The organism is Tropicimonas sediminicola (assembly GCF_900188335.1).
GTDB lineage: Bacteria > Pseudomonadota > Alphaproteobacteria > Rhodobacterales > Rhodobacteraceae > Tropicimonas > Tropicimonas sediminicola.
In genome coordinates this window covers 1-225295 of sequence record NZ_FZOY01000003.1, presented here as the reverse complement: position 1 = coordinate 225295, position 225295 = coordinate 1, and the positions used below count along the sequence as shown (strand labels likewise).

At 67.0% G+C, this 225295-nt stretch carries 212 protein-coding genes, 7 tRNA genes and 1 pseudogene (1 of these 220 cut by a window edge); 79 read left to right on the top strand and 141 right to left on the bottom strand.

The window, feature by feature from the left end; all coding sequences use genetic code 11:
• The 6 genes from uvrA to CHB86_RS09555 form a co-directional block, all read right to left on the bottom strand.
• Window positions 1–1402 carry the 5' portion of an excinuclease ABC subunit UvrA gene (gene uvrA / locus CHB86_RS09580; RefSeq protein WP_089232813.1) on the bottom strand. Its footprint begins 1466 nt before the window's first position, so the window shows 1402 of its 2868 coding nt (coding positions 1–1402); the start codon lies at window positions 1400–1402; its stop codon lies off the left edge, out of view.
• Window positions 1403–1586: 184 nt separating this feature from the next.
• Entirely contained in the window at window positions 1587–2177 is a 591-nt protein-coding gene (locus CHB86_RS09575) for a DUF642 domain-containing protein (protein WP_176442826.1), read from the bottom strand.
• A gap of 462 nt (window positions 2178–2639) precedes the next feature.
• On the bottom strand, window positions 2640–4034 hold the full coding sequence (gene lpdA / locus CHB86_RS09570; protein ID WP_089232811.1) for a dihydrolipoyl dehydrogenase: 1395 nt from the start codon (window positions 4032–4034) through the stop codon (window positions 2640–2642).
• Between the two features lie 181 nt (window positions 4035–4215).
• Window positions 4216–4806, bottom strand: a complete 591-nt coding sequence (locus tag CHB86_RS09565; RefSeq protein WP_089232810.1) for a DUF924 family protein — start codon at window positions 4804–4806, stop codon at window positions 4216–4218.
• Between the two features lie 42 nt (window positions 4807–4848).
• Window positions 4849–6171 carry an MFS transporter gene (locus tag CHB86_RS09560; RefSeq protein ID WP_089232809.1) on the bottom strand — a complete coding sequence of 441 codons (1323 nt, stop codon included), beginning with the start codon at window positions 6169–6171 and terminating at the stop codon, window positions 4849–4851.
• A 64-nt stretch (window positions 6172–6235) separates the two neighbouring features.
• A complete protein-coding gene (locus tag CHB86_RS09555; RefSeq protein WP_176442825.1) occupies window positions 6236–7573 on the bottom strand; it encodes a TAXI family TRAP transporter solute-binding subunit in 1338 nt (445 codons plus the stop codon).
• A 270-nt stretch (window positions 7574–7843) separates the two neighbouring features.
• Between CHB86_RS09555 and CHB86_RS09550 the strand changes: the two genes are divergently transcribed.
• Together CHB86_RS09550 and CHB86_RS09545 are read left to right on the top strand one after the other, a co-directional pair.
• Window positions 7844–8356 carry a GNAT family N-acetyltransferase gene (locus CHB86_RS09550; protein ID WP_089232807.1) on the top strand — a complete coding sequence of 171 codons (513 nt, stop codon included), beginning with the start codon at window positions 7844–7846 and terminating at the stop codon, window positions 8354–8356.
• 219 nt (window positions 8357–8575) lie between these two features.
• The gene (locus CHB86_RS09545) at window positions 8576–13783 is read left to right on the top strand and encodes a calcium-binding protein (protein ID WP_089232806.1); all 5208 of its coding nucleotides are present in this window, start codon (window positions 8576–8578) and stop codon (window positions 13781–13783) included.
• 9 nt (window positions 13784–13792) lie between these two features.
• On the opposite strand, the gene CHB86_RS24885 is transcribed toward CHB86_RS09545, so the two are convergent.
• From CHB86_RS24885 to CHB86_RS09515, 7 genes are all read right to left on the bottom strand, one after another.
• Window positions 13793–15898, bottom strand: a complete 2106-nt coding sequence (locus tag CHB86_RS24885) for a GDSL-type esterase/lipase family protein (RefSeq protein ID WP_217898290.1) — start codon at window positions 15896–15898, stop codon at window positions 13793–13795.
• 647 nt (window positions 15899–16545) lie between these two features.
• Window positions 16546–17505, bottom strand: coding sequence for a 2-hydroxyacid dehydrogenase (locus tag CHB86_RS09535; RefSeq protein ID WP_089232804.1), 960 nt, complete (start codon window positions 17503–17505; stop codon window positions 16546–16548).
• Window positions 17506–17509: 4 nt separating this feature from the next.
• Complete coding sequence (locus CHB86_RS24590; protein WP_176442819.1) at window positions 17510–17671, bottom strand: hypothetical protein; 162 nt, start codon at window positions 17669–17671, stop codon at window positions 17510–17512.
• An 11-nt stretch (window positions 17672–17682) separates the two neighbouring features.
• Window positions 17683–19044 (bottom strand): amidase, encoded by a 1362-nt coding sequence (locus tag CHB86_RS09530; RefSeq protein WP_089232803.1) that lies wholly within the window; start codon window positions 19042–19044, stop codon window positions 17683–17685.
• On the bottom strand, window positions 19034–20455 hold the full coding sequence (locus tag CHB86_RS09525; RefSeq protein WP_089232802.1) for a TRAP transporter large permease: 1422 nt from the start codon (window positions 20453–20455) through the stop codon (window positions 19034–19036). The genes CHB86_RS09530 and CHB86_RS09525 overlap by 11 nt, the downstream gene beginning before the upstream one ends.
• Window positions 20452–21036, bottom strand: a complete 585-nt coding sequence (locus CHB86_RS09520) for a TRAP transporter small permease subunit (RefSeq protein ID WP_089232801.1) — start codon at window positions 21034–21036, stop codon at window positions 20452–20454. The genes CHB86_RS09525 and CHB86_RS09520 overlap by 4 nt, the downstream gene beginning before the upstream one ends.
• A 73-nt stretch (window positions 21037–21109) precedes the next feature.
• Window positions 21110–22240 carry a TRAP transporter substrate-binding protein gene (locus CHB86_RS09515; RefSeq protein ID WP_089232800.1) on the bottom strand — a complete coding sequence of 377 codons (1131 nt, stop codon included), beginning with the start codon at window positions 22238–22240 and terminating at the stop codon, window positions 21110–21112.
• A 438-nt stretch (window positions 22241–22678) separates the two neighbouring features.
• Here CHB86_RS09515 and CHB86_RS09510 point away from each other — a divergent pair, with 438 nt between their 5' ends.
• Entirely contained in the window at window positions 22679–23317 is a 639-nt protein-coding gene (locus tag CHB86_RS09510) for a glutathione S-transferase family protein (RefSeq protein ID WP_089232799.1), read from the top strand.
• A 376-nt stretch (window positions 23318–23693) separates the two neighbouring features.
• Complete coding sequence (locus tag CHB86_RS09505; protein ID WP_089232798.1) at window positions 23694–24116, top strand: c-type cytochrome; 423 nt, start codon at window positions 23694–23696, stop codon at window positions 24114–24116.
• 286 nt (window positions 24117–24402) lie between these two features.
• Here CHB86_RS09505 and CHB86_RS09500 read toward each other — a convergent pair whose 3' ends face one another.
• The gene (locus CHB86_RS09500) at window positions 24403–25053 is read right to left on the bottom strand and encodes a GntR family transcriptional regulator (RefSeq protein ID WP_089232797.1); all 651 of its coding nucleotides are present in this window, start codon (window positions 25051–25053) and stop codon (window positions 24403–24405) included.
• A 242-nt stretch (window positions 25054–25295) separates the two neighbouring features.
• Here CHB86_RS09500 and CHB86_RS09495 point away from each other — a divergent pair, with 242 nt between their 5' ends.
• Together CHB86_RS09495 and CHB86_RS09490 are read left to right on the top strand one after the other, a co-directional pair.
• Window positions 25296–26558 carry a PQQ-dependent sugar dehydrogenase gene (locus CHB86_RS09495; protein ID WP_089232796.1) on the top strand — a complete coding sequence of 421 codons (1263 nt, stop codon included), beginning with the start codon at window positions 25296–25298 and terminating at the stop codon, window positions 26556–26558.
• Window positions 26555–27133 carry a c-type cytochrome gene (locus CHB86_RS09490; protein ID WP_089232795.1) on the top strand — a complete coding sequence of 193 codons (579 nt, stop codon included), beginning with the start codon at window positions 26555–26557 and terminating at the stop codon, window positions 27131–27133. Before CHB86_RS09495 ends, CHB86_RS09490 begins: the two co-directional genes overlap by 4 nt.
• A gap of 85 nt (window positions 27134–27218) precedes the next feature.
• On the opposite strand, the gene CHB86_RS09485 is transcribed toward CHB86_RS09490, so the two are convergent.
• From CHB86_RS09485 to iscR, 12 genes are all read right to left on the bottom strand, one after another.
• Window positions 27219–27295 (bottom strand) — tRNA-Arg (locus CHB86_RS09485).
• Window positions 27296–27380: 85 nt separating this feature from the next.
• Window positions 27381–28601 carry a cysteine desulfurase gene (locus CHB86_RS09480; RefSeq protein WP_089232794.1) on the bottom strand — a complete coding sequence of 407 codons (1221 nt, stop codon included), beginning with the start codon at window positions 28599–28601 and terminating at the stop codon, window positions 27381–27383.
• Complete coding sequence (locus tag CHB86_RS09475; RefSeq protein ID WP_089232793.1) at window positions 28594–29208, bottom strand: YIP1 family protein; 615 nt, start codon at window positions 29206–29208, stop codon at window positions 28594–28596. The genes CHB86_RS09480 and CHB86_RS09475 overlap by 8 nt, the downstream gene beginning before the upstream one ends.
• Window positions 29209–29219: 11 nt before the next feature.
• Entirely contained in the window at window positions 29220–29726 is a 507-nt protein-coding gene (locus CHB86_RS09470; protein WP_089232792.1) for a YIP1 family protein, read from the bottom strand.
• Between the two features lie 3 nt (window positions 29727–29729).
• Window positions 29730–31025, bottom strand: a complete 1296-nt coding sequence (locus tag CHB86_RS09465; RefSeq protein ID WP_089232791.1) for a SufB/SufD family protein — start codon at window positions 31023–31025, stop codon at window positions 29730–29732.
• A gap of 1 nt (window position 31026) precedes the next feature.
• Window positions 31027–31782: a Fe-S cluster assembly ATPase SufC gene (sufC, locus tag CHB86_RS09460; protein WP_089232790.1), complete on the bottom strand. Its 756-nt coding sequence runs from the start codon at window positions 31780–31782 to the stop codon at window positions 31027–31029.
• Window positions 31783–31864: 82 nt separating this feature from the next.
• Window positions 31865–32152 (bottom strand): hypothetical protein, encoded by a 288-nt coding sequence (locus CHB86_RS09455; RefSeq protein WP_089232789.1) that lies wholly within the window; start codon window positions 32150–32152, stop codon window positions 31865–31867.
• A gap of 76 nt (window positions 32153–32228) precedes the next feature.
• Complete coding sequence (locus CHB86_RS09450) at window positions 32229–32540, bottom strand: heavy metal-binding domain-containing protein (RefSeq protein ID WP_089232788.1); 312 nt, start codon at window positions 32538–32540, stop codon at window positions 32229–32231.
• Entirely contained in the window at window positions 32537–33436 is a 900-nt protein-coding gene (locus CHB86_RS09445; RefSeq protein WP_141134860.1) for a polysaccharide pyruvyl transferase family protein, read from the bottom strand. Before CHB86_RS09445 ends, CHB86_RS09450 begins: the two co-directional genes overlap by 4 nt.
• A gap of 142 nt (window positions 33437–33578) precedes the next feature.
• A complete protein-coding gene (gene sufB / locus CHB86_RS09440) occupies window positions 33579–35102 on the bottom strand; it encodes a Fe-S cluster assembly protein SufB (RefSeq protein WP_089232787.1) in 1524 nt (507 codons plus the stop codon).
• A gap of 35 nt (window positions 35103–35137) precedes the next feature.
• A complete protein-coding gene (locus CHB86_RS09435) occupies window positions 35138–36187 on the bottom strand; it encodes a cysteine desulfurase family protein (RefSeq protein ID WP_089232786.1) in 1050 nt (349 codons plus the stop codon).
• A gap of 112 nt (window positions 36188–36299) precedes the next feature.
• Entirely contained in the window at window positions 36300–36767 is a 468-nt protein-coding gene (iscR, locus tag CHB86_RS09430) for a Fe-S cluster assembly transcriptional regulator IscR (RefSeq protein WP_089232785.1), read from the bottom strand.
• 167 nt (window positions 36768–36934) lie between these two features.
• Here iscR and CHB86_RS09425 point away from each other — a divergent pair, with 167 nt between their 5' ends.
• From CHB86_RS09425 to CHB86_RS09415, 3 genes are all read left to right on the top strand, one after another.
• Window positions 36935–37588 carry an alpha/beta hydrolase gene (locus tag CHB86_RS09425; protein WP_089232784.1) on the top strand — a complete coding sequence of 218 codons (654 nt, stop codon included), beginning with the start codon at window positions 36935–36937 and terminating at the stop codon, window positions 37586–37588.
• An 8-nt stretch (window positions 37589–37596) separates the two neighbouring features.
• Window positions 37597–37824: a hypothetical protein gene (locus tag CHB86_RS09420; RefSeq protein WP_089232783.1), complete on the top strand. Its 228-nt coding sequence runs from the start codon at window positions 37597–37599 to the stop codon at window positions 37822–37824.
• A 64-nt stretch (window positions 37825–37888) separates the two neighbouring features.
• Entirely contained in the window at window positions 37889–38518 is a 630-nt protein-coding gene (locus tag CHB86_RS09415) for an HD domain-containing protein (RefSeq protein ID WP_089232782.1), read from the top strand.
• A 538-nt stretch (window positions 38519–39056) separates the two neighbouring features.
• Here CHB86_RS09415 and CHB86_RS25040 read toward each other — a convergent pair.
• Together CHB86_RS25040 and CHB86_RS09405 are read right to left on the bottom strand one after the other, a co-directional pair.
• Window positions 39057–39446 (bottom strand): annotated as a pseudogene (locus tag CHB86_RS25040) (DUF2955 domain-containing protein); the annotation flags it as partial.
• A gap of 16 nt (window positions 39447–39462) precedes the next feature.
• Window positions 39463–40527 carry an HlyD family secretion protein gene (locus CHB86_RS09405; RefSeq protein WP_089232780.1) on the bottom strand — a complete coding sequence of 355 codons (1065 nt, stop codon included), beginning with the start codon at window positions 40525–40527 and terminating at the stop codon, window positions 39463–39465.
• A 232-nt stretch (window positions 40528–40759) separates the two neighbouring features.
• On the opposite strand from CHB86_RS09405, the gene CHB86_RS09400 reads away from it, so the two are divergent.
• The 3 genes from CHB86_RS09400 (at window position 40760) to CHB86_RS09390 (ending at window position 43158) form a co-directional block, all read left to right on the top strand.
• On the top strand, window positions 40760–41974 hold the full coding sequence (locus CHB86_RS09400) for an NADP-dependent isocitrate dehydrogenase (RefSeq protein ID WP_089232779.1): 1215 nt from the start codon (window positions 40760–40762) through the stop codon (window positions 41972–41974).
• Window positions 41975–42197: 223 nt separating this feature from the next.
• Complete coding sequence (locus CHB86_RS09395; protein WP_089232778.1) at window positions 42198–42815, top strand: YitT family protein; 618 nt, start codon at window positions 42198–42200, stop codon at window positions 42813–42815.
• 7 nt (window positions 42816–42822) lie between these two features.
• Window positions 42823–43158, top strand: coding sequence for a DMT family transporter (locus CHB86_RS09390; RefSeq protein ID WP_089232777.1), 336 nt, complete (start codon window positions 42823–42825; stop codon window positions 43156–43158).
• Window positions 43159–43176: 18 nt separating this feature from the next.
• Here CHB86_RS09390 and CHB86_RS09385 read toward each other — a convergent pair whose 3' ends face one another.
• From CHB86_RS09385 to CHB86_RS09375, 3 genes are all read right to left on the bottom strand, one after another.
• On the bottom strand, window positions 43177–43761 hold the full coding sequence (locus CHB86_RS09385; RefSeq protein ID WP_089232776.1) for an HNH endonuclease: 585 nt from the start codon (window positions 43759–43761) through the stop codon (window positions 43177–43179).
• 165 nt (window positions 43762–43926) lie between these two features.
• Complete coding sequence (locus tag CHB86_RS09380; protein ID WP_089232775.1) at window positions 43927–45510, bottom strand: ABC-F family ATP-binding cassette domain-containing protein; 1584 nt, start codon at window positions 45508–45510, stop codon at window positions 43927–43929.
• A gap of 166 nt (window positions 45511–45676) precedes the next feature.
• A complete protein-coding gene (locus CHB86_RS09375) occupies window positions 45677–46348 on the bottom strand; it encodes an alpha/beta hydrolase (protein ID WP_089232774.1) in 672 nt (223 codons plus the stop codon).
• 198 nt (window positions 46349–46546) lie between these two features.
• Between CHB86_RS09375 and CHB86_RS09370 the strand changes: the two genes are divergently transcribed.
• Window positions 46547–48922, top strand: coding sequence for a LamG-like jellyroll fold domain-containing protein (locus CHB86_RS09370; protein WP_089232773.1), 2376 nt, complete (start codon window positions 46547–46549; stop codon window positions 48920–48922).
• An 18-nt stretch (window positions 48923–48940) separates the two neighbouring features.
• On the opposite strand, the gene CHB86_RS09365 is transcribed toward CHB86_RS09370, so the two are convergent.
• Window positions 48941–49576 (bottom strand): DNA-3-methyladenine glycosylase family protein, encoded by a 636-nt coding sequence (locus CHB86_RS09365; protein ID WP_089232772.1) that lies wholly within the window; start codon window positions 49574–49576, stop codon window positions 48941–48943.
• A gap of 175 nt (window positions 49577–49751) precedes the next feature.
• Here CHB86_RS09365 and CHB86_RS09360 point away from each other — a divergent pair, with 175 nt between their 5' ends.
• Window positions 49752–50969, top strand: coding sequence for an MFS transporter (locus CHB86_RS09360; RefSeq protein WP_089232771.1), 1218 nt, complete (start codon window positions 49752–49754; stop codon window positions 50967–50969).
• A gap of 79 nt (window positions 50970–51048) precedes the next feature.
• Here the strand turns inward: CHB86_RS09360 and CHB86_RS09355 are convergent, their stop codons facing one another.
• The 5 genes from CHB86_RS09355 to CHB86_RS09335 form a co-directional block, all read right to left on the bottom strand.
• Window positions 51049–51819, bottom strand: coding sequence for a squalene/phytoene synthase family protein (locus CHB86_RS09355; RefSeq protein ID WP_089232770.1), 771 nt, complete (start codon window positions 51817–51819; stop codon window positions 51049–51051).
• The gene (locus CHB86_RS09350) at window positions 51816–52535 is read right to left on the bottom strand and encodes a class I SAM-dependent methyltransferase (RefSeq protein WP_089232769.1); all 720 of its coding nucleotides are present in this window, start codon (window positions 52533–52535) and stop codon (window positions 51816–51818) included. The genes CHB86_RS09355 and CHB86_RS09350 overlap by 4 nt, the downstream gene beginning before the upstream one ends.
• A gap of 11 nt (window positions 52536–52546) precedes the next feature.
• Entirely contained in the window at window positions 52547–54172 is a 1626-nt protein-coding gene (cimA, locus tag CHB86_RS09345) for a citramalate synthase (RefSeq protein ID WP_089233091.1), read from the bottom strand.
• A 72-nt stretch (window positions 54173–54244) separates the two neighbouring features.
• A complete protein-coding gene (gene cysS / locus CHB86_RS09340; protein ID WP_089232768.1) occupies window positions 54245–55633 on the bottom strand; it encodes a cysteine--tRNA ligase in 1389 nt (462 codons plus the stop codon).
• A 186-nt stretch (window positions 55634–55819) separates the two neighbouring features.
• Window positions 55820–56488 carry a gamma-glutamylcyclotransferase gene (locus tag CHB86_RS09335; protein WP_176442824.1) on the bottom strand — a complete coding sequence of 223 codons (669 nt, stop codon included), beginning with the start codon at window positions 56486–56488 and terminating at the stop codon, window positions 55820–55822.
• A 31-nt stretch (window positions 56489–56519) separates the two neighbouring features.
• Here CHB86_RS09335 and CHB86_RS09330 point away from each other — a divergent pair, with 31 nt between their 5' ends.
• Complete coding sequence (locus tag CHB86_RS09330; protein ID WP_342747461.1) at window positions 56520–56963, top strand: MmcQ/YjbR family DNA-binding protein; 444 nt, start codon at window positions 56520–56522, stop codon at window positions 56961–56963.
• A 9-nt stretch (window positions 56964–56972) separates the two neighbouring features.
• Here CHB86_RS09330 and CHB86_RS09325 read toward each other — a convergent pair whose 3' ends face one another.
• The 8 genes from CHB86_RS09325 to CHB86_RS09290 all read right to left on the bottom strand — a co-directional run bounded on the left by CHB86_RS09325 (window position 56973) and on the right by CHB86_RS09290 (window position 64552).
• Window positions 56973–57953 (bottom strand): zinc-binding metallopeptidase family protein, encoded by a 981-nt coding sequence (locus CHB86_RS09325; protein WP_089232765.1) that lies wholly within the window; start codon window positions 57951–57953, stop codon window positions 56973–56975.
• A 98-nt stretch (window positions 57954–58051) separates the two neighbouring features.
• The gene (locus CHB86_RS09320) at window positions 58052–59026 is read right to left on the bottom strand and encodes a threonine dehydratase (protein ID WP_089232764.1); all 975 of its coding nucleotides are present in this window, start codon (window positions 59024–59026) and stop codon (window positions 58052–58054) included.
• A gap of 73 nt (window positions 59027–59099) precedes the next feature.
• Window positions 59100–59507 (bottom strand): hypothetical protein, encoded by a 408-nt coding sequence (locus CHB86_RS09315; protein WP_176442823.1) that lies wholly within the window; start codon window positions 59505–59507, stop codon window positions 59100–59102.
• A gap of 151 nt (window positions 59508–59658) precedes the next feature.
• Window positions 59659–60240: an outer membrane protein gene (locus tag CHB86_RS09310; protein ID WP_089232762.1), complete on the bottom strand. Its 582-nt coding sequence runs from the start codon at window positions 60238–60240 to the stop codon at window positions 59659–59661.
• Between the two features lie 249 nt (window positions 60241–60489).
• Window positions 60490–60846, bottom strand: coding sequence for a hypothetical protein (locus CHB86_RS09305; protein ID WP_089232761.1), 357 nt, complete (start codon window positions 60844–60846; stop codon window positions 60490–60492).
• A 129-nt stretch (window positions 60847–60975) separates the two neighbouring features.
• A complete protein-coding gene (locus tag CHB86_RS09300) occupies window positions 60976–62811 on the bottom strand; it encodes an ABC-F family ATP-binding cassette domain-containing protein (RefSeq protein WP_089232760.1) in 1836 nt (611 codons plus the stop codon).
• A 64-nt stretch (window positions 62812–62875) separates the two neighbouring features.
• Window positions 62876–63754 carry a glycosyltransferase family 2 protein gene (locus CHB86_RS09295; protein WP_089232759.1) on the bottom strand — a complete coding sequence of 293 codons (879 nt, stop codon included), beginning with the start codon at window positions 63752–63754 and terminating at the stop codon, window positions 62876–62878.
• 66 nt (window positions 63755–63820) lie between these two features.
• Window positions 63821–64552, bottom strand: coding sequence for a GNAT family N-acetyltransferase (locus CHB86_RS09290; protein WP_089232758.1), 732 nt, complete (start codon window positions 64550–64552; stop codon window positions 63821–63823).
• Window positions 64553–64742: 190 nt separating this feature from the next.
• Here CHB86_RS09290 and msrB point away from each other — a divergent pair, with 190 nt between their 5' ends.
• A complete protein-coding gene (msrB, locus tag CHB86_RS09285; RefSeq protein ID WP_089232757.1) occupies window positions 64743–65156 on the top strand; it encodes a peptide-methionine (R)-S-oxide reductase MsrB in 414 nt (137 codons plus the stop codon).
• Window positions 65157–65202: 46 nt separating this feature from the next.
• Here the strand turns inward: msrB and CHB86_RS09280 are convergent, their stop codons facing one another.
• Window positions 65203–65670: an outer membrane protein assembly factor BamE gene (locus CHB86_RS09280; protein ID WP_089232756.1), complete on the bottom strand. Its 468-nt coding sequence runs from the start codon at window positions 65668–65670 to the stop codon at window positions 65203–65205.
• An 85-nt stretch (window positions 65671–65755) separates the two neighbouring features.
• Between CHB86_RS09280 and CHB86_RS09275 the strand changes: the two genes are divergently transcribed.
• From CHB86_RS09275 to CHB86_RS09240, 8 genes are all read left to right on the top strand, one after another.
• Window positions 65756–66295 (top strand): YceD family protein, encoded by a 540-nt coding sequence (locus tag CHB86_RS09275; RefSeq protein WP_089232755.1) that lies wholly within the window; start codon window positions 65756–65758, stop codon window positions 66293–66295.
• Window positions 66296–66612: 317 nt separating this feature from the next.
• On the top strand, window positions 66613–66819 hold the full coding sequence (rpmF, locus tag CHB86_RS09270) for a 50S ribosomal protein L32 (protein ID WP_089232754.1): 207 nt from the start codon (window positions 66613–66615) through the stop codon (window positions 66817–66819).
• A gap of 35 nt (window positions 66820–66854) precedes the next feature.
• A complete protein-coding gene (plsX, locus tag CHB86_RS09265; protein WP_089232753.1) occupies window positions 66855–67946 on the top strand; it encodes a phosphate acyltransferase PlsX in 1092 nt (363 codons plus the stop codon).
• 55 nt (window positions 67947–68001) lie between these two features.
• The gene (locus CHB86_RS09260) at window positions 68002–68973 is read left to right on the top strand and encodes a beta-ketoacyl-ACP synthase III (RefSeq protein WP_089232752.1); all 972 of its coding nucleotides are present in this window, start codon (window positions 68002–68004) and stop codon (window positions 68971–68973) included.
• Window positions 68974–69150: 177 nt separating this feature from the next.
• Window positions 69151–69453 (top strand): integration host factor subunit alpha, encoded by a 303-nt coding sequence (ihfA, locus tag CHB86_RS09255; protein ID WP_089232751.1) that lies wholly within the window; start codon window positions 69151–69153, stop codon window positions 69451–69453.
• A gap of 12 nt (window positions 69454–69465) precedes the next feature.
• Window positions 69466–70299, top strand: coding sequence for a MerR family transcriptional regulator (locus CHB86_RS25035; protein WP_245837862.1), 834 nt, complete (start codon window positions 69466–69468; stop codon window positions 70297–70299).
• A gap of 64 nt (window positions 70300–70363) precedes the next feature.
• Window positions 70364–70440 (top strand) — tRNA-Pro (locus tag CHB86_RS09245).
• A gap of 82 nt (window positions 70441–70522) precedes the next feature.
• Complete coding sequence (locus tag CHB86_RS09240; protein WP_089232750.1) at window positions 70523–71599, top strand: 2'-deoxycytidine 5'-triphosphate deaminase; 1077 nt, start codon at window positions 70523–70525, stop codon at window positions 71597–71599.
• 91 nt (window positions 71600–71690) lie between these two features.
• Here CHB86_RS09240 and CHB86_RS09235 read toward each other — a convergent pair whose 3' ends face one another.
• The 9 genes from CHB86_RS09235 to CHB86_RS09195 all read right to left on the bottom strand — a co-directional run bounded on the left by CHB86_RS09235 (window position 71691) and on the right by CHB86_RS09195 (window position 82226).
• A complete protein-coding gene (locus tag CHB86_RS09235; RefSeq protein ID WP_089232749.1) occupies window positions 71691–72086 on the bottom strand; it encodes a VOC family protein in 396 nt (131 codons plus the stop codon).
• 122 nt (window positions 72087–72208) lie between these two features.
• On the bottom strand, window positions 72209–73258 hold the full coding sequence (locus CHB86_RS09230) for a fasciclin domain-containing protein (protein WP_089232748.1): 1050 nt from the start codon (window positions 73256–73258) through the stop codon (window positions 72209–72211).
• Window positions 73259–73549: 291 nt separating this feature from the next.
• Window positions 73550–74281, bottom strand: coding sequence for an SMC-Scp complex subunit ScpB (gene scpB / locus CHB86_RS09225; protein WP_089232747.1), 732 nt, complete (start codon window positions 74279–74281; stop codon window positions 73550–73552).
• Window positions 74274–75074, bottom strand: coding sequence for a segregation and condensation protein A (locus tag CHB86_RS09220; protein WP_245837895.1), 801 nt, complete (start codon window positions 75072–75074; stop codon window positions 74274–74276). The genes scpB and CHB86_RS09220 overlap by 8 nt, the downstream gene beginning before the upstream one ends.
• A 16-nt stretch (window positions 75075–75090) precedes the next feature.
• On the bottom strand, window positions 75091–76107 hold the full coding sequence (gene nagZ / locus CHB86_RS09215; RefSeq protein ID WP_089232745.1) for a beta-N-acetylhexosaminidase: 1017 nt from the start codon (window positions 76105–76107) through the stop codon (window positions 75091–75093).
• Window positions 76104–77207, bottom strand: coding sequence for an SPOR domain-containing protein (locus CHB86_RS09210; protein WP_089232744.1), 1104 nt, complete (start codon window positions 77205–77207; stop codon window positions 76104–76106). Before CHB86_RS09210 ends, nagZ begins: the two co-directional genes overlap by 4 nt.
• A 97-nt stretch (window positions 77208–77304) precedes the next feature.
• Entirely contained in the window at window positions 77305–79050 is a 1746-nt protein-coding gene (gene argS / locus CHB86_RS09205; protein WP_089232743.1) for an arginine--tRNA ligase, read from the bottom strand.
• A gap of 53 nt (window positions 79051–79103) precedes the next feature.
• Window positions 79104–80924: a cation:proton antiporter gene (locus CHB86_RS09200; protein WP_089232742.1), complete on the bottom strand. Its 1821-nt coding sequence runs from the start codon at window positions 80922–80924 to the stop codon at window positions 79104–79106.
• Between the two features lie 162 nt (window positions 80925–81086).
• Window positions 81087–82226, bottom strand: coding sequence for a deoxyguanosinetriphosphate triphosphohydrolase (locus tag CHB86_RS09195; protein ID WP_089232741.1), 1140 nt, complete (start codon window positions 82224–82226; stop codon window positions 81087–81089).
• Between the two features lie 78 nt (window positions 82227–82304).
• Between CHB86_RS09195 and CHB86_RS09190 the strand changes: the two genes are divergently transcribed.
• Complete coding sequence (locus CHB86_RS09190) at window positions 82305–82628, top strand: HesB/IscA family protein (RefSeq protein WP_176442822.1); 324 nt, start codon at window positions 82305–82307, stop codon at window positions 82626–82628.
• Between the two features lie 13 nt (window positions 82629–82641).
• Here the strand turns inward: CHB86_RS09190 and CHB86_RS09185 are convergent, their stop codons facing one another.
• A complete protein-coding gene (locus tag CHB86_RS09185; protein ID WP_089232740.1) occupies window positions 82642–83124 on the bottom strand; it encodes a hypothetical protein in 483 nt (160 codons plus the stop codon).
• A gap of 111 nt (window positions 83125–83235) precedes the next feature.
• Between CHB86_RS09185 and moaA the strand changes: the two genes are divergently transcribed.
• Window positions 83236–84237 (top strand): GTP 3',8-cyclase MoaA, encoded by a 1002-nt coding sequence (gene moaA / locus CHB86_RS09180; RefSeq protein ID WP_089232739.1) that lies wholly within the window; start codon window positions 83236–83238, stop codon window positions 84235–84237.
• Window positions 84238–84331: 94 nt separating this feature from the next.
• Here the strand turns inward: moaA and CHB86_RS09175 are convergent, their stop codons facing one another.
• Both CHB86_RS09175 and CHB86_RS09170 read right to left on the bottom strand, forming a co-directional pair.
• Window positions 84332–85090: a phytochelatin synthase family protein gene (locus tag CHB86_RS09175; protein ID WP_089232738.1), complete on the bottom strand. Its 759-nt coding sequence runs from the start codon at window positions 85088–85090 to the stop codon at window positions 84332–84334.
• A 138-nt stretch (window positions 85091–85228) separates the two neighbouring features.
• The gene (locus tag CHB86_RS09170) at window positions 85229–86029 is read right to left on the bottom strand and encodes a glycosyl transferase (protein ID WP_089232737.1); all 801 of its coding nucleotides are present in this window, start codon (window positions 86027–86029) and stop codon (window positions 85229–85231) included.
• A gap of 220 nt (window positions 86030–86249) precedes the next feature.
• On the opposite strand from CHB86_RS09170, the gene CHB86_RS09165 reads away from it, so the two are divergent.
• Complete coding sequence (locus tag CHB86_RS09165) at window positions 86250–86708, top strand: helix-turn-helix transcriptional regulator (RefSeq protein ID WP_245837860.1); 459 nt, start codon at window positions 86250–86252, stop codon at window positions 86706–86708.
• Window positions 86709–86817: 109 nt separating this feature from the next.
• On the opposite strand, the gene CHB86_RS09160 is transcribed toward CHB86_RS09165, so the two are convergent.
• From CHB86_RS09160 to CHB86_RS09130, 7 genes are all read right to left on the bottom strand, one after another.
• On the bottom strand, window positions 86818–87981 hold the full coding sequence (locus CHB86_RS09160) for a M20 aminoacylase family protein (RefSeq protein WP_089232735.1): 1164 nt from the start codon (window positions 87979–87981) through the stop codon (window positions 86818–86820).
• A gap of 230 nt (window positions 87982–88211) precedes the next feature.
• Window positions 88212–89522, bottom strand: coding sequence for a DUF3422 family protein (locus CHB86_RS09155; protein WP_089232734.1), 1311 nt, complete (start codon window positions 89520–89522; stop codon window positions 88212–88214).
• 180 nt (window positions 89523–89702) lie between these two features.
• On the bottom strand, window positions 89703–90875 hold the full coding sequence (locus tag CHB86_RS09150; RefSeq protein WP_089232733.1) for a type III PLP-dependent enzyme: 1173 nt from the start codon (window positions 90873–90875) through the stop codon (window positions 89703–89705).
• Between the two features lie 222 nt (window positions 90876–91097).
• A complete protein-coding gene (locus CHB86_RS09145; RefSeq protein ID WP_089232732.1) occupies window positions 91098–91646 on the bottom strand; it encodes a lipocalin family protein in 549 nt (182 codons plus the stop codon).
• A 190-nt stretch (window positions 91647–91836) separates the two neighbouring features.
• Window positions 91837–93270 carry an NAD(P)(+) transhydrogenase (Re/Si-specific) subunit beta gene (locus CHB86_RS09140; RefSeq protein ID WP_089232731.1) on the bottom strand — a complete coding sequence of 478 codons (1434 nt, stop codon included), beginning with the start codon at window positions 93268–93270 and terminating at the stop codon, window positions 91837–91839.
• Between the two features lie 13 nt (window positions 93271–93283).
• The gene (locus CHB86_RS09135; protein ID WP_089232730.1) at window positions 93284–94858 is read right to left on the bottom strand and encodes a Re/Si-specific NAD(P)(+) transhydrogenase subunit alpha; all 1575 of its coding nucleotides are present in this window, start codon (window positions 94856–94858) and stop codon (window positions 93284–93286) included.
• A gap of 126 nt (window positions 94859–94984) precedes the next feature.
• A complete protein-coding gene (locus CHB86_RS09130) occupies window positions 94985–95440 on the bottom strand; it encodes a methyltransferase family protein (protein WP_089232729.1) in 456 nt (151 codons plus the stop codon).
• Between the two features lie 187 nt (window positions 95441–95627).
• Between CHB86_RS09130 and CHB86_RS09125 the strand changes: the two genes are divergently transcribed.
• Window positions 95628–95921: a hypothetical protein gene (locus CHB86_RS09125; RefSeq protein ID WP_089232728.1), complete on the top strand. Its 294-nt coding sequence runs from the start codon at window positions 95628–95630 to the stop codon at window positions 95919–95921.
• 90 nt (window positions 95922–96011) lie between these two features.
• Window positions 96012–96170 carry a DUF1328 domain-containing protein gene (locus CHB86_RS09120; RefSeq protein WP_089232727.1) on the top strand — a complete coding sequence of 53 codons (159 nt, stop codon included), beginning with the start codon at window positions 96012–96014 and terminating at the stop codon, window positions 96168–96170.
• Between the two features lie 71 nt (window positions 96171–96241).
• Here the strand turns inward: CHB86_RS09120 and CHB86_RS09115 are convergent, their stop codons facing one another.
• Together CHB86_RS09115 and CHB86_RS09110 are read right to left on the bottom strand one after the other, a co-directional pair.
• Entirely contained in the window at window positions 96242–97201 is a 960-nt protein-coding gene (locus tag CHB86_RS09115) for an MBL fold metallo-hydrolase (RefSeq protein ID WP_089232726.1), read from the bottom strand.
• A gap of 92 nt (window positions 97202–97293) precedes the next feature.
• Window positions 97294–98037 carry a sulfotransferase family protein gene (locus CHB86_RS09110; protein ID WP_141134859.1) on the bottom strand — a complete coding sequence of 248 codons (744 nt, stop codon included), beginning with the start codon at window positions 98035–98037 and terminating at the stop codon, window positions 97294–97296.
• A gap of 194 nt (window positions 98038–98231) precedes the next feature.
• Between CHB86_RS09110 and kynU the strand changes: the two genes are divergently transcribed.
• Together kynU and CHB86_RS09100 are read left to right on the top strand one after the other, a co-directional pair.
• Window positions 98232–99428, top strand: coding sequence for a kynureninase (gene kynU / locus CHB86_RS09105; protein WP_089232724.1), 1197 nt, complete (start codon window positions 98232–98234; stop codon window positions 99426–99428).
• Window positions 99425–99895 (top strand): GNAT family N-acetyltransferase, encoded by a 471-nt coding sequence (locus CHB86_RS09100; protein WP_089232723.1) that lies wholly within the window; start codon window positions 99425–99427, stop codon window positions 99893–99895. The genes kynU and CHB86_RS09100 overlap by 4 nt, the downstream gene beginning before the upstream one ends.
• A gap of 192 nt (window positions 99896–100087) precedes the next feature.
• Here CHB86_RS09100 and CHB86_RS09095 read toward each other — a convergent pair whose 3' ends face one another.
• The 7 genes from CHB86_RS09095 to CHB86_RS09065 form a co-directional block, all read right to left on the bottom strand.
• Window positions 100088–100864 carry a gamma-glutamyl-gamma-aminobutyrate hydrolase family protein gene (locus CHB86_RS09095; RefSeq protein ID WP_089232722.1) on the bottom strand — a complete coding sequence of 259 codons (777 nt, stop codon included), beginning with the start codon at window positions 100862–100864 and terminating at the stop codon, window positions 100088–100090.
• A gap of 149 nt (window positions 100865–101013) precedes the next feature.
• Window positions 101014–101445 carry a GlcG/HbpS family heme-binding protein gene (locus CHB86_RS09090; protein ID WP_089232721.1) on the bottom strand — a complete coding sequence of 144 codons (432 nt, stop codon included), beginning with the start codon at window positions 101443–101445 and terminating at the stop codon, window positions 101014–101016.
• Between the two features lie 146 nt (window positions 101446–101591).
• Window positions 101592–103793: a malate synthase G gene (locus CHB86_RS09085; RefSeq protein WP_089232720.1), complete on the bottom strand. Its 2202-nt coding sequence runs from the start codon at window positions 103791–103793 to the stop codon at window positions 101592–101594.
• 230 nt (window positions 103794–104023) lie between these two features.
• Entirely contained in the window at window positions 104024–105223 is a 1200-nt protein-coding gene (locus CHB86_RS09080) for a hypothetical protein (RefSeq protein ID WP_089232719.1), read from the bottom strand.
• 95 nt (window positions 105224–105318) lie between these two features.
• Entirely contained in the window at window positions 105319–106008 is a 690-nt protein-coding gene (locus tag CHB86_RS09075) for a helix-turn-helix transcriptional regulator (protein WP_089232718.1), read from the bottom strand.
• Window positions 106008–106388 (bottom strand): VOC family protein, encoded by a 381-nt coding sequence (locus CHB86_RS09070; RefSeq protein WP_089232717.1) that lies wholly within the window; start codon window positions 106386–106388, stop codon window positions 106008–106010. The genes CHB86_RS09075 and CHB86_RS09070 overlap by 1 nt, the downstream gene beginning before the upstream one ends.
• 172 nt (window positions 106389–106560) lie before the next feature.
• On the bottom strand, window positions 106561–106740 hold the full coding sequence (locus CHB86_RS09065; RefSeq protein ID WP_089232716.1) for a hypothetical protein: 180 nt from the start codon (window positions 106738–106740) through the stop codon (window positions 106561–106563).
• Between the two features lie 543 nt (window positions 106741–107283).
• Between CHB86_RS09065 and CHB86_RS09060 the strand changes: the two genes are divergently transcribed.
• Both CHB86_RS09060 and CHB86_RS09055 read left to right on the top strand, forming a co-directional pair.
• The gene (locus CHB86_RS09060; RefSeq protein WP_089233089.1) at window positions 107284–109602 is read left to right on the top strand and encodes a cache domain-containing protein; all 2319 of its coding nucleotides are present in this window, start codon (window positions 107284–107286) and stop codon (window positions 109600–109602) included.
• Between the two features lie 163 nt (window positions 109603–109765).
• A complete protein-coding gene (locus tag CHB86_RS09055; protein WP_089233088.1) occupies window positions 109766–110392 on the top strand; it encodes a response regulator transcription factor in 627 nt (208 codons plus the stop codon).
• A 42-nt stretch (window positions 110393–110434) separates the two neighbouring features.
• Here the strand turns inward: CHB86_RS09055 and CHB86_RS09050 are convergent, their stop codons facing one another.
• Complete coding sequence (locus tag CHB86_RS09050) at window positions 110435–111220, bottom strand: hypothetical protein (RefSeq protein ID WP_089232715.1); 786 nt, start codon at window positions 111218–111220, stop codon at window positions 110435–110437.
• 257 nt (window positions 111221–111477) lie between these two features.
• Between CHB86_RS09050 and pepN the strand changes: the two genes are divergently transcribed.
• Complete coding sequence (gene pepN / locus CHB86_RS09045) at window positions 111478–114051, top strand: aminopeptidase N (RefSeq protein WP_089232714.1); 2574 nt, start codon at window positions 111478–111480, stop codon at window positions 114049–114051.
• Between the two features lie 162 nt (window positions 114052–114213).
• Window positions 114214–115089, top strand: coding sequence for a 1-acyl-sn-glycerol-3-phosphate acyltransferase (locus CHB86_RS09040; protein ID WP_245837858.1), 876 nt, complete (start codon window positions 114214–114216; stop codon window positions 115087–115089).
• Window positions 115090–115108: 19 nt separating this feature from the next.
• On the opposite strand, the gene CHB86_RS09035 is transcribed toward CHB86_RS09040, so the two are convergent.
• On the bottom strand, window positions 115109–115738 hold the full coding sequence (locus tag CHB86_RS09035; protein ID WP_089232712.1) for a LysE family transporter: 630 nt from the start codon (window positions 115736–115738) through the stop codon (window positions 115109–115111).
• On the bottom strand, window positions 115735–116202 hold the full coding sequence (locus CHB86_RS09030; protein ID WP_089232711.1) for an Lrp/AsnC family transcriptional regulator: 468 nt from the start codon (window positions 116200–116202) through the stop codon (window positions 115735–115737). Before CHB86_RS09030 ends, CHB86_RS09035 begins: the two co-directional genes overlap by 4 nt.
• On the opposite strand from CHB86_RS09030, the gene CHB86_RS25200 reads away from it, so the two are divergent.
• Window positions 116201–116335, top strand: a complete 135-nt coding sequence (locus tag CHB86_RS25200; protein WP_281251213.1) for a hypothetical protein — start codon at window positions 116201–116203, stop codon at window positions 116333–116335. The genes CHB86_RS09030 and CHB86_RS25200 overlap by 2 nt on opposite strands.
• Window positions 116336–116360: 25 nt before the next feature.
• On the opposite strand, the gene CHB86_RS09025 is transcribed toward CHB86_RS25200, so the two are convergent.
• The gene (locus CHB86_RS09025; RefSeq protein ID WP_425445417.1) at window positions 116361–117047 is read right to left on the bottom strand and encodes a transglycosylase SLT domain-containing protein; all 687 of its coding nucleotides are present in this window, start codon (window positions 117045–117047) and stop codon (window positions 116361–116363) included.
• Between the two features lie 155 nt (window positions 117048–117202).
• Window positions 117203–117955, bottom strand: a complete 753-nt coding sequence (locus CHB86_RS09020) for a J domain-containing protein (RefSeq protein WP_089232710.1) — start codon at window positions 117953–117955, stop codon at window positions 117203–117205.
• Window positions 117956–118200: 245 nt separating this feature from the next.
• On the opposite strand from CHB86_RS09020, the gene gatB reads away from it, so the two are divergent.
• Complete coding sequence (gene gatB / locus CHB86_RS09015) at window positions 118201–119709, top strand: Asp-tRNA(Asn)/Glu-tRNA(Gln) amidotransferase subunit GatB (protein WP_089232709.1); 1509 nt, start codon at window positions 118201–118203, stop codon at window positions 119707–119709.
• 178 nt (window positions 119710–119887) lie between these two features.
• Here the strand turns inward: gatB and CHB86_RS09010 are convergent, their stop codons facing one another.
• On the bottom strand, window positions 119888–122125 hold the full coding sequence (locus tag CHB86_RS09010) for a Calx-beta domain-containing protein (RefSeq protein ID WP_176442821.1): 2238 nt from the start codon (window positions 122123–122125) through the stop codon (window positions 119888–119890).
• Window positions 122126–122388: 263 nt separating this feature from the next.
• Here CHB86_RS09010 and CHB86_RS09005 point away from each other — a divergent pair, with 263 nt between their 5' ends.
• On the top strand, window positions 122389–122871 hold the full coding sequence (locus tag CHB86_RS09005) for a DUF4177 domain-containing protein (protein ID WP_089232707.1): 483 nt from the start codon (window positions 122389–122391) through the stop codon (window positions 122869–122871).
• A 7-nt stretch (window positions 122872–122878) separates the two neighbouring features.
• Here CHB86_RS09005 and CHB86_RS09000 read toward each other — a convergent pair whose 3' ends face one another.
• Window positions 122879–123136: a BolA family protein gene (locus CHB86_RS09000; RefSeq protein WP_089232706.1), complete on the bottom strand. Its 258-nt coding sequence runs from the start codon at window positions 123134–123136 to the stop codon at window positions 122879–122881.
• 110 nt (window positions 123137–123246) lie between these two features.
• Between CHB86_RS09000 and CHB86_RS08995 the strand changes: the two genes are divergently transcribed.
• Entirely contained in the window at window positions 123247–123876 is a 630-nt protein-coding gene (locus CHB86_RS08995; RefSeq protein WP_089232705.1) for a J domain-containing protein, read from the top strand.
• A 46-nt stretch (window positions 123877–123922) separates the two neighbouring features.
• Here CHB86_RS08995 and CHB86_RS08990 read toward each other — a convergent pair whose 3' ends face one another.
• The 4 genes from CHB86_RS08990 to CHB86_RS08975 all read right to left on the bottom strand — a co-directional run bounded on the left by CHB86_RS08990 (window position 123923) and on the right by CHB86_RS08975 (window position 126586).
• A complete protein-coding gene (locus tag CHB86_RS08990; protein ID WP_089232704.1) occupies window positions 123923–124408 on the bottom strand; it encodes a hypothetical protein in 486 nt (161 codons plus the stop codon).
• A gap of 95 nt (window positions 124409–124503) precedes the next feature.
• The gene (locus tag CHB86_RS08985) at window positions 124504–125082 is read right to left on the bottom strand and encodes a hypothetical protein (protein ID WP_089232703.1); all 579 of its coding nucleotides are present in this window, start codon (window positions 125080–125082) and stop codon (window positions 124504–124506) included.
• Window positions 125083–125355: 273 nt separating this feature from the next.
• Window positions 125356–125892: a hypothetical protein gene (locus CHB86_RS24170; RefSeq protein WP_141134858.1), complete on the bottom strand. Its 537-nt coding sequence runs from the start codon at window positions 125890–125892 to the stop codon at window positions 125356–125358.
• A 142-nt stretch (window positions 125893–126034) separates the two neighbouring features.
• Complete coding sequence (locus tag CHB86_RS08975; protein ID WP_089232701.1) at window positions 126035–126586, bottom strand: hypothetical protein; 552 nt, start codon at window positions 126584–126586, stop codon at window positions 126035–126037.
• 163 nt (window positions 126587–126749) lie between these two features.
• Between CHB86_RS08975 and cobS the strand changes: the two genes are divergently transcribed.
• The 3 genes from cobS to CHB86_RS08960 all read left to right on the top strand — a co-directional run bounded on the left by cobS (window position 126750) and on the right by CHB86_RS08960 (window position 129972).
• Window positions 126750–127736 carry a cobaltochelatase subunit CobS gene (gene cobS / locus CHB86_RS08970; protein WP_089232700.1) on the top strand — a complete coding sequence of 329 codons (987 nt, stop codon included), beginning with the start codon at window positions 126750–126752 and terminating at the stop codon, window positions 127734–127736.
• A gap of 198 nt (window positions 127737–127934) precedes the next feature.
• Window positions 127935–128348 carry a hypothetical protein gene (locus CHB86_RS08965; RefSeq protein ID WP_089232699.1) on the top strand — a complete coding sequence of 138 codons (414 nt, stop codon included), beginning with the start codon at window positions 127935–127937 and terminating at the stop codon, window positions 128346–128348.
• 73 nt (window positions 128349–128421) lie between these two features.
• Window positions 128422–129972, top strand: coding sequence for a CYTH and CHAD domain-containing protein (locus tag CHB86_RS08960; protein ID WP_089232698.1), 1551 nt, complete (start codon window positions 128422–128424; stop codon window positions 129970–129972).
• 150 nt (window positions 129973–130122) lie between these two features.
• Here CHB86_RS08960 and CHB86_RS08955 read toward each other — a convergent pair whose 3' ends face one another.
• The gene (locus CHB86_RS08955; RefSeq protein WP_089232697.1) at window positions 130123–130437 is read right to left on the bottom strand and encodes a c-type cytochrome; all 315 of its coding nucleotides are present in this window, start codon (window positions 130435–130437) and stop codon (window positions 130123–130125) included.
• A 181-nt stretch (window positions 130438–130618) separates the two neighbouring features.
• Here CHB86_RS08955 and cobT point away from each other — a divergent pair, with 181 nt between their 5' ends.
• The 4 genes from cobT (at window position 130619) to CHB86_RS08935 (ending at window position 135752) form a co-directional block, all read left to right on the top strand.
• The gene (gene cobT / locus CHB86_RS08950) at window positions 130619–132490 is read left to right on the top strand and encodes a cobaltochelatase subunit CobT (protein WP_089232696.1); all 1872 of its coding nucleotides are present in this window, start codon (window positions 130619–130621) and stop codon (window positions 132488–132490) included.
• An 87-nt stretch (window positions 132491–132577) separates the two neighbouring features.
• Window positions 132578–134392 (top strand): aminopeptidase P family protein, encoded by a 1815-nt coding sequence (locus tag CHB86_RS08945; protein ID WP_089232695.1) that lies wholly within the window; start codon window positions 132578–132580, stop codon window positions 134390–134392.
• A gap of 83 nt (window positions 134393–134475) precedes the next feature.
• Window positions 134476–134823 carry a DUF427 domain-containing protein gene (locus CHB86_RS08940; protein WP_089232694.1) on the top strand — a complete coding sequence of 116 codons (348 nt, stop codon included), beginning with the start codon at window positions 134476–134478 and terminating at the stop codon, window positions 134821–134823.
• 146 nt (window positions 134824–134969) lie between these two features.
• Complete coding sequence (locus tag CHB86_RS08935; protein ID WP_089232693.1) at window positions 134970–135752, top strand: hypothetical protein; 783 nt, start codon at window positions 134970–134972, stop codon at window positions 135750–135752.
• Window positions 135753–135809: 57 nt separating this feature from the next.
• Here the strand turns inward: CHB86_RS08935 and CHB86_RS08930 are convergent, their stop codons facing one another.
• On the bottom strand, window positions 135810–137498 hold the full coding sequence (locus CHB86_RS08930; protein WP_425445416.1) for a chloride channel protein: 1689 nt from the start codon (window positions 137496–137498) through the stop codon (window positions 135810–135812).
• Between the two features lie 314 nt (window positions 137499–137812).
• On the opposite strand from CHB86_RS08930, the gene CHB86_RS08925 reads away from it, so the two are divergent.
• Window positions 137813–139189, top strand: coding sequence for an FAD-binding oxidoreductase (locus CHB86_RS08925; protein WP_089232692.1), 1377 nt, complete (start codon window positions 137813–137815; stop codon window positions 139187–139189).
• An 11-nt stretch (window positions 139190–139200) separates the two neighbouring features.
• Here the strand turns inward: CHB86_RS08925 and CHB86_RS08920 are convergent, their stop codons facing one another.
• The 16 genes from CHB86_RS08920 to CHB86_RS08845 all read right to left on the bottom strand — a co-directional run bounded on the left by CHB86_RS08920 (window position 139201) and on the right by CHB86_RS08845 (window position 156673).
• The gene (locus CHB86_RS08920; RefSeq protein WP_089232691.1) at window positions 139201–139866 is read right to left on the bottom strand and encodes a sulfotransferase family 2 domain-containing protein; all 666 of its coding nucleotides are present in this window, start codon (window positions 139864–139866) and stop codon (window positions 139201–139203) included.
• Between the two features lie 118 nt (window positions 139867–139984).
• Window positions 139985–140704, bottom strand: a complete 720-nt coding sequence (locus CHB86_RS08915) for a sulfotransferase (protein ID WP_089232690.1) — start codon at window positions 140702–140704, stop codon at window positions 139985–139987.
• A gap of 58 nt (window positions 140705–140762) precedes the next feature.
• A complete protein-coding gene (gene recN, locus CHB86_RS08910) occupies window positions 140763–142412 on the bottom strand; it encodes a DNA repair protein RecN (protein WP_089232689.1) in 1650 nt (549 codons plus the stop codon).
• A 132-nt stretch (window positions 142413–142544) separates the two neighbouring features.
• On the bottom strand, window positions 142545–143402 hold the full coding sequence (locus CHB86_RS08905) for an outer membrane protein assembly factor BamD (protein ID WP_089232688.1): 858 nt from the start codon (window positions 143400–143402) through the stop codon (window positions 142545–142547).
• Between the two features lie 130 nt (window positions 143403–143532).
• Window positions 143533–144453 (bottom strand): UDP-3-O-acyl-N-acetylglucosamine deacetylase, encoded by a 921-nt coding sequence (gene lpxC / locus CHB86_RS08900; RefSeq protein WP_089232687.1) that lies wholly within the window; start codon window positions 144451–144453, stop codon window positions 143533–143535.
• A gap of 238 nt (window positions 144454–144691) precedes the next feature.
• The gene (gene ftsZ / locus CHB86_RS08895) at window positions 144692–146332 is read right to left on the bottom strand and encodes a cell division protein FtsZ (protein ID WP_089232686.1); all 1641 of its coding nucleotides are present in this window, start codon (window positions 146330–146332) and stop codon (window positions 144692–144694) included.
• A 463-nt stretch (window positions 146333–146795) separates the two neighbouring features.
• Complete coding sequence (locus CHB86_RS08890) at window positions 146796–147929, bottom strand: porin (RefSeq protein WP_089232685.1); 1134 nt, start codon at window positions 147927–147929, stop codon at window positions 146796–146798.
• Between the two features lie 176 nt (window positions 147930–148105).
• A complete protein-coding gene (gene ftsA / locus CHB86_RS08885; protein WP_089232684.1) occupies window positions 148106–149440 on the bottom strand; it encodes a cell division protein FtsA in 1335 nt (444 codons plus the stop codon).
• The gene (locus CHB86_RS08880; protein WP_245837856.1) at window positions 149437–150327 is read right to left on the bottom strand and encodes a cell division protein FtsQ/DivIB; all 891 of its coding nucleotides are present in this window, start codon (window positions 150325–150327) and stop codon (window positions 149437–149439) included. Before CHB86_RS08880 ends, ftsA begins: the two co-directional genes overlap by 4 nt.
• Window positions 150315–151229 (bottom strand): D-alanine--D-alanine ligase, encoded by a 915-nt coding sequence (locus tag CHB86_RS08875; RefSeq protein ID WP_176442820.1) that lies wholly within the window; start codon window positions 151227–151229, stop codon window positions 150315–150317. Before CHB86_RS08875 ends, CHB86_RS08880 begins: the two co-directional genes overlap by 13 nt.
• Before the next feature lie 98 nt (window positions 151230–151327).
• On the bottom strand, window positions 151328–152257 hold the full coding sequence (gene murB, locus CHB86_RS08870) for a UDP-N-acetylmuramate dehydrogenase (RefSeq protein WP_089232683.1): 930 nt from the start codon (window positions 152255–152257) through the stop codon (window positions 151328–151330).
• 97 nt (window positions 152258–152354) lie between these two features.
• Entirely contained in the window at window positions 152355–152648 is a 294-nt protein-coding gene (locus tag CHB86_RS08865; protein WP_089232682.1) for a DUF2484 family protein, read from the bottom strand.
• Window positions 152645–152923, bottom strand: a complete 279-nt coding sequence (locus tag CHB86_RS08860; RefSeq protein WP_089232681.1) for a DUF2484 family protein — start codon at window positions 152921–152923, stop codon at window positions 152645–152647. The genes CHB86_RS08865 and CHB86_RS08860 overlap by 4 nt, the downstream gene beginning before the upstream one ends.
• Window positions 152924–152970: 47 nt before the next feature.
• The gene (murC, locus tag CHB86_RS08855) at window positions 152971–154368 is read right to left on the bottom strand and encodes a UDP-N-acetylmuramate--L-alanine ligase (protein WP_089233083.1); all 1398 of its coding nucleotides are present in this window, start codon (window positions 154366–154368) and stop codon (window positions 152971–152973) included.
• Between the two features lie 17 nt (window positions 154369–154385).
• Entirely contained in the window at window positions 154386–155507 is a 1122-nt protein-coding gene (locus CHB86_RS08850) for a UDP-N-acetylglucosamine--N-acetylmuramyl-(pentapeptide) pyrophosphoryl-undecaprenol N-acetylglucosamine transferase (RefSeq protein WP_089232680.1), read from the bottom strand.
• Entirely contained in the window at window positions 155507–156673 is a 1167-nt protein-coding gene (locus CHB86_RS08845) for a peptidoglycan glycosyltransferase FtsW (protein ID WP_089232679.1), read from the bottom strand. The genes CHB86_RS08850 and CHB86_RS08845 overlap by 1 nt, the downstream gene beginning before the upstream one ends.
• Before the next feature lie 156 nt (window positions 156674–156829).
• Here CHB86_RS08845 and CHB86_RS08840 point away from each other — a divergent pair, with 156 nt between their 5' ends.
• Both CHB86_RS08840 and CHB86_RS08835 read left to right on the top strand, forming a co-directional pair.
• Complete coding sequence (locus tag CHB86_RS08840) at window positions 156830–158032, top strand: BaiN/RdsA family NAD(P)/FAD-dependent oxidoreductase (protein WP_089232678.1); 1203 nt, start codon at window positions 156830–156832, stop codon at window positions 158030–158032.
• A 143-nt stretch (window positions 158033–158175) separates the two neighbouring features.
• Entirely contained in the window at window positions 158176–158859 is a 684-nt protein-coding gene (locus CHB86_RS08835; protein WP_245837854.1) for a hypothetical protein, read from the top strand.
• Between the two features lie 21 nt (window positions 158860–158880).
• Here CHB86_RS08835 and murD read toward each other — a convergent pair whose 3' ends face one another.
• The 11 genes from murD to CHB86_RS08780 all read right to left on the bottom strand — a co-directional run bounded on the left by murD (window position 158881) and on the right by CHB86_RS08780 (window position 170995).
• Complete coding sequence (gene murD / locus CHB86_RS08830; protein ID WP_089232677.1) at window positions 158881–160287, bottom strand: UDP-N-acetylmuramoyl-L-alanine--D-glutamate ligase; 1407 nt, start codon at window positions 160285–160287, stop codon at window positions 158881–158883.
• A 145-nt stretch (window positions 160288–160432) separates the two neighbouring features.
• Entirely contained in the window at window positions 160433–161086 is a 654-nt protein-coding gene (locus CHB86_RS08825; RefSeq protein ID WP_089232676.1) for an SDR family NAD(P)-dependent oxidoreductase, read from the bottom strand.
• A gap of 15 nt (window positions 161087–161101) precedes the next feature.
• The gene (gene mraY, locus CHB86_RS08820) at window positions 161102–162184 is read right to left on the bottom strand and encodes a phospho-N-acetylmuramoyl-pentapeptide-transferase (protein ID WP_089232675.1); all 1083 of its coding nucleotides are present in this window, start codon (window positions 162182–162184) and stop codon (window positions 161102–161104) included.
• A gap of 12 nt (window positions 162185–162196) precedes the next feature.
• Window positions 162197–163645, bottom strand: coding sequence for a UDP-N-acetylmuramoyl-tripeptide--D-alanyl-D-alanine ligase (locus tag CHB86_RS08815; RefSeq protein ID WP_089232674.1), 1449 nt, complete (start codon window positions 163643–163645; stop codon window positions 162197–162199).
• Window positions 163642–165129, bottom strand: a complete 1488-nt coding sequence (locus CHB86_RS08810; protein ID WP_089233081.1) for a UDP-N-acetylmuramoyl-L-alanyl-D-glutamate--2,6-diaminopimelate ligase — start codon at window positions 165127–165129, stop codon at window positions 163642–163644. Before CHB86_RS08810 ends, CHB86_RS08815 begins: the two co-directional genes overlap by 4 nt.
• 113 nt (window positions 165130–165242) lie before the next feature.
• On the bottom strand, window positions 165243–167027 hold the full coding sequence (locus CHB86_RS08805) for a peptidoglycan D,D-transpeptidase FtsI family protein (RefSeq protein WP_089232673.1): 1785 nt from the start codon (window positions 167025–167027) through the stop codon (window positions 165243–165245).
• A complete protein-coding gene (gene ftsL, locus CHB86_RS08800) occupies window positions 167024–167380 on the bottom strand; it encodes a cell division protein FtsL (protein WP_089232672.1) in 357 nt (118 codons plus the stop codon). The genes CHB86_RS08805 and ftsL overlap by 4 nt, the downstream gene beginning before the upstream one ends.
• Before the next feature lie 11 nt (window positions 167381–167391).
• On the bottom strand, window positions 167392–167688 hold the full coding sequence (locus CHB86_RS08795; protein ID WP_089232671.1) for a hypothetical protein: 297 nt from the start codon (window positions 167686–167688) through the stop codon (window positions 167392–167394).
• Window positions 167685–168689 (bottom strand): 16S rRNA (cytosine(1402)-N(4))-methyltransferase RsmH, encoded by a 1005-nt coding sequence (gene rsmH / locus CHB86_RS08790; protein WP_089232670.1) that lies wholly within the window; start codon window positions 168687–168689, stop codon window positions 167685–167687. The genes CHB86_RS08795 and rsmH overlap by 4 nt, the downstream gene beginning before the upstream one ends.
• A 3-nt stretch (window positions 168690–168692) precedes the next feature.
• A complete protein-coding gene (locus CHB86_RS08785; RefSeq protein ID WP_342747458.1) occupies window positions 168693–169142 on the bottom strand; it encodes a division/cell wall cluster transcriptional repressor MraZ in 450 nt (149 codons plus the stop codon).
• Between the two features lie 770 nt (window positions 169143–169912).
• Window positions 169913–170995: an Mrp/NBP35 family ATP-binding protein gene (locus CHB86_RS08780; RefSeq protein WP_089233080.1), complete on the bottom strand. Its 1083-nt coding sequence runs from the start codon at window positions 170993–170995 to the stop codon at window positions 169913–169915.
• A 323-nt stretch (window positions 170996–171318) separates the two neighbouring features.
• Between CHB86_RS08780 and CHB86_RS08775 the strand changes: the two genes are divergently transcribed.
• Window positions 171319–171528: a DUF1127 domain-containing protein gene (locus CHB86_RS08775; RefSeq protein ID WP_089232668.1), complete on the top strand. Its 210-nt coding sequence runs from the start codon at window positions 171319–171321 to the stop codon at window positions 171526–171528.
• A gap of 449 nt (window positions 171529–171977) precedes the next feature.
• On the opposite strand, the gene CHB86_RS24165 is transcribed toward CHB86_RS08775, so the two are convergent.
• Window positions 171978–172214, bottom strand: coding sequence for a hypothetical protein (locus CHB86_RS24165; protein ID WP_141134856.1), 237 nt, complete (start codon window positions 172212–172214; stop codon window positions 171978–171980).
• A gap of 142 nt (window positions 172215–172356) precedes the next feature.
• Between CHB86_RS24165 and CHB86_RS24160 the strand changes: the two genes are divergently transcribed.
• The 3 genes from CHB86_RS24160 (at window position 172357) to CHB86_RS08760 (ending at window position 173536) form a co-directional block, all read left to right on the top strand.
• Complete coding sequence (locus CHB86_RS24160; protein WP_141134855.1) at window positions 172357–172572, top strand: DUF1127 domain-containing protein; 216 nt, start codon at window positions 172357–172359, stop codon at window positions 172570–172572.
• Window positions 172573–172826: 254 nt separating this feature from the next.
• On the top strand, window positions 172827–173039 hold the full coding sequence (locus CHB86_RS08765; protein ID WP_089232666.1) for a DUF1127 domain-containing protein: 213 nt from the start codon (window positions 172827–172829) through the stop codon (window positions 173037–173039).
• Between the two features lie 278 nt (window positions 173040–173317).
• Complete coding sequence (locus tag CHB86_RS08760) at window positions 173318–173536, top strand: YjiS-like domain-containing protein (RefSeq protein ID WP_089232665.1); 219 nt, start codon at window positions 173318–173320, stop codon at window positions 173534–173536.
• A 168-nt stretch (window positions 173537–173704) separates the two neighbouring features.
• Here the strand turns inward: CHB86_RS08760 and CHB86_RS08755 are convergent, their stop codons facing one another.
• Window positions 173705–174118 (bottom strand): response regulator, encoded by a 414-nt coding sequence (locus tag CHB86_RS08755; protein WP_089232664.1) that lies wholly within the window; start codon window positions 174116–174118, stop codon window positions 173705–173707.
• Window positions 174119–174191: 73 nt separating this feature from the next.
• Window positions 174192–176552: an ATP-dependent helicase gene (locus CHB86_RS08750; protein ID WP_089232663.1), complete on the bottom strand. Its 2361-nt coding sequence runs from the start codon at window positions 176550–176552 to the stop codon at window positions 174192–174194.
• Between the two features lie 226 nt (window positions 176553–176778).
• On the opposite strand from CHB86_RS08750, the gene CHB86_RS08745 reads away from it, so the two are divergent.
• The 5 genes from CHB86_RS08745 (at window position 176779) to CHB86_RS08725 (ending at window position 181720) form a co-directional block, all read left to right on the top strand.
• Window positions 176779–180219, top strand: coding sequence for a pyruvate carboxylase (locus tag CHB86_RS08745; RefSeq protein ID WP_089232662.1), 3441 nt, complete (start codon window positions 176779–176781; stop codon window positions 180217–180219).
• A 119-nt stretch (window positions 180220–180338) separates the two neighbouring features.
• Window positions 180339–180743, top strand: a complete 405-nt coding sequence (locus tag CHB86_RS08740; protein WP_089232661.1) for a hypothetical protein — start codon at window positions 180339–180341, stop codon at window positions 180741–180743.
• Window positions 180744–180768: 25 nt separating this feature from the next.
• Entirely contained in the window at window positions 180769–180951 is a 183-nt protein-coding gene (locus tag CHB86_RS08735) for a hypothetical protein (RefSeq protein ID WP_089232660.1), read from the top strand.
• A 198-nt stretch (window positions 180952–181149) separates the two neighbouring features.
• Window positions 181150–181536: an MAPEG family protein gene (locus CHB86_RS08730; RefSeq protein WP_089232659.1), complete on the top strand. Its 387-nt coding sequence runs from the start codon at window positions 181150–181152 to the stop codon at window positions 181534–181536.
• Between the two features lie 109 nt (window positions 181537–181645).
• Window positions 181646–181720, top strand: a tRNA-Gly gene (locus tag CHB86_RS08725).
• 61 nt (window positions 181721–181781) lie between these two features.
• Here CHB86_RS08725 and queA read toward each other — a convergent pair.
• A complete protein-coding gene (queA, locus tag CHB86_RS08720; RefSeq protein ID WP_089232658.1) occupies window positions 181782–182828 on the bottom strand; it encodes a tRNA preQ1(34) S-adenosylmethionine ribosyltransferase-isomerase QueA in 1047 nt (348 codons plus the stop codon).
• Between the two features lie 2 nt (window positions 182829–182830).
• The gene (locus CHB86_RS08715; protein ID WP_089232657.1) at window positions 182831–186241 is read right to left on the bottom strand and encodes an AsmA-like C-terminal region-containing protein; all 3411 of its coding nucleotides are present in this window, start codon (window positions 186239–186241) and stop codon (window positions 182831–182833) included.
• 96 nt (window positions 186242–186337) lie between these two features.
• Here CHB86_RS08715 and CHB86_RS08710 point away from each other — a divergent pair, with 96 nt between their 5' ends.
• The 4 genes from CHB86_RS08710 (at window position 186338) to CHB86_RS08695 (ending at window position 189742) form a co-directional block, all read left to right on the top strand.
• Window positions 186338–186799, top strand: coding sequence for a peroxiredoxin (locus tag CHB86_RS08710; RefSeq protein WP_089232656.1), 462 nt, complete (start codon window positions 186338–186340; stop codon window positions 186797–186799).
• A 91-nt stretch (window positions 186800–186890) separates the two neighbouring features.
• On the top strand, window positions 186891–187721 hold the full coding sequence (locus tag CHB86_RS08705) for a ferritin-like domain-containing protein (protein ID WP_089233079.1): 831 nt from the start codon (window positions 186891–186893) through the stop codon (window positions 187719–187721).
• A 208-nt stretch (window positions 187722–187929) separates the two neighbouring features.
• Window positions 187930–189249 (top strand): M23 family metallopeptidase, encoded by a 1320-nt coding sequence (locus tag CHB86_RS08700; protein ID WP_089232655.1) that lies wholly within the window; start codon window positions 187930–187932, stop codon window positions 189247–189249.
• A complete protein-coding gene (locus tag CHB86_RS08695; RefSeq protein ID WP_089232654.1) occupies window positions 189239–189742 on the top strand; it encodes a bactofilin family protein in 504 nt (167 codons plus the stop codon). The genes CHB86_RS08700 and CHB86_RS08695 overlap by 11 nt, the downstream gene beginning before the upstream one ends.
• 74 nt (window positions 189743–189816) lie before the next feature.
• Here CHB86_RS08695 and CHB86_RS08690 read toward each other — a convergent pair whose 3' ends face one another.
• The 3 genes from CHB86_RS08690 to CHB86_RS08680 all read right to left on the bottom strand — a co-directional run bounded on the left by CHB86_RS08690 (window position 189817) and on the right by CHB86_RS08680 (window position 194519).
• Window positions 189817–190617 carry a DUF2189 domain-containing protein gene (locus CHB86_RS08690; RefSeq protein ID WP_089232653.1) on the bottom strand — a complete coding sequence of 267 codons (801 nt, stop codon included), beginning with the start codon at window positions 190615–190617 and terminating at the stop codon, window positions 189817–189819.
• A 140-nt stretch (window positions 190618–190757) separates the two neighbouring features.
• A complete protein-coding gene (gene prfB, locus CHB86_RS08685) occupies window positions 190758–191882 on the bottom strand; it encodes a peptide chain release factor 2 (protein ID WP_089232652.1) in 1125 nt (374 codons plus the stop codon).
• Window positions 191883–191999: 117 nt separating this feature from the next.
• On the bottom strand, window positions 192000–194519 hold the full coding sequence (locus CHB86_RS08680) for a penicillin-binding protein 1A (protein ID WP_089232651.1): 2520 nt from the start codon (window positions 194517–194519) through the stop codon (window positions 192000–192002).
• 200 nt (window positions 194520–194719) lie between these two features.
• On the opposite strand from CHB86_RS08680, the gene CHB86_RS08675 reads away from it, so the two are divergent.
• Window positions 194720–195334, top strand: a complete 615-nt coding sequence (locus tag CHB86_RS08675) for a class I SAM-dependent methyltransferase (protein ID WP_089232650.1) — start codon at window positions 194720–194722, stop codon at window positions 195332–195334.
• On the opposite strand, the gene CHB86_RS08670 is transcribed toward CHB86_RS08675, so the two are convergent.
• Window positions 195321–196541, bottom strand: coding sequence for an N-acetylmuramoyl-L-alanine amidase (locus CHB86_RS08670; RefSeq protein WP_089232649.1), 1221 nt, complete (start codon window positions 196539–196541; stop codon window positions 195321–195323). The two genes, CHB86_RS08675 and CHB86_RS08670, sit on opposite strands and share 14 nt — an antisense overlap.
• A 173-nt stretch (window positions 196542–196714) precedes the next feature.
• Window positions 196715–197854: a pyridoxal phosphate-dependent aminotransferase gene (locus CHB86_RS08665; RefSeq protein WP_089233078.1), complete on the bottom strand. Its 1140-nt coding sequence runs from the start codon at window positions 197852–197854 to the stop codon at window positions 196715–196717.
• A 67-nt stretch (window positions 197855–197921) separates the two neighbouring features.
• Here CHB86_RS08665 and CHB86_RS08660 point away from each other — a divergent pair, with 67 nt between their 5' ends.
• From CHB86_RS08660 to CHB86_RS08645, 4 genes are all read left to right on the top strand, one after another.
• Window positions 197922–199277, top strand: coding sequence for a M48 family metalloprotease (locus CHB86_RS08660; protein WP_245837852.1), 1356 nt, complete (start codon window positions 197922–197924; stop codon window positions 199275–199277).
• Window positions 199274–200023 carry a DsbA family protein gene (locus CHB86_RS08655; protein ID WP_089232647.1) on the top strand — a complete coding sequence of 250 codons (750 nt, stop codon included), beginning with the start codon at window positions 199274–199276 and terminating at the stop codon, window positions 200021–200023. The genes CHB86_RS08660 and CHB86_RS08655 overlap by 4 nt, the downstream gene beginning before the upstream one ends.
• A 107-nt stretch (window positions 200024–200130) precedes the next feature.
• Entirely contained in the window at window positions 200131–200574 is a 444-nt protein-coding gene (locus tag CHB86_RS08650; RefSeq protein WP_089232646.1) for a hypothetical protein, read from the top strand.
• Window positions 200567–201802, top strand: coding sequence for an HlyD family secretion protein (locus CHB86_RS08645; RefSeq protein ID WP_089232645.1), 1236 nt, complete (start codon window positions 200567–200569; stop codon window positions 201800–201802). The genes CHB86_RS08650 and CHB86_RS08645 overlap by 8 nt, the downstream gene beginning before the upstream one ends.
• A gap of 75 nt (window positions 201803–201877) precedes the next feature.
• Here CHB86_RS08645 and ispG read toward each other — a convergent pair whose 3' ends face one another.
• The 4 genes from ispG to CHB86_RS08625 form a co-directional block, all read right to left on the bottom strand.
• A complete protein-coding gene (ispG, locus tag CHB86_RS08640) occupies window positions 201878–203005 on the bottom strand; it encodes a flavodoxin-dependent (E)-4-hydroxy-3-methylbut-2-enyl-diphosphate synthase (protein WP_089232644.1) in 1128 nt (375 codons plus the stop codon).
• Window positions 203006–203102: 97 nt separating this feature from the next.
• Complete coding sequence (locus CHB86_RS08635) at window positions 203103–204431, bottom strand: helix-turn-helix domain-containing protein (protein ID WP_089232643.1); 1329 nt, start codon at window positions 204429–204431, stop codon at window positions 203103–203105.
• A 117-nt stretch (window positions 204432–204548) separates the two neighbouring features.
• A complete protein-coding gene (gene hemA / locus CHB86_RS08630) occupies window positions 204549–205784 on the bottom strand; it encodes a 5-aminolevulinate synthase (RefSeq protein ID WP_089233077.1) in 1236 nt (411 codons plus the stop codon).
• 123 nt (window positions 205785–205907) lie between these two features.
• Window positions 205908–206489, bottom strand: coding sequence for a hypothetical protein (locus CHB86_RS08625; protein ID WP_089232642.1), 582 nt, complete (start codon window positions 206487–206489; stop codon window positions 205908–205910).
• A gap of 122 nt (window positions 206490–206611) precedes the next feature.
• Between CHB86_RS08625 and CHB86_RS08620 the strand changes: the two genes are divergently transcribed.
• Together CHB86_RS08620 and CHB86_RS08615 are read left to right on the top strand one after the other, a co-directional pair.
• Window positions 206612–208003: a dipeptidase gene (locus CHB86_RS08620; protein ID WP_089232641.1), complete on the top strand. Its 1392-nt coding sequence runs from the start codon at window positions 206612–206614 to the stop codon at window positions 208001–208003.
• A 255-nt stretch (window positions 208004–208258) separates the two neighbouring features.
• Window positions 208259–208612 carry a hypothetical protein gene (locus CHB86_RS08615; protein WP_089232640.1) on the top strand — a complete coding sequence of 118 codons (354 nt, stop codon included), beginning with the start codon at window positions 208259–208261 and terminating at the stop codon, window positions 208610–208612.
• Window positions 208613–208617: 5 nt separating this feature from the next.
• On the opposite strand, the gene CHB86_RS08610 is transcribed toward CHB86_RS08615, so the two are convergent.
• The 4 genes from CHB86_RS08610 to CHB86_RS08595 all read right to left on the bottom strand — a co-directional run bounded on the left by CHB86_RS08610 (window position 208618) and on the right by CHB86_RS08595 (window position 209735).
• Window positions 208618–208839, bottom strand: coding sequence for an RND transporter (locus CHB86_RS08610; protein WP_089232639.1), 222 nt, complete (start codon window positions 208837–208839; stop codon window positions 208618–208620).
• 109 nt (window positions 208840–208948) lie between these two features.
• Window positions 208949–209025: transfer RNA gene (locus CHB86_RS08605), tRNA-Asp, on the bottom strand.
• Window positions 209026–209115: 90 nt separating this feature from the next.
• Window positions 209116–209192, bottom strand: a tRNA-Asp gene (locus CHB86_RS08600).
• Between the two features lie 468 nt (window positions 209193–209660).
• Window positions 209661–209735: transfer RNA gene (locus tag CHB86_RS08595), tRNA-Gly, on the bottom strand.
• A gap of 209 nt (window positions 209736–209944) precedes the next feature.
• Between CHB86_RS08595 and hisB the strand changes: the two genes are divergently transcribed.
• From hisB to CHB86_RS08580, 3 genes are all read left to right on the top strand, one after another.
• Window positions 209945–210532, top strand: a complete 588-nt coding sequence (gene hisB, locus CHB86_RS08590; RefSeq protein ID WP_089232638.1) for an imidazoleglycerol-phosphate dehydratase HisB — start codon at window positions 209945–209947, stop codon at window positions 210530–210532.
• A 1-nt stretch (window position 210533) separates the two neighbouring features.
• Window positions 210534–211175 (top strand): imidazole glycerol phosphate synthase subunit HisH, encoded by a 642-nt coding sequence (gene hisH / locus CHB86_RS08585; RefSeq protein ID WP_089232637.1) that lies wholly within the window; start codon window positions 210534–210536, stop codon window positions 211173–211175.
• Between the two features lie 288 nt (window positions 211176–211463).
• Window positions 211464–211952, top strand: coding sequence for a hypothetical protein (locus CHB86_RS08580; protein ID WP_089232636.1), 489 nt, complete (start codon window positions 211464–211466; stop codon window positions 211950–211952).
• Window positions 211953–212086: 134 nt separating this feature from the next.
• On the opposite strand, the gene CHB86_RS08575 is transcribed toward CHB86_RS08580, so the two are convergent.
• On the bottom strand, window positions 212087–212476 hold the full coding sequence (locus tag CHB86_RS08575; protein WP_089232635.1) for a DUF2147 domain-containing protein: 390 nt from the start codon (window positions 212474–212476) through the stop codon (window positions 212087–212089).
• 133 nt (window positions 212477–212609) lie between these two features.
• On the opposite strand from CHB86_RS08575, the gene hisA reads away from it, so the two are divergent.
• The gene (hisA, locus tag CHB86_RS08570; RefSeq protein ID WP_089232634.1) at window positions 212610–213323 is read left to right on the top strand and encodes a 1-(5-phosphoribosyl)-5-[(5-phosphoribosylamino)methylideneamino]imidazole-4-carboxamide isomerase; all 714 of its coding nucleotides are present in this window, start codon (window positions 212610–212612) and stop codon (window positions 213321–213323) included.
• Here hisA and CHB86_RS08565 read toward each other — a convergent pair.
• The gene (locus CHB86_RS08565) at window positions 213320–213736 is read right to left on the bottom strand and encodes a DUF302 domain-containing protein (protein ID WP_425445419.1); all 417 of its coding nucleotides are present in this window, start codon (window positions 213734–213736) and stop codon (window positions 213320–213322) included. The two genes, hisA and CHB86_RS08565, sit on opposite strands and share 4 nt — an antisense overlap.
• A gap of 147 nt (window positions 213737–213883) precedes the next feature.
• Here CHB86_RS08565 and hisF point away from each other — a divergent pair, with 147 nt between their 5' ends.
• Window positions 213884–214645, top strand: a complete 762-nt coding sequence (gene hisF / locus CHB86_RS08560; protein WP_089232633.1) for an imidazole glycerol phosphate synthase subunit HisF — start codon at window positions 213884–213886, stop codon at window positions 214643–214645.
• A 64-nt stretch (window positions 214646–214709) separates the two neighbouring features.
• Window positions 214710–215018, top strand: a complete 309-nt coding sequence (locus CHB86_RS08555; protein WP_089232632.1) for a phosphoribosyl-ATP diphosphatase — start codon at window positions 214710–214712, stop codon at window positions 215016–215018.
• Here CHB86_RS08555 and CHB86_RS08550 read toward each other — a convergent pair.
• From CHB86_RS08550 to CHB86_RS08520, 7 genes are all read right to left on the bottom strand, one after another.
• Window positions 215015–215467 carry a CoA-binding protein gene (locus tag CHB86_RS08550; RefSeq protein ID WP_089233075.1) on the bottom strand — a complete coding sequence of 151 codons (453 nt, stop codon included), beginning with the start codon at window positions 215465–215467 and terminating at the stop codon, window positions 215015–215017. The two genes, CHB86_RS08555 and CHB86_RS08550, sit on opposite strands and share 4 nt — an antisense overlap.
• 222 nt (window positions 215468–215689) lie before the next feature.
• Complete coding sequence (locus tag CHB86_RS08545; RefSeq protein ID WP_089232631.1) at window positions 215690–215980, bottom strand: hypothetical protein; 291 nt, start codon at window positions 215978–215980, stop codon at window positions 215690–215692.
• 3 nt (window positions 215981–215983) lie between these two features.
• Complete coding sequence (gene rlmB, locus CHB86_RS08540) at window positions 215984–216769, bottom strand: 23S rRNA (guanosine(2251)-2'-O)-methyltransferase RlmB (RefSeq protein ID WP_089233074.1); 786 nt, start codon at window positions 216767–216769, stop codon at window positions 215984–215986.
• A 177-nt stretch (window positions 216770–216946) separates the two neighbouring features.
• Complete coding sequence (locus tag CHB86_RS08535; protein ID WP_089232630.1) at window positions 216947–217876, bottom strand: metal ABC transporter permease; 930 nt, start codon at window positions 217874–217876, stop codon at window positions 216947–216949.
• A complete protein-coding gene (locus CHB86_RS08530; RefSeq protein WP_089232629.1) occupies window positions 217873–219078 on the bottom strand; it encodes a metal ABC transporter permease in 1206 nt (401 codons plus the stop codon). The genes CHB86_RS08535 and CHB86_RS08530 overlap by 4 nt, the downstream gene beginning before the upstream one ends.
• Before the next feature lie 5 nt (window positions 219079–219083).
• A complete protein-coding gene (locus tag CHB86_RS08525) occupies window positions 219084–219893 on the bottom strand; it encodes a metal ABC transporter ATP-binding protein (protein ID WP_089232628.1) in 810 nt (269 codons plus the stop codon).
• Window positions 219894–219903: 10 nt separating this feature from the next.
• Window positions 219904–220869, bottom strand: a complete 966-nt coding sequence (locus CHB86_RS08520) for a metal ABC transporter solute-binding protein, Zn/Mn family (RefSeq protein WP_089232627.1) — start codon at window positions 220867–220869, stop codon at window positions 219904–219906.
• Between the two features lie 231 nt (window positions 220870–221100).
• On the opposite strand from CHB86_RS08520, the gene CHB86_RS08515 reads away from it, so the two are divergent.
• The 4 genes from CHB86_RS08515 to CHB86_RS24155 all read left to right on the top strand — a co-directional run bounded on the left by CHB86_RS08515 (window position 221101) and on the right by CHB86_RS24155 (window position 223774).
• Window positions 221101–221184, top strand: a tRNA-Tyr gene (locus CHB86_RS08515).
• 58 nt (window positions 221185–221242) lie between these two features.
• Complete coding sequence (locus CHB86_RS08510; RefSeq protein ID WP_089232626.1) at window positions 221243–222481, top strand: site-specific integrase; 1239 nt, start codon at window positions 221243–221245, stop codon at window positions 222479–222481.
• Between the two features lie 61 nt (window positions 222482–222542).
• Complete coding sequence (locus CHB86_RS08505; RefSeq protein ID WP_089232625.1) at window positions 222543–222794, top strand: hypothetical protein; 252 nt, start codon at window positions 222543–222545, stop codon at window positions 222792–222794.
• Window positions 222795–223036: 242 nt separating this feature from the next.
• A complete protein-coding gene (locus tag CHB86_RS24155) occupies window positions 223037–223774 on the top strand; it encodes a hypothetical protein (protein WP_141134853.1) in 738 nt (245 codons plus the stop codon).
• Window positions 223775–225295: the final 1521 nt, after the last annotated feature.

Below are 225295 nucleotides of genomic sequence, written 5' to 3'. Positions count from 1 at the left end.
GGATGGCGCGGGCGATCTCGTTCTTCTGGGAGGTCAGCTTCTCCGGCACCGCATCGACCCAGTCGAAGGCCTCCCGGATCGACATCTGCACCACCTGCCCCACGTGCAACCCGGCGATCTTCACCGCCAGCGCTTCGGGACGCAGGCGATAGCCGCCGCAGGAACCACAGGGGCGGTTGTTCTGATACCGCTCGAACTCCTCGCGGATCCAGGCGGAGTCCGTCTCGCGGTAGCGGCGCTCCATGTTGGGGATCACCCCCTCGAAGCTGCGCGTCACCTGGTAGACACGGCCGCCCTCGTCGTAGCGGAACTCGATCTCCTCGTCGCCGGAGCCGTGCAGGAAAACCTGCTGGACCTTCTTCGGCAGGTCCTTCCACCGCGCGTTCTTGTCGAACTCGTAGTGCTTGGCGATGGCTTCGATGGTCTGCAGGAAATAGGGCGACTTGCCCTTCCGCCAGGGCGCCAGCGCGCCGTCGTAGATCTTGAGCGTGACATCGGGCACCACCAGCCGTTCGTCGAAGAACAGCTCGACCCCGAGGCCGTCGCAATGCGGACAGGCGCCGAAAGGGGCGTTGAACGAGAAGAGGCGCGGCTCGATCTCGGGGATGGTGAAACCGCTGACCGGGCAGGCGAAGTTCTCGGAGAAGGTGATGCGCTCCGGCTCGCCCTCCTCCTCGCGCGGCGCGGTCTCCAGGATCGCGATACCCGAGGCCAGGTCCAGCGCGGTCCGGAAGCTGTCGGCCAGCCGCGTCTCCATCCCCTCGCGCACGACGATCCGGTCGACCACCACGTCGATGTCGTGGCGGAACTTCTTGTCGAGCTTGGGCGCGTCGTCGAGGTCGTGGAAGGCGCCATCGACTTTCACCCGCTGGAAGCCCTGCTTGCGCAGCTCGAGGAATTCCTTGCGGTATTCGCCTTTGCGGTCGCGTACGATGGGGGCGAGCAGGTAGGCCCGCGTGCCCTCCTCCATCGCCATCACCCGGTCGACCATGTCTTGCACCTGCTGCGCCTCGATCGGCAGGCCGGTGGCCGGCGAATAGGGCGTCCCGACCCGGGCGAACAGCAGGCGGAGGTAGTCGTAGATCTCCGTCACCGTGCCGACCGTGGAACGCGGGTTCTTGGAGGTGGTCTTCTGCTCGATGGAAATCGCCGGGCTGAGGCCGGTGATGTGGTCCACGTCCGGCTTTTCCATCATGTCGAGGAACTGCCGGGCATAGGCGGAGAGGCTCTCCACGTAGCGGCGCTGCCCCTCGGCGTAGATCGTGTCGAAGGCGAGCGAGGACTTCCCCGAACCGGAGAGCCCGGTGATGACCACCAGCTCGTCGCGCGGGATATCCACGTCGATGTTCTTCAGATTATGCTCGCGCGCACCGCGCACCTCGATGAACTTCTGTTCAGGCATGTCCCACCCCGTACGGCATGGCACAGAGATAAGCGAGCGCTACGGATTCTCCAATGGGGAATTGAGAACAAAAAGTAAACAAGCAGATCAATGCCAACGATCCCGGCCCCAAAGCGCCCATCTGAAACGCAAACGGGGCGGCCACTGGCCACCCCGCCAATTCAGGATCGGATCGGATACCGCGTCAGGCGGCCTTGCGACGGAACGCGGCCAGCCCGCCAAGCCCGGTCAGCAGGAGCAGCGCGGACATCGGAAGCGGCACTTCGCTCATCTCGACGCGGACATTGTCGATCGCGGCGCCCTGGGTGCCGGGAATCGCGCTGACGAAGGAGACGTACTGGGCCGTGGCCGTCGCCGTGAATTTGAACGACATCGTCGTCCAGTTCATGTTCTTCCGGCTGTTTCCGGTGGTGTCGTAGTAGAAGCTGCGGATCCGGTCGTAGTTGATGTAGGTGACCAGTTCCTTGACACCCTGCACACCGCCGGGGTTGCCCGACATGTCGAACGTCACCGTGTAGCTGTTGCCGATCGTCAGACCGTCCATCTTGGCGCTCACGCCGCCCGCGTCGACCGAGTTCAGGTCGACCGAGTAGTTGCCATCGGAAGCCGCCCACCAGGAACTGGCGACCTGATCCACACCGCCCTTGTCACCGATCGCATCGACAATCCATCCGCTGATGAATTTCGCACCGGGCGAGCCGTCGTACACCTTCCACCTCGCGGTGGAGTCGAAAGTCGGCGCTTCGAAGCTTCCGTTTCCATTTGCCACGGTCACGGCACCCGCCGCTCCTGCGGAGAGCGCAATCATAACGGATGCAATCGCAACGTTTTTCAACTTCCTGCTCCAGATAAACCGCGGTGGGATCGGTAAAATTTCGTTAACGGACATTAACACTTTGAAGGCACCTGTCAAACTCCGGCACAAGCCGTCCGAAGGATTTCGACCCGCAAGTGTGTGATGGTCGCACCACCGCCGCCAAAGACCGCCCGGGTCACCGCAACAAATTGAATTTCATAAGTTATTTCAGGAGCCCGCTCATCAGGACGCCGCATCCGAGAGCCGGAGATCGCTGCGCGACAGCATTTCTGGCGGCCTGGAGCGCTCGCACTCAACCCAAACGGGTATGTCCGGCCGTTAATGACCGGGTCAAGGAAACAGGAAATGCGAGTCCCAGAGAATCGGGTCGATCGTTGCCGGGGCGCGCGCGGTGCCGTTTGCCGGCACCGCGCCGCCGGATCACATGTGGATGACGCGGTCGAAGGCGTCGAGCACGCTCTCGTGCATCATCTCGCTGAGCGTCGGGTGCGGGAAGACCGTTTCCATCAGGTCCTGCTCCGTGGTCTCCAACTTGCGGCCGATGACATAGCCCTGGATCATCTCGGTGACCTCGGCGCCGACCATGTGCGCGCCCAGCAGTTCGCCGGTCTTGGCGTCGAATACCGTCTTGATCAGCCCCTCGGGTTCGCCGAGTGCGATGGCCTTGCCGTTGCCGATAAAGGGGAACTTGCCGACCTTGACCTCGTAGCCCTGCTCCTTGGCCTTGGCCTCGGTCAGGCCGACGCTTGCGACCTGCGGGTGGCAGTAGGTGCAGCCGGCGATGGTCTCGGGCTTCACCGGGTGGGCATGCATGCCCTTGATCAGCTCGGCCACCATCACGCCCTCGTGGCTGGCCTTGTGCGCCAGCCAGGGCGCGCCGGCGATGTCGCCGATGGCATAGAGCCCCTCGACGCCGGTGCGGCAGAACTCATCCGTTACCACATGGGTGCGGTCGATCTTCACGCCGAGTTCTTCCAGGCCGAGGTTCTCCACGTTGCCGACGATGCCGACAGCGGAGATCACGGTGTCGAACTCCATCTTCTCGACCTTGCCGCCGGTCTCGATGTGGGCGACCACCTTGTCGGCGGAGCGGTCGAGCTGCTTGACCATGCTCTTCTCGAGGATCTTCATCCCCTGCTTGGTGAAGGCCTTCATGGCGAAGGCCGAGATCTCGGCGTCTTCCACCGGCAGCACCCGGTCGAGGACCTCGACCACCGTCGTCTCGGCGCCGAGCGTGTTGTAGAAGCTGGCGAATTCGATGCCGATGGCGCCGGAGCCGATGACCAGCAGTTTCTTGGGCATGTGCGGCGGCTGCAGGGCGGTCTTGTAGGCCCAGACGCGCTTGCCGTCGGCTTCCAGGCCCGGCAGTTCGCGGGCGCGGGCGCCGGTGGCCAACACGATGTTCTTGGCGGTCAGTTCCTCGGTGCCCTTGTCGGTCTTGACCGACACCTTGCCCTTACCGGTCAGCCTGGCCTCGCCCATGATGGTCGTGACCTTGTTCTTCTTGAGCAGGTGACCGATGCCGCCGGAGAGCTGGGCGGCCACGCCGCGGGAGCGCTTCACCACCGCATCGATGTCGTAGCCGATCTTTTCGGCGGAGAGGCCGAAGTCCTTGGCGCGCTCCATCAGGTGGAACACTTCCGCAGACCGCAGGAGCGCCTTGGTCGGGATGCAGCCCCAGTTCAGGCAGATGCCGCCGAGGTGCTCGCGCTCGACGCAGGCCACCTTGAGCCCGAGCTGCGCGCCCCGGATCGCGGCCACGTAGCCGCCCGGACCAGCGCCGATAACGATCATGTCGAAAGTCTGTGCAGCCATCTCGGCCCCCTCCGCGAAGAAAATTTAGTTCAGCATTAAACTATTTTCGGCACCGCGCGAAGGCCCGATCTTGGGCAAATCGGACGCAAGGTCAGAAATGCCGCCATTCACCAAGCGCATAGCTTCGGGCGGAAAACGAATAGCCGGAGCAGGTCGCCCTGCCCCGGCCCGGAGCGGTCTCTCAATCCGCCTCGGCCGCGCTCAGGGCCTGCAGGATGCGGCCATATCCGCCGGTCTCCAGAAACTCCTTCTCCCGCGGCAGCGTCATCCGTCCGAGCGCCTTGTTGCGATAGGGGAAGCGGCCGTACTCGCGGATGATCTCGCGATGGGCGCGGGCATGGCGCAGGTTCTCGGCGCCGGTCCCGGGCATCCGGTCGACCATCAGGCGCACGCAGCGGTCCTGATCGATCAGGTTTTCGGAATGCATAAGAGGCAGGTAGAAGAACTGCCGCTGCGGTTCCGGCACGGCCATGTCCCAGCGGCGGTCGATCGCCATCTTGCAGGCGGTGCGGGCCAGCACGTCGGTATCGAAGGCGCGCGGATCGTCGCGGAACATGTTGCGCGGGAACTGGTCGGTCAGGATCAGGAAGCCGAAGCTGCCTTCCGCGTCGCAGCACCAGTCATGCAGATCGCCGGCATGGGCGGCCTGCCAGGCGCTGCCGAACCTTTCCCGGATCTGCGCATCGAGCGCGTCGCTGGCCTTGTACCATCCCTCGGGTCCGACCTCGTCGACCCAGAATTCGGCGATCTGCTGTGGTGTGACGTCCACCATCTTGTCTGTCCTTTGTCTCGGCAGCGATCTGTGCCGCCGGTTTCACGGCATCTGCCGGGGCGCGCCTGTCTCGCTGCCCTGGACCGTTCCGTATTTCTCGGCCTCGGCTTCCGCTTCGGCCTCTGCTTCCTGCGCCTCCTCGATGAACATCTCCTGGACGAACTCGACGGCCACAGGGGTCGCGGTCGGCGAAACATGGGTGTAGCTGATGGTCTCGTCAACAGGCACGGCATCGCTGCGCGTCATCCGCCAGCCCGCGTAACCCGCCATGGCACAGCACAACACACCGAGAAACAGGAAGAATCCCGGCGGCCCGGCAAGCCCCATGATCGCGCCCGAAGCCAGCGGGCCGGCAACTGCGCCGACGCCGTAGAGGAACATCAGCCCGCCCGAGGCGCCCGCCATGTCCTCCGGCGCGAGGTGGTCGTTCACGTAGGCGAGGAGCAGGGCGTAGAGCGGGTTCGAGCCGCCGCCGATCACCACCGCCGCCACCAGCAGGGCCGCGAACTGGCCGCCGAGCGCCATGGCGAGGAACGAGGCGCCCCCGCCGATGGCCGACACCACCAGGATCAGCCAGCGGCGGTCCATCCGGTCCGAGAGCCAGCCGATCGGGTACTGCAGGATCAGCCCGCCGAGGTAGATCGCGGCGATGAAGGCGGAGATCTGCGGCACGGTCATGCCGGCCTGGGAGCCGTAGACGGAGGACATGCCGAACAGGGTGGAAAGTGCCCCGCCCAGCAAGAGGATGCCGACGACGCCGAGCGGCGAGCTGTCCCACAGCTGGCGCAGGCTCATCGGCTTGGAGGTCGCGAAGGCCGGGGTCGGCTGGATCGCCAGCAGGATCGGCGCGAAGGAGACCGAGACCAGCACCGAGGGGATGATGAACAGAACGAAGCCTGAGGGGTCCGGCGTCAGCATGATCCCCTGCGAGGCGACCATCCCCGCCATCTGCACCAGCCCGTAGAGTGACAGCGCCTGCCCGCGCTGTTCGTTGGTGACCGAGTTGTTGAGCCAGCTTTCGGCGGTCACGTAGACGCCCGAGAGGCAGAACCCGATCAGCACCCGGCCGATGGCCCAGGCCCAGGGGTTGATCAGCAGCGGGTAGAGCACGAGGATCGCCGAGATCAGCGAGCCGAGCGCCGCGAACACGCGGATGTGGCCGACCCGGCGGATCAGTTCCGGGGCCAACCGCGAGCCGCCGAGAAAACCGAGGAAGTAGGCCGACATGATGATCGACATCTGGAAGGTCGAGAACCCCTCGATGTCGCCACGGATGCCGAGCACCGTACCCTGAACGCCATTGCCCACGATGAGCAGCAGGATTCCGAACATCAGCGCCCAGGTGGCGGACAGGACTTGGAACATGGGGATCGAATCCTTCCTGGTTGAATGCCCGCTCTAACGCGGCAGAGGCGGGCAATTCCAGAGTCTATTGCGACATCTGTGGTCGCTCGGCGACATCCGTCTCAGCGTTCGAGCTCCCCTGCCCCGCGCCGGCCCGCTCGACGTGGTCGGCCATACGGTCGGCGATCTGGCGGCGCACCAGTTCGACATGCAGCCGGGCGTTGTAGGCGCCGTCGCGGAAGGGCGGCGGCAGCCGGATGGCGGCGAGCTGGTGGTCGATCTCCTCGAGCCGGGCGTTGAGCGCCGCGACCTCGGCCGGCGTGCCGGCCTCGGGGATCTCCATCTCGATCTCGCCGATGGCGCGGTAGTGCCGCCAGATGCGCCGCCGCATCGACCAGCGGTAGATCCCCGGCAGCGCCCGCATCAGCGGCACCACGACGAAGAACAGCGGCAGCACCACCAGCAGCACGCGGCGGATCTGCGCCGCGATCCAGTAGGGCAGCCAGCCGTGAAAGGCGCTCTGGCCCTCGATCAGCAGCTTCAGCGCGCCGGCATCGAGCGGCAGGTCGGCGCCTTCCGCGCTCGGGAAGTCGCCGTGGCGCGCAAAGAGGCTGTTGCCGCCGTGGATCTCGCGGGCGGCCAGCACCAGCCGGTCGACGACGGCGGGGTGAAGATGGGGCACGGCGGCGAGGCGGGCGCGCATCGCCACCATCGGCAGCGGCCGCGGCGGCACCACAGGGTCGAGCGTCACCGCCCCCGACGGCGCAGTGACCACCCGGCTGAACGGCAGCCGGAGCGAGATCGCCTCGGCATGGTCGAAGCCGATGAGCGTGGTGTCCTCCGAGGCGAAGAGCGGCTGCAGGTAGGAGGCCGAGATCGGCGCGACGAAGATCGCGAGGTCGATCTCCCCGGCGAGCAACGCCGCCGCCGCCTCCGATCCGCCGAGGTCGACCACCCGGTTGACCGGCGGCGCGACGCCGAGCGCGCCAAGGAGCTGGTCGGCCACGACCCGCGCCCCCGACCCCTCGCCGCCCCGCGCGATGGTCAGGCCGCGCCAGAGCGCCGGGTTGGTCGCGATCTGGCGGTCGGTGCGCATGATCGGGACGACCGGCTCCACGAACACCGTGGCCAGCGCCTCGATCCCCGCGTCGCCCGCGGGAATGCCCCCCTGCAGCAGGCCGACATCGGCCGTGCGGTCCGCCAGCAGCCCGAGGTTTTCAAGCGACCCGCCGGTCTCCAGCAGCTCGATCTCGATCCCGTCGCGGGCGAGGATTTCCTGGTAGCGTTCGGCGATCCGCCAATATCCCCCGTCGCGCACGCCTGCCGCGAAGACCAGCCGCTCCGGTGGCGGCAGGTCGCGCAGAAGAAAGATCGCGGACAGCAGCGCCACTGCCACCGCGGCCAGCACAAGGGTCGTTCGCATCGGGCGCTCCGGGCAGCCTGAGATCGCACAGCGACGAGCGGGTTCGCCCCGACCCTGCCACAGAGAGACCGAAGGCGAAAGATTCCGTTTGACGGGCGAAGGGAAAAGGCGCATCAGGCTTGCCATGACCGTTCAAGCCGCCTCCCGATTTTACTGGGCCCGTTCCAAATAGGAGCGGACGGAAGGGTTTGACAAACCGACGAGGCCGCCACGAGCGGCCTTTTTCAGTTCCGGTGTCTCGTGGCGGCAGACCACGAAAGGACCGGAAAGATGCATATGCAGGACATCGAGACAGACGCCGCGGACACGCGCGTCCGACGTGCCGAGCGGCGTGACGGCGCGCGGCTGATCGAGATGGTGCGGGCGCTGGCCCGACACCATGGCGACGAGGCAACCCTCACCCCCAAGGCGCTGGAACGCGACCTGTTCGCGCCGGGTGCCTGCGCCTCGGCGCTGGTCGCGGAACGCGGCGGCGAGGTCGTTGGCTACGCGGTGCTGGCCGTCTTCACCCATCTGCACTGGGGACGGCGGCTGATGGAGATCCACCATCTGTTCGTCGAGGAGGCGGCGCGCGGCGCCGGCATCGGCCGGCACCTGGTGGCCGCCGCGGTGGCCGAGGCCCGCCGGCAGGAATGCGGACAATTGCTGGTCTCCACCCATCCCGACAACGGCGTCGCTCGGCAGATCTACGGCGCGATGGGGTTCACTGAGCATCCCTCGACCGGCTGCCGCTTCAAGCTGGACCTGCCGGCGACCGGCGCGCTGCCCGCCGGCTGGATCTGACACGGCCCGCACCGCCCCCCCTGCCCTTGCCCCCGCCGCGCAACCTCGCGCGGCGGCGTCCCCATGCGGACGGCGGCTCCTGACAGGTTGACGCTACGTAGTTGTCACACGGGGCGTGTTTTGTTACCGCTGAAAGGCGCGCACAGGAAATATCATTTCGTTTCAAGACCCATTATCGATCGACGCGGCGCGGCGTCTGCCGTTTGAAGGAGAACGCTTATGCCGAGCGATCAGGACAGCCCCCGCCTCCGCCGCGACACGATTGCCGACCTCTCTGCCCTGACGGATGCACCTGCCGACGGCCCTTCTCCCGCACCCGCAGACGACGCCACCGACAGCACCACAGCCACCTTCGCCATGCCGCTCAGGTCGTCCTTTGCCGGCCTGGGCACCACCTGGCAGCCGCTGGAGGGCCCGGCGGCGGACACCGACGACGCCGCGGACAGCGGCTGGGGCACGACCGCGGCGGCTTCCACGACCAGCAGCTTCCACAGCTCAAGCGCCTCGCTTCAATCCGCGGCGCCTGCCCCGCGCCCGTCCCGGGACACCGCGCCCCTGATCGTCGAGCGCCCGCAGGCGGACGATGAAGCCACGACGACGATCGGCGTTGAAACCCAAGAGGCGCCCGAGGACGTCTTTGCCGCTGCGGTCATCACGCGAATGACGCGCCAGTCGCGCCCGGAGGAACCGGTCGAGACCTATGCCGCCGCGCAGGCGCCGACCGAGCTGGATATCTACAAGTCCCGCCTCGACCGCCTGCTTCCCGACGTCACCGAGATGCGCGATGCAGTCAAGACGATCGGCTATATCCTGTTCTCCGCGAAATACGGCGTCGGCGCCTTCAAGACCGCCGACAAGACCGTCAAGACGACCTACGACGCGATCTATTTCACCGACAAGCTGCTGACGGTGGTGGGCTTCGTCTCGCCGCTCAAGGCCCCGACCAAGGCGATCCAGCAGGTTCTGAAAAAGGTGAAGAAGCCCGTCGAGAAGGTCGAGGAGAAGTTCGACGACATCAGCAGCAAGGACGACAAGGCCACCCCGACGAAGGAAAACAACAACGAGTTCATCGACAAGGTCCAGGCGAATATCGACAAGGCGGCGCTGGCGAATGCCACGGTGCAGGACGCGCTGACGCTCAAGGTTCGCCAGATGGAGATCGCCTCCGAGGCGACCGGTAATTTCCAGGAAGCTCTCGCGGTGGCGATGCGCTCCGGCGAGACCTGGAGCGGCCGGTACGACACGCTCAACACCGCGATCGAGTCCCAGCTCGGCAATCGCAACGACAAGTTCGCGAGGGTCGAGGCGCTCTACGAGGACGTGAAGGCGGAACTCGACGACTTCCTGGAGGTCATGCGCGACATCGACTTCGACAAGATCCTCGGCGAGCTGGTCGATCTGGACGAGATCGCCAAGATCTTCGATTTCCTTGAAAAGCCGCTGGAGATCGCCGGCAACGTGCTGAAGCCGATCCTGCCGCTGCTGGATGCGGTGGACAAGCTGGTGGGGCTCATCGTCGATCCGGTGATCGATTACGTGATGGAGACGCTCGGGCTCGGCGACCTGCTCGATGCCACCGAGGAGGCCGTGGCGGCGCTGATCCCCTCGCTCAACCTGCTCGATGCCTTCGAGACGCTGATGCAGCCGCTGAGCGACTTCCTGCTGGAATACATCATCGACGCACTCGGCACGGTGCCGTTCCTCGATCTGCTGGAGCAGGCGATCTTCAAGGACGGTGTGGTCGGCGATGCCGAGAAGGGACCGACCGGCTGGGGCAACGACGTGGCCAACACGCTGGAGGGCGACGACAAGCCCGACATTCTCGACGCGCTGGCCGGCGACGACGAGATCTACGGCTACGCCGGAAACGACGTGATCATCGCCGGTGCAGGCTCCGACCTCCTAGACGGCGGACAGGGCAACGACCTGTTCTATTTCGGCGCGAGCTTCACCGAATACGAGCTGGCCCGCGAGCCCGGCACCGCGAATATCATCGTCAGCCACCTGCAGCCCAAGACCGGCGTCGACACCGGGATCGACACGCTGGTCTCGCTCGGCGACAAGGACAGCGTGGTCTTCACTGACGTGTCGTTCACCGGCAAGGAGTTGAAGAACGCGATCATCGGCGGCTCGATCCTGAACGGGGACGAGGGCGGAAAGGCCGCGGACGACCTGATGTTCCTCAATTCCAGCGGCACAAAGGTCGACGGGCTCCACGTCGCCAACGGCCGCAAGGGCAACGACCGGATCTTCGGCTCCACCTCCGACGACCGGCTCAACGGCGGCTCCGGCAACGACGTGCTGCTGCCCGGCTCGGGTAACGACGAGGTGAATGGCCAGGCCGGGATCGACACATTCCAGGTGCTGGAGGGCGCGAACACGAAGCTGACCGTCGACCTGACCGACGGCACCTCCTTCGGCCAGGGGCAGGACAAGCTCAGCTCGATCGAGAACGTGGTGGCCTCGCCCAACCAGGATCACAAGATCCGCGGCACCAAGGCCGACAACGTGATCCACACAGGCGACGGCATCGACGTGATCGCCGGCATGGGCGGGAACGACAGGATCGAGGCGGGTGGCGAGGACGACTACATCGTCGGCGGCCCCGGGTCGGACATCATTTCCGCCGGCGCCGGCGGTGTGGACGTGATGATCTCGGGCAGCCGGGCCAAGCAGGGCGTGCGCGACATCTACAAGGGCGGCGACGGCTACGACGTCGTGTCCTACACGAGCAGTTCCAACACCATCAAGTTCGACGTCAGCGACCAGAGCGACGATCCGTCGATCCTGCAGACGCTGAAGAACTACATGCAGGACATCCCGGCGAGCGGGCCGGTAGAGATCTGGGCCGGCAGCGGCCGGATCGTCCGTTACGACACCAAGGGCAACCGGCTTGCCGTGGACCGCACCGAGGATGTCGAGGGCTTCATGGGCTCCGACCAGGACGACATCCTGCACGGCGATGCTGCGGCCCGGATGCTGCATGGCGCCGGCGGCAACGACACGATCTACAGCGGCGGCAGCGAGTACCTGTACGGCGGCGATGGCGACGACCTGATCCTTGCCGAGGCCGTGGATGGCGGCGCGAGCGCGCTGCAGATCGAGGGCGGCGGCGGCTACGACACGCTCCGGCTCGACGACGTGGGCGACGCCCGGTGGTTCTACCGCGTGGAGAGCGCGATCGCGCTGACGCTCCGGGCGCACAAGACCTCCGTCGAGGGCGAGGACCTGCGCAACGCCCGCGACGTGTTCTTTTCCATCAAGCCCAGGCAGGTGGAGGAGATCAGCCTCGGCGATTACGCGGACCATGCGATCTACGAGCCCGGCGGCACCACGACCGCGCTGTTCAACCTGCGCGGCGGCGACGACCGGTTCGACGGCGAGAACGGCTTTGCCGACGTGACCGCGGGTTCGGGCAACGACATCGGCAATTTCTACAGCGGCGGCAGCGGGATCTTCCGCGGCGGCGCGGGCGACGACTACGCCCGCTACGACGAGACCGACCGCGACAGCGCGGCGCTCATGGGCAACGGGGTCGACACGGTCCGGATCGAGCGCTTCTTCGGTCATGCCAATGGCGGACAGGGCTTCGACACGATCTCCTTCGACGTCAGTTACCAGTCGCGGATCGAGGTCGACCTGGCGGCCGGCACCGTCGCCTCGTTCAAGGGAGTGAGCGGCCTGATCTCCGAACAGGTCGGAATGACGCTGGAGAATTTCGAGACACTGATCGCCACCGACTACAACGACGTCCTGAATGGCAGCGTGGCCGACGAGCAGTTGATCGGCCGTGGCGGCAGCGACCTGATGCGCGGCGCGGGCGGCCGGGACAAGCTATTCGGCGGCGCATCCAACGACACGCTCGAGGGCGGGAAAGGCGACGACCTGCTGCACGGCGGGGCCGGAAACGACCTGCTCAAGGGCGGCGGCGGCAGCGATACCGCCTCCTACGCCTGGGTCAGGCCGGGCGGGCTCGACGGGGCGCTCATTGCCGACAGCTTCTCGGGCGTCACGGTGGACCTCTTTGCCGGCACCGCGACCGGGGCCTTCGGCTCCGACACGCTGGTCTCGATCGAGAATGTCGCGGGCTCCGGCGGCGACGACATGCTGCAGGGCAACAAGCGCGACAACCTGCTCTCAGGCGATGACGGCGACGACCGTCTCTTCGGGGCGGACGGCGACGACGTGCTGGTGACCGGCAGCGGCGACGACCGCGCCTGGGGCGGCAAGGGCGACGACACCGTGACCGTCGGCCTCGGCACCAAGACACTCTTTGGCAGCGACGGATTCGACACGCTCGATTTCGGCACCGTCGATGGCGAACTCTCCGTCGATTTCGCCGCCGGCTCCTACCAGGCGACGTTCGACAGCCGCACGCCGGTCTGGGTGGTGCTGGATCGCGACGGCGACGGCGTGGCGGAGAGCGACGGCACGGAGGCGCGGATCTTCGGCGGCGTGGCGATGACCCCGCAGCAGGTACTGGAGACCGACCCCAACTACTCGAACAGCACCGACGACACGACCCGGGTGCTGCCCGACGAGGACGACGAAGCCTTCGACGACTTCCGGATCGAGCTGCAGACGGTCGGCCTCGCCTCGCGCGGCACGTTCACGGACTTCGAGCGCGTCGTCGGTGGCAACAGCAACGACCGGATCAGCGGCGACGGCTCCGGCAACAGTTTCGCCGGCAGGGGCGGCCGGGACATCCTGGAAGGCTTCGGCGGCAAGGACGAACTGCGCGGCGGGCTCGGCAACGACAGGCTGCTCGGCGGCGGCGGCGGCGACGCGCTTTTCGGCGATGCCGGGAAGGACCGGATCGACGGCGCGGCCGGCGGCGACCGGATCAAGGGCGGGGCCGGAAACGACACCCTGTCCGGCGGCGGCGGGGCCGACACCATCCTCGGCGACGGCGGCGAAGATACTCTCGACGGCGGGATCGGCGCCGACACGCTCAAGGGCGGCGTGGGCAAGGACCTGCTGCGCGGCGGCGACGGCGCAGACGCGTTGAGCGGCAATGACGGCAACGACACCGTCAAGGGCGGCGGCGGAAACGACCGGCTCTTCGGCAACAAGGGCGCGGACCGGCTTCAGGGCGGCAACGGAGCCGACGAGATCGACGGCGGCCAGTCGGCCGACGTGCTCAACGGCGGCTCCGGCAACGACCTGCTGACCGGCGGCCGGGGCGCGGACGATTTCGTTTTTGCCAACAACCACGGCCGGGACCGGATCGCGGATTTCGAGGCCCGCAACGACCGGGAGGAAATCGACCTGTCCGCCGTGACCCGGATCAAGGATTTCAAGGACCTCAAGGCGAACCACATGAAGCAGGTGGGCGACCGGGTGGTGATCGACGACGGCGCGAACACCCAGATCGTGCTGCTTGCGACCGACCTTGGAGACCTCGACCGGCAGGACTTCCTTTTCTGACCTCCGGGGCTAGGCGACGAAGGGGTCGATCAGCTCGATCGAGAGCTGGCTGGACAGGGTGTTCTCGACCGTGACCCTCGTGCTGCCGAAGGATATCACCGCGTCGCCGTTCTGGTTGGAAACCGAGTAGCTGGAGGTCGAACCGGGGCGCAGGTAGATGAGGTCGCTGCCGGAGGCATAGTCCATGATCCTGTCATCGCCATCGGTGTCGTCAAAGACGAACTGGTCGATCCCCGAGCCGCCCCAAAGGTCGTCATTGCCCGCCCTGCCCTCGAGCCAGTCGTTTCCGCCCGCCCCCTTGAACTCGTTGCTTCCCCCGTCGCCGAGCAGCCGGTCGCCGTGATCGGAGCCTACGACATCGATCACGTCAGCGGCGACCGCGTTCGGGTCGGCCTGCAAGGTGCCGGCGCTGGCTGTCGCGCGGGCCGAGATCGCGTTGGCCCAGATCGCGGCGAGCTTCTGGTGCCCGCTCGAAGACGGGTGAACGCCGTCATACATGTCGGACAGCGTGATCGCCGAAGTGTCGACGAGGCGGGCATCGATCCCTTGCGCCCGCGCCTGGGAGATGATCCCCGGCAGCGCGTCGTTGATCTCGGTCGCCCGGTAATTGACCGTGCCCCATTTGGTCGAGTCGGAGATCGGAAGGATCTCGGCAACCAGGAACAGACCATCGGAATTGGCCGCGTGGAGCCGTTGAAGTATCTGCAACAACTCCCCCGGCACATCGTCGCCTGCGTCGGCCTCGCGCAGTACGTCGTTGGTTCCGAGCATGATCAGGGCGATGTCCGAGGGCGAGGCCTGGGCGATCCGGTCGATGTCTCCCAGCACGGTCGAGGCCTTGATGCCGCTCAAGCCCTGGTGGTCGGGATCGTGGAAATCGTCGCCCGGGTTGTTGTCATATTCGCCGACGAAATCCACCCAGACGTTGCTCTGCTGTGTCAGGGTTTCCCATAGGTACGGCCTGTAGCCGCCGTCTATGCCGTAGCCGTCGGTGATGGAATCCCCCAGCAGGAGAATTCGCGCGACCTCGGCCCAGGTGTCGGCCTGCAGGTCCACGACCGCGGCCCGGTCGTTCCCGGCAAAGGACAGCGCAGGCGCGGGTGGGGGATCCTCTACCGTGACATGGACCGTGGCGCTGGCCGTCGCTCCATCGGGATCGGCGACGGTGTAGGTGAAGGTCTTGGTGCCGGCGCTCGACGGGGAAAAGATCACATTGGAGCCTTCCAGCCGCGCGCCGCTCACCGCCGTCACCGAGAGCGTATCGCCGTCGGGATCGCTGTCGTTGGCCAGGAGCGTCGCGACCGGGATCTCCAGCTCGGTGCCTACGACCGCGGTGAAGCCCCTGTCATCCTGCGGCTCGGGTTTCTCGTTGGGAAGCTCCGGGCTGATCAGGACGATCTGTCCCCGGTCCAGCAGGTCGGCCGCGTCGAGCCCGGCGCCGTTCTTGACCCATGCCACGCTCCGAAAGGACCCGCTCTCCCCCGTCTCGCGGAACTGCAGCAGCGCGTTGTCTCCGCTCGTCGCGAAGCGGACGTGGGATGACAGGGCCTCCGCCTCGATGCCCGCCGGAAGGACCTCTCCAAGGTAGAACACGTCCCCTTCGGCGCGCGAGAAATCCTTCACCCGATCGACATCCGAGGCGGCCACGTCGATCATGAAGCGATCGGCGCCGGACCCGCCGGTCAACCTGTCCCGGCCCTTGCCGCCGTCGAGGACGTCGTTCTTGTTGCCGCCGAACAGGTGGTCGTCACCGCTGCCGCCCTTCAGCACGTCATTGCCGTTGCCGCCGCGGAGCGTGTCGTCCAGGCTGCCGCCATGGAGCATGTCGCGCCAGGAGCCGCCCTCGAGGGTATCGCTGCCTTTGCCGCCCTTCAGAACGTCGTACCCTGCCCCGCCTTTCAGGACGTCCGCGCCGTTGCCGCCGACCAGTTCGTCATTGCCGGCCCCGCCATGCAACACATCGCCAAGCCGGAACCCGTACAAGGTGTCATCACCGCCGAAGCCGCTGATCTCGTCCCGGCGGGACGTGCCCTTGAGCGTCTCCGCGCCGCTGGTTCCGACGATCCGGTTGAACGCCCCTTCGGCCGAGGCCACCTGCGCAAAGGAGGCCGACACTCTCTCGCCGCTCGCGACCGGCTCCGTGGAGGCGGAGCTGATCGAAACGGCCGTTCCGATGCCGTCATCCTCAGCGCGACGGATGTGGCGCGGTTGAGCGACATCCCACGCGCCAAAGGCTCCTCCATGCCATGTCGCCCGGATATCGCCGTGCCCCCCCCCTGCCAGAGAGCTCCCCAACAGGTTGTTGCCCGTCCACGGCAGGCCATCCGCGCCACCGGACAGGTCTATCGACGTGGCAGTTCCGAAAGACGCCCGGAGGAACGCCTCCAGTCCGGGCCACCAAACACCAGGATCAAATCCGCTTCCTGACTCACTCATCGCAAGAACCAATGCCCCACTCCGCAAGAAATCGCATTCATAAGTCACTTGAGCCGCAGGCACTTGCCCGCAACGCCCCCAAGTGCCGACTATACGGCCTTGACGAACCACCAGTCTACGCTGCCGCGCGCCGGGTGCTTCGGAGCGGCCGAGGCTTGCCGATCGTGGAGGTTGCGGAGGGCGTGTCGGGCGTGGAGGCGACGCCAGATCTCATACGCAGCCCGGGAACCGGGTGAACGGGCCCAAGAGCAGAAATCCTTGCTGGAGGCGGCGCGTTTCCGGAATGCGCGCCGCCCGCTCTCCCGCGTGAGAGAGCAGGCGGGGCGTCAGAGCAGGTTTGGCGGCGTTTCCCCGCGGAAGAACGCGTCGAGATTGTCGAGGGCAAGAAAGCCCATGGCGTTGCGCGTTTCGACCGTCGCGCTCCCGACATGGGGCATCATCACGATGTTCTTGTGCGCGGCGAACGCGGGGTTGCCCCCCGGCTCATCGACGAAGCAATCGAGCCCGGCGGCCGCGAGATGACCGCTTTCGATTGCCGCAAGCAGTGCGGGCTCGTCCACGAGCGCGCCTCGTGCAGCGTTGACGAGAATGCTGCCCTTCGGCATCGCGGCGATCCGTTCGGCGTTCATCAGGCCGGTCGTCTGCGGGCTCGCGGGGCAATTGAGCGAGAGGAAATCGGACACCGCCAGCAGGTCTTCGAGACGCTCATGGAACACCGCTCCGGATTCCTGCTCCGAGGGAAGACGGCGCCGGTTATGGTAGTGGATCTCCATGTCGAATCCGCGGGCCTTGCGCGCGAGCGCCTGGCCGATACCGCCCATGCCAACGATGCCGAGCCGCGCTCCGGTCAGCTGCCGTCCGACAAGGAGCGCGGGCGACCAGTCCTGCCACGCCCCGCTGCGGACGAGTGTGTCACCTTCGACCGCGTGACGCGCGGCTGCCAGAAGGAGCATGAAGGCAAGCTCCGCGGTCGCGTCGGACAGGACGCCGGGTGTGTTCGTCACCGCGATCCCGCGCGCTTTCAGGGCCGGCAGATCGCAGTGATCGACACCGACCGAGTGGTTGGCGACGATCCTGAGCCGCGGGTCGAGCCGCTCGACGACCTCGGCGCTGAAGTGCTCGGAATGGCAGGGGATCATGCCGTCGACCCGCGCGCTCATGGCGACGATCTCGTCCGCCGTGCCCGGCGTGTCGGCAGGATTGTCGATCACGTCGTAATCGCGGCGTGCCCGTTCGAGCGTTGCGTCCGACAGGCGGCGCGGGATCCAGATGACCGGTCTTGTCATGCGCTCACTGCCTCGGCTTGCGAGTGGAGCCGAAGAAATCGTAGGCCGCCAGCCCCAAGGTGAGGACGATCACGAGGATCAGGTCCAAGCTCGGCACCTCGATTGCGAGAATGACGAGAAAACCCGCGAGGACTAGGAAGGCGATCAATGCGGCAAGCCTGTTCATCATGGTTCCTTTCATGCGTCCGTGTGAGGGCCATCGGCCCAGCATTCCAGCCAGTGCGCGGTGCGAAGCAGGCGACCGTCGCTCCCGAGGCCGCCGACCAACTGCACGCCTATGGGCAGCCCGTTCTGCGCGGTCAGGATCGGCACCGTCACAGCCGGTGTGCCGCAAAGTGTCCAGAGACCGTTGAAGATCGAGTCGCCGGTGGAGCCGAGGCCCTCCGGCGCAGGACCGGGGGCAGCCGGACAGAGGATCGCGTCGCACCGCTCGAAGATCTTCTCGAGCCCCGCGTTCAGCACCTCCCGCCAGTCCAGCGCGGCGATGTAGTCGCGGGCGAGAATCCCGTCTCCCTTTTGCAGGGCGTCTCTCGTCTCCGGCCCGAGCAGGTCGGTGCCGTCTCGCTTGTAGCGATGGTAGCAGCGCGCCATCTCGGCGAAGTTGATGCGCGCGCGCACCTCGGCGACCTCGTCGAAGATGGTCGGCAAGGGCACCTCGAATGCCTGCTCGCCGAGCGCCTCCAGCAATTCCTCGAACGCCGCGTGAAGGTCGGGATGGGCGTCGTCCCACCCCGGGGGCCGGACGAAGGCGAAGACCGGCGGCAAGGGCGGCTTGGACCGGGCGAGATCGAGCAGGCGCGGATGCGGCCTGAGCTGCGTCGCCGGATCCGTGGCGTCGTGACCGAAGAGCGCTTCGGCCAGCATCGACGCTCCTGCCGCATCGCTTGCAAAGACACCGAGTGTGTCGAGCGTGGACGATTGCATCAGCACCCCGCGCCTCGGTATCGCGCCGAAGGTCGGCTTGAACCCCGTGACGCCGCAGAACGAGGCGGGCCGTATCACCGAGCCGCCGGTTTGTGTGCCGACGGCCAGGGGCACCATCGCATCGGCCACCGCCGCCGCGGAGCCCGATGAAGACCCGCCCGGCGTATGGCCCGGATTGTGCGGGTTTCGCGTCTTGCCGGGATGCATGAACGCAAGCTCGGTTGTGACGGTCTTTCCGAGGATGACCGCGCCTGCCTGTTTGAGCCTTTCAACGACGAATGCGTCGCGCGTCGGCACGCGCCCCTTGTCGAGCGCGCAGCCGTTCTCCGTCGGCATTCCCGCGGTGTCGATGATGTCCTTCAGGCCGACGGGCATACCATGCAGAGGCCCGACCGGCTGCCCGGAGGCGCGCCATGCGTCGAGCCTCCGGGCTTGCGCAATCGCATGATCCCCGTCGAGCCACGCCCATGCCTGCACCTCCGGTTCCCGCCGCTCGATCCGTTCGAGGCAGGCGGCCACCAGCCTCTCGGACGTCAGCGCCCCCGAGGCCAGACGGTCGCGCAGTTCCACCGCCGGCAGCGCGACCAGTTCCGAGCCCGCTTTGTCAGCTGCCATAGAACAACTCCGGGAGATAGAAGACGATCTGCGGGAACAGGTACATCAGAACCATCGAAACGATCACGCAGAAGAGGAACGGCATCACCCCGGCAAAGATCTGCGTCAGCCGGACCTCGGGTGGAGCGATCCCCTTCAGATAGTAGGCTGACATCGCCATTGGTGGTGTCAGGAAGCTGGTCTGAAGGTTCAGCGCGACAAGGATCCCGAAGAACAGCGGGTCGATGTCGAAGAAGGTCAGCAGCGGCAGGAAGATCGGCACGAAGATGATGATGATCTCCGACCATTCGAGCGGCCATCCGAGCAGGAAGATGATCAGCTGCGCGAGGATCAGGAACTGCACCGGCGTCAGGTTGAGCCCCTGCACGAACTCGGAGATCAGGTGCTCGCCGCCGAGATAGGAGAACACCGCCGAGAACGTGTAGGACCCCACGAACAGCCAACACACCATCGCGGTTGTGCGCACGGTCAGGTAGACGCTCTCGCGCAGTCGCTGCCACGACATCGCCCGATAGACGAAGGCAAGGAAGATCCCGCCAAGCGCACCGATCGAAGCGGCCTCGGTCGGCGTTGCGAGGCCGAAGAGGATCGAGCCCAGAACCGCGAGGATCAGGAACGCCAGCGGCACGAAGGACGTCAGGATCATCAGGATGAGACGGCCCATCGGCATGTCCGGCACCTCGTCGTCCCGCGGGCGCGGGGCCGACGACGGCTGAAGGATCGACCGCCCGACGACGTAGACGAGGTAAAGACCGACAAGGGTCAGGCCCGGCAACAGCGCCCCCGCATAGAGCCGCACGATCGAGACGTTCGAGGCCGCCGCGTAGACGATCAGCATGATCGACGGCGGGATGAGGATGCCCAGCGTGCCGCCGGCACAGATGATGCCGCTCGCAAAGGATGGATTGTAGCGCGCCTTGAGCATGGCAGGCAGCGCGAGGAGGCCCATCAGGGTCACCACGGCGCCGACGATACCGGTCGCGGTCGCGAACAGCGCGCAGGTGATCAGCGCGGCAACGCCCATCGAGCCCGGGATATTTTTGGACGCGATGTTGAGGGTCGTGAACAGCCGGTCGACGATGTTCGCCCGTTCCACGATGTAGCCCATGAAGAGGAAGAGCGGCACCGCTGTCAGTACCTCGTTCGACATCACCGTGAACGTCTGGTTCACGAACAGGTCGAAGATCCGGTTGTTCAGAAACCCTTCGATCCATGTCGACCATTGGTCCCAGGCCGTCGCCACGCCTTCTTCGAGGCGGTCGTAGTCGCGCCACATGCGGCGTTCGTCGTAATAGGCGTAATAGCCAAAACCGATGCCCATCGCCATGAGCGTGAAGGCAATCGGGAAGCCGAGGAAGACGAACAGGATGAACAGCCCCAGCATCATCAGGGCAATCTGGGGATCGGTCATGGGTGGTGGTCCCCTTCGGCCTTGTCGGCTTCGCGCATCAGCAGGTCTTCGGTTTCGTACACGTCTTCATCCGCTTCGAGCCATTTGTTGGTGCGCATGGCGAGGATGCAGCGCATGACCTGCGCGACCCCCTGGATCAGGAGCAGGATCCCCGCGGCGACGATTACCGTCTTGAACTGGTAGATCGGAATGCCCGCCGGGCTGTTCACCGATACTTCGCCGTAGCTCCACGAGCGCGAAGCGTATTTCCAGCCGGAGAAGATCAGGGCCAGGATGCCGGGGAAGAAGAACAGGATATACAGCACCAAGTCGACCTTGGCCTGGGTCCGGGGCTGCCAGAGACGATACAGGAAGTCGCCCCTCACATGGCCGCCCCTCGACAGCGTGTAGGCACCGCCCATCATGAAGAGTGTCCCGTACATGATGAAGGACACGTCGAGCGCCCACGCTGTGGGATTGTTCAGCACGTACCGTACGAAAACCTCGTAGCCGGTGCCCACGGACATCAGGATGATGAGCCATGCGAACGCCTTGCCGAACCACGCAGACAAGCTGTCTGCGAAGCGAATGTAGCCGATCATGAGTTACCCCTAGTGCGCGTGCTAGGACCCCAGCTTCGATGAACTGGGGTCCTCTGGTGTCATGCTTGCCGGATCAGAGCTTGAGCTTGCCCGGGAAGAAATGCTCGTAGGCGAGCGCATAGTCGGGTGCGTTCATCAGCTCGTAGAACGCGACCTTTTCTGCCCAGGCGCGCTGGCTGTCGACGATCTTCTTGAACATCGGATCGGATTCGAGGTCCGGCAGGATGTTCGACCATGCTTCGAGCTGCGCGCTGAGGATCTCCTTCGGCGTCCGGTGGACCGTCACGCCAGCTTCGTTCTGAAGCCATTGCAGGTCTTCGGAGTAGCGGCGCATCGCCTTGTTGAGGTTGGCCGTGGCCGAAGCCTCGACACCGTACTTCAGGATTGCCTGAAGATCGGGGTCCAGATCCTCGTAGGTGATGCGGTTGAACAGGAATTCGAACTGCTCCGCAGCCTGGTGATAGGACGACAGGAAGTAGTTCTTGGCCACGTCCTGCGCGCCGAAGTCCTTGTCCGACGACGGGTTGTTGAACTCGAACGCGTCGATCACGCCGCGCTCCATCGCAGGAACGATCTCGCCGCCAGGCAGCTGGGCCACGGACATGCCCATCGACTGCAGCAGGTCCGCGGCAAGTCCCACCGTGCGGTACTTGAAGCCCTGGATGTCCGCGACGCCGGCGATCGGCTCCTTGAACCAGCCGAAGGGTTGCGCGAACATCGGCATCCCGAGGAAGCCGACAACGTCGAGCCCCAGCACGTCCTGGGTCAGTTCACGGTAGAGTTCGTCGCCGCCGCCTTCGTAGAACCAGCCCAGCATGGCCGGCGAGGAAGCGCCGAGCACCGGGCCGGTCCCGAAGAGCGATGCCGCCTTCGATTTCCCGTACCAGTAGGCGGTCACCGAATGCGCGGCGTCGAGGATACCGTCGTTCACGGCATCCATGACCTGGAACGCGGCGACGACGGCCCCCGCGGGCAACAGGTCGATTTTCAGGCGGCCACCCGACATCTGCTCGACGCGGTCGGCATAGTCCTGGGCAAACTCCTGCCAGATATTGGCGGCGCCCCACGACGTCTGCATCTTGATCACGACCGGCGCCTGGGCCAGCACTGCCGGGGCGGCAAGCATGCTTCCGGCAGCCGCACCCCCCATCAATGCGGATTTCTTCAGAAACGACCTGCGGCCGATCTTGGCATTGTCTGACATTCTTTCCTCCCTTTCTGCCCCTCTGTTGCAAGAGTTTCTCGGGCAGATTTCCCTAACGAGTCGCCTTATGCGACCGGCGGACCTTGCAGTTCGCCACTTCCGGGGCCGAGACCAACCACTTCGCTCAAGATATTGATTTCCCTTTGCGAACCCGGCTTACGCTTCACTCGCTTCCTCCCCCCGTCCGGCGAATGTAGCACCGGCAGAGGCAACAATCACGACAAATTCCTCGCAAGCCGTGAGACGGGGCATGGAGCACCGTTCCCACAGCCAAGATGCAAGGTGCCCATCTTGCTCTCCACGAGGTAAAGACAGGCATCACGCAGCCACTCGCACATTGGTCCCTCCCCTTCGGGCCTCGACCTTGTTCCAGGCGATCGATCCCGAGGATGGTCAATGTAGGCTGGTGGATCTGCAGAGCAAGCGAAGAGAACGCCAATGATTGACCTCTACACATGGACGACGCCGAACGGGCGCAAGATCTCGATCATGCTGGAAGAGCTGGGCGAGGCATACGAGGCCCATGCCGTCGATATCGGGGCCGGCCAGCAGCACTCGCCTGAGTTTCTGGCAATCGCCCCGTCCGCCAAGATCCCGGCCATCCGGGACCGGGAGAGCGGCCTGACCCTGATGGAATCCGGCGCGATCCTGATGTGGCTGGCCGAGACGCGCGGCCGGTTCCTTCCGCACGGCGAAGAGCGCTGGAAAACCATCGAGTGGCTCTGCTGGCAGGTCGGCAACCTAGGCCCGCATCTGGGGCAAGCGCACCAAGTCTTGAAATACAACCGCGGAAAGGCGCCGTGGTCGGAGGAAAAGAGCCGCGCGCAGGTCGCCCGCGCCTATGCCACGCTGGAGACACGCCTGACCGACCGCGACTTCATCGCCGGAGCGGGGCGCGGCGAATACACCATTGCCGACATGGCGTGCTGGCCCTGGATCAGCCGCTATGAATGGCAGGAGGTGAAGCTGTCCGACTACCCGGCAGTCCGCGAGTGGTACCTCAGGCTTGCGGCGCGCCCCGCCGTGCAGGCAGGCTACCACAAGCCGCACTACGTCAACGACATTCCGATGCCGTGATCGCCCGGCACGGACAGCCGGAGCCGGCGCCCGCGCTCTCGCGCGCCCGCCAACGATCAGGGGGACGATCAGACCCGTCCGCGAGGCATTGAGACACGCCGTAACACAGAAACCGAAGGGTCCCGGCTCCCGGCAGTCAGGGAGAAAAGCCGGACCTTTGACCTAACGCAAAGACAATCGGGCTGAGCGCTGTATTGATACTTCCCACTTCATCTCTGGAGGTCGTGGCGGACGCCATGCCGACCAGAACAACTGACACCGACAATGCCGTTCAGAGCCATGTTCTTCCTCTGACCAGTGCACGCAGTTGATTGGGCTTCGCGAAGTCACGAAGCCGGCGGCTCTGAGGGTACCGAAAACCTTGGGGGGGGAGAAGATGAGGAATTTCCTGATTGCTACCGGTGCTTTCACGATCACCGTCGGACTTGCTGCGGTCGCTGATGCGCAATCCATGCAAGAGAAAATCGGTCAGTTCGAGTTCACGAACAGCTGTGCAGCCTGTCACGGCCAGGATGGAAAAGGCAACGGATCCATCTCTGGATACCTGAACACGGCGCTTCCCGATCTGACGCAGCTTCAGGCGAACAACGGCGGGGTTTTCCCGGTAACAAAGGTGTTCGAGACAGTTGAGCTTGGCCCCGAAGCAGGACCGCATGGAACACGCGACATGCCCGCGTGGGGGCTTCGCTATCGAATGAGAGCCGAACAGGACCCCGATTTCATCCTGGACAACGAAGGCTACGCCAAGCTCCGCGTCCTGGCGCTCATTGAGTATCTCGCGAGTATCCAGGAGAACTGAGACCGGACTTCAAGTTGGTCCCTTGATGTCCATCTTGGCGACAAACCCGGATGCCGTCGGCTTCCAGCGCTGACTGGACGTCTGTCCCAGTCGCGGACATCTGCTCTCGTTCGCGGCAGTTGACGCAGTCTTTTCCCGGCGCCTTGCCATCGATACCATGTGGCAGGGCCAATCGGTTACTGCACGTCTCAAAGGAACGCGCTCAGGGAACCATGCCCAATCGCGGGTGGAGCGCAAATCTTCAGTCCTTGCGAAAAACCAAATCGGTCGAGGAAGCTGGGATCGATCAGCCAAGTTTTGCGATCAGTTCACTGTAGGCGCGGATGATGTGGCGTTCCATCAGCTCCGATGCGCGTTTCTCATCGCGATCGAATATCGCCACAATGATTTGAGCATGTTCCGACCAGCTATCCGCGCGAGAGGACGGTTTCTGCAGAACTTCAACCATCGCGCGGCGAATATGGTGCCAATTGACCTGCATCGAAGCCACTATGGCGGCATTGTTGCTCCATCTGTAGATCAGCTGATGAAATTCCATATCGGCTTCGACCAGAGCCCGAATGTCCCCGGATTGAATGGCCGCATCGCCCCTCCCCAAGACATTCCGGGCGTCTTGCCTCGCGTCATCTCCGCTACGCTGGCTGGCCAGACGCACTGCAAACGGCTCGATCACGCGACGGAACTCATAAATCGATTCGAAAAATCCCCTGTCGAGCTCTGACACGACAACGCCGCGCCGACCGGTATCTTCGACAAGCTTGTCAGCCTTGAGGAGTGAGATCGCGTTGTTGACCGGCTGCCGCGACACGCTCAGACGCTCGGCGACCTTGTCCTGGTTGATGCGATGCCCTGGCGGGAGTTCACCGTAGCAAATTGCATCGAGCAACCGGTCGTAGGTCTCCTCCGTCAGCGATTTCCTAGGCTTGATGGTTTCCATGTCGGCGCCGATCGTACCGCAGTCCCGGCCAAACTAACAGCACGCAGCAGTCCGTAGACAGAATTTGGTATTTCGAATACGAATATTGGATGCTGAGCGTCGGGGCCTGTCCTTGGCAGGAGTGATCACTCGGGAGATGGAGGGGTGATCCAGCGGCCCCCAATCGACGCACGGCAGTCAAGCGGAAACAGCGCCGGGTTCACCGGCGTTCTAACCGCACACCAATGGGAGGAACTTTTGCGATGACCAAGACAACGATCGCTGGGCTAATGCTGAGTGTAGCATTCCTGACCCCGGTATCTGCTCAAGACAACATGGACAAGTTGACGAACATGCAGAAGACCGATGCGACGTTCACTTTCATTGACCAGGAAGGTGAACGTGCGGAGGCGCTCAAGGAAATCTTGCAGCACATCAACGTGCCGGAAGGTTTCGAGGTGAGCCTCTATGCTGTCGTACCGGATGCGCGTTCGATGGCAATGGCGCCGCAAGGCACGGTGCTTTTCGCGGGAACGCGGAAGGACAAGATGTGGTCGATTGTCGACCGTGACCGCGACCGCGTTGCCGACGAGGTCAAGGACTTCGCACCTTCCATTACCTTCGACATACCCAATGGTCCGTGCTTCTCGCCGGATGGCTTTCTCTACATCGCGGAACGCAATCGGGTGCTCGTCTTCCCGGCTGCGGAGTTCTTCTTCGAAGGACCGGATCCCGCCGTTGGTGTCGTCGTTGCTCAGGGGGAACTGATCCCGCCGGAAGAAGAGAGCTTCAACCACACTGCCCGCGTCTGCGACATCGGCCCGGATGGGAAGCTGTACATCTCGCTCGGCCAGCCACATAACGTGCAGCCTCTCGACAAGATCGAGATGTACGACAAGATCGGCATCGGCGGCATCATCCGGATAAACACGGACGGCTCGGGCCGCGAAGTCTATACACGCGGCGTTCGGAACTCGGTGGGCCAGGATTTCAATCCGGCGACCGGCGAGCTCTGGTGGACCGACAACCAGGTCGACGGCATGGGCGACGACATTCCCCCGGGCGAGTTGAACCGTCAGACCGCGGCGGGGCAGCACTTCGGCTTCCCGTGGACCAACTCCCGCATCGAGATCGTGTCCGAAGCCGACTTCCCGCGTCCCGAAGGCGTGGAGTTCGTCGAACCGCAGCTTGAGATGACCGCCCATGCTGCCGACCTCGGCATGCGCTTCTATCACGACGACAGCTTCCCCGAAGAGTACCATGGCGGAATCTTCTGGGCGCAGCACGGTTCTTGGAACCGCACGACGCCAGTCGGCGCGCGCGTGATGTTCACGGCTCTCGACCCTGAAACCGGCGATGCCGTGGGCGCACAGGTCTTCGCCGACGGCTGGCTCAACGAAGACACGGGCGAGTATCGTGGTCGACCGATGGATATCGAGTTCCTGCCCGATGGCTCGATGCTTGTATCTGACGACTTCGCCGGTGCGATCTGGCGTATCGCCTACAACCCTGCCCCTGCGGAATGAGGACTTCAGTGGCAGTAATCCTCGGCGGGCTGATGCTCGCCGGGGCTTTTCCGGCCCATGCGGACGACCCAGCCGCTGGCCGGAAGATCGCAAACATGTGCCGCACCTGTCATGGCATTGACGGATATGCCCTGATCCCGATTGCACCGCACATAGGCGGAGAGCCCAAGGACTACCTCGAAGTACAGCTCATGGCCTTCAAGACAGGCGCACGGGAGCACGAGATGATGTCTGTTGTGACGGCTGGTCTGTCGGCCCAACAGATCTCGGATGTTGCTGCCTGGTATGCCTCTCACACAGCGGTTGCCTCGCTTCCTGACGGTGTCAGCGCGGACGAGGCACCCGAAGCCTGTGTCTCATGTCATGGGGCCGATGGGATCTCTCTTCTCCAGGATGCTCCAAACCTCGCCGGCGAAGTGAACATTTATATCGACACCCAGTTGAAGGCGTTTCGCGTTGGAAAGAGGAAGCATGAGATCATGTCCGAGATCGCGGCGGATCTGACGGACGAGGAAATCCGCGAATTCGCTGATTGGTATGCAAATGTGCAACTGGAAATCGAACAGGCCAACTAGACGAATGGAGCGCCCGATCTGAACTGATTCACCGTCATGTATGGCATATGGAGGACAGAGGATGGCGAAAAGGCGGGCTTGGCGGTGGCGCACCCGAGAGGATTCGAACCTCTGGCCTCTGCCTTCGGAGGGCAGCGCTCTATCCAGCTGAGCTACGGGTGCGTGCCGATGGCGTATAGCCAACCTGCCCGCGCCCCGCAATGCCCAATCTGATGCGGCGGCGCGATCGTTTGGCCCTGTGGACCGCTTAGCCGAAGAGCTCGTGGCAGAACTCCAGCGCGTCGACCAGCGCGTCGACTTCCTCGACCGTGTTGTAGAGTCCGAAGGAGGCCCGGCAGGTGGCCGAGAGGCCGAGGTGATCCATCAGCGGACCGGCGCAATGGTGGCCCGCGCGGACGGCGACGCCCTTCTTGTCGAGCACGGTCGAGATGTCGTGCGGATGCGCCCCGCCTTCGAGGGTGAAGGAGAAAATCGCCCCCTTGCCTGCCGAGCGCCCCTGCAGGTTGAGCCAGTTGAGCCCCTCCAGCCGTTCGCGGGCATAGTCCCGCAGGCCGCGCTCATGGGCGGACACGTTCTCCATGCCGAGCCCCATCAGGTACTCCAGTGCCACGCCGAGGCCGATCTGTTGCACGATTGCCGGCGTGCCGGCCTCGAACTTCATCGGCGGGTCGGCATAGGTGACCTCGTCCTTGTGGACCTCGCGGATCATGTCGCCGCCGCCGAGGAAGGGGCGCATCTCGTCCATCCGCTCCTTGCGGATGTGGATCGCACCAGAGCCCGAGGGGCCGTAGAGCTTGTGGCCGGTGATCGCATAGAAATCGGCGCCGATTGCGTCGAGGTTCACCGGGCCGTGCACCGCCGCCTGGCTGCCGTCGAGCAGCACCGGCACCCCCTTGGCATGGGCGCCATCGACCACCGCCGCCGCATCCACCATCGTGCCGAGCACGTTGGACATGTGGGTCAGCGCCACCAGCTTGGTGCGCGGGCCGATGGCGTCGATCACGGCCTGCGGATCCAGATCGCCGTTCATGTCGACGTCGACCCATTTCAGGACCACGCCCTGCCGCTCGCGCAGGAAATGCCAGGGCACGATGTTGGCGTGGTGCTCCATCACCGACAGGACGATCTCGTCACCGGCCTGGAGCCGCGGCGCGGCCCAGCCGTAGGCGACGAGGTTGATCCCCTCGGTGCTGCCCGAGGTCATGACGATCTCGCGCTCGTCGGCGACCCCGAGGAAACGCGCGACGATGCCCCGCACGGCCTCGTATTTCTCGGTCGCGATGTTGGAGAGCGTGTGCAGCCCACGGTGCACATTGGCGTATTCCTCGGCATAGCCGCGGGTTACCGCGTTGATCACCGCCTGCGGCTTCTGCGCCGAGGCGCCGTTGTCCAGGTAGACCAGCGGCCGGCCGTTGATCTTGCGCGACAGGATCGGGAAATCGCGGCGGACCGCTGCGACGTCATACATTGGGAGAGCCTCCGAGGAAGATCGCGATGAGGATGCCGTTCACGATCGTGACGAGGAAGCCGATGGAGATCATCGACAGCAGGACCATCCCGAAGACCGCGAGCGAATTGGTGAAGCCGTGCAGGGCACAGATGAACTGGGTCAGCACGAAGAACCACAGCACGATCAGGCCGATCACGACCAGCGACAGCACGAAGGGCACCACCGTGCCGACCATCACGCCCGCGACGCCGACGGCGAGGATGAAAATCTGGTGCCAGGCCACCAGTGACACCGCGCCGGCGCGGTTGCCCTGCCCGCCGAAGAGGCGCCCGATGATGTCGATGGCAAAGACCATCACCACGCTGTTGATCGCCTGACCGATGGTCACGACCAGCGGGTTGCCCCAGACCTGGGTCACGAACTCGGCCTCCTCGTCGCTGGCGTCCCGAAGGTACAGCTCGACCGGAATGCCGAAGATGACGACGGTCAGAAGGATGCCGAGCGCCAGCGCCTCCCAGCCGACACGCTCGGGCAGGTTCAGCGCGATGACCCGGCGCGCGGCGTCGCGCGGGGTCCGCAGGGTCTCGACGACAAGGGCGCCAAACCGTGGAAGTTGTTCACTCATCCTATCTGCCTTCAGCCTGCCGGGGCCGTTTCGGCCTCGACCAGCGATATGGCCCACAGGGCGCAGAACGCAAGGGCCACCGCCCATTCCACCGACTGGAGTTGCACCCCGGGCCCGATCAGGTGCTGCACCATGCCGCGCAGGAGCATCAGCGGCGAGACCGCAAGCACCGTCCAGAACAACGCCGCGCGGGAGCGCAGGAAGCTGCCCTGCCCGCCGATGACACGCGCAACGAGGTGCGCCACGCCGGCGAGGCCGTAGAACAGCAGCGGTGCGATGAAAAGCCAGCCGAAGAAGGTGTTGATAACCCGCGCCTCCGCCGGGGCTTCTGGCGGCCATTGCGGCCCCCCCGCCACCGCCGCGGGCAGATGCGAGACGAATATCACGAAGCAGCCGGCGACCAGGTAGACCAGGATCCGCGCCTCCGGCCGGTCATCGCCCGACAGCGAGGCAAGCAGGCGCCGCATCACCTGACGCGGCGCCCGGAAGGTCCGGAGGATCTCGGCGGAAACCGACACGCCTCAGCCCCTGCGCCGCTCCAGCCACCCTTCGAGGCGACTCAGGACGTCGGCGGCGATGCTCTCGTCCTCGATCTCCTCGATGGCTTCCGCGACGAAGGCGATGACCATGAGGTCGGTCGCGATCGGTGCCGGGATGCCGCGGGAGCGCAGGTAGAAGAGGCCCTCCTCGTCGATCGCGCCCGAGGTGGAGCCATGCGAGCAGGCGACGTCGTCGGCGTAGATCTCCAGCTCCGGCTTGGCGAGGAACTGGCTGTCGTCGTCGAGCAGCAGCGACTGGCTGATCTGGTAGCCGTCGGTCTTCTGCGCGCCGTCCTTGACCAGGATCTTGCCCTGGAAGACGCCGACCGCGCCGTTGCGCAGCACCTTCTTGAACACCTGCCGGCTCTCGCAGCGCTCCGCATCGTGGGTGATGAAGACGGTGTCGTCGTGGTGGAAATCCCCCGTCGCCCCGTCACCGAGCGCGGCGCCGGCCACGTGGGCCACCGCGTCGTCGCCGGTCAGCTCGATCACCGCCTCGTTACGGGTCAGCGCGCCGTTGGCGGTGAGGGTGAAGGACTTGAAGGTGCTCTCCTTGCCGAGACGGGCAAAGATGTGGGTCACGGCGCGACGCTCGTGGGTGCGGCCCTGCGTGCGGACGTGGTGGAAAGCGCCGCCGTCGGCGACCTCGACCTCCATCACCGTGCTCAGCCGCGCGGCGGCCGGACCGTTTTCCAGAACCGTCAGGTCCGCGCCCTCTTCCACCTTCACCACGTGGTGCAGCATGGCGTCGGAATCGGCGCTGCGGTTCAGGTAGATCAGGTTGATCGGCCTGGCCGCCTTGCCGGTGACCCGGATCACGACCCCGACCCGCGCGAAGGCGGTGTTGAGCGCGGCCAGCGGCCGCTCCACCGGGTCCTGCCCGCGAGTTTCCAGCACACCGTAGAGGTCGCGCGCCCAGTGGATGTCGGCCGCGCCGGCGGTTTCGAGCGTCTCGATCTCCACCCCGGCAAGGCTCAGGTCGTCCGAGGCCTCGGCGTCGAACGCGCCGTCGACAAACACGATCTTCAGCCGGTCGATGTCGTCGAACACGGCGGTCTCGTAGGGCTCGAAGACCTTCGCCGCGGGCACGTCGGGCTGCACCAGCGTCTCGGGACGGGTGTATTTCCAGTATTCGTCACGGGCATGCGGCAGGCCCATCGCCTGCACGCGCCCCTGCGCCGCCTGCCGCGCCTCGGCCAGCCACGCGCCGCTCTCGGGCAGCTGCAGCGAGGCCAGGCGCATGCTCGTGGCGTCCAGTTTCTGCTGGGTCAACGCCATGTCACGCCACCTCCGTCAGGATGTCGCCATAGCCGTTGGTCTCGACCTCGAGCGCCAGTTCCGGGCCGCCGGTCTTCACGATGCGGCCGTCGGCCATGATGTGGACGACATCCGGTTTGATGTGGTCGAGCAGGCGCTGGTAGTGGGTGATGACCAGGAAGGAGCGGCCAGCGTCGCGCAGCGCGTTGACACCCTCCGAGACCAGCTTCATCGCGTCCACGTCGAGGCCGGAATCGGTCTCGTCGAGGATGCACATCTTGGGCTCCAGCATCGCCATCTGCAGGATCTCGTTGCGCTTCTTCTCGCCACCCGAGAAGCCGACGTTGACCGGGCGCTTGAGCATCTCGGCGTCGATCTTGAGGGTCTTGGCCTTGGCGCGGATCTCCTTGAGGAAGTCGGCGGCCGACATCTCTTCCAGCCCGCGGGCCTTGCGCTGTGCGTTCACCGCGGTGCGCAGGAAGGTCATGTTGCCGACGCCGGGGATCTCGACCGGGTACTGGAACGCGAGGAAGAGGCCGGCCGCGGCACGCTCTTCGGGCTCCAGCTCCAGCAGGTCCACGCCATCCATCACGGCCTCGCCCTCGGTCACCTCGTAGCCGTCACGGCCCGAGAGCACATAGGACAGGGTCGACTTGCCGGAGCCGTTCGGCCCCATGATCGCGTGCACCTTGCCGGTCTCGACCTTCAGGTCGACGCCCTTGAGGATCTGCTTGTCCTCTTCTTCAAGTTTCACGTGCAGGTTCTTGATTTCCAGCATTTTCATCCTCGCATGCAAAGCGGGCCGGCGCCCTGGGAGGGCCCGGCCTTTGGGTTCGAAATTCGGTTGGTGGAGAGCGGCGTCAGCCGCCGGTGATGGTGGAGAACAGGGCTGTCACCCCGGAGAGATCGATCTCGGCGTCCTCTTCCGCAAGCTCCGCCTGCATGTGGGAGAATACGGACACCAGGCACCCGACCAGCAGAACCGACAGCATCATGGTGATCCTGCGATTGTGGTGCTTCAGCCCGATCTTCTTTTTCCTGGCCTTGGTGGACGGCACGACGACACCGTCGGGCGTCCATTGCTTGCCCTTCTCGATCCGGGCAATCCGCTCGGCAAATCCCCGATCCGCTGTCCCAGCGTATGCCATCACTCGCTACCTTTCCACTTCCTATGGGAAGGGAAACTGGCCGCAAATCGGGGCGATATTTCGACGAAATCAGCACTTATCCGAGCCTGACCGCCGTGCCCGAGGCCGAGACCATGAGCATGTTGTTGATGACCTCGTAGTCGAGGTCGACCCCGACGACGGCGTTGGCGCCAAGGGCTGCTGCGCGTTCTTCCAGCTCCCGCAGGGCGGTCTGGCGCGCCTCGCCGAGGCTGGCCTCGTAGCTGCCCGACCGGCCACCGATGATGTCGGTGATGCCGGCAAAGAGATCGCGGAACACGTTTGCGCCCAGAATCGCCTCGCCGACGACGATGCCGCAGTACTCGGTGATCTGGCGGCCTTCGACGGCCGGGGTCGTTGTGACGATCATCTCGCGAGTCCTTTCATCTCGTATCCCGACGCGCGCGCCTCTTCGGCGCGGAGGCCGAAGCCATCTGTCGCCCGCGTCGCGGCGAAAGCCCCCTGTCCGGCACGGAGCTCGGCGGGGAAAGCCTCGACCAGCGCCTGCCGGCAGGCCGAGACACCGGCCGCGTGGCCGATGGTTTCGGGAAGGCCCGCACGGATCGCGGCGCCGATCTCGTCCACCGACAGCGGCGCTGGCAACGCGCGGCCGACGCTGGCGGCGTAGTCGTAGAACTTCAGCGCAGCGGCCCCGTGGTTGCCACTCGGATCGAGCCAGGTGTTCGGAACCCCGAAGGCATCGGCCACGATCATCCCGTGCAGGCTTGACGCGAACACGTAGGCGCAGGAGGCGATCTGGCGCACCACGTTCAGCGGATCTTCCGCGGTGACGTCGATCAGCACCAGCCGCGGGTCATCCGCCAGCGCCGCCACGAGCGCCGGGTCCCCGCGCTTGCTCAGGTGCGGTACCACGCCAATCCTGTCCTGCCGCTGCGGCGCTTCCCCGAGCACCTCGGGCGCCAGCAGGCCCGGATCTCCATAGCCCTCCGCCCGCTGCCCCAGCAGCGTCGCGGTGATCGGCCCACGCAGGAGGGCCAGCCGGACGTTTGCCAGGAACCCGCTGGACACCGGCGCCATCATTCCACTTCCCCAGATCACCGGCCGGCTGCCATCGTGGCGCGGCTCGGCATGGGCGTTGGCGATCATCGTCATCAGGCTGCCCGCGGCATAGAGCTCGCACTCGCCCCGGTGCGCCCAGGCAACCGGACGGCCGGCCAGATGCGCAACCACCAGCGGTGACAGCGCATCGCCGAAGTTCGGCTCCTTGCGATACCAGAAGAGTTTTATCGGAGCCTCTGCGGCCATCCCATCCGATCCCTGCGACCGTTTCGAAAAGCGCCAGGGTCGCCCACCCCGGCGCCACCACGCAATGCCCTGTCCAAGTTGCACCCGAGAGGCGTGGCGCCGGCCCTTGCCGGCCCGGCACGACGCCTCCGGGCCTCAAGCCTCAGCCGACAGAGCCTTCCAGCGAGATCGCCACGAGCTGCTGGGCTTCCATGGCGAACTCCATCGGCAGCGCCTGCAGCACTTCCTTGCAGAAGCCGTTGACCACGAGGGCCACCGCCTCTTCCTCGTCCATGCCGCGCTGGCGGCAGTAGAAGAGCTGGTCGTCGTCCACCTTGGAGGTCGTCGCCTCGTGCTCCACCCGGCTCGAGTTGTTCTTCACCTCGATGTAGGGAACGGTGTGCGCCCCGCAGGTCGAGCCGATCAGCAGGCTGTCGCACTGGGTGTAGTTGCGCGATTCCTTCGCCTTCGGGTGCACCGAGACCAGCCCGCGATAGGTGTTCTGGGCCTTGCCGGCGCTGATCCCCTTGGAGACGATCCGCGAACGGGTGTTCTTGCCGAGGTGCACCATCTTGGTGCCGGTATCGGCCTGCTGGTAGTTGTTGGCGATGGCGATCGAGTAGAACTCGCCCTGGCTCTCCTCGCCGCGCAGAACGCAGGAGGGGTATTTCCAGGTGATCGCTGACCCGGTCTCGACCTGCGTCCACATCACCTTGGAGCGGTCGCCCCGGCAATCCGCGCGCTTGGTCACGAAGTTGTAGATCCCGCCATGGCCGTTCTCGTCGCCCGGGAACCAGTTCTGCACGGTGGAATACTTCACCTCCGCATCCTCGAGCAGCACGATCTCGACCACCGCCGCGTGCAGCTGCGCGACATCGCGCTGCGGCGCGGTGCAGCCTTCGAGGTAGCTCACGTAGGAGCCCTTGTCGGCGATGATCAGGGTGCGCTCGAACTGGCCGGTATTTTCGGCATTGATCCGGAAGTAGGTCGAGAGCTCCATCGGGCAGCGCACGCCCGGCGGCACATAGACGAAGGACCCGTCGGAGAAGACCGCCGAGTTCAGCGTCGCGAAGAAGTTGTCGGACTGCGGCACGACCGAGCCCAGGTATTTCTTCACCAGCTCGGGGTGCTCCTTGATCGCCTCGGAGATCGAGCAGAAGATCACGCCGGCCTCGGCCAGTTCCTTCTTGAAGGTCGTGCCCACGGAAACCGAGTCGAACACGGCGTCCACGGCGACCTTGCGGCCCTCCTCGGGCGTCTCGCCCGCGCCTTCGACACCGGCCAGGGTGGCCTGCTCCTTGAGCGGGATACCGAGCTTGGCATAGGTTTCCAGCAGCTTCGGATCGACCTCGTCCAGCGACTTCGGCTTCTCCTTCATAGAGGCCGGCGCGGCGTAGTAATACTGGTCCTGGTAGTCGATGGCCGGCACCTTCAGCAGCGCCCAGTCCGGCTGCTCCATCTGCTGCCAGCGCCGGAAGGCGGCCAGGCGCCACTCGGTCATCCATTCCGGCTCGCCGTTGCGCTCAGAGATCAGCCGAACGATGTCCTCGTTGATGCCCTTGGGGGCATAGTCCATCTCGATCTCGGTGTCCCAGCCGTACTTGTAGGTGCCCATGTTCTGGACAGCCTCGACGGTCTCGCGGTCCACACCTTCCCGAATGTCGAGCTTCTCTTCCACTACCGTCATGTCCTATCCAATCCGTCTACTTTGGCGGCGCCGGCTCAGGAGCCCTGCCCCGACCGTGCCATCATCCGTCCATGGGCGGCCGCCCAAGCTTCGGCGAACCGCAAAACCTCTTCTTCCGTCGTCTCCGGCCCGATCGACACCCTGATCGCGCAGGACGCGCCGTCGCCGAGTCCCATCGACTGCAGGACCCGGCTGACCTTGACCTTGCCGGAGGAACAGGCCGATCCCGCCGAAATGGCGAAGCCGGCCAGATCCATCTGCATCACCTGGGTCTCGCCCCGCCAGCCCGGCACCACGATGCAGGATGTGTTGGGGAGTCGCCTCGACGATTTCCCGACAAAAATAATATCCTTTGCGGAAGATTCCAGAGCTTTTTCTAGAATGCTTCTAAGTTTTTCCACCCGCTCCCAGCAACCCGCTTCCAGATCGCGCTGCGCGGCTTCCGCGGCGGCGCCGAAGCCCGCGATTCCGATCAGGTTCTCGGTGCCGGAGCGCCGCCCCATCTCCTGCCCGCCACCGCGGATGCGGGCCTCCACGTCGAGGCCCCGCTTCAGCACCAGCGCACCGACGCCCTTCGGTCCGCCGAGCTTGTGCGCCGACACCAGCGCCATGTCGCATCCCGACCAGTTGAAGGCCAGCGGCACCTTGCCAAAGGCCTGGGTCATGTCGCTGACCGCGAGCCCCTCCGGCAGCGTCTGCAGGATCCCGGTCTCCGAATTGGCCAGCTGCAGGGTGGAGCGCCCGGGCTCGCTTACCGTCACCAGGCCGCCCGCCGAGACCGGCAGGCTCGTGTCGATCCAGCTCGCCACCGCATCGTGCTCGATCGCGGCGCCGACCAGCCCCCGGCCGGCAAGCGCCAGCGCCGCGGCTTCGGTCGCCCCGGAGGTGAAGACGACATCGGCGCCCTCCGCGCCGAGCGCCCGCGCCACCTGTGCCCGCGCCCGCTCGACCAGCGCCTTCGCGGCGCGCCCCTCCGCATGTACGGAGGACGGGTTGCCGACGAGGTCCATCGCCTTCAGCATCGCCGCGCGGGCTTCGGGCCGCAGCGGCGCCGTGGCGTTCCAGTCGAGGTAGCTCCGGCTCATCCTTTCCCGCCCGCCCTTCTTCTTGGCTCAAATACCCATGCCGAAGGCGCGATCTTTCGCAGGAAAGATCGTCTCCCGCGCCCACCGGGCGGGAGTGTCATAGGTCAGCGCGCTACTCGGTGCAATCGTCGTGGAGCTGGAACAGCGACGGCACGGCCGGACAGGGCGCCAGATCGTTGTTCACCACGTCCGACAGCCGTGCCTGGTGCAGGAACACGTAGACATGGGCCGAAAGACTTTCCCAGAGCCGGTTGTTCAGCGATTGCGCCCGGCTGCCGGAGACACCGCCCTTGGCGCCCGCCCCGGTGTGCAGCGCGCTCACCGTCTCGTCCACCGCGGTCAGGACCTCGGAAACCCGGATCTGCTCGGCCGGCCGGCCCAGCCGGTAGCCGCCGCCCGGGCCCCGCACCGATTCCACGAGTCCCGCACGCCGAAGCTTCACGAAGAGCTGTTCCAGATAGGGCAGCGAGATGTCCTGCCGGTCGCTGATTTCGGAGAGCGACACAAGATCCCCGGCCGGGGCCAGCGCGAGATCGGTCAGCGCCACCATCGCGTAGCGGCCTTTGGTGCTGAGTTTCACGGAACACCCCTCCCGAAAGGTTGACGTGGGCCTCGGGGGAGCTTAACTGCCTCAGGCTCCGCTGTTATATGCAGCCCACGGAATGGAAGTGTTCTAGTTACCCCGACCGATAGCGTCAATCGCTCGCGATGACGCATTCGCAACCAGACAAGGAAAGAGGCAGGCACATGCCCGAGGTGATATTCCCCGGACCCGAAGGACGGCTGGAGGGCCGCTATCACCCGCAGAAGGAAAAGGACGCGCCGATCGCGATCCTGCTTCATCCGCACCCGCAGTTCGGCGGCACGATGAACAACAAGGTCGTCTACAACCTCCACTACACGTTCCACAACATGGGCTTCACCGTCCTGCGGTTCAATTTCCGCGGCGTGGGCCGGAGCCAGGGCGAGTACGACCAGGGCGTGGGCGAACTCAGCGACGCCGCCTCGGCGCTGGACTACCTGCAGTCGATGAACCAGAACGCCAAGCATTGCTGGGTCGCCGGCTTCTCCTTCGGGGCCTGGATCGGCATGCAGCTGCTGATGCGCCGCCCCGAGATCACCGGCTTCGTCTCGGTCTCGCCGCCGGCCAACATGTACGACTTCTCGTTCCTCGCGCCCTGCCCGTCCTCGGGCCTGATCATCAACGGTGCAGCCGACCGCGTGGCCCCGCCCAAGGACACCCAGGCGCTGGTTGCAAAGCTTCACGAGCAGAAGGGCATCACCGTCACCCACGAAGAGATGGAAGGCGCAGGCCACTTCTTCGAGGAGCCCTACATGCAGCCGATGCTCGATCACGTGGAGACCTACGTGCGCCGCCGGCTGACCGAAACCACGCGCTGAGGCCCGCCATGAGCGTCCTGGAGGATCTCGCCGACAGCCTGGCGAAGGACACGATCGAGGAGGCCTTCCGGATTGGCCGGGAGAGCCTGATCACCGACGTCGCAAAGCAGCTCGGCGCGACCTCCACGACGATGGAGGAAGCCTACCTGACCTCGATCCGGATGCGCCTGGCCGAACGCCGGGCGCGGGAGTTCCTGACGACACAGGTCAAGCAGGCCGACGCGAAGAGCGGCTGACTCGGGGCAAGGGCGCGCACGGGCAACGCTTGTCGTTGCCCGACGAAGCGCCTAAAGGCGGGGCATGACCGATAAACTCGCCGACCAGATCGCCTTTCTGCAGGAAATCGACCGCCTGAAGGGTGTGCTCCGGGCAACGCCCATCGCCGACAATTCGCGCCGCGAGAACTCGGCCGAGCATTCCTGGCATATCGCGATGTACGCGCTGGTCCTGGCAGACGAGGCCGGGCCGGAGGTGCGGATCGACCGGGTGATCCGGATGCTCCTGCTGCACGACATCGTGGAAATCGACGCCGGCGACATGCCGATCCACGAGGTCCACGATGCCGAGGCCCATGCCGCCAAGGAGCGCGCCGCCGCGGACCGTCTGTTCGGCCTGCTGCCTGCGGCGCAGGCCACCGAGTTCCGCGCTCTCTGGGACGAGTTCGAGGCCGCGGAGACCGCCGATGCGATCTTCGCGAAAACCATCGACCGCGTGCAGCCTCTGCTTCTGAACCTCGCCAATGGCGGCGGCAGCTGGATCGACTACGACGTGACGCTCGACCAGATCGACGACCGCGTCGGGGAAAAGGTCATGCGTGGGGCCCCGGCGCTTTGGCACCATGTGCGTGCCCGCGTGGCTGGGTTTTTCGCCAGTCAGGCAGCCTCGGTGCCCGCTCCGGAAGCAGCGCATCCAGAACCACGAAAGCCGTGAGCACCCAGGCCAGAGCAAGCCCGATCTGACCGAGCCGGCTCAGCATCGCCACCTCGGCGCTGTCGGAAAGCGGCGCGATCGCGCCACCGAAGAGGATCAGGAAGGTCGTCATGGCCGAGCCCGCCAACGCCGAATCCGGGCGTTCGGAGGCGTGCCACCAGCCAAAACCTAGGCAGACCGCCAGCACCACCAGCGCCAGGAACGGAAAGAACGTCGCCGCCACGACGAGCTCATGGGCAGTCACCGCCGCGAGGCCGCCGATCAGGTTCGCCGCCAGCATCGCGCCCGCCACGGCCGGCCCGTCCTCGGTGCTGGCGGCCAGCTGCTGGGCGAGGATCGCCACGAAGAGCAGCGTCAGCGGCGCGCCGCCATCCACCAGGAAGAACGCCAGCGCGAAGGGCACCGTCACCAGCGCCATGCGCACCAGGCGGCGCTCCGGGTCGAATTCCGGCTCGCCTCCCTGCGGCGCTTCCTGCTGCACATGCGCCTGCTCCGGGACCGGCAGCAGCACGAAGGCCGCCCATGTGGTCAGCAGCGCGAAGACCATGTTGGCCGACAGCCAGAACACGACGCCGACCGCCAGTTCGACCGAGCCCCGCGCCAGCAGCGGCACCAGCAGCGCCGCGAGCAATGCCAGCACGACGAGCAAGGGAGAGCGCCCCCTCACGGAAAGTCCGAATGCCCAGAGGACGGCGAGGCAGACCCCGATCAGGTAATGCACCGGATAAGGCTGCAGCAGGCTGAACACCGCTGCCGCCAGCATCAGCAGGCCCAGAGCGGTCAGCACCAGCTTCGTTCCGCCCGCCAGTGACGGCGGCGCCGGCGCCTGCAGGAAGAGCGCGGCAAAGACCGCCCCGACAAAGGCCATCGGCCAGTCGAACGCGACGCCGAGGATGAAGAGCACCGCCGGCCCGAGCGCCAGCCGCATGCCGCGGCGGGCGTCCTCAATAGGCATAGGAAAGCCAGGACAGCGCGCGGATATAGGCACGCCCGAGCGCGTTCAGGACCGGGTTGTCGGTCGTGTAGACGATCACGTCGGCCTGCCCGTTGATCTGGTACAGCACGTCGTCGTCCGGGTCACCGGCCTCGTAGCCCGGCAGGACGATCCGTACGGGGAATCGCTGCGGCGCCCGCATCCAGCCGGAGCTGCGGGGCGCGGCGGCGAGCGTGCCGGGCTGGTTCTCGGTACCGATGGCGACCGCGCCGGAGAAACTCTCGACCCGGCCCTCCAGCACCCGGCCCGGCTGGATGTCCAGCGTCACCTCGACGGGGTCGCCCACGCTGACCTCGCCGAGGTTGTTTTCGGTGAGGAAGGCGTCGATCCAGACGAACTCGGTATCCACGAAGGTCATCAGCGGCGTCCCGGCCTTGGCATAGGCGCCGGCCGCGACGTCGAGATTGCTCAGCCCGCCCGCCGTGGGTGCGGTCAGTTCGGTCCAGCCAAGTTCCAGCTCGGCCTGCGCAACCTCGGCGAGCGCCCGCCGGATCGCGGGGTTGTCCGCGCCCTCGGGGCCGAGCTGCTGCTGCGCCCGCCACAGATCGGCCTCCGCCCGGGCCTGCGCGCCCTCCGCATCGGCCAGCGCGGCCCGCGCCGCATCGCCACGCGCGGCGGCGATCAACCCCCGGGTCTCCAGCTCGAAGACCCGCGAGGTCTGCAGCCGGACGTTCTCCAGCGCAGCCTCCGCCTGGCTCAGCGCGGCCTGTGCCGCAGCCACGCCCGCCGAGCTCTCCCCGATCGACAGGATCGCCGCGTCCAGCTCTGCCCGCGCCCGGTCCAGCCGGTTCCGGTAGGCCCGCGCGTCGATACGCGCCAGAACCTCTCCGGCCTCCACCAGCTGGCCGTTGGAGACCGCCACATCGACCAGCGACCCGGACACCTGCGGCACGATCGGCGTCACCACCGCCTTGACCCGCGCGTTGGAGGTGAAGGGCGTCAGCCGGTCGGCCGCCAGATACCAGGCGAACACCAGCACCCCGATCAACAGAACCAGTCGGATGAGCGTCTTCATGCGTTTCTCCTCAGTCCCGCACCCCCGGCACACCCCAGCACAGGATTCCAGCTCTGTCACCCGGACACAAAGCCCGCCTCGGAAATCACCGGTTCCGCGGCCCGATGCTCGCTGAGATGGCAGCGCCGCGGCAAAACGGTATACATTTGCATACCATATTCCCGTGCCGATCGGATTGCGCTATGACGCGGGCAGGTTCCGACTCAATCCAGCCCATTGCAAGAGAGACCCCATGACCAAGATCAAGGTGGACAACCCCATCGTCGAGATGGACGGCGACGAGATGACCCGGATCATCTGGGACTTCATCAAACAGAAGCTGATCCTGCCCTACCTGGACCTCGACCTGCTCTACTACGACCTCGGGATCGAGGAGCGGGACCGTACCGAAGACCAGATCACCATCGACGCGGCCGAGAAGACCAAGGAAGTGGGGGTCGCGGTGAAATGCGCCACCATCACGCCCGATGAAGCGCGGGTCGAGGAATTCGGGCTCAAGAAGATGTGGCGCTCGCCCAACGGCACGATCCGCAACATCCTCGGCGGCGTGGTGTTCCGCCAGCCGATCATCTGCCGCAACGTGCCGCGCCTCGTGCCGGGCTGGACCCGGCCCATCGTGATCGGCCGCCACGCCTTCGGCGACCAGTACCGCGCCACCGACTTCAAGTTCCCCGGATCGGGCAAGCTCTCCATGAAATTCGTCGGCGACGACGGCACGGTGATCGAGGAGGAGGTCTACCAGGCCCCCTCCTCCGGCGTCTTCATGGGCATGTACAACCTCGACGATTCGATCCGCGATTTCGCCCGGGCCTCGTTCAACTACGGCCTGAACCTCGGCTGGCCGGTGTACCTGTCGACCAAGAACACGATCCTCAAGCAATATGACGGGCGGTTCCTTGAGCTGTTCCAGCAGGTCTTCGAGGAAGAGTTCGAGGAGAAGTTCAAGGAAAAGGGCATCTGGTACGAACATCGCCTGATCGACGACATGGTCGCCTGCTGCATGAAGTGGAACGGCGGTTTCGTCTGGGCCACCAAGAACTACGATGGCGACGTGCAGTCCGACACCGTGGCGCAGGGCTTCGGCTCGCTCGGCCTGATGACCTCGCAGCTGATGACGCCGGATGGCAAGATCGTCGAGGCCGAGGCCGCCCACGGCACGGTCACCCGCCACTATCGCCAGCACCAGGCCGGCCAGCAGACCTCGACCAACTCCATCGCCTCGATCTTTGCCTGGACCGGCGGGCTGAAGCACCGCGCGAAGCTCGACGAGAACATCGCCCTGATGTCCTTTGCCACGACGCTGGAGAAGGTGATCGTGGAGACCGTCGAGGACGGCTTCATGACCAAGGATCTCGCGCTGCTCGTCGGCCCGGACCAGGGCTGGCTCACCACGATGGGCTTCCTCGAGAAGATCGACGAGAACCTCAACCGCGCGCTCGCCGGCTAGGCGGAGCGCCAGACGCGGACCGGGCGGCGTGCAGGCGCACCCCGCCCGGCGCTGCGTCCTTTTCGGGCATCGGAGGGCGCAGGGGTACGGCCTCCGCTAGGTAAGCCTCAACCCTCGGCACGCAGCATGGTACGCCCGTCCCCGAACCACCGTGGGCCGGTCGCAGCCGGCCCGGCCCATGGCGGCATGCAAGATACATGGAGCCCGCGCCTTGCCCTCCCCGATGCTTTCGCCGCCCGATGCCGACGCGGTGCGCCACACCCCGGTCGACGATGCCCAGGGCCTCGCCATCGGCGTGTTCATCTGCGCCCTCGGCCTCACCTTCCTTGCCCATCTCGGCTTCCTGACGGGCCAGACGGCCGGGGTGGCGCTGATCATCTCCTATCTCACGGGATGGTCCTTCGGGCTGGTCTTTGCCGTCATCAACCTGCCGTTCTACTGGCTTGCATGGCGGCGCATGGGGCTGGAGTTCACGTTGAAGTCGCTGGGCTGCGTCTTCGCGCTGTCGCTTCTGGTGGACCTGCTGCCGCACTGGCTGGCCTTCGAGCGGCTGACGCCGCTGCTCGGCACGGTGGTCTTCGGCGTGCTGACCGGGCTGGGGCTGCTGGCGATCTTTCGTCACCGCGGCAGCCTCGGCGGGCTGGGCGTGCTGGCGCTGCTGGCGCAGGACCGGCTCGGGATCCGGGCGGGCTATGTGCAGCTCGCGGTCGACATCGTGCTCTTCGCCGTCGCCTTTTTCCTGTTCCCGGGCCATGTCGTCGCCTATTCCTTGCTGGGCGCGGTGGTGCTGAACGGCGTGATCGCCGTCAATCACCGGCGCGACCGCTACATCGCAACGTGAGGTTTCCATGCCGACCCATGTCGTCGCGCTGATCGGCGCCATTCTGACCGAGGTCGTCGGCACGACGGCGCTGCATTCCAGCCAGCAGATGACGCGGCTCGGGCCAACACTGGTGATGGCGCTGGCTTATGCGGTCTCGATCTACCTGCTGTCGCTGGCGATGAAGGCGATCCCCGTCGGAGTCGCCTATGCGATCTGGTCGGGGTTGGGGATGGTGCTGATCACGCTGATCGGCTTCAAGGTCTTCGGGCAGAAGCTCGACGCGGCGGCGATGATCGGCCTCGCACTGATCGTGACCGGCGTGGTGGTGATCCAGCTTTTCTCGAGCGCCGGCAGTCACTGACAGGCGCCTGCGGCCGGTTCAGGCTTCCAGCTCGGCATCCCAGTAGAGGAAATCCAGCCAGCTCTTGTGCAGGTGATTGGGCGGGAACTTGCGACCGACGTTGCGCAACTCTTCCGCACCCGGGCGACGCGGCGACTTGAGCAGGCTCATCCCGGCCTGGCGCAGCGACTTGGAGCCCTTCTTCAGGTTGCAGCTCGAACAGGCGGCGACCACGTTCTCCCAGCTGGTGATGCCTCCGCGGGCGCGCGGCACGACGTGATCGAAGGTAAGATCGCCCTTGGCGCCGCAATACTGGCAGCAGAACTGGTCCCTCAGAAACAAATTGAAGCGCGTGAAGGCCACGCGCTTCTGGGGTTTGACGAAATCTTTCAGGACGACCACCGAGGGTATTCGGATCGTGGTGGAGGGGCTTCTGACGACCTCGTCGTACTCGGCCACGATATCCACCCTGTCGAGCCAGGCCGCCTTGATCGCCTCCTGCCAGGGCCAGAGTGACAGCGGGTAATAGGACAGCGGCCGGTAATCCGCGTTCAGCACCAGCGCCGGATGGTGCCGCAGATTGTTCGGTTCCCGCACGAAGTGTTTTCTGAAATCGCCGTCCATGGTCCTGTGACTCCGCCCCTGCCCTGCCTGCCTGCTCCGTGGCTCAGGGCGGGACACCCCGCCCCAGCTGAAGACAACTATATGTGGCGTTTTCCGCCTGACAACCCTCGTGATACGGTGGATTTGGCCATTGGGTATCGCGGCTCGGTGACATCGATGTGACAATTATCCACAGCCGGGGAGCGTCACCCGCCGGATCGGCGCCAGCCGGTCGAGGAAGGCGGCGTCGTGGCTGACCACCAGCATCGCGCCGGCATGGCCGGACAATCCGGCCTCCACGGCTTCGAGCGCGGGGATGTCGAGGTGGTTGGTCGGCTCGTCGAGCACCAAGAGATCGGGCGGAGAGGCCCCCGCAAGCACCAGCGCGAGGGCGGCCTGCATCCGCTCGCCACCGCTCAGACCGGCAACCTCCGCGTTCCCAGCCGCACCGCGAAATCCCATCCGCGCGAGTGCCGCATGGATGGCGTTCCGGCCGAGCCCGGGGTGGTGGCGAGCGAAGGCGTTGGCGAGGGTGCCGGCCTCCCCGAGCAAGGCTGTCTGCTGGTCCAGAAAGGCGAGGCTCCCGCGCGAGATCTCGCCCGCGTCGGCCTCCAGAAGCCCCGCGCACAGGCGGAGGAGCGTGGACTTTCCGGAGCCGTTCGGCCCCACCAGCGCAACCCTTTCGCCCGCCTGCACATCCATGGAAAAGCTCTGCACAACAGGTGCTTGCTCACCGAATCTGAAGCTCACTTCGCGCAGATCCAGCACTTTCCCGTGGCGTCGCGCATCCGGCGCGGCATCGAGCCGGCGCGGCCGGGTTGGCGGCAGGGCGGCGCGCGCCTCTTCCAGTTCCACGCGCGCCTCGCTCCGCTTGCGTTCAGCCAGCCGCGCGGCGCCGGCACCACGGCTTTCGGCGCGGTCGCGCATGGCGTCGGTCAGCATCTTGCCCTGGCTGCCGGAGACCCGGAGAGCGCGTCCCTGCCGCGCCCGGCCAGCGCTCTTGCGAGCGCTTTCGCCAATCGCCGACTCGACCGCCGCGACCGCCCTGTCGGCCCGCTCCAGCCGCGCCTCGGCGCGGGCGCGCGCAGCAGCCCGGGCCGCCTCGTAGCTGGACCAGCCGCCGGTGTGGAGCTGAGCCGATCCGGCCTCCAGCGCGAGGATCCTGTCCATCCCGTCGAGCAGCGCCCGGTCGTGGCTGGCCACCAGCGCCAGCCCCCGCCCGCGATGCTCGTTCAGAAGGGAGCGGACAATCTGCCGCCCCTCCGCGTCGAGATCGTTGGTCGGCTCGTCGAGCAGCACAATTTCCGGGCAGTCGAAGAACAGCGCCGCCAGCGCCGCGCGCCGTTGCTGGCCGCCACTGAGTCGCCCAAGCGACGCGCGCGGATCGACGGCGCCGAGCCCGACGCGGGCCAGGGCCGTCTCGAGCCGGGATTCGAGCATCCAGTCGGCCTCGGCCAGGTCCTCCGCCGTCGCCCGCCCGGAAGCGGCGCGGTCGAGCAGGTCCAGCGTACCTGCCTTGCCGAACAGGCACGCGACACTGTCCTCGGGGTCGAAACTCTGGCGCAGACGGGCTGTCGTGCCGGCGCAGATCACATGCCCGGCGCGGGCGGGCACATCTCCGGCCACGACCCGCAGGAGCGTGGATTTGCCGGACCCGTTCGCGCCCACCAGGCCAATCAGGCCGGAGGTCAGGCTGCAGGTGAGCCCGGTGACAAGGGGTGTGGAATCAGGACGGGAAAGGGTGAGGGAATCGAAGGTCAGAAGGGGCATCGGCAACGCGGATTGGGAGAGCGGGACGGGCGAATGCGGTCGCTGCCTTGATGTCCACTGCTCTGTCCTCCGTGTGCGCCTGCGGCTCTGCCTCCCTACCCTTTCGGCAGGCGGTTCCGACGACGGCTCTATCCCATCGCCGGCCCCGGCCTGTCAAGGCGGCGGATCAGTCCGCGTCCAGCCCCAGCTTGTTGCGAATGAAGCCCACCGCCTGGCCCAGCCCGTCCGGCGCGATGCCGTGGCCCATGCCTTTCATCACGAAGGCATAGGTCTCGAACTCGGCGGCAACCAGCGCGTCGGCGGCCTCTTTCAGCGAAGGGAACGGCACCATGTCGTCCTGGTCGCCATGCAGCAAGAGCACCGGCATCCGGACCTTCGTCTCGGCCTGTAGCCGCTCCGGCTCCAGCAGCCGGCCGGAGAAACCGACCAGCGCGGCGATCGGGGCATCGCGGCGCGGTGCCACGTGCAGGCTCATCATCGTGCCCTGGCTGAAGCCGAGCAGGACCAGGCGGTCCGGCGTCAGCCCCTCGTCGGCCAGCACCTTGTCGATAAAGGCGTTCAGGTCCTCCACAGACGTTGCCATGGAGGTCTTGGCCGCCTCTTCCGACGAGCCGTCGAGCCAGGGGATCGGGAACCATTGGTAGCCGAAGGGATTGCCCACGCAGCGCTCCGGCGCGTCGGGCGCGTAGAAGGCGGTGTCGGGCAGATGCGGCATCAGCGGATCGGCTAGGCCGAGCAGGTCGTTGCCGTCGGCGCCATAGCCGTGGACGAAGATCACCACCTGTTTCGCCGTGCCCCTGGCGGCGCCCTTGCGCCCGGATTTCAGTTCTCGTGCCATGCTTGCGCGTCCCTGCTGAATGTACCTGCCGTCGCCCGGTCCTACCCGTTCGAGACGGCCTTTGCCAGCCCGCGCCCCTCGTCCCCGCCCTGGGCCCATCGCGCGGTTGTGCGGATCGAGGCCGACTCCGGAGTTGACGTTTCCGCCCCCAATCGGTGAGCGTGTCGTGAACCTTTTCCAGCTTCGGGCACCAGAACCATGACCCTGATCCGCCTCGTCCCGGTCACCGAGATCCCGCACGTCCCGCACGCCTCGGTCAAGACCGGCAATGCCGCGCTCGACAACAGCTGGATGTCCGGCTCGCGGCTGAATTCCAAGCTCCTGCCGAGCACCTCGAAATGCATTCTCAAGAGCGAGTCGATGATGCTCTTCCTGCGCGGCGGGATCGACGGCAAGGAATACGACCAGGGCCTCAACATCTTCGATGCACCGATCGTCGATTTCGAGGGGTGGAAGGCCACCGGCTGGACCGTGCGCAGCCCCGATGTTCCGCTGTTCCAGCCCGATCAGATGCCGGCGCGCTTCAGCCATGTCGATGGGTTCATGTCCGGCCACGTGCCGGTCTGCATGTCGAGTGGACGGATCATCCTGTCCTACAAGTTCAAGGAGCGGAACGGGCCGTCGGACGTGGTGTTAGAGGGCGACGGCGCGACGACGGTCTTCGAAGCGCCCTACCCCGTCGGCTTTGCCCAGAGCGTCAGCCTGTCCCTGATCCGCCGCGGGAAGGCCGCAGAGGGCAAGGGGCGCAAGAAGGGACGCGGCGAGAAGCTCGCGCGCAACCAGGATTACGCCTTGCGCAATGTCGGGACGGATGCGCCGCTGCAGATCGAGTATCCGCTGAACGGCAAGCCCCTGCCCCGCGGCGCGCGCCTGTCGCTGACCTACAATCTCAAGGCCTTCCGCCACTACGTCTATTCGGACGACGGCGGCAACACCTGGACCTACGGTGGCCACTACACCGACGAGAACGGACGCCCCGGCCGGTTCGGGCAATCGGCGATCCTCGAGCGGGCTCCGGGCGACTGGGTGATGGCCGACAACACCGGCGAGGACAACATCATCTCGGTGCGGTTCAGCAAGGATGGCGTGGCCTGGGGCGCACCGATCAAGATCTACGAGCCGACGGTCGGCGACGACTGGTTCGACCAGGGCCATATCATCGGGCTGGTCTTCTTCGAGGACCCGCAGGACCCGGACTGGGTCTACCTGATCTACACCGGCGGCAACGGCTTCGACGGTCCGGACACGCCGCAGTTCGACTATCCTGAAGCCGCGGGCCTGCTGCGCTCGCGACGCGACGACATGACGAACTGGGAGCTCTATCCGCACAACCCGATCCACACCCGCGGCTCGATCTCGGGGGCCTGTTCGGGCGGCATCTGGATGCCGTCGGTGGCCCGGATCACCGATTACCTGTTCTCGTCCGGCGAGACCGTGGGCGCGCTGCCGGTGCCGCTGCGCCCTGAACAGCTCGACGGGATCCGGGACATCCAGTACGGCCAGCTCGAAGACCGCGTCGTGATCCCGCACCTTCCCGCCTATGCCGCCCGCACCCTTTCATTCGCCGTGCAATTCACCGCCGAGGAGCTCAAGGGCGACGTTCTGGCGAAATCGCGCAACAACGAGACTGATGGCGATTTCCGGCTCAGCATCGAACGCAACGGCGTGATCCAGGTGATCCATTCGGTGAAAGGGCGCAAGCGCCGCGTCAGCAGCAAGCCACGGTCGGTGCAGGAAGGCGAGCGCCACGAGGCCATCGTGACCTTCGCCCCGGAAGGCGTGACGCTCTGGCTCGACGGCCAGAACGTCGGGACATCGAGGGGCAACGGCGATGTGACGGCCAATTCGAGCCCGTTCATCCTCGGCCAGGGGATTCGGAACCGGTTCGACATGCGCGGCACGATCCACCGCTTCGCCGTCTTCGACCGGGCGATCGGCCCAGCCGATCTGGACGTCACGGGCCCCGAGGATGCCGGCGTGATCGGCTGGTGGGATTTCGACGCGGCCGCGCCGACCGCCGATGACACCTCCCGCGCCAACACCGCCGAGTTGCAGGGCAATGCGACCGTCACCGAGAACGGCGTCCGTTTCATCGGTCCGACCTACGGCAGCACCATCGCCTCGCAGCAGCTGCCCTGCACCTACCGCGGACCGCTCTGGTCGGAGATCTGGGACGCCACGCCCTTTCCCGACGGGCTCTACACGCTGCAGTCGGTATCCCTTCCCGATGCCTGGGTCGGGCTTTCCTCGGCCGCGCCCGACGCGGCGCTTGCGCTGGTGCAGGCCCCCAGCCGGTGGCGCCTGACCTGGAAGGAAGGTCACCTGACCCTCGCCACCCCGGACCGCGTTGTCACCTCGCTCGACCGCCACAGCGACGCGCCCCCGGCACTGGCCGCCCCCATCGACGGCAATGTCACCCGCGTGCAGCAGTTCCACCTGATCACCAGCCCCGACGGCGTACGGCTGCGCAACCGTGACAGCGGCAACATGCTCTCGGTGGCGGAGGGCAAGCTCGGGCTGCGTGCCTACCTCGGCGACGAAAGCGAGCTCTTCATGCTGGTGCCCGCGGGCTGAAGCGGCCGCGGCGGCATCCTAGCGGATGCCTTCGCGGCTCTTGGAGACGCGGAAATAGGCCCAGAGCAGCCGCGCTGCGACGCCCCGCCAGGGGCTCCAGTCCTCGGCCATCTGCCGCAGCGCCTTCTCGGTCGGGCGGGCTTCCAGTTCAAAGATCATCCGCGCGGCCTCCTGCAGGGCCAGGTCGCCCGGCGCAAAGACATCTGCCCGTCCGAGGGAGAACATGGCATAGATCTCGGCCGTCCAGCGGCCTATCCCCGGCACCTCCACGAGCGTTGCGATCACCTCTTCCGCCGGCGCATCCCGCAGCGCGGCGTAGTCGATACGCGCCTCGGCCAGCGCCTTGGCATAGCGGATCTTCTGCCGGCTGAGGCCGCAGGCGCGCAGCTCTTCGTCGGACGCCCAGCCCACCTTGCGCGGACCGGTCAGCCGCGCCGCCTTGAGCCGCCCCCAGATCGCGTCCGCCGAGGCCACCGAGACCTGCTGGCTGACGATCGCGGCCAGCAGCGCCTCGTAACCGTCCTTGCGCCGTCGCAGCGGCAGCGGGCCGGTCCGGATCAGGGCCGCGGCAAAACGTGGCTCCGTCCGGGCCAGCCAGTCGGCCCCTTCGGCCACGCAATCCGGGGTTTGAATGATCCGCCCGACCCGAGACATCGTTTCACCTTTCCACGGCAAGATTCTGTTTTGCCTGCCATATCGCCACGCCGGCCGCAGGAAGACACCGGAACCGGGCACCTAAAGGGCAGGTCATCCGACGCCAACCCGAAACCTGCGCAAAGCCAGGAGCCCGCCCCTTGCTCTTTGGCGAAAACGCGGGCAATGGCGATCCATGACCGACGCCGCCCAATCCATCCAGCCCGATTCCCGCGCCCGCCGCAACGTGTGGATCCTCGTCGCAGCCCAGGCCATCCTCGGCTCGCAACTGCCGATGATCTACACCATCGCCGGGCTGGCCGGGAGCATGCTGGCGCCCAATGTCTGCCTCGCAACCCTGCCGGTCTCGATGATCGTCATCGGCTCGATGACCACCGCGCCCTGGCTGTCCTCCGCGATGCAGATGCTTGGGCGGCGCGCCGGGTTCTTCATCGGCGTCTTCGGCGGCATCCTCGGGGCCGCGGTCTCGGCCCGCGGGCTCTGGGTGGGCAGCTTCCCGCTGTTCCTGCTGGGGTCCTACCTCACCGGGATCTACGTCTCCGCCCAGGGCTTCTACCGGTTCGCGGCCGCCGACACGGCCTCCGACGACTTCCGCCCCAAGGCGATTTCCTACGTCATGGCCGGCGGACTGGTCTCGGCGATGATCGGGCCGACGCTGGGGACGAGCCTGGCCGACGCCTATGTCGTGCCGTTTCTAGGGACCTATCTTGGCGCGATTGCCATCAACATCGTCGGCATGTCGCTGTTCTTCCTGCTCGACATTCCGAAACCTCCCCGCCCGGAAGCCGGCGCTCCCCGCGGTCGCAGCCGGCTCGAGCTGCTGCGCGACCCGACGGTGCTGGTGGCGATGATCTGCGGCATGACCACCTATGCGCTGATGAACCTGGTGATGACGTCGACGCCACTTGCCGTCGTCGGCTGCGGCTTCGAGACCGAGACAGCCGGATACGTCGTCACCGCGCATGTCCTCGCCATGTTCATTCCGTCGTTCTTCACCGGGCATCTCATCTCGCGCTTCGGCGTGCGGACCGTGATCTCGGCCGGCCTGGTGATCCTTGCCGGCGGCGGGGTGGTCGCCCTGAGCGGAGTCGAACTCGAGCAATTCTTCCTCGCGCTCATCCTGCTCGGGCTCGGCTGGAACTTCGGCTTCATCGGCGCGACCACGATGCTCTCGCAGGCCCATGCCCCGGAAGAGCGCGGACGGGTTCAGGGGATGAACGACACGCTGGTCTTCGGCTGCGTCGCCCTTGCGTCGCTGGTCTCGGGCGGGTTGATGAACTGCACGGGTGGCGATGCGCAGCAGGGCTGGATGTCGGTCAACCTGGCGATGGCACCGTTCCTCGCGCTGGCCGGCGGCGCGCTGATCTGGCTCGCCCTGCGGCCCGAAGACTGACAGCGGGGCAACGATTTTTCGTAGGAAAAATCGTGCCTCCGGCGGGGATAGTTCAGGACAAAAGAACCGGATCCGGGCGCTACCACGTGCCGCGGAGCGACCGGAGAAAGAGGCCGCCACGGCGGGCAAACTCGCTTTCGTGGAGCGCCCCGTCCGCAACCCGCGCGGGTTCCTTCGCCGCTCTTTCCAGCGTCGCTTTCGCCCGCCAGCCCGCCAGGAGCGCCGGATAAGCCTCGGCCGGGATCGTCGCCTTGCGAGCCCGCGCGAGGCGGTCGAGCCCGGCTTGCGCAAGGGCGGAGACGGCTGCGGGCCGTCCGTCCACGAGCGGACGGCGGCCGTGCGTCTCCAGTTCCGGAACGGCGCGGAGGTAGTTCGCGAGACCCGCAGCCCATCCCGCGTCTCGGATCGCGGGCTCACTGGCCTCCGGCGCGCCGAGTACATTCGCGGCAGCCCAGGTCAGCCCGGCAGCCGTCGCATCGATATAGGCGTGAAGCGCCGCATCGTCCTCGAAGGGATCGCGGTAGATGTCCCACTGTCGCGCAACGATCAGCCGGTCGAGCACCTCCGCCACTGCCCCGTTATGCCCGATGACACCGGCCAGCGGAGCAGCGATTTCGTGGGTGTCGGGCACGGTGCCGGCGGCAATCCGGGTCAGCAGGTCGCGCCACCATTGCAGGCGCATCTCGCAGATCATCGGCTCCGGCGAGACCCAGGGCAGACGGGCGACCTCCACGTTGAAGGCATAAAGCGGCAGCAGCAATTCGCGCGCCGCCACCGGTGCCGCCATCGTGGCCAGGAACCGGTCCGGGTCGCCCCGCGCGACGATCACGGCGCATGCGTCGAGGCTCATTCCGGCTCCACCACGCAGAGCAGGTAGGCGATGCGCTCCGGCGCGGTGCGCCATTGCGCGATCTCGGTCTCGCCTTCACGCAGGACCGCCTCGACCGCGTCGGAGACGCCCTCGGCGCGGAGCGCGGCGATGCGGCGCTCCATCGGGGCGTAATAGGCCTCCCACGGCGCGCCGATCACCAGCCGGGTATCGAGCGGCCGATAACCCGCGGCGGCGATCCGGGCGGCGATCCCGGCCTCGTCGGTGATGGCCGGGTACTCGGCCCAGAAATCCTGTACTGCACGCGGCTCCGCGCCGCCGAGCAACACGGGCTCCGAGAACGCCACCCGGCCGGCACGCGTCAGCATCGGCCGGAACGCCTCCAGCCCTTCGGTGACGCCGAGGAAATAGAGCGCCCCGGCGCACCAGATCAGGTCGTACGGCCCCGCAAGATCGGCCATCGAGCCCTGCCAGGCCTTCACCCGCGGCCCGAACCGGGCGCAGCGGGCGGACGTGGCCTCGGCGAAAGGACCGTGCAGATCGACCGCGTCGATCCAGGCCTCCGGCAGGTATTCGGCCAGCGCCTCGGTATCGGCGCCCGGCCCGCAGCCGGCATCGCAGATGCGGGCCTCGCCATGGGTGCCGGCAACGCCGATCGCCCAGAGCACGTCCTCCGGACAGCCCGGCCCTTCGCGTGGCAGCTCCCGGTGCAAGGTGAAAAAGGCTTCCTTGTCCAACCTGCGGCTCCTCAGGACGCGGGCGCGCCGTCCCGCAGCAGTTTCCACTGGATCGCCTCGAGCAGCGCCTCGAAGGAGGCATCGACGATGTTCGCCGAGACCCCGACCGTCGACCAGTGCCGCCCGGAGCTGTCCTCGCTGTCGATGATGACACGGGTCACGGCCTCTGTGCCACCGTTGGTGATCCGCACCTTGAAGTCCACCAGCTTCATGTCCTCGACAAAAGGCTGGAGCGGCCCGAGGTCCTTGGCGAGCGCCCGGGAAAGCGCGTTGACCGGGCCTCGGTCCGAGCCGGTCTCGTCGAGAGATTCCGAGACCGACAGCCGTTTCTCGCCGCCGATGAACAGCACCACGACGGCCTCCGACAGCGAGATCGTCTCGCCGAAGCGGTTCTTGCGGCGCTCCACCACCACCCGGTACCGGTCGATCGTGAAGAAGCGCGGAAGCTGGCCCAGTTCGCGCCGCGCCAGCAGCTCGAAACTGGCCTGAGCCGTGTCGTAGGAATAGCCGGCCGCCTCGCGCGCCTTGACCAGATCCAGGATCCGCCCGAGCGCCGGATCGCCCGGCTCCACCACCAGCCCCGCCTCTTCGAGGCGCCTGCGCAGGTTCGACTGTCCCGCCTGGTTCGACATCGGGATGATGCGCTCGTTGCCGACGAGCGACGGGTCGACATGTTCGTAGGTCGAGGGATCCTTGAGCATCGCCGAGGCATGCAGCCCGGCCTTGTGGGCGAAGGCCGAGGCCCCGACATAGGGCGCGCCACGGAACGGCACCCGGTTGAGGATGTCGTCCATCATCCGGCTGGCGCGGGTGAGGCTCGCAAGCCCCTCCGGCGTCACCGCGGTTTCGTAGCGGCTGGCATAGGGTTCCTTGAGCAGCAGCGTCGGGATCAGCGAGACGAGGTTGGCGTTGCCGCAGCGCTCGCCCAGCCCGTTCAGGGTGCCCTGGATCTGCCGCGCGCCCGCGTCGATCGCCGCCAGCGTGCCCGCCACAGCGTTGCCGGTGTCGTTGTGGGTGTGGATGCCCAGCCGGTCGCCGGGCACCCCGGCCGCGATCACCGCGCGGGTGATCTCGCCGATCTCGGCGGGCAAGGTGCCGCCGTTGGTGTCGCAGAGCACGACCCAGCGGGCGCCGGCCTCCAGCGCCGCCTGCAGGCAGGCCAGCGCGTAATCCGAGTTGGCCTTGTAGCCGTCGAAGAAATGCTCCGCGTCATAGATTGCCTCGCGTCCGAGCGAGACAAGGTGCGAGACGCTGTCGGCAATCGCCGCGAGGTTCTCCTCCAGGCTCACGCCGAGCGCGGTGGTGACGTGGAAATCGTGGCTCTTGCCGACAAGGCAGACCGCCGGCGTGCCCGCGTTGACGACCCCGGCCAGCACCTCGTCATTGGCCGCCGAGCGCCCGGCCCGCTTGGTCATGCCGAAGGCCAGGAAGGTCGCGTGCCCGAGTTGCGGCGGCGCATCGAAAAACTCGCTGTCGGTCGGGTTCGCCCCCGGCCAGCCCCCCTCGATATAGTCGATCCCGAGCCCGTCCAGCATCGCCGCGATCTCGTGCTTCTCCTCGAGGCTGAACTGCACGCCCTGCGTCTGCTGGCCATCGCGCAGCGTGGTGTCGAACAGGTAGAGCCGCTCCTTGCTCATGCTGTGCCCCTTCTTCTTGGTGTTCAAATACCCATTCCGACAGGGCCGCCCCTGCTCTTTTCAATCGACGGTTCACGATAACGCCTCGAGTTTGGTCATATCGAAATCGCTTTCGAGTTTGAACGTTACGTCACCATCTTTGCCGTAACTCAGGCTGACCCCAGCCGCGTTCATGCCGTCACGCAAAGCGTCAGCCCGAGCGTAGTCCTTATTTTTTCGTGCCTGCGCCAACTCGCCAACGAGCTTTTCAATCAGCGGCCGGCTTTGCAAACCGCGTTCAATCATCTCGAGAGCTTTTGCTGACCCACGGTCCAATTTCAGATCAAGCCCCAATAGCAGGAGCGACGATTTCAATTCCGAGTGGCGCCCGTCTTTCGAGAGTTTGTGAAGAACCGAAATCGCGCCAGGAGTGTTAAGATCATCCGCCAAATACTCAATGAGTTCTTCGGGAACCTCGGCGCTCTGCTTTACATTCTCAATGTCGGCAGCCCAACCGAACAAGGTGGACTCCGCCTTGCGCGCCTTTTCCGCCGTCCAGTCCATCGGCTTGCGGTAATGCGTCGAGAGATAGACAAAGCGGATCACCTCGCCGGGGATGCCCTGTTCCAGCACGTCGTGCACGGTGAAGAAATTGCCCAGGCTCTTGGACATCTTCTTGCCCTCGACCTGCAGCATCTCGTTGTGCATCCAGACCTTCGCGAAGTCGCTGCCCGGGTGGGCGCAGCGGCTCTGGGCGATCTCGTTCTCGTGGTGAGGGAACATCAGGTCGTTGCCGCCGCCGTGGATGTCGAAATTCTCGCCGAGCAGCGCATGGCTCATCGCCGAGCATTCGATGTGCCAGCCCGGACGGCCACGGCCCCAGGGGCTTTCCCATCCCGGCTGGTCCATGTCGGAGGGCTTCCAGAGCACGAAATCCATCGGGTTGCGCTTGTAGGGCGCGACCTCGACCCGGGCGCCGGCGATCATGTCGTCGACCGACCGGCCGGAAAGCGCGCCGTATTCGTCGTACTTGTCGACAGCGAACAGCACATGTCCCTCGGCCGCATAGGCAAAGCCCCTGGCGATCAGGTCCTCGATCATCGCCACCATCTCGCCGATATAGGCGGTGGCGCGGGGCTCCTCGTTCGGCACCAGCACGCCAAGCGCGCCCATGTCCTCGTGATACCAGCGGATGGTTTCCTCGGTGATCGCGTCGATCGGCCGCCCGCTCTCCTCGGCGCGGCGTATGATCTTGTCGTCGACGTCGGTGAAATTGCGCACGTAGGTCACGTGATCCGCTCCGTAGACGTGGCGAAGCAGCCGGTAGAGCACGTCGAAGACGATCACGGGCCGCGCATTGCCCATGTGCGCGCGATCATAGACCGTCGGCCCGCAGACATACATCCGCACGTTCTCGGGGTCGATCGGAACCAGCAGTTCCTTGCTGCGGGTTCGGGTGTTCCAGAGCCTGATCTCGGCCATGGCTATTCCTCTCGTTCCGGGCGGCGCCGGCGGGTCTAGCAACTTCGCTCTGGAAAGGGAATGAAGGAACCGGCCCGCCTGACGATGTCAGCGGATAATGCAGATGCAGATGTTGATGCTGCAACGGTTCATGGCGGCTTTCTTACCGCCAAGCCCCGCCCGCGCCAAGCCTTTTCGCGCCGGGCCTCAGCCGAGCCGCTCCAGCCGCTCGGCCACGAGATCCTGGACCTGCCACAGATGCGGATCGTGGATCCCCGCCTGGTCAAGATGGAGCACCGTGTTGAGGATGTACTCCGCCATCGATCCCAGGTGGCCGACCGCGGCGGCCAGGGTGTCGGCCAGTTCCTCCAGCGGCGGCTCCGGATCGTAGAGCGGGAAATCCGGGCTGGCGGTGAAGGCGATGGCCCGCACCGCCCCGTCCTCGCTTTCGGCCCGGACCCATTTCGGCGGCACCGGTGGCTCTGTCTTCAGGAGTGCGACGAGGCGGTCCTCCAACCCGTCCGGCGCCATGCGGATCACGAAGCCGCCACAGGCCCCGCCGCGGTCGAGGCTCAACATCCGCCCCGGCGTCTTGGGGCTGCCCCGCATCCGCGCGTCGTGGTAGCAGAAGGCGCGCCGCCAGCCGTGCACCATCGCGGCCCGGCGCTCGACCTCCTCGAAACGCGGGTTCCAGATTAGCGAGCCTGCGGCAAAGACCCAGAGCCCCTCGCCCGGAGGCACCGCGTCGATCAGACGGGTGGCGGTCTCGGGGTAATACTCGGGCGGAGGGTCGGGCACCCGGACGGGCCCGCGCTCGTCCACCCGCGACGGAAGTCGCTCCACCAGCTCTCGGCTCAGGCGCAGCCGTGCGGTCATGATATGTCCCGTTTGGATGAAACCATGGGCAGTGAACGATAGCGCCGCGCGGCCGAAAAGCCAGATCACCGGCGAACAGGCGTCGAACGCCCGGCTTGCGGCAACGTCCGGCGAGCGGCACACTCGCGGCATGGACCGCGACTCGATCAACGCCCTCTGCGCCGGCCTGCCGGGCGCGGACGTATCCGAGCCCTTCGGGCCGGGGCACGACATCTGGAAGGTCGGCGGCAAGATCTTTGCCGCGCTCGGTGCCGAGGGGCGCGGAGTGTCGGTCAAATGCGCCGACGTGCCCACCGCCGAGATGCTGCGCGAGACCGGGCGCTTCGAGAAGGCGCCGTATTTTCACCGCTCCTGGGTGCTGGTGCCGTTCGACGCGGTGGATGCGGAGGAAGCCGCGCACCGCGTTCGTACCTCCTACGGCATCATCCGCGCCAGCCTGCCGAAGAAGGTACAGGCCGGGCTCGATCCAGCCTGATCCGCCGCCCTAGCCGCGCGCCTTTCGGTTGAGCCAGCCGTGGGCGAATTCCAGCTTGTCCCGCACGGCGTCGGTCAGCACGAAAGGATAAAGGTCCGCGAGCCCCATCGCCCGGTTCACCTGGTTGAGGGCCATCCCGAGATCGACCGCCGAGACGATCAGGGCCTCGGCATCGGTCGTGGCATAGGCATCGGCCGGCACGGACGCGGCGGTCGGCCACGCGACCTGCACCGCGGCCGCGGTATCCACGATGTCGGTCAGGTGGATGAGATGGGCCACCGTCTCGGCCCAGTCCTCGTGCGGATGGGCGCTGGCATAGGGGGTGATGAAGATCTCCTGCCAGCCGGCGCGCGGGCCGTCGGCATAATGGCGCTCGAGCGCCTCGCCGTAATCGGCCCGTTCGTCTCCGAAGAGCGCGCGAAAGGCCTCGGGAAAGGCCGGGTCCTCGGCCAGCCGTTCGAACAGGAAATGCGCAAGTTCATGGCGCAGGTGCCCCAGCATCGTCCGGTAATCCTCGTCGAGCATCTCCCGGTTGCGGACCCGGATCGCGTCATCCGCCTCGGCGACGTTGAGGGTGATGACGCCGGCGGCATGGCCCATCGTCACGTGCTCGCGGCCCTTGCGGGTGCGCTCGGACTTGAAGTGGAAGGCCGGCAGCTGGCCCGTGTCTTCGGCGCCGAACCAGCCCCAGCGGGCCAGGTTGGCCAGCGCCCAACGCTTGGCCACTTCTCCCTCCGCCCAGAGCTCCTGGTTCGGCTCGATCGAGAGGTCGGGCACGACGTCGGTCATCTGGCAGGACCGGCAAAGCCCATCGGCTTCGGGGTCGCCCACCCAGTTGCACCCGATCCGGTCGACATTCGCGCAGGGCACGGCACCGGTCACGAAGGCGTCCTGCGTGTCGTCATAGCTGACCGCCGTGCCGCAGGCCCCGCAGACGGAGTTGCGGAAGTAGAGCCGGGCGTTGCAGGCCGGGCAAGTGTAGAGCTGCATCTCGTTCACTCCGTTTGACCGGCCCGCATCGGGCACGGCACCCCCATTCTGATGCCCGAGACCGCGGCGCGCGGCAACGGGATCGCAACAGAGAACGCTCAGACCGCCGGGGTGGTTCCGCCGAGGATCTGACGAAAGAGCGGCATATCCACGTTGCCGCCGGAGAGAACGACCCCGACCTTGCGGCCCGCCATCGACTCGCGCTCCTGCATCAGCGCCGCAAGTGCCGCCGCGCCCGCCCCCTCGGCCACATTGTGCGTGGCGCGGAACAGCAGCCGAATGGCTTCGGCGATCTCGTCCTCGCTGACGGTGACGATCCGGTCGGCGCCGGCTGAATAGATGTCGAGCGCCTCCTGCACGGGGACCCGCACGGCCATCCCGTCGGCAAAGGTGCGGGCGGTGTCGGTCTCGACCAGCGCCCCGGCCGCGACCGAAAGCTGCGCGCAGGCCGCACGCTCCGAGACCACGCCCACGACGCGGGTCGACAGCCCGAGCGCATCGCGTGCGAGGATCGTGCCGCAGATGCCGGAGCCACAGCCGATCGGCACGTAGACGGTGTCCAGGTCGGGCGCGGCGCGGAACATCTCCCAGCCGTAGGTCGCAACGCCGCGCACCAGTTCCCGGTGGAACGGCGGCACGATCGTCAGCCCCTCGGCCCCGGCCACGCGAAACGCCTCCTCCCGCGCCGCGTCGAAATCGGAGCCATGCACCACCAGTTCGCCGCCAAAGGCCCGCATCGCCGCGTTCTTTTCCTGCGAATTGCCTTCCGGCACGTAGATCAGCGCCCGCAGCCCGGCGGCTCGGGCGGCGCGGGCCTGGCTCTGGCCGTGATTGCCCCGCGTTGCGGTGCAGATGCCGGCGGCGTGCGGGTCCGTACGGCGCAGCCAATCGATGAAGGTCACCCCGCCGCGCACCTTGAAGGCACCGGTCGGCGCGTGGTTCTCGTGCTTCACCAACAGCTCCGCGCCCACGGCCTCGGAGAGCAATGGCCAGTGATGCAGCGGGGTCGGCGGCACCTGCGCATGGACCAGCGTGGCGGCGGCTTCCAGCTCGGCGGCGGAAAAGCGGATCATCGGGCGCTCCTGTGGTGATGCCTCGCCGGACCCAATCACGGCAGGTTTCCGGAGACAAGCGCGCCCGGTCGGCTCAGCGGCAGTAGGTGCCCATGCCACTTCCGTAGCAGGTGACGGGCCGGCCGTACTGGTCCCGGTAATCCCCCGATCCCACCGCTGTCTGCTCGATGATCAGACCGGGGTTGTGGTGGACCACCTGGCCATAGGCGTCGGAGCTCTGGCCCGGCCCGTAAACGTTGTTGGTTACGATGCGCGGGTTGGTATTGGGGATCCGCTGGGCGGAGTTCCAAGCGGGATTGGCCCCGGGCAGCGCGCGCGCCTGCGAGAGCCCCGTTCCCCCACCGGCGGCATTGCCCTGGCTGTTGCCCTCGAACTCGATGGCCAGGGACGGCTCCAGTGCCGGATCGACCGGCGTACAGCCCGCGAGCAGAACCGCTGCCAGCGCGGCGCGGACGGCGCTTCTGACCAATGATGTCGTCAAGAGATGCCACTCCGGCCTTGTCCGAGCGCCGATGCGCGCTCAAGGGCAAGGATAACGGAGTGAAGGCTCCAGACCAGCCCCTGCAGGGGCAGGGGCGGCCCGGAAGATTGGCGGGCGCCGATGGGGGATCTCGGCGCCCGTCCGACTCCGGTCAGAACCGGTAGTTCACGCCGATCGTCGCGGTGGTCGCGTCCACACGGCCAAAGTCCTGGTAGTCGTCGAAGCGGTGCGCAGCGATCTCGCCGGACAGGCTCACCGAGTCGGTCACCATGGTTTCCACGCCGATACCGCCGAAATAGCCCCAGGAGTCGTTCAGGTCTTCGCTGGCGGCATAGCTGGCACCGGTCACGCCATAGACCATCGTGCGGCCGAAATCGTAGCCGCCGCGCACGCGCAGGGTGGACAGCGAATCGAGGTCGCCCGCGTCGGTCTCGATCTTGCCGAAGTTCGCTTCCGCACCGAGACCCACGACCCAGTTGCCGAGATCCCAGTCGTAACCGGCGCGCACGCCGCCGATGACATCGTCACCCTCGAGGTTGTCGGTCAGTTCGCCATAGCCGAGCTGAAGACCGGCATAGCCACCCGTCCAGTCATTCGACGGGGTCGTCACGACCACCGGCGCGGGAGCCGGCGCCGGCTCGATGACGGGCTCTGCGAGGGAGCCGGCAAAGGCCGGAGCTGCCAGCGACAGGCCAACGGTCGCGCCCAGAGCGCGTTTCGCAAAGGTGTTCATGGTACTTTCCTTGTAGAGGTCTGCTGCTCAGGTGTTGGTTCTTCCCCCGGTTTTCCGGGGCCACAGCCCACCTAGGAGCGATGCCGCAGCTGCAAAAGGGGCTCACCCGTCGATTTCCCCGTGAGCAAACAATGCCTTGGCCATACGCCGCCCATGACCCCACGGAAACGGGCGGAGCCTTGCCAACGGCAGGGGCTCTCCCCTCAACACTCTGTGAGAGACCTTGTTTCGCGGACCGGACCGGCGGGCCTACCGCTCGGCGCGTTCCGGTGTATCGCGGTGATGGAACTGCTTGCCGATCTCGACGAGGCGGCCTGTCTCGGCGATGTAGTCGGAGATCGCCTTGTCGATGAAGGCCTTCTGGATCTCCTGGATGCCCGCGGGATCCTTGCAGTGCAGGATCGCGTGCTGGGTGCGCACATCCTCCCGGATGCGGTCGGCGATGAAATGGGACACTTCCGTTCCCATCTCGCTCAGGCAATAGACCCAGGCGTTGCCCAGCCAGTTCGCGTAATCGAGCCCGCTCTCGCAGGCTCCCGCCACCGGTTGCTCCATCGCGTCGCCGGAGCGCATCTGCTCCCGCGCCATGCCTTTTCTGCCGGTCATCCGGCCACCTCCCTCCAGGTCCTCGGACTCAGCCTAACACGGAACATCGGAGACAGGCCCACAAACCGGGGGCATCGGCGGATTTACACCAATCCGGAAAGCGGCGCCCGCAGGCGGGATGTGGCGGCCCTAACCGGCCGCCTTCTCCTCGAGCAGGAGCCATTCCTCCTCGGCCGCCGCCAGCGCCTGCTGCCGCTCCACGAGCGCCTCGCTCGCCTTGCGGAACTTCACCGGCTCGGCGGAGAAAAGCGCGGGATCGGCCAGGAACTGTTCCAGCTTGCCGATCTCGGCTTCCAGGCGCTCGATCTCGGACGGCAGGGCCTCCAGACGGTGCTTCTCCGTGAAGGTCAGACGCGGCGTCGACGCTTGCGTGGGCGCAGGATCGGGCAAGGGCTGCGCGGCAGGCTTGGCCGTGGCCGTGCGGACAGCGCCCTCGCCCGGGGTCTCGGCCGCCTCGCCCCGCTGGGCGCGGTAGTCGCTCCATCCGCCGGCATAGATCACCGCCCGCCCGTCGCCCTCCATGGCGATCGTGGTGGTGGCGATCCGGTCGAGGAAGTCCCGGTCGTGGCTGACCAGCAGCACCGTCCCGTCATAATCCGAGAGCAGCTCCTGCAGCAGGTCCAGCGTCTCGATGTCGAGGTCGTTGGTCGGTTCGTCGAGCACCAGCAGGTTCGCGGGCTGCGCGAGGATGCGGGCCAGCAAAAGCCGCGCCTTCTCGCCCCCCGAAAGCGAACTGACCGGCGCCCGCGCCTGCTGCTCGTTGAACAGGAAGTCCTTGAGATAGCTCACCACGTGCCGCGGGTTGCCGCGCACCATGACCTGGTCGCCGCCGCGGCCCTGCACCCGCAGCGCCTTGTCCCCGGTCAGGCTCTCCCAGAGCGTGGCGTTGGGATCGAGCTGAGCGCGGGTCTGGTCGAAGACCGCGATGTCGAGATTGGTGCCGAGCGTGAGCGTGCCCGAATCCGGCGTCTCCTGCCCGATCAGCATCTTGAGCAGCGTCGTCTTGCCGGCCCCGTTGGGCCCGACCAGCGCCACCCGCTCTCCGCGCTGGATGCGCAGCGAGAAGGGCTTGAGGATCACCTTGTCACCGAAGGCCTTGGTGATCTCCTTCGCCTCCACCACCAGCTTTCCCGAAGCGCGCCCCGTCTCGATGGCCAGATCGGCTGTGCCCTGCCGCCGGATCTGCGCCGACCGTTCGGCGCGAAGCGCCTGTAGCGCGCGCACGCGGCCCTGGTTGCGGGTCCGGCGGGCGGAGATGCCCTCGACGGCCCATTTCGCCTCGGCCTTGATCTTGCGGTCGAGCTTGTGGCGGGCCTCGTCCTCCTCGGCCCAGACCTTGTCGCGCCATTCCTCGAAACTGGTGAAGCCGTGTTCCTGCCGCCGCACGACGCCCCGGTCGAGCCAGAGCGTCGCCCGCGTCAGCCGGTTGAGGAAGGCCCGGTCGTGGGAAATCAGAACGAAGGCCGCGCGAGTCTCCGCCAGCTGGTCTTCCAGCCAGCGGATCGCGGCGATGTCGAGGTGGTTGGTCGGCTCGTCGAGCAGCATCAGCTCCGGCGCCTCGGCCAGCAGCTTGGCCAGCGCCGCGCGCCGCCGCTCGCCGCCCGAGGCCGTCTCGACCGGCCGGGAAAGATCGAGCTTCAGCCCCTCGCCGGCCATCTCGACGCGGTAGGTCTCGCCCTCGGCCAAGCCGCTGGTGGCGAAATCGCCGAGCGTCGCACAGCCCGCCATGGTCGGGTCCTGCTCCATGTAGCCCACGTGCACGCCGGGCGGCACGATCCGGCTGCCGGAATCGGGTTCCACCAGCCCCGCCATCACTTTCATGAGGGTCGACTTGCCGGAGCCGTTGCGCCCCACGAGCGCCACCCGGTCCCCCTGCTGGACCACCAGCCCGAGGTCGGAAAACACAGGATCCCCGCCGAAGGTCAGCGAGATGTCGGACAATTGGAGAAGGGGTGCGCGTGCCATGTGCGGCGGCGTAGTCGGCGCCGCATGCCCCGTCAAGCCACCGCGAGAGGGGACGCGCCTGCCGTCACCCGGCCGGCAGGTGTCCTGCCGGGAAGGCCGGCGTCAGGGTGCCGGTCGAGGGGCTGACAGCCGCCCTGCCCCGCTCCTCGATCCGGCTCGCCACGAAGCCGTAGAAGGTCGCATGCCGGTCCTGGGCCGCGAAGGCCGCGTTGAGCAGCTGTTTCGCCTCGAAAACCTGCGCCGCCCGTTCGGCCATCGCCGCGGGCACCCGTGTCTGCCCACTTCGGATACGCGCCGCGTGCACCGCATAGGCCTCCGCCACCCGCTCGCAAAAGCCGGGCGCCCGGGTAACGCTCTCGGCCGAGAGGTGCAGCTCGTAGGCGACCGGCCCCACCGGCGCCGAGCCGCCGGTCATCGCCAGCACCTCCACCGCATGCAGCACATCCTGCGAGGGCGCTGCGGCGAAGGGGCCGGCCATGTTGCGCGGCAGAACGGCGTGAAAGCTCGCCCCACAGGCACCGAGGGTCTCCAGATCGAGACGCGCGCCCCCCGGCAGGCGGAGGAGTCCCTCGCCCTCCTGCAGCACGCTGGTTTCGCTGAAACAGAGGCCCGTGGCGCGCGCCAAGGGCAGCAACGCCGCGAGATAACCCGCCTCCCAGGTGTCGTCCGCATCGAGGCAGGCCACGAATTCGCCCCGGGCCAGCGCCAGCGCCCGGTTGCGCGCAGGTCCCGGCCCGGTCGCTACAGGCCCCGGCGGAGCGAAGCGCAGCCCCGGACCGTCCGGCAGGATCGCGGCATAGTCGCTGCCGTCGTCCGAGGCGATGATGATCTCGACCGCGTCCGCCGGCAGCCCGCAGCGCGCGACCGATGCGATGGCCCGGCCGATCTGCGCCTGCGCCCGGTAGGCCGGCACGATAACCGAAACCGCGATTGCACCTGTCATGTCGGACCTCTCCCGCCGCTACGGTCCAAGGATGGCGCGGCGCCGGACAAAAGCAAGCCTGCCGGCTCAGCCCGCGACCGCCCGCAGCAGCCGCTTGCGCGCGGGCGGGATCGCCCCGATCTCCAGCCCGGTGAAGACATGGAGCGTTCCGAGGTCGCGGTCGACCACCGCATGGTCGCTGACCCAGCCGCCCATCAGCAGGTAGGTGCGCAGGAGCGGGGGCATTCCCAGCATCGCCTGCTTGAGGTCGGGCTTGCGGCGCAGCCGCTGGGCGAAGCGGAAGACGTTGGGCGCCTTGACCCGCGGCAGCCAGCGCTTGGGGCCGAGGTGACGCTCCTTCAGCAGGGCAAAGGCATCGCGATACTCGGCCGTCTCGACGCCCTGGAAGGAGGAGCAGCCGAACAGCAGCTCCACCCCGGTCTCGTCGACGAAGGAAGTCATCGCCCCCCAGGCGACCCGCAGGATATCGGCGTCGCGGCGTTCGGGATCGATGCAGAAGCGCCCCATCTCCACCATCGGCCCGTCGAAGTCGTGCAGCGCCGACAACTCGTAGAACTGCGCCGAATAGCTGCGCGCGATCTCCTGCCCGCCGGTCAGCGGCAACAGCCGGAAGGTGCAGACAAGCGCACCGTCGCGGCTGTCTTCGACCAGCACGTGACGGCAGATCTCGTCGAACCGGTCGCCATCCTCGGAGGCGCCATACCGGAAACACAGCGCCCGCAGCGCCAGCGACGCCGCCACATCGGCCTCTGTTTCGGCGACACGGGCGGCATACCGGCCCTTTCGCAACTTGAGCATGTGCGCGCTCCACCTTCGGGCCGCCGCAAGTGCGCGGCGCCGCGAAACGAATCTGGTTGGGCCGGGCGATACATGCAAGAGGTGACAGCAACGTGAAGCGCCGTCCCTCCCCCGACGTCCGGCTTTGGCAACAGCGCCATCCGGCCCCATATGTCCGGATGGACACCCGACGCGACAGGAAGGAACCGCAATGACGGACAAGACCCGCAAGAGCGATGCGGAATGGCGCGAGGAGCTCGGCCCGCTGGGCTACGAGGTCATGCGCAATCACGGCACCGAACGCCCCTTCACCCACGACGATTTCCCCTCCGACCCCGGCACCTTCCGCTGTGCCGGCTGCGGTGCGCCCCTGTTCGAACAGGCCGACAAGTTCGACGCCGGCTGCGGATGGCCGAGCTTCACCCAGCCGGTGGATTCGGAGATCGTCGGCGAGAGCGAGGACACGCGCTACGGGATGCGGCGGACGGAGGTGCATTGCGCCCGCTGCGACGGCCACCTCGGGCACGTCTTCCCGGACGGCCCCGCGCCGACCGGCCTGCGGTACTGCATCAACGGCGTGGCGCTGCGCTTCGATCCCGAGACCGGCGGAAAGGACGACGACTGAGTTGCCCGCCCGAGCGCCGCGGCCCCTGGCGCGGCGCTCGGGCGCCTCAGAGGTTGGAGCCGATGTCGAAGCGGCCGACGTTGCCCAGCAGCTGCGCCAGGAAGCCGAGGCCCTGGATGTTGCTGTCGGTCACCCGGCGCGACAGCGCGACGACCTTGCCGTCCTGCAGGCCGAAGCGCTCCACGTTGGTCACGACCCCGTTCGAATCGAAGCTGATCGCGACGATCTGCCGGTCGACGATCTCCGTCTCCTGGTAGCCGAAGGTGCGCATCCGCTGCGAGACATAGTAGTAGCCCGAGTTGTTCAGCACCCCGGCAGAGGACGGCGTGCCCACGGTTTCGGCCACCGAGTCGCGGGTATCCACGCCCACGACGACCTCGGAGAGCTCCTCGTCGCTCGGCGCATATCCATGGTCCCGATAGATCGGAGAACAGGCGGTCGCGACCGAGAGCACGGTCCCGGCACACAGTGCCCGGACCACCCGGCCCAAATTCGCGCGGCACTGCCTGCCCATGTCTGCCCTCATGTCACGTAATCGTCGAATTGCCTTTCGGCTTATAACGATGGCATCCTTTTCTTCAAGAAAGGAACGACACCCCATGACTTCAACCGACGCCCCTTCCAAGCTCAGGCTCTCGCGCCTGCCGACGACCCGGCCGACGCCCTTCAAGATCGTTCCCGATGCCGAGGCGATGGCGAATCTGGCCGGCGAACTCGACCTGATTGATCTTCGCAAGCTCCGGCTCGAAGGGCAAATGTTCCCCGACGGACCACGCGACTGGCGGCTCGAAGCGCGTCTCGGTGCGACCGTCGTGCAACCCTGCTCGGTGACGCTGGCCCCCGTGACCACCCGCATCGAGGCGCCGGTGGTCCGTCGCTACACCGCCGATTATTCGGTCTCCGACGAGGCCGAGGCGGAAATGCCCGAGGACGATTCCCTCGAGCCCCTGCCCGAGGTGCTGGACCTCGACGCGGTGCTCGCCGAGGCGCTGGCGCTGGCGCTCCCCGACTTCCCGCGCGCCGACGGCGCCGAGCTGGGCGAGGCGGTCTTTGCCGCGCCCGACACCCAGCCGCTGCGCGACGAGGACGTGAAACCCTTCGCCGGCCTCGCCGACCTCAAGAAGCGGCTGGAATCCTGAACGCCCGCCGGGGCCGGACCGGCCCCGTCACCGCCTGCGCGACGCAAGCCCGCCGCAGGCGCCCGGCCCAACCGGAGGAGCGGCCGCAAGGCCGCGACGACGGGCGGGAGCCCCCCGCTCTCGGCCGCGCAGAGCCGGCGTCAGGGCACCGCAGGGCCGATGCCAGACGACTCACTTGCGTCCTGGCGCAAAATGCGTATGTTCGCGCATCTTCCACACACCCTTGAACGGGAAGCGCCGTCGGCGTATGAGGCGCCGACAAACGAAACATTTGCCGCCGGGACAGACCCGACCGGCCAGAACACCGAGGTTGAGACATGGCTGTCCCTCAGAATAAAGTCACCAAGTCGCGCCGCAACATGCGCCGGTCGCACGACTCTCTCAGCGGATCGAATCCCAACGAGTGCTCCAACTGCGGCGAGCTGAAGCGCCCGCACCACGTGTGCAGCGCCTGCGGTCATTACGACGACCGTGAAATCGTTGCGATGGTTGACGAAATCGACATCGACGAAGACGCCGCCTGAACCCGACATCAGCGGCCTCGACGGGCAGTGCGCACATGACCACTGACGCGCAGGACAATCTGCCGTCCGCGATTCCTTCGGAACTCGCGGGCAAGGTCGTGATCTCCGTCGATGCCATGGGAGGTGACAGGGGCCCGGCCACCGTGGTGGCCGGCTGCGCCATGTCCGCCCGCAAGAATCCCGATATCGGTTTCATCCTTCACGGGCGCGTCGAGGAACTCGAGCCCCTGGTCGCAAAGCGCGGCCTGGCCGATCGCTGCGTGATCCGCGACGCCCGCGAAGTGGTGACGATGGATGCCAAGCCCTCCGTCGTGATGCGCCGAGGCAAGGACACCTCGATGTGGTCCGCCATCGATTCGGTGCGGGACCGCCAGGCCACCGTGGCCGTGAGCTGCGGCAACACCGGTGCGCTGATGGCGCTCTCGATGGTGCGCCTCCGCAAGCTGCCCGGCGTCAGCCGTCCGGCCATCGCCTGCCTATGGCCCTCGCGCAGTCCGCACGGCTATGCCGTGATGCTCGACGTGGGCGCCGATATCCGCGCCGACGAAGGCGACCTGCTGCAATACGCGCTGATGGGCGCGTCCTATGCGCGCAACGGCCTCGACATCGCCCGCCCCCGCGTCGGGTTGCTCAACGTCGGCACCGAGGAGCACAAGGGCCGCCCCGAGCTCAAGGCCGCGCATGGCCTGATGGCGGAGGCCGCGGCGGTTTCCGACTATGAATTCATCGGCTTCGTCGAGGGCGGAGACATTCCGCGGGGCGAGGTGGACGTGATCGTCACCGACGGCTTCACCGGCAACGTGGCGCTCAAGACGGCCGAAGGCACCGCCTCGCTGATCCGCGACCTTCTGAAAGAAGCGTTTCGGCACACGATCCTGTCCCGCATCGCCGCGCTGCTGGCCTTCACCTCGATGCGGCGGCTGTCCAAGCGCACCGACCCGCGCCGGGTCAATGGCGGGGTGTTTCTGGGCCTGAACGGCACCATCGTGAAATCCCACGGCTCCGCAGACGCCACGGGGGTCTCCGCGGCGATCAAACTTGCGTTCCAATTGGCGCAGGCAGGCTTTTCCGACCGCCTTGCGGCCCGCGTGGCCTCGACCTCGCCCTTGCGACAGGATATGCCGTGACGCAACGTTCCGGCCGGACTGGGCGGGACCAACGAGACAAAAAAGGCAAGTGAAGATGCTGGTCAGAGCCGTGGTCCGCGGAGTGGGTCACTACCTCCCGCAACGAATCGTCGAGAACGCCGAGTTCGAAGCCTCCCTGGACACGTCAGACGAGTGGATCCGCTCCCGCTCCGGAATCGAGCGGCGGCACTTCGCGGCCGAAGGCGAGAACACCTCCGACCTGGCAACCAACGCCGCGCGCGCCGCGCTCGAGGATGCCGGCCTCTCCGCCGGGGACATCGACGCAATCATCGTCGCGACCTCCACCGCCGATCTCACCTTCCCTTCGGCCGCCACCATGGTCCAGGACAAGCTGGGCATGACCGGCGGCTTCGCCTTCGACGTGCAGGCGGTCTGCGCCGGCTTCGTCTACGCGCTCGCCAACGCCAATGCGCTGATCCTGTCCGGTCAGGCCAAGCGCGTTCTGGTGATCGGCGCCGAGACATTCAGCCGGATCCTCGACATGACCGACCGCGCGACCTGCGTGCTTTTTGGCGACGGCGCCGGCGCCCTGGTGCTCGAGGCTGAGGAGGCCGCCGGCACCTCCGCGGACCGCGGTATCCTTGCCACCGACCTGAACTCCGACGGCCGCTACCGCGACCTGCTGTATGTCGACGGCGGCATCTCCACCGGCAGCAGCGGTGTGCTCCGGATGCAGGGCAAGGAAGTGTTCCGCCATGCCGTCGAGAAGCTGGCCGACACGGCGCACCGGTCGCTCGACCGGGCCGGCCTCGGCAGCGACGATGTCGATTGGGTGGTGCCCCACCAGGCCAACCTGCGGATCATCAAGGGAACCGCCGCCAAGATGAAGGTACCGATGGAGCGGGTCATCCTGACCGTCCAGGACCATGGCAACACCTCCGCCGCCTCGATTCCCCTCGCGCTGTCGGTCGGCAAGGCCGAAGGCAAGATCAAGCCCGGCGATGTCGTCGTGACAGAGGCGATCGGCGGCGGACTGGCCTGGGGTTCCGTGGTTCTACGCTGGTAAGGCCGCCAAAGGCACGGATGCTTAATCGAGCGAATCCAATGTGTTGAGGGCCGACGCTCACCCCGCAACGGCCACGCCATCGCGCTTTCGGCGACTTAGCGCCTCCACCCAAGTCATTGATATTGACTGAATTCCACGGCTACCATACGCTCGTCTCCAACCAGCGCCGGGGGGACAATGAGCGAAAAGACACTGACCCGAATGGATCTGAGCGAGGCCGTCTTCCGCGAGGTCGGACTGTCCCGCAACGAATCCGCCCAGCTTGTCGAAAGCGTGCTGCAACACATGTCCGACGCGCTGGTGCGCGGCGAGCAGGTCAAGATCAGCTCCTTCGGCACCTTCTCTGTCCGTGACAAGGCAGCGCGAATCGGCCGCAACCCCAAGACCGGGGAAGAGGTGCCGATCCATCCCCGCCGCGTTCTGACCTTCCGCCCGTCCCATCTGATGAAGGAACGGGTCGCGGCCGGAAACCGGAAGTAAGGCACCACGGGAATGAACGGCAAGGCTCCCGACGCATTCCGCACGATCAGCGAAGTTGCGGACTGGCTGGGCGTTAACGCCCATGTGCTGCGCTTCTGGGAGAGCAAGTTCTCCCAGGTGAAGCCGGTTAAACGCGCCGGCGGCCGGCGCTACTATCGCCCGTCCGACATGGAACTGCTTGGCGGTATCCAGAAGTTGCTGCACGAGGATGGCATGACCATCAAGGGTGTGCAGAAGGTCCTGCGCGAACAGGGCGTCCGGGCTGTCTGCGCCATGTCGCGGCCGCTGGACGATGTCTCTGCCGGCGCCGAGGCGAAGACCGACGAACCGGCCCCTGCGTCAGCTGAGCCGCCCGTACCCGCCGATCCTCCGATGTCTGCAGAGGCCGCTCCAACCGAGTCGGAGGCCTCCGTGGCGGCGCCAACCGCGCTCGAAGAGCCACAGGATCCGCCAATGGCGGCGCCGCCCGAAACCGCCGAGGACGCAGGCGCCTCCGAAACGCCGGACGCAACGGAACCGACGGTCGCTGCGGAGGCGGAGCAGGACAGCGAGGCCATGCCGCTCTTCAGTCGCCCGTCCCCGTCGCCGACGCCCTTGGCTGCCGAGGATGAGCCTGCCGAGGTCGAGGCAGCCCCCGCAGAGCCCGCAATTGAAGCCGAGCCAGTTGCGATGGCCGAGGGGCCGTCGGCGCCGAGCGGCCCGGTCATCGCGCCGCTGCCGCCTGCCGACATCCCCCTCGTGGATGTGCTCGGCAGCCTCACGCCGGGCATGATCGATCCGGCCCTGCTGCGTCCGATCCATGCCCGCCTGGTCGAGCTGCGCGCACGGATGGACGGCCGCGAGTGAGCACGAGATTCCTGTCGGTTTGTCGCTTGCCCTTGCCGCAGAAATCGCTACAAAGCCCGAACGTCGGGCTATGGCGCAGCCTGGTAGCGCGTCCGTCTGGGGGACGGAAGGTCGCAGGTTCGAGTCCTGCTAGCCCGACCAATTCACAATCCGCCCGCATCCTCCGGGACGCGGGCGTTTTGTTGTCCGGCGCACCGGGCGCCGCCTAGCAAGGGGGAACCGCATGACCGGCGTGCTGCCGAGCCAGAGCATCGCAAGGATGATCGCGGATGGTGCCATCGCCGCCGACCAGCCCTTCGCCGAAGGGCAGGTCCAGCCCGCCAGCCTCGACCTGCGACTGGGGCGCACCGCCTACCGGGTGCGCGCCTCGTTCCTCGCCGGCGAAGGCAACCGCGTCGGCGACCGGCTGAAGCAGTTCGGCATGCATGCGATCGACCTCAGCCAGGGCGCGGTGCTGGAAAAGAACTGCGTCTACGTCGTGCCGTTGCAGGAACGCCTGGCCCTTCCCGCAGGCACCAACGCCGTCGCCAATGCCAAGTCCTCCACCGGCCGCCTCGACCTGCTGACCCGCGTCATCACCGACGGCGGCGTGGAATTCGACCGGATCGCGCCGGGCTACACCGGCCCGCTTTATGCCGAGATCTGCCCGCGCTCCTTCTCCGTGCTGGTCCGTCCGGGGATGCGGCTCAACCAGATCCGGTTCCGGAGCGGCAAGGCCACGCTCGACGACACAGCGCTCCGGGCCTTGCACGAAGAGGTCGGCCTCGTCTCCGGTGAAGCCGTGATATCCGAAGGCCTCGGCTTCTCGGTCGACCTGCGCCCGCAAGACGGCGCGCTCGCCGGGTGGCGCGCCAAACCGCACGCGGGCGTGATCGACCTCGACCGGATCGGCCACTACCGGGCGGCGGATTTCTGGGAACGCGTGGAGGCTGAAGACGGCCGGATCATCCTCGACCCGGGCGCCTTCTACATCCTCGTCAGCCGCGAGGCGGTCCATATCCCGCCCGATTACGCCGCCGAGATGGCCCCCTATCTCGCCATGGTCGGGGAGTTCCGTGTGCATTACGCGGGCTTCTTCGACCCGGGGTTCGGACATGCGGAGGCCGGCGGCTCCGGCGCACGCGGCGTGCTGGAAGTGCGCTGCCACGAGGCGCCGTTCGCGCTGGAACACGGGCAGATCGTCGGACGTCTCGTCTACGAACGCATGGCCGAACGGCCCGAGACGCTCTACGGCGCCGGAATCGCTTCCAACTACCAGGGTCAGGGCCTGAAGCTGTCAAAGCACTTCAAGGCGCCCTGATCGCGCACCCTCTGTCTTCTTGGCCCCAATACCCCCGCCGGAGGCACGATCTTTCTTCCGAAAGATCGGCGGCCGCTTCGCCGCCGTTGGCTCAGCGATACCGGCCGTGCCGCAGCAAGACCTCGACTTGGTATCCATCCGGGTCCGCGACGAAAAAGAACCGCGCCATGAGTTCGCCGTCGCGCTCGAAACTGACGATCTTGCGCGGCGACAGCCCGGCCGCCTCGAGCCGCGCGTGCTCCGCCTCCAGATCATCGACGCAGAACGCGATGTGTCCATAGCCGTCGCCCAGGGCATAGGGCTCCGTGCGCCCCTTGTTGACCGTCAGCTCCAGTTCGAAATCCGCCGCGTCGTTGCGCAGGTAGACCAGGGTGAAATCGTCGAAATCGTACCGGTCCGCGACCGTCAGTCCGAATGCCTGTTCGTAGAAGGCGACCGAGCGTGCCTCGTCGAGAACACGGATCATGCTGTGGATTGCCTTGACCATCTTGCCTGTTCCTCATCTGTCGGAATTTGCAGGACGCCTATCGCATCCGCCCACCGATCGCGAGGGGCTGTTCAGCATGAAATACTGCCGGCCCCGATGGACGGGACCGGCAGAGAGCGCCGTTACGCGAAGATGAAATCGCCATCGTCTAGACGCGACTCATCCGTGCCGAGCAGGACGAGGCGGTCGCCATCGCCGAAGTTCAGCACGGTGCCGTAGTTCTTCTCCACCACGGCAGCTTCGATCTCGTCGAAAGTCGTGATACCCAGCCCGCTCACATCGATCGTGTCGTGGCCGTTGCGGAAGTCCACGACCGTATCCTTGCCGTAGCCCTCCGAGAAAACGAAGGTGTCTTCGCCCCGGCCACCGGTCAGCTGGTCTTGCCCCTGGCCGCCGTCGAGGATGTCGTCGCCCCCGTTGCCCATGAGAATATCGCCGCCCTTGTGCCCAAACAGGCTGTCGTGGCCTCCGTTGCCGAAGAGCACATCGGACCCGGCCCGCCCGAGCGCCACGTCGTCACCCTTCCCGGCCCGTACGAGATCGGCGCCACCACCGGCGCTGATGAAGTCCGTGCCGCCCTTCGTCTCGTAGATCATCGACTCGTCGCCGCCGATGATGAAGTCGGTGCTGTCACGGCCAAGGATGTCGGACACGGCGAGCGGCAGGAGCACGCCGTCCAGCGCGTGGATCACGCCGTTCGAAGCCATGATGTCCGTGGCGATCAGACCGGGGTTGGCGACGCCGTCGTCGGCGTCGATCAGCGAGGGAGGCGTCGTGCCGGCATCGAGGGTCAGGATACCGCCCTGCAGCGTCTCGACTTCGCCGGCATCGATCACGTCGGCGGCTTCCAGCGCGCCGGCGGCGACGTGATAGGTCAGGATGTCCGTCAGCAACGGGATTGCATCGCCGCCGCCCAGCAGGGTGAGCGATTCCACGATGTATTTGAATGCACCCCTTTCGGACGACCCTTCGTAGCCGAGCGCGCCCGCAAGCCCGGTGAAGGCGCTGTCGACCGGTGCGAAGACGGTCAGTTCCGCGTCCGGATCTGCCAGCGCATCCGCCAGCCCCGCCGTGACGACGGCATCGCGCAGGATGTCGAAATCGTCCCCGTTCCTGTCGAATTCCCCCGGCGCTCCGCTTTCGAGCACGATGTCGGTGATGGTCTTGTCCATGAGTGTCCTCCGTCTCCCGTGACCCGCGCCATGCCCCGTCTCTCACGGGGCCATGCGCCAAGCCATCTCTTCACTGCCCTCGTGAGCAGATGATCGGAATACGGCGCAGGCCGGGAATTCGGATGTATCAGTCAGTCAGGAGCAGCCGGCTGAAAGTGTCGGATCAGCCCCTGAAACGGAGCCAACACACTGAAAACGCGACATACGATTCCTGATAAAAACGTGAACGAATGCCGCGCGAGAACGGATGATCCGCCGCACAGGCCCCGGTCTCGGGGCGTGCGCCATCCGTCAGATCTGAGCGTCCTCGTCCGGGTCGCTGTCGTCGTCCAGCTCGTCCGGCTCATCGCCGGTTTCGGAGAGGGGCTCGGTCGCGTGGCCGTCGTCATCGAACATTTCGCCCTGCCCTTCGTCGCCGGCCTCTTCCTCGGTCTCCGTGCCCGGCGGGGGACGGTTGTCGAGCAGGCCCGCGGCGCGCAGTTCGCGCAGCCCCGGGAGGTCGCGGGCGCTTTCGAGGCCGAAGTGGTCGAGGAACTCCGGTGTCACCACAAAGGTCACGGGCCGGCCGGGGGTCATCCGACGGCGGCCGAAGCGAATCCATTCCATCTCGAGCAGCAGGTCGATCGTGCCCCGGCTGACCGAAACGCCGCGTATCTCCTCGATCTCGGCGCGGGTAACCGGCTGGTGGTAGGCGATGATCGCCAGCGTCTCGATCGCGGCGCGGGAGAGCTTCCGCATCTCCACGGTTTCCTTCTGCATCAGGAAACCGAGATCCGGCGCCGTGCGGATCGCCCAGCGGTCGGCGACACGGACGACGTTCACCCCCCTGCCCTCGTAGCGTTTCGCGAGCCGCTCCAGCGCGCGAGCGGCATCGGCGCCGTGGGGCATGCGGGCGTTCAGTTCGCCCACCGTCACCGGCTCGGAGGTGGCAAAGAGGATCGCCTCGACCATGCGTTCCTGCTCGCCCTCGGGCGGGGCCTCGAAGAGGCTCTCCTCCTCCGGCAGCTCCTGCTTGTCAGCCATTGCGACCCTCGGCGGCGCGGATCTGGATCGGCGCGAAGGTCTCGGGCTGACGGATGCTGATGCGGCCGGCCTTCACCAGTTCCAGCGAGGCGGCGAAGGTGGCGGCTGTCGCCGTGCGGCGGCGCACCGGGTCCAGCTCCCAGCCCTCGGGCAGGTAGGACATCAGGTCCGTCCATTCGCCGGCATAGCCCACCAGCGGCTTCAGCCGCTCCAGCGCCTCCTCCATGGTGTAGAGGTTCTTGCGGTCCATCACGAAGGGGCGGAACTCGTCCTTGGTGCGGATCCGGGCATAGGCCTGCATCAGGTCCATGATGGTGGCCGAATAGGTCACCTTGCGGGTGCGCTCGACCTGCTGGATCTCGCCGCGGACAAAGAAGTCGCGGCCCTTCTGGTCGCGGGCCATCAGCTTGGCGGCAACGTCGCGCATCGCCTGCAGGCGTTCGAGCTGGAAGGCCAGGTGCGCGGCCAGCTCGTCGCCGCTGGGGCCTTCCTCGGCTGGATCGGGCGGCAGCAGCAGGCGCGACTTGAGGAAGGCCAGCCAGGCCGCCATCACCAGGTAGTCGGCCGCCAGCTCGATCCGGAGCGACTTGGCCCGGTCGATGAAGGCAAGGTATTGCTCGGCAAGCTTCAGAACGGAGATCTTGCGAAGATCCACCTTCTGGGTCCGTGACAGCGTCAGCAGAAGGTCGAGCGGGCCCTCGTAGCCGTCCACATCGACGATCAGCGCCTCGGCGGCAAGCCGCTCTGCCACCGCATCGCCGGTGCCGGCAGTGCCCGCGACGGCATTCGCCATATCCGCTGCCATGTCCTCAGCCATAGACATCCCCGTTCAGAAGTGTGCGAAGTTCCTCTTCCACGGCCGGAATGTCAACCGGATCCGGCTTCCGGCGCAGCGCAAGCGCCGCATCGGCCCGGCGTGTGGCATCCTGAGAAAGCGGCCCGGCCGAAGCCACAGCCTGCTCCATCTCGGCCAGCTCGCCATTGCAATGCAGGACCACGTCGCATCCGGCGGCGATCGAGGCCGCGGCGCGTGCGGCGATGTCTCCGATCAGCGCCTGCATCGACAGATCGTCGGTCATCAGCAGCCCGTCGAAGCCGATCTCGTTGCGGATCAGGCCGATCATGCGGGCCGATTGCGTGGCCGGGGCCTCCGCGTCGAAGGCGGTGAATTTCAGGTGCGCGGTCATGCCCATCGGCAGGTCCGCCAGCGCCTGGAATGGCGCGAAATCCAGGGCGCGCAGATCGTCGGCATCCACCTCCACCACCGGCAGGTCCTTGTGGCTGTCGAGCCGCGCCCGGCCGTGCCCGGGGATGTGCTTGACCACCGGCAGCACGCCACCGGCCATCAGCCCTTCGGCGGCGGCACGGGCGCCGGTCACCACGGCGGCCACGTCCTCGCCGAAGCAGCGGTTGCGCAGGAAGGGGTGGGTCTCCGGCCGCGCAATGTCGGCGGAGGGGGCGCAGTTGGTGTCGATGCCGACCTCGCGCAACTCGTGGGCGATCAGGCGGTGCCGCAGGAACATCGCCCGCGCCGCGGCCTCGAGATCGCCGGCTCGCTGCATCTGGTCCAAAGGCGGCTGCCAGAGGCGCCAGTGCGGCGGGCGCATCCGCTGTACGCGGCCGCCCTCCTGGTCGATCAGCACCAGCGCATCCCGGCCGACGGTGTCGCGCAGGTCGCCGGTCAGGCGTCGCAGCTGCTCCGGCGCCTCGATGTTGCGGGCGAAGAGGATGAAGCCCAGCGGCTGGGCCTCGGCCAGAAAGGACCGCTCCGCGCTGGTCAGCGCGAGCCCCTCGACGCCGAGGATCGTCGCCGAGCGGGCGCTCACCGCACCACCACGGGGATGCACTCGGCCCGTTCGGCCACCAGCGCGGCACAGAAACGGCGGGCCTCGGCGAGGTCGGCGAAGCCGAGCGCGCGCAGCCGCCAGAAGCTCCGGCCGCCGGCATTCGCCTCGACCAGCACCTGCTGCTTGTCGTCCAGCAGGCCGTCGAAGGCGGAGGCCAGAATGTCCCAGGCTCGCTTGGCCTCGTCCTGGGACTCGAAGGCCCCCAGCTGCACCAGCCGCGTGCCCACCTCGATCGACGTGGGGTCGACCGATGCCGGCGCGATGCTGGCAAGTTGCTCCGTCGCCTCCGGCGCGGCGAGAACGCGCGCCCCCGGCCGCGGCGCGGGACGCGGCGAGACCGGCATGCCGGAGGTGTCGCTCAGCCCATCCAGCGACGCTTCGATCGCCGCCGTCCGGACCGCGGCCTCGATCGCGGACTCGACCGTTTCCGCGGGCTCCTCGGCCTCGGCACTTTCCGAGAGCGGGATCGCACCGGCTGTGGCCGCATCGGCGAGTGCAAGGGCGCGCTCCAGCGGATCGTCTGACGGCACCTCCTCGGTCAGGCTTGCCACCGTCGGCACCATCGGCGCCGGCTCGGCAAGTTCCGCGTCGTCGGGATCGACCCGCGCCAGCAGCGTGGCCTGGTCATCCTCGGTCGCTTCGGCGCTCTCTGCCGGGGCCAGCTCGGCCGCTGTCTGGTCTTCCTCGGCCAGCCGCACCGGTTGGGGCGCAAGGATCAGCTGGGATTCCGGCACCGCCGCCACACCCTCGGCCTGGACCGAGTTGACCGCGAGCCCGGAATGGCTCGCCACCATCCCACCCGGATCATCGGGTGCGATCCGCATCGGCCCTTCCAGCGCCTGGACCACCGGGATGCCGTGCAGGTCGCGCATGATCTGCTTGTAGCCCCACCAGCCACAGGCGCCGATCACCGCCAGCGAGACCGCGGCGCCGATCACGTGGACAAAGAGCCGTGCCTTTCCGGGCGCCGCGACCTGGTAGGCGCCGGACTCGTCGACGCTCTCGAAGGACTGAATGTATTCCTGAACGTGGGGTGCTTCGAGCGCCCCCCTGCCCTGACCTGCTGCCGGGTTCAACATGCTCCGCCTCATTGCCTGTCCCGCACGAGGCGCCGCCGATCATGGGAGTTGCGCTGCGCGGGGTCTTGCCTGCCTGATGCCCCGCGCGCGCCGTTCGTCAGCGCATTTCTTCGACCGGGGTCACGCCCAAGATACCAAGACCGGTGGAAATCACAACGGAGACAGCGCGTGCGAGGGCGATTTTCGCCTGCGACGTGGCCGGATCCGCTTCCTGCAGGAACCGCAGGGCGGGCTCGTCGTTGCCCCGGTTCCACAGGCTGTGCAGGTCGCCGGCCAGCTCGTAGAGGTAGAAGGCCACGCGATGCGGCTCGTGGGTCCGCGCCGCGATTTCCAGCAGCCGTGGCCATTCGGCGACCTTGGCGGCCAGCGCGACCTCGGCAGGGTGGGTCATGCCCGACAGATCCGCCGCCGCCAGCGTGGCGTCGTCCACCGCGATCCCGGCCTCTTCTGCCTTGCGCAGCACGGATTTCACCCGCGCATGGGCGTATTGCACGTAGAAGACCGGGTTGTCCTTGGACTGCTCCAGCACCTTGTCGAAATCGAAGTCGAGCGGCGCGTCGTTCTTGCGGGTCAGCATAACGAAGCGGGTCACGTCCGGCCCGACCTGGTCGACAACGTCCCGCAGCGTGACGAAGGTCCCCGCCCGCTTGGACATCTTGAAGGGCTCGCCGTTCTTATAGAGCTTCACCAGCTGCGTCAGCTTGATGTCGAGCGGGACTTTGCCGTCCGAGAGCGCCGAGACGGCTGCCTTCATCCGCTTCACGTATCCGCCGTGATCGGCGCCGAACACATCGATCAGCGCGTCGTAGCCGCGCTCCACCTTGTCGAAGTGATACGCGATGTCGGGCGCGAAATAGGTCCAGGAGCCGTCCGACTTCTTGACCGGACGGTCCACGTCGTCACCATGGGCGGTGGACTTGAAGAGCGTCTGCTCGCGCGGCTCCCAATCGTCCGGCGTCTTGCCCTTCGGCGGCTCCAGCACGCCTTCGTAGATCAGCCCCTTGTCCGAAAGCGCCTTGAGCGCGGCCTCGATCCGGCCGGTGCCGTAGAGGGATTTTTCGGAGAAAAATCGGTCCATCTTCACGCCGAGCGCCGCAAGATCCTCGCGGATCAGCTCCATCATGGCGTCGGTCGCGAATTCCCGCACCTCGGCCAGCCAGAACTGCTCTCCCTTGTCGACAAAGGCATCGCCGACCTTCTCCTTGAGCGCCTCACCCACGGCGATCAGGTAGTCGCCCGGGTAGGTTCCATCGGGAAAGGCCACTTCCTTTCCATGCGCCTCGAGGTAGCGCAGGTAGACGGACCGGGCGAGCGTATCGACCTGCCCGCCGCCGTCGTTGATGTAGTATTCGCGCGTGACGTCATAGCCTGCGAAATCCAGCAGCGAGGCCAGCGCATCGCCGAAGACCGCGCCGCGGGTGTGCCCGACATGCAGCGGCCCGGTCGGGTTGGCGGAGACGTATTCGACGTTCACCCGCTGGTCCTTGCCCATCGCCGACCGGCCGAAATCGCCGCCGGCCTCCAGCACCGTGCGGACAACCCCGGCCCAGACCGGCGCCGCCAGCCGCAGGTTCAGGAAGCCCGGCCCCGCCACGTCGGCCGTGTCGATCCGCGGGTCCGCCGCGAGCTTTCCCGCCAGCGCCTCGGCGATGTCGCGCGGCTTCATCTTCGCCGGCTTGGCCAGCACCATCGCCGCGTTGGTCGCCATATCCCCGTGCGACGCGTCGCGCGGCGGTTCCACCGCCACGTTGGACAGGTCCAGCCCTTCGGGCAGCACACCTTCGGCCGCCAGCGCGTCCAGCGCCTCGGTCACAAGGGTACGGATATCGGCATAGATGTTCATCGGTCAGGCTCCGCTGGGGGTTGCCGCGCGGTGTATCACGGGCGAGACCGAGGTCAATGGCCGCCCGCTGCCACTGCCTCCCGCTCCGGCGGCACCATCGCCAAAAGGCGCACGCCCGGCACCGCCTTGAACTCGGCGCCATCGGCCAGAAGCCTGAGCCCCGAGCCATCGACCCGGCCGAGAAGAAAGGCTTCGGGGTTCCTGCCCCGCCAGTCGTCGAGGGTGAACTCCTCGGTCAGGCGGGTCACCTTCACCTCCCAGCCCTCGGTCATCAGCCGGCTCAGCTCGAGATAGCTCATGCCCTTGCCCAGCGGCTGCGCGCCAAGCGTGCTCGGCAGGGCGTGGCGCCGGGACTGCTCCTGCGCCCGGGAAATCTGAAAGACATTCTCGCGGCCGAACTCCGGCGCGAGGTCCGTCGCCACGAGCGTGTTGTAGGCGTCGTTCTCCGTCGCCGCGAGCACCACGCCATAGCGCACGAGGTCGAGGCCGTGCTCCGTCGCTTCCGACAGGATGTCGCCGTAATAGGTCGGCAGCCCGGCCTCGCGCGCGCCTCGCAGCCGCGTGTAGTTGCGGTCGGTCACCATCACCGGGATCTCCAGGTCCTTGCAGGCGCTGCCGAGCGCCGTGGCAAACCGCGAGCCGCCGACGATAACCAGCCCCGGCGCATCCGTCCCCGCAAGGCCGAGCGCGCGCGCCAGGGGCGCCAGCGTGAACCCGTGAAGCACCACCGTCGCCGCCACCAGCGCAAAGGCCAGCGGCACCACCCGCGCCCCGTCCTCGACCCCGAGCGCCACGAGCTTGGTCGCAAAAAGCCCCGCAACCGCGACCAGCACGACCCCGCGCGGCCCGGTCAGCGCCACCAGCAGCCGCTCGTTCCTGGGCAGCCCCGAGCCCAGCAGCGACAGCAGCACCGTCGCCGGCCGCACGACGAGGATCACCACGACGAGAAATGCCGCGGCCCGCCAGTCCAGCAGCTCCAGCGTGCCGAGGTCCATCGAGGCCGCCAGCAGGATGAAGACCCCCGAGACCAGCAGGATCGTCGCGTGCTCCTTGAAGCGGCGCAGCTCGGTGAAGGACGGCAGGTCCGAATTGGCCACGACGATCCCCATCAGCGTCACCGCCAGCAGCCCGCTCTCATGGGCGATCAGGTCGGTGCCGACGAAGGTCGCCAGCACCGCCACGAAGAGCACCGGCACCTTCATGTATTCCGGCACCAGCGCGCGGCGGAACGCCTGCACCACCAGCCAGCCCGCGGCCCATCCGATCGCGCCCGACACGGCAAAGCGCAGGCCGAGCGGCACCAGCGCGCTCCACATCTCGCCCCCCGCCGCGGAGACCGTGACCACCTGGAAGGCCAGCACGGCCGCCAGCGCCCCGATCGGGTCGTTGACGATAGCCTCCCATTGCAGCAGCACCGACGGACGCCGTGACAGCCGCGCCTGCCGCAGCAGCGGCGCGATCACCGTGGGGCCCGTGACGATCATGATGCCGCCAAAGACCGAGGCCGCGGCCCAGCCGAGCCCGGCCACGTAATGCAGGGCCATCGCCGAAAAGAGCCAGCCGAGCGGCGCGCCGAGGATCACCAGCCGCCGGACCCCGGTCGCCGCGTCGCGCAAGCCGTGCAGGTTCAGCGTCAGCCCGCCCTCGAACAGGATGATCGCCACCGCGATCGCGACCATCGGCTCCACCAGGGGCCCGATATCGCGCGCCGGCACCAGCCATTCCAGGCCCGGCCCCACCGCAAGACCCGCCGCCAGCATCAGCACGATCGCCGGCATCTGCAGCCGCCACGCGATCCATTGTGCCCCGACGCCCAGCACGCCGATCACCGCGATCGCCACCTCGGGCGTCAGCCCGCCACCACCTGCACTCATCGCCTCTCCGTCCGCCTGTCCGCCCCGGTCCCGGGGCATGTCCCTGTCGCCCAAGGACGTTCAGTCTTCGCCCTGACGGTCAAGGGTTTTCGCCGCGCCCAGTCGGCCCGAAGGGCTCAAGGAGAATGCGCCGCAGGCGCGCAATATGGCTGACGGCCGGGCCTAGCCGATCAGCCGGGCATGTTGCTGCAGCGCGAAGCGGTCGGTCATGCCGGCGATGTAATCGGCCACGATCCGCGCCAGCGCGGTCTCGTCCCCCGCCCGCTCGATGTCGTCCTGCCAGTCCACCGGCAAAAGATCCGGACGCCGCATGTAGAGCGGGAACAGCGCCTCGATCACCTGGGTCACGCGGGCGCGCTCCTCCATGACGCTCGGCGCACGGTACATGCGCGTGAACAGGAAGGAGCGGATCACCTCGATCTCCTGCCAGACCCGCTGCGAAAAGCGGATCACCGGCCGGCCGAGTTCACGCACCGCCTGCGCATCGCCGGGCCCGGCCTCCTCCAGAGTGGCTTGCGCGGTGGCGATCACGTCGGTCACCATGACCCCGAAAACCCGGCGCAGCGCCTCATGGCGCCGGCGCATCGGGTCGAGCCCGGGCCAGGTCGCGTCGACCTCTGCATAGGCCGGCCCGACGATGGGCAGCGCCTCGATCTCCGCATCGGTGAACAGCTTCGCGCGCAGCCCGTCCATCAGGTCGTGGTTGTTGTAGGCGATATCGTCCGAAAGGGCGGCGACCTGCGCCTCGGCGCTGGCGTGGGTATGCAGCTCCAGGTCGTGCACCGCGTTGTATTCCGCGAGCCTGTAGGGCAGCTCGCCGCTGACCGGCCCGTTGTGCTTGGCGATACCTTCCAGCGTCTCCCAGGTCAGGTTCAGCCCGTCGAACCCGGCGTAGTGGCGCTCCAGCGCGGTGACGATATGGATCGCCTGCGCGTTGTGGTCGAACCCGCCATAGGGCGCCATGAGCGCGTGCAGCGCGTCCTCGCCGGTGTGGCCGAAGGGCGTGTGCCCGAGGTCATGGGCCAGCGCCACCGCCTCGGTCAGTTCCCCGTTCAGCCCGAGCGTACCGGCGATGGTCCGCGCCACCTGCGCGACCTCGATCGAATGGGTCAGGCGGGTGCGGAAATGGTCGCCCTCGTGCTCCACGAACACCTGCGTCTTGTGCTTCAGGCGCCGGAAGGCGGAGGAGTGGATGATCCGGTCGCGGTCGCGCTGGAAGGGCGAGCGGAAGGTGCTGATCGCTTCCGGGTAGAGCCTGCCGCGGCTGGCGGCGGGGTCGCAGGCGTAGGGGGCCAGTTTCATGGGCATCCTTGTTCAGCCGTTCCTGCCCGCATATATCTTGGTTCTGACAGGAATGCGACGCGCCAATCGAGGTTTTTCATGGACTTGACCCTTCCCCCCAAGGTGACCGACCGCGCCTTCGCCCGCCTGGCGGAGATCGAGGCCGCTCCGAAGGCGCTGCGCGTGGCCGTCGAGGGCGGCGGCTGCTCGGGGTTCCAGTACGAGATCAAGCTCGACGATCCGGCCGAGGACGACCTCGTGATCGAAGGCCTGGGCCAGAAGGTCGTGGTCGATTCGGTGTCGCTGCCGTTCCTCGAGAACGCCACCATCGACTTCTCCGACGAGCTGATCGGCGCCCGTTTCGTGGTGGACAACCCCAACGCCAGCTCCTCTTGCGGCTGCGGCGTCAGCTTCGCGATGTAATCCGGGCCGGCGCTCAGCCCCCGTAGACCACCAGTTCCGGCAGATCGGTCAGCGGCGCTTCCAGCACGCGGAGCGCAGGCAGGCTGACGCGCGTGCCGGATCCCGGCGCCCCGCCCGAGGGGCGCAGTTCGACCGCGACGGACTTGCCGGTCGCCGGGTATTCCAGCCGCCCCTGCCGCACCTCGCTCACCAGTCCGGTTTCGGCCCAGAAGCCGGGATCGGCCGGATCGCCCAGTGATGCGATCGTCGTGCCCAGCCGGGTCTCGCCGCTCACCGGGGCCGCGGCCGCAGCGGCGGCGCGCTGTTCTCCTGTCGTGGTATCGAATTGCTCGGGGGTCAGCGCCGTCGGGGACGGCACCACCGCTGCGGGCTCGGCCGCGACGGTCTCCATCGGCGCGCCGGCAACCGGGTCCGCCGGCTTCCGGAAGGGCACGCGGAACTGCGAACACCCCGCCACCGCCAGAACCAGCGCCGCTATCGTCACCTGCCTCAGCATCTGTCCGTCTCCCTCTGCGGCCATTTCCCGCAACCTGCCCTGCGTTCACAAGGGGGGCAACCTTCGATCCGTCTCTTGCCTGTTTTCACGGCAAAGCGTAGCGTTTCGCGCATGAACACGCCTCTGATCGATCCGTTCCAGCGCGCGGTGACCTACCTGCGGGTTTCCGTGACCGACCGTTGCGATTTCCGCTGCACCTACTGCATGTCGGAAAACATGACCTTCCTGCCGAAGCGCGAACTGCTGACGCTGGAAGAGCTCGACACCGTTTCCACCGCCTTCATCTCTCTCGGCGTCCGCAAGCTTCGGATCACCGGGGGCGAGCCGTTGGTGCGCCGGAACATCCTGACCTATTTCCAGGGGATGGCGCGGCACCTCGAAAGCGGCGCGCTCGACGAGTTGACCCTGACCACCAACGGCAGCCAGTTGCACCGCTTCGCCGGCGAACTGGCCTCCATCGGGGTGCGCCGGGTGAACATCTCGCTCGACACGCTCGACGAGACCAAGTTCGCCAAGATCACCCGCTGGGGCCGTCTGCCGCAGGTGCTCCGGGGAATCGACGCTGCGCAGGAGGCCGGCCTGAGGGTCAAGATCAACGCCGTCGCCCTCAAGGGCTTCAACGAGGACGAGTTGTTCCCGCTGGTCGAATGGTGCGCCTCCCGCGACATGGACCTCACCTTCATCGAGGTGATGCCGATGGGCGATCTGGGCAACGAGGACCGGCTGGACCAGTACTGGCCGCTGAGCGACCTGCGCGCCCGTCTGCGCGAGCGCTACAGCCTGACCGACCTCGCCGAGCGCACCGGCGGCCCCGCCCGCTATGTGCGGCTGGAGGAAACCGGGCAGAAGATCGGCTTCATCACCCCGCTTACGCATAATTTCTGCGAGAGCTGCAACCGGGTGCGCCTGACCTGCACCGGCGAGCTCTACATGTGTCTCGGCCAGGAAGATCGCGCCGACCTCCGCCCCTCGCTGCGCGAGCCCACGGCCCCGCCGCTCGAAGACGCGATCCGCGCCGCGATCCGGCTGAAGCCCAAGGGGCACGATTTCGATTATTCCCGGCAGGAAGTGGCCGGCCAGATGCCGCGTCACATGAGCCACACCGGCGGCTGAGCCCGGCAGACACGGATTCAGGCAAACCCGCCAGAGTGAGGGAATGCGCCGCATGCAGACCGCACGCGGCGCGACGTTCCATGCACCGCCGGGCCTATCGCAGGATATGCACGAAGCCGCCCGTCTCGCCCTCGAGCACGCCATGTTCGGCCGAGGTCGGCTTCAGCATCGCCTCCAGCAGCACCGGAACCGGGGTCCAGTAGGGAATGTACCATTCCTGGTCGACCTCGAGGATGAGAGCCTTGTCGCCGGCCGCGTCATAGGCGCCGATCAACGACACGTGCGGCCCATCCCAATCCCCGGTCACCACGCCCTGGTTGAAATAGACCAGCAGCGCGTCCTCGGCCGACATCTCGTTCGCGGCGAGGATCTCTCGCAGCTGGCCGAGGGTCTGATCGTCGGCGGCCGTGGGCTTGAAGGTCTCGGTCCGGTAGCCTTCCATCCCGAGCGCCGCCAGCGTGCTGCCGGTGAACTGCGCCAACTGGTCGAAGGTCACCCCATCGCCCCCCTCGGCAGACACCTCCGCCCAGGTGGCATCGGCCACCGCCTCGAGCAGCTCCGGCTGGGTGATCACCGTGTCCTCGGCATTCTCCGGAAGACCGCGCAGCCCGTTCACGGCCGCGGTGACCGCAGCAATGGAACATGCCGAGGTGGTGAACTGCGGTTTCACGAACGAGGCGAAGGCCCAGTAATCCGGCGCTTCGCTCTGCCGCAGGAAAGTGGTGTCGGCCGTCACCGGGGTCGCGTTCGGTCCGAGCTTCGGTGCGGGCTGGTCGGCCGCAGTCGCCATCGGAGCGGCCAGAAACAGGCCGGCCCCGAGCAGGGCGGCGCGCTTGAGAGAGCGGTTCGTCATTTGGGAAGATTCCGAAAAAGTGTTTGATGGCAGACACTAGCACCGCGCAATGGCCTGTCAACGCGCGTGTTGATCGGTCTTCCTTGCGCGCCTTCCAAGGTCGGGTTCCAACGGGGCGCGCCCTGCACCGTGACCGGCCTAGCCCCAGGCGCCGCCCAGGTCGTCCCGCGCGCGCTCGATCCAGTGCTCGCGGAGCCAGGAACAGGGGCGCGTGTGGCGGATGACAGAGCCGTGGTAGCCCTCCACCGCCTCGCTCATCTTGGGCCGGCCGTGAAAGCAGACGACGCGGGCGTTGTCCGGGAGGCGTGGCTCGGCGAGGTAGTTCATCGGCGGCAGGCGCAGGCAGCCGTGCTTGAAGCTCACCACCTGATCGGGGGGCAGGTAGGCGAAGGCGTCCCGCTCCTGCGCCAGGGTCGAGGTGTAGCGCTGCTCCGAGCCGCGCGCCTTCTCGACCTCGCCCCTGGGATCGGCGGCAAGGGTCTCGTAGAGCCAGCCATGCAGCGCGGGATCGAAGCGGAACACAGAGCCGTGGCCGGTTGCCCGGCCCCGCCGCGCCTCGACCCAGTCCGCCCGCATGGCGACCTTGCCCGGCGCATGGTGCAGGATGTCGTCGAGCGGGCCGGTGATGACCACGTCGAGATCGAAGCCGAGCAGCGGCCCGTCGAGATCGGGGATCAGACCGGGGCGGAACAGGCTGACCTTGCGCATCGCTCCCTGCCGGTTGGCCACCGCAAGGGCCGCGTCCATCTCGGCCTGGAAGGGTTCCTCGGGCAGGTCCAGCACCTCGATCGAAGGGTGCAGCCCGTCGCGGTGCTCGGTCATGCAGAAGAAGCGCACCTCGGCCGAGAGGTTCCTGCGGGCACCGGAATAGAGCCGGTTGACGTACTCCGAACCGAAGAGCGTGCCCCATTTGATGCAGATGACGTTCGCTGTGCCCATGCGCACCTCCTTTGCCCCGCTCTAGCCTGTCCCCCCCGAACCTGCCAGTGGCGAAAGCCGGCCATGCGGCCAATGCAATTTGCCACCAAAACACTTGCACCACGGATGGCGCGCACCTACATGCACGATGCAATCATTACGCAATCACATCTCACAGCTCTGCCGCGGGACCGTTCCGCGGACCGACCCTTCATGACAAGGAGCGACGCCCTCGATGTCTATGCAGGCCTTCGAAACTCCCCTGCCCGGCGATGCCGGCTGCCTGGTTGGACGTGCCCCCGCGCGCGAAGCGTTGGCGGAACTCCAGGCGGCTTGCGCGCGGATTGACGGGCTCGTCGCACGGATTCGGGGAGACGGTACCGAGGCGTGCCGGAGAAAGGCGCTCCTGCTGCTGCGGGAGAAATCGAAGCAGCTGGTCGCCCTGCTGGAACGCCCCGACAAGACCCAGAACGGATCGGCACAGGAGGCCGAGGAGATGCCGCCGCTCAGTCCACGCGAACAGGAGATCCTCGGCTGGATCGCGAGCGGCAAGAGCAACGCGGTGATCGCCGAGATCCTCGGCATCTCGCCGCACACGGTGGACACGCACAACCGACGAATCTTCCGGAAACTCGGAGCAGGAGACCGGACCACGGCGGCGATCAAGGCGCTGGACGGGGGACTGCTGCCGCCGCGCTGACCGCCCGGAAAGGGAGCGGAGGCCTCCCGCCCGTCGTCGACGCATCGCAGATGCGCCTCCTCCCGTTGGGCCGGGCGCGCTGCGCGCGCGGGCCGGCCCGACTCCAATGTCAGCCGGCCGGCATCCGCTGTTCGGCCAGCGTCACCCACCAGGAGCATCCTGCCGGGATCGCGGCGTCGTTGAAATCATACTCCGGGTGGTGCACCGGCGCGGTCTTGCCATTGCCGACGAGGATGTAGGCGCCGGGGCGCTCCTCGAGCATGAAGGCGAAGTCCTCGCCGCCCATGATGAGCGGCGCCTCCTCGCAGCTTCCCGCCACGGCCCGCGCGGCGTCGGCGGCAAATGCCGTCTCGGCGTCGTGGTTGACCATCACCGGGTAGTTCCGGTGATAGCGCACCTCCGCCCGGCCCCCGAACATCTGTGCATTGCCCTCGGCGATCTCGGTGATCCGTCGCTCGGCGAGGTCGCGCAACTCCGGGGTCAGCGAGCGCGCGGTCCCGCGCAGGGTGACTTCCTGCGGGATGACGTTGAACGCCTTGCTCGAGGTCTCGACCGAAGTGACGGAGACCACCAGTTGCGCCACCGGGTCGACGTTGCGGGCGACGATGCTCTGGAAGGCGACGACCATGTGGCTGGCCATCACCACGGCGTCCACGGTCTCGTGCGGCTTGGCCGCGTGGCCGCCGCGTCCGGTCAGGACGATCTCGAAATGGTCGGCCGAAGCGAAGAACGGCCCCGGCCGGATCGCGAAACTGCCTGCCGGCTGGCCGGGCCAGTTGTGCATGCCGTAAACCTCCTGGATGCCGAAGCGCTCCATCAGCCCGTCGTTGCACATCTCGCGGCCGCCGCCGCCGCCCTCCTCGGCGGGTTGAAAGATCACCACGACCGTGCCGTCGAAATTGCGGGTCTCGGCCAGGTAGCGGGCGGCGCCGAGAAGCATGGCGGTGTGCCCGTCATGCCCACAGGCGTGCATTGCGCCAGGCACCTCGGAGGCGTGCGCGGCGCCGGTGGCCTCGGTGATCGGCAGCGCGTCCATATCGGCCCGAAGCCCGACCACCCGCCCCGAGGCGGTGCTGCGCCCGCGGATCACCCCCACCACGCCGGTTCGGCCGATCCCCGTCACCACCTCGTCGCAGCCGAAAGATTGCAGCCGTTCCGCCACGAAGGCCGCGGTGCGGTGGGTGTCGAAGAGCAGTTCCGGGTGGCGGTGGATGTCCCGCCGCCAGTCGGTGATCTCGTCCTGCCAGTCGGCGAAACGGTTGCGGATGGGCATGGAAGGCGCGCTCCTCGGGCAAGTGGTCAGGCCGAACGGAGTCGGCCGCTTGGAGCGACAGCTTTTCGGCAGGGCACGGCATTGGCAAGAGGGGATCGAAAGGCAACCGGTCACGTTACCCGCCTCCGCGAGACGACGCCGCGGGAAGGTCACTTGCCGGAACCTGCCCCGCGAGATCGGCGAACTGCCCGATCTCAGGTGCGCATCCGGGCCGACGTGGGCCCGGTTGTTCAGTGCATCCCCTTGCGGATCCGTCGGACCATCAGGAACACCGCCAGAACCACGATCGGCAGCAGGAGCGCGGTGGCGGTTCCCTTGCTGAGCCCGAGCGGTTCGAGGAAGGGATAGGCGGCATAGCTGGCGAGGTTCAGCGCGTAATAGCTGATCGCGACCACCGACAATCCTTCGACCGTCTGCTGCAGGCGCAGCGCGAGGTCGGCCCGACGGTCCATGCTCTCGAGCAACCGCTGGTTCTGGGCCTGCCGCTCCACGTCGACGCGGGTGCGCAGAAGGTCGCCGGCGCGGGTCGCCCGGTCTGCCATCGCCTTCAGCCGTGCCTCGACCGAGCGGATCGTCCGCATCGCGGGGTCGAAGCGGCGGGCCATGAACTCGCCGAAGAGCTGGCGCCCCTCGAACCGCGCCTCGCGCAACACCGCGATCCGGTCATGCACCAGCGCCGCATAGGCCGCGGTGGCGCCGAACCGGAAGGTCGAGCTGGCGAGCATGTTCTCCAGTTCGGCCGAGATCGACAGCAGTTTCTCCAGCGATTCCTCCGCCGGCTGCAGGTCGCCGCGCAGGTCGCCGACCAGTACGCTGAGCTGCTGATCGATCTCGCCCATCCGGTGGCTGAGATCCTGCGCCCTCGGCAGGCCCAGCAGCGACATGGACTTGTAGATCTCGATCTCCGTGACCCGTTGCACGACGCGCCCGACCCGCGACGGCCCGACCGACGGACGCACGAACAGCGCGAACCGCATGTGTCCGCTGGTATCGATCCGGAAGTCGCTGGCCACGATCGCGGCGTCCTCGAGAAGGCGGGCCATGGCGACGCTCTCGCCCACGAACCAGCCGTCGACCTTGTCGCGCGCCTCCGCGTCTCCCGCCTCGCCCGCCTCGAGCAGCTCCACCCGGATCAGGGCCGAGCTGATCCGCATCCCCGGCGAGGTTGCCAGCCAATCCCTCGGCAGAAGCTCGTAGTCGCTCGCGTCGAAGGCGCGCTCTTCCAGCCCGTCGATGAAGAGCGTGTAGGTGGAAAATTCGGTGTGGCGTTCCCATTTCAGCCGGTGCCGGCCGATCTCTCCGAACCAGTGGGTCGCCCCCGGCGGGGGGTGTGGCGCACCGAACCGGTCCAGCAGCGCCACCAGGTGCGCCCTGTCCTCCGCCTTGTCCCGGCTGGCCGCGTCGCGCGGGCGCTTGATCGCCAGGAACAGCGCATGGCAAGGCGCCTTCATTTCGGGGAACGGGCGCGCATGCAGCTCGTTGGCCAACTCGTAGCGTCGCGGATGATCCGCCAGTAGGGGCGCGTGGCCTGTCTCGTTCATGGAGCCAGATAACCTTGCGGAAACAGCCCTGTAAAAGGATTTCTGGGCATGCACTGGCATACGGCGGCCGGGCTGGCGCGGCATTACCCTTGCCCGAGAACCGTGTCCTCCGAATGCAGATCGGGCCGGATGGCTTGCGCCACCCGACCCGACACTCCTCCCCAGGATCTCCGCGTCAGTTCAGATCGCCACCACGGCCAGCGGCGGGAAGCCGTTGAACCCGACCGAGGAATAGCTCGACGTGTAGGCGCCGGTGTTGCGGATCAGCACCCGGTCACCGGCCGCGAGGGTCATCGGCAGATGCACGGGACGCTTCTCGTAGAGCACGTCGGCGCTGTCGCAGGAGGGGCCTGCCAGGATGCAGGGACCCTCGGGATCACCATCGCGCGGAGTTTCGAACTGGTAGCGGATCGCCTCGTCGATGGTCTCCGCCAGGCCGGAGAACTTGCCGATGTCGAGATAGACCCAGCGGTGCGCGTCGCGCGCCGACTTGCGGCTCACCAGCATGACCTCGCAGGCCAGAACGCCGGCCTCGGCCACCAGGCCGCGGCCCGGCTCGGCCATCACCCGCTCGACATCGCCGAAGCGCTCGCGCACCTGGCGCATCACGCCGGCGGCATAGGCGGTGGGGGCCTCGATCGCTTCGCCGTAGAAGGCCGGGAAGCCGCCGCCGATGTTGAGCAGGCGCAGGTCGTGGCCGAGCGCGATCGCGTCGTGCCAGATCGTCGCCATGGCGTCGAGCGTCGGCGCCCACATCTCGGAGCGGCGGGTCTGCGAACCGACGTGGAACGACAGGCCGACCGGGTCGAGGCCGAGCATCTTGGCGTGGCCCATCAGCGCGATCGCGGTGTCGCGGTCGCAGCCGAACTTGCGGCTGAGCGGCCAGTCGGCCTCGCTGGTCTCGACGATGATGCGGATGTAGACCTGCGCGCCCGGCGCGTTGTGGGCGATCTTCTCGATCTCTTCCTCGGCGTCGGCGGCAAAGAGCGTGATGCCCGCGCGGTAGGCGAAGGCAATGTCGGAGGCCCGCTTCACGGTGTTGCCGAAGGAGATCGTCTCGGGGCGCGCACCCAGCGACAGGCAGAGCTCGATCTCGCCACGGGAAGCGGCGTCGAAATGCGAGCCGACCTCGACCAGGCGCGAGATCACCTCGCGGGTCGGGTTCGCCTTGACGGCATAGTGAATGTCGGCTTCGCCGAGACCGGCCTTGAGAGCCATGAACTGCTGCGCGACGATGTCGGTATCGATCACCAGCGTCGGCTGATCGAACATGTTGGTGGCGAGGAAGGACTCCAGGCGCGAGGATACAGGAAGGGCGCGCGAGGCCTGAGCCTCACCGAAATGCATCGTCATTGGTCATCTCCAATAGACCCGGCCATATATGACCGCTCAGTTCCAAGGGAGACGTTACCGTCGCTACGTAAACACGGTTGCGAGATGCTTTCGGCCAGAGGCGCGTGCGTTGGCGTCTTGAATGCGCATTTGCGGCGGAACGGGATTCGTTTCAAGACCCAATTCATCGCCGACGCAAAAAAGTTCGCGGCGGGATTCAGAGCGTTATTTTCGCAACACGGCTCACCTGTGCAAAACGTCTCGAAGTTGCGAGGGATCATAGCCGTTGCGCTCGAGCGCGGCCTCGGCTTCGGCGCGCTTTGCCGCCGAGATCTGAGGGCTGCGCGCAAGGATCCACCCGGTCTTGCCACTCGGCTCGCCGACGACCGCGACGGAATACGCCGGGTCGACGTGCAGCACCCAGTAATCCCCCCTGGCAAACGGCAGCCACGGCACGAAGGAGACCTTCAGACGCCCCGGCGCAACGAGTTCCGCCTTGCCTTCCGCCTGCTCCACCGGCCCATCCGGGGCGCCCTTGTGGCAGGTGTTGACCACCGAGATCTCGCCGTCGCCTGTTCGGGCGTAGTCGGCGGTCACGCCCTCGCAACCTTGCTCGAAGCGGTTGGGGAAGCGCGCGATCTCGTACCACGTGCCCATGTACCGGTCGATGTCGAGGTTCTGCACCACCGACATCTGCGTATCGCTATCGCGGTAGCTTTCGGCGGGGGCGAGCGACGCGCTGCCCACAAGGGCCGCTGCGGTCGCGCCCGCAATCAACGTGCTCCTGATCATGTCTCACTCCTGTCGTCTCGGTGGCCTGGCCTCGGACCTTCGCAGGCCGGAGCTGTATTCGCAGAGACAACGCCTGCCGGCGCTCCGGGTTCCCCTGGAACTTCAACATGACCGACCATCCGGCTGTCCGCAAAAGCAAAACCGCCCGGCGAATGCCGGGCGGTCTCGAAGGTGCAGATATCGCGCGCGATCAGCTGATGCGGGTCAGCAGATCGTCGAGGCTCTTCTTGGCGTCGCCGAAGAACATGCGGGTGTTCTCCTTGTAGAAGAGCGGGTTCTCGATGCCCGAGTAGCCGGTGCCCTGCCCCCGCTTGGAGACGAACACCGTCTTGGCCTTCCAGACCTCCAGCACCGGCATGCCGGCGATGGGCGAGTTCGGGTCTTCCTGCGCGGCCGGGTTCACGATGTCGTTGGAGCCGATAACGATCACGACGTCCGTTTCCGGGAAGTCGTCGTTGATCTCGTCCATCTCCAGCACGATGTCGTAGGGCACCTTGGCCTCGGCCAGCAGCACGTTCATGTGCCCCGGCAGACGGCCCGCGACGGGGTGGATGCCGAAGCGCACCTCCTTGCCCTTGGCCCGCAGGCGGCGGGTCAGCTCGGCCACGTTCTGCTGCGCCTGGGCCACCGCCATGCCGTAGCCCGGAACGATGATGACGCTGTCGGCATCTTCCAGGGTCGCGGCCACGCCGTCGGCGTCGATCGCCACCTGTTCGCCCTCGACCGCCATCTGCTCGCCCGCCGGACCGCCGAAGCCGCCGAGGATGACCGAGATGAAGCTGCGGTTCATCGCCTTGCACATGATGTAGCTCAGGATCGCACCCGAGGACCCCACAAGCGCACCGACCACGATCAGCAGGTCGTTGCCGAGCGAGAAGCCGATCGCGGCCGCGGCCCAGCCCGAGTAGCTGTTGAGCATCGAGACGACGACGGGCATGTCCGCCCCGCCGATCCCCATGATCAGGTGGTAGCCGATGAAGAGGCCCGCCAGCGTCATCACGAAGAGCGGGAAGAAGCCGCCGGTGTTGAAGTACCAGATCAGGCAGAGAAGCGAGAGCACCGCCGCGCCGGCGTTGAGCAGGTGCCCGCCCGGCAGCTTGGTGGCCGCGCTCGTCACCTTGCCGGCAAGCTTGCCGAAGGCCACGACCGAGCCGGTGAAGGTGACCGCACCGATGAAGATGCCGAGGAACAGCTCGACCCGCAGGATCGACTGCTCGACGCCGTCCTTGTGCGCCAGCACCGCCGCGAAGCCCTCGAGCGCCTCACGCGCGGTCTCGTCCATGGCCAGCACGCGGCCAAGTTCGAAATGGGCGTTGAAACCGACGAAGACCGCCGCAAGGCCGACGAGGCTGTGCATCGCCGCCACGAGCTGCGGCATCTCGGTCATCTGGACGCGCTTGGCGACCACGACGCCGATGGCGCCACCGCCCGCGATCAGCAGAAGCGACAGCAGCCAGAGGCCGGAGCCCGGGCCGATCAGCGTCGCAAACACCGCCAGCGCCATACCGGCGATGCCGTACCATACGGCGCGCTTGGCGCTTTCCTGTCCGCTCAGACCACCCAGAGACAGGATGAAGAGGACAGCCGCGACCACATAGGCCGCCGTTGTGAATCCGTATTCCATTGTCCCCGTCTCCTTACGATTTCTGGAACATGGCGAGCATGCGCCGCGTCACGAGGAAGCCGCCGAAGATGTTGATCCCGGCCATGAAAACCGACAGCGCGGCGAGCAGGATCACCAGGAAGCTGCCCGATCCGATCTGCATCAATGCGCCGAGGATGATGATCGACGAGATCGCGTTGGTCACCGCCATCAGCGGCGTGTGCAGCGCGTGGGAGACGTTCCAGATCACCTGGAAGCCGACGAAGATCGCCAGGACGAATACGATGAAGTGCTGCATGAAGCTGGCCGGGGCCACGAGGCCGACGCCCAGAATCAGCGCCGCGCCGATCACCAGCAGCGTCACCTGCTGCCGGGTCTGCGCCTTGAACGCCTGCTTCTCGAGTTCCAGCTTCTCCTCGCGGGTCAGCTCCTTCGCGGGCTCCTTCTTCTTCTGCGCCGCGATCGCCTGGATCTTTGGCGGCGGCGGCGGGAAGGTGATCGCCCCCTCGTGGGTGATCGTCGCGCCGCGGATCACGTCGTCTTCCATGTTGTGGTTGACCTGGCCGTCCTTCTCGGGCGTCAGGTCGGTCATCATGTGACGGATGTTGGTGGCGTAGAGGGTCGAGGATTGCGCGGCCATCCGGCTCGGGAAGTCGGTGTAGCCGACGATGGTCACGCCATTGTCGGTGACGATCTTCTCGTCCTTGACGGTCAGCTCGCAGTTGCCGCCACGCTCGGCGGCGAGGTCGACGATGACAGAGCCCGGCTTCATCATCTCGACCATGTCCTTGGTCCAGAGCACCGGCGCATCCCGGTTGGGGATCAGCGCGGTGGTGATGACGATGTCCATCTCGGGCGCCAGCTCGCGGAACTTCTCGAGCTGCTTGAGCCGGAACTCGGGGCTGGAGGGCGCCGCATAGCCGCCGGTGGCTGCGCCGTCGGTCTGCTCTTCCTCGAAATCGAGGTAGACGAATTCGGCGCCCATGGACTCGATCTGTTCGGCCACTTCGGGGCGCACGTCGAAGGCGTAGGTGATCGCGCCGAGGCTGGTCGAGGTGCCGATGGCGGCAAGACCGGCCACGCCGGCGCCGACGATCAGAACCTTCGCCGGGGGCACCTTGCCCGCCGCCGTCACCTGGCCGGTGAAGAAGCGGCCGAAGTTGTTGCCGGCCTCGATCACCGCACGGTAGCCCGCGATGTTGGCCATCGAGCTCAGCGCGTCCATCTTCTGCGCGCGGGAGATTCGCGGCACCATGTCCATCGCGATGACGCTCGCGCCCTTCTCCTTGGCGGCTTCCATCAGCGCCTCGTTCGAGGCGGGATAGAAGAAGGAGATCAGGGTCTTGTCATCGGAGAGCAGGCCCACTTCGGTATCCGTGGGCGGGCGCACCTTGGCGATGATGTCGCTGGCGGCAAAGAGCTCCTCGGCCGATCCCAGAACCTCCACCCCTGCATCGGCATAGGCCGCGTCCGAAAAGCCGGCCGCCTTGCCCGCGCCGCTCTCGATCGCGCAGGCATAGCCGAGCTTCTGCAATGCGCGGGCGCTGTCAGGCGTCATCGCCACACGCGCCTCGCCCGGGAAGACTTCCCTTGGTGACCCTATCTTCACGTGTTCTTCCTCTCGTTCATAGTCGCCGCGCACGAATGCACGTCACGGTCATTGCCTTCTCCCGGGGGTTTCATTGCACTCCGGATGCGGGTTTTCCAGCCCTTTGACCGAAACCGCGTCGATATATCAAAGCCAGCGCCGGGTTCGGGCGGCCCATTCGTCCCATTGCGGGCCGAAGTCGTCGCGCAGCCAGGCCTCCTCCTCGAGGATGAACCTGTCGGTGATCACCCACATGAACAGCGGCACCAGCACGAGGCTCGGCCAGGCGCTCCAGTGCACGATCAGCCCCAGCAGGACCATCGCATCCCCGAGGTAGATCGGGTTGCGGCTGCGCGAGAAGACGCCGTTGGTGACGAGGTGGCGGGCATGCTGGTGCGGCATGAAGGTGGTCCGGTTCTGCCGCATCTGGACGACCGCGACCGCCATCAGCAGGAGCCCGCCCCCGATCAGCAGCCCTGCGAGCAGGTCGGTTACGGGTGTGTCGATCACGCCAACGGGCAGGCGCACCGCCTGGACGCGCGCCAGTGCGATGAAGAGCAGCAGCCACAGCGGCGGCAGATCGATCCATTTCCAGAACGGCATGGCGCCCTCCCCGAGCATGCGTCACGTGGCATCGCGATTGCCCGGATGACCTACCCTTCCCGCCCCAATCGGACCAGCCATTTCCCGCCGATTGCGACATCCCGGCCGGCACCGGCGAACTACGCCTTGATCCGAATGCGGCGACGGGCGACCCTCGGGCCACTTAACGCTATTGGAGGATTAGAAAATGTACCGTCTTGCATTCCTGGCCGCACCGCTCGCTCTTATGGCCTGCGAGGACAGCATGTCCGACAGCGGCTCCACCGCGGCGATGCCCACCCCGGCCGAACAGGCCTGCCTGCGGGACGTGACCGCCGCGACGGCCAATCCCGACGTCGTGCTCCTGGGGTCCGAATTCTCCGAGGCCGGCACGATGGTGCGCGTCGGCGTCGGGCCGGAAAAGGCGCCCTGGCAATGCATCGCCTACGGCGACGGCACCACGGACGGTGTCATGTCGATGGCGGCAGAAGGCGCGCTCTGACCCGGTGGGCTTCGCGACAGACGACCCGGCGGAACAATTCGCCGGGATGCGGGTTCTCAGATCGCAAGCCATCACAAAGGGGTTACAGCAATGCTTACCTGGATCATCATTTTCCTGATCATTGCCATCGTCGCAGGTTTCTTCGGCTTTGGCGGCGTCGCATCGACGTCGGCCGGGATCGCCCGCATCCTGTTCTTCATCTTCATCGTGCTCTTCATCGGCTCGCTGATCATGCATCTCGTGAGCTGATCCGGCCGGCAACGACCTGAGCCCCGGGCGCCGGCCACCCCGCCGCCCGCGGCTTGCCCCTGATCGGGGCTTCATTCGAACTCCATCTCCTCGAAGACCCGACCGGCGTTCTTCGTTGCCAGTTCCTCGTAGGTATCGAGATGGGCAAAGGGCGTCTGGTCGACGTAATAGGCCTCTGCCAGCCCGCCGCCCGCGTCGAGGTGCTCGCCGATCCGCTCCCGCAGATATGCCAGATAATCCCGCGTGTAGCGCCGCACCTGGTCCATGTTGGTGGGATGCCCGTGCCCCGGGATCACGTAGGTCGCGCCAAGGGCCTCGAAGCCGTTGTCCCACGTCTCGATCCATTCGCTGGTGATCGTGTCGGGGAATATTGGCAGCATACGCTCGTGGAACGCCATGTCGCCGGCGATCACCAGCCCGAGATCGGGCAGCCAGACCTGGATGTCGCCCGGGCTGTGCGCCGGTCCGAGGTGCAGCACCTCGATCCGCATGTCGCCCATGGAGGCGTCGTAGCTGTCGGCAAAGGTGAGCGTCGGCCCCTGCACCACCGTGCCCTCGGCCTTGTCCCGGTTGTAGCGCTGCATCTCCTCCAGCAACTGGTGCCCGTATTGCTCGACCTCGTGGGCGGCATCCTCATGGGCCAGGATCGGCACTCCCTGCGCGGCCCAGTAGGAATTGCCCAGCACCGCGTGCCCCTGCCCGTTCTCGTTGATCACCAGCTTCACCGGCTGGTCGGTCACCGCCCTGATCTCCGCGTGCAGCGCCTCCGCCAGCACCGCCGCCGCGCCGCCGTTGATCACCACGACCCCGTCACCGGTGACGAGGAAGCTGAGGTTGTTGTTGTGTCCGGTGTTCTCGTAGGTCGGCGGCGCCGTGGCGCCGATGGCCGACCACACGTGCGGGATCACCTCGACCGGCTTCGCATAGAGCGGGCTTTGCGGGTATTGGTCGGCGATGTCCTCGCTGGCGGCGAGCGGCGTCGCGGCGGGGATCGCGAGAAGTGCGGCGGCAAGGCTCGGAATTCGTGTCATGCAGGGTCCTCCTGCCACACACATTCCACCAATGGAATATAAAGTCGAGTCCTTACCCCGCCACGGGCCGACTTTCCCCCGCGCTCCAGCGCTCAGGCTGTCTCGGGCACGTCGCCGCGCGCGACCCGGTCCATGAACTCCGCGTAGCCCGCACGTTCGACCAGATCCCGGTTCGCCCCGTTCAGCACCAGCGCCCGATCCTCCTCGGAGAACAACGCGCCATAGCTGGAGAAGAGCGTCTTCGACAGGTCGAAGGCCTTGTCGGTCTGGAACTTGCGGACGTTGTGCATGTTCGAACCGAGGTTGCGCATCCGGTTCTGCGGCACCTCGAACGCCCCCGGCTTGCGCTCCAGCCCGAGCGCCTCGGCCACCCGCGCGGCGGTCTCTTCCGGCCTTGCCACGAGGTCCTCGTAGCGCATGTGCACACGCCCCGGCAGCTTGCCCACCGTCGAAAGGTAGTTCCAGTTGAGACCGTTCCAGAGCGCCACCGGCGTTTCGAAATAGAGCTCGGGACTGACCTCCGCGCCGCCATCGAAAATCACGATCGGCGCGCTCAGGAACGCCGTCATCCCGTCGTCCGCCGCCGATCGGATGTTGCGCTTGTTGCGCTCCGCATAGGTGAACAGCGCCGACAGCGCGTAGAACGGGTTCCGGGTGACGAAGAGGCTGGGAATGTCCGGCAGCGCCAGGCGACTTCCCGCACTCAGGATCGGGAACGGCGAATGCTTCCAGCCGAAACTGTCATACTCGGCCCGGCAGACGTAGTTCATCTCCAGCACGCCGCGGGTGAAGTTCGTCCCCGAGCGAAAGATGCCGTGTATGCAGAAGCGTGTCATGGTCTGGCCCCGGTAGGATGCACATTCTGTGCCGGTATCCGGCGACAGGTGCCAGATTTCCGCTGGCGCGTCCACCGAAACGCCGCCGCTGCGGAAACTGCTGCGAACAGTTTGTGTCGACAAAGGAAATTCCTTGCGCCCGATATCGTGCTAGGGTTTCTGGGGATCGTCCTCGATCAAGCTCCGGAGCGCCCATGACGACCGATTTCACCTGGACCCGCGCGCAGTTCCAGCTGCCGGAGGGTATCGTCTATCTTGACGGCAACTCGCTCGGCCCGCTGCCGAAGGCGACGCCGGAGCGGGTGGCGCGGGTGATGCAACCGGAATGGCAGAACCTGCTGATCGGCGGCTGGACCAAGGCCGGCTGGCACATGATGCCCGAAACCCAAGGCGACCGGATCGCCGCCATGATCGGCGCGGAGCCCGGGCACGTGGTGGTGGGCGACACGCTCTCGATCAAGGTCTACCAGGCGCTTGCAGCCGCCCTCGCGCTGCGCCCGGAACGGCGCGTGATCCTGTCCGACACCGGGAATTTCCCCTCCGATCTCTACATGGCCGAGGGCCTGGCCGAGACGCTCGGCAACGGCACAAGGCTGGTCACGGTCGCCCCCGAGGACGTGGCCGCGCACCTGACCGAGGAGGTCGCGGTGCTCATGCTGACAGAGGTCGACTACCGCACCGGCCGGCGTCACGACATGGCGGCGCTGACCCGCAAGGCACATGAAGTTGGCGCGCTAACCCTCTGGGATCTTGCCCATTCATTCGGCGCCCTGCCGGTCGACCTGGCAGCCGCTGGCGTCGATTTCGCGGCCGGCTGCACCTACAAGTACATCAACGCCGGCCCCGGCGCGCCGGCCTTCATCTACGTCGCGCCCCGGCACGCCGGCGCCGCCGGCACCGCGCTGCAGGGCTGGCAGGGGCACGAGGCCCCCTTCGCCTTCGACCTCGGCTACCGCCCCGCCTCCAGGGTTGCCCGGATGCGCGTCGGCACGCCGCCGGTGCTGCAGCTTGCAGCGCTCGAGGCCGCGCTCGACATCTGGGAGCAGGTCGACATCGCCGATGTCCGCGCCCGCTCCATCGCCCTCTCCGAACGGTTCATCGCCGGCGTGGAGGCGCGTTGCCCGCAGCTCCGCCTCGCCTCGCCGCGCGCGCCGGAGCACCGGGGCAGCCAGGTTTCATTCCATTTTTCAGAAGGATACGCCGCGATGCAGGCATTGATCGCCCGCGGCGTTATTGGCGATTTCCGCGCCCCCGACATCATGCGCTTCGGCATCTGCCCGCTCTATGTCGGCGAACCGGAGATCGACCGCGCGATCGATACGATCGCGGACGTGATGGCCGGGTGCCTTTGGGATCGCCCGGAGTACAAGGTGAAAGCGATGGTTACATGAATTGGTCCTTGCGCGCCGGTGGCGCGGCCGACGCCGTGGCATGCCACGACGTCTATTTCGATGCGGTCCGCAACGGCACCGCTCCGCTGTATTCAGAGGAAGAGGCCCGCGCCTGGGCGCCGAGCGAGGACGTCGAGGAATGGCTGCCGCCACGGCTCCAGGAGGGCGTCACCTGGATCGCCGAGGACGAAGGCCACGCCATCGGCTTCCTGACGGTCACGCCCGAGGGCCATCTCGACCTCTTCTTCGTGCGACCCGGCTGGCGCGGCACCGGTCTGGCACCGGCGCTCTATCAATGCATGCGCGGCTGGGCCGTTGCCCGCGGCATCCCGGACATGACAACGCACGCGAGCCATTGCGCCCGACGGTTCCTCGAGCCGCGGGGATGGACGGTCCTCGAGGAGGAAACGGTGCTGCGCAACGGCGTCAACCTGCAACGATGGAAGATGGCCTGGAAGGTCGTCTGAGCAGCGACGGCGAAGGCTGGAAGCTCCGCGATCTTCTGCGCGCCACCCACCGCGCGCGGAGAGCGCGGCCACGCCCAACGGGAGGAGGCGCATCTGCGATGCGCTGACGACGGGCGGGAGCCAACCTTCCCGGTCATCGACCGCTTCACGGCGAGGTCGCAGTGCTCAGGCCCTCGCGGACTGTTGCGCCACCTACGCCCGCTTCAGCATCGGCTCCCGCCGGCCCGCCGCCCAATCCGCAACCGCCTTGCCGAAAGCCTCGAACAGCGGTCGGGACACCGGATCGCGAGAGGCGCGGTACTCCGGGTGCCATTGCACCGACATGGTGAACCCCGGCGCGCCCTCGACATAGAGCGCCTCCGCCGTTCCATCCGCGGCGGTGCCGTCGATCACGATCCGCTTGCCGGGCACCTTCACCCCCTGGCCATGCAGCGTGTTGGTCATCACCTCCCGGTTGCCGAACAGACGGTGAAACGGTCCCCCCTCGGCAAAGGTCACCTTGTGCCGCAAGGCGAATTTCTCCTCGATGGTGCCGTCGGGCGGCATCCTGTGGTTCATCCGCCCCGGCAGTTCCCGGATTTCTGGATAGAGCGACCCGCCCATGGCGACGTTCACCTCCTGGAAGCCGCGGCAGATCCCCAGAAATGGCTGCCCCCGCTCCACCAGCGCCCGGATCAGCGGCAGCGTCACCGCATCGCGCGACCGGTCGAAGGCGCCATGCGCCTCGGTCTCGGGCTCGCCGTATTCCTCGGGATGCACGTTGGGCCGGCCACCGGTCAGCAGGAACCCGTCGCAGACCTCCATCAGGTCGGCGACCGACACCAGGCGCGGGTCCGCCGGGACCACCATCGGAAGCGCGCCGGACACCTCGGCGATGGCTTCGGAGTTCATCGTACCGCCCGCATGGGTAGGGTACTCGTCGTTGATAAGATGGTGATTGCCGATAATGCCGACGACCGGTCGCGCCATGATGCCTCGCTAAAAGATCTTCACTCACAAGATAGCCACAGCGCGCCCCGAACGGAACGCAATAAGCGCACGGGCGGCCTGCTCCCATGCACGGATGTGCAGGAAAAGCACGCCCGGCGCCCATTTGCACGGCGCGACGGCAGCGCGGATCAGGGCTCCGCGACCAGCCCCTCGACGGCCTCGACCCCGGCAACGGCGCAGGCCTCGTCATTGTCCGGCGAATCTCCGGTGACGCCCACCGCGCCCAGCACGCGACCCGCGGCGTTGCGGACCAGAACACCGCCCTTCAGCGGAAAGAACTTGCCGTCGAAGGCGCCGCCCAGGGCGGTGGCCACCTGCGGGCGCGCCTCGGCCAGCGCTTCCTGGGCCCGGCCGCCCTTGTGCAGCATCACCGCACCATAAGCCTTGGCCCGCGCCACTTCGAACCGGCCCGGAGGCGTGTCGTCGGCGCGCTCGAAGGCGATCACGTTCCCGCCCGCATCCAGCACGGCGGCCGACATCGGCGCGCAGCCAATCGCCACGCCCTTTGCCAGCGCCGCCTGCACGATCCGGCGACACGCTTCGAGATTCAGTTCCGTCATTGCTGCACTCCAGTCCGCGGAAGGCCCCTTGCCTCCGCCATTTCATGCCGAACCGACCGACTGGCGCAGGCTGCGCGCCGTAGGCGCGCCCGGCCCAACCGCTTCGAAGGGGCCGCGCCCGCGGCCCCGCGCAGCGGGCGGGAGCCCTAGCCGTCAGCCCCTTCGGCTGCCTTGCGCGTTTCCTTCGCCTTCACCTGACGCCGCCGATAGTGCAGCGTCGGCTCGGTATAGCCGGACGGCCAGTTGCCGTCGTTGAACACGAGGTCGCAGGCCGCCTGGAAGGCGTGACTGCCGAACTTCGGCGCCATCGGCCGGTATCCCGGATCCGCCGCGTTCTGCCCGTCGACCTTCTCCGCCATGCGCCGCATCGCGTTCATCACCTGCTTCTCGTTCACCACCCCGTGGTGCAGCCAGTTGACCAGCGCCTGGCTCGAGATCCGGCAGGTCGCCCGGTCTTCCATCAGGCCCACGTCGTTGATGTCTGGCACCTTGGAGCATCCGACGCCGTCGTTCACCCACCGCACCACGTAGCCGAGGATCCCCTGGCAGCAGTTCTCGATCTCCTGCTCGATCTCCCCGTCGGTCAGCTTCCGGTCCAGAAGCGGGATCGTCAGCAGCGCCTCCAGGGGCGCGCGCGGACCGTTGGCGGCGATCTCCCGCTCGATCTCCTCCAGCCGGTGGAAGACGTCGACCACGTGGTAATGCGTCGAATGCAGCACCGCCGCCGTCGGGCTCGGCACCCAGGCACAGGTGGCGCCCGCCATCGGATGGCCGATCTTCTGCTCCAGCATGTCCGCCATCCGGTCCGGCGCGGCCCACATGCCCTTGCCGATCTGACCCCGGCCCTTCAGCCCGCAGGCAAGGCCGATATCGACGTTGCGCTTCTCGTAGGCGTCGAGCCAGGCGGCGTTCTTCATGTCGGCCTTCGGCACCATCGGCCCCGCCTCCATGGAGGTCGAGGTCTCGTCGCCGGTGCGGTCGAGGAAGCCGGTGTTGATGAAGCAGACGCGGTTGCGGGCGGCCTCGATACAGGCCGCGAGGTTGGCCGAGGTCCGGCGCTCCTCGTCCATGATTCCGATCTTCACCGTGTAACGGTCGAGCCCGAGGATCTCCTCGACCTTGGTGAAGACATCGCAGGCCAGCTTCACCTCGACCGGCCCGTGCATCTTGGGCTTCACCACGTAGACGGAGCCAGCGGGCGAGTTGACCGGCCCGCCCTCGCGGCGCAGGTCGTGCAGCGCGATCAGCACCGAGATCAGCGCGTCGAGCAGCCCTTCGCCGATCTCGTTGCCCTCGGCATCGAGGACCGCCGGCGTGGTCATCAGGTGTCCGACGTTCCGCACCAGCATCAGCGACCGGCCCTTCAGCACGGCCGGGCTGCCGTCCGGTGCGGTATAGGCGATGTCCGGCGCCAGCGCGCGGGTAAAGGTCCGCCCGCCCTTGGAGACCTCCTCGGTCAGGTCGCCCTTCATCAGTCCGAGCCAGTTACCGTAGGCCTGCGCCTTGTCCGGCCCATCGACGCAGGCGACGCTGTCCTCCATGTCCATGATGGTGGAGATGGCGGCCTCCAGCAGGACATCGGAGATCCCGGCGGGATCGGTGGCCCCGACCTCGGTGGTCGGGTCGATCACGATGCGGATGTGCAGCCCGTGGACCTTGAGGATCAGTTCGCGCAGGGCGCCGTCGTCCCCTGTCACCGTCCCGGCAAAGGCCGATGGATCGTCGAGCGCGGTCATACCGGCGGCGTGCTTCAGCCCGAGGATCGCCCCGTCGAAGGTGAACCCGGTCACCTCTTTCCAGCGCCCGGCAACCAGCGGCACCACGCGGTCGAGGTGCTTCTTGGCCCAGCGGATCACCTGGCGGCCGCGCTCGGCGTCGTAGCCCGCCCGCTCGGGCAGGCTGCCCAGGGCATCGGTGCCGTAAAGCGCGTCGTAGAGGCTGCCCCAGCGGGCGTTCGCGGCGTTGAGCGCGTAGCGGGCGTTGGTGATCGGCACCACCAGCTGCGGGCCGGCGATGCTGCTGAACTCGGGGTCGATCCGGGTCGTCTCGACGGAGAAAGAGGCGGGCTCGGGGACCAGGTAACCGATTTCGCGCAGGAAGGCCTGGTAGGCCTCCGGGTCGATCCCGGTTTCACGGTTCTTCACGTGCCAGGCGTCGATCTGCTGGTGAATCCGAGCGCGTTCCTTGAGTGCGTCTCGGTTGCGCTCGCCGAACTCCGAAACGAGGGCCGCAAGCCCGTCCCAGACCTGTTCGGCCGCGACTCCGGTGCCGGCCACGGCTTCGGATTCGACGAATCGTGCGAGGGTCTCCTCGATCTGCAGGCCTTTGCGCTCGGTGTAGCTGTCCACGGTATCCCCCCAAGGTTATGCGGAATTCTTGGTCTGTCGCGCTGCGACCCTAGCAGAAAAGCCGGGCGCATCAATGAGCAGGAGAGCAGGTTTCGCGATAGCGTCCATCACGCCGGACGATACGCGCGAGGGGCTGACAGGGCATCGCCCCGGTCACCGCACAGGTCGCCCCGTCCCCCGGGAGCCTCGAGGAAAAGCCTTGTCCCTCGGGCCGATACGAGGCGATGCGCTCAGGGCTTCGGCGCCGCACGACTGAGCCGGCGCGCCAGTTTCTGCACCTTCCGCCCCATCCAGCCCGCGCGTTTGACGGGAACCTCCAGGCCGGTATCCGCAGCCCGGGCGATCAGCTTCTCTGCGTTCTCCAGCAGCGCAGCCGCCTTGTCGCGGTCGCCTTGCGCTGCGGCAAGCTCGGCCGCGGCCATCCGGGTTTGCGCGCGCTCCAGCGCCAGCTCCGCGTTGAACCGCGCCACCAGCCAGTTGACCCGCGACGCCGCTGCGACATCGACGTCCAGCTCATGGATGTTGCCCCTCTCCGGGTATCGGTCGAAATCGGGCGTCAGATCGTCCATCGTCACGTCATCCGTGAGCGCGCAAAGGGCCTCGTTCGCCGCGCGGTTCCGTTCCTGGCATCGCCGCGCCATCTCGCGGTCGACGGAGAGCGCCTCCTCCACCGGATGCTCCTTGAGAAAGATGTTGCGATTGACGTTCATCTGAGATCCGACAACGCGCGGACCGATCAGCGACAGGAGATGGATCGAGCGATAATCGAGCGCCGTGTTTAGGCCCGCAGGCTCGGTCAAACCTTCCCGCTCGAGCCCGAAATGCTCCAGAAACCAACCAACGGTGTCCCGGTGCCGCTTGTAAGGCACCATGCGGATCGTGCCGAAGTGCTCCAGCCAGCGTTCCCGGAGTCCCAGGTAATCGTAATACGGCCCGTCGGTCGTGAATGCCTTGGAGGTCACCTTCATCCCCACCCGCGCCGATGTCGACAGGCAGGACAGTGCGAGGTCGGCTTGCGGACGCAGAAAGCAGACCACCTCGATCTCGGCGAAGTGGCGGCGCAGAAGGTCGGCCACCCTCCCGACCATCTCGGGTTTCACGAGACGGCTATGGAGATGTTCGTTGGAGACGAAAAAGGTATGAATGTCCCCCCGGGCCTTGAGCATCGCGATTTCAGCTTCGAACTCGGCGATCACGGCGTCCCTGAACGCGGCATGATCCTCCGGCGTGGCGAGGCCGTATTCCACGAAGGACGAGTCGCCGTGGCGCGGGTCCATCGAGATCGTCGCGAGCTTGCGGTTGCTCGGGCGCCCGAAGGCGGCGCTGTAAGCGAGGCCGCGTTCCAGCAGCGTCTCGGTGTTGGCGGCAAAGAAATGCTGCAGGCTGGTTGTCCCGGTCTTCTCGGTGCCGATGTGAACGACGCATTTCATGGCGCAGGCTCCATTCCCTTGCCCCGCGGGGGCGACCGGGTCCGGTCTAAGCGATCGGTCGGACGCCCACAATCGGCTAAGACAGAGGCGATCGCTCAGCGCCCTTCGGCAATCTCGCGGCTTCGGTAGAACTCGTGCAGGCTGCGCCTGCGGTCGGGCGCAAACCGGCCGCCCGTGGGAGACATCCCGCGGATCCGGTCGAGCCGGAACATGCGGAAATCGTCGCGCAATTCGCACCAGGCGACGAGGGTCCAGACCTTCCCCCAGAACCACAGGCCCAGCGGCTGTACCCGGCGCAGGGTGCCCTGCCCCTCGCCGTCTACATAGTCGAACTCCAGCACTTCGCGCGCCTCCACCGCCTGCTCCAGCCGGTCGATCAGCGCGCGCACCGCGGGGGTCATTTCCGGCGCCATGGCATGAACCTGCACCGCCGCGGCGCGGGCGCGTTCGCCCTCGGGCAACACCGCCTCGACCTTGATCAGCGCCTCTTCCGCGGCGCGGGCCATTCCCGCGCCGCCCCAGGCGCGCACCAGGCGGGCGCCGGCGACCAACGCCACGACCTCGTCGCGCGAGAACATCAACGGTGGCAGGTCGAAACCGCCTTGCAGCACGTAGCCCACACCCGCCTCGCCCTCGATGGGCACGCCCGTACCCTGCAGATCCGCGATGTCGCGATAGATCGTGCGTTCGGAAACCTCCAGCCGCTCGGCCAGCTGGCGGGCCGTCACGAGCCGACCGCCGCGCAGATGCTGAACGATCTGGAACAGGCGGTCGGCCCGGCGCATCAGCCGCGCGCCTCGAAGACACCGATGGAATTGCCGTCGAGGTCCTTGCAATAGGCGAAGCGTCCGGCGGGGATCTCGATGGGGGGCGAGATCACCGTACCGCCAGCCGCACGGACCCGCTCCATCGCATCCTCCACGCTGCCAGCCGCGCTCAGGTGGATCGTCGGACCCTCGCCGTCCTTCGCCGGCTTGCCGGGATACAGATGCCCCGCAACGCCCTCGGCCGGGTCCTCCACCTGGAAAATCGCCATCGGGTTGGGGCCGGTGTCGTCACGCTTCAGCGGCAGGCCGGTCACCGCCTCGTAGAACTGCATTGCCTTGTCCATGTCCGTCACCGGGATCTCGATCCAGACGGTGGCATTCTTCGGGGTGTCGGTCATCGGGCTACTCCATGTTGAACCACATCCGATGCCGGACATGTCGCACACCCCTCCTGACAGCCTGCTGTCAGGAGCCTCTCCCCGCCCTGTCCTGGGATGGGACAGGGGACCGTCGGGACAACCGACGGCCGGCAGGACGAGCCGCCCGCCTCCCCCGCCGCCGCGGCGCCGTTTACTTGATCTTGAGGTTCTTGCCGACGCTGATCCCGGTGCCCGGGATCTTCATGTTCACCTTGGCGCCGGACTTGCCGACCTTCACGGAGCCCTTCTTGCCGCCGACGGTCGCATTCGCACCCTTGGCTCCGACACCGACCTTGCCGTTCTTCGTCTTCTTGCTGACGTTCGCGCCCATGGAAATCTCCCCGAAAAGTCTTTTGGATACCGCAATCGGAAAAACGCTACACGCGGTCCGGGATTCCATCAAGTACAGGGCCATACCCGCCCCACCCGCCACCAAACGGGCCCAAACAAATACCGGCGCCTGGGTGGGGAACCCAGACGCCGGACTTAAAGTATACACTTTCGTTTGCGCTCCACTCACTAGCGCATAAACCAATTCGCAACCCTTATGGGGCACGAAACTCTGTACTACAGAAGACGACAACCACAAATTCTGGGCAGCGACCCCTAAAGCCTGTCATATCTGACCCGACACGGCCATTCGCGTCTTTGCCTGGGCAGTTCTGCCTATGCATCCCGGAGAGCCCGCATTCCCACCGGCAGGAACCCGCGCGGGAGTTGCCGTCTTCGGCTGTTTGTGAAATGCCTTCGACGGGCAATCACGGGTATCCCGCCCGCCAACGCGGGCTGCATCGACGCCCGTTCTCCGGCCCGTCTGGCCGATCCGCACATCAAGGCGCTCTTTCCCGCCGGACGCAACCAGAGTGACGACGTCATGCGAAATTCCCTCGGTGCACTGCTCGCCATCGGCCTCGCCGGTCTCCAGTTCCTGGCCGTGCTTGCGGTGGTCTTCTCCTCCTACGTGACCTCGGAAAGCGCGCTGCTCAGCCATGCGCGGGACCTGCTGAGGGATGTCGGCAACAACACCATCGAGCATTCGCGCGGCTTCCTGCGCCCTGCCCGCGGCGCCGCGGAGTTGTCTGCGCGGCTGGCACAGAACGACGTGATCGCAAGCGACAACCCGGTTCTCCTCGAAAAGCTGATCTTCCAACAACTCCAGCTCGCGCCCCAGTTCGCCGGCGTGTTCCACGGCAACGAGGAAGGCGAGTTCGTCTACGTGATGCGCACCGATGACGGCCCGGCCCCGTTCCGCTCCAAGATCATCCGGGTCGACGGCGGCGTCCGCACCACGGAACTGATCTGGCGCAACGACGACTACTCGGTGGTCGAGCGCAGGATGGACCCCGAGGACACCTACGATCCCCGCACCCGGCCCTGGTACCAACGCGCCAGGCAAGAGCTGACGACGATCTGGACCGATCCCTACATCTTCTTTTCGTCGCAACAGCCTGGCATCACCCTCGCCTCGCCGGTGCTATCCGGCCCCGGCTCGGTGCGTGGGATCGTCGGCGTCGATATCGAGATCAGCGATATCTCCGACTTCCTCGGCCGGCTGCGGATCGGCTCCACCGGCAAGGCTCTGATCATCCACCAGAACGGCGATGTGATCGCCCACCCGGAGAAGGACCTGCTGAAGACCGAGGCCGCCGACGGTACCCTGCGTTTCACCAACATCCGCTCCTTCGGCGACCCGATTGCCCAGGCGGCCTTTTCCGACCTGGTACGCGACGGCAGCGAGCCGGCGGACAGCGCGCAGCTCGGACAGTTCGAGTACCGGGGAGAAACGTACGTCTCGGTGGTGATGCCCGAGGTAAGCGAGACGCTTCCCTGGACCTTCGCCGCCTATGCCCCGGAGAGCGACTTCACCGCCGTCATCAAGCACAACCGGCTGATCAACATCTGGATTGCTGCGATGGTCGCCATGATCACCGGCATCTGCGGCCTGATGCTGGCGAATTACATCCACAAGCCGGTCCGTGCCTTTGCCGTCCGCTCCGCGCTGATCTCGCAGGGCGAGCTCGACCCCTCCGAGCCGCTGCCCAAGACCTACCAGGAGCTTGAGCGGGCCAACACGACGCTGATGCAGCAGATCGCGGCCCGCAAGGAGACCGAGTCCGAATACGGCCAGACCTTTGCGCTCTCCTCCCGCGGCATGGTCCAGATCGAGCCCGAGACCGGACGCTTCCTCCGGGTGAACGCGAAATTCTGCGAGATGACAGGCTATTCCGAGGAAGAGCTCAAGCAGATGGCGTTGGCCGACCTGGTTCATCCCGACGACAAGCCCTTCCTCTCCTGGGACGGGGTGTCGGGCGAGGAGCCGATCGAGATCAACCACGAGATGCGCTGCCGCTGCAAGGACGGAGGCACGATCTGGATCGCGGTGAACGGGATCTTCGTGCACAACCAGGAAGGCCGCGTGCTCCATGCCGTGTTCACGATGGACGACATCACGCTGAACAAGCGCAAGGAGGAGCAGATCGCCCAGCTCAGCCGCGATCTCTCGAACCTGTCGCGCGACAACACCATGGGCCAGATGGCGGCCGGCCTCGCCCACGAGCTCAACCAGCCACTGACCGCCATCGCGCAAAATGCCGACACCGCGCTCCTTACCGTCAAGCAGGCGCCGGAGCAGCACGATGACGAGCTGCGCGAGATCCTTGAGGAGATCGAGGCGCAGTCCTTGCGGGCCGGGGACATCATCCGTGCACTGCGTGCCTTCATCCGCAAGGACGAGGGCATCCGGAGCGCCTTCGACTTCGCCGAACTGGTGGACCAGACCAAGCGGCTCATCATCGCCGAGGCGCATGTCGTGGGCGCCCGGATCGAAACCGAGATCGAGACCCTGCGGCCGGTGATGGCCAACCGGGTGCAGGTGGCCCAGGTGCTCGTGAACCTGCTGCGCAATGCGCTCGAGGCGCTGTCCGAGACAGGCGACGGGCCGAAGGTCGTGACCGTCTCCGCCCGGCAGCATGGCGCGGAGGTATTGGTCTGCGTCACCGACACCGGCCCCGGGGTCGATCCCTCGATCAAGCTGTTCTCCGAGTTCGAGACGACGAAGACGTCGGGCATGGGCCTCGGCCTCTCGATCTGCCGGTCGATGGTCGAGGCCAATGGCGGGCAGCTCTGGCACGAGGAGGCCACGGGGCCCGGTGCGCGGTTCTGTTTCACGCTGAATGCCGTTGCGGACGCCTGACCGCCGCTTGCAGTTCCCGGCAACTTTTGTTTTTGTCAACGGAGGCAACGCGATGAGACCGGTCGGCGCGGCCAGGACGTGACGTCGACCGCTCGTTCGGAGCCCAAGGCGGCCCCCGGGGCCCGTCCGACGCGCAAGAGGGTCCGATGAATGGATGAACGCCATGCCTGACGTCGCAAATGTCGTGTTCATCGTCGATGACGATCAGGACATCCGCACGTCGTTGAGCCGCGCCCTGCGAAAGCGCGGCTTCGAGGTGGAGACATTCGGGTCCGCACGCGAGTTCCTTTACGCATACGACAACGCGCAGGTCGGCTGCCTGGTGCTGGACTACGGAATGCCCGAGATGTCGGGGCTCGAGCTCCAACAGCGCCTGAACGAGGCCGGCGCGCCGCTGGAGCTTGTCTTCATCACCGGCCATGGCGGGGTTCCGGAATCCGTGCAGGCGATCAAGTCCGGCGCGGTGAACTTCCTGGAGAAGCCCTTCCGGCAATCCGACCTCGTGAAGAACATCCAGACCGCGCTGTCGCTTGCCGGCGAGAAGTACGAACGCCTGCAGACCCATCGCCAGATCCGCGAACGGTTCGAGCGGCTCACCGCCCGCGAGGAGGAGATCGTGGCGCACATGATCGCGCGGCCGGCGGAGGTTTCCAGCAAGGAGATCGCCAATCACCTCGGGATCTCTCCGCGCACGGTGGATCACCACCGGGCCCGCATCCTCGAAAAGCTCGAGGTCAATTCCGTCGTCGAACTGATCGACCTTGCATCGAGGCTGAAGGACGCCGTCTAGAGCGGCCCGGTCGGACCGATCCGGCGCCCTTCCCCCGCCCTGTCAGAAACGGTAGTTCCAGAGCAGCATCGGCCCGCTCTGGTAGTATTCCGTTACCAGGTCGTCATCCGGCAGGTCCCATTCCATGTGCCGGTATCCGAACACGATATCGCTGCTGCCGAAGGTGTAGCCGATCCCGAGCGCGGCCTGCCAGGTCAGGTCCGACTGGCCCGCGCCGACGTCGAACTGATAGGCGGCGAACCAGTTGTCGTTGAAGGCCGCGCGGCCGTTCACGCCGATCACCGCATCCCAGTAGTCGTCGTCGCTGTCCACATCGAAGGACTGGCCGGGGCCGCCGGCGGTCACATCGAGGGTCAGTTCGGACTTGAGCTGCAGGTAGCGCGCGCCGAACGTCCCGTACATCGAGTAGGAAGGCGTTTCCACGAGCTGGTAGCCGGCCCCGAAACTCACGACCACCGTCTCGATATCGGCGTCAGCGACCGCATCGATCTTGATGTTGTCGGCCGGATCGCCCGGCGCGACGGTAAAGCTCGCGTCGCCCCCCTGCCGCACACTGGCATAGCTCGCCTCGCCATAGGTCATCCAGGGGCCGTTGTAGCCGCGAAGGCCGAACATGAACGCCATGTTCAGGTTATCAATGATTTCGTCGAACCCGAGCTCGAACTCCTTGCCGGCAGCTTCCCCGCCAACTTCGGTGCCCCAGATGTAGAGCTGAAGCTCGTAGTTCCAGGCATTCCTCGGTATCGGATCGAGGAAATCCTGCGCCACTGCGGATTGCGCGACGCACGCCCCCGCCGCCATGGCCGCCGCACCAATAAATTTCTTCATAGACCCGTCCTCCCGTACGCCTGCTGTCACGCCGACAGCGCAAGGCCGCATGCCCCGCGCCGCGGAGTTCCAAGAGTAGTGGCGGCAATATAGCCGAAAATCCCCGCTTTGGATTGATCAAGAACAAACGGGCCACCACGTAACGGGAGACGCTGCTTCCCGGCCACAGCCCTCCCCCGCGACCGGGTGGCAATGCAGTTGCAGCAAACATTCCGCCGCCATAGGGTGCGCGCGACCAATTCCGGAGCCCGACGCATATGCCGAAAGACGCCCCGCAAACCATCTTTCTTGCCGATTACACGCCCTTCACCCACCGGGTGGAGCGGGTCCATCTCACCTTCCGGCTGGCGCCGGGTGCGACGCGGGTGATCTCGCGGATCGACTTCGCGCCCAACCCCGACAGCGCCGGCGGCCCCTTCTTCCTGCATGGCGAGAAGCTCGCGCTGATCGAGGCGAAGATCGACGGCGCGCCGGTCACGCCCGAGATCACCGAGACCGGCCTGACCTGCGCGGTGCCCGACGGCCCCTTCACCTGGGAGGCCGAGGTCGAGATCAGCCCGGAGAGCAACACCGCGCTCGAGGGGCTCTACATGTCGAACGGCATGTATTGCACGCAATGCGAGGCCGAGGGCTTCCGCAAGATCACCTATTACCCCGACCGGCCCGACGTGATGGCGCCCTTCACCGTGCGCATCGAGAGCGACCTGCCGGTGCTTCTGTCCAACGGCAACCCGACGGGCCGCGGTGAGGGCTGGGCGGAATGGACCGATCCCTGGCCCAAGCCCGCCTATCTCTTCGCGCTGGTCGCGGGAGAGCTGGTCAACCATCCCGACCGCTTCACCACCCGCTCCGGCCGCGAGGTGGAGCTCAACATCTGGGTGCGCGAGGGCGACCTGCACAAATGCGCCTTCGGCATGGATGCGCTGAAGCGCTCGATGACATGGGACGAGCAGGTTTATGGCCGCGAATACGACCTCGACGTCTTCAACATCGTCGCCGTCGACGATTTCAACATGGGCGCGATGGAGAACAAGGGGCTGAACATCTTCAACTCCTCCGCCGTGCTCGCCTCGCCCGAAACCGCGACGGACGCCAATTTCGAGCGTATCGAGTCGATCATCGCGCACGAGTATTTCCACAACTGGACCGGCAACCGCATCACCTGCCGCGACTGGTTTCAACTCTGCCTCAAGGAAGGGCTGACGGTCTTCCGCGACCAGCAGTTCTCGGGCGACGAGCGCTCGGCTGCGGTGCAGCGCATCAACGACGTGCTCGCCCTCCGCGCGCGGCAGTTCCGCGAGGACAACGGCCCGCTGGCGCATCCCGTGCGCCCCGAGAGCTTCGTCGAGATCAACAATTTCTACACCGCCACCGTCTACGAAAAGGGCGCCGAGGTAATCGGCATGCTGAAGCGGCTGGTGGGGGACGAGGCCTATTTCAAGGCGCTCGATCTCTACTTCACCCGCCATGACGGGCAGGCCTGCACGATCGAGGATTGGCTGAAGGTGTTCGAGGACACCACAGGGCGGGACCTGTCGCAATTCAAGCGCTGGTATTCCCAGGCCGGCACGCCGCGGCTCGACGTGCACGAGGCATGGTCGCCCGGCATGACCGGCAAGGCCGCCGGCACCTACACGCTGACCCTGCGCCAGAACACGCCGCCGACGCCCGGCCAGCCGGACAAGGCGCCGCTGGTCATCCCGGTCGCCGTGGGGCTGCTCGACAGGGACGGCACCGAGGTCGTCCCGACCCGGGTGCTGGAACTGACCGATGTCACCCAGAGCTTCGCCTTCGACGGGCTCGAGACCCGACCGGTGCCGTCGATCCTGCGCGGTTTCTCCGCGCCGGTGATCCTGACCCGCAAGCAGGACCGGGAGGAGCTGGCCTTCCTGCTGGCCCATGACACAGACCCGTTCAACCGCTGGGAAGCCGGCCGGACGCTCGCCAAGGACGTGCTGGTGCGGATGATCGCCGAGGATGCCGCGCCCTCCCCCGCCTATCTCGACGCGCTCGAGCAGATGGCGCAGGACGGCGGGCTCGACCCGGCCTTCCGTGCGCTGGCGCTCGGCCTGCCGAGCCAGGACGACATGGCCCAGACGCTGTTCGACTCCGGCCACACGCCGGACCCGATCCGGATCCGCCGCGCCATCCGCGCCCTCGGACAGGCCATCGCGGACCATGCCGGCAGCACCTTCTCCGACCTCTACGACGAGATGACGGTGCCCGGCCCCTACCTGCCCGACGCCGAGGGCGCGGGTCAGCGCGCGCTGCGCCAGGCGGCGCTCGGCTTCCTGACGCTGGAGGACGAGGGCGCCCGCGCCCGGGCGCAGTTCGACGCGGCCGACAACATGACCGAGCAACTCGGCGCACTGGTGGCCCTGCTCCACATCGACGCGGCCGAAGAGCAGCTCTCCGCCTTCCGACACCAGTGGCAGCGCGACCGGCTGGTGATGGACAAGTGGTTCGGCCTGCAGGCCAGCATGGCGCCGCCCGAAAAGGCCGCCAAGGTCACGCGACGGCTGACCGAGGATGCCGATTTCGACTGGAAGAACCCCAATCGCTTCCGTGCGGTGCTCGGCGGTCTCGCGGCCAACGCGGCCGGGTTCCACGACCCCAGCGGCGACAGCTATGCGCTGTTCACCGACTGGCTGATCAGGCTCGACCCGCTGAACCCGCAGACCACAGCCCGAATGACCACCGCCTTCGAGACCTGGAAGCGCTATGACGCCGACCGCCAGGGGCTGATCCGGGAGAACCTCGAACGGCTGGCCGCGGTGCCGGATCTGAGCCGCGACACCACCGAAATGGTGGGGCGAATCCTCTCGGCCTGAGCCAGTTCCCACCGGCGCCTCGCCGCCCGCTCCGTCCCGCGCCGCGCGGGGCGGCGCCCCGCTGCCGAACTCGGCAATTTGACAATAAAGTGTCGCGATTGCCCGGGTATGTGTTTACATGGTATGTCATTGATGTGTCACAGCGACGTGATGGATGGTCCCATGAGAGATCGAATCGACCCCCTGATTCAGGAACGCGCTGCCTGGCTTTTCGCAGACAATCCTGTCGCGCGGACGTCCCATCGCGTTCTCAACCGGATGCTCGGCTATGATCGCACGATCGAGCTGGGTTCCGCCCTTCGGGATGCCCCGAACGACGCGATCATGTCCCACATGGCCGACATGATCGCCAAGGACGTGCAGATCTCGGGCCTAGAGCACATCCCGGCCAACGGCCCGGCAATGGTGGTGGCCAACCACCCCACCGGCATCGCCGACGGCATCATCATGTGGCACGCGATCACGCAGCGCCGCAGCGATCCCTTCTTCTACGCGAACTCCGACATCCTGCGCGTGATGCCGCAGATGTCGACGATGATCGCCCCGGTCGAATGGCGGCTGGACAAGCGGACCCACGCCAAGACCCGCGAGACCATGGCCTATACCCGCAAGGCGATCGAGGCCGGTCGCATCGGCGTGATCTTCCCCTCCGGGCGCCTCGCCAAGCGCCGCTGGCTGAAACTGCACGAGCGGGACTGGATGGCCTCGGCGGCGATGATCGCCCGCAAGTGGAATCTGGACGTGATCCCGGTGAACGTCCGCGCCCGCAACTCGGCGCTGTTCTACCTCTTCGACATGATCCACCCCAGCCTGCGGGACATCACCCTGTTCTACGAGACGCTGAACAAGGACCGGCAGCCCTACCGGCTGACCTTCGGGCGGCCGATCCCGGCGAAATCGCTGTCGGCCAACTCCAGCGAGGCGATCGAGGAACTGAAGGCGGCGACCCTGCGGCTTGGCGGACGGCACGCCCCGACGGTGTCGCTGGCCGAGATGACCCGCCGCCCCCGCTGGGTCCGCTCCACCCTCTCCGCCTGAACTGACCGTCCGGGCGGGATCAGAGCGCCTTCGCGGCGATCCAGCCTCCCCAGACCAGCAACACGCTGCCGGACACGAGGTCGAGCCAGCGCATGGCGGCCGCGTCCATGCGGCGGCCGGCGAAAAGCGCCATGTGAACGAGCATCAGCCACCACAGCGCCGAGCCGGCAAAGACGCCGATCACCAGCACATAGGGCGCCAGCGGCGCGCCGGACGCCGCCGAGCCGAGCGCTGCAACCATGCCGATAAAGGCGAGGATCGTCATCGGGTTGGAGAGCGTCAGTGCAAAGGTCGAGGCCCAGGCCGCGACCACCCCGCGATAGGGACGTCCCTGCCCCGCCGCCTGCGGCGCCGGCCGGTGCCGCGCTGCCCAGTAGCCGCGCAACGACATCGCTCCGAGCGCCGCCACCAGCAGCCCGCCGGCCAGCGCCATCGGCCCGGCATGGGCCACCAGCACGCCCGACGCGGCAAAGCCCGCGGCCACCATCATCCCGTAGACGGCATCCGCCGTGGCCGCGCCCAGCCCCGTCGCCAGCCCCGCCGCGCGGCCGTCGATCAGCGTCCGCCGAATGCACAATAGCCCGATCGGCCCTACCGGCGCCGCGATGGCCAGCCCCACGCCGATCCCCTTCAGCAGCACCTCGATCATCGCCGCCCCTCGCCTCGAGGCGCCACCGGCACCGCCATGGTCTCTTTCAGGGCATCGAGCGAGATCATCGTCTCGGTCCGGCGCACGCCCCGGAGAGGCTTGACCACCTCCTGCAGGAAGGCCTGCAACGCCGCCGTATCCGCCAGCCGTACCTTCATCACGTAAGACCGCGCGCCGCTGACGTGGTGAAGCTCCATCACCTCCGGCCGTTCCGACAAGGCCGTGCAGGCCTCCGCCTCGCCTTCGTAATCGACATCGAGGAGAACGAAGGCGCAAAGCGATGCGCCGGTCGCCCCCCGGTCCAGCACGGCCTGCCATCCGGTGATGACGCCCTGCGCCACCAACCGTCGCACGCGCTCGTTAACAGAGGAGACCGAGAGCCCCACGGCCTCGGCCAGTTCGGCGCTCGAAGCGCGCCCGTTGGCCTGAAGCAGGCCGCAAATCTTCCGGTCGATCTCATCCATGGCCAGCAAATTGCAGGATGAAACCGCCACTTATCAAGCAAAATTCCGGAATCAGGAGGATTCTCCGCCAGACAGCCGAAACAACAACGCCGCCGCCGGAAATTTTCCGGCCAGCGGCGCCATTCAGTCCTGAAATCCGGCAACCGGCCGGGGGCCGATCAGCCGTCCTTCTTGAGTCGGTCGAGCATTTGCGCCCGAATCGTCTGCGGCTTCGCCTCGCAGAAGGGCTGGGCACGGGTCCAGGCGATCATGTCGGCGCGCTTGGCCGCGGAGTGGAACGGGCCCCAATCCGCCGCGACGCCACGCATCCCCTGGCTGACCACGCCATCGCGCGGCACCGTGTGGGCCATGATCCGGATTGCGCAGCTCACGTTGTCGGCGCCGTTCTTGAGGGCCGAGCCGCTGTTTGCCTTGCAGCCATATCCGCGGGCCGTCGGCGGGGCGATCTGCACCAGCCCGAACCAGAGCCCGCCACCGCCAACGGCGGACGGGTTCCATGTGCTCTCGTGCTTGGCCAGCGCCGAGATCAGCCCGACCCAGAAGGCCTCGCGGTCTTCCTGGCTCGCGGTCACGTAGCCCGGGCACCAGGTCTCGATGTCGGCCGGCACCATGGAGGGCAGCACCGCGCCATGCGTCCGCAGCGCGGTCAGGGCGGAGGTGGTCCACTTGGTCGCTTCCGGCCGATGATCCCACCGCATGCGGGGCGACTTGGTCGAAAGCGTCGACTTGGTGGAAGCGGTTGCCTCGGTTTCCTCCATCTTGGCGTCGTTTGGCGTCGCACAGGCGGAGAGGGCAAATGGCAATGCGAAAAGCGCAGCCTTCAGAAAGGCGAAACGGGTCGGCATCTTGGAAGCTCTGTCAGCATCGGGTCCGGCCCGACGGCGAATTTGTTGCCGGATAAGATCCGTGTGGCAACCCTCTCGCGCCGGAAGGGCGAAAATCGGCAATCTTTTGCGCGCGGCCCGAGTCAGAGCCACCGCACCCTCCGAACATTGTTCACCTATCGAGGACAATCGCTTGCCTGAAACAGCCCGCGATAGCGCGCTCCGGCCGCCGCGCAGAGCGCCGCGCCCGCATCCTCTCCCCGCCCGGCAAACCGCAACCGGACCGGCAGCACCCGGTCGTCGAACCGCATCTCAAGGCCATATCGCCGCGCATCCTCCGCCGGGAACTCGATCACGCGGGACGGCCGCGGCACGCTGCGCAGGATGGCGTGCAGAGAGCCATCGGGCTCGGGCCGTCCGCCATCACCGGCGCGTAGGCCTGGCAGGATCAGGATGTTCGGCCCTGCCCGGATCGCGCCGTCATGATGCAGCACCAGCGCCTCGCTCCAGAGCGACACCCCGCGCAGCAACAGCAGCCCGGGCCGTTCGACGGGCCTGAACACCCCGGAACGGCAAGCCATTTGCCGCAGGAACGGGGATCGCGGCAGCCCATGTCGCGCCATCAACCAGTCATCAAGCGCCAGCAGTGCAGTCACAGCCATCCTTTTGCGCAGGTCGTGCCCCAGCCGGCAAATGGCAACCGGCCAGCGGCGCGGCGGCCGGGGCACCACCGCGGATTGCGCGGGTGGAAACCCACGACAGATCGCGTCGTAGGCGGCATTGATCTGAGCAAGGCAGTCGGCCGGACCGCCAAGATCGGGGTGAAACCGGCGCACGAGGCGGTGATACACCCGGCGCAATTCCTCCGGCGGCAGCCCGGGCACCAGACCGAACTCGGCGGCAGAGAAGCACTCCTCTCGCCCCGTCATCCTGCGCCTGCCCTTTCCGTCGCCACTGCGTCCCCCTTACCAGACACGTCCCGTTGCCGCCTTCGATCCTCAAGGCAATGGCGGCAAAAGGAGGACGAATGATGGATCCGCGGCATGGAAAACGCGGACAATTTATCTCGACGGCGGGATGACCGCCCTGGCAGCCCTTCACCGGCCGCGCCGCGTCTTGCCCCTCGCCCGGGCCTGCACTAAACCCGGATGCGATCAGCCGAAGGGACATGCCTATGCTCGACCTCACCTACGAAGCCCCGAAACCCAAGGTCATCTCGGGCGCGCGGGAAGACTGGGAACTGGTGATCGGGATGGAGGTCCATGCGCAGGTCTCGTCCAAGGCAAAGCTGTTCTCCGGCGCCTCGACGAAATTCGGCTCGGAGCCGAACTCCAACGTCGCCTTCATCGACGCGGGCATGCCCGGGATGCTGCCGGTGATCAACGAGTTCTGCGTCGCCCAGGCGGTGCGGACCGGCCTCGGGCTGAAAGCAGAAATCAATCTTTTCTCCGCCTTTGACCGGAAGAACTATTTCTACCCGGACCTGCCGCAGGGATACCAGATTTCCCAGCTTTATCATCCGATTGTGGGTGAGGGCGAGGTGCTGGTGGACATGGGACCTGGCGTGGCCCGGCTTGTCCGGATCGAACGTATCCACCTCGAACAGGATGCTGGCAAATCGATCCACGACATGGACCCGAACATGTCCTTCGTCGACCTCAACCGGACCGGCGTGGCGCTGATGGAAATCGTCTCGCGCCCCGACATCCGGGGTCCTGAGGAAGCCGCGGCCTACGTGGTCAAGCTGCGGCAGATCCTGCGCTACCTGGGAACCTGCGACGGCAACATGCAGAACGGCAACCTTCGGGCGGACGTGAACGTCTCGGTGTGCCGGCCGGGGGATTACGAGAAATACCGGGAGACCGGGGACTTCGGGCACCTTGGTACGCGCTGCGAGATCAAGAACATGAACTCCATGCGCTTCATCCAGCAAGCCATTGAATACGAAGCGAAACGCCAGATCTCGATCATCGAGGACGGCGGCAAGGTCGACCAGGAGACGCGGCTTTACGATCCGGACAAGGGCGAGACGCGGTCGATGCGGAGCAAGGAAGAGGCGCATGACTACCGCTACTTCCCCTGCCCGGACCTGCTGCCGCTGGAGATCGAACAGGCCTGGGTGGACGACATCGCGGCCAGCCTTCCGGAGCTTCCGGATGAGAAAAAGGCTCGCTTTGTCAATGACTTCGGCATGACCGAATACGATGCCTCGGTGCTGACCGCGGAGTCCGAGGCCGCGGCCTATTTCGAGGAAGTGGCGCAAGGGCGTGACGGGAAGCTGGCGGCGAACTGGGTGATCAACGAACTGTTCGGACGGCTGAAGAAGGACGACCTTGATATCACGCAAAGCCCTGTTTCTGCTGCACAATTGGGCGGGATCATCGACCTGATCACAAAGGGCGACATCTCGGGCAAGATCGCCAAGGACCTGTTCGAGATCGTCTTCAGCGAAGGCGGAGAACCTGCTGAAATCGTTGAAGAAAGAGGCATGAAGCAGGTCACGGACACGGGTGCGATCGAGAAGGTCGTGGACGAGATCATCGAGGCCAATCCCGATCAGGTCGCAAAAGCCAAGGAAAATCCGAAGCTTGCGGGCTGGTTCGTGGGCCAGGTGATGAAGGCGACGGGCGGCAAGGCCAACCCGAAGGCCGTCAACGAGATCGTCGCCAAGAAGCTCGGCTGAGCCCGTTCCGGTCGTTTCGACCTGGCGTTCCGGTCGTTTCGCGAACGACCGGAACTGTACCATGATACCTCAAATCGGCGCGTTCGGTCGTTTTCAACAGGGAAACGACCGAAACCCGGGATGAAACGCAAACGGCCGGCTCCAAAGAGCCGGCCGTCGCGATTCCGGGCCGCCGGGGTCAGACGATCTCGATGTTGTCGACCAGCGTGTCGAGCTTCGCGACGCCCTTGAAGGTCAGCGAATTGCCGCCCGAGAACTCGAGGGCGACCTCCTTGCCGTAGTCGAAGCCGTAGCGATCGATCACGCGCTGCACCGAGTAGGATCCGGTCCAGAGATCCGAGTCCAGTCGCACGGTGTCCACCCCATCCTGGAAGTCGAGAATCACATCCTTGCCACCGTCGAAGATGAAGGTGTCCGCGCCGCCGTTGCCGGTCATCCGGTCGTTGCCTTCGGCGCCCGCGAGCACATCGTTGCCCTTGCCACCGAACAGCTTGTCGTGCCCCTTCTGGCCGTAGAGCCAGTCGCGGCCGCCGGCACCGGAGATCGAGTCTCCCCCATTGCCGCCCTTGATCACGTTGTTGCCGCCGTTGCCGGTCAGGAAATCGTCGTTGGACGAGCCTGTCAGGTTCTCGATGCCGCGATAGCTGTCGCCGGAGGCCTCCCCTCGGTTCGTCCCGGGCTTCGAGAGGCTGGCCCGCACCGGACCGGAGGCGCCGGTGTAGTCGGCGGTGTCATTGCCACCGTCGCCGTAGAGCTTGTCGCCGCCCTTGCCGCCGCGGAGAATGTCGTTCCCCTTGCCGCCAAAGAGACTGTCGGCCTCGCCGCCACCGATCAGGATATCATTGCCGGCCCCGCCGTCGAGAATGTCCCGCCCGGAGCCGCCGTCGATCCTGTCGTTGCCCTTGAGACCGAAGATCTCGTCTCCGCCACCGAGCGTTTTGACGTTGTCGTCGAAGTTCGTCAGGCGCAGGGATTCGGCCCCGGCGGTAAAGGCGACGGTATCGACGATGCTCACCGTCTGGTTGAGGATGGAGCCGGAGAAATCGGCGCCGAACTTGTGCTTGAAGGCCAGTTCGAAGGTCTCCAGCTTCTCCTGCCGGAAGTCCCCGAGGATCTTGACCTTGACGCCGGCCTCCGTCTGGCCGGGCGCAAAGCGGACCGTGTCCTGCAGCAGCTTGAAGTCGCGACCTTCGAAGGCCGTGCCGTTGACGGCCTTGACCGAAAAGACCTGCGCCGCGTCCAGCGGACGGCTCAGCTTGATCGAGACGGAACTGACCGTCTTGCTGTCGTCGGCCGCGTTCTCGGCGATGCTGACCGGCGCCGCGGCCAGAGCGGCCTTGGAGCCCGTCCCGTCGTCGTCAAGGATATAGCCGGCGGCCGACAGCACGGGCACCCCGCCCGCAAGCTCGAGGCCGGCCGACGGGTTGTAGAGCTCCACGAAGAAGACTTCATCGTCCTCGCTCACGTCGTCGTAATATGACGTCGAAAGCTCAATTTCCGCAGAGGTCTGGCCAGCCCTGAACGTCACCTGCCCAGTAGACGCACGGTAGAGATCGCTGTCCAACGCCGTACCGCTGGTGTTCGTCCGGTAGTAGACGCTGAGGTCTTCTTCCGCGGCCTCGGAGAGGACGAGCGTGAACCGTAGGGGGGTGTACTTGTTCGTGCCTTCGATCGCGTAGGCATCCTGAATGGACACGACAGGGCCGTTGGAGGCGTCGTCGTCCAGGATGCGCGCAACGCCAACCGAGTCCGTCTTTGAAAAGCCTTCGCCTTTCGGCGGAACCACCTGAAGGCTGAAGTCCTCCGAACCTTCGAGTAACTTGTCACCCTTGATCGCAACCCGGACGTAGGCGACCTCCTGACCCGTCTTGAAGTCGAGCGTCCCCGCCGTCTTGACGTAATCGGAGCCGGCAAGGGCCGAGCCGTCCACGGTGGTGTAGTCGAACGTGAGGTCTTTCGAGGCAGGCCGCGAGAGCCAGACCTCGAACACGGCAAAGCGTTCGCCGCTGTTGCCCTCCTCGATGATCGGATCCGTGACGACGAAGGAGAGGTTCGGGTCGCCGTCGTCATCCTGGATGATGCCCGGCGACCTCAGGATAGGTTGATTGTGCTGGAACGTGACGCCGGAGGTCGGGTTGAAGAGTTCCAGCGTGAAGGTCTCGTCGCGCTCGTTCACATCGTCGTAATAGGACGTGTCCAGCGTGATCGTTGCAGACGTCGAGCCCGCGAGAATGGTGAACGACCCGTCGTAATCCCGGTACAGATCCGTGACGACCGCGGAGCCGTCGAAGATCGTCCGGTAGTAGACCGTGACATTGTAATCCACGGCCCTGACGAGCGTCGCCGTGAACACCAGGTCTGTGTATTGGTTGGTGCCTTCGACGGCATAGGCCGGAGAAAGGGTCATCTTGACCATGAATTCATACCCCCAAGTCAAATTGTGCACATGTGACTGCGCGCTAAATTCCATCCGGCACGGCTGAAAATGCTGGCCGGCTCGCGACAGACTAGGCGATTCTTCGCGCATGACCTAATGAATGAGTCATGTTTCGGGTTTTTCACCCGGAGGTTGAATCGCGTCGGCACGGGGGCGCTCAGGGCCGAGCGGCGAGCTTTGGACGCCGCCGGACGAATCGGTTAAGGAACGGGCTGCAACAAGCGGATTGCGGGGACGAACCGATGCCGATCTACGAATACAAGGTGGTGCCTGCGCCCGTGAAGGGGCTGAAGGGCAAGGGAACCAAGGGCACGCAGGGGCGCTTTGCGCTCGCGCTCGAGACCCTGATGAACGAGCTGGGCGCTTCCGGGTGGGAATACCTGCGCGCAGACACCCTGCCCTGCGAGGAACGCTCGGGCCTGACGGGTTCGACGACCGCCTACCAGAACATGCTGGTGTTCCGCCGCGAGACCGGCGCCGCGCGCAGCGAGGCGGCCGCGCAATCCTGGGAGCCCGCGCCGCGCGCGCCGGCGCCTGCCGCTGCCCCGGCGCCCGCGGCCCCTGCTGCACCCGCGGCCCCCGCGACGCAGCAGGCGACCGAGGCGGCGGCCGCCGCGGCTGCGGCGCTCAGCGCCTACCGCGGCACGCCGCCCGCCGGCGCGGCGCCGAAGCTCGGCCCCGCGCGCGGCAGCGACGACGACGACGGCAGCGTGGCCGCGCAGTAGCCCCCGTTCAGGCGCTGATATCCAGCGCCAGCGCGTGGATGCGCCCGATCAGCTCCGGCCCGAGCGCGGCATGGACCGCGCGGTGCCGGGCCAGCCGGGACATGTCGGCAAAGCTGTCGGCGGCGATGCGGACGTTGAAGTGGCTCTCGCCGCCTTCCTGGTAGCCCGCGTGGCCCCTGTGTTTCTCGCTGTCGTCCACCACCTGCAGTTCGCGCGGCGAGAAGGCGGCGGTGAGCCGCTCGGCGATTTCATCGGCTACGGTCATTTTTCGGATTTCCCCCTGTTCGAAGCCCCATCGGAGAGATTAAACTCCTGCGTCCGAGTCGGAAAGAACTCCGGGCCGAGCGCAGGTGTTTCGAGAAAGGAGCAGTCCCCATGGCGAAACCAGATCCTTTTGGCTTCGACATTCGCGTCAAGAGCGACAAGCAGAAGCGGTCGCGCGGCAAGCGGGGGATGTCCGGCGCCTTCGAGACATCGAGACGGCAGTGCGAGCATCCGGGCTGTGAGGAGGCTGGCCAGTACCGGGCGCCGAAATCGCCGGATTCGCTGGATGACTATTACTGGTTCTGCAAGGACCACGTGCGCGAGTACAACCTGAAGTGGAACTTCTTCGACGGCACGACCGAGGAGGAATTCCAGGAGCAGATCGACAAGGACAAGGTCTGGGGCCGCGAGACCAAGCCGTTCCGGCAGTCCGCCGAGGAGCGGGCCTGGGCGCGGCTCGGGGTCGATGACGCACATCAGGTGCTGGGCGAGAACGCCACCCGCAATCCCGGCAAGTCGAGCGGCAGCGCCGGGCGTCGGCTGCCGCCCACGGAGCGGCGGGCGCTGGAGATCCTCGACGCCAAGGACACCTGGACCAAGGCCGAGGTGCGCAAGTCCTACAAGGCGCTGATCAAGGTGCTGCACCCGGACATGAACGGCGGCGACCGTTCCGACGAGGAGCGCCTGCAGGAGGTCGTCTGGGCCTGGGACCAGATCAAGGACAGCCGCAACTTCAAGTGAGCCCGCCCGCTTCGGGAGGACACGGCGGCCAGCCGTGGCCGGCGGTTCAGGTCGTGCTTGTCTGGCCGCGATGGCGCGCCGCGACGATGTGGGTCAGCAGCAACAGACCGACCCAGATGACGGCCAGCATCGGGTTGCGGTCGAAGGCCAGCGGCCCGGCCAGCGCGCTGGCGGCGACGGTCACGACCTCGCCGAGTTCAAAGCCTTCGGCCAGGAATTTCGGCACGCTCTTGATGATCCCGCCGAGCAGGCCGGCGAGCACGGTGGCCAGCACGCCGATCGCGAGCGACAGCATCCAGCCTGTCAGGCCCGGACGCCCGAACAGCCCCGCAAGGATCCAGCCGACGATGAACCCGCCCAGCGCCTGGGCGACCAGCTGGAAGGTGATCGCGCCGGCGAGCCCGGGCTGGGCGTCGGCCATGGCGGCGCGGTCCTGGAAGATGAAGGCCAGCACCAGCAGCCCCGAGATCACGGCCATCATCTGCGCCACCACCAGCCGCGGTGCGCGTCCAGGTTTCGAGGTATCGGTCATGCGATCACTGCCCCTTGTTCGTTCTTGCGCCCGGCGGGCGTCCCCAGGGTCAACTTGCCCGGAAACGGGGGCCAAGGAAAGGCCGCGGCGCGCAGTCAACGGCCGTGGTGCGCTTCGGCATCGGCGGGCGTCGCCTCGGCCCGGGCGCGCTCCAGCCGGGCGAGGCTATGGGCTTCGCGCCGCCGCAGGCGGAGGGCCGCGAAATGGACCGGGACGGAGACAGGCTGCAGGAGGGTTAGCATCAGGACTGCGGTGGCGAACGGGTCGGGGCTTCGGCAGGAGGCCCCGAGGGCATGGCAGGCCAGTTCCATCCAGGCACCGCCGGTCACCACCGGCGCGGCCAGGGTTCCGATGACAGGAAGCAGCAATGTGCCGGCGATCATGCTGCCGACGATGTAGACCGGCACCGAGACCAGCATGGTCTGCAGCAGTGCACCGGGCTGGCCTATGCGCGCCTGAAACAGCGCGCCCGCGCCCATGCCGCCGACAAGGCAAATAACCGCAATCAGCTTGCTGTGAGGCGCGAACCCCAAGTTGAAAAGCCGGACCGGCGAGGACAGGGCCACGGCCGCGAGGCCGATGATCAGGCAGATGCCGAGCTTCCGGTCCCTGGAGGTGGCTTCATGGTCGGCCTTCAGGTCTGCCAGTGGGTCGGGCTCTGTGCGGTCTGTCATCCGGGTCGGCCTCCTATAGGGTGTACTTTCTCCGAAGCATCGTTCCCGGGATGAATGTGGCACAGCCCGCGCATCGAGAATGGGAGTGCCGCTGTGGGCGGAACAAACGGGCGACAGGTCCGGACCATGGTGCCGACACGAGACCGGCCACCGGACGAACGCCGGTGAGTGCCCTGCCCGGTGTCACCGGAGCCCCGCGCGCGGCACGCGCGCGCCCGGCCCAACGGGAGGAGGCGCATCTGCGATGCGCCGACGACGGGCGGGAGGGCGCCGTCATTCGGCATGGCGACGCACCCGGCGGGCGAGGAGATGGAGGGGGATTGCGAGGACGAAGAGGGCAATCAGCGCTATAGCGATACTGTTTGGGGAGAGTGTCAGAAGTGCGTCACCGCCTCGTTGTTGCAGCACTTCCGGAAAGAGAATGTTCCATTGGCCAAAAAGAACAGCTGGCCCCAGAGCGGTTCCTAAGATCGGAATTGCGAAGAACCCTCCGATCAGCGCCCCGGTGACCGAGACAGGGATCGCGGCGGACAGGGCCCTTTTGACCCCGGGCCAACCCGGATGCCCGAACGACGCGGTCCACATGCGACCAGCGAGGTATCCGCCCAGCGCGGCACACCCCGGCCACCAGTAGATCAGCCGAAAGCTCATCGGCTCGTGCCGAAGTGAGAATAGGAAAGATGGGCACATCAGAATGACTGCCGCCACGGAGACCAGCCCGGCGATGCGTCGGCGGACCGGTGCCGGATCCCGCGCCGGGGATGCGGACCGGGCCGGTTCTTCGCTGTCGAAACCTGCATGATTGGCCATCGATCCGCGCTCCGATTATGTCGCCGGAAGGCTGCGCGTAACCCGCCCGGCGTCATCGGAGCCCCGCGCGCGGCACGCGCGCGCCCGGCCCAACGGGAGGAGGCGCATCTGCGATGCGTCGACGACGGGCGGGAGGGCGCCGTCACTCGGCATGGCGACGCACCCGGCGGGCGAGGAGATGGAGGGGGATTGTGAGGATGAAGAGGACGGCGAACGGGACGAGGAACGCCACGCCTTCCGTGTAGACATTCAACCCGTCTTCGGCAAAGGCGACCCAGCCGAGAAACATCAGAACCGTTCCGCCCAGTGCACCGGTCAGCATCAATGCGGTCGCAACGATGGGGCCCTCAAGGGCTCCGACCGCAAGGAGCGCAAGCCCACCGGACAGGGAACTGCCCAGAACAGCCAGCCCGGCGCTCCCGGCGAAGGCGCGCTTCCACCCGGTCCGTCCTGGTTGCCCCAGAAGGCTGCTGCCGATCCAGCCGGCGGCGTAACAGCCAAGGGCGCAGGCCACCGGCAAGCAGGCGTGCAGTGCGCGATCCGGATTCGTGCTCGGTTCCAGGAGCAGCTGGAACACCGGCAGGGCCATCACGAGCCCGGCCGCGGCGACCAGCGCGGCGATGCGGCGGCGGACCGGTGCCGGGGATGCGGACCGGACCGGCTCTTCGCCGTCGAAACCTGCGTGATTTGCCATCGGTGCGCGCCCCGTGAATTTCGCCGGAAGGCTGCCCGCCCCGCCCGGCCCATGCAACGCGGCGCGGGATCGCATGGCCACCCTTGCACCCCTGTCGGATATGGTGCATCCCGGGCAACGGTCGCGCTGCCCGGGCGCGGACGTGTTTGCGAGGAGCAGGATCATGGCAGCCACCACCGTCGACCCCAAAGCGAAACCCACCGAGGAAGTCTCTGTCCGGGACGTGTTCGGGATCGACACCGACATGGTGGTCAAGGGCTTTGCCGATGTGGCCGACCGGGTGCCGGAGATCGACCCGACCTACAAGTTCGACCCCGACACCACGCTGGCGATCCTTGCGGGCTTCAGCCACAACCGCCGGGTGATGATCCAGGGCTACCACGGCACCGGCAAGTCGACCCATATCGAGCAGGTCGCTGCCCGGCTGAACTGGCCCACCGCGCGGGTCAACCTCGACAGCCACATCAGCCGGATCGACCTGATCGGCAAGGACGCGATCAAGCTGCGCGACGGCAAGCAGGTGACGGAATTCCAGGAGGGCATCCTGCCCTGGGCGCTCCGGAACCCGGTGGCGATCGTCTTCGACGAATACGACGCCGGCCGCGCCGACGTGATGTTCGTGATCCAGCGGGTCCTGGAGCATGACGGCAAGCTCACGCTGCTGGACCAGAACGAGGTGATCACGCCGCATCCCTCGTTCCGGATGTTCGCCACCGCCAACACCGTGGGCCTGGGCGACACGACCGGCCTCTACCACGGCACCCAGCAGATCAACCAGGCGCAGATGGACCGTTGGTCCCTCGTCGCCACGCTGAACTACCTCAGCCACGACGCCGAGACGGCGATCGTCCTGAGCAAGGCGCCGACCTACAACACCGAGAAGGGCCGCAAGACGGTGAGCCAGATGGTGACCGTGGCCGACCTGACCCGGACCGCCTTCATGAACGGCGAGCTGTCGACGGTGATGAGCCCCCGGACGGTGATCAACTGGGCGCAGAACGCGATGATCTTCCGCTCGGTCGGCTATGCCTTCCGGCTGACCTTCCTCAACAAGTGCGACGAGCTGGAGCGGCAGACGGTGGCGGAGTTCTACCAGCGCTGCTTCGACGAGGAACTGCCCGAGAGCGCGGTGAGCACGGCGCTCGGCTGAGCCGCCCCGCCCGCGCGCGTCAGGACATCCGGGGCCGCGGGACATTTCTGAACAGATGACGGATCGGGCGCGGGCGGCGCCCGTTTTGCGTTCGCGGTGGCGGAGGACGCGGGGCGGCCTGTAGCGTGGGCGTCCCGCGCAGGATTGTTTTCATTTTGCCTTATTGTTGTGCGTTTTTTCGCGTGCAATGCTTTTGTTATGACCAGTTTGAAAACTCTTGTCTTTCCCGCGCTGTTCATCGGGATGATCGTCGGCCTCCCGCAGGGCGGTTCGGCGGCGGACGGGCGCGGGGCGGCGCCTGCGGGCGAGATGGTGCGGGTCTTTGCTTCCTGCGTCGGCCGGCTGTCGGCGGAGATGCAGCACCAGTGGCTGGTGTCCGACCCGAGGGCGGACCAGACGGAGGCGGAGCGCGCGGCGATGATCGACCTGCTCGAGGCGGCGATGCCGGAGGGCGCCGGGCGGCACGTTCTGCAGGAGCGGACGGCGGCGCGGCAGGCGCATTCGGCGCTGCTCAGCCAGGCGCTGTTTCACTCCGACCGGCAGCTGGCGGAATGGTCGCGGCGGCGGGCGGCCTCGGAGATCGGCTATTGCCGGGGGCTGGCGCTGTTCTGACAGGCAGCGCATCGGCGTTCCCCGACATGAGGTTTTCCTTCATTTCCAACCCGCAAGAGCCTATCTGTAGCGCATGAGTGAGATCGAGTTGAAGGTCGTCCTGGACGACGCCGGCGAAGCGCGCCTGCGGGCGCGGCTGGAGGATGTACGGCAGGGGGGACCGGCGCTGCGGCGGCAGTCCCTGCGGACGGTCTATCACGACACGCCGGATCACCGGCTGCGCAAGGCGGGCACGGCGTTGCGGCTGCGGCTGGAGGGCGAGACCTGGACCCAGACCGTGAAGGCGCGGGCCGCGATCACCGGCGGGCTGATGCGCACCGAGGAGGTGGACGCCCCTGCCCCCGACGGCCTTCTGGACCTCAACCGCATCACGGTGCCGGAGATCCGCGAGGAGATCCTGGCCGCGGTGGACGGGGCGGAGCTGTCGCCGGTCTGCGAGACCCGGATGGAGCGGACGTCCTGCGTGCTGCGCTCCGAGGGCGGGGCGCGGGTGGAACTGGCGATCGACTGCGGCGAGATCCTGGCCGGCGACCGGCGCGCGCCGTTCCGCGAGGCGGAGCTGGAGTTGCTGCAGGGCGATGTGAGCGCGCTCTACGATCTGGCGGGGCGGCTGTTTCCCGAGGGCGGGCTGCGGCTGTCGACCCTGCCGAAATCGGCGCGGGGCTACATGCTGGCGGAAACCGGCGAGATCGAACCCAAGCTTGCGCCGCGCAAGGCCCGCGAGGTGCCGCTGGCGCCGGAGATGACGGCCGAGGTCGCGGCGCGGGACGTGCTGCGGGAATGTTTCGAACAGATCACCACGAATATCGACGTGGTGCTGCACTCGCCGGCGCCGGAGGGGCCACACCAGCTCCGGATCGGGCTGCGGCGGCTGCGGGCGGCGATGGGCCTGTTCCGTCCGGTGATCGGCCATCCGGAGATGGCGCGGCTCGGCGCGCAGGCCAAGGCGCTTGGCGCGGCGGTGGGGGCGCTGCGCGACCTCGACGTGGTGATTGCCGACGTGATCGACCCGAGCGAGCGCGACCATGCCTCCGAGCCCGGCTTCGCGGTCTTGCGCGAGGCGGTGGAGGCGCGGCGCGATACCACGCGGGAGGCCCTGCGCCGGCATCTCCTGGGCGCCGAAGTCCAGGGGTTCCAGATCGCGCTGGCGCGGTTCATCGAGGCGCGGGGCTGGCTGGTGCCGAGCGACATCGAGCAGACCGCGCGGCTGGCGGCCCCGGTTGGCGAGCTTGCCGAGCGGGCGCTTGGCAAGCGGTGGAAATCGGTCCGCAAACATGCCCACGGGATCGACCACCTGACCATCGAGGAGCGGCACGAACTGCGCAAGGAGCTCAAGAAGCTGCGCTATTCGGTGGAGTTCATGGGGCCGCTCTACAAGCAGAAGGCTGTGACCGAATTCGTCAAGCGAATGAAGCGGTTGCAGACCGTCTTTGGCGAGCTGAACGACCTCGCGATGGCCGAGGAGATGCTCTGCGGGATCGACAGCCCCGGCGCGCGGAACCTTGCGGCGCAGCGGGCGGTGGGCTGGATCCTCGGCAACCGGGGCGCCCATGCGGAGCTGTCCTGGACCCACGCAAAGGAACTGTGGCAGGACCTCAAGGGCAAAGGCCCGTTCTGGGAGTGAGCGCCGCACGCGGGGGCCGGGTCAGCCGGTCAGTCCCGTTCGTGGTGAGACAGGCAAGGCCCTGTTGATTTCGGGCCGAGGCCGGTCGAACGCGCCGCCGGTCTCTCCGGCCGGCAGCGCGTCACGTTCACACCGTCCGGGCTCCCACGATCACATCTCTTCGAGCGACAGGATGTAGGCCGTCACGTGGCTGACGTTCTCGGGCATCATGAAGTCCCACATCGCGGGCATGCTGGTGTGGACCGGGAACATGATCCGGCTCCAGATCTGGTCCTCTCCCCAGTAGGCGGAGATCGCCTTGAAGCTCGGCGGCATCTGCTTGAAGGCCCCGTCGGCGCTCACGTCATGGCAGCGGGCGCAATATTGATCGGCAAGAAGTTTGCCCGCCTCCGCGTCGCCGGCGCTCTGCGCAAGTCCGGCCCCGGCCCAGAGTGCCAGGATCGTTGTCAGGATAATGCGTTTCATCGTTTCCCCTCCCTGTTTTGCATCCCATAAATTCCCTTACGTCAATTGCCCGCGTGCCGCCTTGATGCCGGTCAATGCGCCCCCCGATCCGGGGCCGGTGATTTTTTCACGCCGTGCATGGCACCCGGGCGAAATCCATCCTAGGTTGCCGGGGATTGATCCAGATGCCCCCGGGGGAGCCATGGCCCAGCAAGACAACCCTGCCGATCCCTTCAAGAAGGCGCTGAGCGAGGCGACCCGGGTGATCGCCGACGACCCCGACCTGGGCGTCGTGTTCACCGTCGATCCGCCGGGCATGACCGCCGACCAGGTGCGGCTGCCGCAGGTGAGCCGGCGGCTGACAAAGGAGGAGGTGCTGCTGGCGCGCGGCACGGCGGATGCCTTTGCGCTGCGGCGCAAGTATCACGATCCCGGCGTCCACCAGCGCTACCTGCCCTCGGGCCAGATGGCGCTCGACCTTTACGAGGCGATGGAGACGGCGCGCTGCGAGGCGCTCGGGGCGCGGACCATGCCGGGCACGGCCGGCAACATCGACGCCAAGATCAACCACGAGGCGGTGCGGCGCGGCTATGGCCAGATCAGCAACCCGAGCGAGGCGCCGCTGGCGGTGGCGGCGGGCTACATGATCCGGGCGCTGGCCACGGGCCGGGAGCTGCCGGAGGCGGCGCAGAACGTGCTCGACCTGTGGCGCGACCACCTGGAGGGCTCGGCCTCGGAGACGCTGCCGGACCTCGAGTCCTGCCTCGACGACCAGGCGGCCTTTGCCAAGTTCGCGCGCCAGGTGATCGAGGATCTGGGCTACGGCGACCAGCTGGGCGAGGACCCCGACGAGGTCGACGAGGAGGAGAGCTCCGAGGAGGCCGAGCAGGATCCCGACGAGCCGGAGAGCACCGGTCAGGAGGACGAGGAAGGCCGCCAGGACGAGGAGAGCCAGCCCGAGGAGGACCAGGAGACCACCGACGATCCGTCGGAGGCGCAGGTCTCGATGGACGATTCGGCGGAATCGGACATGGGTGAGGAGACCGAGCTGCCCGAGGGCGAGGCGCCGCTGGAGCCCCCTGCCCCGGCGCCGGTCTCGGAGGCGGACCCGGGCTACAAGGTCTTTACCACCGAGTTCGACGAGATCATCGAGGCGACCGAACTGGCGGAGCCGGCGGAGCTGGAGCGGCTGCGGGCCTATCTCGACCAGCAGCTCGAGCCGCTGAAGGGCGCGGTGAGCCGGCTGGCCAACAAGCTGCAGCGCCGGCTGCAGGCGCAGCAGAACCGGAGCTGGGAGTTCGACCTGGAGGAAGGCATCCTGGACGCCGGGCGGCTGGCCCGCGTGGTGGCCAACCCGACGACGCCGCTCTCGTTCAAGGTCGAGAAGGACACCGAGTTCCGCGACACGGTGGTGACGCTGCTGCTGGACAATTCGGGCTCCATGCGCGGCCGGCCGATCTCGATCGCCGCGATCTGCGCCGACGTGCTGGCGCGGACGCTGGAGCGGTGCTCGGTCAAGGTGGAGATCCTCGGCTTCACCACCCGGCTGTGGAAGGGCGGGCAGAGCCGGGAGCGCTGGCTCAAGGAGGGCCGGATGCAGATCCCCGGCCGGCTCAACGACCTGCGCCATATCATCTACAAGTCGGCGGACGCGCCCTGGCGGCGCTCGCGCGACAATCTCGGGCTGATGATGAAGGAAGGGCTGCTCAAGGAGAACATCGACGGCGAGGCGCTGGAATGGGCGCACAAGCGGATGGTGGGGCGGCCCGAGGCGCGCAAGATCCTGATGGTGATCTCGGACGGGGCGCCGGTGGACGACAGCACGCTGTCGGTGAACCCGGCGAACTACCTGGAGAAGCACCTGCGGGATGTGATCGCGATGATCGAGCGGCGGCGGCAGGTCGAGCTGATCGCCATCGGCATCGGCCACGACGTGACGCGCTATTACGACCGGGCAGTGACGATCACCGATGTCGAGCAGCTGGCCGGCGCGATGACCGAGCAGCTGGCGGCCTTGTTCGACAACGACCCGCGGGCGCGGGCGCGGTTTCTCGGCATGAGGAAGGCCGGCTGACGGCAGGATTGGACCCGGCGGCGGGGCGCGCCTGCGGCGCGTGCCTCCGGCGGGGATTTTATTGGACAGATGAGGACGGGGGCCGGAATGGATCAGCCGGGGTTTCAGGAATTCGCGGTGACGACGCGTCCGGAGGACGGGCCGGCGCGGCTGGCGGCGTTGCGGGCGAAGCTGGCGGAGATCGGGCTCGACGGGTTCCTGGTGCCGCGGGCGGATGCCTTTCAGGGCGAATACGTGGCGCCGCATGACGAGCGGCTGGCCTGGCTGACCGGTTTCACCGGCTCGGCGGGCTTCTGCGCCGTGCTGCCTTCGGTCGCCGGCGTATTCATCGACGGGCGCTACACGGTGCAGGTGCGCGCGCAGGTCGACCTGGAGCATTTCACGCCGGTCGGCTGGCCGAAGGTTCAGCTCGGCGACTGGCTGGTCGAGCAGATGCCGGAGGGCGGGCGGATCGGCTTCGATCCGCGGCTGCACACGGTCGAGGCGGTCGAGGCGCTGGCCCGCAAGGGAGCGCCGCAGGGCATCGAGCTGGTGGCGGTGGAGAACCCGGTCGACGCGATCTGGGAGGACCAGCCGGCCCCGCCGGTGGGGCCGATCTCGGTGCATCCGCTGGAGCAGGCCGGCGAGGCGCATGACGCGAAGCGGGCGCGGCTGGCGGAGCAGCTGGAGCGCAAGGGCGAGCGGGCGGCGGTGATCTCGCTGCCGGATTCGGTGGCCTGGCTGCTGAACATCCGGGGCAGCGACATCGTCCGCAACCCGGTGCCCCATGCGGTGGCGATCCTGCATGACGACGGGCGGGTGGCGCTGTTCTGCGATCCTGCCAAGCTCACGGACGAGGTGCGGGCGCACCTGGGCGAGGCGGTCGAGTGCCGCCCAGAGGCGGCGCTGCCGGAGGCGCTGGCGGCTCTGGAGGGACCGGTGCGGCTCGACCGGAGCAGCGCCTCGGTCTGGCTCAAGGCGCAGCTCGGCGAGACCGAGGTGGTGCTGGGGAGCGATCCCTGCGTGCTGCCGAAGGCGCGCAAGAACCCGGCCGAGATCGCGGGGATGCGGGCGGCGCATCTGCGCGACGGGGCGGCGATGTGCCGGTTCCTGTGCTGGCTCGACGCCGAGGCGCCGACGGGCAGGCTGACCGAGATCGACGTGGTGAAGCGACTGGAGCAGGAGCGCCGGCGCGATCCGATGCTGCGCGACATCAGCTTCGAGACCATCGCCGGCAGCGGGCCGAACGGGGCAATCGTGCATTACCGGGTGAGCGACGCGAGCAACCGGCCGGTCACGCCGGGGGAGATCCTGCTGGTGGATTCGGGCGGGCAATATGCCGACGGCACCACAGACATCACCCGCACCATCGCCACAGGCCCCGTGACCGCCGAACAGAAGGCCTGTTTCACGCGGGTCCTGCAGGGGATGATCGCGGTCTCGGCGCAGCGCTGGCCGGTGGGGCTGACCGGGCGGGACCTCGATGCGCTGGCGCGGGCACCGCTGTGGCGGGCCGGGCAGGATTACGACCACGGCACCGGGCACGGCGTCGGCGCCTACCTGTCGGTGCACGAGGGGCCGCAGCGGATCTCGCGGCAGACAGACGTGGTGCTGGAGCCCGGCATGGTCCTGTCGAACGAGCCCGGCTACTACCGCGAGGGGGCGTTCGGCATCCGGATCGAGAACCTGGTCCACATCACCGAGGCCCCCGCCCTGCCCGGCGGCGACGCCGGGCGCGAGATGCTGGCCTTCGAGACGCTGACCTGGGTGCCGATCGACCGGCGGCTGATCGATGTGGCGTTGCTCGGCGAGGTGGAGCGCGGCTGGCTCGACGCCTATCACGCCGAGACGTTGCGGCGTATCCGGCCCCTGCTCGATAATGACGCGGCACAGTGGCTGGACGCGACAACCGCGCCCTTGTAGCTTTAGGCGCTAACAATCATTTTTCATGCAAGTTTCACATCCGCCGCCCATTAGGAGTTGGCGCACCACTCAGAGGGACCGCAATGGTTGACCATATCAAGATCCGCAAGGCGGACGGCACGTGGACCGTCCGCGCCGGCGGCGCCGTGCTGGCAGAGAGCATGAACGCGCTCGAGCTCGTCGAGGGCGACAGCGCCCCCGTCATCTACTTCCCGCGCACCGACATCGCGATGGCCTTTCTCGAGCCGACCGAGGAGCTGACCCGCTCGCCCCGCATGGGCGCGGCGCGCTACTTCTCCATCGAGACCAAGAGCCGGACGCTGGAAAATGCCGCCTGGTCCTACGAGGCCCCGGTGGAAGGGATGGACCGGATCAAGGATCACATCGCCTTCTACACCAGCAGCGACGAGATCGCCGTCGAGCGCATCTGAGGCGCTGCCCGGCCGTGGCCTGCCCTTGGGGAGGGGCGAGGCGCGGCCTGACCCATCTCAAGGAGCGGCAACGCTCCGGGTGCTATCCTTCCGACACGGGCGCTCCGCCCTGATGGCCGGGCGCTGTCGAGGGAGGAGGACACGCCATGAAAAACACCCTGTTTCGGATGACAGGCGCAGCGCTGGCCGTGGGGCTTGCGCTGACCACGGCGGGCGGCCCCGTCGCGGCCGAGGAAACGCTTGTGGGAACCAATGTCGACAGCCGCGTGGTGCTGGGCTTTGCAGCCCCCGAGGCGGCGGTCGAGGAATGGCTGCCGGACGGCTACGGGCTGGTCACGTTGCCGCGCGGGCCGATGGCGGGGACCAACGTGCTGCTGGTGCTGATCGACCGGCATCTCCGGCTCGAGGCGGACGGCACGCCGGCCGAGCCCTTCGCGGCCCGCGAAGCCGTGTTGGCCAGCTTTGCCATGGCCGAGGGCGGCAAGCCTCAGCTCTTCGCGACGCGGATCTATGCGACCGATGCTACACACGACCCGTTCGGCATCTCGGTGGCGGCCACGATCGGACGCAAGAGCGGCCTTGACGGGTCGGAGGGCGAAAGCCGCGTGCGGTCGGAGGACTGGGTGATCGCCCCCGAAGGCGGCGGCCAGATATCCGTGCGCTATTCCCATGTCGCGGGCATGCCGGTCTGGTCGGAGGGCAAGAGCACGGCCTTTTCGGCGACCACGCCCACGTTCCACCGGATCTTCCACTACCGCCAACTCGATGACGTGGCGATGAGCGAGGGTCTCGGCAAGACGCTCGACGGCACGGTCGAGATCAGCATCGACGTGCCGGAACTGGCCGACATGTTCGACGGCAGCGAGCGCCTGGTGGCGATCATCAGCCGGCCGGTCTACGAGCGGCAAGTGTTCGCGCCCGGGGAGTAACGCCTTGCGACTTCAGAGAGCGCTCCGGGGCCTTGTGCGGTGCCGCGGCGGGCGGGGTCAGGAATGCTCCTCGGCCGCGGTTTCGGCCAGCGCGCGGTTGTAGGCCTTGAGCGCATCGACCTGGAAGAGCGCGCCGAGCAGTTCCGGCGCGCCCTTGGTCTTTGCCGCGGCGACGACCGGCAGGAAGGGCTGGCCGGTGTCGTCGAACATCGGCAGGGCCACTTCCAGCGTGGTGTCGGGGGTGATCGAGATGCCCTTCTCGATCAGCTCGCGGCAGGCGGCTTCGGGAGCGGCGCGGGGGCTGTCCTTTGAGCGCATGATCACCGCGGCAGAGTAGATCGAGAGCAGGTAGGCCTGCGGACCGGCGGCGAGGTGCACGTCGCGATGCTCGAGTTGGGTGAGGAAGAAGGAGCGGTCGACCAGCCGGCTGGCCAGCGCGGTCGAGAGCGAGACGGCGACCATCACGGCGAGGCCGGTCTGCCAGTCGCCGGTCAGTTCGAAGACGATGAGCGTGGTCGAGATCGGCGCGCCGAGCACCGCGGCGGCGACCGCCCCCATGCCGGCCAGCGCGTAGAGCTCGCCCGAGCCGGAATATTGCGGGACCAGCGAGGTGGCGACATAGCCGAAGGCGAGCCCGGTCAGCGCGCCGACCATGAGCGAGGGCGAGAACACGCCGCCGCCCATGCGCCCGGCCATGGTGATCGCCACGGCGACGACCTTGAGGATCGCCAGCACGAGGGCTTCGTGGAACAGCAGCTCGCTGCGCAGCGCCGCGCTCGTCGTCTCGTAGCCGACGCCGATGATATGCGGGAAGGCGATGGCGAGCGCTCCGAGCAGGACCCCGGCGAGCGCCGGGCGCAGCACGGCCGGGATGCCGCGGCGGGCCTGCAGGTGGCTCGCGAATTCGTCGGCGAAGAAGATCGCCCGCATCAGCACCACCGCCACGACCCCGCAGAGCAGCCCGAGCAGCAGGAAGGCCGGCAGTTCGACGTAGAAGGTGAGCGAGGTCGAGGGGTTCAGGGTGAACTCGGTAACGTCGCCGAAGACCATGCGGCTGACCACGGTGCCCGCGACCGAGGCAATCGCGATCGGGGCGAAGGCATGGACCGCGAAGTGGCGCAGCACCACCTCGAGGGCGAAGAGTGCGCCGGCGATGGGGGCGTTGAACGAGGCCGAGACCGCGGCGGCGACGGCGCAGCCCAGCAGGTCGCGCCCGGTGATCGCGTCGGCCCGGAGGCGTTCGCAGACCCAGGTCGAGACCACGCCGGCGAGGTGGACGACGGGCCCCTCGCGCCCGGAGGAGCCGCCCGAGGAGAGGGTGATGAGCGAGGCCGCCGCCGAGGCGAGGCCGGCCCGCATCTCTACCCTGCCCTTGTGCAGGGCCGCGTCCTCGATCACGTCGGCCACCGAGCGCACGCGGCCATCGGGGGTGAAGCGGTTGAGGATCAGCCCGACGGTGAGGCCGCCGAGCACCGGCAGCGCCATCAGCCACCACCAGGGCAGCGTGCGGGCGTGGGAATGGATGTGGCGGACATCGGGGGCGGCGTAGAGCAGGCCCTGGAGCCAGGTGATGCCCTCGCGGAAGGCCACGGCGGCGGCACCGGCGACGATGCCGACAGCGAGCGCGATGAACCAGAACTGGATCTGGCTCGGCCCCTGGCGGAGCAGCAGCTGCCAGCCCTGCTCGAGGCCGTCGCGGCTTTCCTGGATCTGCCGCCGGATCAGGTCGAGTGTGCGTTCGCTCAAGGCGCCTTGTTCCGTGGCTGGACGTGGCTCGGGTCGGGGCCGGCGCCGGCGGCGGGACAGCCGGGCCTCCTCTGTTCCTAGGGGATCGCGGGGGCCGCTCCAAGCCTGAACTCGGATCGCGGCGCCCTAGCCCGGCCATTGCGCCCCGCGGCGCGGACGGGAAACGGGTATTTGGACCAAGAAGAAGCGGGACCGGGCGCGAGTTCCCGGGGTGCGACGGCATGGACCCGCCCAAGGCCCGGGGCCGGGCGGAACGGGGGTTTTCGCGGATCGGGGGCTGGCCTAGGTTTGCGGGCGCAGACCGGGAGGGGCCGATGACCATCGCAGCAGCCATCACCGAGCTGGCCGGTGTGTTCGGGGACCGACTGGTGCGGTCCGGGTCCGACCTGGAGCTGCACGGCCGCTCGGAGAGCTATTTTCCCCTCACCCCGCCGGATGCGGTGGTCTATCCCGAAAGCACCGAAGAGGTCTCGCGGCTGGCGGCGATCTGCAACGCGCAGGGCTGCCCGGTGGTGGCCTGGGGCACCGGCACCTCGCTGGAGGGGCATTCGCTGGCGGTGCGCGGCGGGGTTTGCGTGGATTTCAGCCGGATGGCCCGGTTGCTCGAGGTGCACCAGGCCGACATGGACGCCGTGGTGCAGCCGGGCATGACCCGCGAGGCGCTGAACCGGGAGCTGCGGGCGACGGGGCTGTTCTTTCCGGTCGATCCCGGGGCCAACGCCGCGCTCGGCGGCATGGCGGCGACGCGGGCGAGCGGGACGACCACGGTGCGGTACGGCTCGATGGCCGACAACGTGCTGGGCCTGCAGGTGGTGCTGGCCGACGGGCGGGTGATCCGGACCGGCACGCGGGCCCGCAAGTCGGCGGCGGGCTACGACCTGACGCGGCTCTTCGTGGGCTCGGAGGGGACGCTGGGGCTGATCACCGAGCTGACGCTCAGGCTCCACGGGCAACCCGAGGCGATCTCGGCCGCGGTCTGCGCCTTCGACCGGATCGGCGACGCGGTGGACACGGTGATCGCGACGGTGCAGTCGGGCATTCCGGTGGCGCGGATCGAGTTCGTCGACGCGGCGACGGCGGCGGCGGTGAATGCCTATGCCGGGATGGAGTTCCCGTTGAAGCCGCACCTGCTGGTCGAATTCCACGGCTCGCCGCAGGGCGTGGCGGAAGATGCCGAGCGGTTCGGCGAACTGGTCACGGACATGGGCGGCGAGGGGTTTCGCTGGTCGGCGCGGGCGGAGGATCGCAGCGCGCTCTGGACCATGCGGCACAATGCCTATTACGCGATCCTGGCCAGCCGGAAGGGCGCGCGGGCGGTGGTGACCGACCTCTGCGTGCCGATCTCGCGGCTCGCCGAGGCGGTGGAGGAGACCCGCGCCGACATCGAGGACAGCGGCATACCCGGACCGATCCTGGGCCATGTCGGGGACGGCAATTTCCACGCCGTGCTGCTGATTGAGGATGGCGCGGCCGAGGAGCTGGAGGTGGCCAAGGCGCTGTCGCACCGGATGGTGGAGCGCGCCCTGCGGCTCGGCGGCACCGTGACGGGCGAACATGGCGTTGGGCTGGGCAAGCTCGGCTACATGGAGGCCGAGCATGGCGCGGCCTGGCAGGTGATGGGCGCGATGAAGCGGGCGCTCGATCCGGGCGACATCCTCAACCCGGGCAAGCTGGTGCCACCGGAGGCCTGAGATCCGGGCCGTCAGGCGCGCCTGCGCCGCGCATGGACCCGGGTTTCGGCGAGCACCTCGCGGCCGCGCCGGTTGATCTCGTCGATCCGGTCGTAGAGCGCGTAATCCTCGGCGAAATGGTCCGAGACCTCCGTGCGCAGCTCTTCGGGGATCACGCTGTCGCCGCGGCCAATCCGGCTCACGTTCAACTCGGGCAGCTCCACCTTGAGGCGAAGCCCCTTGCAGATCTCGGGGAATTCCGTGGCGAGGCGGTCGTACCGGATGATGAAATCCACCAGCGGTTTGCCCGCGTCATCGCACATGAAGTGGCTCTGCAGGTTTCGCGTGCCGTCCTTCCGGGTGATGTTCCAGTCGTTGCGCTCCCAGAAATCGGCAAAGGTCATCTTGCCATCGATGGCCGAGCCGACATCGTTGCCGGAGCGGTACCGGTACCAGGAGGCGATCCATTCCATCGGCTCGCGCATGACCGCGAACTTGAAGAAGGTCTCGGGGCCGTACCCGGGCTGCTCGAAGAGGAAATCGTAGACCTCCAGCAGCTTGCTCATGTGGATGTGCTTGCGGCTCGGGCGACCGCTGCGCTGGATCTCCGCATGGGGAGACAGGGCCTTTTCGAGCGACGTGGAGGCAGCCTTGGAGTTGGCAACGAAAACGAAACGGTTGCGGACAGCGATCTGCATACTTGCCTCTGGATTTTCCAAGGTGGGCTAGCACGGCGCTCAGGAGACGGCAAGCGACGCAAGGGCGCGCCGACGCGGCGCGGCGTCCTGCAAGCTGCCGGCGCCCGTGGCGGCGGGCCTACTTCTTGAGGTGCGTCAGGCGGGTGTCGAGGACGCGTTCGACCAGTTCCGGATCGCGGGGCTCGCCGAGGAAGTCGAACAGCGCGTCGAAGCAGCCCGGGTCGGCGGTGTATTCATCGTAATGCAGCTTGAGGCAGCGCTCGGGATGCGCCTCGATGAAGACGTCCCAGGTCGCTTCGGCGGTGCTGAGCTGGTTGAGCACGTTCTCGGTGTTGCACTCGGCCCACCAGCCCGACCGCGCGACCGACGCGTGATCGCGGGTGTTGAACACGAAACGGGGGTTCGGGAAGAACCGCAGCAGGTAGTTCATGTGGATCATGAACTCCCATCGCGGCATCAGGTAGCGGATTTCCTTGAAGCCGCCGACGCGGGTGCCCTCGGGCAGCTTCAGCACCTCGTCGACGAAGGCATTGCCCATCGCGGCTCCGAACCGATCCCCGTCCGTCAGCTCGGTGCCGTACCAGGGATCGCTCTGCTCCGTCGTCCGCCCGGCGCGGCGCACGTTGGCCATGGGGCTCTTGTTCGCCATGGCGTTCCAGGCCAGGGCGAGGTGCTGGAGCGTGCCGTTGTTCTCACCGCGGATGCAGTAGCCGTCGATGCTGTTGAGGAGATTCTGAAGCAGCGTCGAGCCGGAGCGGCCATAGGTGATGACGAAGAGATAGCCCTCGCTCGGGCCGTACAGCCTGGGATAGCTGTCTGGGTTTACCGTCTCCAACATAACACTCTCCTCATACCACCGCCCCGGACATATTGGCTCCCACGCCCCGACGTGCAGGTCAATGGCTCAGAAGCGCGCGCGCCGCGGCGCGGGCCTCCTCCGTGACCCGGTCGCCGGCCAGCATCCGGGCCAGTTCGTCCACTCTTTCGTCGGCGTCGAGCGGCACGACCGACGACAGGGTCGCCCCGTCGCTCATCTGTTTCTCGACCCGCCAGTGATGCCCCCCGAGGGCCGCGACCTGCGGGGAATGGGTGACGACGAGCACCTGGGCGCTCCGCGCCAGGGTCGCGAGCCTGCGCCCGACCGCGTCGGCGGTGGCGCCGCCGACGCCGCGGTCGATCTCGTCGAAGATCATCGTCATGCCATGCGCCTCGCCCATCAGGCAGACCTTTAGGGCCAGCAGGAAGCGCGACAGCTCCCCGCCCGAGGCGATGCGGTTCAGCGGCCCGGACGGGGCGCCGGGGTTGGTGGCCACGGTGAACTGCACCGCGTCCTGCCCCTCGGCGCCGGGCTCCGTGGCGGCGATTTCGGTGGTGAAAACCGCGCGCTCCATCTTGAGCGGCGACAGTTCGGCCGACATGGCGGCGTCGAGCCGGGCGGCGGCGGCGCGGCGCGCCTCGTTCAGGGCCTCGCAGGCCGCGAGATGCGCGGCCTCGGCCCCCGCCAGCGTGGCGCGCAGGCCGGCGATGTCCCCTGCCCAGGCGTCGAGCGCCTCGAGACTGCCGCGCAGTTCGGCGGCCTTGGCGGCCAGATCGTCGGGCAGCACCTGGTACTTGCGCGCCATCTCGCGGATCGCGAAGAGCCGGTCGGTCAGCCGGTCGAGCTCGCCCGGATCGAAGGCCAGCCCCTCGAGGCAATCGGTGATCTGCTGCTCGGCCTCGGCCAGCGCCTCCAGCGCCTGCCCGAGCGCGGTGGCAGCCGCGTCGAGCCGGCCCTCCACATGCTCCGCCGCTCCGTCGAGCCAGCGGATCGCGTCGGACACCAGCCCCTCCGCGCCCTCCGACGACACCGCGCCATGGGCGCGGGCAATATCCTCGCGCACCCGCTCGGCAGCCTGCATCAGCCGGCGGCGGGCGTCGAGCGCCTCCTCTTCGCCGGGCTCGGGCGCGAGCTTCTCCAGCTCGCCCACCGCGTGGCGCAGGAACTCCTCCTCCGCCCGCAACCCGGCCAGCCGCGCCTCGGCGGCCTCCAGCGCCTGCGCCGCGCTGCGCCGCGCCTCCCAGGCCCGGCGGACGTCGGAGATCAGGGCGGCGGTGCCGGCGAATTCGTCGAGCAGGTCCCTGTGGCCGCGGGGATTGAGCAGCCCGCGGTCGTCATGCTGGCCGTGCAGCTCCACCAGCGTCGCGGAGAGCTGACGCAGCACCTCGCCCGAGGTGCGCCGGTCGTTGACCCAGGCGGTCTTGCGGCCGTCGCCGGCATTGACCCGCCGCAGGATCAGCTCGTCGCCGGCATCGAGCCCCGCCTCCTCGAGCACCGCCCGCGCCGGATGGCCCTCCGGAAGGTCGAACCAGGCGGTCACCTCGCCCTGGGCCGCACCACTGCGCACGAGGTCGGCCCGCCCGCGCCAGCCGAGAACGAAGCCGAGCGTGTCGAGCAGGATCGACTTGCCCGCCCCGGTCTCGCCGGTCAGCACGTTGAGACCCGGCTGGAACTCCAGGTCCAGCCGGTCGATGATCAGCATGTCACGGATCTCGAGCCCACGCAGCATCCGCTCACCCCATTGTCGCCGTCGCCCTTCTAGCGCGGCCCGCGGCCGGAACGCCAGTGCGCCCCGCCCCACCTCTTCTTCTTGGCGAAAATACCCGCGCCGCAGGCACGCGCCGCATGGCGCGTTCCCCGCTTACAGCCAGTCGCCGCGCACCATCTGGCGATAGACCTGGTTGAGCCAGTTGTCGCCCTTGGCCTGCGCGGTCAGCCCGTTCTGCACCAGAAGCTGATAGGTATCCTGGTACCAGACGGTCGAACGGAAGTTGTAGGCCAGGATCGCGCCGGCGGTCTGCGCCTCGTCGACCAGCCCCAGCGAGAGATAGGCCTCCACCAGCCGGTGCAGCGCCTCGGCGGTGTGCGAGGTGGTCTGGAAATCCTCCACCACGACGCGGAAACGGTTGATCGCGGCGGCGTAGTGCTGCCCCTTCAGGTAGTACCGGCCGATCTCCATCTCCTTCGCCGCCAGGTGGTCGAAGGCGAGGTCGAACTTGAGGATGGCGGAGCGCGCGTATTCGCTCTCGGGATAGATCTCGATCACGTCCCGCAGCGCCTGAAGCGCCTGGAAGGTCAGGCCCTGGTCGCGGCCGACCTCCTCGATCTGGTCGTAATAGCTCAGCGCCAGCAGGTACTGGGCATAGGCCGCGTCCTCGTCGGCGGGGTAGAAATCGATATAGCGCTGCGCCGCGCCGCGCGAATTCTCGTAGTCGCGGTCGGTGTGGTAGGAATAGGCCTGCATGATCAGCGCCCGCTTGGCCCATTCCGAATAGGGATAGAGGCGCTCAACCTCGCCGAAGAGCTCGGCGGCGTCGTCGGGATCGCCGTTGTTCAGGTCGTACTCGGCGCGCTTGTAGATCTGTTCGGCGGTGAAGGTTTCCAGCGGCACGCCGCGACTCGCGTTCGAGCCGGCGCTGTTGCGGTCGCCGCAGGCGCCGAGCACGGCGAGAGCCGCCAGAGCACCCACCAGCCGGAATGTCACGCCACGCACAGCCATGCCTAGAGACCCTTGCCTATTTCCTGCCCGCGCCCCTTGGAGAGGCTGCGATTTGCCATCGTCTAGCACAGAAAAATCCGGTGCAAAACGGGTCTGCACCGGATTTCCGACACTTGGCTTCACACTGTGGTCAGGCGACGGCGGCGAGATCGGCGAGGCTGACGCCCACACCGGGCAGCCGACGCAGCGCCTCGGCGTCGCATTCGACCCATTCCGCGGCCCCCGGCGTCGCGAAAAGCGCCCGGAGAAGCTTGTTGGTCAGCGTGTGGCCGGAGCGCACGCCGATGTAGCGACCGAGGATCGGACCGCCGGCCAGCGCGAGGTCGCCGAGCGCGTCCAGCATCTTGTGCCGCACCGGTTCGTCGGCGTGGCGCAGGCCGCCGGGGCTCAGCACCGCGTCGCCGTCGACCACCACCGCGTTCTCCATGGTGCCGCCGAGGGCGAGCCCGTGGGCGTGCATGTACTCCACGTCGGAGCGGCGGCAGAAGGTCCGGCTGTCGCAGAGTTCCCGGACGAAGGCGCCGTTGGCCATGTCGAGCGAGCGGACCTGGTGGCCGATCGCGGCATCCTCGAAATCAATCTCGAAATCGATCCGCAGCTCGGAGGCGGGCTCCAGCCGGGCCACCGCCTCGCTGTCGCGCACTTCGACCGGCTTGAGGATCCGCAGCGCCATCAGGGGCGCATCCAGCGGCGCTATGCCCGCGCGCAGGATCGCCTTGACGAAGGGCGCGGCGCTGCCATCGAGGATCGGCACTTCGGGGCCGCTCACGTCGATCAGCGCATTGTGGACGCCAAGGCCGGCGAGGGCCGCCATGACGTGCTCCACGGTGGAGACGCTGACGCCGTCGCCATTGACCAGGAGGGTGCAGAGCGGCGCATGCACGGTCGCATCCCACCGCGCGGGCACCCGCGGGTCGCCCTCGACCGCGTCGGTCCGCCGGAAGACGATCCCACTGTCGGCCGGAGCGGGCGCAAGCGTGATGCGCGCCGGACGTCCTGAGTGAAGTCCTTCGCCTGTAAGCGTCACCGGGGTTTTCAGGGTGGTTTGCACCGTAGCCTCTTTTTCGTGACCGGACGGAGTCTGTCCGGCACCGTGGAGATACGAAGCCGCCGCTGTCAGCTCAATTCAAAGATTGTAACCGTGTGAAACATGTTGACGTGGACGGTAGGCAAGACTCCGCCCACCCGGAAAGAACGCCCCGCAAACCCCAACAAAACAAAGAAAAAGGGGCCGGACAAGCCGGCCCCCAGGAGGTTAACGAGGGAAATATTATTGTTGGTTTTCTGTGTCAGTTTGCCTGCCGGCGCAGGAAGGCGGGGATCTCGATCCGCTCCTGTTCGGGGTCGAGCTCGGCCTCGTCCTCGTAGCTCTGGCTCGGCCGCGTGGTCTGCTGGCGCAGTTGCGGCGGCTGCTGGCGGGACGGCTGCGGCGCCGGGCGCTCGGCCGGCTCGCCGTTGCCGGCGGACATGCGGTGGATCAGGCTGCCGATGCCGAAGCTGCGCTTCTCGGTGGCGGCAGCGGCCGGCTGCGGCGCGGCCTGGCGGGCGGCCACCTGGCGATGCGCGGCGCTTTCGGCAGCGGCGGGCGCGGAGTTGCGCACGGCGGCCTGCAGGCGTTGCAGCGCTTCGGGGCTCGGGGTGCCGGGGCGACGCGGCTGGGGCGCCACGTATTCCTCGGCCATGTCCTCGTCGGCGGCGTCGACCAGCGGCAGCGGCTCGGCCGTTGCGGCGGGCTGGTAGGCCGGCGGCGGCAGGTCGCCATCGTCCATGTCGTCAAGCAGCGCATCGTCGTCACGCGACGGGGCGGCGAAGAGCGAGGGCTCCTCGACATGGCGCGGGGCTTCCGCGGCGACCGGGCGCTGTGCCGGGGCCGGCTGCGCCGCCGCAGCGGGCGCGGCGACCTCTTCCGGCATCACCGGATCGCGCAGCTTGCGGGTCGGGCGCGGGATGTCCTGCACCACGTCGGAAGCGTCGATGCCGGTGGCGACGACGGAGACGCGCATGCGGCCTTCCATCTGCATGTCCAGCGTCGAGCCGACGATGATGTTGGCGTCCGGATCCACTTCCTCGCGGATGCGGTTGGCGGCCTCGTCGAGCTCGAACAGCGTGAGGTCGTAGCCGCCGGTGATGTTGATGAGCACGCCCTTGGCGCCGCGCAGCGAGATCTCGTCGAGCAGCGGATTGGCGATCGCGGCCTCGGCGGCCTGGATCGCGCGATCCTCGCCCTCGGCCTCGCCGGTACCCATCATCGCCTTGCCCATCTCGTCCATCACCGAGCGGACGTCGGCGAAGTCGAGGTTGATCAGGCCCGGACGGACCATCAGGTCGGTCACGCCCTTGACGCCCTGGTAGAGCACGTCGTCGGCGAGCGAGAAGGCCTCGGTGAAGGTGGTCTTTTCGTTGGCGAGCCGGAACAGGTTCTGGTTCGGGATGATGATCAGCGTGTCGACGACCTTCTGGAGCGCCTCGACGCCCTCCTCGGCCTGGCGCATCCGCTTGGCGCCCTCGAACTGGAAGGGCTTGGTCACGACGCCGACGGTCAGGACGCCGAGTTCACGCGCGGCCTGCGCGATGATCGGAGCCGCGCCGGTGCCGGTGCCGCCGCCCATGCCGGCGGTGATGAAGCACATGTGCGCGCCGGCCAGGTGATCGACGATCTCCTCGATCGTCTCCTCAGCGGCGGCCGCGCCGACCGCCGGGCGGGCGCCAGCGCCGAGCCCCTCGGTCACCTTGACGCCCATCTGGACGCGGGCGGGCGCGTTGCTTTGCTGAAGAGCCTGGGCGTCGGTGTTGGCCGTGACGAAATCCACGCCTTCCAGGTTCTTCTCGATCATGTTGTTGACCGCGTTGCCACCGGCCCCGCCCACACCGAAAACGGTGATGCGCGGTTTGAGCTCTTCCTGCTCGGGCATGGTCAGATTCAATGCCATTTTTTCTCCGCCTATCTTGTGCCGCCCCGTAAGCCGGGCGGTTTCTGCCTGTCTTGAACCGAAGCAAATCACCCCGGCGTCCCGCAAACCTTGACCAAACATACTCAGGCAGTGACAGCGCGTCACCTAAAAATTGCAAAAATGCCACAAAATCTGGGAAAGTTTTTTCGCGTTAACCCGTTATATGCTCAAGTTGACCTCATTTTGTGTTCAGCCCCCAGCACGACACAAGCGCGCGACGACATACAGTGTCTCTCGCGCGACAGACGCCACGGATTCGTGACGCGGATTCGTAATGTGTGAGGCGGCTGCTCGGCCTGCCCGCGCCGTGTATCCGGCGTTCGAATTGAACGTCGCACACTGCCCCGGGAAACGCCAGTCAAATCCGCGCCTTGTGCGCGACTTCCCGCGCGGCGGACGTGCGCGGCGGACGTGCGCGGCGGCCATCGGGCCGCCCGCGGGGTCAGAACTTCCAGAACACCCCGGCCATGGTGGCGTTCGCGTCCTGGTAGGAGACGGCGCTATCGTCGGAGAAGCTGTAGCTGTCGTAGGCCACGTAGACCTGCAGGTTCATGTCCTCGACATATTGCATGACCTGGATGCCCCACTTGCCGGCATCCGCCCCGTCGTAGGCGGTGTCGTCGCCCCAGTAGCGGTCGACCGAGAACGCGGTCTTGCCGAGGCTCACCAGCTCCGCCTGCCAACCGAGATTGGCATAGAGGAAGCTGCCACCCGCGGGCAGCTCGCCGCCGGCGACGCTGCCGCTGATGCCCGCCGGGACATAGAGCGCCGAGGCCGAGGCGCTCCAGGATTCCTGCACGTCGCCGTCGGTTTCGGTCCAGCCGTAGCCGGCGGCGGCCCGGACGTCGAAATCGCCATAGCTGTCCTGCTGGAACAGGCCGATGTCGGTGTAGACGCTGTCGTTGCCCTCGTTGAGCACGTCATAGCCGTGCGCGACGCGGAAGCTGACGCCCTTGCCCTCCCCGGAGCCGAAGACGCGCGGCGTGTCATAGCGCAGGCGCATCCGGCGGGTGCCGTCCCACTTGGCGTGAGACTGGGAGATCTTCACGTCCGACAGGTCGCCGTCGGATTGCCGGAAGAAATAGCCGCCAGCCGTGTCCGGCACGGCGCGGCTGCTGGCGATGGTGGTGCCCGAAAGGTTGGAGGAGCTGCCGCCGTCGCTGGCCATGCTGCCCTGCCCCACCCAGACCGTGCCCCAGGCCCCGGTATAGATGAGCTCGAACTTCCGAAGCCTTGTCTTGTCCCACTCCCAGACCGGCTCGACATCCTGGCTGAACTGGCTGGAGCCGGGCGCTCCGAGCGCGGTTTCGAAGTTGAAGCTGAGCTCGCTGCCGTCCTGGAGCGCCTGGTCGATGAACAGACCCACGCGGGTATTGGAATGCGAGTTGTCGGTCAGGTTGCCGCTGGTCTCGTCGCCGTCGTCGAAGCTGACATAGGCCGGGCTGAGCTGGCCATAGGCGAGCACCTCGCCGCCGGTGTCGTTCGAATAGGCCAGCGGGTTGGCGGTGGCGGGAAGAGACAGGGCGCAGAGCGCGGCCGCGCCGAGCCCGCGCGGGAGGGAAGTGCTTGAGACCATCGTTTCATCCGATCCGGCTAACATGGGTCAGGACCGCGACGCCGCACACACCCGACCAGAACAGGGCGTCAGGATCCGGGCACAGCGTAGCCGAAAGCGGCCGCCGCGAGCGGCGGGCATGAAAAAGCCCCGCCGAATGGGCGGGGCTGTTGCCGAATTGCGGCGGCGGCGCGGGCCTACCAGTTGTCGCGGAACCATTTCACGGCGCGCTTGAGCGAACGGGCCGGGTAGCGATCGGCGGGGATGTCGAAATCCCACCATTCGTCCTGCGGATGGGCGGCAAAGAGGCAGAGCCCGACGGCCGAGGAGAAGGCCGGGCCGGTCGCGGCCTGCGGCAGGCCCTGCACCCGGAGCGGACGCCCGAGACGGACCTGCTGGCCGAGGATCTTGCCCGCGAGCAGGTCGAGCCCGGGGATCTGGCTGGCGCCGCCGGTGAGCACGATCTGGCGCGCCGGCAGATGCTCGAAGCCCGAGGCGTCGAGGCGCACGCGCACCTCCTCGAGGATCTCCTCGACCCGCGGACGCATGATGCCGATCAGCTCGGCGCGGCTGACGGTGCGGCGGTCGTGCTCCCAGTCGCCGGTGTCGCCGCCGATCTCGATCATCTCGCGGTCGTCCATGCCGGTGGCCATGACGCCGCCGTAGAAGGTCTTGATCCGCTCGGCGGTATTGAGCGGCACCTTGAGGCCCTTGGAGATGTCCTGGCTGATGTGATCGCCGCCGATCCGCACGGTGTCGGCATAGATCATGTGCTTCTTGATGAAGATCGAGAGGCCCGTGGAGCCGCCGCCGAGATCGATGCAGGCGGAGCCGAGTTCCTGTTCGTCCTCGACCAGCGCCGAGATGCCCGAGACATAGGCCGAGGAGGCAAGTCCGGCCAGTTCCAGGTCGCAGCGCTTGATGCAGTAGAGCAGGTTCTGCACCGCGCCGGTGTCGACCGTCAGCAGGTGCATGTCGACGGCCAGCGAGTTGCCCATCTGGCCGCGCGGATCGCTGAGGCCGGTGCGGTGGTCGATGGCGAAGTTCACCGGCTGGGCGTGCAGCACCTCGCGGTCGCTGCCGAAGTCGGGCACGTGGCAGGAGGCGAGCGCGCGGGCGACGTCATCCTCGGAAACGATGCTGTCGGCCAGCTCGATGCGGCCGTCGAGCCCGTAGCTGCGCGGGCGGGCGCCGGCGAAGCAGGCGATCACGTGGTCGACGCGCACGCCGGCCATCTTCTGCGCCCCCTGCACCGCGGTGCGGATGGCGCGTTCGGTCTCCTGCATGGCGTCGATCTCGCCGAAGGCCACGCCGCGCGAGCGGGTGGTCGCCGCGCCGATCACGCGGAAGCTCGACTGGCCGGCCAGCGAGCCCACGCCCTCGGTGCCGCGGAACTTGTCGGCGCCGTCGAAGCGGAGCACGAGGCAGGCGATCTTGGACGATCCCACGTCCAGGATCGCGATCACCCCGCGGTCCATCGCCTGCTTGCGCATCCGCCGCATGGCGCGTTGAGACTGATACAGATCTGTCATTGCACGTAGCCTCCGGGTTCCAGGTCCCTTGTTTGCCGCAGCTCTATGACTGCGTTTCTGTTCATTCTGACCGTCGGGCGGCGCGGGTTGCGGAAATCGACAACGGCGATGTCCCGCTCCAGCATCTTGCGCCCTTCATCGAGTGCCAGCAGGCGGTCGAGTGCGGTCACCGGGTTCTTTTCCGGCAGCATGATCCGCTGGTCGCGGTCGAGCACCACGTCCCAGCGGCGTTCGCCGATGCGCACCAGCCCGCGCATCCTGTCCTTGATCGGCGCGGCTGCGGCGATCAGCGACAGCGCCTCGGGGATCACCAGCTCGGCCCCCTCGCCCGCCACCAGCGGCAGGTCCGGCCAATCGGCCCGCGACGAAGCGCCGGCGACCATCTCGCCCTCGGCATCCAGCAGGCCGAGTCCCTGGGAATGGCGCCAGAGCACCGCGGGCTTGCGTTCGTCGATCTCGACGGCCAGCACGCCGCCGGGACGCACGCGCAGCCGGGCATCGGCCACCGCGTTGAAGGCCACGAGCCGCTGGCGCATCGCGTCGAGATCGAGGTCGAAGGAGGAGATCGGCAGGCGCAGGGCAAGTTCCTCGCGCACCGCTTCGGCCAACTCCTCGGAGGCGCCTTCGACCGACATCACCTTGACCATGAACTCCGGGCGCTCCTCGATGGCGCGCAGGGTTTCCTGCCAGCTTTCGGTGATCGCGTTCACGCGGCTCTCGTCGGAGAGATACCAGCCGACGCCGGCGCCGATCAGCAGGACCGGCGCGCCGATGCGCAGGACCCGTCGATAGGCCGGCGTCAGCCAGAGACGGTTCATCCGATAGGACCAGCGCGACGGCGCGGGGTCGTGCCGGGGCGCCTCGGCCGGACGGGTCAGCGATTGCACGATGCGTCCTCCACGATCCAGCGGCAGAGGGCGCCGAAGGGAATGCCCGATACCGTCCCCTGCTCGGGGCTGAGCGAGGTCGGCGTCATGCCGGGCTGGGTGTTGGTCTCCAGAAGGATCAGCCCGTCCAGGCCGCGGCTCTCGTCCCAGCGGAAGTCGGTGCGCGAGATGCCGCGGCAACCGAGCGCCTGGTGGGCGCGCAGGGCGTAGTCGAGACAGGCGTCGAAAATCTCCGACGGGATCTCGGCGGGCACCACGTGCCGCGAGCCGCCGGGCTTGTACTTGGCGTCGTAATCGTACCAGCCGTCGGTCAGGATGTCGGTGACGGTCAGCGCGCGGTCGCCCATGACGGTGGTGGTCAGTTCGCGGCCCGGCGCGAAGGCTTCGACCATCACCACATCCGGCATCTCCGGGGCCAGCTGCGGCGGGCCGTTGGAGGCCTCGTGCACCAGGTAGACACCGACCGAGGAGCCCTCGTTGTAGGGCTTCACGACGTAGGGCGGCTCCATGACGTGGCGGGCGCGGACCTCGGCGGCGCTGGCCAGACGGCTCTCGGCCACCGGCAGGCCGGCGGCGCGGTAGGCGGCCTTGGTCCGCTCCTTGTCCATGGCGAGCGCCGAGGCCAGAACGCCGGAATGGGTGTAGGGAATGCGCAGCCATTCGAGCATGCCCTGGACGCAGCCATCCTCGCCCCAACGGCCATGCAGCGCGTTGAACACGACGTCGGGCGCAACCTCCGCGAGGCGCGCCGCAAGATCCGGACCGGCGTCCAGTTCGATGACTTCAAATCCTTCGCCCCGCAGCGCGGCGGCGCATTCGCGCCCGGACGAGAGCGAGACCTCGCGCTCTGCCGATGGCCCTCCCAGGAGGACCGCCACCTTTGGGGATGCCCTGCTCGACATGCCCGCCTCGTTCTTCGGGACCTTGCCCGATATTTTATTGTGAATTCCGCTGGTTGCGCGGCTTCACTGCCTGAAATGCCGCCGTTGTCCGGCGGGCTTCATTCCGGGGTCGGTTCACCGACCCTCATGATTTCCCACTCTAGCTGTATTCCGCTGTTTTGGTAAACCTTTTTCCGCACTTGCTCGCCCAGACCTTCGAGGTCCGCGGCGCTGGCGTCGCCGGTGTTGATCAGGAAGTTCGAGTGCTTCTCCGACATCTGAGCGCCGCCCAGCCGGGCGCCCCGCATTCCGGCGTCGTCGATCACCTTCCAGGCCTTCAGATCGTGCGTGTCGTCGGCCTTGCCGGTGGAGCTGAACCCGGCCGGATTGCGGAAGGTGGAGCCGGCGGAGCGGTCCCTGGTCGGCTGGGTCGCGTCGCGGGTGGCGAGTTGCGCCTCCATCCGTTCGGCCAGCGCCGCGGGGTCGCCGGGCTCGGCGCGGAAGGTGGCGCGGGTCAGCACCCAGCCGCGCGGCAGGGAGCTCTGACGGTAGCCGAATTTCAGCATCTCGGGCGTCAGCGTGACCACGGTGCCCATGCGCGTCACCGCCTCGGCCTCGACCAGGTGGTCGGCGACATAGGAACCGTAGCAGCCCGCGTTCATCCGCACCGCCCCGCCGATGGCGCCGGGGATGGTGCGCAGGAAGGTCAGGTCGAGCCCGGCCTCGGCGGCCTTGCGCGCCACGTGGGCGTCGAGCGCGGCGGCGCCGGCGGCGACCGTGCCCTCGCCGCACTCGATGGCGTTGAAGCCCCGGCCGAGCCGGATCACCACGCCGCGGATGCCGCCGTCGCGCACGATCAGGTTGGAGCCGACCCCGACCGGGAAGACCGGGATCGCCGGGTCCAGCCCTTCCATGAAGGCGCAGAGATCGTCGCGGTCCGCGGGCTGGAACAGCCAGTCCGCCGGCCCGCCGACGCGCAGCCAGGTGAGGTCGGACAGGGGACGGTCAGGCGTGAGGGTGCCACGCACGGAGGGGAGCTCGGATGTCATGGGAGGCTGGGTAAACGGGCGACGGGCGCGTGGCAAGACGGAGCTTTGCGGCACGGGGGCAATCCCTGAAAAGGGCCGCCCGGGGGGCGCCGCCGCGTCAGCGGTCCGGGCCCTGCTCCGGCCCGTCGACGACCTCGGGCTGCGGGGTCGACGTCTGCCGCCGCACCCAGCGGCCGAGGTAGATCAGCGGCCAGCGCAGGATCGAGGCGCCGGCGACGAAGACGACCAGGCCGGTGAAGGGGCCGTTCTGGTAGGTGACATAGCCCAGCAGGGGAATGCCGATGGCGATAAGCGCATAGGCCTGGGGCCAGTGGTTGCGCTTCGAGGGGATCATCGCGATCAGGGTCGCGGTGAGCGCCCAGAGGCAGGCGAGAACGAGAGAGAGGTTCATGGCACCCCCTCCCCGCTGGTGCGGCCCATGGCCTCGTCCCGCGTCCGGCCCGCGGCGCGGAGCACGAGGTAGCGCAGCGGCTTGCGGAACATCGACACGAAGGCCGCCAGCCCCAGCAGCGCCGGAAGCCAGCCGAACTCGACGCCGATGCGCCAGATCAGGAGGGGGGCGGTGAGGAGCAGAGCAAAGCCCGGCAGGAACTGGAACCGCATCGGCAGCAGCGCGACCAGTGTCGCGGCCACCACCCAGACGGATCCCAATACGAGGGCGTTCATCGCGCCTCTCCTTGTCTGCGCCCCGGCGCGCGGCCGGGGCTCCGATGTCACTTCGCCAGACGCTCCGGCAGGTTGTTGGCCCAGGCCGAGATCGTGCCGGCGCCGAGGCAGACCACCATGTCGCCCGGCTGGGTCTGCTCGCGGACCAGCCGCTCGAGGTCGTCCTCGTCATGCAGGGCGCGGGCGTGGCGGTGGCCGTGGCGGATCAGGCCGGCGACCAGCGAATCCCGGTCGGCGCCCTCGATCGGGGCCTCGCCCGCGGCAAAGACCTCGGCAATGGCGACCACGTCGGCCTCGTTGAAGCAGGCGCAGAAGTCGTCGAACAGGTTGTGCAGGCGCGAGTAGCGGTGCGGCTGGTGCACGGCGATCACCCGGCCCTCGGTGGCCTGGCGGGCAGCCTTGAGCACGGCCGCGATCTCCACCGGGTGGTGGCCGTAATCGTCGATGATGGTCACGCCGTTGACTTCACCGACCTTGGTGAAGCGCCGGTTGACGCCGCCGAAATTGGCCAGCGCCTCGCGGATCTCCTCGCGCTTCATGCCGAGGTGGCGGGCGACGGCGATGGCCGAGAGCGCGTTCGAGACGTTGTGGTCGCCCGGCATCGGCAGGGTGCAGCCCTCGATCACCGTGCCGTCGGTCTTCAGCTCGACATCGAAATGGGCGACACCGGCCTTGTAGGTCAGGTTCACCGCGCGCACGTCGGCCTGGGCGTTGAAGCCGTAGGTGATGATCTTGCGGTCGGAGATCTTGCCGACCAGCGCCTGCACCTCGGGGTGGTCGGTGCAGCAGACGGCGACGCCGTAGAAGGGGATGTTCTCGACGAAGGTCTTGAAGCCCGCGCGCAGCGCCTCGATCGTGCCCCAGTGCTCCATGTGCTCGGGGTCGATGTTGGTGATGATGGCGATGGTCGCCGGCAGGCGGTTGAAGGTGCCGTCGCTCTCGTCGGCCTCGACCACCATCCATTCGCCCTGCCCGGCCCGCGCATTGGAGCCGTAGGCGTGGATGATGCCGCCGTTGATCACGGTCGGGTCGATGCCGCCGGCGTCGAGCAGCGTGGCGACCATGGTGGTGGTCGTGGTCTTGCCGTGGGTGCCGGCGATGGCGACGTTGGACTTGAGGCGCATCAGCTCGGCCAGCATCTCGGCGCGGCGCACCACCGGCAGGCCGCGGGAGCGGGCGCCGTCGAGTTCCGGGTTGCCCGACTTGATCGCGGAGGAGATCACCACGACCTCGGCGCCCTCGAGGTTCTCTTCCTTCTGGCCGACGAAGATCCGCGCGCCGAGCCGCTCGAGCCGGTCGGTGATCTTGGAGGCCTTCATGTCGGAGCCCTGGACGGTGTAGCCGTGGGTCAGCAGAACCTCGGCGATGCCCGACATGCCGATGCCGCCGATGCCGACGAAATGGATGGGGCCCACGTCGGTGGGCAGTTTGGTGACCGCGTTCATAATCGTGCTTCCGTCCATCATTCCTGCTCTTGCCCCTCTATCATTGTTGTTGTGCCGGACAGCTCTTCGACCATCTCGACAAGTCGTTCGGTGGCATCCGGCCGGCCCTGGGCGAGCGCGTTGCGCGCCATCCGCTGGGCGCCGTCCGGGTGCGAAAGGATCGCGTGTATCTGCTCGGAAAGCGTTTCGACTGCAAGCATCGATTCCGGGATCACGATGGCGGCCTCGGCTTCGGCAAGGCCGCGGGCATTGGCGCTCTGGTGATCCCCCAGTGCGGCGGCATAGGGAACCAGGATCGCGGGGCGCCCGATCACCGAGATATCGGCCACCGAGGAAGCCCCGGAGCGCGAGATCACTAGCTGCGCCTCGCTCATGCGGCGCGGCACGTCGTCGAAGAAGGGCTGCACCTCGGCGGCGATGGCGTGTTCCTCGTAGAAGGCGGTGACGCGCTCCTCGTCCTCGCCGCGCGCCTGGTGGGCGACGCGGACATGCGCCAGCATGTCGAGCGGCAGGGCGGCGATCGCGGGGGGCACGATGTCGGACAGGATCCGCGCGCCCTGGCTTCCGCCGATCACCAGGATCGACATCGGGTAGTCGCCGGGCGGGATGTAGCCGGCCCCGGCACGCTCCATGACCGCGCCCCGCACCGGGTTGCCGGTATGCACCCCCTCGACGCCCTCGGGCAGGTTCGTGGGCCAGGTGCCGCAGGCGACGGCGTCGACACGTTTGCAGAAGACCTCGTTGACCCGGCCGAGCACGCCGTTCTGTTCGTGGATCATCCGCGGCTTGCGCAGCAGCCAGGCCGCCGACATCGCCGGGATCGTCGGGTAGCCGCCGAAGCCCACGACGACGGCCGGCCTGTCGAACAGCATCCGAAAGGCGGCGCCGATCACCCCGCCGAGGATGCGGAAGGGAACCATGGCCTTGGCCAGCGCTCCGCCCCGGGCGAAGGTCGCCGAGGCGACCTGCACGATCTCCACCGCGTCGGGAAAGCCGCCGGCGTAGCGCGCGCCGCGCGCGTCGGTCGAGAGCCGCACCCGCCAGCCGCGCGCCAGCAGCGCTTCGGCCAGGGCCTGTGCCGGGAACATGTGCCCGCCGGTCCCCCCGGCAGCGATGATGGCGAGGGGACGGTCGCTCATTACCGCCCCCGGCGCTGGAAGATGTCGGCGATCTCGCCCTGCGGCCGCTGGCGCGTGAAGGCGAGCAGCATGCCGAGCGCGATGCCCCCGGCGATCAGAGAGGAGCCGCCGTAGCTCACGAAGGGCAGCGTCATGCCCTTGGCGGGCAGCAGCCGCACCGCGACCCCCATGTTGATCATCGCCTGCACGCCGAACATGCAGGCAAGCCCGGTGCCGGCGAGGCGGATGAACGGGTCGCGCTCCTTCATCAGGCGGAACAGGGAGCGGACGACGACGGTGGTGTAGAGGGCGAGGATCAGCAGGACCAGGATCAGCCCGTATTCCTCGGCCGCAACGGCGATGATGAAATCGGTATGCGCGTCGGGCAGCGACCATTTCACCTGCCCCTCGCCCACGCCGACACCGAAGAAGCCGCCCTCCTGGATGGCGTTGGTGGCATAGCCGAGCTGGGTGCGCGGGTCGACTTCCGGCGACAGGAAGCCGTCGATCCGGCGGGCGAAGTGCTCGGAGGAATTGTAGGCCAGCACACCAAAGCCGACGACGCCGCCGGCGATGGTGACCAGCAGGAAGATCGGCGCGCCGGCGACGAAATACATCACGCCCCAGGCGAAGAGCGTCAGCGCCGCCTGCCCGAAGTCGGGCTGCAGCGCGAGAAGGCCGACAATGGCGCAGACCAGCGCGAAGGAGACCGACTTGCCCGGCGGGCCGCCGACCTCCTGGCTGGCGGCCATCAGCCAGCCCGTAAGCACCACGAAGACCGGCTTGAGAAACTCGGAGGGCTGCACGGAGGCGAAGCCGAAGGAGTACCAGCGCACCGCGCCCTTGCCGAAGTCCGTTCCGAAAAAGGGCAGCAGGATCAGCGAGATGAAGGAGAGACCGAAGGCGATCACCGCCAGCCGCCGCACCAGCGACGGCGACATCATCGAGACGATCATCATGGTGATCAGCGCCAGCCCGCCGAAGAAGAGCTGCCGTTCCACGTAGTGGAAGGAGTCGAGGCCGTTGCGGGCCGCCAGCGGCGGCGAGGCCGCGAGCCCGAGCAACAGGCCCACGCCGAAGAGCATCAGGATGGCCGACATCGACCACCTGTCCACCGTCCGCCACCACCGGGGAAGGACCGGATCGCCCCCGCGCGCGGGAACGGTTCCATAAACCATTTCCGTCATTGGAATACCGCCGAACTGCCTCTACCGCCCGGTTGTCCGGGTCTGATGGCCCTAACCATAACGCCAAAACCCTGATCCGGCCAGAAAAAACATTCCGGCGGCGCCGGTGCGGGCCGCGACTTGACCTTGGCGCGGTGGCGTGATCATCCGCCGCTCATGCAGGTCGATACCCTCATCCTCGGCGCCGGCGCGGCCGGTCTCATGTGCGCCGCCCATGCCGGCCCCGGCGTGCTCGTGGTGGACCACGCCCGCGCGCCGGGCGAGAAGATCCGGATCTCCGGCGGCGGGCGGTGCAACTTCACCAACATGCACACCGCGCCCGAGGCCTATCTCGGCGCGAACCCGCATTTCTGCAAATCGGCGCTTGGCCGCTACACCCAGTGGGATTTCCTCGATCTGGTCGGGCGCCACGGCATTCCGTGGCATGAAAAGACCCTGGGCCAGCTGTTCTGCGACCGGTCGGCCAAGGACATCATCGCCATGCTGCTGGCCGAGATCGAGGCCGCCGGGGCGCAGCTGTGGCTTGGCACCGAGATCGTCGAGGTCGCACGGGACGGCGCGGGCTTTGCCGTGACCCTGCGCCGGGACGGGCGCGACGTGCGGGTCCATGCGCGCGCGCTGGTGGTGGCGACGGGGGGCAAGTCGATCCCGAAGATGGGGGCGACGGGGCTTGGCTACCGGATCGCCGGCCAGTTCGGCCTGCCGATGACGGAGACCCGGCCGGGGCTGGTGCCGCTGACCTTCAGCGGGCCCGTGCTGGACCGGCTGAAGCCGCTGGCCGGGCTGTCGCTGGAAGCATCGGTCTCCTGCGAGGGCACGGCGTTCCGCGAGGGGCTGCTGGTGACGCACCGCGGGCTCTCCGGCCCGTCAATCCTGCAGATCTCCTCCTACTGGCGCGAGGGGCAGGAGATCTCGGTCGATCTCTGCCCGGGGCTGGACCTGTTCGGGGCGCTGCGTGGCCAGCGCCAGCAGAGCGGCCGCAAGGCGATCGCCACAGCGCTGGCCGAGCACATCCCGGCCCGGCTGGCCCAGGTGATCGCCGAGGACGCGGGGCTTGCCGGCAACCTCGCCGACCAGAACGACACCAGGCTGCGGGCGCTCGCCGACCTCGCCGGGGACTGGCGGCTGCTGCCGGCGGGGAGCGAGGGCTACCGCACGGCCGAGGTGACGCTGGGCGGGGTGTCGACCGATGCGCTCTCCTCCCGCAGCATGGAGGCCCGCGACGTTCCGGGCCTCTATTTCATCGGCGAATGCGTGGATGTCACCGGCTGGCTCGGCGGCTACAACTTCCAGTGGGCCTGGTCCTCCGGCTGGGCCGCGGGCAAGGCGATCGCGGAGCGGCGGGCGCAGGGCGGCTGACAGCGCTGCACGTCATCCAGATTTCGCCGAACTGTCACACCGGCATCGTCAATTCGTTACATCCGTCTTGATTTCGGCGAGGCCCGCCCCGATTATCGGTCAGTTCCCCGAGCCCCCGCTCGCCGCCTGACCGGTGCCCCGCCATGTTCGCCCTGCCCCCGACCCTGTCCATCCGGAACCTGCCGCGCACGCTCGAAGCCAGCGTGCCGCTCAAGGCCGTTCGCGACATCAGGAACCGGCTGGTGCTGGGCTCGGAAGCGCCGCTGTCGGACGAGTGCATCTATGTCGACCCGCAGCAGGTCACGCTTGCCTATGTCCCCAAGGGCACGTCGAAGGCACCGAGGTTCCGCCGGCGGCATTCGGGCCTTGTCCGGGACGGCGACTGGGATCTTTCGGTCAAGCCGGTGAGCGACGGCGTGAAGGAACGGGCCATCAAGGACCATTTCCTCAACAACGTCTCCTGGGAGGACACCGGCGTCATCGATTACCTGATGAGCGATGTGCACAGGAAAGGCAGCGCCGACGGGTTCTCCACGGTCGAGGAGATCCGGAACCGGTATGCCCGCATGGATGCGCTCTTCGAGGAGATCCGGCGCAGCGGCCGCATGAAGACCCGCGCCGAGCTAGATTCCTACCTGCGCCGCGAGCATGGCGGCGTCTACGTGCATATCGCCCGCGACGGCACCCCGCTGAAGGCCGGCGGCGGCACCCACCGCCTGGTTATCGCCAAGCTGCTGGGCCTGCGCCGGATGCCGGCGCACCTTGGGGTGATCCATGCCGCGGCCGTGCGCAACGGGCTGATGAAGGGCCTGCGGAACCCCGAGTGACCGCCCGCCCGACGCGCGGCGTCAGCTCTTGAGCAGCGCCTCGACCCGGGCCACGAAATCCTCGCCCCGACGTTCGAAACTGTCGTATTGGTCGAAGCTCGCCGCGGCGGGGGCGAGCAGAACGGTCTCTCCCGGCTTTGCATCGGCATGGGCGCGCGCGACGGCCTGTTCCATGGTGCCGCAGATCTCGGTCTCGACTCCCTCGCCCAGCCCGAGCGCGAAATGCTCCGCCTCGCGGCCGATCACATAGGCCTTCACCACGCCGCCGAGATACGGATGCAGCCCTTCCAGCCCGCCTTCCTTCTCCAGCCCGCCGCAGATCCAGCGGATGCCGGTGAAGGCCTGCAACGCCTTGGCGGCGCTGTCGACATTGGTGGCCTTGGAATCGTTGACGAAGCGCACGCCGCCGGCCTCGGCCACCAGCTGGCTGCGGTGCGGCAGCCCGGCGAAGCTGTGCAGGGCGCTCTCGATCACCCGCGGCGCAATCCCCAGCGAACGGGCCACCGCGTAGGCGGCGCAGGCGTTCTGGTGGTTGTGCGCCCCCGGCAGGCCGCGCACCTCGCGCAGGTCGATCGAGGCGAGCTGCCGGCCCTTGCGGTATTCGGCCAGGAACCCCTTGCGCGCAAAGACGGACCAGCCCGGCCCGGCGAGCTTCTGGCCCGCGGAGACCCGGATCACCCGGTCGTCGGCAGGCCCCTGCGAGAGCTGGCCGGCGAGAAACAGCCCCTCGTCCTCGTCCACGCCGATCACCGCCCGATCCGGCCCGCCCTCGGCGAAGAGCCGGCGCTTGGCGGCGAAATAGCCGCCGTAGCCGCCATGGCGGTCGAGGTGGTCGGGCGAAAGGTTGGTGAAGACGGCAATGTCGGGGGTCAGCGCGCGGGCAAGGTCGGTCTGGTAGGAGCTGAGCTCCAGCACCACCACGCCGCCATCCTCCGGCGGATCGATGTCGAGCACGCCGCGGCCGATGTTTCCGGCCAGCTGAACCTCGCGCCCGCTCTCGGCCACGAGGTGCGCGATCAGCGCCGAGGTCGTCGACTTGCCGTTGGAGCCGGTGACGGCGACCACCTTGGGCGGGACGTCGAAACTGTCCCAGCGGTCGGTCGCGAGGGAGCGGAAGAACAGGCCGATGTCGTTGTCGACCGGGACGCCGGCCCTGAGGGCGGCGGCGATGGCGCGATGGGGGCCGGGGTAGAGATGCGGGATGCCGGGAGACGTGACCAGCATCGCCACCTCGTCGAACGCCCCCTGCGCGGTCGGGTCGTGCAGCACGAAGCCCTCGGCCTCGGCGCGCTCGCGGCCGGGCGCGCCGTCGTCCCAGCAGAGCGGCAGGCCGCCGCCGGCCTGGATGGCGCGGGCGGCCGTGAGGCCGGAGCGGCCCAGACCGAGAATGAGGATCTTCTGTCCTTCGACGCCTCTGACGGGGATCATGCCTTGCCTCCTGCTGTGAGCGGGCGGGCGCCCTCGGGCGCCGACGCTGTCTGCGTCTTTGCCCTTTGGGCGGTGGCGCGCGCAAGCGCGCGCGTGCCTTCGGCAGGGTATTTTCTGCCAAGAAGACGAAGGGCCGCGGGGCGTCTCACCAGGGGATCGGCTTGCGGCGGCGGAAGAAGCCACCGGTGGGGCCGTCCTGCGGCAGGGTGGCGAGCCAGAGCGGCGTGTCGGCGCCGTCCGCGATGCCGGTGGGCGCGCCCGCGCCACCCATGCGGGTCCGGACCCAGCCCGGACAGGCCGCGTTGATCTTGACCGTGTCGGGCAGCTCCCGGGAGAGCGCGAGCGTCAGCGCGTTGAGCGCGGCCTTGGCGGTGCCGTAGGCGCCCGGCCCTTCGAGCCCTTCGGCAAAGGCGCCCCAGCCGGAAGAGAGGTTGACGATGCGCCCGTAGCCGCGTGCCACCATGCCCGGAGCCAGCGCGTGGATCAGGCGGAACGGGCCGTCGACCATCACCGCCATGCAATCGAAGAACCCGTCAGGATTGGCGAGCATGCCGCCCTTCGGAAGCACGCCTGCGTTGTTGACGAGGATGTCGAAGGCAGCCCACTCGAACTGCGCCAGCGTGTCGGGGCGGGCGAGGTCGGCCTCTGTCCAGGCGCAGCCCAGCTCGGCCGCCGCCGCAGCGCCCGCCTCCGGGTCGCGCGCGGTGAGGGTGACGTCGACACCCTGTGCAAGGAGGCCGGCCGCGATGGCGCGCCCGATGCCACGATTTCCGCCGGTTACCAGAGCGGCCCTCGACATGGCCCTCCCTTCGCCTCAGCGGATCTTGAGCGTCGCGAGGCCGATCAGGGCCAGGATCAGCGAGATGATCCAGAAACGGATTACGATCTGCGGCTCGGCCCAGCCGCGTTTCTCGAAATGGTGGTGGATCGGCGCCATCAGGAACACCCGTTTGCCGGTGCGCTTGAAATAGGCCACCTGGATGATCACCGAGAGCGCCTCGACGACGAAGAGGCCGCCGACGACGGCCAGCACGATCTCGTGCTTGGTCGAGACCGCGATGGCGCCGAGCGCGCCGCCGAGGGCGAGCGAACCGGTGTCGCCCATGAACACGGCCGCGGGCGGAGCGTTGTACCACAGGAAGCCGAGCCCGCCGCCGATCAGGCCGGCGACAAAGACCAGCAGCTCGCCGGTGCCGGGCACGTAGTGCAGGCCGAGATACTCCGTATAGTCCGCACGGCCCACGAAATAGGCGATCAGCCCCAGCGTGCCGGCGGCGATCATCACCGGCATGATCGCCAGCCCGTCGAGCCCGTCGGTGAGGTTCACCGCGTTCGCCGCGCCCACGATCACGATCATCGCGAAGGGGACGAAGAAGAAGCCGAGGTTGATCAGCGCGTCCTTGAAGACCGGCAGGGCGAGTTGGTTGGTCAGCTCCGCCGGGTGTGCCCATGCCGCGAGCCCCGACGCAATGGCGGCGATCAAGAAGCCCAGACCGAGCCGCATCCGGCCCGAAACCCCGGCGGTGTTGTTCTTGGAAACCTTCGCATAATCGTCGGCGAAGCCGATCGCGCCGAAGCCGATGGTCACGAAGAGCACGACCCAGACGAAGGTGTGGTCGAGCCGCGCCCAGAGCAGGGTCGAGACGATCAGCGCGCCGAGGATCAGCACGCCGCCCATGGTCGGCGTGCCGGCCTTGGCGAAATGCCCCTCGGGGCCGTCGGCGCGGATCGGCTGGCCCTTGCCCTGCTTGCGGCGGAGCAGGTTGATCAACGGACGCCCGAACAGGAAGCCGAAGATCAGCGCGGTGAAGAAGGCGCCGCCCGTCCGGAAGGTGATGTACCGGAACAGGTTGTAGAAATCACCGCCGTCGGAAAGCTCTGTCAGCCAGTAGAGCATCGCCCCTGCCCCTCAAGTTTCATCCGGGAGCGCTTGTCCCAGTTTTCGGATCGCGTCAACAACCCTTGCGAGCCGGATGCCGAGCGATCCCTTGACCAGCACGATGTCGCCGGCGTCGATCAGGTGATGGACCTCGCCCGCCATGGCGGTGCTGTCCTCGGTCCAGCGGCCACGGCGCGCCCGCGGCAGCGCTTCCCAAAGCGCGCGCGAGCGGGGACCGACGCAATGGACGAGGTCAATGGACTCCATTGCCGGATGGCTGGCCAGGGCCGCGTGCAGCTCCGCCTCGCGCGGGCCGAGTTCCAGCATGTCGCCGAGGATCGCGATGCGCCGCCCGTGGCTGACGCGGCCGACGCCGTCAACGGGCGTGCTGGCCGCCAGCATGTCGAGCGCGGCGCCCACCGAGGCGGGGTTGGCGTTGTAGGAATCGTCGATCATGTCGAAGGTCAGCGCGTCCTGGACGATGTCGAGCGCGATGGTTTCGCGCACGCCCCTTCCCTCGTAGGGCAGCCAGCGGCCGAGATCGCCGGCAGCCAGCGCCATGTCGGCGCCGAGCGCCGTGGCGACCGCGAGCGCGGCGAGGCCGTTCATGGCGAAGTGCCGCCCCGGCGATCCGATCTTGAAGAGCAGAGGATGCGCGACGCCGTCGGGGCCGGCGAGCCGGGCCCGGGCGACGGTCTGGCCGTCCTTCAGGAAGGCGTCGAGCAGCTGCGCCTCGGTGCCGGAGGTGCCGAACCGCAGGATCCGGGCCTGCCGCGCCTCGGCGGCCGCCTGCAGGATCGGCGCGGTCTCGATATCGGCATTGAGCACGGCCACGCCGCCGGGGCGCAGCCCGTCCATGATCGTGGCCTTCTCGCGGGCGATGCCCTCGACGCTCTCGAAGGCTTCGAGATGCGCCGGCGCGACGATGGTGACGATCGCGGCGTCGAGGTCAGCGAGCCGCGCGAGCGGGGAGATCTCGCCGGGGTGGTTCATGCCGATCTCGATCACCGCGTACTCGGCATCGGACGGCATCCGCGCCAGCGTCAGCGGCACGCCCCAGTGGTTGTTGTAGCTCTTCTCGGCCGCGTGGACCTTGCCCTGCCCGCCGAGGATGGCGCGCAGCATTTCCTTGGTGGAGGTCTTGCCGACCGAGCCGGTGACACCGATCACCTTGGCGGCGGTACGGGCCCGCGCGGCGGCGGCGAGCGCCTCCAGCCCCGTCAGCACGTCCTCGACCACCAGCAGCGGCGCATCGGGGGCCACGCCCTCCGGCACCCGGCTGACCAGCGCGGCGGCCGCGCCGCGCGCCAGCGCATCGGCCACGAAGTCATGGCCGTCGCGTACATCCTTCAGGGCCACGAAGAGCGCGCCGGGTTCGAGCGAGCGGGTGTCGATCGAGACGGAGGTCGCTTCCCACGGGGCGGTGACCTGCCCGCCGGTGGCGCGGGCGGCGTCGTCGGAGGTCCAGAGCGCGGTCATGTCAGGTGTCCGTCGAGAGCGGCCACGGCGACGCTGGCCTGTTCCACGTCATCGAAGGGATAGACCACGTCGCCCACGGTCTGCCCCTGTTCGTGCCCCTTGCCGGCGATCAGCAGCGCGTCGCCCGGTTGCAGTGCATCGACACCGCGCAGGATCGCCTCGGCCCGGTCGCCAACCTCGACCGCCTCGGGACAGGCGGCGAGCACCGCGGCGCGGATCGCCGCGGGATCCTCGGTGCGGGGGTTGTCGTCGGTGACGAAGGCGACATCGGCGTTCTCGGCAACCGCCTCCCCCATCAGCGGCCGCTTGGTGGTGTCCCGGTCGCCGCCGGCACCGAAGACGCAGATCAGCCGCCCCATGACATGCGGGCGCAACGCCTTGAGCGCCGTCGCCAGCGCATCGGGGGTGTGCGCGTAATCGACGAAGACCGACGCGCCGTTGCTGCGGGTCGCGGCAAGCTGCATCCGGCCGCGCACGCCCTTGAGCTGCGGCAGGGCGGCAAAGACCTCGGCCGGATCGCTGCCGGAGCCGATGGCGAGGCCCGCGGCCACCATCACGTTTTCCGACTGGAAACCGCCGATCAGCTCAAGCCGCGCCTGGTGGACCGTGCCGTTCCAGGAGAACCGCAGGTCCTGCCCGGTGCTGTCGAACCGCAGGCCCAGGATACGCAGGTGGTTGTTCTCGCCCCGGCCGACGCGGATCACCTCCAGCCCGGCGTTCTCGGCGACCTCGGCCATCTCGGGGCCGCGGAGGCTGTCCATCTGGATCACCGCCACGCCGTCCTCGGAGAGGACGCGCGCGAAGAGGCCGGCCTTGGCGGCGAAGTAGTCGTCGAAATCGGCGTGGTAGTCGAGGTGGTCCTGGGTGAGGTTGGTGAAGCCCGCCGCGGCGAGACGCACCCCGTCGAGACGTTTTTGCGCGAGGCCATGGGAACTGGCCTCCATCGCGGCATGGGTCACCCCCGCGGCCGCGGCCTCGGCCAGAACGCCGTGAAGGGTGATCGGCTCCGGCGTGGTGTGGCCGAGCGGGGCCTCCCAGGCGCCCTCGACGCCGGTGGTGCCGATGTTCACCGCCGGAATCCCCATCGCGGACCAGATCTGCCGGGTGAAGCTCGCCACGGAGGTCTTGCCGTTGGTGCCGGTCACGGCGACCACGACCTCAGGCTGGGCGCCGAACCAGAGCGCGGCGGCATAGGCCAGCGCGGCGCGCGGATCCTCGACCACCACCAGCGCAGCGGGGCTGCCCGCGAGATGATCGGCGGCGATGCGCGCGCCTTCGGCATCGGTCAGGACGGCGCCGGCGCCCATGCGCAGCGCATACTGGATGAATTCGCCGCCGTGCACGCGGCTGCCGGGCAGCGCGGCGAACAGGTGGCCGGGTTTCACCTTGCGGCTGTCGACGGCAAGCCCGGTCACGACCGCCTCGGCCCCGCCCTGCGCTGTCAGGCCAAGCGCGGCCAGGGATCTCGTCTTTGTCTCACTCATGCCGTCCCACCCCATATCACAAGGGTCCGGGCGCTGCCGCGGCGGCGCGCCCCGGACCGCTCCTGCATCCGATGGGGCCCCTTTTCGATCCTTTTGGCCGCGGGGTCCACAGCTCAATTCGACGTGCGGACGACCGCCACCTCGGCCTCGGGTTCCGGCGCGGGACGCAGGCCCAGAAGCGGCGCGGTCCGCTCGATGATCTCGGCGGCGACGGGGACCGAGGTCCAGCCGGCGGTCCGGCGCGGCGTCGACCCGGAGGTCTCGACCGGCTCGTCGAGCGTCACGATCAGCACGTATTTCGGATCATGGGCGGGAAAGACCGTGGCGAAGGTGGCGATCACCTTGTCGCTGTAATAGCCGCCGTTGGGCTTGGGCTTGTCGGCGGTGCCGGTCTTGCCGCCCACCGCGTAGCCCGGCACATCGCCGAAGCTGGCGGTGCCGCGGCTGACGACGGCGCGGAGCATCTTGCGCGCCTCCTCGGAGACGCGTTCGCTCACCACCCGTTCGCCGGGCTGGGGGTTGGGGCGCCGCAACAGCGTCGGCGTGACCTTCGTGCCGCCGTTCAGCAGCGAGGCGTATCCCGCCGCCAGGTGCACCGGGCTCGAGGAGATGCCGTGGCCGTAGGAGACGGTGATGGTGCTGATCTCGGTCCAGCGCGGCGGCAGCAGCGGCTTGCCGGTGGGCGCCTCGACCATCTCGAGGTCGGTCGCCTTGAGGAAGCCGAGCTTGTCGAGAAAGGCCTGCTGGCGCTCCGCCCCGATCGCCAGCGCCATCTTGGCGGTGCCGACGTTGGAGGAGTTCACGATCACGTCGGTGACCGAGAGCTTGCCGTAGTTCTTGTTGCGGAATTCCTTGATGTTGAACTTGCCCCACCGCATCGGCGCGTTGGCGTCGATGATGGTCTCGGGGTTGACCAGGCCGAGCTCCATCGCCTGCGCGGCCGTGAAGATCTTGAACACCGACCCCAGTTCATAGACGCCCTGCACGGCGCGGTTGAACAGCGGGCTGTCGCCGGGATCGCCCTTGACCAGCGGCGTCGGGCGGTCGTTGGGGTCGAAATCGGGCAGCGAGATCATCGACAAGATCTCGCCGGTGTGCACGTCCATCAGAACCGAGCTGGCGCCCTTTGCGTTCATCAGCTTCATGCCGGCTTCGAGGATCTCGCGGGAGGTCGCCTGCACGGTCAGGTCGATGGACAGCTGCAGCGGCGCGCCCTTGTTGGCCGGGTCGCGCAGCCAGGCGTCGAACTGCTTCTCGACGCCGGCGGTGCCGATCACCTCGGCCGAATGCACCCCCTCGCGGCCGAAGCTGGCGCCGCCGAGGATGTGGGCGGCGAGCTGGCCGTTCGGGTAGAGCCGCATCTCGCGCGGGCCGAAGAGCAGGCCGGGCTCGCCGATGTCGTGCACCAGCTGCATCTGCTCCGGGCTGAGTTTCTTCTTGATCCACAGGAACTTGCGAGACCCGGTGAAGTCCTTCAGCAGCTCCGCCTCGTCGAGGTCGGGAAAGATCAGCGACAGTTCGTGCGCGGCGCGCTCCGGGTCCACGAGATCGCGGGTCTGGGCATAGAGCGAGTGGGTCGACAGGTTGGTCGCAAGGATTCGGCCGTTGCGGTCGACGATGTTGGCGCGCTGCGCCACGATCTCGGAGCCGGTGGAGGCGACCTGCACCTCGGAGGGCTCGCCGGCGGCCAGCAGCCCCATGCGAACGCCGATCACCGAGTAGGCGCAGACGAAGCAGAGCGCGAGCACGAAGAGCCGGCCCTCGGCGCGGTGGCGCATCCGGTCGCGCATCGCCTCGTGGCGCAGGCGCAGGTTCTCGCGTTCGATGGCGTCGGGATTCTCGCCCTTCTCGCGTGCGGAGAGGATGCGCGCGAGCGGGCGCAGCGGCGTGCGGATCAAGGGAATTGTCCTCCGACCTTCAGGTGACCTGCGACTTCGATCGGCATGGTGACGGGCAGCATCGGCGGCGGCGGAAAGGCCACCTGCTCGACCGAGCCGAACTGCTCGGGGCGCAGCGGCAGCAGGCCGAGGCTGTCGAAGTTGATCTCGGCGAGTTCGGCCAGCCGGCCGGGACGGTTGAGATAGGCCCATTCGGCCTCGAGCACGGCCAGCGTCTCGCGCAGGGTGCCGATCTCGCGCTTGAGCGCAGCGGATTCCTTCAGCGCCGCCTGGGTGCGGTAGTTTTCCTGGTAGGCCCAGAAGGCGAGCCCCATCACGACAAGGGCCGACGTCAGGTAGAAAAGCGTCTTCACGGCGTCTCCTTTCACCGGCCCTGCGGGGCGGGCAGCCCGGGGGCGGTTCGAGCGGTTGGGGTGTTCGGGGCGCGGGCCCCGTCGATATCGGAAAGGCCGGCGGTGCGTGCCGGCGATTGCTCGGCCTCGCCCTCACCGGCGGTGCGGTTCGGGTGGCGCGACAGCAGGCGGACCTGGGCCTGCAGCGTCTCGCGCAGCGCGCCGATGGCCGGGGCGGCCTCGTTGCGCGGCGTGTCCTGCTCCTGGAACGCCCAGACGGCCACGCCGGTCACGGCGAGCACGGATGTCAGGTAGATCGGCTTGTTCATGTCGCCTCCTTCCACCAGTCCTTCGGGCCGGGGAGGCCGAGGGCGGTGCGGTCGATAGGGGTGATCGGGGCGTCAGTCCGCTCTGCGACGCGCAGCTTGGCGGAGCGGGCGCGGGGGTTGAGGGCTATTTCCTCATCCGACGGACCGATGGCGCGGCGCGACAGCAGCCGGAACTGCGCCGCCTCTTCCGCGGCCTCCGGGGCATAGCGGTTCGCCCGCGCCGTGCTGCCGGAGCGCGCCTGGAGGAAGCGCTTGACCACGCGGTCCTCCAGCGAATGGAAGGTGACCACCGCCAGCTTGCCGCCCGGCTTCAGCGCCCGCTCGGCGGCCTGAAGCCCCGCGATCAGCTCGCCGAACTCGTCGTTCACGGCGATGCGGATGGCCTGGAAGCTGCGGGTGGCGGGGTGGATCTGCCCCGGACGCGGACGCGGCAGGCAGGCGGAGACCGCTTCGGCCAGTTGCAGCGTGTTGTCGAAGGGGCGGACGGCGACGATGGCGCGGGCGATCCGGCGCGCAGCGCGCTCCTCGCCGTAATGATAGAGAATGTCGGCCAGCTCCGCCTCGGGCAGCGTGTTGACGAGATCGGCGGCAGAAGGCCCCTGCCCGCTCATCCGCATGTCGAGCGGCCCGGCCTTCTGGAAGGAAAAGCCGCGCTCGGCCTGGTCGAGCTGCATCGAGGAGACGCCGAGATCGAGCACCACGCCGTCAAGCGGCGCGCCGGCATGGAGATCGAGCTCGGAGAACTGCCCCTCGACCAGCTGCAGGCGATCGCCGAATTCCTCCTGCATCGGAGCGGCCATGGCCAGCGCCGTCGGATCGCGGTCGACGCCGATCACGCATTCCGCCCCGGCCTCCAGCAGACGCCGGGTATAGCCGCCGGCGCCGAAGGTGCCGTCAAGCCAGAGCCCGCCGACCGGCGCAACGGCCTCGATCAGCGGGTCGATCAGCACGGGAATGTGAGGGGCCTTGTCGTTCTCGGGGGTACGGGCAGCAGCAGCCATCGCCTAGAAGCCTCCCTCCTCCAGAAGAACCAGCGGGTCCACGTCGTCGGGCAGATCGTCGAGCAGCGCTTCGGTCTGCGGCGCGATCTCGCCTTCGTAGGTCTCGGGGTTCCAGATGTGGAAGGTGTCATGGGCAGCGACGAAGAGCGCCTCCCCGTCCAGGCCGATCATCTCGCGAATCCAGGTGGGGATCAGCATGCGGCCGTTGTCGTCGACGACGACCGGATGGGTCTGGGCGCTGAAATAGGCTTCCATCGTGCGGCGCTGCTTCGAGCCGCGCTGGAGCGCACCGATCTTGGCGTCGACCTCTGCGATCGCCTCCATCGTATAGCATTCGAGATACTTGAAGCGTTTGGCGGTGCCGTAGTGGATCACCAGGTTGGGCTGCAGGCCCTCGGTCCAGTCGGGATCGGAGGCTTCAAGCACACGGCGGAAGGTCGCAGGGACAGACACCCTGCCCTTTCCATCCACCTTGTGGCGGCCTTGACCTCTGAACACTCGCGCCAAGGACTGCGCTCCTTGCTGCCTCTGCCTCGTTCCCGGCCCTCCGGAATGAAAACGGCGGATCAGACTGCTGCCACTGTCTGATCCGCCGCCCTCGTCCCATCACTGGGTGCGTCCGATCGCGCGTGCCACCTGGGGGGATGTCTGCTCGCTCACGCGTCGGATCTCTTTGTTCGATGAAAAGCGGGTGCCTGTATGAAACCTGACTTTGGGAAGTTTCGGGGTCTGTCGCCCCTTTTCTGTGCCCGTCCTCATCGTGTGAATTCTTTATGCCGTGGCACCTCTTAGAAATCAATAACACTTTGCCCCACCCCTTCCCACTCCGTGCCTCAGATGCCACAGCGCCCCCTTGGGAGAGGTTAAGAATTGGAAGCTATAGCGACTCCCGAGACTTTAGGCACAAGATATGCCACACCAATCCGCGCAAAAAATTTGGTCGGGAGGCACCACTCCGCCCCACGGAGAGGCCGAAACACAGCCTCCCGACAGGTCGATCCCATGAATTCCCACTCGAATCCCCATGGAATCGCAGACGAATCGTGGGCCCTGCCGGAATCGCGATTCTTTGACGGACCACGGGGTGAAGGCTCGGTGTCATGAATTCCCATTGGGGGGAGCATTTCCCACCTGATCCCATGCACCACCCCGATCGCGGCGCCCGAAACGACAACGGGAGGGGCCAGCCCCTCCCGTCGCAATGCCGAACCTCGGGCCGAGTGTCAGGCCATCCCACCGCCGATCAAGCGCCGCGCCAGATCGGCATAGGCCGCCGCAGCCGCTCCGTCGCCCAGGGCCACCGGCGCACCGGCATCGCCCGCGAGCCGCGTCTCCAGCTCCAGCGGCAGCGCCCCGAGGAACGGGACACCGAGCGCCTCGGCCTCGGCCATCACGCCGCCATGGCCGAACAGATGCGCCTCGTGGCCGCAGCTGGGGCATATATAAGTAGACATGTTCTCGATCAGCCCGAGCACCGGGACGTTGAGCTTGCCGAACATGTTGATCGCACGGCGGGCGTCGATCAGCGCCACGTCCTGCGGCGTGGAGACCACGATCGCGCCGGTCAGCTTGTAGCGCTGGCCCAGGGTGAGCTGCACATCGCCCGTGCCCGGCGGCAGGTCGATGATCAGGACGTCGAGCGTGCCCCAGTTCACGTCGCCCAGCATCTGCTGCAGCGCGCCCATCAGCATCGGCCCCCGCCAGATTACCGCCTCGGCCTCCTTGAGCAGCGACCCCATGGACATGAGCGTCACCCCGTGCGCGCGCAGCGGCTCGATCTTCTTGCCGTCCGGCGAGCCCGGCCTGGCGGTGGTGCCCATCATGCGCGGTTGCGACGGACCATAGATGTCGGCGTCGAGCAGCCCCACCTTGCGCCCCTGACGCGCCAGCGCGACCGCGAGGTTCGCCGAAACCGTGGACTTGCCGACCCCGCCCTTGCCCGAGCCGACCGCCAGGATGCGGCCGATACCGGAAACGCTGGCCGGACCGGAGGATTGCGGGGTGGGATGGCGTCCCATCTTGAGGCTGGGCGGCGCGGAAGCCGGCGCCCCAGCGGGGCCGTGCGCGGTAAGGACAACGGAAACGCCCTGCACGCCGTCGAGACGCGCCACCGCGGCCTCGGCAGCCTGGCGCACCGGCTCCATCACCCGCGCCGCCTCGGGAGTCGGCGCCTCCAGCACGAAGGAAACCCGCCCGCTCGAATCGAGCGTCAGCGCCCGCACCAGATCGTTTGAGACCAGATTGCCACCATCGGGCAAGGAAACGGCCCCCAATGCCTTGACAACATCTTCACGCGAAACCGCCATCGCCCACTCCATCAGCCGTAATTTCCGGATTCTAGGTATACCCCCACGCGCCGGACGCAACCCGCCTTACATTTACGCTCACGTAATGTGCAAATCGCCCGAAAATAGGTCAGCAGGACACATGCAATTGCTGCATAGCAGCATTGAGGTTTCGACTGATTGCGCAACCACGATTGGTAGCTATCTTTGGTTTCAACGAGGGCGCTAACACAAGCTTCGACGGACGGAAGCAGCGCTCACAGGAAACGAAACAGCAAGATCGGGTCTTATCCCGGCGGCATACGGATCGGGCCACGCCCGGCGACTCGAGTAGGAAACGCGTGATGACGACGACGCACAACGCAGACTTCGGCCTGGGCCAGAACCGCGCTCTTTCGCTGATCGACAGCGTCCGCGCCCGCATCGCGCAAGCTCGTGTCTACCACCAGACGGTTCGCAGCCTCTCGGCTTTGTCCGACAGGGACCTGCGGGACCTCGGCCTGAGCCGTGCGATGATCCGGTCGGTTGCGAAGGAGGCCGCGCAGGCGGCCTGACAAGAGATACAGAGTTCAGAAACCCGTCCTCCTCCCTGGGTTATCTGATCGGCGGTGACACCTCTCCTCCTCCCTGGTGTCACCGCCACAGAACACCGCCCGAAAGGGCAGACATACGAAGCCAGCCCTCTCCTCCTCCCTGGGTTCGGTTTCGGCGGCAGCACCCTCCTCCTCCCTGGTGCGCCGCCCCCCTACACCGCCGGCCAAGGCCGGCAGACATGAGATCAGAGAACCCGTCCTCCTCCCTGGGTTGTCTGTATTTCGGCGGCGACACCTTCCTCCTCCCTGGTGTCGTCGCCACCCCTACACCGTCGGCCAAGGCCGGCAGACATGAGATCAGAGAACCCGTCCTCCTCCCTGGGTTGTCTGTATTTCGGCGGCGACACCTTCCTCCTCCCTGGTGTCGTCGCCACCCCTTACACCGCCGGCCAAGGTCGGCAGACATGAGATCAGAGAACCCGTCCTCCTCCCTGGGTTGTCTGTATTTCGGCGGCGACACCTCCCTCCTCCCTGGTGTCGTCGCCACCCCTACACCGCCGGCCAAGGCCGGCAGACATGAGATCAGAGAACCCGTCCTCCTCCCTGGGTTGTCTGTATTTCGGCGGCGACACCTTCCTCCTCCCTGGTGTCGCCGCCTTTTTCTTTCCCGGCACCGGAACGACGCTCCCTTCGTGCAGAAAGCGCATGGCGGGCATACCTGTTTGTGGAATTGTCCACGGCGCGGCGATGGCTATCTCTGGGGCACAAGAGAGCGCTAACACTTCCCTCCCCCGGCGCCCTCTTGGAAGTCCCGGACAGGGGTCCGGGATCCGACGAAGGATCGACCGAATGGACTACGCTGCAAACTCCCCCATCGCCGCCGGCGCCAGCCGGACGTTTCTTGCTTCCGCCCTCGACGGCCTGAAGGCGCTCTACCGCCGGCAGGCCAGCTATCTCCGCACCACGGGCGAACTGAAGGAGTTGACCGACCGCGAGCTGGCGGACCTGGGTTTCAACCGCGCGGACATCTCCGCGATCGCCCGCACCGCATCCCGGTCCGCCTGAAACCTTGCCCGACCACCAAAACGGCGGCGCCTGTTTCAGCGCCGCCTTTTTCATGTGCCAAGCTGCGCGTTTTGCAGCCACTCCGCGGAACAGCCCTCCAATTGCTGCATAGCAGCATTGACCAAACGGGCCGTTGCAACAGCGCGCCAAGGCATTACTTTTGATAGCAAGATAGCGCTAACGGAGCACTGAAACTCCGGACGCAAACAGCAGGATTTCCGGCTCCAGGCCGGCTCGAAAAAGGAAACAGGACAATGGAAAACGCAATTCGCTCCTCCGCCGCCATCAATGGCAACTCCGCTCTCACCGGCGTGTTCGGCGCTGCCCGGACCCGTCTCGCCCAGTATCGCCTGTACCGCCAGACGGTGCGCGAGCTGAGCTCGCTGAGCGACCGTCACCTGGCCGACCTCGGCCTGAGCCGCTCGATGATCCGCAGCGTGGCACGCGAAACCGCCTACGCGAAGTAATCGCGCGGACGACAGGATTTCGGAGACCCGTTCCTCCTCCCTCGGGTTCTTCGAGCATGACGGCGGTGCCTTCCTCCCAGGGCACCGCCGTTTTCTTTTGCCGCTAACATCATGGCTATGTGCAGCAAATGCATAGCGGGCCTTCCGAGACTGGGGCTACTGAATACCGGTCCAATCGTTAGATTGAGTGTCGAAGAGAGCGCTAACATCCCTCCCACAGCGCCTCACCGACCGAGCCGGGGAAATGGGTCCTCGGTTACAGAAAAGGATTTCATTCGATGGCCTACGTCAACACCGCCGCCCAAGTTCGCCCCAACGGCCTGTCCCGCTGGATCAACGCCCGCATCGCCGAGTACCGCGAAGCCGCCCGCCGCCGCGAAGTCTATCGCCGCACGCTTGGCGAGCTGCAGTCGATGTCCGAGCGTGAGCTGAACGACCTTGGCATCAGCAGCGCCAGCCTGCGCGACCTGGCTCGCCAGGCCGCCGAAATGGCCTGATACGCACAGCATTCCCTTTCTGGGGCAGCTTCCTCCTCCCTGCTGTCCCGGTTTACCGGCCGCGCCATCCTCCCTGGCGCGGCCGTTCCTTTTTTGGGGAACGCCACATGGCCTGACCTGCGCGGTCAGGCGGCGGGCTCACGAGACGATTGCGGAGGGGGGCCGGCGTCAGGGCCGGAATTCGATGTCGCTGGACGCCATGACCGGAACCGCGGGGCTGCGCTCGTTCCGGTGCACCCGGTCGCATACAGCAACAAGATCCTCGATATCCACCGGCTTGCGCAGCGCGGCGGCCACCGCCGGCGACATGGCGAAGAGCTTCTTCTGCGAGAAGACCGCCGAGCCGGAGACCACGACCACCTTGCAGGACGGATTGCGATAGGTCGCGAAGGTCGTGACGGCAAGCGCATCGCGGCCGTTCAGGCAAAGGTCCAGCAGGACGAGGTCGTAGGCGCTTGTCTGAAGCGTTTTCAGAGCGGCGGATTCGGTCTCGACCAAAACGACCTCGTGTCCGGACTCCTCCAGGATTCCTGACCAAAGAGACTGGACGTTCGGGTCGTCCTGGACAACCAGTACTCTCATGCACGTGCTCCGAGGCTCGACTGGCGAAGGGGAGCCAGTCAGGACTTACAAGTTATACACAGATTGCCGCGGGTCAAAAGGGCACATCGTCAGCGGACGCAGCGGGAACCACGAAATGGGCCACGATTTTTTTCACGCCGGCCTTGTCGAAGGCGATCTCGAGCTTGTCGCCCTCTACCCCCACGACGGCGCCGTAGCCGAATTTCTTGTGGAACACCCGGTCCCCCTCTCCGAAAGACGAAACGGCCTCGAGGTCGATCACCACGTTGCGGCTTTCCCGCGGCTGGCTGATCCCGCGGGTTTCGCCGCGGGCCTGCATCCGTTTCCAGCCCGGAGAGTTGTAGACATCGGCGCGCGAGGCTTTCTCGTGCAGGTCGGAACGGGCCGGCTGCGCTGCGGCGCCATAGCCGCCGCCATAGAGGCCCGGCGGCGTGAGCACGTCGACATGCTCCTCCGGCAGCTCGTCGATGAAGCGCGACGGCAGCGCCGACTGCCACTGGCCATAGATCCGGCGGTTGGCGGCGAAGGAGATGGTGCAGAGCGCCTCGGCCCGCGTGATGCCCACGTAGGCGAGCCGCCGCTCCTCCTCCAGCCCCTTGAGGCCGGTCTCGTCCATCGCCCGCTGTGAGGGAAACAGCCCGTCCTCCCAGCCCGGCAGGAACACCGCCGGGAACTCCAGCCCCTTGGCGGCGTGCAGCGTCATCAGCGTGACCTTGGCCTCGGCGTCTTCGGTCTCGTTGTCCATGATCAGCGCGACGTGCTCCAGGAAGCCCTGAAGATTGTCGAAGTTCTCCAGCGCCTTGACCAGTTCCTTGAGGTTCTCCAGCCGCCCCGGCGCCTCCGGCGTCTTGTCGTTCTGCCAATGCTCGGTATAGCCCGATTCCTCGAGGATCTGCTCGGCCAGCTCGATGTGGCTCTGCTCCGGGTTGCGCGCGGCGACGTGCCAGCGGTCGATGCCGGCCACCAGCTGCGCCAGCGCGGTCGCGCCCTTGCCGGTCAGCCCCTTGGCCGCCAGCAGCACCCGCGCGCCGTCGACGAGGTTCACGCCATTGGCGCGCGCCGCTACCTGGATCTTCTGCTGCGCCTTGTCGCCCAGCCCCCGCTTGGGCGTGTTGACGATCCGCTCGAAAGCCAGATCGTCGTCGGGCGAGACAGCGAGGCGGAAATAGGCCATCGCATCGCGGATCTCGAGACGCTCGTAGAAGCGTGGGCCGCCGACCACGCGATACGGCAGGCCGATGGTCAGGAAGCGGTCCTCGAAGGCGCGCATCTGGTGCGAGGCGCGCACGAGTATGGCGCAGTCGTTGAGGCTCATCGGCGGCAGGCCGCGTGTGCCGTGCCCCATGGCCTCGAGTTCCTCGCCGATCCAGCGCGCTTCCTCCTCGCCGTCCCAGTGGCCGATCAGCCGGACCTTCTCGCCGCCCTCGGCCTCGGTCCAGAGCGTCTTGCCCAGCCGCCCCTTGTTGGAGGCGATCACGCCGGAGGCCGCGGCCAGGATGTGCGCCGTGGAGCGGTAGTTCTGCTCCAGCCGGATCACCTTGGCTCCGGGAAAATCCTTCTCGAACCGCAGGATGTTGCCCACTTCCGCGCCGCGCCAGCCGTAGATCGACTGGTCGTCGTCGCCCACGCAGCAGATGTTCTGGTGCCCGCCGGCGAGCAGCCGCAGCCATAGATACTGTGCGACGTTGGTGTCCTGGTACTCGTCGACGAGGATGAAGCGGAACCAGCGCCGGTATTGCTGCAGCACGTCGTCGTTGCGCTGGAAGATGGTCACCACATGCAGCAGCAGGTCACCGAAATCGACCGCGTTCAGGGTGCGCAGGCGTTGCTGGTATTCCGCGTAGAGCGCGACGCCCTTGTGGTCGAAGGCGCCTGCCTCGGCGGCAGGCACGTTCTCGGGCAGCCAGGCGCGGTTCTTCCAGTTGTCGATGACATTGGCCAGCAGCCGGGGCGGCCAGCGCTTCTCGTCGATATTCGCGGCGATGATGAGCTGCTTGAGCAGGCGGATCTGGTCGTCCGTGTCGAGGATGGTGAAGTTCGACTTGAGGTCCACCAGCTCGGCATGGCGGCGCAGCAGCTTGACGCAGATCGCATGGAAGGTGCCGAGCCAGGGCATGCCCTCCACCGACTCGCCGAGCAATCCTGCCACCCGCTCCTTCATCTCCCGCGCCGCCTTGTTGGTGAAAGTGACGGAGAGGATCTCGTTGGGCCGGGCGGCGCCGGTATTGAGCAGATGCGCGATTCGGGTGGTCAGCGCCTTGGTCTTGCCGGTTCCGGCCCCGGCCAGCATCAGCACCGGCCCCTCCAACGCCTCCACCGCCTCGCGCTGCGCGGGGTTGAGGCCGTCGAGATACGGGGCGGGCCGGCCGGCCATCGCGCGGCGGGACAGCGGAACGGCGGCCTCGAAGGCCTCGCTTTCGTCGAATGTGCTCATGGGACGCACTCTAGCCTGCGCACTGGAGAAGGAAAACCTGTGTTCTCCATTTGTTCCTATCAAACACGCATGAAGTCGCCAAGGTAGCATCCGGCGTCAATACCGACGTTTTGACGCATTACTCCAAAACATCGACAAACCAGTCGCAGGCTACCCAGTTCTGCTGTATTGCCATGCCGTCCAGATGCACCTTACAAAAATGCTGCGACCGCAAAAGGAGACCGCGATGCCCGATTTCAAGAAAGTCCTCGTCGCCAACCGCGGAGAGATTGCCATCCGCGTGATGCGCGCGGCGAGCGAACTGCGCAAGCGGACCGTCGCCGTCTACGCCGAGGAGGACAAGCTCTCGCTGCACCGGTTCAAGGCCGACGAGGCCTACCGGATCGGCGAGGGCCTTGGACCGGTCGCGGCCTATCTCTCGATCGACGAGATCATCCGCGTGGCCAAGAAATGCGGTGCGGACGCGATCCACCCGGGCTACGGCCTGCTCTCCGAGAACCCCGAGTTCGTCGATGCCTGCGCGGCCAACGGCATCGCCTTCATCGGCCCGAAATCCGAGACCATGCGGCAGCTCGGCGACAAGGCCAGCGCCCGGCACATCGCCATCGAAGCGGGCGTGCCGGTGATCCCGGCGACCGAGGTGCTGGGCGACGACATGAACGAGATCAAGCGCCAGGCGGCCGAGATCGGCTACCCGCTGATGCTCAAGGCCTCCTGGGGCGGCGGCGGGCGGGGTATGCGCCCGATCTACAAGGAAGAAGAGCTGGTCGAGAAGGTGCTCGAGGGCCGGCGCGAGGCCGAGGCGGCATTCGGCAACGGCGAGGGCTTCCTCGAGAAGATGATCACCCGCGCCCGTCACGTCGAGGTGCAGATCCTCGGCGACCATCACGGCAAGATCTATCACCTCTGGGAGCGCGACTGCTCGGTTCAACGCCGCAACCAGAAGGTCGTGGAACGCGCCCCCGCGCCCTACCTTTCCAGCGCGCAGCGGGAGAAGCTCTGCAACCTCGGCAAGAAGATCTGCGAACACGTGAACTACCAGTGCGCCGGCACGGTCGAGTTCCTGATGGATATGGACTCGGGCGAGTTCTACTTCATCGAGGTGAACCCGCGCGTGCAGGTGGAGCACACGGTGACCGAGGAGGTAACCGGCATCGACATCGTGCGCGCCCAGATCCTGATCACCGAAGGCAAGAGCCTCGTCGAGGCCACCGGCGTCGCCAGCCAGTATGACGTGGAGCTCTCGGGCCACGCCATGCAGTGCCGGATCACCACCGAGGATCCGCGCAACAACTTCATCCCCGACTACGGCCGGATCACCGGCTACCGCGGCGCGACCGGCATGGGCGTACGGCTCGACGGCGGCACCGCCTATTCGGGCGCAGTGATCACCCGCTACTACGACTCGCTGCTCGAGAAGCTGACGGTCTGGGCGCCGACGCCCGAGGCCACCATCTCCCGCATGAGCCGCGCCCTGCGCGAATTCCGGGTGCGCGGCGTGGCGACCAACATCAACTTCGTCGACAACCTGCTGCAGCATCCGAAGTTCCTGAACAACGAGTACCACACAAAGTTCATCGACGAGACGCCGGAGCTGTTCCACTTCCCGCGCCGCAAGGACCGGGCGACCAAGCTGCTGCGCTACATCGCCGACATCACCGTGAACGGGCATCCCGACGTGGCCGGCCGGCCCAAGCCCCCGGCCGAGATCCGGCAGCCCAAGGTTCCGCCGCTCAAGACCGACTTCCCCACCCCGGGCACCCGCAACATCCTCGAGGAGTTCGGGCCGCAGGCGGTGGCGGACTGGATGGCGGAGCAGAAGCAGCTCCTGATCACCGACACCACGATGCGCGACGGGCACCAGAGCCTGCTCGCCACCCGGATGCGCTCGATCGACATGATCCGCGTGGCCCCGGCTTACGCCGCGAACATGCCGCAGCTCTTCTCCGTGGAATGCTGGGGCGGCGCGACCTTCGACGTGGCCTATCGCTTCCTGCAGGAATGCCCCTGGCAGCGCCTGCGCGACCTGCGCGCCGCGATGCCCAACCTGATGACGCAGATGTTGCTGCGCGGCGCCAACGGCGTGGGCTACACCACCTACCCCGACAACGTCGTGCGCGCTTTCGTCAAGCAGGCCGCCGAGACCGGCGTCGACGTCTTCCGCGTGTTCGACTCGCTCAACTGGGTCGAGAACATGCGCGTGGCGATGGACGCTGTGATCGAGGCCGAGAAGGTCTGCGAGGGCACGGTCTGCTACACCGGCGACATCCTCGACCCGGACCGCGCGAAGTACGACCTGAAGTACTACGTCGCGATGGCCAAGGAGCTGAAGGCCGCCGGTGCGCATGTGCTCGGGCTCAAGGACATGGCCGGCCTGCTGAAGCCCGCCGCCGCCAGCATCCTGATCAAGGCGCTGAAGGAGGAGGTCGGCATGCCGATCCACTTCCACACCCACGACACCGCCGGCATCGCCTGCGCCACCATTCTCGCGGCCTCCGAAGCCGGGGTGGATGCGGTCGACTGCGCGATGGACGCCTTCTCCGGCAACACCTCGCAGGCCACGCTCGGCACCATCGTCGAGGCGCTGGCCCATACCGAGCGCGATACCGGCATCGACATCGAGGAGGTCCGCCAGATCTCCAACTATTTCGAGGCGGTCCGCGCCCATTACGTCGCCTTCGAGAGCGGCATGCAGGCGCCGGCCTCCGAGGTCTACCTGCACGAGATGCCGGGCGGTCAGTTCACCAACCTCAAGGCGCAGGCCCGGTCGATGGGGCTCGAAGAGCGCTGGCACGAGGTCGCGCACATGTATGCCGAGGTGAACAAGATGTTCGGCGACATCGTGAAGGTGACACCCTCCTCCAAGGTCGTGGGCGACATGGCGTTGATGATGGTCAGCCAGGGCCTGACCCGCGCCGATGTCGAGGATCCCGAGCGCGAGGTCTCCTTCCCGGATTCCGTCGTCGACATGATGCGCGGCAACCTCGGGCAGCCGCCGGGCGGCTGGCCCACCGCGCTGCAGGCCAAGATCCTCAAGGGCGAGAAGCCGATGACCGCCCGCCCCGGCGAGGGCGTGCCGCCGGTCGATCTGGAAGTGGCGCGCGCGGAAGCCGCGAAGCGCTTCGACATGGAGATGGATGACGAGGATCTCAACGGATACCTCATGTATCCCAAGGTTTTCGCCGATTACGTGGCGCGGCACGGGGAATACGGCCCGGTGCGGGTGCTGCCGACCCATACCTATTTCTACGGCATGGAGCCGAGCCAGCAGATCACGCCGGAGATCGAGCCGGGCAAGGCGCTGGAGATCCGCCTGCAGGCAGTGTCGGAGACCAACGAGGAAGGCATCGTGAAGGTGTTCTTCGAGCTCAACGGCGAGCCGCGCACCATCCGCGTTCCCGACCGCAAGGTGAAGAGCGCGGTCGCGGCGCGGCGTAAGGCGGAGGTCGGCAACCCCGATCACATCGGCGCGCCGATGCCGGGCTCCATCGCCTCGGTCGGCGTCCACGTGGGCCAGAAGGTCTCGGTGGGCGACCTGATGATCACCATCGAGGCGATGAAGATGGAGACCGGCCTGCACGCCGAGCGCGACGCGACGGTGAAGGCCGTGCACGTCCACCCCGGCGAGCAGATCGACGCCAAGGACCTGCTGATCGAGCTGGAGTGATAATGCGAGCGGCGAGGCATGAGCTTCGCCGCCCTCTACTCAGAAGATGACGGGCTGCCTCCATGCCCTATACTTCCTCTTGGCATCCGCAGAGTTTCGCCAATCCAGGAGGGTATCCAATGCTTCGACAGCTCGTCTTCGCGTCTCTTGTCATGCTGGGGGCAGGTCCCGGCACGGCGCAAATGACCGCGGATGTTCGGTTTCAGTCGGGGAACTACGGCACAATGGTCAGCGGCACGATCACTGGCGACGAGTATTTCGACTATCGGCTTGGCGCCAGCGGCGGCCAGCAGATGTTCGTGGACCTTTCCGTTGCAGGCACCAACGGCAACGGCAGCGTGTTTTTCAACATCCTTCCGCCCGGCAGCGATGGCGTGGCGATCTACAACAGCTCGATGGATGGCAACAGCACAACCGTAGAGCTACCGTCCGATGGCACCTACACGATCCGGGTCTACCTGATGGGCAATGACCGCGATGCAGGCGCGACGGTCGGATACAACGTCGACCTTTCAATCCAGTAGCGGGTTTCGCCTGATCGGAGTTCATATGCAGTTTGATGTTCTTCACGCGCTGATTACCGCCGCGCTGATACTTGCCACCTTCGCCGTCGCGAAACGGATGGGCATCATCGGTGGGGAGAACAGGCGCTTCAATTGGAAGTTGGCCGGGATGATCTTTGGCGTCGTCCTTATCTTCAACGTGATCTGGTCCTTCACCGGCAGCAACTGACGAAACGGCACACCTCGACAGGACGCGTATCTTTCGTTCAGGAGGCAGAGCCCAGATTTCCGACAACGTCGCATTTCCTGTATGTAGATTGAGACCAGTCCCCCAGTGATGCCAGTCCGGCGGGTCCCTGATCGAATGCCCCAAGGTGCGCGTGGTCGTTCCGTTCCTTTTCCGCCAGAAACCAGATTGTCCAATGTAATGCTTGAAATCACGCCATTCTACGCCGGCCTGCTGGCCCTCCTCTTCGTTGCGCTAAGTGCGCGGGTGATCCGCCAACGCATCGCGGCCAATGTCTCGATCGGCGACGGCGCCGACGCCTCTTTCCTGCAACGGGTGCGCGTGCAGGCAAATTGCGCGGAATACGCGCCTTTCGGCCTGCTCCTGCTTGCCATGGCCGAGCTTCAGGGGATGCCGGGCTGGAGCGTTCACGGGCTTGGCGCGATGCTGTTTCTGGGGCGGGTTAGCCATGCCGTGGGTCTCGGCTCCGAGCCGCAGATCATGCAGGCCCGGCAGGTGGGGATGGTGCTGACCTTCGTAATGCTGGTGCTGGCGGCGCTGGCCAACATCTACCTGTCGATCCTCTGACCCGCCCCGTCGCGGCCTCCGGGCGGGCTGGGCGATTTTTCGCGCGGGAGGCGCGTTTTCCCCTTGAAGCCCCCCGCGCCACTCGCTAAATCCCCGCTCACTCTAGGACGCGGGCGTAGCTCAGGGGTAGAGCATTACCTTGCCAAGGTAAGGGTCGTGAGTTCGAATCTCATCGCCCGCTCCAAAGAGATCTTCAGGACATCGACAGTACATGCGGCCAACCCCGGCCACGCGCGATGCGCGTGTCACGGGATCAGCAGCGACGCGTCTCCGTAGGAGAAGAAACGGTAGCGCTCGGAGATCGCGTGGTCGTAGATCTCCATCACCCGCTCCCGCCCCATCAGCGCCGAGATCAGCATCATCAGCGTCGATTTCGGCAGGTGGAAGTTGGTCATCAGCGCGTCGGTCGCCCGGAAGCGGAAGCCGGGGCGGATGAAGATGTCGGTCTCGCCCCGCCAGGGAGCGAGGCCCGCATCGGTGGCCGCACTCTCGATCAGCCGGCAGGCGGTGGTGCCCACGGGGATGATCCGCCCGCCCGCGGCGCGGGTGGCGTTGATCTCGGCGGCGGCGGCCCCGGTCACCTCGCCCCACTCGGCATGCATCTTGTGCTCGGAGACGTCGTCGACCTTCACCGGCAGGAAGGTGCCCGCGCCGACATGCAGTGTGACCTCGGTGAAATCCACCCCCATGGCGGCAATCCGCTCCAGCAGCGGCCGGTCGAAATGGAGGCTCGCCGTGGGGGCCGCGACGGCGCCCGAGTGGCGCGCAAAGACGGTCTGGTAGTCGGTGCGGTCCTGCGCGTCCGCGGCGCGCTTGGCGGCGATGTAGGGCGGCAGGGGCATCGCGCCGGCCGCATCGAGCGCGGCATCGAAATCATCGCCCTTCAGCGTGAAACCGAGCGTCAGCTGCCCCTCGGACCGGCCCAGAACCCGGGCCGAGAACCCGGGTCCGAAGTGGATCTCCTCGCCGTCGCGCACTTTCTTGGCGGGCTTCGCCAGCGCCTGCCAGCTACCGTCGCCGCGCGGGTCGAGCAGGGTGACCTCGATCCGCGCCTCGGTGACGCCCTCGCCCCCGTCGCGTCGGCGAATGCCGGAGAGCCGGGCCGGGATCACCTTGGTATTGTTGAGCACCAGCCGGTCGCCGGGGCGCAGGAAATCGGGCAGGTTCGAAACCCGGGCGTCCGTGATCGTGTCCGGGCCCGCCACGAGCAGGCGGGCGGAGGTGCGCGGGTTCGCCGGGCGGGTCGCCACCAGATCCTCGGGCAGCGTGAAATCGAAATCCGAGAGCCGCATGATCAGCCTCCGTTCCGCGGGGTCGGCGGCGGGGCACGGAACAGGTCGCGGAACATCCCCGGCGTCAGCGCCGAGAGCGGGTTGACCTCGACCGATGGGTTCGAGGCCGGGCCGCGCATCCGGTAGGTCACGCCGAACAGACCCTCGCCGCGCCGCGTGAAGATCGAGCCGATCGAGTTCACCATGTAGACGGGCGAGAAGACGCCCTGCATGTCGAGAATGCCGCCTGCCAAGTCGTAGACCCCTTCCATCGTGATGCCGAGCGAGGGCCCGACGCCGGAGGAGCGTGTGACCTGCACGTAGCTGGGCGTCAAGCGGAAGGCGGCCTCGACGTCGCTGAAGACGATCCCCGAGCCGTTGAGCTCGTCGATCAGCCCCACGAGCGAGATCGCGTTCGCCAGGGCGGCAAGGCCCGAGGCGCTGCGCACCCGCACGTCGCTGACCGCGAGTTGGCCGTCGTATTCACCGGTTTCGGCCCGGGGGTCGAGCGACAGCGTCATGCTGCCCCCCTCCGCCTGGCGGAAGATGCCGGCGGCCTTGAAGACCGCGCCGGCATTCTCGGATTGCACCCGCAGGGCCGCAGCACCGCCGCGCCCGGGCCGCACGGTGCCGGCCACGGGGGCGGCGCCGTTCACGTTGCCCGAGAAGGAGCCGGTGAGCCCGCCCGCAGAGGTCAGCTCGCCCCGGAACGGCGCCAGCGAGAGCGAGTCCGAGATCCGCAGGCGGTCGAGCGCCAGCGAGATCGGGGTTCGGCCGGCACTGCTCCCCCCGCCCCCACCGCCACCCGCAGCGCGGGCGCGGCGCAGATCGATCTGTCCGCCGGAGATCGCGATCGCGGGCGACAGGCCCGGCCCGCGCCCCAGGAGCGTGACCGGCGCGTCGAGCCAGCCGCCCAGCGAGACCCGCTGGAACTCCGCCCGGTCGAGCCCTCCGCCTTCGGCAAGGCTCACGCGGCCCTCCGCCAGAAGGCCGGCGGCGTCCAGCCTCAGCGCATCGACGGCGGGGTTGGCGCCCAGCCTGCCCGAGACCGAAAGGGAGCCCTCTCCAGCCTCCGGCAACGACCACCCAACGGCCGACAGGGCGAGACCGACGCCTTCGAGCGAGGATTCGAGCGAGAAGAGCGGCGGCGCGCCGGCCGGAAGCTCCACGGTGAACCGTGCGGGACCCGCCCCGGTAACGCTGCCCTCCGGCAGACCGATGCCGAAGGCGCGCACGAAATCCCCGCCGATCCGGATCGTCCCGCCCACGTTGACCGGCCGGCTGCCCGTCGCGGTGCCGAGCGGCAGGTCGAAGATGCCATCGAGCGGCACGCCGTCCAGTGCCGCCTCCCCCGCGATCGTCAGCCCGACCGGCCGCGCCACCAGGTCGAGCCGGTCGGAGACGAGCTGCCGGCCGGGCACCGCCTGCTCGGAGGAGATCCCGGTGAGATCGCCCGCGATGTCGAAATCCACGTCCGGCCCCCGGATGCCCCGTTTCATGGGAAAGGCGATGGTGCCGTCCAGCGCCGCCCGGCCCTCGGCCAGCGTCACCGGTTGACCCGCCTTCTGCAGAAAGCGGAAGGGCTCCTGGTCGAGCAATGACAGCGCGGCGGTGACGGAAGATGACGAATGCCACTCGATCTCGGCGATCCGCGGGTTCGTCGTCATGTCCATGACCTTGAAGACCGAGCCCGCGAGGTCCAGCGGCCCGCCCTGCGGCGGCACGACCCGGCCGGCGTCCAGCGAGAGCGCGAACTGCCCGCGCCCGGTGGAGGCATATCCCGAGGCTTTGGTGATCGTCGGCAGGCTCTGAAGCGCCCGCACCTCGGCATCGCGGAACTCGAAGGTCACCGCAAGGTCGGGGCGCGCGCCCTGGTCGAGCCTCAGCCCGGCGCTGGCGTTCTCCACCACCCCGCCGATCAGGTTGCGATCGATCCAGTCGCGGGTGCGCGGCGCCATCGCAAAGGGCCAGAGTGCCATGAGCGAGCCGGCCTCGATCTGGTCCACCCCGAGGTCGAGCGCCACGTGCCAGCCGCCGCCATCCGCCGTGACCCGCCCCGATCCCTCCAACCGGCTCAGACCCGCGGCCTCGCCGGCCTCGGGATCGGAGGTGGTCAGCACGATCTGGCCAAGCTTCGCCTCGAACGGATCGAGCGAGACCTTCAGGTCCACCGCCCCGCCATCGAAATGCGCCGGGCGCGGCAGGAACCCCGGCGGGTCGAGCCGCACGTCGGTGAACTGGAACTGCCCGACCAGCGCCTCCGGCCAGCCCGTCTCCATGCCGTCGAGATAGGCATGACCGGTGGCGGTGAAGCTTCCATCGGGCGCGCTGAAGGCGAGTTCCTGGAAGGTGAGCTTCTCCTCCCGCGGCCGGTAGCCGAAATAGGCCCGCGCCCCGTCGAACGGGATCGGCTGCGCCGCCGCCTCGGGCTGGAACACGCCGCTGCCGATTTCCAGCGTCCCGTTCAGCGGCTCCATCCGGCCGTCCTCGTCGAGCCCGGTGATCAGCGCCCCGGAGACCTCGGCATCGAGCGGTTTCAGCCAGGACAGCGCCGGGGCCTGCGCCGCGATATCCCGCGCCGGCACGTTCTTGACCAGCGCCGAGACCTGCGCGCCCGCCCCCGCCTCGCCAATGCTCAGCCGGAGGGCGACCGTGGCATCCGTCTCCGCATCGCCGTCGCCTTGCTTGGGCATGTCGAAATCCACGGCGGCCGACAGCGCGCCGCCGTCCTGCTCGACCAGCAGGTTGCCGTCGCGCACCCGCCAGACCTCGCCTGCCCGCTCGTCGCTGAATTCCAGGTCAAGACCGCGCAGGTCGATGCGCTTGATCGGAGCGATCCCCGGCAGCGCCAACGTCCTGCGGACCACGCCGAGCGCCTCCTCCACCGAGCCGAGCCGCGCCGTTCCCATGCCGCCCCCGAAGCCGAGGTCGAGCGAGCCGTCGACCTTGCGACGCAGACGCACGGCCGCGCCGTCGAGAGTCAGCACCTTGGGTTGCACCCGCCGCTGCAGCAGCGCGCTCTTGTCGAGGGAAACACCGAGGCGCGGGATCTCGGCCAGATCCGCTCCGTTCGGCGCGGTCACCCGCACCGCTTCGAAGGCGACCTCCGGCAGGGCGCGGTGCTCCAGCCGCAGCGTGACCTCGCCGATCTCTACCTGCCCGCCGCCGAGCCCCTGGGAAAGCACCTCGCCCGCACGCTCGGCGACCCAGTCCGGCGCCGGCAGATCCCGCCCCGCCAGCATCAGCCCGCCAAGCAGGATCGCGAGCGCCAGAACAAGAGCGAGATCGAAGGCGACAAAGATCACCCAGAGGAGCGCACGCCGCTTCCGCCGCGCGGAGCGCGGTTTGCGCACACCATCGGCCGCCGGTTGCCCGTCGCCCGATCCGGAGACGCCGTGGCCGTCCGCGATCCCGGTGTCCTGCTGCTGTTTCACGCCTCTCCCTTGCGGGGTCTTTTCCCCGGACCTTTATCTTCGCGGTTCGGGAACTAGAAAGGAAGCATATGCCCTCCAACGAAGGATGACAGTCACATGATCGACACCGGCTCCCCGGCTCCCGACTTCACCCTGCCCCGCGACGGTGGCGGCGAGATCACCCTGTCGGCGCTCAAGCCGAAGGCGGTGGTGCTCTACTTCTATCCGCGCGACGACACCAGCGGCTGCACCAAGGAAGCCGTCGCCTTCACCGAGGCGCTGCCGGAGTTCGAGGCCGCCGGCGCGGTCGTGCTCGGCGTCTCCAAGGACACGGTGCAGAAGCACGACAAGTTCCGCGACAAGCATGATCTCGGTGTCACGCTCCTGTCCGATGCCGAGAGCGATGTCTGCGAGCGCTACGGCGTGTTCAAGGAAAAGAGCATGTACGGCAAGAAATTCATGGGAATCGAGCGCACCACCGTGCTGATCGACGGCGACGGCATCGTCCGCCAGGTCTGGCCCAAGGTGAAGGTGCCCGGCCACGCCGAGGCCGTTCTGGAGGCCGTTCGCGGGCTCTGAGCCGGCGTTGCATCTTCGCCTGTCCCGAAATATCCCCGCCGGAGGCAAGAAACCTCCGGCGCAGGAGCCGGAGCAGAACGAGGGCGCGCAGATGTCTCAGACCGGGCCAACCCTGACAGACCTCGCCTGCGAGGTGCTCCGGACGGCCGATGGCCGCCAAAAGACAGCGCTCGCGCGCCGCCATGCCGCCACCTGGCAGGCCGCCCGCGCCGCCGGCACGCCGCTTCCCGTTGGCACCGGCACGCCGCCGCTCCAACCTGCCCGCCCGGAACGGCCGGAACTGCTGGACCCGCGCGACGTGCCGCGCCGCAGGCCGGGCTCGCCGCAGGGCCGGATCGCCATCCTGCACGCGGTCGCCCATATCGAGCTGAACGCGGTGGATCTGCACTGGGACATCATCGCCCGGTTCGGCCATGTGCCCATGCCGATGGGATTCTACGATGACTGGGTGAAGTCTGCCGATGAGGAAGCCAAGCATTTCAACCTGATATGCGATTGTCTTGAAGCCCAGGGCAGCCATTACGGCGCCCTGCCGGCCCATGCCGGCATGTGGCGCGCGGCCGAGGACACCGCCGAGGACCTGCTCGGGCGGCTTGCCGTCGTGCCGATGGTGCTGGAGGCCCGCGGGCTCGACGTGACGCCGGGGATGATCGACGTCTTCCGCAAGGCCGGCGACGCGCAGACCATCGAGGCGCTGGAGGTGATCTATGCCGAGGAGGTGCACCACGTCGCCTACGGCTCGAAATGGTTCCACTTCCTCTGCGGCCGGGACAACCGCGACCCGGTAGAGGTCTTCCACGACCTCGTGACCCGCTATTTCCACGGCCCGCTGAAGCCCCCCTTCAACGAGGAAAAGCGCGCCGAGGCCGGGATTCCGCCCGATTTCTACTGGCCGCTCGCAGACGGCGCCGGTTCGACCTGAGCGCAGATACGCCGCATCTTGCCTGCGAAGTCCCCGATTCATCGGCGAAAACTTGCCGGTTTGGCGGTGCAACTGCGTCCCAAACAATCGATGCGCCCATAAATCTTGCACCGAGCCCGACCGCACCGTAAGCCCGATGCGAACCGGCGGCCGGGGGGATCGGCACGACGTCGGATCGCCAAGATGATCCTGAGAACGGGGACGGGCATTGCGCACGCGACTGAACGACCGCATTCACAACTTCTTCGAACGATGGTTTCCGGAACAGCGCCTGTTCCTGCGCTCCGACGACAACACCCGCTTCATCCGGCTGCGCCCCGGGACACAGGCGCTCGCCCTCTTCGGCTCGGCCGCGACGATAGGCTGGGCGATCATCGCCTCATCCGTGCTGCTGATGGACTCGATCGGGGCAGGCAACATCCGCGAACAGGCCGGCCGGGACCGCGCGCTCTATGAAGAGCGGCTGAACGAGCTGTCGCTGGCGCGCGAAGCCGCAGAGGCCCAGGCACTGGCCGCCCACGAGCGGTTCAACGCCGCGCTGGAGCAGGTTTCGGCGATGCAGTCGCAGCTGCTGACCTCCGAAAGCCGCCGCCACGAGCTGGAAACCGGCATCGGCGTCGTCCAGACCGCGCTGCGCCGCACGATCAACGAACGGGACCAGGCCCGCCAGGAAAAGGAAGCGGTGGTCGCGGTGCTCGAAGGCCGCGCGGAGACCGAAAGCGAAAAGGCGTCCCTCGCCGAGGTCGACGCCACGCTGGACTTCCTGAACGCCGCACTGGAGCGGACCGCCAGCGAGCGCGACAGCATGGCCGAGGAAGCCGCCGCCGCGCTGGAAGAGGCCGAGGCCGCCGCCTACGAGCGCGACCTGATCCTCGACCGCAACGAGAAGATCTTCACCCAGCTCGAGGAGGCGCTGACCGTCTCGGTCGAGCCGCTGGAGAAGATGTTCAAGAGCGCCGGCCTGCCGCCCGAGCGCCTGCTGGACGCGGTGCGTCGCGGCTATTCCGGCCAGGGCGGCCCGCTGACGCCGATCTCCTTCTCCACCAAGGGCATGGAGCCCTCCGCCGACGAGGCGCGCGCCAACACGCTGCTCAAGGGGCTCGACCGGATGAACCTCTACCGGATCGCCGCCGAAAAGGCGCCGTTCGGCATGCCGCTCAAGGACTCCTTCCGCTTCACCAGCGGCTTCGGCCCCCGCTGGGGACGGATGCACAACGGCACCGATTTCGCCGGCAGCCACGGCACGCCGATCTATGCCACCGCCGATGGCGTGGTGGTGCAGGCGGGCTGGCATTCCGGTTTCGGACGGATGGTGAAACTGCGCCACGAGTTCGGCATCGAGACCTGGTACGCCCACATGTCGCGCCTGCGCGTCAAAGAGGGCCAAAGGGTCTCGAAAGGACAGAGGATCGGTGATATGGGCAATACCGGACGGTCGACCGGCACCCACCTGCACTACGAGGTGCATGTGAACGGAAAGCCCGTGAACCCTATGAACTTTATCAAGGCAGCCAAAGATGTTTTCTAAGAGCCGAATCAACGAGCCTGGCCCGGCGAAGGACACCGATGCGTCCAAGGCGCCCGACATCGCCAAGAAGTCGAGCGGTCTGCCCCCGATGGACACCCAGCCCGCCGCGCCCAAGGCGAAGCCGCCGGCATCGGTTCTGTCGTCTGACCTGACGATCACCGGCAACCTGAAGACCACCGGCGACATCCAGGTCGAAGGCACCGTGGAGGGCGACATCCGCGCCCACCTGCTGACCATCGGCGAGAACGCCACCATCCGCGGCGAATGCGTCGCCGACGACGTGGTGATCAACGGCCGGATCGTGGGACGCGTGCGCGGCCTCAAGGTGCGCCTGACCTCCACCGCGAAGGTCGAGGGCGACATCATCCACAAGACCATCGCCATAGAGAGCGGTGCGCATTTCGAAGGCTCCGTGCAGCGGCAGGACGATCCGCTCAGCACCGGCGGCCAGCAGCGCCCGGCCGCGAAGGCCCAGGTGACGACCGAAGGCTGAGGCCTTACCGAGGCGAACCATCCGGACGGGCGGCGGCACGAGGCCCCGCCCGTTTTTTCATGTCCGCAGGCGCCTTACGCCGGGCGCTTGTCCTCTTCGCCGGGATGGATCAGCGCCCGGCGATAGAGATGCCAGGTCGCGTGTCCCAGCACCGGCAGCGCCACCAGCAGCCCGAGGAAGGCCGGGATCATCGCCAGCACGATGTAGACGGCGATCACGATGGCCCAGACCAGCATCACCCCGGCGTTCTCCCGCACCGCCTCGAAGCTCAGCAGCATCGCCGTCATGAAGTCGATCTCCTTGTCGACCAGCAGCGGCAGAGAGAAGACGGTGAGGCCGAACAGGATGAAGCCCAGCACCGCGCCCACGGCGAGTTCCACGCCGATCATCGTCAGCCCGTTCGAGGTCAGGAAGACCTCGTAGGAGGAGGTCACGTTGGTCATCACCGAGAGCCCCATGAAGAGCGCAAAGATCATGTGGGCGAGGAAGCTGTAGAACAGGAAGTAGATCACGATGATCGCGCCCACCCAGGGGATCTGCCGGTCCTTCTCGTTCCAGATCACGCCGAAGATCTGGTAGAGGTCGAGCGGCCGTCCCTCCTCGATCCGCCGGCTGGTCTCGTAGAGTCCGACAGCGGCAAAAGGGGCGATCAGCGGGAAGCCGAGGGCCAGGATGACCGTCTGGGTGACGAACCCGCCCGAGACGAAGGCGAGGAACAGCCCGCCGAGGACGTAGACCACCGAGAAGACGAGGCCGAAGAACGGCGCTTTCCGGAAATCCTTCCACCCCATGTCGAGCGCATAGACCAGGTCGCTCCGGTCCAGGATGGCGATATCCGGGCGTGGCGATGCCTCGGGCACCACGGTGTCTGTCATGCATTGTCCTCCCCTGCCTGCCGGCCATGGGAGAATGACCGCCCGGAGCGGCGCAAATCAAGTGCCTTGCGGATGATGGCGGAGTGCCGAGGGCGGTTGCGCACGCCCCGACCGATCGCTGCGGCCCGGAGGCCGGCGCGTCAGTCCTCGGCCCGGGCCTCGCTGCGGCTCTTGCCGGCCACGTCCATCGCCAGCGTCGCGCCCATGAAGGCGTCCAGGTCGCCGTCGAGCACGCCCTGCGTGTCGGAGGTCTCGTGGTTGGTCCGCAGGTCCTTGACCATCTGGTAGGGCTGCAAGACGTAGGAGCGGATCTGGTTGCCCCAGCCGGCCGAGCCCTTGGCCGCGTGGGCCTCGTTGATCGCCTCGTTCCGGCGGTCAAGCTCCATCTGGTAGAGCCGGGATTTCAGCGCCTTCATGGCGATGTCGCGGTTCTGGTGCTGCGACTTCTCAGACGAGGTCACGACGATGCCCGTGGGCGCGTGGGTGATCCGGACGGCAGAGTCGGTGGTGTTCACGTGCTGACCGCCGGCACCCGAGGAGCGATAGGTGTCGATCCGGATATCGGCCGGGTTCACCTCGATCTCGATGTTGTCGTCGACAACCGGGTAGACCCAGACGGAGGCGAAGGAAGTCTCGCGGGTGCCCTTGCCGAAGGGCGAGATCCGCACCAGCCGGTGCACGCCGCTCTCGGACTTGAGCCAGCCATAGGCATTGGGGCCGGAGATCTTGTACGCGACGGACTTGATGCCGGCCTCGGCGCCGGCTTCCTCGGATTGCAGCTCCACCTTGTAGCCACGCTTCTCGGCCCAGCGGACATACATCCGCTGCAGCATCGCCGCCCAGTCGCAGGCCTCGGTGCCGCCCGCGCCGGCGTTGATCTCGAGGAAGGTGTCGTTGCCGTCGGCCTCACCGTCGAGCAGGGCTTCGAGTTCCTTCTCGGCGGCTTTCTCGGCCAGCGCCTTCAGCGCCGTCTCGGCCTCGCTAACGACCTCCTCGTCCTCTTCCATCTCGCCGAGCTCGATCAGCTCGATATTGTCGTTCAACTCCTGCTCGAGGCCCCGATAGCTGGCCATCGAATCCACCAGCATCTGGCGCTCGCGCATCAGCTTCTGCGCCGCGGCCGGATCGTCCCAGAGGGTCGGATCCTCGACGCGCGCGTTGAACTCCTCCAGACGGTGATCGGCTGTCTCGAGGTCCATCCTCTGGCCGAGCAGCGTCAGCGACTTGCGGATGGCATCAACGGTATTCTGGGTCTCGGCGCGCATTGGGGGTCCTGTAACGAAACTGGCCACGCAGACAGCAGTGCCGCGCGGCCCCTTGATATAATCCGGCATCCGGCGTGCCGCAAGCCGAAGCCCCCGGCCCGCCGGAACGCGCAGGTGTCAGTAGAGCCCGCCCGAGCTGAGCGAGCCGAAGCTCGCCTTGGGCGCGATCCGGACAGTGCGGCCGGTCGAGGTGGTGACGGTGGTGCTCTCGGTGGCGTCGTCCTCGCCGCGCGAGAACATCGGCACGTTCGCCCCCATGACAAACCCGCCGTCCACCAGCGCGCCGATGCCGAAGATCGGATCCTCGCCGATACGGAAGTATTCCGCGACGACGTGATCGCCCGTTGCGTCATCCGACAGCCGGGCGCCGCTGAAGCGGTCGATCTTGACGAAGAACCCGCCCTCCGGAACCTCGAACGGGCCGCCGCCGTATTTGGCGACCGCTTCGCGCATGAACCGGGTGAAGACGGGGCCGCACATGCCGCCACCGGAGGCGCCGCTGCCCAGCGGGCGGGGCTGGTCATAGCCGATGTAGCAGCCGGCAGCGATGTTCGAGGTAAAGCCGACGAACCAGACGTCCTTGGCGTCGTTGGTCGTCCCGGTCTTGCCGGCCACCGGCACGCCGAGGTTGGCCGCGCCCACGGTGCCGGCCGCGGTGCCGCGTTCCACCACGCCCCGCATCATCGAGGTCAGCTGGTAGGCGGTGATCGCGTCGATCGCCCGCTTGCGGTCCGAGATGATCCGCGGCGCGAAGCCGGGCTCGAGCGAGGCCAGTTCGCAATCCGGACAGACACGCTGGTCCTGCCGGTAGACGGTGGCGCCCCAGCGGTCCTGCACCCGGTCGACCAGCGTCGGTTCCACCCGCTCGCCGCCATTGGCGAACATCGAATAGGCAGCGACCATCTTGTAGAGCGTGGTCTCCTGGCTGCCGAGCGCGTTGGCGAGGTAGCGGCCCAGGTGATCGTAGACGCCGAAATCCTCGGCGTAGCGGGCGACGGTGTCCATGCCGACCTCCTGCGCGAGGCGGATGGTCATCAGGTTCCGGCTGCGCTCGATGCCGGTGCGCAGCGGGGTCGGGCCGTAGAACTTGTTCGACGCGTTCTTCGGCCGCCAGACGCCCTCGGGCGTGTCGATCTCGATCGGCGCGTCGACAACGATGGTTGCGGGCGTGTAGCCGGAATCGAGCGCCGCGGCATAGACGAAGGGCTTGAAGGCCGAGCCGGGCTGGCGGGTCGCCTGCGTCGCGCGGTTGAAGACCGACGCCTGGTAGGAGAAGCCGCCCTGCATCGCCAGCACGCGGCCGGTGTGCACGTCCATGGCGACGAAGGCGCCCTGCACCCGCGGCACCTGGCGGAGGGACCAGCGCAGGAACTCGCCGTCCTGGGTCATCCGGCGCACGTGGACCACGTCCCCGCGCTCGAAATTGGCGGCGAAGTCCCCCTTGATCCAGGCGATGTCCTCGCGCGGGACCTCGATCGTGCCGTCTATCCCCTCGGCGCCGAGGGTCATCGACTGGTCGGCGATCTCGAGCACCACGGCCGGATACCAGGTGCCGTCCAGCTCGATATCGCGCGCGATGGTCACGTCGGCCAGCGCCGCGCGCCAGCTTTCCTCGCTCTCCAGCGCCTCGGCCGGGATCTTCCGGCGGCTCTTGTTCCAGATGCCGCGGCTGCGGTCGTAATCCTCCAGCGCCTTGCGCAGGGATTGCGCCGCCTCGACCTGAAGGTCCGGGTCGACCGTTGCGCGGATCGTCAGACCGCCGCCGAAGAACTCGTCGCGGCCGAATTCGCTCGACAGCTGGCGGCGGATCTCGTCGGTGAAGTAGTCGCGCGGCGGCAGGCTGCGGCGGAACGAGGGAAAGTCTCCGTTCTGCACGCTGCGGAGCGGTTTCGCCACTTCGGCCTCGTAGGTCTCGCGGTCGAGATAGCCGTTCTCGAACATCTCGCGCAGCACGAAGTCGCGCCGGATCGTCGCTTCTTCCTTCTGGGTGACGGGATGGTAGTTCGACGGCGCCTTGGGCAGCGCGGCCAGGTAGGCCGCTTCGTGCGGCTCAAGCTGCACGAGGGTCTTGTTGAAATAGGTCTGTGCGGCGGCGGCGACGCCGTAGGAGTTCTGGCCGAGGAAGATCTCGTTGAGATAAAGCTCGAGGATCTTTTCCTTGTCGAGCGCCTGTTCCACGCGGGCGGCGAGCAGGATTTCCTTCATCTTGCGCTCGACGGAGCGGTCGGAGCTGAGCAGGAAGTTCTTCATCACCTGCTGGGTGATGGTCGAGGCGCCGCGCAGCCGGCCGCCCTGCGCCGCGTCCAGCGCCGCCTTGGCGATACCGGCGGGGTCATAGCCCTTGTGCTCGTAGAAGTTCTTGTCTTCCGCCGAGATGAAGGCCTGCTTCACCAGCGGCGGGATGTCCTCGGCCGGGACGAAGAGGCGGCGTTCGGTGGCGAATTCGTCGATGATCTCGCCCTCGCCGGAATAGACCCGGCTGATCGTCTTGGGCGTGTAGCGCGCCAGTTCCTCGTGGTCGGGCAGATCGCGGGCGTACATCCAGATGACGCCGCCGGCCAGCAGCGCCACGAAGAGCGCGCCGGTGACGACGAGCGTGAAGATTCCGCCGAGAAGGCTGAAGAGAGCGCGGATCATGCAAGGGTCCTGTCTGTGCTTGACGCGGTTATACGCAAGCTGCGGTGAGGGGTCAAAAGCAACCGGGCCGGGAATCGGCGGCATGGTGCCGTCCTTCCGGTCACGTCTGCGTAAGAGCGGCCTGCACGGTAGGACGCGGTTGGCGCCGCGATCCTTGGAACCGGACTGGCGGACCGGGGGCGGCCGGCCTAGGGTTTGCCATGCCCCGCCCCTCGCCCGACGACATCCTGCCAACCTACGACCGCGTCGGCCCCGACTGGGCCGCCGAGCGCTCGCAGGCGCTCTTCGAGGCGGGTTGGCTGCGGCGGTTTCTCGATGTGGCGCCGGGGCCGCGCGTGCTCGATCTCGGCTGCGGGTCCGGCCGGCCCATTGCCCTTTGGCTGGCGACCCACGGCGCGGAGGTGACCGGCGTGGACGGCGCGGCCGCCATGTGCCGCCTGTTCGCCCGAGCCCTGCCCGACCGCCCGGTGCATCATTGCGACATGCGGACACTCGCCCTGGGCGAGCATTTCGACGCGATCCTGGCGTGGAACAGCTTCTTCCACCTGCCCCCGGAGGATCAGCGCGGCATGTTCCGAACCTTCGCCGCGCACGCGGTACCGGGCGCGGCGCTCATGTTCACCTCCGGCCCGGAGGCTGGCGTCCGCTACGGCGCGGTCGCCGGGGCGCCGGTCTATCACGCCAGCCTCGATCCCCGGGAGTTCCGCGCCGAGATGGCGGCGCAGGGCTATGAGGTGCTGGCCTATGCGCCGGAGGACCCGGACTGTGCCGGGCACACGATCTGGCTGGCGAGATACGCGCCTACTGCCGCCTGAGCGCGGCGCGGGCGCGATCCTCCTCCGCCCAGGCCGTCAGCCCCGCGACGATCGCGTCGGCAGCCGACCTGCGCCAGGCCGGGTCCTGCAGTTTCTCCAGCTCGCCCGGGCTCGACATGAAACCCAGCTCGATCAGCGCCGATGGGATGTCAGGCGACTTCAGCACCGAGAAACCGGCATGTTCCCGCGGCCGCTTGTGCAGCCGCACGCCGGCATCCCGAAACCCGGTGACCAGCGCCTCGGCCAGCGCCTCGGTGCGCGGCGAGGTCTCCGTCCGGGCAATCGACATCAGGACGCGGGCGACCTCGTCGTCCTGGTCCGTGAGATCGACGCCGGCCAGCAGGTCGGCCCGGTCGTGCCCCTCGGCGAGCTTGGCGGAGGCGCGCGACGAGGCTTCCTCCGAGAGCGTGTAGACCTGCGCGCCGCGGGCGATCCCCTCGGCGACCGCGTCGGCATGGAGCGACAGGAAGACCTCGCCGCCGGCCCGCCGGGCCACGTCGATCCGCGCCTCGAGCGAGACGAATTCGTCGGTTTCACGGGTCATCGCCACCTCGAACCCCTCGGCCCGCAGCAGGGCCTCGCGCAGATCGCGGGCGAAGGTCAGCACAAGTTCGGCCTCGTGGACGCCGTCGCGCACCGCGCCGGGGTCGATGCCGCCATGGCCTGGATCGATGACCACGGTTAGCCGGCCGTCATCGCCCAGACGGCGGCGCGCCGGGCGGTTGCTCTCGGTTTCCCGCGGGAAGGCGCGGCTCCGGTCGCTGCCCGAACGGGCGGCAAAGGTCGTGGGATCGGTCCGGCTCAGCCGCACCTCGATCCGCGCGCTGCCGTCGCCGGCATCGGTTTCCATTCCGGCGCTGTCGACGGCGAAATGCCCGGCAAGGTCCAGCACCAGCCGCGACCACCCCGCCTGCACGGTGCCGTGACGCACGCTCTGCACCGCCTCGCTGAAGCCGAGATCGCCCGGGCGCAGCCGGTCGAAATCGACCTCCCGGAAGTCCAGCACCAGACGCGGCGGATCGGCCAGCGTCTGCACCCGGTAGGGCACCGGCTGGCTGATCGTCAGCACCAGCTCAAGCCCCTCGCTGCGATCGACGATCGCGGAGCGCTCGGGATCGAGCCGCGCCAGGGCGAACAGCCCCTGCGCCGAAACTGTACATGGAATCAATAGCATTGCTGCCAGCAGCAACGCGAAGAACCTGATCATGAGCCTGCCCGGAATCGTTTGTTTGTTTGTTGGGCCGACCCTACCGCGTTTTGCCCTTGAATTGAAGCGTCACGGGGGCCGCGCGGGGCGGCCGGGGCGCTGCCCCGGACCCCGGGATATTTCGTGACAGAAGAAGGATATGGCGTGCGCCGGGAGCGGCGGGCGCGCGCGCCCTAGCGCCGGCTCATGAAGTCGTGAAGCCGCTCCAGCCCCTCGGCGATGTCGGCGGTGGCGCGGGCATAGGAAAAGCGCAATGTGCCCTGCCCCCGGCGCGGGTCGAAATCGAGACCCGGTGTCACCGCGACGCCGGCCTGGTCGAGGATCTCGCGGCTGAAGGCGAGGCTGTCGGCGGTGAGGTCGGACACATCGGCATAGATGTAGAACGCGCCGTCCGGCGGGGCGATGCGGGTGAAGCCGGCCCGTGGCAGCCCGTCCAGCATCAGCCGGCGGTTCTCGGTGTAGACGGCGAGATTGGCCTGCAGTTCGGCATCGCAGTCCATCGCGGCGAGCGCGGCCACCTGGCTGGCGTGGGGCGGGCAGATGAAGAGGTTCTGGGCAAGCCGTTCGTAGCGGCGCACCTCGGCCTCGGGCACCACCATCCAGCCGACACGCCAGCCGGTCATCGAGAAGTACTTGGAGAAGGAATTGATCACGCAGACGTCGTCGCTGATCTCGAGCGCGCTGATCGCCCGGCCTTCGTATTGGATGCCATGGTAAATCTCGTCCGAAACGAAGGCCGCGCCAGTCTCCGCGGCGCGCGCGATCAGGCCGGCCAGCGCCTCGCGGGAGAGCATGGTGCCCGACGGGTTGGCCGGCGAGGCGACGATCAGGCCGGCAAGCCCCTCCGGCACGTCCTCGGGCAGCGGCTGCAGGCGGTGCTGCATGGCCGTCTGGATGCCGACTGGCTCAAGGCTCAGCGCTTTCAGGATCTGCCGGTAAGATGGATAGCCGGGCTCGCCCAGGCCCACCCTGTCCCCGGCCTCGAACAGCGCCGTGAACGCGAGCAGGAAGGCGCCGGAGGAGCCGGGCGTGACGATCACCCGATCGGGGTTCAGGTCGAGACCGTACCAGTCGCGGTAGAGCCGGGCGATGCGCTGGCGCAGCGCCGGAAGGCCGAGGGCGACGGTGTAGCCGAGCGCCTCCGCTTCCATCGCGCGGGCAAGCGCCGTGCGAGCGCCCGCCGGCGCGGGCGTTCCCGGCTGGCCAACCTCCATGTGAATGACGCTTCGCCCGGCCGCCTCGGCCTGCCGCGCCGCCTCCATGACATCCATCACGATGAAGGGATCGACCTCGCCACGCCTTGATGCCCGCATCGCTTTCTCCTTTACTCGACCCGTATTCTGCCCCGCGGGGCATATCTCAACCGGGGCGGGAGCATCAATGGCAGGGGGGATCGCGAAGAGGCTCGGCGCGCTGGCGGTGGCCACGGCGCTGTCGCTTGCCTTGAGTCTGCCGACCTCCGCACGGACGATCCTGCGCGACGCCGAACTCGAACGCTCGCTCCGGGAACTGGCCCGACCGATCATCGCCGCGGCGGGCCTTTCGCCCGCGCAGATCGACATCCTGGTGATGGAGGACAGCAGCCTGAACGCCTTCGTGCTGGATTCGGGGACGATCTTCATTCACTCCGGCCTGCTGCTCAAGATGGAACGGCCGGAGATGCTGCAGGGGGTGATCGCCCACGAGGTCGCTCATATCGCCAATGGACACCTCGCCCGCCGGCCGATCAACGCGCAGAACGCCCGCACCGCGGCGATGGCCGGACTGGCTCTCTCCGCGCTGGTGGCAAGCCAGAGCCCGGCCGCGGCCGCCGGTCTGGCGATCGGCAGCCAGAGTTCGGCGCAGCGGGTCTTTCTGAGCCACACGCGGGCGGAGGAGGCCTCCGCCGATCAATCGGCCCTTCGCTACATGGCGCGGGCCGGCGTGCCGCCGCAGGGGATGGTGGACGCGCTGGAGATCTTCAGCGGCCAAGAGGCGCTCTCCGCCGCGCGGCAGGATCCTTACGTGTTGAGCCACCCGCTGTCGCGAGATCGCTTGCGCGCAGCGCGGGGCCATGCCGCCGCGCAGGGCAAGGGGATCGAGGGCACCGATGCGGCCTCCGCCTACTGGTACGCCCGCGCCCATGCAAAGCTGTCCGCCTACATGAGAAATCCGAGCTGGACGCTGCGGCGGATCGGCAAGGGCGACAGCTCCGACCCCGCGCTGATCGCGAGAGCCGTGGCCAACAACCAGGCGCGCCAGTTCCAGCCCGCGCTGGCCGCGGCGGAGCAGCTGATCGCCAAGCGGCCCGAAGACGCCTATGCCCGCGAGCTGAAGGCCTGGATCCTGATGGAGGCGCGCCAGTTCGATGCCTCGGCCGCCACCTATGCGCAAGCCGTGAACCTGGCGCCCAACGAACCGCTGATCCTTGCGGCATACGGCAGTGCGCTGCTTGCCCAGGACACCGCCGCATCGAATACCAAGGCGCTCGAGATCCTCGAGCGGTCACGCGCCCGGGACACACTGAACCCCTCCGTCCTGCGCGACCTTGGCCTTGCCTATTCCCGGGCCGGCCAGCCGGGCATGGCCTCCGTCGTGACGGCGGAACGCTATGCACTTGCCGGCCGGTTGCAGGATGCCGAAGTTCATGCCAAACGCGCCTCGGGGCTGCTGCCCCGCGGTTCCACCGGGTGGCGCCGTGCACAGGACATCGTGCTCGCGGCCGAGACCCAATCCAAGAGGAAAACCCGCCAATGAAAGCACTCCCCCTCGCCGCCGCACTCGCGATCGGCCTTGCCGTTCCGGCCGCCGCGTCGGACCTCTCCGCCCTGACCGACGCCGAACGGGATGCCTTCCGCGAGGAGGTCCGGGCCTACCTTCTGGAGAACCCCGAGGTGCTGATGGAAGCGATCGCGGTGCTGGAACAGCGCCAGCAGGATCAGCAGGCGCAGGACGACGTGGCGCTGGTCAAGGCCAACGCGGCCGATCTCTTCGAGTCCGAAACAAGCTGGGTCGGCGGCAATCCCGACGGCGACGTGACCATCGTCGAGTTCACCGATTACCGGTGCAGCTACTGCCGCAGGGCCTTCCCGGAGCTCGACCAGCTGGTCTCGACGGATGGCAACATCCGCCTGATCCTCAAGGAATTCCCGATCCTCGGCGAGCAATCGGTCCTGTCGACGCGGATGGCGCTGGCAACCCGGATCGCGCATGGCGACGAGGCCTACAAGGCGGCGCATGACGCGCTGATCGCCTTCCGCGGCGAGATCAACGACGTGACGATCCGCGCGATCGCCTCCGATATCGGCCTCGAGGCCGACCCGATCATCGAGGCGATGGACAGCCCCGAGATCGACGCCATCATCGCCGAGAACCACGCACTGGCGCAGCGCATGCAGATCTCCGGCACGCCCACCTTCGTCGTCGGCGACCAGATGCTGCGCGGCTACCTGCCACTCGAGAGCATGATGAACGTCGTGGAGCAGGTGCGCGAAGGCAGCTGAACCGCGCAGCCAGCCATGCGAAACCGGCGCTTTGCCTGCGGTCGCTGTTTCGCTAGGTTGTCCCCACAAGCCACGGCAAAACCGTGGCGATCTACAGGAATGGGGACATGGCATCCGAAACCGCAGGTACCGCGACGGTACATTACCCGGGCTTCATAACGGAGCCCGGATCACCCGACGTGCTTTTCAACGTCGTGGTCATTTTCGTTCTGGTGCTCGTCTTCCTGATCGGCGCCTTCTACTTCCGCTTGCACGCCCTGCCCGAGCAGATGGCGCATTCCAAGAGCCCGGCGCAGTACCAGCTCGTCGCGATCCTCGCGCTGATCGGCCTCTTCACCCATAACAACCTGTTCTGGATCGGAGCGCTGCTTCTCGCCGCGATCTCGATCCCGGATTTCCTGACGCCGCTGCGGTCGATCGCGACGTCGTTGCAGAAGATGTCCGGCTCGGAACTGCCGGAACCGCGGGAACAGGCCCATGTCACCCGCGACACCCGTGCCGCGGCGACCGATTTCGTCGACCGCGACGAGTGGGAGGGCAAGGATGTTTGAGCTTCTCTTCTGCGGCATGTTCACGGTCCTGCCGGACTTCCTGTACCGCCGCTACGTGCAAGGCCGGCGCATCGGCCACGAGATCACGCTGTTCTCGGTCTGGTACGAGCTGCGCTACGGCATCACCGCCTGCCTGATGCTGACGGTCACGCTGATCACGATCGTCTTTTACTACCACCCCTCCACCACCGACGCGACGAGCTTCTTCCGCACCGTGACGGTGCTGCCGGAAGCCGGCGGGCGCGTGAAGGAGGTGTTGGCCGAGAACGGCGAGCACGTGGACGCGGGCGACGTGCTGTTCACGCTCGATGACAGCTCGCAGCGGGCCGCCGTGGAAACCGCGAAACGGCGGGTCGAGGAGGTCCAGGCTGCCTTCGTCGCCGCCGATGCGGAGCTCGCAGCCGCCACCGGCCAGGTCACCCAGGCCGAGAACGCGGTGAAGCAGGCACAGGAAGAACTGGACCTGCGCGCCACGCTTCTGGCCGAGGGCAGCCCGGCGACCAGCACCCGCGAGGTCGAGCGCCTGCAGAACACCGTCGCGGCCCGGCAGGGTACGCTGGATGCAACTGTCGCGCAGCGGCAGGCGGTGGAGGCCAAGCTGAACGTCCAACTCCCGGCCCAGCAGGCCAGTGCCGAAGCCTCGCTCGCCGAGGCCCAGACGCTGCTAGACAAGACCGTCATCTACGCGGCGATCAGCGGCGACCTCCAGCAATTCGCCCTTCAGCCGGGGGATATCGTCAACCCGCTGCTGCGTCCGGCCGGCATCCTGGTGGCGTCCGACGTCGGCAAAGGCGATTTCGAGGCCGGCTTCAAGCAGGTGAACGCCCAGCAGATCGAGGTCGGCATGATCGGCGAGATCACCTGCGCCTCCCTGCCCTACACCATCGTTCCGATGAAGGTGAACAGGGTACAGGGCTACGTTGCCTCCGGCCAGTTCCGCCCCAGCGACCAGCTTCTGGACATCCAGGACCGCGCCCGCCCCGGCACCGTTCTGGTGCGCATGGAACCGCTCTTCGAAGGGGGCACGGAGCGCATCCTGCCCGGTTCCAAGTGCATCGCGAACCTCTACACGAACAACCACGACATCCTGCACGGCGACGAGGACATCTCGACCGCGCATTGGCTGTTCCTGCATGTCGTGGACACCGTGGGCCTTTTGCACGCGCTGATCCTGCGGATCCAGGCCGTGCTGCTTCCGGTTCAGACCCTCGTGCTGACAGGGCACTGAACGACACCGCAACAAACGAGAAACGCCCGGCATCCACTGCCGGGCGTTTTGATTTGGGGCTTGCCGGCTCGGCCGCTATTCGGCGGCGTCGAGCGCGGCTTGCGCCTCGAGTTCTGCGGCCTTCTGCTCAACCTGCTCGACGATATGGTCGATCATCTGGTCGTTGCTCATCTTGTGGCTCTGCTTGCCGGCAAGATAGACCATCCCGCTGCCAGCACCGCCGCCGGTGAAGCCCACATCGGTCATCAGCGCCTCGCCCGGGCCGTTCACCACGCAGCCGATGATCGACAGGCTCATCGGCGTCTTGATGTGCTCCAGCCGCTTTTCGAGGATCTCCACCGTCTTGATCACGTCGAAGCCCTGCCGCGCGCAGGACGGGCAGGAGATGATGTTGACGCCGCGGTGCCGCAGGCCGAGCGACTTGAGGATCTCGTAGCCGACACGCACTTCCTCGACCGGATCGGCGGACAGGCTGACGCGGATCGTGTCGCCGATGCCCATCCACAGCAGGTTGCCCAACCCGATGGCGGATTTCACCGTGCCCGACATCAACCCGCCGGCCTCGGTGATGCCGAGGTGGATCGGGGCGTCGGTCTGCTCGGCCAGTTGCTGGTAAGCGGCTGCGGCCATGAAGACATCCGAGGCCTTCACCGAGATCTTGAACTCGTGGAAATCGTGGTCCTGCAGGATGCGGATGTGGTCCAGCCCGCTCTCGACCATGGCGTCCGGGCAGGGCTCGCCGTATTTCTCCAGCAGGTGCTTCTCGAGGCTGCCGGCATTCACGCCGATGCGGATGGAGCAGCCGTGATCGCGCGCGGCCGAGATCACTTCCTTCACGCGGCTCGCGTCGCCGATGTTGCCCGGGTTGATCCGCAGGCAGGCCGCGCCGCTCTCGGCGGCCTCGATCGCGCGTCTATAGTGGAAATGGATGTCGGCCACGATCGGCACCGGGCTCTCGGCGACGATCTCTTTCAGCGCCCGCGCGCTTGCCTCGTCCGGCGTGGAGACGCGCACGATGTCCGCGCCCGCCTCGGCCGCCGCCTGAACCTGCGCGATGGTCGCCTTCACGTCGGTGGTGATCGTGTTGGTCATGGTCTGGACGGAGATCGGCGCATCGCCACCGACCTTGACCGATCCGACAGAGATCTGCCGGCTCTCGCGGCGGTAGATATTCCGCCAGGGGCGCACATGGTTGATCGACATGGAGGGCCTCCGATCCTGATGCTTGCGCCCTCTCTACCGGGACGCAATGGGCGGCGCAACGGCGTGCGCCGCGCCCCTCTCGAAGACGTGCGCCGCCTTATTGCTGGGCGGCGCCGGTATCGGCCGGATCGGCCTCGTTGGTCGGGAACAGCGCCGCCTGCGCCACCTCGACGGCCTTGCGGGCGTCTGCATCGGTGTCGGTATTTGCGAGCGCGAACTTCTCGGTCAGCGCAGCGGAGCTGAGCGCGATCTTGTCGACCACCGCTCCGTTGGCGCCGGCCGGGCCGTAGGTCTGGCCGTTCACGGCGAAATAGACCGCGCCCGCAGCACCGGTGCGCAGCGTCGGCGCAGCCTCGGTTTGCGGCACGACATAGGTATCGCCCGGGTTGAGGATTTTCTCCAGCAGGATCGACCCGTCGCCCGATCGTACGCGGACCCAGGCCGGGCGGACGGCCACGAGAACAACCTCGGGCACGTCTTCCGTGACCTTCGGCGTCATTGTGGCATCTTCCAGCGCTTCACCGACGGCGGATGCGATCGCGGTGCCGGAAACGGAATAGGACTCGCCGCGATCCGGCATGGCATTGAGGAACTGCGGGTCGATCGGCAGGCCGGGCGCACGCTCGGTCGGGGTAACGGCGCTGGCCAATGCCCCTACGGTGCGCGGGTCGAGCGCCGCAATGGGACCGTCGCGGGCCACCATGACAGGCACGTCGAGCGCCTGCGGCCGGTAGAGCCGATCCAGTGAATCCCGGGCTGACGGCGCGGCGGCGGCGATCTCGGGCGCGGCATCTTCGTCCGGGCGGGTGACGCCGGCCAGCGGATCGACGGCGGCGATGGCAAGCGGGGCACGGTCGACCGGGGTGACCTGCACGCGCTGCACTTCCTGAAGGACGGACCAGCCGCCATAGCCCACCGCCCCGATCAGGGCGAGCAGGACCAGTGTCGAGCCGATGGCACGGGGTTCGATCTGTGCCAGGGGGCTGGCGGATTTGGGGGCAAAGGACACACGCGGGTCGGCAAAGGGGTCATACCCCTTGGCCTTTACCGTGGGCTGCTTGCGATAGACCGGCTTGGTGGAACTGGGCGGGGCGCCCAGCTTGTCCTTGGTCGAGGCGGAGACGAAATCCGCCTCGCGGCAGAAAGTCTCGAACGCCCATTCCGGGTCGAGGCCAAGATATCGGGAGTAGGATCTCACGTAGCCGGCGACAAAGCCGGGGGTTTCGAAAGCGGAAGCGTCCGCGTTTTCGATCGCCGCGATGAAAGATGCCTTGATTTTCAACTCGCGCTGCACATCGAGAAGCGACTTGCCCATGGTCGCCCGCTCGCCCCGCATCACGTCACCAAGACGGAGTTCGTAGTCGTCAAAGCCCTTTTGGAGAGCCTGTGCCTCTTCCGCCTTGGGCTGCTCCCGGCGCCCAATCATCTGCCCATCCTCGACTGCGTCAAATTTCTTGTCCCCTAGGGAGCAAATGATTCGACGTTTCACCTGCCCTTGGAATCAGGATAACACAGCCTTGTTAACAGCGCACTTGCAGAAACTTCAGGCGGACAATTCTGCGCGGTTCAATGCGCATTGCGACCACAGTCCGTCCATGGCGCGCACCAGTCCATCGAGCATCTCGGGCGTATGAACCGGCGACGGCGTGAAGCGCAGGCGTTCGGTTCCGCGCGGCACGGTGGGGAAGTTGATCGGCTGCACGTAGATGCCGAATTCCTCCAGCAGCATGTCGGAGAGCTGCTTGCAGTGCACCGGATCGCCGACGATCACCGGTACGATATGCGAGCCGTGGTCGATGATCGGCAGGCCCATCGCCTTGAGCCGCGTCTTGAGGATGCGTGCGTGCAGCTGCTGCTTGTCGCGCAGCGCCTGGTCGGTCTTGAGGTGGCGGACAGAGGCCGCCGCGCCCGCGGCAATCGCCGGGGGAAGCGAGGTCGTGAAGATGAAGCCCGGCGCGTAAGACCTTATGGCATCACACATCCTGGCGCTGGTAGCGATATAGCCACCCATCACGCCATAGGCCTTGGCGAGGGTGCCGTTGATGATGTCGACCCGGCCCATCAGCCCGTCGCGCTCGGCCACGCCGGCGCCCCGCGGGCCATACATGCCGACGGCATGAACCTCGTCGAGATAGGTCATCGCGTCGAATTCGTCGGCAAGGTCGCAGATTGCCTCGATCGGGCCGAAATCGCCATCCATCGAGTAGATCGACTCAAAGGCGATCAGCTTGGGCGCCGCCGGATCGTCGGCTTCCAGGAGCTCGCGTAGGTGGGCCACGTCGTTGTGGCGGAAGATGCGCTTGGCCCCGCCGTTGCGGCGAATCCCCTCGATCATCGAGGCGTGGTTGAGCTCGTCGGAATAGATGATCAGCCCCGGCAGCAGCTTGTGCAGCGTCGAAAGCGTCGCGTCGTTCGCGATATAGGCCGAGGTGAAGACAAGCGCGGTTTCCTTCCGGTGAAGGTCGGCGATCTCCGCCTCGAGGCGCTTGTGATAGACGGTCGTGCCCGAGATGTTGCGCGTGCCGCCGGAGCCCGCTCCGGTCGCGTCCAGCGCCTCGTGCATCGCGGCCAGCACAACCGGGTGCTGCCCCATGCCAAGGTAATCGTTGCCGCACCAGACGGTTATGTCCTTCTCGGACCCGTCTGGCTTGCGCCATACCGCACAGGGAAAGTTGCCCTTCTCGCGCTCGATGTCGATGAAGGTGCGGTAGCGACCTTCCTCGTGCAGCTTGTCGATGGCCTTCTCGGCGGCGGCGGCGTAGCGGGCTTTATCAGTCACCTGGGTCAACCTCGGTTCTTGTTGGCGCGTTTCAAGACAGTGCTTCACACTAAACGCCGTCGTTTACATTGACATGGAGCAAATTGACGCTCATCTGTCATTTATTGAATATGTTTTGTGCACTCATTTGTCGATTATGACAAGCCGGCAATCTGACGCCTTGCGTTCCGCGGCCGCCGCCTGGCACCTCGACATGGCCCTGCCGCCATCGCCGCGATCATATCCGAAGACCCCGGCCTTGTCCGAAATCGCCATCGCTTTCGGGGACGAAAGCTTGCGGTAATCGCCATTGAAGGCCTTGGTGGCCTCGACGGAGAGCGTGAGCGGCTGCGCCTTGTAGCGCTTCGGCGTGATCGCCGCGACGATCACGCAGGGCTTGCCGGTCGTGCGGCGGGCATTGCAATTGTCCAGCGCGGCCTGCGTGGCGGCTTCGATCGAGTGGAAGTTCGCCATCGTCGACATGAGGTTCGAACTGGTCGGCTCGCCGGGCGACACCGCGATCGCACCGTAATACGGGATCTGCGAGGCAACGGCCTTGAGCGCCTTTGCGACGGCGTCATCGACGAAGTCCAGGTTCTCGGCGACCTGTGCTTCCGCGCCCTTTTCGCTGAACAGCATCCCCTTGGCGGCGCGGCTGTCCACGGTCTGGGCGGTGGCGGCGGTGGCTGCAAGGGTTGCGGCAATGGCCAGTTCGATGATCCGCATGTCGGGCGACTCCGTTTCTTCGGGGCGCAACCTATCCCGCCCGACCGCGGCTCGCCACCCCCCTCTGGACAGTCGGCTGCCCGGTGCTAGGGTCGCGCCGAAATCCCACAGGAGCTTCCCCAATGACAGACTCCCGCCTCGCCCCCGTGCTCGACCGCATCGATGCCGACCTTCAGGACGCGCTCGACCGGCTGATGACATTGCTGCGCATCCCGTCGATTTCGACCGACCCGTCCTACAAGGCGGATTGCGCCCAGGCGGCGGATTGGCTGGCGAAAGACCTTGCAACCTTGGGCATCGACGCCGCCACGCGGCCGACGCCAGGGCACCCGATGGTCGTGGGCCACGGTGGCGACGGCGCGGCCCATCTGCTCTTCTACGGCCATTACGACGTTCAGCCGGTCGACCCGCTGGACCTGTGGAAGACCCCGCCCTTCGAGCCCGAACTGGAGGACACCGAACACGGAAAGGTGATCCGCGGCCGGGGCGCCTCCGACGACAAGGGGCAGCTCATGACCTTCGTGGAGGCCTGCCGCGCCTGGAAGGCGGTGCATGGCAGCCTGCCCGCACGGGTGACCTTTTTCCTCGAAGGTGAAGAGGAATCCGGCTCGCCCTCGCTGATCCCGTTCATGCAGGAGCACGCCGAAGAACTCACGGCCGATCTCGCGCTGATCTGCGACACCGGCATGGTCGCGCCCGGCGTGCCTTCGATCGCTTCGCAACTGCGCGGCATGCTGAAGGACGAGTTCACCATCACCGGTCCGCGGATCGACCTGCATTCCGGCCATTACGGCGGCCCCGGGTTGAACCCGCTCAAGGAGATCGCCCGCATCGTGGCCTCCTTCCACGACGAGTCCGGCCGGGTTGCGGTCGAGGGCTTCTACGAAGGCGTCCACGAAGTGCCGGAAGAACTGAAGCGCCAGTGGGAAAGCTGCGGCTTCGACGAGAAGACCTATCTCGAGAGCGTCGGCTACAGCCAGCCGCACGGCGAAGAGGGGTACTCGACGCTCGAACAGCAATGGGCGCGGCCGACGCTGGAGGTGAACGGGCTCTGGGGCGGCTACATGGGCCCCGGCAGCAAGACGGTGATCCCCAGCAAGGCGCATTGCAAGATCACCTGCCGGCTCGTGGGAGACATGGACCCCGACAAACTGCGCGAGAAGATCCGCGCCCATGTGGCCGAGCGGCTCTCGCCCGACGCCAAGGTGACCTGGGACAGCGATCTCGAAGGCTCGCCGGCGGCCGTGATGAACACTGCGCGCCCGGAATTCGAGGCCGCACGCGGCGCGCTCACCGACGAATGGGACCGCGAGGCGGTGTTTGTCGGCATGGGCGGCTCGATTCCGATCGCGGGGTATTTCAAGTCGATCCTCGGCATGGACGCGATGCTCATAGGCTTCGCCAATGATGACGACGCGATCCATTCGCCGAACGAGAAATACAACGTGGAGAGCTTCCACAAGGGCATCCGGAGCTGGGCCCGGGTGCTGGCGGCGCTCTCCGAAAAGGGCTGATCCCGGCGAAATGGCTTCGGGGCCGCCTGGCCCCGAACCAGAGCTTTCAAGAATTCGCCCAAAGGCGGTCGCAATCCCTTGCCATGATCCCGCCCGTCAGTCGCGCGGAAGAGGATCATGGCAAGCAGCAGATTCGACGAACGGCTTCAGAATCTCGCACAGGAGCGGACGGCTCCATCGACGAAGCGCCCGCCCTCCGGGCCGATCCGTTCCTCCGGGAAGGAGTCACCGCGCCCCCCTGCCCCCGATCCTGAAGTGTCCGATGGTTCCGCGAGCCGCCTCGGCCGCTCCGGCCAGCTCCTGCGGTTCACGCTCGGAGCGCTCTGGCTGTTCGCCACCATGCGCCTCGCAGCCGGAATGCAATCGATCCAGGACCACCTGAACGCCTCCCCGACCCTGCGCCCACACGAGGATCTCGTGATGCTGGCGGTGGTGCTCCTGATCGGCGCCTCGATGATCGGCTTTGCCTGGCGGATCAAGCGCACCGCCTTCCGGGCCTATCGCCGCGATGCGGGCTGGGCGCTTTCACTCGGCGCGGTGACAGGATTCGTGCTGGGAGTGGGGCCGCAGGAAGTGATCGCCATCGCCATGGCCGACGCCGGCTTCTGACCCGGTCACCCGCGGCGAACTGCCGTGCGCAACAGCTTGGCAAGGAGCAGCAGCCACGGCGTGCCGTGCAGCAGCAGGTCGAAGATGTCGATCGGGCGGGAAAGCTCTCCCTGCCCCAGCATCCGCAGCTTTTCGACGACATGCGGTTCCGGCGTGAAGGGCGCCAGCCCGAGCGTCAGCGCGATCACCAGCAGCATGAGAAAGGACACCCTGTCCAGAATCGCCATCGCCCAGCCTCCCCTGCTGCCAGCGTCTCGCAAAACGCGCACGCCCAAGGGCGACGTGCAAGCGCCCACCGTTTCAGCAGTACCGAGGTTTCCGATGACAAGGAAGAAGTGGCGCGGTTGACGGGGCTCGAACCCGCGACCTCCGGCGTGACAGGCCGGCACTCTAACCAACTGAGCTACAACCGCGCATGGCCCAGAGGGCCGGGTCTTCTTACCGCCTGAACGACGGGTGCCCTTGAGCCTCGAAAGGCGGACCCGGGCCGGGTCTGGCAGCGATGGCGCGGTTGACGGGGCTCGAACCCGCGACCTCCGGCGTGACAGGCCGGCACTCTAACCAACTGAGCTACAACCGCCCACTGCCCGCTGCGCGATACATCGCATCGCGCGGCGTGAGCGGCGTTCTAGGCTGCGCTGCGGGCGGCGTCAAGCAGCCATTTGCCGGGTTTTTCCTCCCCCGCGCATTTCTGTTCCCGGGACGCCCAAGGGCCCCGGAGACGCCGCGCTTCCGCTCTCCTGCGATGAAAACATCATACTGGAGTCCAGCAAGGGTGGCAGAGTTCGGCCGCGCTGGCGGATTTGTCCTTCAGTCATCTCCCTGCGACCGCGCTCCGATCTTTCGAAGCGACGGTGGACAGTCCGCAAGTGGATCGTGCTATTTCCGGAGCATTCGCAGGCCAGCCCCCCTGGCCTCTCCCGAATCGACGCCGGTCATTTTGGCGACGCGCGCGCACACATCGTGCAGTTGCAACCGACACGGATCTACGGAACCCGACAGGACATTCCCTGACGCACATTTCAATTCCAAGGGGAGGGAAACAAAATGGAGCGGGCGATGAGATTCGAACTCACGACCCTTACCTTGGCAAGGTAATGCTCTACCCCTGAGCTACGCCCGCGTCCTTTTGTTCTCCGGGCTTCTAGCGATGCCGCGGAGGGGGTGCAAGCGGAAATGCGATGCTGCGGCGCAAATCAGGATTGCCTCCGCCGGGCCGGCCCTTTGCGCCTTGTGCCGTGCGGCCCACAGAAGGCCGTCACCATGCGCGATGCCCTTGGATCGCGCTCCGACGGGCTGTAAGGAACGCGGGTCAGCGATCGGAGAGAACGCATGCGCAAGGCGAAAATCGAACGGGCCACCACCGAGACGAAGATCTCGGTCGAGGTCGATCTGGATGGCACCGGCAGCTACGACTGCCGCACCGGCGTCGGGTTTTTCGACCACATGCTGGAGCAGCTGGCCAGGCATTCTCTGATCGACATGACGATTCGCGCCGAGGGCGATCTGCACATCGATGACCACCACACCGTGGAAGACACCGGCATCGCGCTCGGCCAGGCGCTGACGCAGGCGCTCGGCGACAAGCGGGGCATCCGCCGCTACGGCGCCTGCCTGCTGCCGATGGACGACACGCTGGTGCGGGCGGCGCTGGACCTGTCCGGGCGTCCCTACCTGGTGTGGAACATGGATTTCCCGACCCAGAAGATCGGCACCTTCGACACGGAACTCGTGCGCGAGTTCTTCCAGGCGCTGTCGACCCACGGCGGGATCACGCTGCATGTCGACACGCTGCACGGGCTCAACAGCCACCACATCGCCGAGGCCGGCTTCAAGGCCGTGGCCCGCGCGCTGCGCGAAGCGGTGGAGCCCGACCCGCGCAAGGGCGATGCGATCCCGTCGACCAAGGGGACGCTCTGACATGTCCCTGACAGTCGTGGTCGACTACGAGAGCGGCAACCTGCACTCGGCGGAAAAGGCGTTTCAACGCATGGCAGCCGAGACCGGCGCCGGCGAGGTGATCATCAGCGGCCGGCCCGAGGACGTGGCCCGCGCCGACCGGATCGTGCTGCCCGGCGACGGCGCCTACCCGGCCTGCAAGGCGGCGCTGGAGGGACACTCCGGCCTTCAGGAGGCGATCGAGGAAGCCGTGCAGGTGCGGGGCCGTCCCTTCATGGGGATCTGCATCGGCATGCAGATGATGGCGAGCGTCGGCCGTGAATATCGCGACACGCCCGGCTTCGACTGGATCGCCGGCGAGGTCGTGCCGATCGTGCCCGACGATCCGGCGCTGAAGGTGCCGCACATGGGCTGGAACGACCTGATCGTGACCGGCAGCCACCCGGTTCTGGAAGGGATCGAGACGGGCGACCACGCCTATTTCGTCCACTCCTACCAGGTCGTCGTGCGCGACCCGGCCGAGCGGCTCGCCTACGCCGAATACGGCGGAGAGGTCACCGCGATCATCGGTCGGGACACCATGATCGGCACCCAGTTCCACCCGGAGAAGAGCCAGCATGCCGGCCTCCGGATGATCGCGAACTTCCTGACCTGGGCGCCTTGAGCGCCCATCCCCGCCGAGGCTTCTGAATGGGTGCGTCGGGCCCCGGGCCGGCGTTTGTTGCATTCGCCTGATCGGCCCGGATGTCCGGTTTTGTGGGGCTGTCCGGTTGGAAACCTGCGCGGGGACTACGTTCGTCCTGCGCACCCGCGTGCCATAGTCGATCACGCCCGATCCAGGATGACCTCCCCCTCAACTGGCCCGGTGGCTGATCGAATCGTTCACAAACGGGGAACGATCGTCCAGTATCGGCGAGTTGCAAACTCAACTGTTTCCGGAGGGGGGATTCAAATGTTCAAGTTCGCTCAGTTCTCGTTCGCGGCAATCGCGCTGGCAGTGTCGTCGACGGCTGCCATTGGCCAGGAAATCTACGCTGAAGTTGCCGGATGGAATGTCCGCATCAGCGAAGGGCTCAAGGGCTGCGCCATCGAAAGGACCGATGCCGACGGTTTCCAGACCCAGATTGGAATCGACGGCAATGAAGAGCTTGGCTACCTGGCGCTCTTCACGCTCGCTGACGCAGGCATCGACAGCCGCGACACGATCATCACCCATTTCGATCTCGACGGTGAGAAGTTCGAAGGCGGTTCGGTCAGAAAGGTCGATGGCGCCTACCAGGGCGGCTACGTCTACTTCAACAATCCGAAGTTCGCCTACGATCTGGCGAAGAAACAGACCCTGACCATTACCGCGGAGAGCGGCCGCGAAATCGTTGTCGACCTGACCGGCACGAACGACGCGATGAAGGTGCTCGAGGAGTGCCAGGCGTCCCAGATGTAATCGAGTCGCCGGGAGAAATGCTGGAAGGCGCGGCTTCTCGATGAAGGTCGCCTTCCAGATCGACAGAACCGTTCTGCTCCAGACAGCCGGCAGGCCGTGGGCCGTTTCGCCCGCCCACGGCCTTGCCGCATCAATTACTGCGCCCGGGTCCAGGTCTGGCCGCGACAGATCGGACCGACGCAGCCCGAGACCTTGAGCGTGTCACCGGAGAGGCTCATCTTGGAACTGTAGGTCTTGTCGCGGTCCGGGGCCCAGATCTTGCCGCCGGAATACTTGCCGCCGCCGTTCGCCGCCATGTCCCAGATCATCCGCTTGCCGACCTTGTCGGAGGCGATGGGCTTGCCGGAGCCGTCGAAGGCCTTGCCGAGCGTGCCGCAGATCTGCCCGCCGCAATCGGCGATGGTGACATGGGCGAAATTGCCGTCGTCGCCGGGCTCCGTCTTCCAGGTTCCGAAGACCGGATCGGCGGCGCCGGCGCCCGCCAGCAGAATCAGCCCGGCGGCGGCCGTCGCAATGCGTTTCATGGTGTGTCCTCCCGTTGCTGGCGCCAGCCTGTCGCGCAAGCGGCCCGGCGATCAACAATGACGTCCCGTCGCTTTGCATCTCCCCTCGCGCCGTGGCAGAAGCCCACGCGAAACAACAGCCCGGACCCCGACCATGATCCTCTATCCCGCCATCGACCTGAAGGACGGTAACTGCGTGCGCCTGCTCAAGGGCGACATGGACAAGGCAACCGTCTTCGGCAGCGACCCGGCCGCACAGGCCCGTCAGTTCGAGGAAGCCGGCTGCGAGTGGCTGCACCTCGTCGACCTGAACGGCGCCTTTGCCGGCGAACCGGTGAACGCCGCAGCGGTGGAGGCGATTCTCGCTGCCGTCTCGGTGCCGGTCCAGCTCGGTGGCGGCATCCGCACGCTCGAGACCATCGAGATGTGGCTGAACAAGGGGGTGAGCCGGGTGATCCTGGGCACGGTTGCGGTGGAGAACCCCGAGCTTGTGCGCGAAGCTGCCCAGCTCTTCCCGGGCCGCGTCGCCGTGGGGCTCGATGCGCGCAACGGCAAGGTCGCGACGCGCGGCTGGGCCGAGGAGACCGACATGACCGTGACCGATCTCGCCGGCCGGCTGGAGGATGCCGGCATCGCCGCGATCATCTATACCGACATCGACCGCGACGGCGCCATGCAGGGACCGAACGTCGAGGCCACGGCCGCCCTCGCCCGCGCCACCACGATCCCGGTGATCGCCTCCGGCGGGGTGTCTTCGCTGGCGGACCTGATCGCCCTGCGCGACGCTGTGGGAATTTCCGGCGCGATCTCGGGCCGGGCACTCTATGACGGCGCCATCGACCTGCGGGAGGCGCTGTCCGCCCTCTAGTTGCCGGCCGCTGCTGCCGTGAGCTTGGACAGGGCCCCGGCCATCATGGCGAGGTAGGGCGCGTCGTCGACGATATCCATGTCGTCGAACATTTCCTCCGGCTCCTGGTAGGCAAGCCAGACCTTGCCCTCGCCGTCCTCGTAGACCAGCACCCGCAGCGGCAGCACGAGGCCGGCCAACGGGTCGTCCTGCATCGCGGGCGTTCCGAGCTTGGGGTTGCCGAAGATCAGCAGCTGCGCATCGGCAAGCTCCATATCGACCGAAGCCGCCCCGGCGGCGTGGTCGACCCGGGCGAAGACCGTGGCGCCGGCACTGCCGACGGCGGCCTCCAGGGCATCCATCGTGGCTCCGACATCCGACGCGGACTGGACCCGGACGAAATCGTCGTCATCGGCCATGGCGGTCGTTGCCATCGTCACGGCAAGGGCGGTCGCAGCGAGCAGTTTCAAGGCAGATCTCCTCTCGTTTCCGGCGGGCGCTTGCCCCGTGCTCCAACACTCTGGCCTCTCGCCCCGAATGACCATAAAAGATCGCGTGATCACCCGAGGACCGCATTTCCCATGCTCAAGACCCGCATCATCCCCTGCCTCGACGTCAAGGAAGGCCGTGTCGTCAAGGGCGTGAACTTCGTCGACCTGGTCGACGCCGGCGATCCGGTGGAAGCCGCCAAGGCCTATGACGCCGCCGGCGCCGACGAGCTGTGCTTCCTCGACATCAACGCCACCCACGAGAACCGCGGGACGATGTACGACCTCGCCACGCGGACGGCCGAGCAGTGCTTCATGCCGCTGACCATCGGCGGCGGGGTGCGCACGCCCGAAGACGTGCGGGCGCTGCTGCTTGCCGGGGCGGACAAGGTGAGTTTCAACTCCGCCGCCGTGGCCAACCCGGATGTGGTGGCGAAATCGGCGGAACGCTTCGGCAGCCAGTGCATCGTGGTGGCGATCGACGCCAAGACGGTGAGCCCCGGCAAGTGGGAGATCTTCACCCACGGCGGCCGCAAGCCCACGGGCATCGATGCGGTCGAATTTGCACGAACGGTGGTGGCCAAGGGAGCGGGCGAGATCCTGCTGACCTCGATGGACCGCGACGGAACGCGCGCCGGGTTCAACCTTCCGCTCACGCGGGCGATCTCGGATGCCGTCCACGTGCCCGTCATCGCGTCCGGCGGCGTCGGCACACTCGACCACCTCGTCGAAGGAGTGACCGAGGGCGGGGCCAGTGCGGTGCTCGCCGCCTCGATCTTCCACTTCGGGGATTTCACCATCCGCGAGGCCAAGGAACATATGGCCGCTGCAGGGATTCCCGTACGGCTGAACTGATCCGGCCCGGGACCGAGGCCCGACCCGGCCGCCGCGGCTTCTCCGGACAGAAGAAGGACATGACATGAGCGCCCTGTATCGACTGGCCGAGACGATCGAAGCCCGCAAGGGCGCAGACCCGGAAAGCTCCTGGACCGCGAAGCTCCTCGCCAAGGGGCCCGAGAAATGCGCCGAGAAATTCGGCGAGGAGGCCGTCGAAGCGATCATCGAGGCGGTCAAGGGCGACCGCGCGCGGCTGGTCAGCGAGGCGGCGGATTCGCTGTATCACCTGCTGGTCATGTGCGCGGCACGCGACGTCGGGCTCGCGGAGATCGAGGCGGAACTCGCCCGCCGCGAAGGCCGGTCGGGAATCGAGGAAAAGGCCGCCCGCTAGGCCACCTGGCTCCGGATCTGCGCGAGGCTCATGGAGCCGAAGAGACGAGGCAGCTCGACCTTCGGGCAGCGATCCTGAACCTCCGTGACGCCGCGTGCCTGCGCGAGCGCCGCGGCCTCGGGGTTGCGCACGCCGATCTGCATCCAGACGGTCTTGAGCCCGGGCAGGCTTTCGAGCGCCTCCTCGACCACCGGCAGAACCTGTTCGGACCGGCGGAAGATGTCGACCATGTCCACCGGCGCGTCGATCTCGGAAAGCCGCGCAACCACCCGTTCGCCAAACAGCGTAGCGCCGGCCTGACCAGGATTGACTGGAATCACCCGATAGCCCCGGGCGCGCAGGAACTCCGACACGTAGTGGCTCGGCCGCTCCGGGCGCGGCGATGCGCCGACGCAGGCGATGACGCGGGTGCGCCGGAAGATGTCACGCAGGATATCGTCGGACGGGATCACGGGATTTGCAGCCTTCCATCACAAGAAAAAGGCGCCCGGGTTCAATCGCCGGGCGCCAGTACGGAACGAGGGACAGTGCAGCAGGTTGCGGAGGTTCCAGATCCGCAACCCGTGAATCAAATGTAGTTACGCAAACGCCACATCCAAGAGGCCGAATAAGGGGGATAACGGGTTTGTTACCAAAGGGCTTACGCCATCCTGCTCGAGCAGATTCGCAGGTCAATCGAACAGGTCCCCCAACTCGTCGAAGGCATCTTCGACGAGATCCTTGATCCAGGATTTGCGCTTCTTCTTTTTCGACTTGGTTTTCTTTTTCGGCCGGTCGTGGAGCTGACCGCGCGACGGGGCGGAGACGGGCGTCCGAGCGGCCGTATCCGCGGGCAGGCTCTTCAACTGGCGCAGCGGGGCGCCGCAGGCCGAACACACGAGTTCGTGCCGGTCGCTGCCCAGCACCAGGGCAGCCCGGGTGCCGCAATAGCAGCAGGTGGCGATCTTCGTTGTTCGGTGCATGCGTCAGCCCTGATCTTGCTTCCTCGTAGCATATAGGGCGACTGCGGCCGCATTGGAGACGTTGAGCGAGCCGAACGCACCGGCGGCGGGAATACGAACGATCTGGTCGCAGGTCTTGCGGGTCCGGTCGCGCAATCCCGGCCCCTCGGCACCCAGCACCAGCGCAAGCGGGCGATCGGCAAAGGCCGCCGCTGCCTCCGCAAGGTCCCCCTCCCCGTCGCCGTCCAGACCGATCAGCACGTAGCCCATGTCCCGCAGCACTTCCATGCTGTCGGCCAGGTTCCGCACCCGCACATAGGCCTGACGCTCCAGCGCGCCCGAAGCGGTCTTGGCAAGGGCACCGGTTTCCGGCGCGGAATGGTGATGGGGGGCGATGACGGCGCGGGCCCCGAACACCTCGGACGAACGCAGGATGGCCCCGACATTGTGCGGATCGGTGACGCGGTCCAGCAGCACGAGACGCGGCGCACCCTGCCCCGGCTCGCAGAGATCCTCGAACTTGCCCCAATCCAGCGGCTTCACCTCGAGCGCCGCGCCCTGGTGCACCGAGCCCGGGTCCAGCGGCACTGGAAATTTCCGCGGATCGGCGATCTCGGGCTCCATGCCGCTCTCGGCGATCGCCTCGGCCAGCTTGTCGGCGGCGTTGCGCGTCACCACGAGCCGCAGCCGCGCCCGCGCCGGGTTGCACAGCGCGTCCCGCACCGCGTGCAGACCGAAAAGCCAGAGCGTTTCCGCCGCGGCGGCCCTGCGGGCGCGTTCCTTGTCGATCACCCAGGAGGGTTTCTTCATCACAGCCATCCTTTTCCTTCCCCTGCCCCTGCCCCGCGACGGGAGAAATGGCAAGCCTCCCCGGCAGGATGGCGTCTTCTTGGCGGAAATACCCCCGCCGGAGGCAAGAAAACCTCTGCGAGAGCTCGGTGACAGCTCCTTCGCCGGTGGCTCAAACCCCGCATGGCCGAAGCGGCATCAGCCCTCGCTCGGCGCACCGGTTCTGGACCGGCAGGGCCCGAACAGCACGGCAAGGAGCAGGATCAGCCCGGAGGTTGTGGCGATCATCCCGGCCGCACTGACCGCATTGGTCCCTCCCAGCCACAGGGGCCCGTAACCGGCAAGCACGTAGCCCATCACGGCCGAGATCACGGCGAAGACGACCGACCAGGCGATCTGCCTCTCAAGACGGTTCGTCATCAGCCGGGCGGCGGCCGGCGGGCAGATGAACATCGCGATGACGATGATCGAGCCCACCGCATCGAAAGCCGCGACAGCCGCCACCGCCGAGACGACCACCAGCGCCATGCCGAGCGCGCCGGTGCGCATGCCGAGCCCCTGCGCAAAGCCTTCGTCGAAGGTGGAGATCTTCAGCGGGCGCCAGAACAGCCACAGGAACGCCGAGACGCCGATCAGGGTGATGAAGATCCGCCCCAGCTCCGGCGGCAGGCCGGCAAGCGCCACGGGATCGAGGAGCGAGGCCCAGCCCATCGCGTCCAGCCAGATGAGGGATTCGAGGTTGCCCATCAACGCATGCTCGACGTCGAGGTGAACGGTCGAGGTGTCGGACCGCTCCAGCAGCAGCACCCCGCCCGCGAACATCGCGGTGAAGACCACGCCCATCGCGGCGCCGGTCTCGATCCGGCCAAGGCGGCGGATCGCTTCGATCAGCACCACGGCGAGGATGGAGGCGAGCGCCGCCCCGATCATCATCGGCCAGGCCGTCACCGTGCCGGTCACCAGGAAGGCCACGACGATCCCCGGCAGCACCACATGGCTGATCGCGTCCCCGATCAGCGCCTGCCTGCGCAGCACGAGGAAGTTGCCCGGAAGCGCGCAGGCGACTGCGGTGAACACCCCGATCAGGATCGGGGTCAGGCTCAGGGGGACGAATTCCGCGCCGCTCATGCCGGCACCTCCCTCGGGCCGCCGATCCTGTCGTCGATCTCGGCGATCTGGTCGGGGGTCAACACGGTCTCGATGTCCCGCAGTCCGTCATGCAGGCTGGAGACCTCCTCGTAGTCGGGCGATCGGTGCACCACCTGCCAGCGGTGCTCGTCGCGCAGGGCGCGGGCTGCGCGGGCGCGGCCGGCCTCGGTCGGGATGCCGTCCGGGCGGGCCAGACCCTCGCGGGCGAGAAGCCGGATAGTCAGCGGCTCGTAGACCGGCTGTCCCTGGGCGAGCGCCAGCAGCCCCTGCCGGATGTGAACCTTGCGCTGGAACTGGCGGTGGCGGAGATAGGCGGCAAGCACGCCTCGCTCGGGCGCGAAGAACAGCGAGATCACGAAGAGCCCGAAGCAGACGAGGACGATGATCGGGCCTGTCGGCAGCGCCGGGGCCGAAGCCGAGATCGCCGCCCCGAGGAAGCCCGAAAGCCCGCCGATGACGCCCGCATAAGCCACGACGCGCTCGCTGCGCTCGGTCCAGAAACGCGCGGTGACCGGCGGAATGATCAGCAGCGCCACGATCAGGATCAGCCCGACGATCTTCAGGCCGACCACCGTCACCGCCAGAACGAGGCCCATGGTCATCAGGTCCACCCGGTCCGGATCGACACCGATGGAGCGCGCGTAATCCGCATCGAAGGCCACCAGCGTCATCGGCCGGCGCAGCAGCAGGACAAGCGCCAGCGTCAGCGCCCCGCCGGTGGCGATGATCACCGCATCCTGCATCAGCATCCCCGCCGTGGAGCCGAGCAGCAGCCCGTCGAGCCCCGCCTGGCGCCCCGCCTGCATGTTCTGGATCACGGTCAGCAGCACGACACCGAACCCGAAAAAGGCCGACAGAACGGCCCCGATCGCGGAATCCTCGGCCAGACGCGTGCGGCGCGTGATCGCCTGCACGCAGAGCAGGCCGATCCAGGCCGAGAGCGCCGAGCCGAGCATCAACCCCGCCAGGTTGCGCCCGTCGCCGCCAAGAGCGACCATCGCGATGAAGGCGATGCCCACGCCGGGCAGGGTCGCGTGGCTGATCGCATCGGCGACCAACGCCCGCTTGCGCAGGAACAGGAAAGTGCCGGTGACACCAGCGGAAATGCCCAGCAAGGCAGCCCCGACCGCGACGAGGGTCGCGTTGTAACCCAATTGCAGTGTCAGCGCCTCGAGGAACATCGGGATCAGTGGGCCGCGAGTTCGAGATCGTCGATTTGCGCGGTGGCAAGACGGCCACCGTAGGCGGCCTGCAGGTTGGCCGCGGTGAAGGCATCTGCCACCGCCCCTTCCGCCACCTTGCGAACGTTGATCAGGAAGACCCGGTCGAAGTAGTCGGTGACGGTTGCGAGGTCATGATGCACGGCCACCACCGTCCTGCCCTGCCGATTGAGGGTTTTCAGGACGTCGATGATCGCCTTCTCGGTCGCGGCATCCACGCCGGCGAAAGGCTCGTCGAGCAGGTAGAGCTCCGCATCCTGCGCCAGCGCCCTGGCCAGGAACACCCGCTGCTGCTGGCCGCCGGAGAGCTGGCCGATCTGGCGCTCGGCGAAGTCGGCCATGCCGACCCGGTCGAGGCAGTCCAGCGCCCGGGCCCGATGTTGCGCATTGAGCCGCCCGAGCAGCCCAAGTTGCCGGTAAAGGCCCATGAGCACCACATCGAGGACGCGGGTCGGGAAATCCCAATCCACGCTGGCGCGTTGCGGTACATAGGCGATCCGGTGCCGCTGGTTCCTGAGAGGCTTGCCGTAGACCGTGATCGCGCCCGAAAGCGGTCGGATCACCCCGAGCGCCGCCTTCAGGAGCGTCGACTTGCCTGCGCCGTTCGGGCCGATGATCGCCGTCATCGAGCCATCGCGGAAGGTCGCGTCGACGGAGAAGACCGCCGGCTTCTCGCCGTAGGAGACGGTCAGGCCGCGGATCGCCAGCGGGCTTTCCGATACACTGTCGTCCGGCAGGGGCTGGCCGTGGTCGGTTGCGAGTTCCAGATGCGCCATGGCCTTGTCCTCAGATCCCGGCAGAGAGCTTGCCGTTCATGCCGCGCCCCGGGGCCGTGCCTCCGAGCGCCGACGCGATGACGGTCACGTTGTGGTCGATCATGCCGATGTAGGTGCCCTCGTAGCTGTCCGGCTGGCCCATCGCGTCGGAAAAGAGCTCCCCGCCGATCCGAACCTCGTGCCCGCGCGCCGCCGCCCCCTCGATCAGGGCGCGGATGTTGCGGTCGGAGACCGAGCTTTCGCCAAAGACCGCCGCAACCTCGCGTTCGACCAGCACATCCACAAGCTCTCCGATCCGGTTGAGCCCGGCCTCGGACTCGGTCGAGATCCCCTGGATTCCCAGAACCTCGAAACCGTACGCGCGGCCGAAATAGCTGAAGGCGTCATGCGCCGTCACCAGAACCCGGCTCTGCTCGGGCACCGTGGCGAGCACGTCGCGCGCATAGGTGTCGAGCTGGGCGATATCGGCCTCGAGGGCCTCCGCGTTGGCCTCCAGAGCCGCCTCCTGCCCCGGCAGCACGCCGGCCAGCGCCTCGCGCACGACCGGGACGACCTGCGCCCAGATCTCCGGAACCATCCAGACATGGGGATCGAACTTGTCGGCGTAATCCGGGTGGCTGAGCAGGAGATCCCGCGGCAGCGCATCCGCGACGGCCAGAACATTTCCCCGGCTTTCGAGCTTGTGGAAGAATTCCTCCATCTGCGCTTCGAGATAGAGCCCATGCCAGAGGACCAGATCGGCTTTCGTCATGGCGACGATGTCGGTGCGGGTCTGGCGATAGGAATGCGGGTCGACACCCGGCCCCATCAGACCGCGGACAGAGACCAGATCGCCGCCGACCCGCGTCGCCAGGTCGGCGATCATGCCCGTGGTTGCGACGACGTCGAGCGGCGCCGCGGCCAACCCCGCGCGGGGCATCAACCCGCCGGCGAGTGCGCTCGCCCCCATCGCTGCCAACAGCGTTCGTCTTTGCATGGCCACCTTCTCCGAAACAGGATCCGCCGCCCGCCGCGCCGGGTCACCGGGCGGCGACGTTGCAACATGTATATGAAACTCGTTCGCAAGAAGTCAACGAAATTGAGAACGATTATCAGGTGCAGGAAACGACGCGCGCCCTACCCGTCACAGCGCCGCTCGGATCTCCACACACCACCGAAAATTTCCGGTTGACCCCGCCCAGCCGCAAAGCTATTCCCGCCCGGCGTCGGGCGACGTGCTGCAAGGTGCGGCAGCGGACTGTAACTCCGCCGGGGAGACCCATGCCTGGTTCGATTCCAGGGTCGCCCACCATCTTCATTCTTTTCCGTTAGTTGGCCCCAAAAACTGTAAGGTTGGGACCCTAACAAAGATGGTAAGCCCTCTTCCCCAATATCTGTTCAAGCGCGGCGAGACGTTTTTCGTGCGGTACACTGTGCCTCAGGAACTCGTGGCAACCGTGGGCCGAAAGGAAATCGTTCGGTCGCTGAAGACCAAGAACCTAACCGATGCTGTCTACAGCCGGGACATGGTTCTGGACGAAATCAGAAAGACTGCTCTCAACGGCAATCCTATGCCAATGACGGCTCCCCCGTCTGGCGACAAGGAAACGACCGTGAAGGAAGCAGCCCATCGTTGGCTGCAACTGGCTGACGGAATCCGCCCTTCGACCCGCTATCGCTACCAGAGGTATCTCGGTCGCTTCATCAATTGGTCGGGAAACGTTGGTGTCTCTGAGTTGAACCGCGAGTTGGCCCTGAGGTTCTACGACCACCTACGGCAGACGCCCTCCCCTCGGACCGGCAAGCTGATCAGCGAGCGCACCCTGCTTTCCTACACCAACTGCCTCGCCTCATTCTGGAAGGTCCTGGACTACTGGAGCCTCGTTGACCCGGAAGCGAAGAACCCCTTCTCAGGGTTGAACCGAAAACTCCCCGGCAAGCGGAAGACGGTCAACAGACCTCCGCGAGTTCTACGCCCGGTAACCCGAGCGGAGGCCGAGAGGTTGCTCGCATATATCGCTGGGGCAGACCGAATGAAGTACCGGCGCGAAATGACGGTTATCATTCGGCTGCTGTGGTCGACCGGCTGTCGGCTAAACGAAGTATGCTCCCTGTTGCTGTCCGACATTGAAGACAGAGGCGACCACATCGAGTTGAATATCCGAGAGGCCAAGACCGACGCTGGCAATCGAGTGGTGATGATTGTCGATGCCAGCGACATGGAACTCCTGAGGGAGACAATCCGCTTCGCGCTCATCACTGAGCCTCTCGATCACCGAAACAAGGGGATGCTCTTCCCACGCCTTCGCAGGGGCGGTTACGACCTAAAGGCAAATTGGTATGTCGGGAAAGCCTTGGAGGCTGCCAGGAAAGCGGACCCCGAGCATGATGGAACATGGGACATGCACAGCTTTAGGAGGAACGCTGTGTCAGCCCTGATCAACGCAGGTGTTGCCAAGGAGGCAAGGAACCTCGTGATTGGTCACTCCAATAAGGACGACATTGGAATGGACGTCTACGCCAAGCATGGCGACCTCAGGGAAATCGTCTTGGTGACCTTCAGGGCACTGATGGAGGAACTAGGAGGGGCGCTCCAAGTCTCCACCTGAGTCCCCCGACCATCCCCAAGAACAACGAGCTCTTATACTTCTTCATTGGAGAACAACGACCATGATCAGCATTGCCAAGACCACCATCGCTCAGAGCATCCATGAACGCATCTGCCTTCTGTACATGAGGGTCGAAGCCGACGACTGCCTGTCCAACCACATCGCCCACCTGAGCCGGTCTGTCGGCTACGATGGCGGAGCCTCAGGAACCACCGACAGGCAAGACCTAGAGAAGCAGTTGGTCGATGCTCTGTGGGCTTACGAAGAGATAACAGGCGAGGCGCACCCCGCAGGAGAACTCCTGGACGCCTAGCGGCAGAGCGGATAGCGGCTGAGCGCCTAGCGGCTGGACACGCGGGAGTTATCCGTTGATTGTCTGAGCACCCGAGGTAGTACCTGAGGGGCCATCGGTATTCCGCCGGTGGTCCCTTTCATACGAGTATAAGTGTTTGTCCCTTGAGCTTCGCATCTTGAACAGAACGAACTAATCAACAATTGACCACTGACGCTTCACGTCCACTTTGGCTATCGTCGGATTACAGGCACTCTGACAAAATGCATAAGAGAATCTTTAGTTCCTTCTTTAGGCTCGCTGCATGGATTGGGCCCACAATTTTGGCCCTTGCTATTACGGTAATGCTCACAATGACCCCAGAAGAGGTCAAACTGAATTTCTGTCAATGGATAACTGGACGCGGGCAAGATTGCCTCTCTGACCTGAACCCAATTCTACCTTGGCTTGGCGTTGCTGTAGTCTTAATTTTCACTCTCTTGGTGGCCCTTTTCAGAAGGGAAGAAGTGCACCAAATGGTCACTTCTGGAAAGCCTGTGCTTAACAACGATGGCATCATCACGGTTGGGCAATCCGGAGGGAATAACACTATCAACCGTGAACCTAGCGCGCCCCCTCAGAGGACACTTACGGACACTCAACAGTCCATTATTCTGATGAATCTTTCCAGGACTCCACCAAGCACAGTAACCGTTGTTCGATCACGATCGAGGGAAGCTCAAGGTTTCTCCGAAAAGATCGAAAACCTATTGGAGAGGGCTGGCTGGAAGGTGTTGCATTTGCTTCCTTTCACGGATGATCGTGGCCAAGTCTATGACGGAATCATGATTGGGCACATAGGCGAAAAAACCCCACAGTTTATCTGTCTTGCAGATAGCTTGAGGGCTGCGGGCATTCCGGTGTCGGAGTCAGAGATCAACGGAAACATAGATACTCCAATCCTGATCGAAGTAGGTTCCGTTCCAATGCCGAGGTTTCAGGAAGTGATCGACAAGTTATAGAGTTAGGCCGAATTTTCTACAAAAAATCTGAAGAGGTATATATCGCAGGGCGCGTCGGTCTTCCCCCGGTGCACCCTAGGTCCACAGCCAACACACCTGAGGCCCACCCCCAACCAACCAGCGACCACGACCGAACATCCTAGGCCCTGCCAGCGAAGACAAGCCAGGGGGGGGGGGGGGGGCTCTCTGTGTCGCCTGATCCGATTGGGCTGAACGCCTCGTGGCTGAGCGTCTATCGGCTGATCCTCTCCGACACGACAACAACAAGCGAGTTCGATTATGTTCACTCGCAGTCAACCTTGAGATTACAGAGGGTTAACCTTGAGGCTGTCAGGGTCTTGTACGGGTTGACCGCCGAACGGCTGAGTGACCAGCGCCAAAAGCGTGGACACCCATAACAAGAGAGAACCGCTTGATGGCTGAACGCTTGGTGGCTGAGCGTCTAGGTGGAGCGGGGGTGAACCTTGGGTTGGCCTTGAGGTGACCTGGGGGACTCGGGGTTGATAACTATGCATTAGGTACAAACACCGCACTTCCCTGAAAAGTTGCCATTAGGTAAGTAGACGCCCGTGCGCACTGGCGCACCCAAAGTCCTTGTTTTGTTGGGCTGAGCGGGAGCGGTTGAAAACCTCGCATTAGGTACAAACACCGCACTTCCCTGAAAACTTCCCATTAGGAAAATAGACACCCAATCTCGTCTAGCACTCACCATGTCCCAGGGCGTCCTTCGGCTTTTTCAGGACACCACTCATAACAACCCCAAAGCACCTCAGCCCCACTCAGGGCATTCCCGAGGCACGCTCCTATTCCACTCTGACCCTACCGCTTGGCGCTATCGTGCCAATCCACTCCCTTTTTCATACCAACTCAGCTTTCCCAGAACATTCGGGAAATCGCCTGATCATTTGGAGGCGTTCCAATGTCCGTATTTGAAGCCAGCATGAAAATCACAGACCCAACTACAGGGTCCACCAAACTCAATCGACTGTTCACCATGCGTGCCGCGAGTGCAGACCAAGTTGTCGCCCGAGCAAAAACCCTCGGGCTTACAGTAAGCAAGCCAGGTGAACTTATCGTCTATCGGTTCTAAATTCCTATCATCTAATGAAAGACCATCAAATCGACCGTGCGGGGGTGGAGAAGACTTCACCACCGTCCCAATCCCTTTGCCCGAACTGTGGAGCGTTGTTCCCATATCGCTCCAACAAAACCTACTGTTCTCCGAAGTGTCGTTATACCCACTCGAAAAGAAACCAACGGCGCAGCAAGCCGGAGAACGCATCCGCAAGCACAACGAAAGCGAGACAACAATATGAGAAATTTGAATTGGCTGCTCGGATGGCAGAGCGTCTATATTCTATGCCTAGCTTTGAACGGCTCGGTTATCTTGAAACTATTGTGAGGCTGGCTCGTGATGGTCATTCACTGAACTTGCCCCCATTTGACCGGACACCTACGCGGTTTCGGTTTGGGCCCTTATGAACTCGCGGGGCGAGCGCCATTTCAGGCCGGAGTGTGGGT

Coding starts and splice junctions, on each gene's coding strand:
- lpdA (WP_089232811.1), bottom strand. CDS start 4,034: ATGGCTGCACAGACTTTCGACATGATCGTTATCGGCGCTGGTCCGGGC.
- CHB86_RS09565 (WP_089232810.1), bottom strand. CDS start 4,806: ATGGTGGACGTCACACCACAGCAGATCGCCGAATTCTGGGTCGACGAG.
- CHB86_RS09560 (WP_089232809.1), bottom strand. CDS start 6,171: ATGTTCCAAGTCCTGTCCGCCACCTGGGCGCTGATGTTCGGAATCCTG.
- CHB86_RS09555 (WP_176442825.1), bottom strand. CDS start 7,573: ATGCGAACGACCCTTGTGCTGGCCGCGGTGGCAGTGGCGCTGCTGTCC.
- CHB86_RS09550 (WP_089232807.1), top strand. CDS start 7,844: ATGCATATGCAGGACATCGAGACAGACGCCGCGGACACGCGCGTCCGA.
- CHB86_RS09545 (WP_089232806.1), top strand. CDS start 8,576: ATGCCGAGCGATCAGGACAGCCCCCGCCTCCGCCGCGACACGATTGCC.
- CHB86_RS09535 (WP_089232804.1), bottom strand. CDS start 17,505: ATGACAAGACCGGTCATCTGGATCCCGCGCCGCCTGTCGGACGCAACG.
- CHB86_RS24590 (WP_176442819.1), bottom strand. CDS start 17,671: ATGAACAGGCTTGCCGCATTGATCGCCTTCCTAGTCCTCGCGGGTTTT.
- CHB86_RS09530 (WP_089232803.1), bottom strand. CDS start 19,044: ATGGCAGCTGACAAAGCGGGCTCGGAACTGGTCGCGCTGCCGGCGGTG.
- CHB86_RS09525 (WP_089232802.1), bottom strand. CDS start 20,455: ATGACCGATCCCCAGATTGCCCTGATGATGCTGGGGCTGTTCATCCTG.
- CHB86_RS09520 (WP_089232801.1), bottom strand. CDS start 21,036: ATGATCGGCTACATTCGCTTCGCAGACAGCTTGTCTGCGTGGTTCGGC.
- CHB86_RS09515 (WP_089232800.1), bottom strand. CDS start 22,240: ATGTCAGACAATGCCAAGATCGGCCGCAGGTCGTTTCTGAAGAAATCC.
- CHB86_RS09510 (WP_089232799.1), top strand. CDS start 22,679: ATGATTGACCTCTACACATGGACGACGCCGAACGGGCGCAAGATCTCG.
- CHB86_RS09505 (WP_089232798.1), top strand. CDS start 23,694: ATGAGGAATTTCCTGATTGCTACCGGTGCTTTCACGATCACCGTCGGA.
- CHB86_RS09500 (WP_089232797.1), bottom strand. CDS start 25,053: ATGGAAACCATCAAGCCTAGGAAATCGCTGACGGAGGAGACCTACGAC.
- CHB86_RS09495 (WP_089232796.1), top strand. CDS start 25,296: ATGACCAAGACAACGATCGCTGGGCTAATGCTGAGTGTAGCATTCCTG.
- CHB86_RS09490 (WP_089232795.1), top strand. CDS start 26,555: ATGAGGACTTCAGTGGCAGTAATCCTCGGCGGGCTGATGCTCGCCGGG.
- CHB86_RS09480 (WP_089232794.1), bottom strand. CDS start 28,601: ATGTATGACGTCGCAGCGGTCCGCCGCGATTTCCCGATCCTGTCGCGC.
- CHB86_RS09475 (WP_089232793.1), bottom strand. CDS start 29,208: ATGAGTGAACAACTTCCACGGTTTGGCGCCCTTGTCGTCGAGACCCTG.
- CHB86_RS09465 (WP_089232791.1), bottom strand. CDS start 31,025: ATGGCGTTGACCCAGCAGAAACTGGACGCCACGAGCATGCGCCTGGCC.
- sufC (WP_089232790.1), bottom strand. CDS start 31,782: ATGCTGGAAATCAAGAACCTGCACGTGAAACTTGAAGAAGAGGACAAG.
- CHB86_RS09455 (WP_089232789.1), bottom strand. CDS start 32,152: ATGGCATACGCTGGGACAGCGGATCGGGGATTTGCCGAGCGGATTGCC.
- CHB86_RS09450 (WP_089232788.1), bottom strand. CDS start 32,540: ATGATCGTCACAACGACCCCGGCCGTCGAAGGCCGCCAGATCACCGAG.
- CHB86_RS09445 (WP_141134860.1), bottom strand. CDS start 33,436: ATGGCCGCAGAGGCTCCGATAAAACTCTTCTGGTATCGCAAGGAGCCG.
- sufB (WP_089232787.1), bottom strand. CDS start 35,102: ATGACGGTAGTGGAAGAGAAGCTCGACATTCGGGAAGGTGTGGACCGC.
- CHB86_RS09435 (WP_089232786.1), bottom strand. CDS start 36,187: ATGAGCCGGAGCTACCTCGACTGGAACGCCACGGCGCCGCTGCGGCCC.
- CHB86_RS09425 (WP_089232784.1), top strand. CDS start 36,935: ATGCCCGAGGTGATATTCCCCGGACCCGAAGGACGGCTGGAGGGCCGC.
- CHB86_RS09420 (WP_089232783.1), top strand. CDS start 37,597: ATGAGCGTCCTGGAGGATCTCGCCGACAGCCTGGCGAAGGACACGATC.
- CHB86_RS09415 (WP_089232782.1), top strand. CDS start 37,889: ATGACCGATAAACTCGCCGACCAGATCGCCTTTCTGCAGGAAATCGAC.
- CHB86_RS09405 (WP_089232780.1), bottom strand. CDS start 40,527: ATGAAGACGCTCATCCGACTGGTTCTGTTGATCGGGGTGCTGGTGTTC.
- CHB86_RS09400 (WP_089232779.1), top strand. CDS start 40,760: ATGACCAAGATCAAGGTGGACAACCCCATCGTCGAGATGGACGGCGAC.
- CHB86_RS09395 (WP_089232778.1), top strand. CDS start 42,198: ATGCTTTCGCCGCCCGATGCCGACGCGGTGCGCCACACCCCGGTCGAC.
- CHB86_RS09390 (WP_089232777.1), top strand. CDS start 42,823: ATGCCGACCCATGTCGTCGCGCTGATCGGCGCCATTCTGACCGAGGTC.
- CHB86_RS09385 (WP_089232776.1), bottom strand. CDS start 43,761: ATGGACGGCGATTTCAGAAAACACTTCGTGCGGGAACCGAACAATCTG.
- CHB86_RS09380 (WP_089232775.1), bottom strand. CDS start 45,510: ATGCCCCTTCTGACCTTCGATTCCCTCACCCTTTCCCGTCCTGATTCC.
- CHB86_RS09375 (WP_089232774.1), bottom strand. CDS start 46,348: ATGGCACGAGAACTGAAATCCGGGCGCAAGGGCGCCGCCAGGGGCACG.
- CHB86_RS09370 (WP_089232773.1), top strand. CDS start 46,547: ATGACCCTGATCCGCCTCGTCCCGGTCACCGAGATCCCGCACGTCCCG.
- CHB86_RS09365 (WP_089232772.1), bottom strand. CDS start 49,576: ATGTCTCGGGTCGGGCGGATCATTCAAACCCCGGATTGCGTGGCCGAA.
- CHB86_RS09360 (WP_089232771.1), top strand. CDS start 49,752: ATGACCGACGCCGCCCAATCCATCCAGCCCGATTCCCGCGCCCGCCGC.
- CHB86_RS09355 (WP_089232770.1), bottom strand. CDS start 51,819: ATGAGCCTCGACGCATGCGCCGTGATCGTCGCGCGGGGCGACCCGGAC.
- cimA (WP_089233091.1), bottom strand. CDS start 54,172: ATGAGCAAGGAGCGGCTCTACCTGTTCGACACCACGCTGCGCGATGGC.
- cysS (WP_089232768.1), bottom strand. CDS start 55,633: ATGGCCGAGATCAGGCTCTGGAACACCCGAACCCGCAGCAAGGAACTG.
- CHB86_RS09335 (WP_176442824.1), bottom strand. CDS start 56,488: ATGACCGCACGGCTGCGCCTGAGCCGAGAGCTGGTGGAGCGACTTCCG.
- CHB86_RS09325 (WP_089232765.1), bottom strand. CDS start 57,953: ATGCAGCTCTACACTTGCCCGGCCTGCAACGCCCGGCTCTACTTCCGC.
- CHB86_RS09320 (WP_089232764.1), bottom strand. CDS start 59,026: ATGATCCGCTTTTCCGCCGCCGAGCTGGAAGCCGCCGCCACGCTGGTC.
- CHB86_RS09310 (WP_089232762.1), bottom strand. CDS start 60,240: ATGAACACCTTTGCGAAACGCGCTCTGGGCGCGACCGTTGGCCTGTCG.
- CHB86_RS09305 (WP_089232761.1), bottom strand. CDS start 60,846: ATGACCGGCAGAAAAGGCATGGCGCGGGAGCAGATGCGCTCCGGCGAC.
- CHB86_RS09300 (WP_089232760.1), bottom strand. CDS start 62,811: ATGGCACGCGCACCCCTTCTCCAATTGTCCGACATCTCGCTGACCTTC.
- CHB86_RS09295 (WP_089232759.1), bottom strand. CDS start 63,754: ATGACAGGTGCAATCGCGGTTTCGGTTATCGTGCCGGCCTACCGGGCG.
- CHB86_RS09290 (WP_089232758.1), bottom strand. CDS start 64,552: ATGCTCAAGTTGCGAAAGGGCCGGTATGCCGCCCGTGTCGCCGAAACA.
- msrB (WP_089232757.1), top strand. CDS start 64,743: ATGACGGACAAGACCCGCAAGAGCGATGCGGAATGGCGCGAGGAGCTC.
- CHB86_RS09280 (WP_089232756.1), bottom strand. CDS start 65,670: ATGGGCAGGCAGTGCCGCGCGAATTTGGGCCGGGTGGTCCGGGCACTG.
- CHB86_RS09275 (WP_089232755.1), top strand. CDS start 65,756: ATGACTTCAACCGACGCCCCTTCCAAGCTCAGGCTCTCGCGCCTGCCG.
- rpmF (WP_089232754.1), top strand. CDS start 66,613: ATGGCTGTCCCTCAGAATAAAGTCACCAAGTCGCGCCGCAACATGCGC.
- plsX (WP_089232753.1), top strand. CDS start 66,855: ATGACCACTGACGCGCAGGACAATCTGCCGTCCGCGATTCCTTCGGAA.
- CHB86_RS09260 (WP_089232752.1), top strand. CDS start 68,002: ATGCTGGTCAGAGCCGTGGTCCGCGGAGTGGGTCACTACCTCCCGCAA.
- ihfA (WP_089232751.1), top strand. CDS start 69,151: ATGAGCGAAAAGACACTGACCCGAATGGATCTGAGCGAGGCCGTCTTC.
- CHB86_RS25035 (WP_245837862.1), top strand. CDS start 69,466: ATGAACGGCAAGGCTCCCGACGCATTCCGCACGATCAGCGAAGTTGCG.
- CHB86_RS09240 (WP_089232750.1), top strand. CDS start 70,523: ATGACCGGCGTGCTGCCGAGCCAGAGCATCGCAAGGATGATCGCGGAT.
- CHB86_RS09235 (WP_089232749.1), bottom strand. CDS start 72,086: ATGGTCAAGGCAATCCACAGCATGATCCGTGTTCTCGACGAGGCACGC.
- CHB86_RS09230 (WP_089232748.1), bottom strand. CDS start 73,258: ATGGACAAGACCATCACCGACATCGTGCTCGAAAGCGGAGCGCCGGGG.
- scpB (WP_089232747.1), bottom strand. CDS start 74,281: ATGGCTGACAAGCAGGAGCTGCCGGAGGAGGAGAGCCTCTTCGAGGCC.
- CHB86_RS09220 (WP_245837895.1), bottom strand. CDS start 75,074: ATGGCGAATGCCGTCGCGGGCACTGCCGGCACCGGCGATGCGGTGGCA.
- CHB86_RS09210 (WP_089232744.1), bottom strand. CDS start 77,207: ATGTTGAACCCGGCAGCAGGTCAGGGCAGGGGGGCGCTCGAAGCACCC.
- argS (WP_089232743.1), bottom strand. CDS start 79,050: ATGAACATCTATGCCGATATCCGTACCCTTGTGACCGAGGCGCTGGAC.
- CHB86_RS09200 (WP_089232742.1), bottom strand. CDS start 80,924: ATGAGTGCAGGTGGTGGCGGGCTGACGCCCGAGGTGGCGATCGCGGTG.
- CHB86_RS09195 (WP_089232741.1), bottom strand. CDS start 82,226: ATGAAACTGGCCCCCTACGCCTGCGACCCCGCCGCCAGCCGCGGCAGG.
- CHB86_RS09190 (WP_176442822.1), top strand. CDS start 82,305: ATGGACTTGACCCTTCCCCCCAAGGTGACCGACCGCGCCTTCGCCCGC.
- CHB86_RS09185 (WP_089232740.1), bottom strand. CDS start 83,124: ATGCTGAGGCAGGTGACGATAGCGGCGCTGGTTCTGGCGGTGGCGGGG.
- moaA (WP_089232739.1), top strand. CDS start 83,236: ATGAACACGCCTCTGATCGATCCGTTCCAGCGCGCGGTGACCTACCTG.
- CHB86_RS09175 (WP_089232738.1), bottom strand. CDS start 85,090: ATGACGAACCGCTCTCTCAAGCGCGCCGCCCTGCTCGGGGCCGGCCTG.
- CHB86_RS09170 (WP_089232737.1), bottom strand. CDS start 86,029: ATGGGCACAGCGAACGTCATCTGCATCAAATGGGGCACGCTCTTCGGT.
- CHB86_RS09165 (WP_245837860.1), top strand. CDS start 86,250: ATGCAGGCCTTCGAAACTCCCCTGCCCGGCGATGCCGGCTGCCTGGTT.
- CHB86_RS09160 (WP_089232735.1), bottom strand. CDS start 87,981: ATGCCCATCCGCAACCGTTTCGCCGACTGGCAGGACGAGATCACCGAC.
- CHB86_RS09155 (WP_089232734.1), bottom strand. CDS start 89,522: ATGAACGAGACAGGCCACGCGCCCCTACTGGCGGATCATCCGCGACGC.
- CHB86_RS09150 (WP_089232733.1), bottom strand. CDS start 90,875: ATGACGATGCATTTCGGTGAGGCTCAGGCCTCGCGCGCCCTTCCTGTA.
- CHB86_RS09145 (WP_089232732.1), bottom strand. CDS start 91,646: ATGATCAGGAGCACGTTGATTGCGGGCGCGACCGCAGCGGCCCTTGTG.
- CHB86_RS09140 (WP_089232731.1), bottom strand. CDS start 93,270: ATGGAATACGGATTCACAACGGCGGCCTATGTGGTCGCGGCTGTCCTC.
- CHB86_RS09130 (WP_089232729.1), bottom strand. CDS start 95,440: ATGCCGTTCTGGAAATGGATCGATCTGCCGCCGCTGTGGCTGCTGCTC.
- CHB86_RS09125 (WP_089232728.1), top strand. CDS start 95,628: ATGTACCGTCTTGCATTCCTGGCCGCACCGCTCGCTCTTATGGCCTGC.
- CHB86_RS09120 (WP_089232727.1), top strand. CDS start 96,012: ATGCTTACCTGGATCATCATTTTCCTGATCATTGCCATCGTCGCAGGT.
- CHB86_RS09115 (WP_089232726.1), bottom strand. CDS start 97,201: ATGACACGAATTCCGAGCCTTGCCGCCGCACTTCTCGCGATCCCCGCC.
- CHB86_RS09110 (WP_141134859.1), bottom strand. CDS start 98,037: ATGACACGCTTCTGCATACACGGCATCTTTCGCTCGGGGACGAACTTC.
- kynU (WP_089232724.1), top strand. CDS start 98,232: ATGACGACCGATTTCACCTGGACCCGCGCGCAGTTCCAGCTGCCGGAG.
- CHB86_RS09100 (WP_089232723.1), top strand. CDS start 99,425: ATGAATTGGTCCTTGCGCGCCGGTGGCGCGGCCGACGCCGTGGCATGC.
- CHB86_RS09095 (WP_089232722.1), bottom strand. CDS start 100,864: ATGGCGCGACCGGTCGTCGGCATTATCGGCAATCACCATCTTATCAAC.
- CHB86_RS09090 (WP_089232721.1), bottom strand. CDS start 101,445: ATGACGGAACTGAATCTCGAAGCGTGTCGCCGGATCGTGCAGGCGGCG.
- CHB86_RS09080 (WP_089232719.1), bottom strand. CDS start 105,223: ATGAAATGCGTCGTTCACATCGGCACCGAGAAGACCGGGACAACCAGC.
- CHB86_RS09075 (WP_089232718.1), bottom strand. CDS start 106,008: ATGCGCCGGGCCGACCGCCTGTTCCAGATCGTTCAGCATCTGCGCGGC.
- CHB86_RS09070 (WP_089232717.1), bottom strand. CDS start 106,388: ATGACCGACACCCCGAAGAATGCCACCGTCTGGATCGAGATCCCGGTG.
- CHB86_RS09065 (WP_089232716.1), bottom strand. CDS start 106,740: ATGGGCGCGAACGTCAGCAAGAAGACGAAGAACGGCAAGGTCGGTGTC.
- CHB86_RS09060 (WP_089233089.1), top strand. CDS start 107,284: ATGCGAAATTCCCTCGGTGCACTGCTCGCCATCGGCCTCGCCGGTCTC.
- CHB86_RS09055 (WP_089233088.1), top strand. CDS start 109,766: ATGCCTGACGTCGCAAATGTCGTGTTCATCGTCGATGACGATCAGGAC.
- CHB86_RS09050 (WP_089232715.1), bottom strand. CDS start 111,220: ATGAAGAAATTTATTGGTGCGGCGGCCATGGCGGCGGGGGCGTGCGTC.
- pepN (WP_089232714.1), top strand. CDS start 111,478: ATGCCGAAAGACGCCCCGCAAACCATCTTTCTTGCCGATTACACGCCC.
- CHB86_RS09040 (WP_245837858.1), top strand. CDS start 114,214: ATGAGAGATCGAATCGACCCCCTGATTCAGGAACGCGCTGCCTGGCTT.
- CHB86_RS09035 (WP_089232712.1), bottom strand. CDS start 115,738: ATGATCGAGGTGCTGCTGAAGGGGATCGGCGTGGGGCTGGCCATCGCG.
- CHB86_RS25200 (WP_281251213.1), top strand. CDS start 116,201: ATGGCCAGCAAATTGCAGGATGAAACCGCCACTTATCAAGCAAAATTC.
- CHB86_RS09030 (WP_089232711.1), bottom strand. CDS start 116,202: ATGGATGAGATCGACCGGAAGATTTGCGGCCTGCTTCAGGCCAACGGG.
- CHB86_RS09025 (WP_425445417.1), bottom strand. CDS start 117,047: ATGCCGACCCGTTTCGCCTTTCTGAAGGCTGCGCTTTTCGCATTGCCA.
- CHB86_RS09020 (WP_089232710.1), bottom strand. CDS start 117,955: ATGACGGGGCGAGAGGAGTGCTTCTCTGCCGCCGAGTTCGGTCTGGTG.
- gatB (WP_089232709.1), top strand. CDS start 118,201: ATGCTCGACCTCACCTACGAAGCCCCGAAACCCAAGGTCATCTCGGGC.
- CHB86_RS09010 (WP_176442821.1), bottom strand. CDS start 122,125: ATGGTCAAGATGACCCTTTCTCCGGCCTATGCCGTCGAAGGCACCAAC.
- CHB86_RS09005 (WP_089232707.1), top strand. CDS start 122,389: ATGCCGATCTACGAATACAAGGTGGTGCCTGCGCCCGTGAAGGGGCTG.
- CHB86_RS09000 (WP_089232706.1), bottom strand. CDS start 123,136: ATGACCGTAGCCGATGAAATCGCCGAGCGGCTCACCGCCGCCTTCTCG.
- CHB86_RS08995 (WP_089232705.1), top strand. CDS start 123,247: ATGGCGAAACCAGATCCTTTTGGCTTCGACATTCGCGTCAAGAGCGAC.
- CHB86_RS08990 (WP_089232704.1), bottom strand. CDS start 124,408: ATGACCGATACCTCGAAACCTGGACGCGCACCGCGGCTGGTGGTGGCG.
- CHB86_RS08985 (WP_089232703.1), bottom strand. CDS start 125,082: ATGACAGACCGCACAGAGCCCGACCCACTGGCAGACCTGAAGGCCGAC.
- CHB86_RS24170 (WP_141134858.1), bottom strand. CDS start 125,892: ATGGCCAATCATGCAGGTTTCGACAGCGAAGAACCGGCCCGGTCCGCA.
- CHB86_RS08975 (WP_089232701.1), bottom strand. CDS start 126,586: ATGGCAAATCACGCAGGTTTCGACGGCGAAGAGCCGGTCCGGTCCGCA.
- cobS (WP_089232700.1), top strand. CDS start 126,750: ATGGCAGCCACCACCGTCGACCCCAAAGCGAAACCCACCGAGGAAGTC.
- CHB86_RS08965 (WP_089232699.1), top strand. CDS start 127,935: ATGACCAGTTTGAAAACTCTTGTCTTTCCCGCGCTGTTCATCGGGATG.
- CHB86_RS08960 (WP_089232698.1), top strand. CDS start 128,422: ATGAGTGAGATCGAGTTGAAGGTCGTCCTGGACGACGCCGGCGAAGCG.
- CHB86_RS08955 (WP_089232697.1), bottom strand. CDS start 130,437: ATGAAACGCATTATCCTGACAACGATCCTGGCACTCTGGGCCGGGGCC.
- cobT (WP_089232696.1), top strand. CDS start 130,619: ATGGCCCAGCAAGACAACCCTGCCGATCCCTTCAAGAAGGCGCTGAGC.
- CHB86_RS08945 (WP_089232695.1), top strand. CDS start 132,578: ATGGATCAGCCGGGGTTTCAGGAATTCGCGGTGACGACGCGTCCGGAG.
- CHB86_RS08940 (WP_089232694.1), top strand. CDS start 134,476: ATGGTTGACCATATCAAGATCCGCAAGGCGGACGGCACGTGGACCGTC.
- CHB86_RS08935 (WP_089232693.1), top strand. CDS start 134,970: ATGAAAAACACCCTGTTTCGGATGACAGGCGCAGCGCTGGCCGTGGGG.
- CHB86_RS08925 (WP_089232692.1), top strand. CDS start 137,813: ATGACCATCGCAGCAGCCATCACCGAGCTGGCCGGTGTGTTCGGGGAC.
- CHB86_RS08920 (WP_089232691.1), bottom strand. CDS start 139,866: ATGCAGATCGCTGTCCGCAACCGTTTCGTTTTCGTTGCCAACTCCAAG.
- CHB86_RS08915 (WP_089232690.1), bottom strand. CDS start 140,704: ATGTTGGAGACGGTAAACCCAGACAGCTATCCCAGGCTGTACGGCCCG.
- recN (WP_089232689.1), bottom strand. CDS start 142,412: ATGCTGCGTGGGCTCGAGATCCGTGACATGCTGATCATCGACCGGCTG.
- CHB86_RS08905 (WP_089232688.1), bottom strand. CDS start 143,402: ATGGCTGTGCGTGGCGTGACATTCCGGCTGGTGGGTGCTCTGGCGGCT.
- ftsZ (WP_089232686.1), bottom strand. CDS start 146,332: ATGGCATTGAATCTGACCATGCCCGAGCAGGAAGAGCTCAAACCGCGC.
- CHB86_RS08890 (WP_089232685.1), bottom strand. CDS start 147,929: ATGGTCTCAAGCACTTCCCTCCCGCGCGGGCTCGGCGCGGCCGCGCTC.
- ftsA (WP_089232684.1), bottom strand. CDS start 149,440: ATGACAGATCTGTATCAGTCTCAACGCGCCATGCGGCGGATGCGCAAG.
- CHB86_RS08875 (WP_176442820.1), bottom strand. CDS start 151,229: ATGTCGAGCAGGGCATCCCCAAAGGTGGCGGTCCTCCTGGGAGGGCCA.
- murB (WP_089232683.1), bottom strand. CDS start 152,257: ATGACATCCGAGCTCCCCTCCGTGCGTGGCACCCTCACGCCTGACCGT.
- CHB86_RS08865 (WP_089232682.1), bottom strand. CDS start 152,648: ATGAACCTCTCTCTCGTTCTCGCCTGCCTCTGGGCGCTCACCGCGACC.
- CHB86_RS08860 (WP_089232681.1), bottom strand. CDS start 152,923: ATGAACGCCCTCGTATTGGGATCCGTCTGGGTGGTGGCCGCGACACTG.
- murC (WP_089233083.1), bottom strand. CDS start 154,368: ATGAACGCGGTCACCAAACTGCCCACCGACGTGGGCCCCATCCATTTC.
- CHB86_RS08850 (WP_089232680.1), bottom strand. CDS start 155,507: ATGAGCGACCGTCCCCTCGCCATCATCGCTGCCGGGGGGACCGGCGGG.
- CHB86_RS08845 (WP_089232679.1), bottom strand. CDS start 156,673: ATGACGGAAATGGTTTATGGAACCGTTCCCGCGCGCGGGGGCGATCCG.
- CHB86_RS08840 (WP_089232678.1), top strand. CDS start 156,830: ATGCAGGTCGATACCCTCATCCTCGGCGCCGGCGCGGCCGGTCTCATG.
- CHB86_RS08835 (WP_245837854.1), top strand. CDS start 158,176: ATGTTCGCCCTGCCCCCGACCCTGTCCATCCGGAACCTGCCGCGCACG.
- murD (WP_089232677.1), bottom strand. CDS start 160,287: ATGATCCCCGTCAGAGGCGTCGAAGGACAGAAGATCCTCATTCTCGGT.
- CHB86_RS08825 (WP_089232676.1), bottom strand. CDS start 161,086: ATGTCGAGGGCCGCTCTGGTAACCGGCGGAAATCGTGGCATCGGGCGC.
- mraY (WP_089232675.1), bottom strand. CDS start 162,184: ATGCTCTACTGGCTGACAGAGCTTTCCGACGGCGGTGATTTCTACAAC.
- CHB86_RS08815 (WP_089232674.1), bottom strand. CDS start 163,645: ATGACCGCGCTCTGGACCTCCGACGACGCCGCCCGCGCCACCGGCGGG.
- CHB86_RS08810 (WP_089233081.1), bottom strand. CDS start 165,129: ATGAGTGAGACAAAGACGAGATCCCTGGCCGCGCTTGGCCTGACAGCG.
- CHB86_RS08795 (WP_089232671.1), bottom strand. CDS start 167,688: ATGAACAAGCCGATCTACCTGACATCCGTGCTCGCCGTGACCGGCGTG.
- rsmH (WP_089232670.1), bottom strand. CDS start 168,689: ATGGCTGCTGCTGCCCGTACCCCCGAGAACGACAAGGCCCCTCACATT.
- CHB86_RS08780 (WP_089233080.1), bottom strand. CDS start 170,995: ATGGCGGTTTCGCGTGAAGATGTTGTCAAGGCATTGGGGGCCGTTTCC.
- CHB86_RS08775 (WP_089232668.1), top strand. CDS start 171,319: ATGACGACGACGCACAACGCAGACTTCGGCCTGGGCCAGAACCGCGCT.
- CHB86_RS24165 (WP_141134856.1), bottom strand. CDS start 172,214: ATGCGCTTTCTGCACGAAGGGAGCGTCGTTCCGGTGCCGGGAAAGAAA.
- CHB86_RS24160 (WP_141134855.1), top strand. CDS start 172,357: ATGGACTACGCTGCAAACTCCCCCATCGCCGCCGGCGCCAGCCGGACG.
- CHB86_RS08765 (WP_089232666.1), top strand. CDS start 172,827: ATGGAAAACGCAATTCGCTCCTCCGCCGCCATCAATGGCAACTCCGCT.
- CHB86_RS08760 (WP_089232665.1), top strand. CDS start 173,318: ATGGCCTACGTCAACACCGCCGCCCAAGTTCGCCCCAACGGCCTGTCC.
- CHB86_RS08755 (WP_089232664.1), bottom strand. CDS start 174,118: ATGAGAGTACTGGTTGTCCAGGACGACCCGAACGTCCAGTCTCTTTGG.
- CHB86_RS08750 (WP_089232663.1), bottom strand. CDS start 176,552: ATGAGCACATTCGACGAAAGCGAGGCCTTCGAGGCCGCCGTTCCGCTG.
- CHB86_RS08745 (WP_089232662.1), top strand. CDS start 176,779: ATGCCCGATTTCAAGAAAGTCCTCGTCGCCAACCGCGGAGAGATTGCC.
- CHB86_RS08740 (WP_089232661.1), top strand. CDS start 180,339: ATGCTTCGACAGCTCGTCTTCGCGTCTCTTGTCATGCTGGGGGCAGGT.
- CHB86_RS08735 (WP_089232660.1), top strand. CDS start 180,769: ATGCAGTTTGATGTTCTTCACGCGCTGATTACCGCCGCGCTGATACTT.
- CHB86_RS08730 (WP_089232659.1), top strand. CDS start 181,150: ATGCTTGAAATCACGCCATTCTACGCCGGCCTGCTGGCCCTCCTCTTC.
- queA (WP_089232658.1), bottom strand. CDS start 182,828: ATGCGGCTCTCGGATTTCGATTTCACGCTGCCCGAGGATCTGGTGGCG.
- CHB86_RS08710 (WP_089232656.1), top strand. CDS start 186,338: ATGATCGACACCGGCTCCCCGGCTCCCGACTTCACCCTGCCCCGCGAC.
- CHB86_RS08705 (WP_089233079.1), top strand. CDS start 186,891: ATGTCTCAGACCGGGCCAACCCTGACAGACCTCGCCTGCGAGGTGCTC.
- CHB86_RS08695 (WP_089232654.1), top strand. CDS start 189,239: ATGTTTTCTAAGAGCCGAATCAACGAGCCTGGCCCGGCGAAGGACACC.
- CHB86_RS08690 (WP_089232653.1), bottom strand. CDS start 190,617: ATGACAGACACCGTGGTGCCCGAGGCATCGCCACGCCCGGATATCGCC.
- prfB (WP_089232652.1), bottom strand. CDS start 191,882: ATGCGCGCCGAGACCCAGAATACCGTTGATGCCATCCGCAAGTCGCTG.
- CHB86_RS08680 (WP_089232651.1), bottom strand. CDS start 194,519: ATGATCCGCGCTCTCTTCAGCCTTCTCGGCGGAATCTTCACGCTCGTC.
- CHB86_RS08675 (WP_089232650.1), top strand. CDS start 194,720: ATGCCCCGCCCCTCGCCCGACGACATCCTGCCAACCTACGACCGCGTC.
- CHB86_RS08670 (WP_089232649.1), bottom strand. CDS start 196,541: ATGATCAGGTTCTTCGCGTTGCTGCTGGCAGCAATGCTATTGATTCCA.
- CHB86_RS08665 (WP_089233078.1), bottom strand. CDS start 197,854: ATGCGGGCATCAAGGCGTGGCGAGGTCGATCCCTTCATCGTGATGGAT.
- CHB86_RS08660 (WP_245837852.1), top strand. CDS start 197,922: ATGGCAGGGGGGATCGCGAAGAGGCTCGGCGCGCTGGCGGTGGCCACG.
- CHB86_RS08655 (WP_089232647.1), top strand. CDS start 199,274: ATGAAAGCACTCCCCCTCGCCGCCGCACTCGCGATCGGCCTTGCCGTT.
- CHB86_RS08650 (WP_089232646.1), top strand. CDS start 200,131: ATGGCATCCGAAACCGCAGGTACCGCGACGGTACATTACCCGGGCTTC.
- CHB86_RS08645 (WP_089232645.1), top strand. CDS start 200,567: ATGTTTGAGCTTCTCTTCTGCGGCATGTTCACGGTCCTGCCGGACTTC.
- ispG (WP_089232644.1), bottom strand. CDS start 203,005: ATGTCGATCAACCATGTGCGCCCCTGGCGGAATATCTACCGCCGCGAG.
- CHB86_RS08635 (WP_089232643.1), bottom strand. CDS start 204,431: ATGATTGGGCGCCGGGAGCAGCCCAAGGCGGAAGAGGCACAGGCTCTC.
- CHB86_RS08625 (WP_089232642.1), bottom strand. CDS start 206,489: ATGCGGATCATCGAACTGGCCATTGCCGCAACCCTTGCAGCCACCGCC.
- CHB86_RS08620 (WP_089232641.1), top strand. CDS start 206,612: ATGACAGACTCCCGCCTCGCCCCCGTGCTCGACCGCATCGATGCCGAC.
- CHB86_RS08610 (WP_089232639.1), bottom strand. CDS start 208,839: ATGGCGATTCTGGACAGGGTGTCCTTTCTCATGCTGCTGGTGATCGCG.
- hisB (WP_089232638.1), top strand. CDS start 209,945: ATGCGCAAGGCGAAAATCGAACGGGCCACCACCGAGACGAAGATCTCG.
- hisH (WP_089232637.1), top strand. CDS start 210,534: ATGTCCCTGACAGTCGTGGTCGACTACGAGAGCGGCAACCTGCACTCG.
- CHB86_RS08580 (WP_089232636.1), top strand. CDS start 211,464: ATGTTCAAGTTCGCTCAGTTCTCGTTCGCGGCAATCGCGCTGGCAGTG.
- CHB86_RS08575 (WP_089232635.1), bottom strand. CDS start 212,476: ATGAAACGCATTGCGACGGCCGCCGCCGGGCTGATTCTGCTGGCGGGC.
- hisA (WP_089232634.1), top strand. CDS start 212,610: ATGATCCTCTATCCCGCCATCGACCTGAAGGACGGTAACTGCGTGCGC.
- CHB86_RS08565 (WP_425445419.1), bottom strand. CDS start 213,736: ATGGCAACGACCGCCATGGCCGATGACGACGATTTCGTCCGGGTCCAG.
- hisF (WP_089232633.1), top strand. CDS start 213,884: ATGCTCAAGACCCGCATCATCCCCTGCCTCGACGTCAAGGAAGGCCGT.
- CHB86_RS08555 (WP_089232632.1), top strand. CDS start 214,710: ATGAGCGCCCTGTATCGACTGGCCGAGACGATCGAAGCCCGCAAGGGC.
- CHB86_RS08545 (WP_089232631.1), bottom strand. CDS start 215,980: ATGCACCGAACAACGAAGATCGCCACCTGCTGCTATTGCGGCACCCGG.
- rlmB (WP_089233074.1), bottom strand. CDS start 216,769: ATGAAGAAACCCTCCTGGGTGATCGACAAGGAACGCGCCCGCAGGGCC.
- CHB86_RS08535 (WP_089232630.1), bottom strand. CDS start 217,876: ATGAGCGGCGCGGAATTCGTCCCCCTGAGCCTGACCCCGATCCTGATC.
- CHB86_RS08530 (WP_089232629.1), bottom strand. CDS start 219,078: ATGTTCCTCGAGGCGCTGACACTGCAATTGGGTTACAACGCGACCCTC.
- CHB86_RS08525 (WP_089232628.1), bottom strand. CDS start 219,893: ATGGCGCATCTGGAACTCGCAACCGACCACGGCCAGCCCCTGCCGGAC.
- CHB86_RS08520 (WP_089232627.1), bottom strand. CDS start 220,869: ATGCAAAGACGAACGCTGTTGGCAGCGATGGGGGCGAGCGCACTCGCC.
- CHB86_RS08510 (WP_089232626.1), top strand. CDS start 221,243: ATGGTAAGCCCTCTTCCCCAATATCTGTTCAAGCGCGGCGAGACGTTT.
- CHB86_RS08505 (WP_089232625.1), top strand. CDS start 222,543: ATGATCAGCATTGCCAAGACCACCATCGCTCAGAGCATCCATGAACGC.
- CHB86_RS24155 (WP_141134853.1), top strand. CDS start 223,037: ATGCATAAGAGAATCTTTAGTTCCTTCTTTAGGCTCGCTGCATGGATT.